The following is a 230,686-nucleotide window of genomic DNA, read 5'->3' as shown; positions in this document are numbered from 1 at the left end:
GCACCGGGCGACGGGCATACCGTGTACTTGCCTATCCCCGACCAAGTGGACTTGAGCTACGCCCTGCTGATGCGGGATTTAACCGTGAGCGAAACCCTGGAACGATAGGTCTGCCCCCCGTTGGGGCTGGCGCAGCCTGCGGTCTTTTAATCTTGATGGGCGAAGAATCAAAAGATCGCAGGCTGCGCCAGCTCCAACGAAAGCATGCCGTGTGTAGCAGTGCGCAATGCGCAGGTTTGGACGTTAACTGCAGACACTCCCGCTTGTGGCCTCGGGGCAAGGCGCGTTCTGTCGAGCACCGCAGTCAATCGCGAAACACTTCATCCAGCAGGTTGTGCATGGCGGTGAAGGCTCGTTTGGCTATTTTGGCGTCGTACATCATCTTGCCCGGCACATCGGCGTGAAGGTCAGTGAACGAATGCACTGCGCCGCCGTAGCTGATCAACTGCCAATCAACTTCCGCTCCATTCATCTCAGCTTCAAATACGGGTAACTGCTCATTCGGCACCAACGGGTCAGACGCGCCGTGCAGCACCAGCACAGCCCCCTTGATGCTGTTGGCGTCAATCGGATTGGGCGTATCGAGTGTGCCGTGGAAGGAGATGGCCGCTTTTAACGGTGCACCGCCGCGCGCCAGCTCCAGTGAGCAACACCCGCCAAAGCAGAACCCAAAGGTCGCCAGTTTGCTGGTTTCGAGCTTGGCAAACGACGTATTGCGCAACGTGTCATAAGCCGCCCACATACGCTTGCGCAACAAGGCGCGGTCGTTTTTCAGCGGCATCATTGCAGCCCCTGCCTCGTCCCCGTTGGCGGGGCGAATGCCTTGGCCATACAAATCCGCAATCAGTACAACATAACCCTTCTCGGCCACGGACTTGGCAATCTCTTCGGCATCAACGCTGATCCCCATCCAGTTGGGCGCCATCAGCAACCCCGGCAGCAGATCTACTCGGCTGGAGTCATAAGCAAGACGGCCTTCATAGGGTTGGCCATCAATTTGATAAACCACCGATTGGAGCGTGATTGATTCCATTAAAAACTCCTGAACTCAAAACAAAAAAAACCCGCCGAAGCGGGTTTTTTATAGCGGTGTTACACAGACAACTCAACGAGCAACTTGTTGAGACGACGAACATAAGCCGCCGGGTCTTTCAAGCTGTCGCCGGCCGCCAGCGCCGCCTGGTCGAAGAGGATGTGCGACAAGTCGCCAAAACGCTCTTCACTCTGCTCAGCATCGAGTTTTTCGATCAGCGGGTGAGCCGGGTTGAACTCGAAGATTGGCTTGGAGTCCGGCACTTTCTGGCCGCTGGCTTCAAGAATCTGGCGCATTTGCAGACCAAGGTCTTGCTCGCCAATGGCCAAAATCGCAGGAGAGTCAGTCAGGCGATGGGACACACGCACCTCACTGACGCTTTCACCCAATGCAGCCTTAATGCGCTCAACCAGCCCTTCTTTGGCTTTGGCGACTTCTTCAGCGGCTTTCTTGTCCTCTTCGGAGTCCAAGTTGCCCAAGTCCAGATCGCCACGTGCCACATCAACAAAGGTCTTACCGTCGAATTCGCTCAGGTAGCTCATCAGCCACTCGTCGATACGGTCGGTCAGCAGCAGCACTTCGATGCCTTTCTTGCGGAAGACTTCCAAATGCGGGCTGTTTTTAACCTGAGCGTAAGTTTCGCCTGTCAGGTAGTAGATCTTGTCCTGACCTTCTTTGGCGCGCTCAAGGTACTGAGCCAGCGACACAGTTTGCTCGCCGCCTTCTTCATGGGTCGAAGCAAAACGCAGCAGACCGGCGATTTTTTCTTTGTTGGCGAAATCTTCAGCCGGGCCTTCTTTCATGACCTGACCGAAGTTTTTCCAGAAGCCCTGATATTTCTCAGGCTCGTTCTTCGCCAGTTTTTCGAGCATGTCGAGTACGCGCTTGGTCAGCGCCGACTTCATGGAGTCGATGATCGGGTCTTTTTGCAGAATTTCACGCGAAACGTTCAACGACAAATCGTTGGAATCGACTACACCTTTGATAAAGCGCAGGTACAGCGGCAGGAACGACTCAGCCTGGTCCATGACAAACACGCGCTGCACATACAGCTTCAGGCCTTTAGGCGCTTCACGCTGATACAGATCGAACGGTGCACGCGCTGGCACGTACAACAACGAGCTGTATTCCAGCTTGCCTTCAACCTTGTTGTGGCTCCAAGCCAGCGGGTTCTCAAAATCGTGAGCAATGTGCTTGTAAAACTCTTGGTATTCCTCATCTTTGACTTCAGTACGAGGGCGAGTCCACAGAGCACTGGCGCGGTTAACGGTTTCCCATTCCAGCACTGGCGCCTCTTCGCCTTCAGCCGCGGCCTGCTCTTTAGGCAGCTCGATTGGCAAGGCGATGTGGTCGGAATACTTTTTGATGATGTTGCGCAGGCGCCAGCCGTCAGCGAACTCTTCTTCGCCAGACTTCAGGTGCAGAACAATTTTGGTACCGCGCTCAGGCTTGTCGACGTTGGCAACTTCAAACTCACCCTCGCCTTTGGAGGACCAGTGCACGCCTTCGCTTGCAGGCGTACCGGCCCGGCGGCTGAACACGTCTACTTTGTCAGCGACGATAAAGGCTGAGTAGAAACCCACGCCGAATTGACCGATCAGGTGCGAGTCTTTCTTTTGGTCGCCCGAGAGGTTTTTCATAAAGTCGGCAGTGCCGGATTTAGCGATCGTACCCAAGTGGGTGATCACGTCGTCACGGTTCATACCGATACCGTTGTCTTCGAGGGTGACGGTTTTAGCGTCCTTGTCGAAGCTCACACGGATTTTGAGTTCGTCGCCACCTTCCAGCAGTTCTGGCTTGGACAGCGCTTCAAAACGTAATTTGTCGACAGCGTCAGAGGCGTTCGAGATCAATTCGCGAAGGAAGATTTCCTTGTTGGAATACAGCGAATGGATCATGAGGTGCAGCAGTTGCTTGACCTCGGTCTGGAAGCCCAGGGTTTCCTTTTGAGTTTCCACGCTCATTGTTATCAAACTCCAATTAGATGGCATGAGCCACGCCCTTCAGGGTTGGCGGCGGGATGTCATGAAAGTTGGGGCTTGTGTTCAAATTTCAAGGCCGCGCGTTAAAACAACACAACCAGGCCGATTTCAAACGTTTTAAACAACCTCTAAACACGCTCTAAATAAGGCCTTTGAGGTATTGCTTTGGCCTTTGACTAATCTGCTTGGCTTGTCGCTGGGTGACTGCGTAGAATCCGCGCGCGGCCAGCAGTTATATATCTGCTCGCCCAAGGAACTTAAGCTATCGGCCTGTGCTCAAACGGCCGGTAGATCTACTCAATAAGGAGAAACACCCCATGCGTAAGACTTTTGCTGTTGCCTTGATGTTGGCTGCCTCCCTCGGTCTCGCTGCTTGCGATAAAAAATCCGAAGAAAAAGCACAAGACGCTGCTCAACACACTGAGCAAGCTCAAGAAAAAATGAATGAAGCACAAGACAAAGTAAACGAAGCTGCAAAAGAAAACGCTGAAGCTGCTAAAGACCAGGCTGAGTCGAACAAAGCCGCTGCTGAAGAAGCAGCACCTGCTGCTCCAGTTGCTCCGGTCGCTCCAGAAGCAGCGCCTGCTACCAAGTAATTCAATTACTCGGCTGCAAAAGAAAGCCCGCCAAGTGCGGGCTTTACTTTGTCTGGCGCTTAACACTCAGACTAAAAACGTCCTGAATGTAGGGCTAAGCATCAATAACAGCGTGCATATCAGCCCCACCACCCACGCTAACGTGCGCTGCCAGGCCCTGTCAGCCCAGTAACACAGCAAGAACACAATGCGAGCACATACAAACACAATCGCCAGCGTGTCGATCACAAAGCCTTGTGTCTGCGTGGTATGCGCCATGAGCACGCCAGCAGCGAAAAGCATGAAGGCCTCGAAGCTATTTTGATGCCCCGCCAAAGCCCTTGCCCCCAAGCCGGTCAACCGAGCTTGTTGTTCTCGCGGCGAGTTATTGTCATAGCCCCCCTGCTCTTTCATCGCCTTGGCCACAGGCATTCGCGCTATAAAAATGAGCAATGCGCTAATAAATACACACCAAAAAGGAATACTCATGGGGCTGCGTCCTTGGTTAGCTCGGGCATGATTGCCTCTGTCGGGGTGTAGACCATGACACTCAACACGTCTGAATGAAACTCACGGCGGTATAAAACCACTACAACGCCGGCACTCATCAACATGAATAGCCACGGGCTGACAAACCACGCCAGCATGCTCATGCCAAAGTAATACGAGCGCAGCCCAAAGTTGAACTGGTTGGCTGCCATTGAAATAACTTTGGCGGCGCGCAATGCAAAGGCCTTGCGCTCTTGTTCGTTCACATCACGCTCGCCAATCATGGGCGCAGAGCCAATCAAAATTGCAGCAAAGTTGTACTGGCGCATACACCAGCTGAACGTGAAGAAGGCGTAAACAAACACCAGTGCCAAGCACAGTAACTTGATCTCTGACATCCCTTGTGACGCCTGCTGCACCATTGGAATGTCCGCCAGCAATGACACCGCGCGATCGGAGGCACCCAAGACGGTCAAAATGCCGGCAAGAATGATCAGCGTACTAGAGGCAAAGAACGAGGCATTGCGCTCTAAATTGCCGATCACACTGGCGTCGGCAATCCGGTTGTCACGCAGCAACATGCGGCGCATCCAGTCTTTGCGATACAGGTGCAGCACACTGGCCAGACAGGCCGTGTCGCGCGCCTTCCACATGGCGTAGCGGGTGTAACCGCCCCAGCACACGACAAACCATAACGCTGCCAGCAGATGGATCAGATTGGATTGAATAAACAACATGGGGGAGTTCTCGAAGCGCGCCTGATAATTTGGGGCAATACGTTGTTTCGACGCTTTGTCGAGTAAAAAGGCACGCCCATAAAAAATGCCCTGTATCTAATTGATACAGGGCATTTTTAGTTATTCATTGCCAGTTTTTGGCTGGCCGAACACTTACGCCAATGCTTGCTGGCGCTTACCGACCAAACGATCGTAAATCACAGCGGCTAACAAGATAACCACTGACGGCACGAGCCACGCCAGACCTTGTTCACTGAAGGGCATATTGGACAGACGCGCAGGAATCCAGCTCGCCATGCCAGCCCCTTTGAGGGCATCAACAGCACCAAAGATGAACGACACCAGCATCACCGGGCCTACAATCCGCGCCTGGTTATTCCACAAGTTTTTGCAGAAACTCAACGCTACCAGCACGATGCACGGCGGATAAATAGCTGTCAGCAGCGGAATGGAGAATGCAATCAGCTTGGTTAAACCAAGGTTCGACACCACCAGCGAGAACACAGCAAGGATAACCACCAGCGTCTTGTAAGACAGCGGCAGTACTGTGCTGAAGTATTCAGCGCAAGCACACGTCAGACCAACAGCTGTGACCAAGCAAGCCAAGGCAATCAAGACTGCAAGGAAACCGCTGCCCAGCGAACCAAAGGTGTGTTGAACATAGGCGTGCAAGACCGCTGCGCCGTTAGTTGCACCCGCCGCAACTTCATGGCTGCCAGCACCAAGGCGGAACAGACTGATGTAAACCAATGCCAAACCAACGCCGGCAATCAGGCCCGCGATGATGGCATAACGGGTAATCAGTTTTGGCGATTCCACGCCACGGGAGCGAATCGCGTTAACGATGACAATGCCGAACACCAACGCACCCAAGGTGTCCATGGTCAGGTAACCGTTGATAAACCCTTGTGAGAACGGTGCAGCAACGTATTCAGGCGTCGCTACGCCAATATCACCGGCAGGCAAGACGCACGCAGCGATACCAAGAATCGCCAGAGCAATGATTTTCAACGGTGCCAGGAAACGCCCAACTGTATCGAGCAAACGACCAGGGTAAAGCGAAACGAAGAACACGATCAGGAAGTACACCGAGCTGTACAAAAACAGCGCCAGTGGACTTTCACCTGTGAGCGGCGCCAGACCTACTTCAAACGAAACGGTTGCGGTACGTGGGGTTGCGAACAGCGGGCCAACGGCCAAATACGCGATAGCGGCCAGCAAACCGCCTGCTACTTTACCAATCGGGCTGCTAAGTGCATCCATGCCGCCGCCCACTTTGGCCAGCGCAACAACGGTGATAACCGGTAGGCCTACAGCAGTAACCAAGAAACCCAATGCGGCCATCCAGACGTTCGGTCCAGCCTGCAAGCCAACGATTGGCGGGAAAATGATGTTGCCAGCCCCAACAAACAGGGCAAAGGTCATAAACCCAAGTGCCAGGATGTCCTGGCCTTTCAATACTTTCATTACGGAAATACCACACTACTGAATCGGAATTTAGAGGGGAATTTCCCGTGCGGATGTGGGAAATGCTGCCGGACTGTATAAGTCCAACCCGTCTAGCGCGCGGCTTCCTTGTGGGATGCGAACGCAGAATTGGCCGCCAGATTACCGAGTTTTTTCCTGTAACGCACTGTTGCGGGGCGTTCTGTCCGATGAACGCACGCAGTTGTCGCTTTGTTGACATCGAAAATCAGTCTGGTGTGGTTTTCCTACAGTTAAATTCTCAAACCCTTACATCAATTTCCCGTAGGAGCTGCCGCAGCTGCGATCTGAGCAAAAGATCGCAGCCTGCGGATTTTGGATAACGCCAAACGCACAAAGGCCACCCGAAGGTGGCCTTTGTCTGGTGTAGCAGTCAGCTAAGCGCGTGGCTTATTTGATTGCCCAGCCAGTCAGCTCGGACAGAGCCTTGCCGATATCTGCCAGCGAACGCACGGTTTTAACGCCTGCGTCTTCCAGAGCAGCAAACTTCTCGTCTGCAGTGCCCTTGCCGCCAGAGATGATTGCGCCAGCATGGCCCATGCGCTTGCCAGCAGGGGCAGTCACACCAGCGATGTAGGAAACAACCGGCTTGGTCACGTGTGCCTTGATGTAGGCAGCCGCTTCTTCTTCAGCCGAACCGCCGATCTCACCGATCATAACGATCGCTTCGGTCTTCGGGTCTTCCTGGAACAACTTCAGGATGTCGATGAAGTTGGAGCCCGGAATCGGGTCACCACCGATACCAACACAAGTCGACTGGCCGAAACCGGCGTCAGTCGTTTGCTTAACAGCTTCGTAAGTCAGGGTGCCGGAACGCGACACGATGCCTACTTTGCCTGGCAAGTGAATGTGACCTGGCATGATGCCGATCTTGCATTCGCCTGGAGTGATAACGCCTGGGCAGTTAGGGCCGATCAGGGTAACACCCAGTTCGTCGCACTTAACTTTAGCGTCCAGCATGTCCAGGGTAGGAATGCCTTCAGTGATGCAAACGATCAGCTTGATGCCGCCGAACGCTGCTTCAAGGATGGAGTCCTTGCAGAAAGGAGCCGGTACGTAGATAACGCTGGCGGTTGCGCCAGTGGCTGCTACGGCTTCTTTCACAGTGTTGAAAACAGGCAGGTCCAGGTGAGTGGTGCCGCCTTTACCCGGCGTTACGCCACCGACCATCTTGGTGCCGTATTCGATGGCTTGCTGGGTGTGGAAGCTACCCTGCGAACCGGTAATACCTTGGCAGATAACTTTGGTGTCTTTATTGATCAGGACGCTCATTACTTGCCCTCCGCAGCTTTAACAACTTGTTGAGCAGCGTCGGTCAAGCTGGTAGCAGCGATGATGTTCAAGCCGCTTTCTGCCAGTACTTTAGCGCCCAGTTCAGCGTTGTTGCCTTCAAGGCGCACAACCACCGGGATTTTCACGCCGACTTCTTTCACTGCACCGATGATGCCTTCGGCAATCATGTCGCAACGAACGATGCCGCCGAAGATGTTGACCAGCACTGCTGCGACATTGCTGTCGGACAGGATGATCTTGAACGCTTCAGTCACGCGTTCTTTGGTTGCGCCGCCACCAACGTCAAGGAAGTTGGCTGGCTTGCCGCCATGCAGGTTAACGATGTCCATTGTGCCCATCGCCAGACCAGCGCCGTTAACCATGCAGCCGATGTTGCCTTCCAGTGCTACGTAGTTCAGTTCGAACTTGGCAGCGTGCGCTTCGCGCGGATCGTCTTGCGACGGATCGTGGAAAGTTTTCAGCTTAGGCTGACGGTACATAGCGTTTGCGTCGATGTTGATTTTTGCATCGAGGCAGTGCAGATCGCCGTCAGTCTTGATAACCAGCGGGTTAACTTCCAGCAGGGCCAGATCGTGGTCCTGGAACAGTTTGGCCAGACCTACGAAGATCTTGGCGAACTGGGAAACCTGCTTGCCTTCCAGACCCAGCTGGAAAGCCAACTCGCGACCCTGGAATGGCTGAGCGCCAACCAGTGGATCGATCGTTGCTTTCAGAATTTTTTCTGGAGTGTCGTGTGCGATCTTCTCGATGTCCACGCCACCTTCGGTGGAAGCCATGAACACGATACGACGGCTCGAACGGTCAACGACAGCGCCCAGGTACAGCTCTTTAGCGATATCAGTGCACGATTCAACCAGGATCTTGGTGACCGGCTGACCATTGGCATCAGTCTGGTAAGTCACCAGACGCTTGCCCAACCATTGTTGTGCGAATGCTTTAGCGTCTTCTTTGCTACGAACCAGCTTTACGCCGCCCGCTTTACCGCGACCACCTGCGTGAACCTGGGCTTTTACAACCCATTCGGTCCCGCCGATTTTGTCGCAAGCTTCTGCGGCCGCTTCCGGGGTATCGACTGCATAACCCTTGGATACTGGCAGGCCGTATTCAGCGAACAGCTGCTTACCCTGATACTCGTGAAGATTCATGCTTTTTACCGTCTTCGTTAGGTACTGCGCATTCGGCGCTGCACTTTTATTAGTGCCGCACCACCTGTGACTGCTGCATGTATTGCCTCAACAAACCCGACACCCGCGTGAGCGGAGCCGGGCCCGGTTGAAACAAGACAAGACTGCGTCCGGCGGAAGTTCCGCGGTGAGGCTTGCTAGCAAGGCTCACGACGGGCAAACCGCCGTGGTTTCTTATTGTCTGGTCTTAACGTTTTTTGCGGTTGGCAATGTGGATGGCGCCGCCATTCACTGCCAGCGCTGCTTCATGCAACGCTTCGGACAGGGTTGGATGGGAGAAAACCATCATGCCCAGATCCTCGGCACTGGTGCCGAATTCCATACCAATAGCGCCCTGCTGTACCAGCTCTGCTGCGCTCGGGCCAATCACGTGGACGCCCAGTACGCGGTCAGTTTTGGCATCAGCAATGACTTTTACAAAGCCACCGGTGTCGTTTGCTGCCATGGCACGGCCACTGGCTGCGAACGGGAAGGTGCCGACGTTAACTTCAACGCCTTCAGCTTTCAAGGTCTGTTCGGTTTTACCGACCCACGCGATCTCCGGGTGAGTGTAAATAACCGATGGGATCAGGTCGTAGTTCATCTCGGTCTTGTGACCTTTGATGCGTTCAACAACCATGATGCCTTCTTCGGATGCCTTGTGAGCCAGCATCATGCCGCGCACCACGTCACCAATGGCGAATACGCCCGGTACGCTGGTGGCGCAATGATCGTCAACAAACACGAAACCGCGCTCGTCGATGGTCACGCCGCTGTCAGCTGCCAGCAGTTCGGTGGTCACCGGACGGCGACCCACGGCTACGATCAGCTTGTCGAAAGTGATGGTTTGTTCGCCGTTGGCGTCGGTGTAGGTCACAACGACTTCTTCGCCGTTAACCTTGGAACCGGTTACGCGAGCGCCCAGCTTGATGTCCAGACCTTGTTTGGTCAGGGTTTTGTAGGCTTCTTTGGACACAGCAGCGTCAGCTGCCATCAGGAACGTGTCCAGAGCTTCCAGAACAGTTACCTGAGCGCCCAGACGCGACCACACCGAACCCAGCTCCAGACCGATAACGCCAGCGCCGATAACGCCCAGACGCTTAGGTACAGTTTGGAATTCCAGAGCGCCAGTGGAGTCAACAATCACGTTGTTGTCTACAGGTGCAGGCGGGATGTCAATCGGACGCGAGCCCGAAGCCAGAATCACGTTCTCGGCTTCGATGATTTCAACGCTGCCGTCTGGCTTGGTCAGTTCTACACGCTTGCCGGCCAGCAGTTTGCCGTGGCCTTGCAGGGAAGTAACGCCGTTAGCCTTGAACAAGGTCGCAACGCCGGAAGTCAGACCTTTAACGATATTGGCTTTACGGCCAACCATCGCAGCAACGTCCATCTTCACTTCACCGGTGGTGATGCCGTGGATAGCAAACGCATCCTTGGCTTCGTGATACTTCCAGGAGCTGTCCAGCAACGCCTTGGATGGAATGCAACCAACGTTCAGGCAAGTACCGCCCAGTGCCAGTTTGCCTTCCTTGTCGGTGTATTTTTCGATGCAAGCAGTCGAAAGGCCCAGTTGCGCGGCCTTGATGGCTGCAACGTAGCCGCCAGGGCCCGCACCAATCACTACAACGTCAAATTTCTGAGACATGTAAAAGAATCCTCTTTAGCGACAAGCTTCAAGCTGAGTGCTGCAAGCCACAGCTACGCCATAAACGACGTGAAGCATGTGGCTTGCAACTGACAGCTGCTTCTATCAGATATCCAGCAGCAGACGCGCTGGATCTTCCAGCAGGTTTTTGATTGCTACCAGGAAACTTACAGCTTCTTTGCCGTCGATCAAGCGGTGATCGTAAGACAGAGCCAAATACATCATCGGACGGATTACGACTTGACCGTTGACTGCCATTGGACGCTGAAGGATGTTGTGCATGCCCAGGATCGCGGCTTGCGGCGGGTTAACGATCGGGGTCGACATCATCGAACCGAAAGTACCACCGTTGGTGATGGTGAAAGTACCACCGGTCATTTCGTCGATGGACAGTTTGCCGTCACGGGCTTTTTTGCCGTAAGCAGCGATACCGCCTTCGATTTCAGCCAGGCTCATCAGCTCTGCGTTACGCAGAACAGGAACAACCAGACCGCGGTCGCTGGACACGGCAACACCGATGTCTGCATAGCCGTGGTAAACGATGTCCGAACCGTCGATCGAAGCGTTAACAGCCGGGAAGCGCTTCAGCGCTTCAGTGGCTGCTTTAACGAAGAACGACATGAAGCCCAGACGTACGCCGTTGTGGGACTTCTCGAACAGGTCTTTGTACTTGGAACGCAGTGCCATGATTTCAGACATGTCCACTTCGTTGAAAGTGGTCAGCATCGCCATGTTCGACTGAGCTTCAACCAGACGTTTGGCCACAGTGGCGCGAACGCGGGTCATCGGAACGCGCTTCTCAACGCGGTCGCCAGCAGCGAATACCGGGGCAGCGGCAGCAGGTGCAGCGGCTTTGGCCGGAGCAGCAGCTGGAGCAGCTTTTTTGGCAGCAACAGCAGCTACCACGTCTTCTTTGGTCACACGACCGCCTTTGCCAGTACCGGCAACGGAAGCGATGTTGATGCCGTTTTCTTCAGCGATCTTGCGTGCAGCAGGTGCTGCAACAGGATCGTCTTCGCCATCAGCAGCGGCCGGAGCAGCTCCTTGTGCCGCAGGTGCGGCAGCGGCTGGAGCGGCTGCAGCGCCGCCTTCAACGATGGAGCCCAGGACTTCGTCGGACAGAACGGTGTCGCCTTCGTTCTTGACGATTGCACCCAGCACGCCGTCAGCGGTAGCCAGTACTTCCAGCACAACCTTGTCGGTTTCGATATCAACGATCAGGTCGTCACGCTTTACAGCGTCGCCTGGTTGCTTGTGCCAAGTGGCAACGGTGCCATCGGCAACCGATTCCGGAAAAGTAGGGGCTTTAATCTCGATAGCCATGTTCGTGGTTCCTTTAATTCGGTTCAGTGCGCGAAGGCGTTAAACAGTAAACGCGTCTTGCAACAGTTTTGCCTGTTGCTCAGCGTGCATCGATGCATAACCACAAGCAGGTGCAGCAGAAGCGTCACGGCCCGCGTACTCAAGTACGAGAGATTTATCGTGACCACCAATGATGCGGCGCATGTGATGTTGGCTGCAGTACCAAGCACCCTGGTTCATCGGCTCTTCCTGACACCAAACAATGTGTTTGAGGTTTTTGTACGGAGCCAGGACGTCAATCAAGTCGTCCTCAGGGAACGGGTACAGCTGCTCAAGACGCACGATGGCGATGTCATCACGACCTTCGGCACGGCGTTTTTCCAGCAGGTCGTAGTAGACCTTGCCGCTTGCCAGCACGATGCGATCGACTTTCGCCGGATCTTGCGCATCGATTTCTGGAATAACGGTTTGGAACGAACCTTCGGCCAGATCTTCCAGGGTCGAGATTGCCAATTTGTGACGCAGCAACGACTTGGGTGTCAGGACGATCAGCGGCTTACGCAGCGGACGGATAACCTGACGGCGCAGCAGATGGTAGATCTGTGCAGGGGTCGTCGGTACGCACACCTGAATGTTGTGCTCTGCACACAATTGCAGGTAACGCTCAAGACGTGCCGAGGAGTGCTCTGGGCCCTGACCTTCGTAACCGTGTGGCAGCAACATGGTCAGACCGCACAGACGGCCCCACTTGTGCTCGCCGCTGGTGATGAACTGGTCAATGACAACCTGAGCACCGTTGGCGAAGTCGCCAAACTGGGCTTCCCAGATCACCAACGCATTTGGCGTGGTGGTCGAGTAACCGTATTCAAACGCCAATACCGCTTCTTCCGACAACAGCGAGTCGTACAGGTCAAAACGTGGCTGACCCTCGTACAGGTGCTTGAGCGGAATGTAGGTGCTGGCGTCTTTCTGGTTGTGCAACACAGCGTGACGGTGCGAGAACGTACCGCGGCCGATGTCTTGACCTGTCATGCGGATCGGGTGACCTTCGAACGCCAGGGTCGCGTAGGCCATTGTTTCGGCATAACCCCAGTTGATCGGCAGGCCGCCGGCTTGCATTTTCTGACGGTCTTCGTAGATCTTGGACACCTGACGCTGAACCACGAAGCCTTCTGGAATTTCCAGCAGTTTAGCCGACAGCTCTTGCAGGGTTTTTAGATCGAAGCGCGTGTCATGACGTGCAGTCCAGGCGTGGCCCAGGTATGGACGCCAGTCTACGAACAGTTCTTTGTTTGGCTCTTTGACCAGACTTTTCACAACATGCAGACCGTTGTCCAGCGCGTTGCGGTATTCGTCGATCTTGGCCTGAACGCGTTCAGCGTCAACAACCTGCTCTTGTGTCAGACGCTCGGCATACAGCTCACGGGTGGTGCGCTGTTTGGCGATTTGCTGATACATCAGCGGCTGAGTACCGTTTGGCTCGTCGGCCTCGTTGTGACCGCGACGGCGGTAGCAGAACAAGTCGATCACGACGTCACGCTTGAACTGCATGCGGTAGTCGATGGCCAGCTGGGTCACGAACAATACGGCTTCCGGATCATCACCATTTACATGGAGGATCGGCGCCTGAATCATTTTCGCAACGTCAGTGCAGTACTCGGTGGAGCGCGAGTCTTCAGGGTTGCTGATGGTGAAGCCAACCTGGTTGTTGATGACCAGATGAACTGTACCGCCCGTCTTGAAGCCGCGAGTTTGCGACATCTGGAAGGTTTCCATGACCACGCCCTGACCTGCAAAAGCAGCGTCACCGTGGATGGAAATTGGCAGTACCTTTTCGCCAGTTGTGTCGTTACGACGGTCCTGACGGGCACGCACCGAGCCCTCAACCACTGGAGAAACGATTTCCAGGTGAGAAGGGTTAAACGCCATTGCCAGGTGAACTTCACCACCTGAGGTCATGACGTTGGAGGAGAAGCCCTGGTGGTATTTAACGTCACCGGAACCCAACTCGATTTTTTTCTTGCCTTCGAACTCGTCGAACAATTCGCGCGGGTTTTTACCGAAGGTGTTCACCAATACGTTCAGACGACCACGGTGGGCCATGCCGATGACGATTTCTTTGGTGCCGTAGTTGCCCGAACGCTGGATCAACTCGTCCAGCAAAGGAATCAGGCTCTCGCCGCCTTCCAGACCGAAACGTTTGGTCCCCGGGTATTTGGTGCCCAGGTATTTTTCCAGACCTTCAGCTGCTGTGACGCGCTCAAGCAGATGGCCTTTGACTTCGGCCGAATACGTTGGGCGACCACGTACGCTTTCGAGGCGCTGTTCAAACCAGTGGCGCTGCTCGGAATCGACGATGTGCGTAAACTCTGCGCCGATGGTGCGGCAATATGTCTGCTGCAACGCTTCGAGAATTTCGCGTAGGCTCGCTTCCTCTTTGCCGATGTACAGGTCGCCGGCACGGAAGGTCGTATCAAGATCGGCATTGGTCAAGCCGTAATGATTGATCGACAGGTCTGCAGGTGCAGGACGCTGCCACAGCCCCAGCGGATCAAGCTGGGCTGCCTGGTGGCCGCGCATCCGATAGGCCTGGATCAATCGCAGCACTTCAACCTGCTTCTTCTCGTGCTCACTGCTCACGCTCCCGGCGGAAACCGGTTGGGCGCGGCGCTGGTTCTTTGCCAGCAGCACGAAATGGTCGCGGATTGTGGAGTGCGAAACATCGTTGGCAGAGTTGCCGTCAGTAGGCAACGTCTGAAATTTGGTGCGCCATTCTTCTGGCACAGCGTTAGGGTCGTGCAGGTAGAGCTCGTAGAGCTCTTCCACATAGGCAGCGTTACCACCTGAAAGATAGCCGCTGTTCCACATGCGCTGCATCACGCTTTCTTGCATGCTTGGTCACCCTCGGTTAGGGGACACCATCGACGAGAACACCAGAGCATGCTTGAGAAAGTCCGAATACAGCGACTAAAACAAGCCACTTAGGATCACGCTGATAGTCCGGGTACCAGCCCGGATGCCCCTGCTGGTCTCATTTCTTCAAAATAAGAGCCGCAGCTTTGTGAGCTGTTGCTCAGGTTAAAACTACGGCGCCGGTTGAAGCCTGCGCCGTAGCATCTACGGTTACAGCGATCGTGCGGTAAAGCTTTGTATCAAATGCCGCTTTGCAGCAGCATGCTACGCACGTGACCAATGGCCTTAGTCGGGTTCAGGCCCTTTGGACACACGTTGACGCAGTTCATGATCCCGCGGCAGCGGAATACGCTGAACGGGTCATCCAGTGAAGCCAGACGCTCGCTGGTCTTGGTGTCACGGCTGTCAGCCAGGAAACGATAGGCTTGCAGCAGTGCAGCAGGGCCCAGGAACTTGTCCGGGTTCCACCAGAAGGACGGGCACGAAGTCGAGCAGCAGGCGCACAGAATGCACTCGTACAGACCGTCGAGCTTTTCACGCTCTTCTGGGGTTTGCAGACGCTCAATGGCCGGAGCCGGAGTGTCGTTCTGCAGGAACGGCTTAACCTTCTCGTATTGCTTGTAGAAGATGCTCATATCGACCACCAGGTCACGGATAACCGGCAAACCTGGCAGTGGACGAACAATCAGCTTGTTACCTTTTACGACAGCAGACAGCGGCGTTACACACGCCAGGCCGTTTTTGCCGTTGATGTTCATGCCGTCGGAGCCACAAACGCCCTCACGGCAAGAGCGACGATAGGAGAAACCTTCGTCCTGCTCTTTGATCAGGGCCAGTACGTCCAGCACCATCAAGTCTTTACCGTGGGTATTGACTTGAAACTCCTGCATGAACGGAGCGGCGTCCTGATCAGGGTTGTAACGATAAACACTGACTTTCAACATATCGGCCACCCTTAGTAAGTACGAACCATTGGCTGGAAGGTCGGAACGGTTTTCGGCGAGAAGTTCACCGCACGCTTGGCTACGCGTTTTTCACCCGGGAAGTAAAGGGTGTGGCACAGCCAGTTCACGTCGTCACGATCTTCGAAGTCTTCACGGGCGTGAGCACCGCGCGATTCCTTACGGGTTTCAGCAGCGATAGCAGTGGCTTCAGCCACTTCGAGCAAGTTTTGCAGCTCAAGAGCTTCGATACGGGCCGTGTTGAACGCTTGGCTCTTATCGTTGATTTTCACGTTGGCGATGCGCTTGCGCAGATCAGCCAGCTGAGCAATACCCTTCTGCATGTATTCGCCAGTACGGAATACACCGAAGTAGTTCTGCATGCAGCTTTGCAGCTCTTTACGCAGAGTAGCCACGTCTTCGCCATCAGTGCGCGAGTTCAGGCCATCCAGACGTGCCAGAGCAGCGTCGATGTCAGACTGACGTGGACGGGCGTAATCAACGCCTTCCTTGAGGGTTTGCTCCAGGAACAGGCCCGCCGCACGACCAAATACCACCAGGTCGAGCAACGAGTTACCGCCCAGACGGTTTGCACCGTGAACCGATACGCACGCCACTTCACCTACTGCGAACAGGCCAGGAATGACCTGATCAACGCCATCAGCGTCTTGCGTGATCGCTTGGCCATGAATGTTGGTGGCAACGCCGCCCATCATGTAGTGGCAAGTCGGAACCACTGGCACCGGAGCAACAACCGGGTCTACGTGAGCGAACGTTTTGGACAGTTCGCAGATACCTGGCAGACGGCTGTGCAGAACTTCTTCACCCAGGTGATCGAGCTTGAGCATTACGTGGTCGCCATCTGGACCGCAACCGTTGCCCGCGATGATTTCTTTAACCATCGAGCGAGCTACAACGTCACGACCTGCAAGGTCTTTGGCGTTCGGAGCATAACGCTCCATGAAACGCTCACCGTGCTTGTTGATCAGGTATCCACCTTCACCACGGCAACCTTCGGTAACCAGTACACCCGCGCCAGCAATACCGGTTGGGTGGAACTGCCACATTTCGATGTCTTGAACCGGAACGCCTGCACGCAGCGCCATGCCAATACCGTCGCCGGTGTTGATCAGAGCGTTGGTAGTCGAGGAGTAGATACGGCCTGCACCGCCAGTCGCCAATACAGTGGCATTGGCACGAACATAGGACGTTTCGCCAGTTTCGATGCAGATAACGATCATGCCGACAAAATCGCCAGCTTCGTTTTTCACCAAATCAACACCGTAGTATTCGTTCAGGAATACAGTGCCGGCCTTCAGGTTGGCCTGATACAAGGTGTGCAGCAGCGCGTGACCGGTACGGTCAGCTGCAGCGCAGGTACGGGCAGCTTGGCCACCTTTACCGAAGTCCTTGGACTGACCACCGAACGGACGCTGATAAATACGACCCTGTTCGGTACGGGAGAACGGCAGACCCATGTGCTCAAGCTCGAACACGGCCTCAGGGCCTACGGAACACATGTATTCGATAGCGTCTTGGTCACCGATGTAGTCGGAACCTTTGACGGTATCGTACATGTGCCAGCGCCAGTCATCGTTCGGGTCTGCAGAAGCGATAGCGCAGGTGATGCCACCCTGTGCCGACACTGTGTGCGAACGCGTCGGGAAAACCTTGGTGATTACAGCAGTCTTGTGACCGCCTTGCGCCAGCTGCAATGCAGCGCGCATGCCAGCACCGCCGCCGCCAATGATGATGGCGTCGAACGAAAGTGTATTAACTGTGTTAGTAGCCATGAATCAGATACCCCAAAGAATCTGCACACCCCAGACAAAGTAAGCGAACATCGCAACGCCGCAGACTGCCTGGAAGAGGAAACGTACTGCTGTCGCACTTTTGCCCAGCGCCATTGGCGTCAGGTAGTCGGTCGCGATGGTCCACATGCCGACCCAGGCGTGAGCGCCCAGAGCAACGAGGGCCAGCAGGCTGAAGATACGCATCCAGTTGCTTGCGAACAGTTCATGCCATTGGGCGTAGCCAATGCCAGGGTTCGCAACGAGGTATCCGATCAGGAAGATGAAATAAGCCGCTAGAACGACCGCAGACACACGTTGTGCCATCCAGTCATAGAGGCCCGAACGCGACAGGTTCGTAACGCTGGTTACCATATCCAAACTCCCGCCAGAACGATCATCACCACGGAAATGACGATTACGATTTTCGAGCCCAGTTTGCCGCCTTCTAGCGTCTCACCGATGCCCATGTCCATGATCAAGTGGCGAATACCTGCCACAAGGTGGTACAGCAAGGCAGATAGCAGGCCCCATGCAACGAATTTGGCCAGCGGACTGGTCAAGCATGCCTTCACCTCGGCAAAACCTTCTTCCGAACCCAGGGATTTGCTCAATGCATAAAGCATGATGCCCAGGCCGAGAAAGAGAATGATGCCCGATACACGGTGCAGAAATGACGTAACGCCGGTGATGGGGAGTTTGATGGTCCTTAGGTCTAGGTTTACAGGTCGTTGGCTATTCACGGCTTTTTCACACTGAAGAGCCCCTAACAATCAGGGCAAAGTTGTTGGGATGTGCACTGGTCAGGTACCCACCATCCAGGGAGTGACGACCCCCATCTAAACGGGCCCAAAAGCCCCTGGCGGTCGGCTGCCGAGTATAGACAGTTAGGTTACTAATGACAACGCAATCACCTCCCCCCTAATAGCTCATTGCAATGAAGCTGTAAAAGGCGTAAACGGCCTATATCTTCCAGAAAAAACGCTCCTCAAAGCCTTGTACAGCAAGACTTTAGGCAAATTGACATTCAAATTTATATATCTATAGTGGTGCGGGCCCTGCGTGGGGGGTCTGTCTGATGATTTCAAGCATAAATAGGAGGCCACATGGCTGACAAAAAAGCGCAGTTGATCATCGAGGGCGCAGCCCCCGTCGAGCTGCCCATTTTAACTGGCACCGTGGGTCCCGATGTAATCGATGTGCGAGGCCTTACGGCCACGGGCCGGTTCACATTTGACCCTGGCTTCATGTCGACCGCGTCTTGCGAGTCGAAGATCACCTATATTGATGGTGACAACGGTATCCTGCTGCACCGCGGCTACCCGATTGAACAATTAGCTGAACACTCTGACTACCTTGAGACAGCTTATCTGCTGCTCAACGGCGAACTGCCGACTGCAGAGCAGAAGGCTCAATTTGTCAGCACCGTGAAGAACCACACCATGGTTCACGAGCAGTTGAAGACCTTCTTCAACGGCTTCCGTCGTGACGCCCACCCAATGGCGGTCATGTGCGGTGTAGTCGGCGCCCTCTCGGCCTTCTACCACGACTCTCTGGACATTAATAACCCGCAGCATCGCGAAATTTCCGCGATCCGTCTGGTTGCCAAAATGCCTACCCTGGCCGCAATGGTTTACAAGTACTCCATGGGTCAACCCATGATGTACCCGCGTAACGACCTGAGCTACGCCGAAAACTTCCTGCACATGATGTTCAACACACCGTGCGAGATCAAACCGATCAGCCCGGTACTGGCCAAAGCAATGGATAAGATCTTTATCCTGCACGCTGACCACGAACAGAACGCATCGACCTCCACAGTACGTCTGGCAGGCTCTTCGGGCGCAAACCCGTTTGCCTGTATCGCTGCGGGCATTGCTGCACTGTGGGGCCCTGCTCACGGCGGCGCCAACGAAGCTGTGCTGACCATGCTCGACGAAATTGGCGATGTGTCTAACATCGACACCTTCATCGCCAAGGCCAAGGACAAAAACGATCCGTTCAAGCTGATGGGCTTCGGTCACCGGGTTTACAAAAACCGCGACCCTCGCGCAACAGTCATGAAAAAGACCTGCGACGAAGTGCTCAAAGAGCTGGGTATTCAGAACGATCCGCAACTCGAGCTGGCCATGCGCCTGGAAGAGATTGCCCTGACCGACCCGTACTTCATCGAACGCTCGCTGTACCCGAACGTCGACTTCTACTCGGGGATCATCCTCAAGGCGATCGGCATTCCAACCAGCATGTTCACTGTGATCTTCGCCCTGTCGCGTACTGTAGGCTGGATCTCACACTGGAAAGAAATGCTCTCCAGCCCGTACAAGATTGGCCGCCCGCGCCAGCTGTACACAGGCTACGAGCAGCGTGACCTGACCAAGCTGGAAGACCGCAAGTAAGACCATCCCACGATAGCGTCTTAGCTGCACCGAATACGGCCTCTGCCTCTTAACAAAGAGCAGAGGCCGTATTTGTTTACCCACACAAAAGATCAAAAGCTCGCAGCCTGCGGCAACTCCAAACACCCGCCCTACGGAACCGCCGAGAAACAAGCAGCCATCAACCACTGTTAAGAGCGCTTCGTAATCGGACGCCACCTTCGTCAGCTGCAACACAAAGCACCCTGCAGGCTGCCATCGGTTGAGACAGGCGCAATCTCCAATACTCGCCCTACACACACAAAAAAAATCCCCCTGCCTTTCGACAGAGGGATTTCATTACGCAGACTGCTTAACGTGTTGCCGGATTAGTGATCTACCGCCCCACTTGCACCCAAGCCCGTTTGCGAACGCACAAACTGCGGGAAGAACAATGCACGCTCTTTCTCAGCTGCCTTGGACTTATCAGTGATAGAGAAGAACCAGATACCCACAAATGCAATGATCATGGAGAACAGCGCAGGGTATTCGTAAGGGAAGATAGCGGTCTCATGGTGCAAGATCTGCACCCAGATAGTTGGGCCAAGAATCATCAAGCCCACCGCACTCACCAGACCCAGCCAGCCACCAATCATCGCGCCGCGAGTGGTCAGGTTTTTCCAGTACATGGAAAGCAGCAATACCGGGAAGTTACAGCTCGCAGCAATGGAGAACGCCAAGCCCACCATGAAGGCGATGTTTTGGCTTTCAAACAGAATGCCCAAACCAATAGCCAACACGCCCAGCGCCACTGTCGTGATCTTCGAGACGCGAATCTCATCCTTGTCGTTAGCCTTGCCCTTCTTGATAACACTGGCATACAAGTCGTGAGAAACCGCCGACGCACCTGCCAGAGTAAGACCCGCAACCACCGCCAGGATGGTGGCGAAAGCAACTGCCGAGATAAAACCAAGGAAAATGCTGCCACCTACCGCATCAGCCAAGTGCACAGCAGCCATGTTGTTACCACCCAGCAAAGCGCCAGCAGCGTCTTTGAAATCAGGGTTAGTGCTTACCAGCAGAATGGCGCCAAAACCAATAATGAAGGTCAGGATGTAGAAGTAACCGATAAAACCAGTGGCATACAGCACGCTCTTACGGGCTTCTTTGGCGTCACTCACCGTGAAGAAGCGCATCAGAATGTGTGGCAGGCCCGCTGTACCGAACATCAGCGCCAGACCGAGGGAGAATGCCGAAATCGGATCCTTCACCAAACCGCCCGGGCTCATGATCGCTTCACCTTTAGGGTGAACCTTTACAGCTTCAGCAAACAGCGAGTTGAAGTCGAAGTTAACGTGCTTCATCACCATCACGGCCATGAAGGTTGCACCCGACAACAGCAACACCGCTTTAATGATCTGAACCCACGTGGTCGCCAGCATGCCGCCGAACAACACGTACAGGCACATCAAGATGCCGACCAAAATCACTGCAACGTGGTAGTCAAGGCCGAACAGCAGCTGAATCAGCTTACCGGCACCTACCATTTGCGCGATCAGGTAAAACGCCACCACGACCAGCGAACCGCAGGCCGACAGCGAGCGGATTTGGGTTTGACCCAAGCGGTATGAGGCAACGTCAGCGAAGGTGTACTTGCCTAGGTTGCGCAGGCGCTCTGCGATCAAGAACAAAATAATTGGCCAGCCCACAAGGAAGCCGATCGAGTAAATCAAGCCGTCGTAGCCAGAGGTGTATACCAGCGCGGAAATACCCAGAAAGGAAGCGGCGGACATATAGTCACCCGCAATCGCCAGACCATTCTGAAAACCTGTGATCTTGCCACCTGCCGCGTAGTAGTCCGCAGCCGACTTGTTGCGCTTGGAAGCCCAGTACGTGATGCACAGGGTTGCCCCCACAAACACGACGAACATGATGATCGCCGAGACGTTGAGCGGTTGTTTTTGGACTTCTCCGGTCAAGGCTTCACCCGCCCAGACCCCCGAAGACAAGGCAGCCATGCCCAGTGTTGCCAATAGACGCCGGATCATTGCGCAGCCTCCTTGAGAATTGCATTGTTCAGGTCGTCAAATTCGCCATTAGCCCGGTGAATATAAATAGCCGTTAGAACAAAGGCCGAAACAATCAACCCAACTCCAATCGGTATTCCCCATGTAATTGACGAACCAGGGCTCAACTTAGCCCCCATGATGTGTGACCCGTATGCAATCAACAGGATAAAACCGGCATACAATCCAAGCATGATCGCCGAGAGAATCCAGGCGAATCGTTCCCTTTTTCTAACCAGCTCCTTGAAACGCGGGCTGTTTTGAATCGAGAGGTAAATGCTGTCGTTCATTATTTTTGTCCTCGCAGCACAGATGAGATGGAACGTTTTCACTATTAGGGGGCTTCGAAATCGGCACCAGACGACTTTAGTAGTAGAACCCCGAATAAGCTGCAGCCCCCGGTTTCTCTAGTCTGTACTGACGATGACATCATCATGCCACCCCAAAAAATGCAAAAACCGCCTGACAAAAACGTCAGACGGCTCTGTGTGCTGCGAGCTAGACACTGCGCTGCTTTTTATTGAGTCCACTCAGCGACACGTTCCGGGTGCTTAGCCACCCATTCTTGAGCTGCAATTTCAGGCTTTTCCCCCTCCTGAATCGCCAGCATGACCTCTCCAATTTCGTCTTTTGAATTCCAGGAAAATTTCTTCAAAAAAGCTGCCACTTCAGGTGCTTTCTTGCCCAGCTCCTTGCTGCCGACGCTGTTGACCGTTTCCGCAGCGCCATACACACCTTTGGGATCATCAAGGAAACGCAGCTTCCATTTGGCAAACATCCAATGCGGCACCCAACCGGTCACCACAATGGGTTCATTTTTCGCCACCGCGCGCCCAAGCTCCGATGTCATGGCCGCGCCCGAACTGGCTTGCAGCTTGTAGCCAAGGTCATAGTCCTTGATAGCCTGATCGCTTTGAAGCATCACGCCCGACCCGGCATCAATACCCACAATTTTTTGCTTAAAGCCCGGATCGTCTTTTAAGTCCGCGATAGAAATAGCCTTCACATATTCAGGCACGATCAGACCAATTTTTGCGTCTTTGAAGTTAGGGCCGTAATCGACGACCTTTTCTTTGTTCTTGGCCCAATACTCACCATGCGTGACTGGCAGCCAAGCGGACAACATCGCATCCAGCTTACCGGTGGCCACCCCCTGCCACATGATCCCGGTCGCTACCGGCATCAACTTCACGTCATAGCCCAGTTTTTGTTTAATCACCTCGGCGGCTACATGGGTGGTCGCTACGCTGTCAGACCAGCCATCTACATAGCCGATATTCAACGTCGGCTTGGTTTGTGCGCCCGCCAGTCCCGCATTCATCGCCAGCACCAAGGTTGCGCCAGCAATCAACATTCGTCGCATGCTCATTCATTGATTCCCCAGTGTCGGGCTCGACGAATGTCGAACCACATCAAGGCAAAAAGGCAACGCATCTACCCTCCCTGAACTCACACCTCGATCATCAACCCCACCCCAGCCAAGGACTGCTCTGACGACGACCTTAAAACAGCCAGTAACGACATAGCTGCACGAGAGTGTCCGCACGCGCAAAGCACTTCAAAGACACAATCCGTTGCATGTAAACATCACGCCAGCCGCGCCCTGCCCCACCAATAGCAGGTAAGATGCGCGGCTTTGCTCCCAATACGGCCTGATCATGTCCGCGACTGCTCGATTCCCCGTCCTGCCTTATCTATTTGCCTGCTTACTGGGCATATTTGCTGTTGCCGGCTTTTGGTATGGCATTGGCCAACCGGTGATATTGCCCGACGCCGCCACGCCAACGCACAAACTGCAATGTGCGTCTTACACCCCCTTTGATAAGGACCAATCGCCTTTCGACCAGCCTTTTGTGCCGCGAATTGAGCGCATGGATGCCGATCTGGCCTTGCTGGCCACCCGCTTCAAGTGCATTCGCACCTATTCGCAGACAGGGCTTGAAGCCCTGCCCGAGCTGGCGCGCAAACATGGTTTAAAAATCATGAGTGGCGCTTGGGTCAACGGCAACACTGTCGATACGCAAAAAGAGATCAACGCCTTAATCGCCTCGGCCAATGCCAATCCGGATGTCGTGAGTGCCTTGATCATCGGCAACGAAGTGTTGCTGCGCAAAGAGATCACCGCACCACAGTTGGTCAAGCTGATCGAGCAAGTCAAAGTCCAGGTCAAACAACCCGTCACCTATGCCGACGTGTGGGAGTTTTGGTTGCAACACCCACAAGTGGCGCCTGCTGTTGATTTCCTGACAATTCACCTGCTGCCTTATTGGGAAGATGATCCTGCCGGCATCGATAAAGCGCTCAACCATGTCGCGCAAATTCGTCAGGTGTTTGGCAGCAAGTTTGCGCCTAAAGACATTTTGATCGGCGAAACCGGCTGGCCCAGCGAAGGCCGTCAGCGCGAAACGGCGTTACCAAGCCGAGTCAATGAAGCCAAGTTCATTCGCGGCTTTGTGACACAAGCCGAGCAAAACGGGTGGAACTACAACTTGATCGAAGCTTTCGACCAACCCTGGAAGCGCAGCAGCGAGGGCGCTGTAGGGGGTTATTGGGGGCTGTTTGACGCCGACCGTCAGGACAAGGGCATTCTGGCAGGGCCAGTCTCTAACTTGCCTGACTGGCCTGTTTGGCTAGGTTTGGGGTTGGCATTATTCATCGCCACTCTACTGATGGCTGGGCGCGTTCGCAGCACACGCGCCGCCCTGTTATTACCCGCTCTTGGTGCCATTGGCGCCTGCTCAATTGGCGCATGGGCTGAACTGGCTTCGGTCACCAGTCGCTTCGCCGGGGAATGGCTGTGGGCAGCAGCTCTAGTCGGCCTGAACCTTATCGTCTTGGCCCATGCAGCGCTGACGCTTGGTCAAAAGAACGGCTGGCGCGAACGGGCATTCAATGCACTTGATCGTCGTGCAGGCTGGTGGTTGGCAGCCGCAGGGTTTGCCGGCGCGGTGATGATGTTAGGGCTTGTGTTTGAACCACGCTATCGCAGCTTCCCCACCGCTGCATTGCTACTGCCAGCATTGGTTTACCTGCTGCGCCCAGTACGCGGGCCGCGCCGGGAGTTCGGTTTACTGGCATTCATCATAGGGGCTGGCATTCCATTGCAGCTGTACCGCGAAGGCCTGAACAATGAACAAGCCTGGGGTTGGGCGCTGGTCAGCGTGCTGTTGGTGATAGCGCTGTGGCGCAGCTTGCGGGTGACAGCTCGCACCTGAACACCGCAGCAAGGAGCTGGCGCAGGCAGCGAGCTTTTAAAGTCACTGCCGAGGCACCTCCTCAGCACCACACCTGCCATTCAAATGGGCTACGCCTTGCGTGAACGAACCAAGCGCAGCCCGGCAATCACTACTGCAAATACGGCCAAACTGGCGTTATACAGCGCCAGTGCTGGCAAACCGAACACTAAAGCCAATACCGCCAACGCGCTGCCAACGCGGCCACGCACACAAAACGCAATCACCGACAGCACCAATGCCGTCCAGCCCATCACCCTAAAGTGAATCAGCCAACCCAGATTCGCTCGCAGCTGACACTCCCAACGTGTCGCCTGCGCAACGCACGTCCCCACCCATTGCGGGTCTTCCATCAAGCCATAACGCAGGCCATAACTGGCAGCCAGCCACAAAGGCAGGGCAATAAACAGCACGATCAATGACAAACCTGGGCGCATAACAAACTCCGATAGGCAAAAGCGGCGCCCAGCTTAATCGCACGCTTTGGGTATGCAAGCCTTGCAATCACATATCTGTTCACTAAAGTCATTCAACGTGTATCGTCTGGTAGCTATTTGCCTGCTCAAGACTGACCGGGAATTTATTTAGTGCCAGTGCATGGCACTTCGACACTTGCCCCGTGGTCATAGCCTGCGAATCTTCTCCGCAACTCTCTCCTAGGGATAGTCGTCATGCTTCGTTCTCTGCCACTCGCTGCCTTACTGGGCGGCCTTATTTTGAGTGCGTCCGCACAGGCGGTCGATATCGACCCCGCAACCTATGGCTACCCCATTACCAATCCGTTTGAGGCCACGATTGCTACCACGCCTCCGGAAATGCGTCCGTTTCTACCCAGCGAAGATGACATTCGTCAGTCCGACTACTCACTCAAGCTGCGGCCCGAACGCGAGTTCACCTTGCCGGCCAACTTTTGGGCGGTCAAAAAGCTCACCTACCGCATAGCCAAGCAAGACCATCCGGCGCCGTTGATGTTTTTGATCGCAGGCACTGGCGCCCCTTACGACAGCAGCCTCAACGAATACCTGAAAAAGCTCTTTTATCAAGCCGGCTACCACGTAGTGCAGCTGTCATCGCCCACCAGCTATGACTTCATGAGCGCTGCCTCGCGCTTTGCCACGCCGGGCATCAGCCAATATGACGCCGAAGATTTGTATCGTGTGATGCAAGCGATTCGCGCCCAGCAAGCGGACGTGCCCGTCACCGAGTATTACTTGAGCGGTTACAGCCTGGGCGCACTCAATGCTGCCTTTGTTAGCCATTTGGATGAAACCCGTAAAAGCTTCAATTTCAAAAAAGTGTTGATGCTCAACCCGCCCGTTAACCTCTACACCTCGATCAGCAACCTCGACAAGCTGGTGCAAACCGAAGTTAAAGGCATCAACAACAGCACCACTTTTTACGAATTAGTACTGGGCAAACTGACCAGCTACTTCAAGCAAAAAGGCTACGTCGACCTCAACGCGGCACTGGTCTATGACCTGCAAAACTCTAAAGAGCGCCTGACCAACGAACAAATGGCCATGCTGATCGGTACCATGTTCCGCTTCTCGTCAGCCGACATTGTCTTCACCTCAGACCTGATCAACCACCGCGGGCTCATAACCCCCCCCAATTACCCGATCACCGAAGGCACTAGCCTGACGCCGTTCCTAAAACGTGCATTGCTGTGTGACTTCGATTGTTACCTCACCGAGCAAGTGATCCCGATGTGGCGAGCCCGCACCGATGGCGGCGGCCTGTTGCAACTCATTGATCAAGTCAGCCTGTACGCCTTGCAGGACTACTTAAAAAACAGCCCAAAAATTGCCGTCATGCACAATGCCGACGACATCATCCTTGGCCCTGGCGATCTGGGCTTCTTGCGTAAAACCTTTGGCAATCGCTTGACCGTTTACCCGTACGGTGGCCACTGCGGCAACCTCAATTACCGTGTCAATGCTGACGCTATGCTGGAGTTCTTCCGTGGCTAAACATCTTTTGCTTCTCGCCGCACTACTCAGCGCAAGCTACGCCCAAGCGGATAACAGCAAGGCCAACATTGAGCCAACCCAAGACATCGACGGCTTTACCCAGCCCTTGAAACTCTTGAAATTCAATCCGGGTCTGGATCAGCGTGAGTTTGAACGCGCCACCATGAACGCGCTCAACGTGTACGACCCGCTGGAATCCATCAACCGACGCATTTACCACTTTAACTATCGCTTTGACCAATGGGTGTTCCTGCCTGTGGTCGACGGTTATCGTTATGTCACGCCAAGCTTTTTGCGCACGGGTGTCAGCAATTTCTTCAATAACCTGGGCGATGTGCCCAACCTGTTTAACAGCCTGTTGCAGCTCAAGGGCGAACGCTCGCTGCAAACCACCGGGCGACTGCTGTTAAACACCACGCTGGGGATTGGCGGGCTGTGGGATCCGGCCACCTCGATGGGCTTGCCACGCCAAAGTGAAGACTTCGGGCAAACGCTGGGCTTTTATGGTGTGCCGGGCGGGGCTTATCTGATGCTGCCGATTCTGGGCCCTTCAAACCTGCGCGATACCGGCGGCTTGATTGTGGACTACAGCGCTGTGCAGCAAATCAACTACCTCAACGTGCCCCACGAAAGCACGCGCCACCCCGAAATATGGGTGCTGCAAGCGATCGACAAACGCTACACCACGAGCTTTCGCTACGGTCAGTTCGACTCGCCTTTTGAGTACGACAAGCTGCGTTACATCTATACCGAAGCGCGTAAATTGCAGATTGCAGAGTAAGCGTTGAACCTAATGTCAGCTTAAAAAACGGTAGAGCGCGTCACGCTGGGCCAACGCATCGCGGCGGCCCAGCTCAATCAACTCACGGCAGTAGCTGGCCTCAAACAGTAAATAACTAAGCACCCCCGCTCCACTGGTTTTAGTCGCACCCGGCCCGCGCAAAAACATGCGCAGGGCCGCGGGCAATGCGTGCCGATGACGGGCGGCAATTTCATCTATGGGCTGGCTCGGGGCAATCACCAACACGTCCACCGGCGCCAAACCCAGGTTGTCCGATTGGCGGGGCAATAAACGGCTGAAGTGGTTCAAACGCTCCAGCAGCTCGATGTCACTCTCAAGGCTGTCAATAAACGTACTGTTGAGCATGTGCCCGCCAATCTGGGCCAGGGTGGGCTGTTGCGCGTTGTAACTGCGCTGCTGGCCGCCTTGCTGATCTGGCCCGCGCGGGTTGCCACTGACCCCAACCACCAACACTCGGTTCGCCCCCAAGTGCAATGCCGGGCTGATGGGCGCTGATTGCCGCACTGCGCCATCGCCAAAGTACTCTTCGCCCAGTTTGACCGGAGCAAACAATAGCGGAATGGCTGAACTGGCCAGCAAGTGCTCAACCGTCAATGATGTCGGCAAGCCGATACGCCTATGCCGTAACCAGCCGTCTATGGCCCCTTTTCCTTGATAAAAGGTCACCGCCTGACCTGACGAATACCCAAACGCGGTGACCGCCACGGCTCGCAGTTGCTGCTCGGCAATCGCCTGATCAATCCCTGCAAAGTGAATTTTATCGGCCAGCAAATCGCCCAACGGTGAGCTATTGAGCAGCGCCACCGGCACATGTGAGCCCAACCCTAGCAGGCTGTGTCCCAAAAAACGGCTGGCTTGATGAATCACGCCCGGCCAATCGCTGCGCACCACCAAGTGGCTTTCAAAGCCCTGCCAGAACGCCGTTAAGTGTTCGACTGCGCGAGTAAAGTCCATCGCACCGCTGGCCAGACTGACCGCGTTGATCGCCCCCGCCGAGGTGCCGACAATCACAGGAAATGGATTAGGCGCCCCCGCTGGCAGCAACTCAGCAATCGCTGCCAGTACACCCACTTGATACGCCGCCCGGGCACCACCGCCCGACAAGATCAAGCCCGTGACCGGCTCAACACGGCTCATGCTTGCGCGCCTTTGCTGCGCGTGGGCTCAGCGGCGTTTGTCGTACAGCTTAGGCTCACCCGGTGGCCGAGTCTTGAACCGACGATGAGCCCACAGGTATTGCTCTGGGCATTCACGGATCGCGCGCTCCACCCATTGATTGATACGCAGGCAATCAACCTCATCGCTCTCTCCGGGAAAGTCGTCCAAAGGTGGATGAATCACTAACTTGTAGCCACTGCCATCAGCCAATCGCTGTTGAGTAAAGGGCACAACCTGCGCTTTGCCCAGCTTGGCGAATTTGCTAGTGGCGGTGACGGTGGCAGCTTCAATACCGAATAGCGGCACAAAGATACTTTGCTTGGCGCCGTAGTCCTGATCAGGCGCGTACCAAATCGCCCGGCCGGAGCGCAGCAACTTGAGCATGCCGCGCACGTCATCGCGCTCCACAGCCAGCGAATCAACGTTATGGCGTTCGCGACCACGGCGCTGAATAAAATCAAATAGCGGGTTTTTATGCTCGCGGTACATGCCATCAATGGTGTGTTGCTGCCCCAACAAGGCTGCGCCGATCTCCAGCGTAGTGAAGTGAAACGCCATCAAAATCACCCCTTTGCCTTCACGCTGCGCTTGCTTGAGGTGCTCCAGCCCTTCGACATGGGCCAGCTTGGCCAGGCGTGGTTTGGACCACCACCAGCTCATGGCCATTTCAAAAAAGGCAATACCGGTTGAGGCGAAGTTGTCTTTAAGCAGTTGCTTGCGCTCGGCGTCAGACTTTTCTGGAAAGCACAGCTCCAAATTACGCGCAGCAATACGGCGTCGATCACTGGCCACTCGATACATCAGCGCGCCCAGCACCCGACCGATACACAGTTGCAGCTTATAAGGCAGTTGAACCACCAGCCACAGCACGCCCAAGCCTAACCAGAGCAGCCAAAAGCGCGGATGAAAAAAAGCGGCACGAAAACGCGGGCGATCCATTAATGATTCCGAACAGACACAAGGGCCGGGCATTCTACATCGTTAGACCCCGCTTGCGGCTCGCGAGCGTTCTCGTTATAAGTCTCAGCACTTTAAGTGACAAGCCGCGTTAAGCAGACCATGAGCCAAACCGAATCGCTAGACCAAGCCCCCGTGTTCCAGCTAAAGGGCAGTATGCTCGCCATCACGGTGCTGGAGCTGGCGAAAAACAACCTTGAAGCCCTTGATCGCCAACTGGCCGCCAAAGTCGCTCAAGCCCCGAATTTTTTCAGCAACACCCCGCTGGTGCTGGCCCTAGACAAACTGCCCCCCGGCGAAGGCGCTATTGATTTGCCGGGTTTGATGCGGGTCTGTCGTCAGCACGGCCTGCGCACGTTGGCGATACGCGCTAGCCGTATCGAAGACATTGCCGCCGCCATTGCCATCGACCTGCCGGTACTGCCGCCCTCAGGGGCGCGTGAGCGGCCCATCGAACCGGTTGAAGTCGAGGTCAAGAAAAAGCCCGAAAAACCGCCCGAGCCCACTCTCAAGCCGACCAAAATCATCACGTCTCCAGTGCGTGGCGGGCAAACGGTCTACGCCGAAGGTTGCGACCTTGTCGTGATCGCTTCGGTCAGCCCCGGTGCGGAACTTATGGCCGATGGCAACATCCATGTGTACGGCCCTATGCGGGGCCGAGCACTCGCCGGGCATAAGGGCAATACCAAAGCGCGTATATTTTGTCAGCAGTTAAGCGCGGAGCTGGTGTCTATTGCCGGTAAGTACAAAGTATCTGAAGACTTGCGGCGCGATCCGCTGTGGGGTGCTGGCGTTCAAATCAGTCTGTCAAGCGACATGTTGAACATCACTCGGCTTTAACGGATACTCTCGCCATTTTCCAAGCATCTCGAAGTTGTAGTGCAAACAGCTAAAACGTGTAGGACGTCGTAAATCAAACAACCTGTGTTTTAAACAACGTTGTTTATCAGAGATAACCTGCCAAAGTTGTTCACCTGCAGTCGTTTTTAGAGATGTTATTCAGGGGCTAAAAAGTCCTTTTTCCTTAGGGGTGAAACACCTTGGCCAAGATTCTAGTGGTTACATCCGGCAAGGGTGGTGTGGGTAAGACCACCACCAGCGCCGCTATCGGTACCGGCCTCGCTCTGCGCGGCCACAAAACAGTGATCGTCGACTTCGACGTTGGCTTGCGTAACCTGGACTTGATCATGGGTTGTGAGCGTCGCGTGGTGTATGACTTCGTTAACGTCGTCAACGGCGAAGCCAACCTGCAACAAGCCCTGATCAAGGATAAGCGCCTGGAAAACCTGTTCGTGCTGGCCGCCAGCCAAACACGCGACAAGGATGCGCTGACCAAAGAAGGCGTCGAAAAAGTTCTGATGCAACTCAAGCAAGACTTCGATTTCGTGGTCTGCGATTCCCCGGCAGGTATCGAAACCGGCGCTCACTTGGCTATGTATTTCGCTGACGAAGCGATTGTTGTAACCAACCCTGAAGTGTCTTCGGTACGTGACTCCGACCGCATGCTGGGCTTGTTGGCCAGCAAGTCGCGTCGCGCCGAACTGGGTGAAGACCCGATCAAAGAGCACCTGTTGCTGACCCGTTACAACCCTGAGCGTGTCAGCAAGGGCGAAATGCTCGGTGTTGAAGACGTTAAAGAGATTCTGGCCGTTGCCCTGCTGGGTGTTATTCCTGAGTCTCAAGCGGTACTCAAGGCATCCAACCAGGGCGTGCCGGTCATCCTTGATGACCAAAGCGACGCAGGCCAGGCTTACAGCGATGCTGTTGACCGCCTGCTGGGCAAAACTGTGGAGCATCGGTTCCTCGATGCACAGAAGAAGGGATTCTTCGAGCGCCTGTTTGGAGGCAACTAAGCAATGAATATTTTTGACTTCTTTCGTGCCAATAAAAAGACGACTACCGCGTCGGTCGCGAAAGAGCGTCTACAGATCATCGTGGCGCACGAACGCGGCCAGCGCAGCACCCCGGACTACTTGCCTGCTCTGCAAAAAGAGCTGGTAGAGGTGATCCGCAAGTACGTCAACATTGAGTCAGATCAAGTACAGATTGCCCTGGAAAACGAGGGTAGCTGCTCGATTCTGGAACTCAACATCACACTGCCTGATCGTTAATCGATCCGGCTGACACCACGGCGACTTGGGCGCCTTCTGTACGCAGAAGGTTCCCACGTCGCCGTTGGCGTTTGTTAAGAGGCTGTTTTAATGCCGTTGTCCAACATTCACATCATCCATGAGGACGCTGGCGTTCTGGTGGTCAACAAGCCCACCTTGCTGCTCTCAGTGCCGGGGCGAGCCGAAGACAACAAAGACTGCTTGATCACCCGCCTGCAAGAGAACGGTTATCCAGAGGCGCTCATCGTGCATCGCCTGGACTGGGAAACGTCCGGGATCATTCTGTTGGCGCGTGACGCAGATACCCACCGCGAACTGTCACGCCAGTTTCACGACCGCGAAACCGAAAAAGCCTACACCGCATTGGCCTGGGGTCAGCCAGAACTGGACAGCGGCAGCATTGATTTGCCACTGCGCTATGACCCGCCGACAAAGCCTCGGCACGTGGTCGACCATGAGTTCGGTAAAAACGCGCTGACATTCTGGAAAGTGCTTGAGCGCTGTGGCGATTATTGCCGCGTTGAGCTAACACCCATTACCGGCCGCTCACACCAACTGCGCGTCCATATGCTGTCCATCGGGCACCCGCTGCTGGGCGATGGCCTGTACGCGCACCCGCAAGCATTGGCCGCCTACCCACGCCTTTGCCTGCACGCAAGCATGCTCAGCTTCACCCACCCACAAACCGGCGAACGCCTGACGTTCGAGTGCCCGGCCCCCTTCTAATACCTGCACCTAAACATCCCGCTTCAGCCTGCAACCCTTGTGTTCAAGGGCTGTAGCGGTGTGCGCGTGCTTGCCCCTCTGCCCATCCTAAAATTCTGTAGGAAAAAACCCTCTACGGAGTGTGAAAATAATGTCAAAATTCTGTAACAGATGGCATAACGACATTATTTAAGTGCTGTATGGATCTCGTCCCCCCGCCAGGAAGGCAGAAAACAGGTTAGAGGCTACATGCGTAAACACTCTACCTGCTTGTAACGCGAAGGATCACGCGTAGGCAATTTCCTATATGGCCTGACCGCAAGTAAGGGATACGCGTGATCAAAGCTCCACAACTGGCCAGCGCTTTTGCATTTACGCTCAACTGCCAGAAAACCACACTGCACCTCAAAGATGATCCGCCCCCTGCCACTCGCCAAGCACTGGTTGAGTTAATCCAACAGCGAAGCAACAAGAAATTGTCTCGGGTCAGCGCCCCACTCAAGGCGTGCAATGAGTTGATGTTCGCCAAAGTCCAGCCTCTGGACAGTTTCAAAGCCAAGGTACGCGTGACGTTATCGCGCGCGCAGCGCAACGGTCGTTTCGACTGGCCATTGGAAGAACTGATCAACACCCATGAAGCCCATGCCCGCGGCGCCAACGTGTCGCGGCTGCTAGGTTTTGGCTACACAAAATCCACTCTGGGCCTGACCAAAGAGTTTTTTATCATTACGCGCTTGCTCAATCAGTACGTTGACGGCCTGCAATGGATGGAGCAAAACCCGCAGCGTATTGAGCACTTCATCGAGTCGTCGTTTGAGCTGCTCAGCACGCTCAATCAAAAGGCTATTACTCATATGGACTTCTGGGCGGCGAACGTCATGGTCAGCCTTCAGGAAGGTGGTCAGCCCAAAGCGATTGACCTGGAAAACTGCTTTCGCGCCACCTCGAAGCACCCAGCCGAAACACTGGGCTTTCAGATGGGGTTTTTCTATCGCCGCGACGTGTATCGCTTCATCACCGAATCACGCTATGACGAACTGGTCGAACGCCATATCCGCGGCATCGAGCACATCGACAGAGCCAAGTTCCTAACCGTTTATAAGGCCAGTAAGCACGAGAAAATTGGCCGTAAAGAGCGTCGCGAGATTTTCTTGTCAGGCAACCTGATCACGGGATGAGCCGGTCGCAGACACTTATCGGCACGATACGGTAAACTCGCGGCCTTGCTGTCTGGAGTAACTTATGCGCGAAGAGTTGAACCAAGGCCTGATCGACTTTCTCAAGGCCTCCCCTACCCCGTTTCATGCCACTGCCAGCCTCGTTCAACGCCTGGAGGCGGCGGGGTATCAACGTCTCGACGAACGCGAGACGTGGTACACCGAAGCCAACGGGCGTTATTACGTCACCCGCAATGACTCCTCCATTGTCGCGTTCAAACTGGGCCGTCACCCGGCCTTGCAAGGTGGCATCCGCATGGTCGGCGCTCACACAGACAGCCCGTGCCTGCGGGTCAAACCTCAGCCAGAGCTACAACGCCAAGGTTTTTGGCAGTTGGGCGTGGAGGTGTACGGCGGCGCGCTACTGGCCCCTTGGTTTGACCGCGATTTGTCACTCGCAGGCCGCGTCACCTTCCGCCGAGATGGCAAAGTTGAAAGCCAGCTAATTGATTTCAAGGCCCCGATCGCCACCATTCCCAACTTGGCCATCCACCTTAATCGCACGGCCAACGAAGGCTGGGCGATAAACCCGCAAACTGAGTTGCCGCCTATTCTGGCCCAAGTTGCAGGTGATGAACGCGCTGACTTCCGCGCCCTGCTGACCGACCAACTGGCTCGCGAGCACGACCTCAATGCTGACGTAGTGCTCGATTACGAGCTGAGTTTCTACGACACCCAAAGTGCTGCGGTGATTGGTCTCAATGGCGACTTCATTGCTGGCGCACGCTTGGACAACTTGCTGTCGTGCTACGCCGGGCTACACGCATTGCTGAATGCCGACACCGAAGAAACCTGCCTGCTGGTGGCCAACGACCATGAAGAAGTCGGCTCGTGCTCAGCGTGCGGTGCCGATGGGCCCATGCTGGAGCAGATCCTGCAGCGCTTGCTGCCTGAAGGTGACGAGTTTGTGCGCACCATTCAGAAGTCGCTGCTGGTATCGGCAGACAACGCCCACGGCGTTCACCCCAACTACGCAGACAAACACGACGCAAACCACGGACCAAAGCTCAATGCCGGGCCTGTAATCAAGGTCAACAGCAACCAGCGTTACGCCACTAACAGCGAAACGGCCGGGTTCTTCCGTCACTTGTGCATGGCCGAAGAAGTCCCCGTACAAAGTTTTGTAGTGCGCAGCGACATGGGCTGTGGCTCGACCATCGGCCCGATCACAGCGAGCCATTTGGGAGTGCGCACGGTCGATATCGGCTTGCCGACATTCGCCATGCACTCCATTCGTGAACTGGCCGGCAGCCATGATCTGGCGCACCTAGTGAAAGTATTGAGCGCGTTTTACGCCAGCGACGAATTACCGTAAACCGCACCGTACTCAACCTGTAGTCGCTGGCGCAGGCTGCGATGGGCCACAAACAGACCTGATAGTTAAAGGCTGTTGGGCCCTTATCCCAGCATGCGCCAGTGACCACATGACCGGCTTGGTTCATTTTTGATACACATCACCCCACACCTGCGCAAAGCAGCCTAGACTGGGGGCATTAATAATTTCAGGTCTATAACCATGATTGAGATGTCTGCGTTTCACTCCATGATGATTCCCATTGTCTGCGGCATGTTGCTACTGACCATCGGCTTCACCCTTCGCGAGCGAACCAGCGGCATTGGTGTGTTGATGATCTGGTGCGGCATGTTGCTGATCTTCGGCACCATCGTGTTCAAGATCTTGGCCAAGGTCAGCCAATAACCCCATTCTCTTTTCTGTAAGTTGACCAGCGATTATTCATTTGATGTGTGACAAGAAATGAATGATCGCTGGGCCTAGCGTACACTCGGTCAATTCGTCATCTTTGAGGTTGACCGCCTAGTGTTCCTTCGCCTTTTTGCCCTGCCTTACTGCCTGCTTGTCTGTTTATTGACGTTGCTGCCCTTAACCTCGGCGCAAGCCGTTGGTTTACCCGGTTTACTGGGGGGCGGGGATAAAACCCAGGCACAACCGACCGAACCGCTGGGCCAGTCGTTGGATCAGGTGATCAAAAATCTTGAAAACGACCAACAACGCAGCAAGCTGTTGGCCGACCTGAAAAAGCTGCGCGACGCGACCAAAAAGGCCCAACCCGAAGCTGAAATAGGCGTGTTAGGGCTTATTGGCAGCACGCTTTCAGATCTCGAAAAACAATTCTCGGGCACCGACAGCCCAACCTATCGCTGGGCGCGCGAGATCGAACAGGCACATGACGAACTCAAAGCACTGATGCTACCCGCCAGCCAATGGTTGCCGATCATCTTTGCCTTTGCCCTGATCATCATGGTCTGGAGCCTGTTGGCTGCGCTGCTGATTTGGGTCAGTCATCGGGTGCGTTTACGTTTTGGGCTCAGCGAAGAACTGCCGCAACACCCCAAAGCCGTCGACATGCTGCGCTTTGCCTTACGCAAGCTAGGCCCGTGGCTGGTGGCCTTGGTAATCACCGTCTACATGAGCTATGCCTTGCCGTCCTCACTGGGCAAAGACTTGGCAATGGTGCTGGCGTATGCGCTAGTAATTGGCACCTGCTTCTCAGCCATTTGCGTGATTGCCTTCTCGCTGCTGGACGGCCCACACCGCCATCGGGCGCTGCATATTTTGCGTCATCAAGCCTTTCGCCCACTGTGGTGGATCGGCAGTTTTGCTGCCTTTGGTGAAGCACTCAGCGACCCCCGCCTTGTGGCCACATTGGGCGTGCATCTGGCCCACACCGCGGCGACCTTTGCCAATGTAATGGCCGCTTTGTCCACCGGGCTGTTCATCATTCGTTTCCGCCGCCCCATTGCTCACCTCATCCGCAACCAGCCCCTGTCGCGACGTTTAACACGCCGCGCCTTGAGCGACAGCATCGACTTGCTTGGCACTTACTGGTGGGTGGCGGCGTTGATTCTCGTGGCCATTTCGCTGGTGGCCACATTCGTCTCCGCGGGCGACACCAGCACAGCCCTGCGTCAATCGCTGATTTGTACCGTGCTGGTCGTGTTGTGCATGGTCATCAACGGTCTGGTAAGGCGCCACGCGCAAAAACCTCAACGGGGGCACAAGCGTCATGCGCTGTACTCCGAGCGACTCAAAAGTTTCGTCTACACCTTGGCGCATCTGGTGGTGTGGCTGGTGTTTATCGAACTGGGCCTGCGCGTCTGGGGCTTGTCGCTGATCCGCTTCACCGAAGGCGACGGGCATGAGATCAGCGTCAAACTGTTCAGCCTCGGCGGCACGCTGCTGTTTGCCTGGCTGATCTGGATTTTGTCTGACACCGCCGTGCATCACGCACTGACCCGCTCGCGCAAAGGCCTGGCCAACGCCCGTGCGCAAACCATGATGCCGCTGATTCGCAACGTACTGTTCGTGGCCATTTTTATCATCGCGTTGATCGTCGCGCTGGCCAACATGGGCATGAACGTCACGCCCCTGCTGGCGGGTGCCGGTGTGATCGGTCTGGCCATTGGTTTTGGTGCGCAATCGCTGGTGGCGGACCTGATCACCGGCCTGTTCATCATCATTGAAGACTCGCTGGCCATCGACGACTACGTGGATGTGGGCGGGCATTTGGGCACGGTTGAAGGCTTGACCATCCGTACCGTGCGCTTGCGCGATATCGACGGCATTGTGCATACCATCCCGTTCAGCGAAATCAAAAGCATCAAAAACTACTCGCGCGAGTTCGGCTACGCGATCTTCCGCGTGGCGATTCCTTACAACATGGAAATCGACGACGCGATCAAATTGATGCGTGAAGTCGGGCAAAAGATGCGCACTGACCCACTGCAACGGCGCAATATTTGGTCACCACTGGAGCTTCAGGGGGTCGAGAGTTTCGAGTCGGGCAGCGCCATTTTGCGCGCCCGTTTCAAAACGGCGCCAATCAAGCAGTGGGAAGTGTCGCGGGCCTTTAACCTGTCCCTCAAACGCCACCTGGACGAAGCAGGACTGGACTTGGCAACCCCGCGTTTGAGCGTGCAAGTGGTGACAGCAGGCAGCGGCGTTTTGCAGAAAGACTGAGGTTTCAACTACTCGTTGGCGCTGCCGCCGGCTGCGATCATTAGCAATCAAATGATCGCAGCCGGCCCCCGCTACCACAGCGTTATCAGCGCCCCAGCACATCCACCCCGACATGAATCGCGTCATGGCGCCAATATTCCAGGTCACAGTCGATCAAGCGCCCATGCTGGTCGTAGTTGATGCGTTCAATCCTCAAGCCCGGGCTGGCGGCGGACACTTTGAGTGGGGTTGCCGCTTCAGGGGGCAAGGCCGTGGGGACGATCTCGAAACGCACCCTGCCGTAATGCAAATCGTAATGCCGGGCATATAGCTCGGTGATCGAGTGCGTGAGGTCGAACTGCAAAATCTGTGGGAAGTATTGCGGGTTTAAGTAGTGCTCCACATACAGCACCAGTCGCCCATCAATGCGCCGAGCGCGGCATATCTGGATCACGCTGGAAAACGCCGGGAGTTGCAGCCGTGCGCACACGGCGGCCGAGGCTGGTTGCAAACGTGCCGAAATCACCTCAGTGCTGGGCACGCGTCCTTGGGCGCTGACCATTGCGTGAAAGTGGCTGCGCTGCATCAGGTTGTAAGCCAGTCGGGGCGGGGAAATAAACCAACCTCGGCGCTCCTCGCGATAGACCAAGCCCTGCGTCTCAAGTTGTAACAACGCTTCACGCACGGTGATACGAGTGGTGGCAAACAATTCGCTGAGCTTGCGCTCGGCAGGCAACTGACTGCCGCACGCCAACAAACCATGTTCAATCTGTTCTTGCAGTGCCAGCCCAATGGCTGTCACCGCTTTGGGCGCACCTTCACGCATCAACGTTACCTATCTGGACTAGTCCAGCACCAAATGTGGGCAGGCTCGGCCTGCAAAATCGTTAGTTGTGCAGGCCGTCAGCCTAGGCAGTGCACATGACGATTCGATGACACTCATTGCTTCAGTACTCACTGAAGCTAGGCCAACCGGGGCTTTGGTGATGGTCTACGCTTACCCGAGCTGCCTGAGAGGTCAGTGCAAATAACTTGCCTAATTCATGCCGACATTAAAGTGTCATGCGCCGGGCTTAAATTGGCTCGGGTATTGCTGACCTAGACCAAACCACCGCAAAAGACCAATAAAACCCAGCGTTGAAAACGCCCAAGGAGCTTCGGATGAAACAGTTTTTCCTGGCATCACTGTTAGGCTCGAGCATCGCTCTGTGTACCTCGGCAATGGCTGCCGACACTGACTTGCAAACCCTTGAAGCTGCCGCCCGCGCCGAGGGTGCAGTCAACAGCGTCGGCATGCCCGATGACTGGGCAAACTGGAAAGGCACTTGGGCGGATCTGAATAAGCTTTATGGCCTCAAACACATCGACACCGACATGAGTTCGGCACAAGAAGTGGCCAAGTTTGCCGCTGAAAAAGACAACGCCAGCGCAGACATTGGTGATGTGGGCGCAGCCTTTGGCCCCATCGCTGTCGCCAAAGGCGTGACCCAGCCATACAAGCCCACCACTTGGGAGCAAATCCCTGATTGGGCCAAGGACAAAGACGGTAACTGGGCGCTGGCTTATACCGGCACTATCGCGTTTATCATCAATAAAAAACTGCTGCATGGCTCAGAAGTCCCCACCAAATGGGCTGATCTGAAGCAGGGCAAATACAAGGTCTCCATTGGTGACGTCAGCACTGCTGCACAAGCAACCAATGGTGTACTGGCGGCGGCCATTGCCAACGGTGGTGACGAAAAAAAAATTCAGCCCGCACTGCTGATGTTTGCCGATATCGCCAAGCAAGGACGCCTGTCGCTGGCCAACCCAACCATCGCCACGATGGAAAAAGGCGAGGTTGAGGTCGGTGTGGTCTGGGACTTCAACGGCCTGAGCTACAAAGCCAAAATGGCCAACCCTGACGACTATGTCGTGCTGATTCCGTCCGATGGCTCGGTCATTTCGGGCTACACCACGATCATCAATAAGTACGCCAAACACCCGAACGCGGCCAAGTTAACGCGCGAATTTATCTTCAGTGATGCCGGCCAAACCAACCTTGCGCGTGGCAATGCACGCCCAATTCGCGCTGAACACCTCAAGCTGCCGGAGGAGGTGCAGGCCAAGTTGCTGCCTAATGAGCAGTACAAGAATGTGACGCCGATTAAAGACGCTGTCGCATGGGACAAGACCTCCAAGGCACTGCCTCAACTGTGGCAGGAAGAAGTCATTATCAATATGCAGTAAGACCCGCACAAAACCTGTAGCCACTGTCGCAGCCTGCGGCAGTGGCTACCGCTGTCGGCATGTTTCTTACGTTTGCGGAGTCGTCGTACATGAAACACAACGTCATTCTGGTCGTGCTAGACGGGCTTAACTACGCCGTGGCGCGCCATGCCTTGGGTCATTTGCAGGCGTATGTGGGCGCTGGGCGTGCTGCGCTTTACAGGCTTGAGTGCGAATTGCCCGCGCTGTCGCGCCCGCTGTATGAATGTATTCTCACGGGCGTCCCCCCAATTGAAAGCGGCATCGTGCATAACAACGTCTCGCGCTTGTCCACCCAGCGCAGCGTGTTTCATTACGCCCGTGAAGCCGGTTTAACCACGGGGGCTGCGGCTTATCACTGGGTCAGCGAGTTGTACAACCGCTCCCCTTTTATCGCTGCCCGCGACCGCCATACTCAAGCACCCGACTTACCGATCCAGCATGGGCATTTTTACTGGAGCGACCACTACCCCGATTCACACCTGTTTGCAGACGCCGAAAGCCTGCGCGCCCAACACGCGCCCAACTTTCTGCTGGTTCACCCCATGAACATCGACGACGCTGGGCACAAGCACGGCCTCGACAGCCCGCAATACCGAAACAGCGCGCGCTCGGCTGACATCATTCTGGCGGACTACCTACAAGGCTGGCTCGATGCCGGTTATCAAGTGCTGGTGACCGCCGATCACGGCATGAACAACGACCGCTCGCACAACGGCTTATTAACCGAAGAGCGTGAAGTGCCGCTGTTTGTGCTGGGGGATGCGTTTAGCCTGAACCCGGACGTAACACCCAAACAGACGCAATTGTGCGGCACGATCTGCCAATTGCTGGGCGTGGCTCACGACAAGCCTGTGTGCCAAGACTTGTTGAGGCCTTCAACATGACCCGTGGTCAATGGCTGGCACTGTTGTGTCTGCTGCCCTTCGCTGTGTTTTTTATCGTGTTTCAAATCGCCCCGCTGGTGTGGGTACTGATTCACAGCGTGCAATCGCAAGAGACCGGCTGGGGCCTGGATAACTTCACCAAGATCTTCAACTCGAAATTCTATTTGCAGGCCATCCAACACAGCCTGGAAATCAGTTTTTGGTCCAGTACGTTCGGGATTGTGATTGCCATACTCGGCAGCTATTCGCTGCGCAAGGTGGACTCACGCCTGCGTAATTTCGTGAACGCTTTCGCCAACATGACCAGTAACTTCTCGGGGGTGCCGCTGGCGTTTGCGTTCATCATTTTGCTGGGCTTCAACGGCAGCATCACGATCATGCTCAAACAGGCCGGGATCATCGAGGATTTCAACCTCTACTCCAAAACCGGCCTGATCATTTTGTACACCTACTTTCAAATCCCGCTGGGTGTGTTGCTGCTCTACCCCGCGTTCGATGCCCTGCGTGAAGACTGGCGTGAGTCAGCCTCATTACTGGGCGCCAACAGCTGGCAGTTCTGGCGCCATATCGGGCTACCCGTACTGACCCCAGCCCTGCTGGGCACGTTTGTGATTTTGCTGGCAAACGCTTTGGGCGCTTATGCCACGGTGTACGCCTTGACCACCGGCAACTTCAACGTATTGCCGATTCGGATCGCCGCAATGGTCTCGGGTGATATCAGCCTTGACCCCAACATGGCCAGCGCTCTGGCCGTGATCTTGGTGGGATTAATGACGCTGGTAACGCTGGTGCATCAGTGGTTGTTAAAGAGGAGCTACCATGTCGCGCGCTGAAGCCTCAACCGCCAGTATTTACCACCGCAGCGTGGTGTATGTGCTGTTCATCATCTTGCTGCTGCCACTGCTCGGCACCCTGGTCTACTCCATTGCCAGCAGTTGGTCAGCCACCGTCTTGCCCAGCGGCTTTACCTTGAAGTGGTACGCCCAACTGTGGGCCGATCCACGCTTTTTGACGGCCTTCGGTCAATCACTGCTGGTGTGTGTCGCCGCGCTGGCGCTGTCGGTGGTGCTCATTTTGCCGTTGCTGTTTGTGGTGCATTACCACTTCCCCAAGCTCGACGCGCTGATGAACATCTTGATTCTGCTGCCCTTTGCCGTCCCCCCCGTGGTGTCGTCGGTCGGCTTGCTGCAACTCTATGGTTCCGGGCCGTTGGCGATGGTCGGGACGCCCTGGATTTTAATCGGCTGCTATTTCACCGTTGCGCTGCCGTTCATGTACCGCGCCATCACCAACAACCTACAAGCCATTAACCTGCGCGACCTAATGGACGCCGCACAGTTGCTCGGCGCCAGCACTTGGCAGGCGGCCTTTTTGGTCGTCCTGCCTAACCTGCGAAAAGGCCTGCTAGTGGCGTTGCTGCTGTCTTTTTCGTTCCTGTTTGGTGAGTTCGTTTTCGCCAACATTCTGGTGGGCACCCGCTACGAAACATTGCAGGTGTTCCTCAATAACATGCGTAACAGCAGCGGCCATTTCACCAGTGCCCTGGTGATCTCGTACTTTCTTTTTGTACTGGTGCTGACCTGGGTTGCCACCTTCCTGAACAAGGACAACAGCCAATGAGCTTCGTCAGCGTCGAGCACTTGCAAAAAACCTACTCCGGCACCCCGGTGTTCAGCGATATCAATTTCACTATCAGCAAAGGTGAGTTCGTGACCTTGCTGGGCCCCTCAGGCTGCGGCAAGTCAACGCTGTTGCGCTGCATTGCCGGGCTAACCCCGGTTGATGACGGCAAAATCCTGCTAGATGGCCAAGACATCGTGCCGCTCAGCCCGCAAAAACGTGGGATCGGCATGGTGTTTCAGAGCTACGCACTGTTCCCCAACATGACCGTTGAGCAAAACGTGGCATTCGGCCTGCGCATGCAAAAGGTCAAGGCTGACGACAGCCACAAACGTGTGGCTGAAGTACTGCAACTGGTGGAGCTTAACGACTTTGCCAAACGCTACCCGCATCAACTGTCGGGCGGTCAATGCCAGCGCGTCGCACTGGCGCGCTCGCTGGTCACACGCCCACGCCTGTTGCTGCTGGATGAGCCGCTGTCGGCGCTGGATGCACGCATTCGCAAACACTTGCGCGAGCAGATCCGCCAGATCCAGCGCGAGCTGGGGCTGACCACCATATTCGTTACACACGATCAAGAAGAAGCGCTGACCATGAGCGACCGAATCTTCCTGATGAATCAAGGCCGAATCGTGCAAAGTGGCGACGCACAAAGCCTTTACGCTGCGCCGGTGGATGTGTTTGCTGCCAGTTTTATTGGCAATTACAACCTGTTGGATGCCGAATCAGCCAGCCGCTTGTTGCAACGCCCAGTGACCAGCCGCATTGCCATTCGCCCTGAAACACTGAGCCTGAGTGTGCAAGGCGAACCCGACACCCTGATCCGCAATCACAGCCTGCTGGGTAACGTGATCCGTTATCGAGTCGAAGTGCGTGGCGTTGAACTTGTGGTGGACGTGCTTAACCGCTCACCCGCCGATCTGTACGCCGATGGCCAACGGGTTGCGCTGAGCATCGATAGCAGCACCCTTTGTGAGGTAGCCTGATGCCTTTGAAAAACGTGACGAGAGAGGTGCGCTGATGGCCCTGGCTATTTTTGATCTGGACGAAACCCTGATTCACGGCGACTGTGCCACGTTGTGGAGCGCGCAAATGGGCCGTTTGGGCTGGGTCGACCCTGAATCATTCATGCGTCGCAACAACGAACTGATGGAGGCCTACAGCCAAGGCAAGCTGGCAATGGAAGAGTTCATGGCTTTTAGCCTTGAGCCGTTGATTGGTCGCACGCCCGAGGAAGTTGCCTATTTGATCGGCCCGTGGGTAGAGGACTTTATCGAACCCATCATCTTCAGTGACGCCACCAAAACCGTTGCCGCGCATCGCAAAGCGGGCGACAGAATCCTGGTGATTTCGGCTTCAGGCGTGCACTTGGTCAAACCGATTGCAGAGCGTTTGGGCATCGATGAAGTGCTGGGCATAGAGTTGGAAGTCAAAAACGGGGTGTACACCGGCCATACCGTAGGCACCTTGACCTACCGTGAAGGCAAAATTACGCGCTTGCTTGAATGGCTGGACGCCGAAGAAGAGAACCTCGAAGGCGCGAGCTTTTACTCTGATTCACGCAACGACTTGCCGTTGCTGCTTAAAGTCGACCACCCGCATGTGGTTAATCCGGACCCTGTGTTGCAAGAGCATGCTGAACAGGCCGGCTGGCCGATTCATCACTGGAAGTAAAAAACCCTGTAAGCCCTGCAGCCGAATGTAAACGCTTGACGTTAAAGGTCAAAACATCGCAGCCTGCGGCAGTTCCCACAGGGTTGTGGTCATTCCATTGTTGGCTCTTTGCGGGAGTTGGCGAAGGCTACGATCTATTGATTTAGACGATCGCAGCCTTCGCGCAGGGCGCCGTTTCTAGGGCGCCGACTTATAACAAGCTTGGGTCGATCACCAACACCAACTTACCCGACACTTGGTTACCGGCCAGTTCTTCAAACGCTTCATGGGCCTGTTCAATCGGGAAGGTCTTGGCCAACTGCGGGCTTAGGCGGCCTTCGGCAAACAGTGGCCACACCTGCTGGCCCAAATCGCTGAGCAAATCGGCTTTGAACTGATCGTCACGGCTGCGCAGAGTAGAGCCCAGCAACTGAATACGCTTGCCCAATACCAACGCCAAATCCAGCTCGGCCTTACGCCCGCCCATCAAGCCAATCAACACCCAGCGCCCATCTTGAGCCAACAACTTGAGGTTAGACTCAGCGTAATTCGCGCCCACTGGGTCAAGCACTACGTCGAACGGCCCCAATGCTTTTAGGCTGTCCAACCCATCTGTGCGCACTACGCCGCCCTGAGCCCCCAAATCCTGACAGTAAGCCAAACGCTCAGCCGACCCCACGCTGACCCAGCATGGGCTGCCAAAGGCTTTGCACAACTGAATGGCGGCAGACCCCACGCCGCTGGCGCCCGCGTGCAGCAGCACTTTTTCACCGGGTTTGAGGCCTGCTAACTGGAACAGGTTCAGCCACGCCGTGCTGTACACCTCCGGCAAAGCGGCAGCTTCGACCAGCGACAAACCTTCTGGGACCGGCAAGGCGTGACGGGCATCGACCACCACTTCCTCCGCCATGCCGCCGCCCGCGAGCAACGCACACACGCGATCACCCACTTGCCACGCAGAACCCGCACCCACTTCACTGACCACACCCGAGCACTCCAGGCCCAATACCTGACTGGCGCCAGCCGGCGCCGGATAGAGCCCGGCGCGCTGTAACAAATCGGCCCGATTAAGGCCTGCTGCCGCTACGCGTATGCGGATTTGGCCTACATCGCATGCTGGACTTGGCTCATCAACCCACTCCACATGCCCTTCAACGCCTTGCAATGCTTTCACAGTGCCTCCATAGTGAGTCCGGACTGAGCCCGGCGCTGTAGCACCGGGCTTTTTGCATTATGCGACCGGTCCTTCATGGAACCGGCGACTTCAAAGACGGCCTAATATGCGTTATCAATTGCCCCCGCGTCGAATCAGCATGAAGCATTTATTCCCTAGCACCGCACTTGCCCTATTCATTGGCTTAGGCGTTTTGCCGCTTTCGGCCAATACGTTCGCCGCTAACAGTTGGGATAACCTTCAGCCCGATCGTGATGAGGTAATCGCCAGTCTTAACGTCGTTGAGCTGCTCAAACGCCATCATTACAGCAAGCCGCCGCTCGATGACGCACGTTCCGTGATCATCTACGACAGCTATCTGAAGCTTCTCGACCCTTCACGCAGTTACTTTCTGGCCAGCGATATTGCCGAGTTCGACAAATGGAAAACCCAATTTGACGACCTCCTCAAAAGCGGCGACCTCAACCCTGGTTTCACGATCTACAAGCGCTATCTGGATCGCGTTAAATCGCGCCTGGACTTTGCTCTTGCCGAGCTGAACAAAGGCGTTGATTCGTTCGACTTCTCGGCCAAAGAAACCCTGCAGATCGACCGCAAGGATGCTCCTTGGCTCAAGACCGAAGCTGAGCTCAATGACCTGTGGCGCAAGCGCATCAAGGATGAAGTCCTGCGCTTGAAGATCGCAGGCAAAGAGCCTGCCAAGATCCAGGAGCTGCTGACCAAGCGCTACAAGAACCAACTGTCGCGTCTTGATCAAACCCGCAGCGAAGATATCTTCCAGACTTACATCAATACCTTCGCCATGTCTTACGACCCGCACACCAACTATCTGTCACCAGATAACGCGGAAAACTTCGACATCAACATGAGCCTGTCCCTCGAAGGTATCGGCGCGGTGTTGCAGAGCGACAACGATCAGGTGAAGGTCGTGCGTCTGGTGCCAGCTGGCCCGGCCGATAAGACCAAACAAGTAGCCCCGGCTGACAAAATTGTTGGCGTCGCCCAAGGCGACAAAGAAATGGTCGACGTGATTGGCTGGCGTCTGGACGAAGTGGTCAAACTGATTCGCGGCCCTAAAGGCTCAGTGGTGCGTCTGGAAGTGATTCCAGCCAGCAATGCGCCTAACGATCAGACCAGCAAAATTGTGTCCATCACCCGCGAGGCGGTGAAGCTTGAAGAGCAGGCGGCGAAAAAGTCGATCCTCAATCTCAAGCAGGACGGTAAGAACTACAAGCTCGGCGTAATTGAAATCCCGGCGTTTTATCTGGACTTCAAAGCGTTCCGCGCAGGCGACCCGAACTACAAGAGCACCACCCGCGACGTTAAAAAGCTGCTGACTGAGTTGCAGAAAGAAAAAGTCGATGGCGTGATTATCGACTTGCGCAACAACGGCGGCGGCTCACTTCAAGAAGCCACCGAGCTGACCAGCCTGTTTATCGACAAAGGTCCGACAGTATTGGTGCGCAACGCCGACGGCAAAGTTGACGTGCTTGAAGACGAAAACCCGGGGGCTTTCTATAAAGGCCCAATGGCGCTGCTGGTCAACCGCCTGTCTGCTTCGGCATCGGAGATTTTCGCCGGCGCTATGCAGGACTATCACCGTGCTCTGATCATCGGTGGCCAAACCTTCGGCAAAGGCACTGTGCAAACCATTCAGCCGCTCAATCATGGCGAACTGAAACTGACGCTGGCCAAGTTCTACCGGGTGTCCGGCCAGAGCACTCAGCATCAGGGCGTACTGCCGGATGTCGCTTTCCCGTCGATTATCGACACTAAGGAAATCGGCGAAAGCGCTCTGCCAGAAGCCATGCCGTGGGACACCATTCGTCCAGCGATCAAGCCTGCGGCTGACCCGTTCAAGCTTTTCATTGCTCAGCTCAAGGCTGAACACGATGCGCGGACGGCCAAAGATGCTGAATTCATCTTTATCCGTGACAAGCTGGCCCTGGCTGAAAAGCTGATGAGCGAGAAAACCGTCAGCCTCAATGAAGCAGAGCGTCGAGCTCAACATGCGGACATTGAAGCCAAGCAATTGGCGATGGAAAACGCTCGACGCCAAGCCAAAGGTGAAGCGCCACTTAAAGAAATGAAGAAAGAAGACGAAGACGCATTGCCGGTAGAGCCTGAAAAGACCAAACCGGAAGATGACGCCTACCTGAGCGAAACCGGGCGCATCCTGCTGGACTACCTGAAGCTCAATACCCAGGTCGCCAAGCAGTAAAAACCTGCGACAAGTGTGGCTTGTTCTTACGTGAGCAGGCTCATGCCGCGACTACAAAGTGCGCATGTAAAAAAGGGCGGGCCGCATCATGCGACCCGCCCTTTTCATTGGCCAAACCTAAAATTCAGGCCTGATAGAACTGAGCCAATTGAGGGTCTGCCAACAACCCCGGCCCGCCCTGTTGGTACAACGCTGCCAGTTTGAGCGGCGCCAAAGGGTGGCCCGCCTTAGCCGCCATCGTCCACCAACGAACCGCTTCGCTCGCATCGGGCGCTTTAGTGGCTGAACCATCAAGACTGAACACACCGACTTGATAGGCCGCTTTGGCATCGCCTGACAAGGCCGCCAGACGCAACAAGCGCACGCCCTCTTCCCGAGCCCCCAAGCCTTGGCCGCGAAAAGCCAGAATGTGCCCATAAAAACTCTGAGCACGGGTGTCGCCCAGATTGGCCATGCGCGCAAACTGCCCTTCCATCCAGTGCCAAATACGTGGCTGTCGAACACACCAGGACCAATGGAACAACTTGCGCGCCAGCCAGTAGCTCAAACGCGCTCTAAGCCGCCATAGCATTTAAGCCTCCTCACGCGCAGCGTAAGCAAATTCAAACACCCTCACGACCTCTGACGCATGCCAAGAGGCGGCTGCTACGCCATCCGAAGGGCCAGAGAAACGCCCTAGACGCTCAACACATTCAAAAAAGCCTGTGCGGGGCAATCGACTGGCGCCTTGGCTGATAACCAGCGAGCTACGCAAGGGCTGATCAGCCTTGGCGTCCATCGCTGCCAAATGCTCCAGTGCTGCGGTTAGGGTCAACATTGCCGGGCTTGGAAGCTGCAAGCGCTCCAACAACGCGCGATACGTCACAAGATGGCGTTGGCGTCGCGCTTGCTCTAACTCGGCCAACAAACCGTCCCAATGCTGACGACTGATGCGCATGCTCATGATGCTTCCCTCCAGCCTGCTACCCCTAACTCCCACGCCAAGCTGCGACGAATCGCAAGATCAGGCAGTCGCTCTCCTGTTTCGATCATGCCCAGATAGGAAGGGCTGATCCCTACAGTGCGCGCCAAGGCTTCAAGTGCCAGCCCCTTGGCCTCGCGCAGTACGCGCAACTGATCGAAGGCAGGCAGTGCCTGTGCTGGCTCGGGTGGTGGTGCAACGAGGGTAGGTGCTGGCTGTTCGCCAAGACCTGCAGCCTTAAGCAAGGCCTGATAGCTTTCCCATGAGAGAACCGCGTACTCCGGTTCACCATTACGCTCAATAATTTGAAGATCCATTACTAAACCCCGTCAGACTTTTAATTAAATCGAGTCGGAACTTTCCTTAGAAGCTTAATCCTAACAGCCCCTAAGGTCTCTCGGGTTTTTGATATGGAATGAGATATCCGCAATATTCCGGGCTTCAGAGCACGATGAGCGGCAAATGTTATCCACACAAATTGTGGATAACCTTGTGAACAGAGTTAGTTTTCACCTCTGAAAGCCACGTTTTATAAGGCCTGCGTTCAGATCGGGCATTTTTTACACACATAAAAAAACCCATAAATTCATTGACTTGGCAGTCAACAACCACTAGCCAAGGGAATTTATGGGTTACTGCGCACGCGACACGCTCAGGGCCAGCCTTTGCGCGACAAGGCGGCTAAAACAACAACGCCCCGATCAGACGGGGCGTTGTAAAAACAAAAAGCTAATTACTTGGCAGCATCTTGCTCAGGTTTTGCAGGGTCTTTGATGCCCAGCAGCTCCAGATCGAACACCAACACCGAGTTGGCCGGGATGGCCGGGCTCGGGCTTTGAGCGCCGTAAGCAAGCTCGCTTGGGATGTACAGCTTGTACTTCTCACCCACGTGCATCAGTTGCAGGCCTTCAACCCAACCCGGAATCACGCCACTGACAGGCAGATCAATCGGGCTGCCACGCTCTACAGAGCTGTCGAATACCTTGCCATCAATCAGCTTGCCTTCGTAGTGAACGGTCACTACGTCAGTTGCTTTAGGCTGGGCGCCATCGGCTTTTTTGATCACTTCGTATTGCAGGCCAGAAGCAGTGGTAACAACACCTGCTTTTTTGCCATTTTCTTCGAGGAATTTTTTGCCAGCAGAAGAGGCTTCTTCGCTCATTTTGGTCAGACGCTCTTCAGCGCGCTTTTGCAGGGCTGCAAAGGCTTCGATCAGTTCGTCGTCTTTAAGTTTTTGCTCTTTTTTGCCAACGGCATCTTCGATGCCCAAGGCTACGGCTTTGGAATCCAAGTCATCCATGCCTTCTTGGGCAAGGCTCTTGCCCATGTTCAGGCCAATGCCGTAAGAGGCTTTTTGCGCCGGGGTTTTCAGCTCTACGCTGGTCTGCGAATCACAACCCGCCAGTACCAGGCTTACTAGAGCCACAGCTGCCGCCAACCGATGCTGTTTCATGCTATTTCCTTGTTCATGCGCCAAATGGGCAATCGAATAAAGCCGCGAGCTTATCAGGCGGCCGCGACCAATGGCTACCGGCATGAGAGAGGCAAATCGTAGATAAGTTCACGCCTTATTCCATTAATTCAGCACATCTACTGACGACCGTAATTTTTGCTCACACAACATTTAGCCCGTCAAACCTCTCATTTGCAGCACAGAAGGAGTTTATGGCCACTTGATGCCAGATAGAAGCTAAGGCATAAGACTGTAAAAATTCTTACAAGGAATTGTCCTGTGCGTTTGTTTTACCGTGTGTTGCTGTTGCTTTTGGTCGCCTTGCTGGTGGGGGTAGGCGTGGTGATTTACTTCGTGGCCAACCCTCGCCTGCCCGCGTATCAGCCTGCACAGCAGGTGCATTACCTGGATCAATGGAGCGAGGCCGAGCGCCAGATTTATTACTACACGCCCCAAGGCACCCAAGTAAAAGGTCTGCGTTACGAGTGGTTCAGTGCACTCGAATTGCCCTTCTCAACCCAATTATTCGCGGCGCCTGAATACTTGGCGCGTTTTGGCTTTTTAGTCGATCCCCGCCAAAAGGCCAGTGCGGCTAACCCTGCCAACTTGCCAGTGGGTTTCACCCGCCACCAAAACCCTGGCAATAACGCAGAGTATTTAGATATCACCTGTGCGGCCTGCCACACCGGCGAGTTGCGCTTCAAAGGTCAAGCGCTGCGCATTGACGGCGCCCCGGCACAGCATGTGCTGCCCTCAAGCGTGCCCACTTTGCGGGGAGGCAGTTTTGGTCAGGCATTGGTGGCCAGCTTGGCTGCCACGTATTACAACCCGTGGAAGTTCGAACGCTTTGCTCGCACTGTTTTAGGCGATCAATACGACGCTCAGCACAAACAACTTCGTACCGACTTCAAGGCATCGCTGGATAATTTTCTGGCCGTGGCCTGGAATGACACCCACCGAGGGCTCTATCCCACACTGGAAGGCCCTGGGCGCACTGACGCCTTTGGGCGCATTGCCAACGCCAGCTTCGGCGACGCCATCTCGCCCGATAACTACCGAGTGGCCAACGCGCCGGTGGATTACCCCCACTTGTGGGACATGTGGACATTTGACTGGGTGCAATGGAACGGCTCAGCCAAACAACCTATGGCGCGCAATATTGGCGAAGCCTTGGGCGTGGGTGCCACGCTGAACTTTTTTGACAGCAATGGCCAGCCGTTGCAAGGCGACGCCCGTTATCCATCAAGCGTGCGCGTGCGGGACTTGCACCTGATCGAACAAACCCTGCAAAAACTTAAACCACCGGTTTGGCCCGAAACACTGCTGGGCGCGATTGATCGCCCCCTGGCGGCCAAAGGTCGGGCGCTGTTCACTGAAAACTGCGCGGCTTGTCACGTCCCACCCGCAAAGGATGAAAACGGTCGGGAGGTGCAACAACTGAAAATGATCCCGGTCGAGGTGATTGGCACCGACCCCAATACCGCCAATAACATCGCTGATAATCGTTATGACCTCCGCGCCCTGCAATGGGACCCGGCCGAGTTGGCCACGCTTGATGTGACGCTGCACCCAGAGAGCAAAGAGCCCTTAGACATGAGCAAATTGTCTGTGGCCAAAGGGTTGGCGTATGTCACTGCTTTTGTAGAAGAGAATGCCTACCGTGAAGCCAACATCGCCCCAGAAGAACAAGCGCACCTCAATGGTTATGGTTTGCCGATAGCCGTGCAGGAGCTGCGCGCTTACAAGGCCCGTCCACTGGATGGCATCTGGGCGACAGCGCCCTTCTTGCACAACGGCTCAGTGCCTACGGTGTATCAATTGCTATCGCCACACGCCGAACGCGATCAAACCTTCTACCGCGGCAGCTTTGAATACGACCCACGTCACTTGGGCTATCGCACAGAGGCGTTCGACGGCGGGTTTGTGCTCGACACCCGCATCAGCGGCAACCACAACAGCGGGCATGAGTTTCGTGCGGGGCCACGCGGCAATGGAGTTATCGGTCGCCTGCTACAGCCCGAAGAACGCTGGGCATTGCTGGAATATTTGAAAGTGCTTGGCAGCCCGCTCGAACAGCAACTGCCCCACGAATGATTCGTTAAAAGGATGTCTGTATGTTGACCGCTCTCTGGCTTCGCCTCGGCACATGGCTGGGCAAGTTGCTTTTAATCCTGATTGCGCTGGGCCTGCTGGGCTGGGCTCTGGCAACAGGCTGGTATGCCTGGCAACAGCGTGGCCCGGTGTCTGCCCAAGAGCAGATTCCGGCCGATGAAGCCGCAATGACCCAAGACACGATTCAGACCGCGATCAAGATCGTGGACCAACATCGGGAAAACACGCGCTACCTGCGCGATGCCCACGCCAAGGCTCATGGCTGCGTCAAAGCCCAAGTTCAGGTGCTTGATGAGCTTGATCCGATTCTGCGCCAAGGCGTATTTGCTGAGCCGGGTAAAACCTGGCAGGCCGTGATGCGCCTGTCCAATGGCAACGCTTACCCGCAATTCGACAGCATGCGTGATGCCCGCGGCATGGCGATCAAACTACAGAACGTACCAGGCACTCAGCTACTGCCAAGCCAAAAAGGCCGGACTGAACAAGATTTTGTGATGTTTAACCACCCCAACTTCTTCGTCAGCGACGTAGCCGAGTACCGTCAAAATATCGCTGCGCAGGCCGATGGCAAAAAAGTGTTGGCGTTCTTCCCGTCATGGGACCCGCGCAGCTGGCAACTCCGCCACTTGTTAATCGCACTGGCAACCTTGTCACCCGCCCCGGCGAGCCCAACACAAACCACCTATTTTTCGGTCTCGCCCTACAAGTTTGGTAACGACAACGCAAAATTTCGGGTCGCACCAGACCCGGACAGCTGCCCGGCTTACACGCTGCCCGAGCAAAATCAGGACCTGCCCAACTTCTTGCGCAGCGCACTGAACCAGCAACTGTCCACCGACCGTGTGCCAGCATGTTTCGTATTGCAAATTCAACGGCAGAACGCTAATCGGTTTATGCCGATTGAAGACACCAGTATTGAATGGCAAGAGTCAGATGCACCGTTTGAAACGGTGGCGCGGGTAACGGTGCCCGCACAAGACTTCGACACCCCGGCACAAAATCTGGCTTGTGACGACCAGTCGTTCAGCCCCTGGCACGGGATAGAAGCCCACCGCCCGGTTGGCGGGATCAATCGTTTGCGTAAAGCGGTGTATGACGCCGTCAGTGAATACCGACACGCACGTAACGCGCAGCAATAGCGATTTCGGTGTTTGAGGGCTGTCGACGAGTCGTAGGAGACGCCGCAGGCTGCGATCTGTTCAGTGCCAAAGATCGCACCCTGCGGCAGGTCTTACGCAGGGTGCGGCTTAATCAATGAACGGGTAACTCAACGCCTTCGAACAAGTCTTCAAGCTCTTGCTTGTTGTGGCACTGAATAGCCTTGGCCATCACTTCGCGGGTGAGGTGCGGGGCAAACTTTTCGATAAAGTCGCACATAAAACCCCGCAGGAAGGTGCCACGGCGAAAGCCAATTTTGGTGATGCTGGACTCAAACAACTCGCTGGCATCCAGCACGACCAAGTCGTTATCAAGTTTGGTATCTACCGCCATTTTGGCCACGATGCCAACGCCTAGCCCCAAGCGCACATAGGTTTTGATCACGTCAGCGTCTGCTGCGGTAAACACGACTTTTGGCGTCAAACCGCGATGACTGAACGCCTCGTCGAGCTTGGAGCGACCCGTAAAACCAAACACGTAAGTCACAATCGGGTATTCGGCCAGCGCTTCTAAAGTCAACTTTGGCAACTTGGTCAGTGGGTGACCTTGAGGAACGACCACGCAGCGGTTCCAGCGATAGCACGGCATCATCACCAGATCGCCGAACAGCTCCAGCGCTTCGGTGGCAATTGCAAAATCAACAGTGCCATCAGCGGCCATTTCGGCAATTTGCATCGGCGAGCCCTGGTGCATGTGCAAGGCCACGTCCGGGTACTGTTTGATGAAATTGCTGATCACCGGCGGTAAGGCATAACGCGCCTGAGTGTGAGTGGTCGCAATCGACAAGGTGCCTTTTTTCTCGTTGGAGAATTCTTGCGCAATCTGTTTAATACTTTCGACCTTGCGCAAGATCTCGCCAGCCGTGGTGATGATGCGCTCACCGGCGGGCGTCACTCGGGTCAGATGCTTGCCGCTGCGGGCAAAAACCTCAACACCCAACTCGTCTTCAAGCAGGCGGATTTGTTTACTGATACCCGGCTGTGAGGTGTAAAGGCTCTGCGCGGTAGCCGAAACGTTGAGGTCGTGGTGCGCCACTTCCCAGATGTAGCGCAATTGTTGAAGCTTCATATGCATCCCTCAAAGCAAATAGACGCCAAGGCTATCGGCGGCGGTATATAACTATATGGAAGGTCAGAAGAATAAATCTAGAACTTTTTTATCGTTTTTAACTGACTCAAGCCTCAAACATCAGAACTGCGACGACGTTGAATCAATGGCACCAGATAGACCGGCATCTGCGCTAATCGAATAACCCGCGCCGCAGTGCGCCCCAAATGGTTATCACCGCTCACAGACTGGCCGTGACTGCCCATAATCAACAAATCAACAGACAGTTTATGCGACTGCTCCAAAATGACCTGCGAAGGCTCGCCTTGAATCACCTTGACCGAGCGAATCAAGTCCAGCTCTAAGTCACCCTCACCCAACTCTTCACGCAGGTTTTCCAACACGCGCTGCTCAATCGTCGACAGCATGGTGGTCAGCCCTTGGCGATGCAATTCGCTAAGCGCTTGCTCGTCGAGATAGCTTTGCAACACCGATTCGGCAAACAACCCCATTGGCTCGACCGCATGCACCACATACAAATCCGCAGCGAAGGTGCGCGCCAACCCCAAGGCATGCTGCATCACGACCGGCGCGTAAATACCCAGGTCAGTGGCATACAGAATCGAGCGAATCATACGACCTCCTCGACTGCCTAAATGGCCGAGATGGATTGAGCTTAGCAGCGCCATGACAAGTGCGACGCCTTAGAGGTCGTGTTCGAACCGTTGTTTAATCAATCGTTTCGTTGCTGATGCCGTGGGGCACATGGCCGGTAGCCACGACCTGACGCGCCCGCTCGCAATGACCCGGCTGATCATCAAAGAAAACATCCGCAGCAAACGCCTCCAAAAAATCAGATTTGTCGAGCCCGCCCAAAAACAGAGATTCATCCAAACGAATGTCCCAATCACGCAAGGTGCGGATCACACGTTCATGCGCAGGCGCCGAGCGCGCTGTCACCAGCGCAGTACGAATGGGGCAAGTGTCTTCAGGAAACTCTCGCTGCAACAGGTTGAGCGCCTCCAGAAACCCCTTGAACGGCCCGCCTCGCAACGGGTTGCGAGCAGCTTCGCGCTCACTGACTTGAAAGGCTTCAAGCCCACCCGCTTGATACACACGCTCTGACTCGTCTGAAAACAGCACCGCGTCGCCATCAAAGGCAATCCGCAGCTCACTGCTGGCCGCTCGCCGAGCACCGCCGGCAAGAATGGTCGCTGCCGCAAAACCGGCGTCCAATGCGCTGCGCACATCTTCGGCATGGGTCGACAAAAACAGATCGCAGCCAAAGGCGTTGAGATAAGGGTGAGGGTTTCGCCCGCCAGAGAAGGCAGCGCGTGAAATGCTCAGGCCGTAATGCTGAATCGAATTAAACACCCGCAGGCCGGTGTCTGCGCTGTTACGCGAGACCAACACCACCTCGACTCGCTCACGCCCAAGGCTGGCGTTAAAACTGAGCAGCTTTTTGACCAGCGGAAAAGCATCGCCCGGCTCAAGCACTTCATCTTCATGGTCGATCTGATACTTGCGGTAAGCCTCTACTCCCTGTGCCAGGTACACCTGATGACTCTCGCTCAAGTCAAACAACGCACGAGAAGATATAGCCAACACCAACTTGCCTTTTAAGCCTTTACTCATGACATCTCCGCAAGTCTTGGACAAATTTGAAGCCCCGTTCAGGGCAGCTCTTCAGGCTCACCCATGAGCGCCAGCCTAATGTTGTGCGCCAGCTCTCCTTCGCTCAGTCGCGACTTCAACTGGCCATAAAAGGCCCCTTCATGCACCACAAACAGTGTCGGCAAATGAAAAATCTCATACCGCTCGACCAAGCCACCGTTGTTGCCTGCATCAATCCAGCACAGCTGTTCAATGGGCAACGTCATGTCAGGTAATACCTTGCGGGCCATGCGACACGCCGAACAGCCAGCACTGGTAAACACCACCAGCGAGGTGCCGGGCAGCGTTAATAGCCGTTGATCGGCATCAAAATCAGTCAGTTCCATTTCAGTCACTATACTTAGGAAAACAATATCAAAGTGCTGGCACTTGGAGTGTGCGTTCATGGGTCGTTTCTTACCTCACCCAGATGATATTCCTGTCGAAATAACACCCCGTAAACAGCCCTCTCTTTCACGCCACAAGCTGCACTCTATCAGCCTGGGCGGCGTGGCATGCAACAGCGATCGCGGTTGGCGCCGCGGTGCGGCAGTTGACATCTCGATGCCCACACTCGGGCTGGATGCACGCTACCCCGGTTATGTGGCCTGGTGCGAAAGGCATCTAGACGGGTATCGCATCGGCGTTGCTTTTACTGATGCGCAAACCTTGTTCGGCGCGCGCATGGGTGAGCAAGTGTGTCAGATCGAACACTACTGTCGCTTACAGCAACAACAAAACCTGCCCGTTGAAAACATTGAGGCACTCGCCCTGCAATGGATCAGTATTCATGCGGTGGAGTTCTCTCAGGCGACGCTCGACCGTGCCCTCGCATCGCCCGCTCTGGATTAAAGCGCTTGTGCCCATTGTCGAATAACCGAATAACGCGTTAAGGTTCCGCTCCCCGTTGCGCTCAATCATGCTGTGCTCCGCCGCACGGGGATCGCTGGCGGCCGGCACCCGTGACCTGACGAGTAACACGATGGCTGATTTACCGATCGACGACCTAAACGTTGCCTCCAACGAAACCCTGATCACCCCTGAACAGCTTAAGCGCGAGATGCCTCTGCGCGAAAAAGCGCTACAGACCGTGACCAAAGGGCGCGAGGTAATTCGCAACATCCTGGATGGCAAAGACCATCGACTGTTCGTTGTCATCGGGCCTTGCTCGATCCACGATATCAAGGCTGCCCACGAATACGCCGAGCGCCTCAAAGCCTTGGCCGCAGAAGTCAGCGACACCCTTTATCTGGTGATGCGCGTCTATTTCGAAAAACCGCGCACCACCGTCGGCTGGAAAGGCCTGATCAACGACCCGTATCTGGATGACTCATTCAAAATCCAGGACGGTCTGCACATCGGCCGCAAGCTGCTGCTGGACTTGGCCGAAATGGGCCTGCCGACGGCAACCGAAGCGCTGGACCCCATTTCCCCGCAGTACCTGCAAGACCTCATCAGTTGGTCAGCCATTGGTGCGCGCACCACTGAATCCCAGACTCACCGCGAGATGGCATCTGGCCTGTCTTCGGCTGTGGGCTTTAAAAATGGTACCGACGGCGGCCTGACCGTGGCGATCAACGCCCTGCAATCGGTTTCCAGCGCGCATCGCTTTTTGGGGATCAACCAAGAAGGCGGCGTCTCCATCGTCACCACCAAAGGCAACGCCTACGGCCACGTCGTGCTGCGCGGCGGCAATGGCAAGCCCAATTATGATTCGGTCAGCGTAGCGCTCTGTGAGCAAGCACTGAACAAGGCAAAAATCCGCCCGAACATCATGGTTGATTGCAGCCACGCCAACTCCAACAAAGACCCAGCCCTACAACCGCTGGTCATGGAAAACGTAGCCAATCAGATCGTCGAGGGCAACGCCTCGATCATCGGTTTGATGGTAGAAAGCCATCTGAACTGGGGCTGCCAGGCCATTCCTAAAAACCTTGAAGACTTGCAGTACGGCGTGTCGATCACCGATGCCTGCATCGACTGGGCGAGCACTGAAAGTACGTTGCGCAGCATGCGTGCCAAGCTCAAGGACGTATTGCCAAAACGCGATCGCGGCTAAACCCTGCGCGCACAAAAACGCCGGGCAAATGCCCGGCGTTTTTTATCCACTGCCCATCGATTTACAGCGGGATAGATGCACCGCGCTCACCGCGCTCGTACACCACGTTGGCACGCCCCACAATCAGCGGGTCAAGTGCCCCAATGCCCTTCAAGTCTTTACCCGCATAAGGCAACTTATGCAGCACATAACGCATGGCACTGAGCCGCGCGCGTTTTTTACAGTTGGATTTGATGACTGTCCAGGGCGCATCCATTGTGTCGGTGTGCGAAAACATACCCTCCTTGGCTTTGGTGTAATCGTCCCACTTGTCCAACGACGCCAGATCGATCGGGCTGAGTTTCCACTGCTTGAGTGGGTGTTTCTCACGCTCCTTGAAGCGCCGGCGTTGCTCATCGCGACTCACCGAAAACCAGAATTTGACCAAATGAACGTTGTTACGTACCAGCATGCGTTCGAACTCTGGCGCCTGACGAATGAATTCAAGGTACTCATCGTCAGAACAAAATCCCATCACGCGCTCAACCCCGGCGCGGTTGTACCAACTGCGGTCAAACATCACGATCTCGCCCGCCGTCGGCAAATGCTGCACATAACGCTGGAAATACCATTGACCACGCTCTGACTCACTGGGTTTTTCCAGTGCCACAATCCGGGCGCCGCGCGGGTTCAAATGCTCCATAAAGCGCTTGATCGAGCCGCCCTTGCCTGCCGCATCCCGGCCCTCAAACAAAATCACAACCTTTTGGCCGGTCTCTTTGACCCACGCTTGTAATTTGAGTAATTCAACTTGCAAACGGTACTTTTCACGCTCGTAACTGCGGCGCGACAGCAAGTTTTTATAGGGGTAGCCACCTTTACGCCAATTCGGAGCCAATTGATCGTCAGGGTGCAAGGGGCGTTGATGGAACAGCAGCTCGTTTTCCTGGCTGAGCAGCGCATTGCGCAACACAACAGCATCATCAGGTGATAAACCGCTCATCATCGTGCCCAAGGTTTTAATCAACGCTTGAGTATCACCCTCGGGGATGTGTTGCAGGATGTCCTGCATGGCTGCATCCGTGGCGGCTTGCCGGGCCTGTATCTTTTCTTCAACAACAAAACGCTCTAATTGAGCGGCTTTTTGCGTAGGAGCAACATCACCCGCGTTTGTACGCCGTGGGCGCGCAGAACGCCCGGCAGTTTTGGCAGCGGGCTTAACAACAGCGGTCATGACATTTCCTTAAAGAGCATCGAATATGTCAAACAAATACAACATCGCTTGCCCAGCGCCTTAGACACAGATCAAAAGAGCGACGTAATAGAACAACCGCTAGAAAATAAAACGCCCCGCAAGAGCCAAAGCCTTGCAGGGCGTGAAACAACGGCTGAGCAACCGATAGTTCTGTTTAACCTTGAGTGCCTGGGCTCACAGGAACACAACAGGAATCAACAGAATCGGGGTTGAAGCACGCTGTCGTACCGCGCTTGTTAAGTGCTCGGTGTAGAGGTTAATGCGGTGCCCGGTTTATGCAGGCTCATCCCGACAGTGAGCAAGCACGCGCCTGCTGCGCCGTTTGATTGTTTAGGCAGGCTGCGTTAAGAGAGACCCGGCACTTTAAGATGGCGTTTCAGGTCTTGGCTTGAGCGCGCTTATGGCGCTCCATATAACGCTCGACGTAAGAGCACGATGGAATCACTTCATAGCCCATCTTCTCAGCGTAATCGAGCGCCTGCTCAGTCAACGCAGCTGCAATTCCGCGCCCGCGCAGGGCGTTGGGTACAAACGTGCGATAGATATCCAGAGTCTGCTTGCCCAGATCCATGTAGGTCAGGTAAGCGCGATGACCCTCTACAGTGGTCTCAAACTGGTGACCGGCCTGGTCATGGTGGATGGACAACGCCTCGCTCATCATTACTCCTTAGCGGGTCTTGAACCGTGACCCCTACCTTACTGATGTTTTTCCGCAGAGGGAACCACTACGCCATCACCCGCTTGCTGGCAGGCAAACAGACACCGACAGGCCTGTTTAAATAGTAGTCAATCTGTAAGTAAATGCTCGCTGCCCATCAGCAGGTCAGACCGGTATACCGGCTTCATCTGCTCGACAAACTGACCGTGCGGTGAACATTTTCGGAATGTGTGAGGCTATGACGTGCACGCCTTTTTAAAGTCACGTCACGGGAGTGATCGCTTTTCGACTGGCCAGCCTTGAGCAGGTAACCAAACTGACTGTTTTTGAAGCACAATCTGTAAAAGTTAGCTCATTCTTAATGTTTACCAATTATTTTTTTTGGTTCTTGCGCTAGGTCAGTTTACTTACTACAAGTAATGGGTAGTATGTACGCCGGCTGTTTCCTCACTTTGAAGGAGCAGCTTTAATTAGAAAGTCCTTGAAGGGGAACACGATGAACAACGTTCTGAAATTCTCTGCTCTGGCATTGGCCGCAGTTCTGGCTACCGGTTGCAGCAGCGTATCTAAAGAAACTGAAGCTCGCCTGACTGCTACTGAAGACGCAGCAGCTCGCTCCCAGGCTCGTGCTGACGAAGCCTACCGTAAAGCTGATGAAGCTCTGGCTGCTGCTCAAAAAGCACAACAGACTGCTGACGAAGCTAACGAGCGCGCTCTGCGCATGCTTGAAAAAGCAAGCCGCAAGTAATAGTCCTTCGGGGCTGTTATTAAAGCCGACCCATTTAATGGGTCGGCTTTTTTATTGCCTGCTCTCCACCCAGCGGGTAATAAAAAACCGCCAGGGCAAACACCGTGGCGGTTTTATGTGGGGTGATGCGCTTACTGCACGTAGTCCAGCGACTGCCCTTCAGGCATAGCGGTATTGGCGAAACCGATTTCTGCCGGGATGCCTGTTTCTGCGCCCACGACAGAGAAGGCTTTGTCCTTGTCGATCTGGATACGGCTTTCCAGGTCTTTATGCTTGAGCAAGAAGTTGATGAAGCCCGCGTACTTGTCCTGCAGGTCTTCAGGGGTCAGGTGCGACTTGTCGCTTTTAGCAACCAGCGAGCCGTCTTTGACATTCAACGGCTCATGAACTTCAAGCAAGACCTTGCCATTGCTGACGCCAATTTTGTAAGGCTCGTTGATGATCCTGACCGGCGTGCCCACAGGCACCATTTGGGACATTTGAAGCACGTTTTTGTTAAGCATGCGGAAACAGCCGTGGCTGGTGCCTGTACCAATGCCAAACTTGGCGTTCGAGCCGTGAATCAGGTAACCCGGCATCCCGAGGGTGAACTTGAAAGGCCCCAAGGGGTTGTCCGGGCCAGCCGGCACAACGTTGGGCAGCGGATCACCATTGCGAGCGTGCTCAGCCTTGATGGAGGCCGGTGGTGTCCAGGTCGGGTTTGGCGTCTTGGCAGTGATTTTGGTCACGCCGACGGGCGAGCCCCAACCCTCACGGCCAATGCCCAGCGGAAAGGTGTGAACCACGTTCTGATTTTTAGGGAAGTAGTACAACCGGTACTCGGCCAGGTTGATCACAATCCCTTCACGCTTGCCCGGCGGCAGGATGAACTGAGTCGGCAACACGATATCGGTGTCTACCAGCGTGCCATCAGCGTTCTTCTTGACCGGCAACCAGGCATCTATTCCGGGGTTGGCGGCGATCATTTCCGAGTAGCCCAACTCGTATTCATTGCCTAGATCAGCAAAGGAATCTTCGTACTTGCCCTTGATCACCTGCACCTGACCCACAACGTCCTCGCCAGGTGGCGGTAACGGGAACTCAAGCGCAGCAACGGGACCCGCAACACAGAGGGCGGCAACTGACAGGTAGCGGGTGACGGCAGGTAAGCGCGACAACATCCGGAACATCCTTCGCATAATCAACGGGGGACAAAAAAAGGAGTGTACACGTCACCTTGAGACATCAGGAGCCGATGTGTCACACCTAAGGCGTCAGACTTGTTAAATCATAGTTCAAAGCGCAACTCCGGCCAGATCGGCTCGGTGCCACGGCGCTGCGACTCAATAATCGCCCTGCATAGCGGGCAGAGCCGATGGTCTTGAAAAACCTTGCGCGTGACGTCCGACCAGCGCGGCTGTGCAGGCAGCAACGAGCCACATAACGTGCGGTCAATCGTGCCTCCCAGCTCCAATTGACGCGTCACCAAATGCACCCGTACCTCCTGGCAGGCGAACAAATCGAGCTGCTCATCGGGCTCGATCAGTTGATAGGCATATAAAGACCAGGCAGGACGCGACATCAGGGGCTCCAAATCGGGGGGGCGCCACCTTAGCCGAAAGACTGCAACTAGAAAAGCATCAAAGCAGTGCTTTTAACGCCGGCCACACATTATCGAGCAAAAGGCCTTGGGCATCGGCTGCCGGATGTATTCCATCGGCCTGCATCAGCTGGGGATGACCGCCCACACCCTGAAGAAAAAACGGCACCCGCGCGACCTGCTTTTCAGCGGCTAATTCGTCATACACCTTGGTAAACGCTTGGGTGTAGCGCGCACCATAATTGGGCGGCAACTGCATCCCCAACAACAGCACCTTGGCGCCCGCTTTTTGCGACGCCTCAATCATGCCTGCAAGATTTTGTTTCAATTGAGCGGGCTGCTGGCCACGCAAGCCGTCATTGCCGCCCAATTCAATAATCACAACCTCTGGCTTATGGGCTGCAAGCAGCGCAGGCAAACGCGCAAGCCCACCAGCGCTGGTGTCGCCACTGATCGAGGCGTTGACCACCTTGTCGTCGTAGCCTTGCTGTTTAAGCCGCTGCTCCAGCAACGCGACCCACCCCACACGGGTATCCAGGCCGAAAGCCGCGCTGATACTATCGCCAACGATCAAAATTGTTCCCGCCGCTGCATTCTGTGCCATACACATCAAGGCCAGAGCAGCACTTAAAAACCACACACGCATTGGATTCTCCATGGGCGAAAGTATTCTCACCGCGCAGAACCTTAGCAAAGTGGTTCCCAGCGCGGAAGGCGAGTTAACCATCCTCCACCCCTTGAACCTGACACTGAGCAAAGGCGACAGCCTGGCGATTGTCGGCGCATCGGGTTCTGGCAAATCCACCCTGCTGGGCTTGCTCGCAGGCCTGGACCTGCCCAGCAAGGGTGAAGTAATACTCGCGGGGCGTGCCCTGAGCACGCTGGATGAAGACCAACGCGCCCGCGTGCGGGCCGAACACGTCGGTTTTGTTTTTCAGTCGTTTCAACTGCTCGATAGCCTCAACGCGCTCGAAAACGTCATGCTGGTGCTAGAACTTGAAGGCCGCAAAGATGCTCGCGAGCACGCCCGCCATTTATTGGAACGCGTCGGCCTTGGCCAACGTCTGAGCCATTCACCCCGCCAGCTCTCGGGCGGGGAACAACAGCGCGTCGCCATTGCCCGGGCCTTTGCGGCCAACCCCGATGTGCTGTTTGCCGATGAACCCACGGGCAACCTCGACAGCCACACCGGCGAGCGCATCACCGAACTGCTCTTTGAGTTAAACAAAGAGCGCGGCACTACCTTGGTGCTCGTGACCCACGACGAACGTCTGGCCCATCGCTGCCGACGCCTGATCCGCCTTGACGCTGGCCATCTGGTCGGCCCTCTGGAGCCTTGATGGCACGCCTGCCGCTACTGCGCCTGTTCAGCCTCGCCGTCCGTCAACTGCTGCGCGATGCCCGCGCCGGTGAGTTGCGGGTATTGTTTTTCGCACTGCTGGTGGCCGTGGCGGCCAGCACCGCCATCGGTTACTTCGGTGCTCGCCTCAATGGCGCAATGCTGCTGCGTGCTACCGAGTTTCTCGGCGCAGACTTGGTGCTTGATGGCAGCTCTGCGGCCCGAGATGAACAGGTCAGAGTGGGCAAAGAGCTAGGCTTGCAACACGCGCGTGTCGTGGAGTTTTCCAGCGTGATTGCCACTGATAACGGCATTCAGCTGTCCAGCATCAAGGCCGCTGATGACAACTACCCCCTGCGCGGCGAGCTGAAAAGCGCGGCACAACCCTATGCAGACGAACAACCGGGGGGCGGGCCAAAACCCGGTCAAGCGTGGGTCGAGTCTCGACTGTTGACTGCATTGGATCTAAACGTCGGCGACGAGATTGATGTGGGCTCAAAAACCGTCACCATCGCCCGTGTACTGACCTACGAACCCGACCGCGCGGGCAATTTTTACAGCCTTACTCCTCGCGTACTTATCAATTTGGCTGACCTTGAAGCCACCGGCATCCTGCAGCCCGGCAGCCGGGTCACTTACCGCGAACTGTGGCGCGGCGAGCCTCCCGCCCTCGAAACCTACCGCCAAGTCATCAAGCCCGGCCTGGACGCCAATCAGCGCCTGCTGGATGCCCGTGATGGCAACCAGCAAATTGGAGGCGCCTTAGGCAAGGCTGAACGCTATCTGAACATGGCCAGTTTGGTGGCCGTGTTACTCGCCGGAGTGGCCGTTGCGCTGTCGGCGACCCGCTTCGCCCATCGACGCTTTGATGCCAGCGCTCTGCTGCGCTGCCTCGGCTTGTCCCGACGTGAAACCTTATGGCTGTTTAGCCTGCAACTTGCGCTTCTTGGCCTGTTGGCCAGCCTGACGGGCGCGCTACTCGGCTGGTTGGCGCAACTGGGGTTGTTTGCACTGCTGCATGACCTGCTGCCCAATGATGTGCCCGCTGGCGGCCTAATGCCTGCGTTTGCCGGCATCGGCACCGGGTTGGTGGCGCTGGCAGGTTTCGCCCTGCCGCCTTTGGCCGCGCTGGGCCGGGTGCCGCCGCTTAGGGTGCTGCGCCGTGACATGCTGCCGATGCCTGCTAGCACGTGGACCGTTTACGGCGCGGCACTGTTGGCACTGGGCTTAATCATGTGGCGCATGAGTCTGGACTTGGTGCTGACCTTCGCCTTGCTCGGCGGCGGTGTGATTGCAGCGCTGGTGCTGGGCGCTGTCTTGCTGTTGGGCTTACAAGGCCTGCGTCGTGGGCTCGCACGGGCATCTTTGCCGTGGCGTCTGGGCTTGGGCCAGTTATTGCGTCACCCACTGGCCGCCGCAGGTCAAGCGTTGGCCTTTGGGTTGATTCTGTTATCTATGGCGCTCATCGCCTTGCTGCGGGGCGAGTTGCTGGACACTTGGCAAAATCAGCTCCCCAAAGACGCGCCTAACTACTTTGCGCTCAACATACTGCCCGCCGACAAGGACGCTTTTGGCTCACGGCTGATGGAACTCCAGGCTCAAGCGGCGCCGATCTACCCGGTGGTTCCGGGACGTTTGATCAGCATCAATGGCGAGCCTGTGCAGGCTATCGTCAGCAAAGACTCCAGCGGCGACAAGGCGATTCAGCGCGACTTGAGCCTGACGTGGGCCGCCCACCTGCCCGCTGGCAATCAACTGACCGCAGGCCATTGGTGGACAGAGCAACCCTCTGGCGATGTGCCCGGTGTTTCGGTTGAAGCCAAAGTGGCCGACAGCCTGAAACTCAAATTGGGTGACCGTTTGATGTTCAGCGTTGGCGGGTTCAATCGTGAAGCCCAGGTTACCAGCCTACGCAGCATCAACTGGGACAACTTCCAGCCCAACTTTTTCATGATCTTCCAGCCCGGCACCTTGCAGGATCTACCGGCCACGTACCTGACCAGCTTCTATCTGGCACCAGGGCACGACAAGCAGATCATCGAACTGTCGCGCAGCTTCCCGGCCGTCACCCTCTTGCCGATTGAAGCCCTGCTGGCGCAGCTGCGCAGCATCTTGGCGCAGGTCACCATTGCAGTTGAATACGTGTTGTTGTTCGTTTTGGCGGCAGGCATGGCCGTGCTGTTTTCTGGCTTGCAGTCGACACTGGATGAGCGCATTCGCCAAGGTGCACTGCTGCGAGCGCTGGGGGCCGAACGGCAACTGCTGATCAAGGCACGGCGTATCGAGTTCGGCTTACTGGGTGCAACCAGCGGCCTGCTCGCTGCATTAGGTGCAGAGCTTGTGAGCCTGGTGCTTTACCGGTTTGCCTTCGACTTACCTTGGCACCCGCACCCGTGGCTATTGCTGCTACCGGTTGTGGGGGCGCTGATGGTCGGCGGTGCCGGCGTATTTGGCACCCGCCGAGCACTCAACGCCAGCCCACTGACCGTGCTACGCGAAGGCTGACGACTTTCACCCTCCTCGCCCTGCTGCACACGGCATGCAGCAGGGCTTATTTTTCGTAAGTAATCGAGTTCACCCACCAGCACACCTCACCACTAGGTGTTGGCACAAGCGCTTCATCACCCGGCTCTTTTTTCAGCAATGCGCGAGCCATCGGCGAGTCAATCGAGATGTAATCCATGCGGCCATAGATTTCGTCGTAGCCAACGATTCGAAAGCGCTTGATTTCTCCCTCCTCGTTTTCGACTTCAACCCAGGCACCGAAAAAGACCCGTCCCTCCTGCTCAGGTGAATAGGCCACCACTCGCATGTCTTCAAGGCGTTTGCGCAGGTACCTGACGCGCCGATCAATCTCCCTCAGCAGCTTCTTGTTGTATTGATAGTCTGCGTTCTCACTGCGATCACCCAGTGATGCCGCCCAAGTGACCTTCTGAGTGGTGTCCGGCCTTTTTACCCGCCACAGATAATCAAGCTCCTGCTTCAAGGCTTCGTAGCCTTCCTTGGTGATGATTTTGGTACTCAAAGAGAACTCCCCAGGGGGTCGAAAAAACGGCCACGCCGCACAGGTTCAATAGCGGCACATAGTATGCGCTGTTGAGCGCGTTCTCCACTGGACGAATACCCCGGGCCAGAGGCATTCTTGCAGGCGCTTAACGCCGCCAAAAACAATAAAAGGATAGCCACTGTGCAATCGATCCTGGACCCCAAATGGCATCACTTCATCAAGGTCGCAAAACTGGGAAGCCTGACCCAGGCCGCTGTCGCACTCGACGTGCCGCAATCGATGATCAGCCGCCATATTTCGCAACTGGAGCGCGAATGTGGTGTACGCCTGTTCAACCGCACAGGCCGCGGCGTCAATCTGACCGAGTTCGGCCTACAGATCCTGCCGCGCATCGAGTCACTGGCTGATGAGTCCGAAGAGGTTTCTGACGTTATTCGCACCTCCGGTGGTATGCCCATCGGCGAAGTGCGCATTGGCTTGTTGCCCTCGACCATCGAACCCATCGCTGGCGCGATGTACAGGCTGGTGCATGAACGCTACCCACGCATCAAACTGCAGATCAGTGAAGGCAGCAGCGCTCACCTGGAAGAGTTGATCAATGAAGGCCGTGTGGATATGGCGCTGCTGTTGCGCGAGGGCGATGTGTCGAACTCAGAAGAGTCAGTGCTGGCCCAACCCAAATTGATGCTGATAGGTCGCGCCCAAGACCCGGCAGTGTCACAGGCCACTGTCGAGCTGAGCGACTTGCAAGGCCTGCCGTTGGTGCTACCTTCGCGGCCGCACCCGTTGCGGGCGCGGCTTGAACGGTTGTCCAAATCCCACGGCATTCAGTTCGATTGCGCGGTTGAAGCCGACTCCATTCGGCTGCAATGGGAGATCGTTGCTGCGGGCGGGGGTTATGCGATTACATCGGGGCTGTTCGAACACGTTGATGACCCGCGCTTTGCAGTGGCTCGCATCACCAAACCCGAACTGTTGCGCAGCGTGGTGCTGGCAAGCTCGCTGCGTCGCCCCAATACGCTGGCGACGCGCACAGTGCAAAAACTGCTGGAGCAAGAAGCCCCGCTCCTGCTCAAAAACCGTTCCTGAAGCGCTTAGCTCACGGCTGGCGGTGTAGCACCGCCCGGTTGAGCAAGCCCTGATCAGCCACCACCGTTTGCCCTGTCATGATGCGATTGCCCCGCGAGGCCAAAAAGGCATACAGCGGCCCATGATCCTGCGGGGTTGGCAGTTCCGTCAGCAGGCTCAGCGAACGGAACATCGCCAAAAAGGCGTCCTGCGGGATGTCTGACTGTTTTTGCCCCTCCAGCCCCAACGCCTGCGGCCCACTGAGCTGGCTGTTAGCAATCCCGGCCGGGGCCACGCCATTGACCCGTACATGGGGCGCAAACTCGAATGCCAACTGATTGACCAGACTGCGTATCGCGCCCTTGCTCGCGGTGTATACCGCGCCACCGCCATCTGCCGCATAGGCGGCTGTCGAGGTGGTCAACACGATGGCCCCGGCACTGGCCTGCAACAGGTCATGAAAAACCCGCGCCGACAACAAATAGCCCTTCACGTTGACCCGCATCACTTCATCGAACAGCGCATCGAGACGCTCTTCGGGCATCTGCATCAACGGCACGTTGCCGTCGAAAATGCCTTGAGCGCCGATCAACGCATCCAACCGCCCAAAGCGGGCGACAACAGCTTCGCGGCAGGCACGCAGGTCTTCAAGGCGCGTGACGTCACCCTGCACCACCAACACATCCGGGCCGAACGTCTCTCGCAGGGCGGCCACTTTTTGAGCCGAAATCTCGAAGATCGCCAATTGCGCGCCTTCGCTGAGGCAATGACGCGCCAAGCCCAGCCCCAGCCCAGACCCACCGCCGGTAACCAGCACCACATGCTCATTCAATAAATTCATCAACGTTCCCTGATGCCGTTAGATAGGTTGGGCCAGCGCTGCAAAGGAGGCGTGCATGATGCGCATGTGCTCACCTTTATCGCCGCCATTGATTTCAATTTCACCCAAGCGCATCGAATTCTCCACCACCAACCGGCAACGCTCCCAGCGACGTTCTTGAAAACGTTCAAGTGCCGTGGCCAGGTCGGGCGCCGTTTCGAGGGTTTGCGCCAGCACCAGAGCATCCTCAATCCCGATGCAGGCGCCCGAGGCCAGATGCGGCGTGGTGGCGTGCACGGCATCACCGATCAGCACACAACGCCCCTGATACCAAGGTTGTTTCACCAGCAGCCCTTCCAGAGGGCGGAATATCACCAGCGAATCGTCGTTTAAAAACTCCCGTGCCTGAACCACTTCTGGCGCAGTAAACGCTTGGAGCAACACCTTGAGTCGGGATAAAAACTGCTCCGGTGGAACATGGTCATTGACCGGGCGATCTTCGTTGACGAACAAATACATCTCGTCGGCGGATACCGGATTCAACCCCACTTTGAGGTGGTCACCCACCCACAACATGGTGTGGGTAATGGATGCCGGGCGTGGTAGCACGGCGCGCCAAACACCCTGCCCGGTGTAGCGCGGGGCAGGTGCTTGCGGCAATAAACGCGTGCGTAAGGGCGAATACAAACCGTCCGCGCCGATCAGCAGGTCATAGCGCCGACGCGTGCCATCGGTGAAGTCCACGGTCACACCGTTGTCATCCCGTTCCAGCGCACTCAGGGTGCAACCCAGTCGCACATCTGTGCCACTGGCGCGGGTGGCATCGGCAAGGATTTTAGCCAGCACCGGTCGCATCACCGCACCACTGCCCGGCACTTGTTCGCCAGCGATACGCGGGGTTGCAACTTGGGTCAGTAACTGGCCCTCAGCAGAAAAAATGTCCAGCCCGTCGCAGGCATACCCTTCGTCGAGAAAGCGCTCAAGAATGCCCAAGCTGGCGAACGCTCGAAGTGTCGGGCCGCCAATACTGATGCCCGCGCCGTAGTTGCGCCACAGCGGATCGATTTCAACAAGGTCCACCTCAATCCCGCGCTTGCGCAGTTCAATGGCCGCCGACATGCCGGAAAAACCACCGCCGATCACCAGCGCGGATTGAATGATTGCAGCCATATGACTCTCCTGCGACAGGGGATACACCCGTCCCGGGTCGCTTATTTTTATTGTTAAGGTCGCCGCAACGCAGAGCTTACGGCCTCGGGTCTGGCTGATCCTACATTTGTCTCTCGCGCCCAACCGCCACAAAAACCGCAACCCAGCTTTCTATCTGCAGTCATCCATTGCTCGAATAACAGCCATCCAGCCCGTCGCCTACCTTCGCCGTCGCAACGTTCATACCCTACGGCCAGCGAAGGAGCCTGCTCAATGAAACCACTGCCCACGTTCAACCACCTGTTCAGCGGGCCTGCAAATGCCCCCTGCGTGACGTTTATCCCCGGTATCGGCAACGACGCCGAGTTCTGGGCCGAACAGGCCGCCAGCCTGTCGACTCATTTTCGTGTACTGCGCTTTGACCCTTGGGGCCACGGCCAAAGCCCTGCGCCGCCGGCCGATTGCAATTTCGCGGCCATTGTCGAGGGCGTGGTCCAGCTCTGGGACACCCTGGGCATCACGCACAGCGCGCTGGTCGGCCTCGGTTTTGGCGGCTCACTGGCGCTGGCATTGGGCCTGAACCACCCCGAACGGATCAGCCGTATCGTCGCGTTTTGCTGCCGACCGCGTCAGCCGGATGACCGTCGCGCGTTTTGGCGCGGACGCTGTGAAGCGGCCCAAACCCAAGGTATTGATGCTCTGACTGAAGTCACGGTCGACCGCTGGCTGAGTGCTGAATTTCGCGCCGCTCACCCGCAGGTCGACCACCTGCTGCGCAGCATGATGAAAAAAACCACCTTGGAGGGCTATCTGGCGTATGTGCGGGCCTTTATCGAAATGGACTTCACCCATCGCCTCGCTGCACTAAACGTACCCACGCTGTTGGTGGCCGCTGAACACGACCACGGCGGCGGGCCTGTGCCCGACATGCAAGCCATGACGGCCCTCAACCCAAGGCTGTCACTGCACGTAATCCCCGGCGTTGGTCATATCTGCAACCACGAAGCACCTGCCGAGGTAAAACGCCTGTTGCGCGACTTTTTGCAGGGCTCTTAAGCAACTGATTCCGCATTGCCCCCCCTTTTACCTACGACAGAGACAACAACATGACAAAACGTGTCGTTATCGTCGGCGCCGGGCATGGCGGGGTCAGCCTCTGTGCTGCCCTGCGCGCCCTGAACTTCACCGGCCCCATCACGCTGATCAGCGACGAGCCTGATCTGCCCTACCACCGTCCGCCCCTGTCCAAAGCCTTCCTGACCCAAGACAGCGCAGACGCCGAAAGCCGACTGCTGCTGGAGCCGCAGCGCTTTTACGATGACCAGCGCATCGACCTGAGGCTCAACACCCGCGTCACTGCACTGGACACTCAAGCGCGCAGCCTGCGATTGAATGACAGCAGCCCCCTTGATTACGACATGTTGGTGCTGGCCACAGGTGCCCGCGCCCGCACGCTGGCGTTGCCGGGCAGCGAACTGGACGGCGTTGTGGTGCTGCGCACCCTTGAACACGCCCGCAGCCTGCGACAGCGTCTGGCCAGCAGCCAGTCAGTCGCCATTGTTGGCGGGGGTTTTATCGGCCTCGAAATCGCCAGCACCGCCCGCAAACTGGGCAAACACGTCACCGTGCTGGAAACCGCATCGCGCATCATGGAGCGCTCGGTTTCGCCCCATGTGTCGGCCCATGTCACCGACAAACACCGCCAGCAAGGCACCCGGCTCGAACTCAACAGCACAGTCAGTGCCTTCTTGGGCGATAACGGCCACGTGCGGTCGGTACGCACCCACAACGGTGAATGGCCAGCAGATCTGGTGATCGTCGGCGCCGGGTCATTACCCAACAGTGAATTGGCCGAGGCAGCAGGTATCAGCTGCGCCAACGGCATTCTGGTGGATGCTCAGATGCGGACATCGGCACCCGATGTGTTTGCCATCGGCGATTGTGTGGCGTTTGAGAACACCTATGCCGCCAACGCCCGGCTGCGGCTGGAGTCAATCCAGAACGCCAACGATCAGGCACGACTGGTCGCCCGCCTGATTGTCGGCGAACAGGTCACTTATCAGGCACTGCCGTGGTTCTGGAGCGATCAGGGTGAGGTCAAATTACAAATGGTCGGTTTGTCCGTCGGGCGTACTCACTGCGTCACCCGGGGCGATCCCGAACAAGGCCGCTTCTCGGTGTTCCACTACCGCGACGCTACCTTGATTGCCGTCGATTCCGTGAACCAGCCACTGGAACACATACTGAGCCGCAAGCTGCTGGCAGCGGGTATTTCCCCAGACCCGGCAATAATCGCCGACCCCAACATAGCCCTCAAAAGCCTGCTGGACTAACGCCGCCTTTGTGGAGCGAGCACGCTCGCTCCTGCAGTAGGGATGGGGTTAACGCTTGAGTAGATCCAGCGCCACGTCAACGATCATGTCTTCCTGACCGCCAACCATCCGCCGTTTGCCCAACTCGACCAGGATATCCAGCGTCTTGAGCCCGTACTTGGCAGCGGCCACTTCGGCGTGGCGCAGAAAGCTCGAATACACCCCGGCATAACCCAGCGCCAAGGTTTCGCGGTCTACGCGCACCGGCCGGTCTTGCAGCGGGCGCACGATGTCATCGGCGGCGTCCATCAACGTGTACAGGTCGGTGCCGTGGTTCCAGCCCAAGCGTTCGGCGGCGGCGATAAACACTTCCAGCGGCGCGTTACCAGCGCCAGCGCCCATGCCCGCCAGGCTGGCGTCGATGCGGTCGCATCCCTCTTCAACGGCCGTGATGGAGTTGGCCACGCCCAAACTCAGGTTGTGGTGCGCGTGCATGCCAGTTTCGGTTTCTGGTTTGAGCACGGCTTTAAACGCACGAAAACGGTCGCGAATATCCTGCATGTTCATGGCACCGCCCGAGTCGGCCATGTACACGCAGGTGGCGCCGTAGCTCTCCATCAACTTGGCCTGCGCCGCCAACTGCTCGGCGGGGATCATGTGGCTCATCATCAAAAAGCCCACGGTGTCCATGCCCAGCTCGCGGGCGTATTCGATGTGTTGCTTGGACACATCGGCTTCGGTGCAATGGGTGGCGACGCGCACCACGCGGGCGCCAGCGTTATACGCGGCCTTGAGGTCATGCACGGTGCCGATGCCGGGCAGCAGCAAGGTGGTGATTTTGGCGTGGCTGATCACGTCCGCCGCCGCTTCGATCCATTCCAGATCGGTGTGTGCCGCAAAGCCGTAGTTAAAACTTGAACCTTGCAGGCCGTCACCGTGGGCCACTTCAATGGCGTCAACTTTGGCCTTGTCCAGCGCGCGGGCGATGTCTTGCACGTTTTGGATCGAATACTGATGGCGAATCGCGTGGCTGCCGTCGCGCAGGGTTACGTCGCTGATGTAGATTTTTTTACCGTTCATGGGAGTCTCCTCAGGCGTTGAGCATCGACAACGCCATGCGCTCGGCGGTGGCCAAGGCTGCGCACGTCATGATGTCGAGGTTGCCGGCGTAAGCCGGCAGGTAATGGGCGCTGCCTTCGACTTCCAGAAACACCGAGGTCTTCAAACCCGAGAACGTGCCCAACCCCGGAATGTTCAGCGGCGCGTCTGCTGGAATGACATCGAACTGCACTTTTTGCTTCAAACGATAGCCCGGCACGTAGGCGTTGACCGCAGCGACCATCTCTTCGATAGACGCTTCGACCTGCGCCTGATCCGCCGCTTCAGACAGCACAAACACGGTGTCGCGCATCATCAGCGGCGGCTCGGCCGGGTTCATCACGATGATCGCCTTGCCCTTGCTCGCCCCGCCGATCACTTCGATGGCCTTGGAGGTGGTTTCGGTGAATTCGTCGATGTTGGCACGGGTGCCGGGGCCAGCCGATTTGCTGGCGATGGACGCGACGATTTCGGCGTAATGCACCTTGGCGATACGCGACACAGCCGCGACCATCGGGATGGTCGCCTGCCCGCCACAGGTGACCATGTTGACGTTGAGCTGTTCCAGATTCTGCTCAAGGTTGACCACGGGCACGCAGTACGGGCCGATGGCCGCGGGGGTCAAATCGATCAGGCGCAGGCCGGGTTTGATTGAGCGTAAAAAAGCGTCGTTCTTCACATGAGCGCTGGCCGAAGTGGCATCGAACACAAAGTCGATGTCCTTGAATTGCACCATGCGGGTCAAGCCCTCCACGCCTTCGTGGGTAGTGGCCACGCCTAGGCGCTGGGCTCGGGCGAGCCCGTCAGAAGCGGGGTCGATGCCGACCATGACGGCCATTTCCAGATGCTTGGCGTTACGCAGTATCTTGATCATCAGATCAGTGCCAATGTTGCCGGAACCGATGATGGCGACTTTCAATTTATTGTTCATTGCAAAGCTCCAGCACGGCTTAGGGTTTGTTGAGGGTTTTGCGCAACACCAGAAACACCCCGATGAAGCCGCTCAGCAGCCCACTGGCAAAACCGCTAATGCCATTACCCAGTGCGTTGTCGAGGATATTTTGTGGCAGCGGCAATAAAAACTGATTAATGCTGAAGGCCAGCGTGGCCGCGATGCAGCCGCCAATCAGCCCGGCGAGAATCGATTCTTTGAGGACAAAGCTCATGACATGACTCCTTCTTGTTGTAGAGCGCGCAGGTGTCTGTTTCAGGTGAAACGCACCGAGCAACTGCCAACCCCGCCGATGGACACCCGCAGGTTATCGCCCGCCTTGACCGGGATCATGGGCCCGAGCGAGCCCGACAAGATCACCTCCCCAGCCTTAAGTGGCACGCCCAGGCGCCCAAGGGTGTTGGCCAGCCAGGCCACTGCCACGGCAGGCGAGCCCATCGTTGCCGCCCCGGCTCCGGTGGCCACAATTTCGCCGTTTTTTTCCAGCACCATGCCGCACAGGCCCAAGTCCACGTCATGCAGTGGCACCAATCGGTCGCTGAGCACAAATACGCCGCACGACGCGTTGTCTGCCACGGTGTCCTGGATCTTGATTTTCCAGTCCTGAATCCGTGAATCGACAATTTCAAAACACGCGATTACGCCCTCGGTCGCGCGCAGTACATCGGCCACGGTGACACCCGGCCCCACCAAGTCATGTTTGAGGACAAACGCCAGCTCACCTTCTGCCTTGGGCAGGATCATTGAGGACGCCGCAATCGCCGCCCCCGAGTTCAGAGTCATGGCATCGGTCAAGATGCCGAAGTCAGGTTGATTCACGCCCAGCAGGTTCATCACCGCTTGACTGGTCACCCCGATTTTTTTGCCCACCACTCGCTCGCCGTTCGCCAGACGTAAAGCAAGCAGTGCTTGTTGGATGGCATAGGCATCTTCAAGGCTCAAGTCCGGGTAACGGTCGGTCAGTGGCGCTATGGGCAGCGCATTGCGTTGCGCGTGATAAAGCGCGTGGCTGATGTCGTGCAGTAAGCCGTTATCAAGGGTCATGGTGGGTAGGCCTCAAATAGGTTGGCTAAGGGTCAGCAGGGCGTGCTCAACCACGCGGGTCTGCTCTTGCACAGACGCCCTCGCCTGCTCCAGACGGCCCAGCTCCAGTGAGCTTTCAGTCACCAAACGGCAACGCGCCTCGCGCCGCTGCATAAAACGCGTAAACACCTGCTCCACGCTGCCGCCCTTGGCCAGTTCGTCGGCCAGCACCAACGCATCTTCGATGCCCATGCCCGCGCCAGACGCCAGTTGCGGGGTCGTCGGGTGCGCCGAGTCGCCAATCAGCAACACACGGCCACGATGCCAAGGGGCTGGCAGGTTAAAAATCTCCAGCGGCCGGAAGTTGATGGCGGCGTTGTCTTTTTCGCTGAGTGAGTCACGGATCTCGGCCAACGGGCCGCCGTAACCTTCCAGTCGCGCAGCCAGTTCTCGATGAAAGCTCGCCGGGTCGATAAAGACTTGCGGGGTGCGTTCCAGCAGGAACATGTACATATGCGTCGCCGACACAGGCGAGAAACCCACCTTGTGCGGCCCACCCAAAAAGTAGGTGCGCCGCTTGATGTTGGCCGGGCGCTCAAGAAACAGCCGCCAGCAACTTTGCCCGGTGTACTCGGGGCGAGGCGCGCCGGGAATGATCAACCCTCGCACTTTGGAAAACACCCCATCAGCGCCCAGCACGATGTCATAACGATCATGGCTACCGTCGCTGAAGGTCACGTCCACCCCGGCGTCATCCTGCGTCAGGGTTTCAACAGTCAGGCCCAGTCGGATCGGCGCACCTGCGGCGCGAACATGGCGGGCGAGAATCCCATGCAAGGTCGGACGCATGATGCCGCCGCTGCCCAGCGTCGGGTTGCCTGCGGGCATGGGCGTGTCCAGTTGGCGCAGCGGCTCACCTTCGGTGTTACACACCTGAATCCCTTCACCGGCATAGGCCTCTTCGACCATGTCCGAATACACCCCCAACTGATGCAGCGCACGCAGGGTTGGCCCGGTGATGGTCAAGCCAGCACCCAGTGCGCCCCATTGAGGGTTGATGTCGATCATGTCGACCTCGACACCAAGGCGGCGCAGGGTGATGGCTGCCGACATACCAGCCGTTCCGGCTCCCACGATCAGCACTTTTTGTACGGTGTTGGGCATAGCGCGATTCCTTATTTTTGTTGTTGTTCGAAGGCAGAGCCGGGCAATCAGTCGGCCTTGAGGAAGTTGCTCACCAACTGGCCAAAGGCGGCTGCGTGCTCAATTTGGGTCCAGTGACCGCAACGCCCGAAAATATGCAGTTGGCTGTCGTCGATCCACTGTTGCAGGGTCAACGAGGTGGACAGCGGGATTACTTTGTCGTCGCGGCCATGAACCAGCAGGGTCTTGTGAGCAATGCCGCGAATCAGCGCCTCATCGTGGGCCATCGCCTCAACCCAGCGTTGGCGGGGCGCCGGGAACATCGCCGCGTAGGCTTCCTGAACCCCGGCGCGTTTGCTGGCCTCGTAGCGCATGCGCACCAAGTCATCGCCCACCAGCGCCTGGTTGTAGGCAAAGACGCGCATGATGGCGCGCATGTTTTCTTCGGCGGGCGTGTAACCCCACACCGCATCCAGCCCCGGCGTCAGCTCAAATGGCACCCCGACGCTGCCCATCAAAATCAGTTTGTTGACGCGCTGCGGGTGGTGGATCGCCAGCGCCAGTGCCATCGAGCCACCGAACGAGTTGCCAATCACGTTCACCTTCTGCACGCCTACGGCGTCCAAAAAATCAACGATTTGCTTGAGCCACACGTCACGCGAATAGACGATGCCCTGCGGCGCCTCGGTAAAACCAAAGCCCGCCAGATCGGGGGCCAGCAAACGAAAGTCCTGCTTGAGCCCTTGAATGCTCAAGCGCCAGTTGGCCCAGGCACTGACACCCGGCCCGGAACCGTGCAGCAACAGCACCGGTTCACCGCTGCCGACGTCGTGGTAGTTAGTCGAAATAGCACCTGTCTGGATGTGCTGACCCATTTCTGGGTTATGCAAAATGTTCATCGTTGTCTCTCCGTGTTCACACGTCGGCGCGGCGCCACACAAGGCGGGCGCTGCGAGCTTGTGGGGTGCCGTCTTCGAGGCGGGCGCTCAAGGTCAGCGTGCCGTCGGCATTGACCTCAAAGCGGCGTTTTTGCGCACCCCCGACCCAATTTGGAAACAGGCTGATATCCACCTTGTGAGTGATCACATCGCCCTCCACTTCATAACGCCCGCCGTAGGCCAACAGGCTGTTGTAGGCGTGCGCTTTTTCGGCGTCGTCGGCGTTCCACTGGCCGCCTGTTTCGAAGTTGGGCCGTTCGACGCGGGCAATCATGCAGGCCATATGGCCGCCCTCGGTGTAGTGGATAAAGCCTTGCAAGTGCTCACCCATCGGCCGCTCACGGCGACCGTCATCAAAGGCTTGTTCCCAGGACAGGATTTCCCAGCGTCCAACCGGATTAAGAGCCGTCGACACGGCGTTGTTCTCCACACAGGGTTGCGCTTGCAAGAAGCGGGTAACGACCTCGTTGTGCTCGGCCGCACTTTCAAATTGGGCCCAATGCCCAGTGTCAGCGGCGCAATGGAACGTGCCGTTGCGCACTTGCCGCGCAAGGTGCTCGCCAAGGGCTGGCGGTGTGCGGTTGCGGTCGCCCCAATACACCAGCGTCGGCTGGCTGATTTGCCGGGCCAGCGCGTCAGTGACCCGATGCTGGGCGATGGTGGTGCCCGCCAGGTACTCGGCGATAAACATTTGCTGTACGGCGGCCAGTGCCGGTTGGCGGTATAAGGCCTGACGCACCAGAACTGCTTCATCGGTAAGCCGTTGCGGGTCAGCCAGAATGCGAGCCATGCGCGTGCGCACGTTTTCAAAGCTGGGGTCACGCAGCACTTCCAGCGAACTGGGCAGGTTGCTCGCCCAGTCCGGCTCCACATACCCTTGCACCGCATCAGCGTCCGGGGTGAAACCCATCGTGGTGGTCAGCACCAATGCGTTGACACGCGCGGGGTGTTGCAAGGCCAGTTGCATGGCCACCCACCCGCCTAACGACTGCCCTTCAATGAAGGCGCTGGCCAGGCCCAACTGGTCCATGACATCGACCACTTGATCCACCAACGCGGGAATGATGTGAGGGTCAAAGCCCTCGGTTTGCGACTTGCCATGCCACAGAAAATCCAGCGCGATGACATGAAAGTGCTGGGCCAGCTGGGCAATATTGAGCGCGTAGTTTTCCGCGTGGCCGCCCGTGCCATGCAGCAAAATCAGGGCCGGGCCGCTGCCCGCTTCAATCACGCGGGTGCGGTATTTGCCCTCGATCTGGCGCACTTGGGTGTGCAGCAGTTCGATCCAGTAAGGCGTTTGCAGGGTGTTCGATGCGCTCATCAAAGAAGCTCCTCGAAACGTAGGTGAAGAGGTGCCCTTCGCGCTCGCCGCTGCAAAGCCGAATACAGGCACCCAATGAGGAAGCTGACGGGTTAGAGCTTTTGGTCCTTGCTGGCAGAAATCGGCCCCTTGAGGGTGCCGTCGGACTTCTCCAGACCAAAGGTCCACTCCGAAAAAATGTGCGAGATGGCCGCAAAATCTTGGGCCTCCCACTCCGACGTCACGATGTCTTCATCTGCGGCGTATTCCCATGAGCCGCCAAACGGGCTCTGGAAATACCAAAAACATGCCGAGGAAATAGTGTGGCGCCCTGGCCCGGCGAAGGTTTTCCAGCCCAGAGATTCGAGGTGCTGCCCGCCCCCAATCACTTCGTGGATATCGCGCACCTTGAACGCCAGATGATTGAAGCGAGTGCCGGGCACCCGCGCATTCATGAAAAACACATGGTGGTGATTGCCGGCCGGCGAGCAACGCATAAACAACCCGCGATTGGCGTAGCGGTCGGACACGATGAAACCCAAACGCTCAATGTAAAACCGTGCCGCCACGCTGGCATCATCCACGCCGATGGCGATGTGGCTGATCTCGCGCGGGGTGGCCACTTTGTAGACGGGCGCCCGGCGATCAACCCGCTGCGCCTGGCCCGGTGCGTTGTAACGCGTGGCTTCGAAGGTGGAGGGTTTGCGGCGGGCAATCCGAAAGGCCAGGTTGATCCCCAAATCATCAACGCTGTGCAACACGCCCTCGGCGTCCAGCTCAGCGCGTCGATCACGGCCCAATTCGTCCGCCAGTGCGGCGAGCGTTGCTTGGTCTTCAACGCCCCAGACAATCTCGCACAAGCCACTGCCACCTCCGATGGGCGTGCGCTCAATGCGCGACGGATCGGCGGCCACGACTTCGACCTGAGAGCCGTCGGCTGCGCGAAACAGCTTCACTTGCGGGTCGGCTGACGGCACGTAACTAAGCCCCCAATCAGCAGCAAAACGGCAAGCATCGGCCAGGTCTTCGACCGCGAACCTGACACACTCGACACCGGTAAAACGAAATGGACTGCCCTTCGTCATGATTGCCTTCTCTATTGTTCTTTTGGGTGTTTCGGACTCTGTGAATGCCATCTTAGGTAGCGCCATTCACACGAGCCAGAGGCATTCGGACAAGGCAGATATTCAGGAAATGCAAGGCTTGTAGCGGGGAGCAGGAGGACGTTAAAACCCACAGACGCAAACGTGCTCGCGATACCCGCAATAGCGTTTTCAGTCACAACGCATTGAGGTCATCGCGAGCAAAACGCTATGAACGTAGCTTAAGAAACCTGCTTGCGCGGGCCGTCGAACGGTGCCCAGTTATGTTCAAGCATGTCCATCAAATACGCCTGTGCGTTGTCGGCATGCAGCGGTTTTTCACGGGGCACCCAGCTGTCGTCGTGCTTGTCCATGTCGGCGTCGTACTCAAAGCGGCAACCCAACGGGCCGTCGAAATACCAGAACCAGTTGGAACCAAAGTTGTGACGGCCCGGCCCCCAAAAACTGGGGTGGCCCAGATCACGAAAACGATTACCCGCCTGCATCACTTCGCTCGGCCCGCCGAGGTGAAAGGCCATGTGCTCGATGCCTTTTAGCTGTGGCGGGGTCTGGATCAGGAACAGGGTGTGATGCTCCTGAGTGCCTTTGGAACGCATGAACGGCCCACCGCCCAAGCGGTCGTTGACGCGAAACTGCAAGCGCTCAACGTAAAACGCCTCGGCCTTGGCCACATCGGGCACAAACAGGGCGAAGTGACCCAAGCTACGCACCTGCGGCACGGCAGTCAGGTCGTCCACCCCGACGCTGTTGACCGAACGTTGCAACGGCGCGCCGGGGGCGTTGATTTTCTCTGCCGCCAAGGTGAATTCACGGCGACGGGTTAACTGAAACACCAGCGGGATGTCGAGGTCGTCCAGTGCCTCGATGGAGCCATCGGCCAGACGCTTGACCTCACGGTCCTTGCTCAGCTCAGCGGCAATTTGCTCAAGGCTCTGCTGATCCGCAACGCCATACACAATTTTGCGCGCCTTGTTGGTCGGGCTCAGGGCTGCTGGCAATCGAGGGTCGTCGCTCTGGCAGATGATCACGCCTGTGCCGTCGAGGGTTTCAAACAGCAGGCCGTCACGCACCTCCCCTACGGGCTTCAAGCCAAAGTCAGTCATGTAGCGGGTGGCTACTTCAATATCGTCCACAGCGAAAACCACTGCATCGGGACCTATGATGTTCATGAATCGTTACTCCGTTGTTCGCGCAGTGCGCGGCATGGGGCGAGTGCACACCCACCCCGACCCGATCAGGAAGTGATGCTGACGTTTTCGCCACGACGCAAGGCCGCCATGCGTTCGTTCAACTCGCCGTCCACGTAATACAACTCGGTGTAAAAACCGATCGTCTCGCGGGTGTCCCAGTAGCTCCAGCGGCAGTTGCCGAACGGGCCTTCAAAGAACCCGGCCATCGCTTTTTCCAGCCCCAGTTCCTGATAATGGCGCTCGGCCTGCGCGTACTCCTCGGCGTTGGACTGGCGAAAACCGATGTGATGCGGGCCGTAACCCCGGCTGTCGATCCAGTCTTTGTACAGGCTGTTGCCACCATCGTGACGGGCTAACTCGATCAAGGTGTCACCGGCAAAACCGTAGGCGCAACTGAATTGAAAATCCCCCGGCTGACCACGGTATTGCTTTTGCGTTTGCTCTTTGGCCAGATCGTGGGCCACGTTCCACACTTCAACGCCGTTGGTTTTGCTCCACAGCGCCATAGCCGCTTCAAGGTCAGGGACAACGAAGCAGATCTGGTCGAATTTGCGCCCAATCAGATTTTTCGCGATATCACTCATGCTTTGCTCCGCTGTTTAGTCTTGAACCACACGTAAACTGATGGCCGCAGCCGGGCAGTCACGCACCAGTTGCTCGAACTCGTCTTTGCGCGAAATATCCACAAAACGCTGTTTGAGGTGAGCAATGTTGGTCACCGTATCCAGATCAAACACATCGTCCGCTCCCAGGCACAGGCCATAGCCCTGGCACTTGAGACCATCCAGAATCACTTCCACTTTTTCGCTCGTCATCACACGGCTCTCTTGTTTTTTGTGGTTAGAGAAACACGCCAAGGTTGGGCGTTTGCAGCACGGCGTGGGTAATCAACGCCCTGCGTTTGAGCAGTTTGAAGCCGTCATCGGTGACGCGCAGCAGGTCGTGACGACGTACCGGAATCACATCCCCCAGTTCGTCGTGGCCCCGTTGGCGATAGAGAATCATGGCACTGACCACCGAGATCACATCCACCTGTTCGGTGGCCTCAACGATGACACTGCCCACCACCCGCAACGTGCGCGAGGGCGGCACTTCGGCCCATGCGTGATCGCTTTCAAGGCGGGCGATGCGGGTTTGTATGTGCGCCTTGCAATCTTTGATCCGAAACGCACCCTGCGGAAACTCGTCCGCGTAGTGACGCATGGCAATGCGGATGGGCACGTCGTAGTCGATCTCGTCATCCAGCAAGGCAAACCAGTCGCGGAAGCGGCGCTCATCCAGAATCAGAGCTTCGCGGGCTAAAAAGTCTTCTGCCTGGGCGCGCATTTCGTGCAGATTTTTCATCACTCGCATCCCCCTTGATCGTCGCACTGCTCGCCAGCTTTCGTCGCGCCCTTGCCTTCGGTCATCTCTTTGACCCAGCGACGCCAGAAGCGCTCCTGGCTGTACTCGCCATAGATTGAGGGATGAAATTCGCCCGGGCCTTTCCAGTCGGGGTCTGGGCCGCCGCGCTTTTGTTGGTAATGCAAGCGCATGCCCTTGGATCGGCCCCAAGGGCTGGAGGCCACTTTGGCGATGCCTTCCCACACGGCGGTGTCGTCCTGCTCAAAGATGCCGCCGGAGCCGAAGCCAAACTGACCAGCCATGTAAGCGCGGGCATGAAATTCTTCAGGCAAAAAGGCGTATTCCAACTCGTAGTTCCACAGTTCCATCACCCCCGGCGCCACGGGCTGCCACATGCGGATACTGGTGAACGGGATCGGCATCGCACCCGGCACGTCCGGTTGCGGAAAACGCAAAAAACTGAAGTTGGGGAAAATGGTGCCAATGGTCGGCGGCACGTTTTTCAACATGTCGAGTTGCACGTCATCCATTTGGCTGAGGTCAAACTGATCGCGGTACTCGGGCGGGTAACCCCACAAGTCAAACATCGGAGCAATCAGCTCAGGCAAGGCGTGGCCGATAAAGCTGTTGCCGTTACCGAAGTCATAACCGCTGGCCAGGCTGCTGACCTGATTGACGCCGGGAATGAACTCAGACATCGACGCCGACAAATGCGCGGTGCTCACGTGGTAGGCATCACCGCTGAAGTTTTCAGCGCCGCTTTTCCAGTCCGCCTTGACCACAAACCGCTCAGGTTCTTTGAGTACCTTCATGCCATCGGGGTGTAGCCCAAACAGCGCGTCAAACATCCAGGCCGCCCCGCCCAGGTATTCGCGCAACGGCGGCACGTCTTCGCTCAGCGAAGCGAACACAAACCCGTGAATCGCTTCAACTTTGGCCGCCCGCAACAGGCCCCATTCCTTTTTGTCCAACGGGCCGCCGTAGGCGTCTTTAAGGTGCGGTGCGCCCGCCCAGTCGCCGTTATTGCGATACACCCAGCCGTGGTAGGGGCATTTAAAGTGTTTGGTATTGCCTTTGTCCTGATGGCACAGCTCTGAGCCCCGATGGCGGCAGTGATTGAGCAGCACGTTGATCTGATCATCGTCATCGCGGGTAACGATGACCTTGTCGATGCCGATGCGCCGCAGCACATAGTCGCCCTTGTTGGGGACTTCCGAAGTGTGGGCAACGAAGATCCAGTTGCGGGTAAAAATGCGCTCCATTTCGGCACGGAACACCGCGTCATCGCGAAACACTTCGACCGGCAGCAGGCCTTCATCCATGCCCTTGGAAACGCGTTCGCACAGGTCGTCCAAATACTGCTCAGGATTGCCTGGGTAAATCAGATCGTAATTGATCATCGGGGTTGCTCTCCTCACGGCTTATTCTTGTTGGTTTGAGGCTCTACACAGGGGCGGCTAACGGCCGGCCTGCTCTAAGTAAGACGCTTGCACATTGCGAGACGATGACGGGGGTTGAGGGGCCGCTCCAGGTTTGGGTTTGAGCAAAAAGACGGACAATGAAGGCACCAGTACCAGCGCGCCAGCCATGTTCCACAAGAACATGAAGGCCAACAGTGCGCCCATGTCTGCCTGAAATTTGATCGGGCTGGCCAGCCAGGTCGAAACACCAATAGACAGCGTGATGCCCGTCAACATGACCACCTTGCCGGTGAAGATCAGCGAGCGGTAATAGGCCATCGACAACGGTTGCCCGGCCTTCAACTGCACCAGCATGACCGACAAAATATACAGCGCGTAATCGACGCCGATTCCCACCCCCAGCGCAATCACCGGCAGCGTGGCCACTTTGACGCCCATGCCCAGCATGACCATCAGCGCTTCAGCCAGCACTGACGTCAACATCAGCGGCAACACGGCCACAATCACAGCCCGCCATGAACGGAAGGTAATCAGCGCCAGCAAAGCGACCATCGCGTACACCAGCAGGTTCATCGTGCGCCATGCGTGGGTAACCACCATGTTGGTGGCCGCCTCGATCCCTGCTGTCCCGGCGGCCAGCAAAAACTTAAGGTCATCGGTGTTGTTGGTCGCAGCGAACTGCTCAACGTGATTGACCACCCGCGTCAGCGTGGCGGCTTTGTGGTCGGTGAGGTAAACGTAAAGGGTGAGCAGTGAACAGCTGTCGTCATACAAACCGCGAGGCGCGCTGGCCGTGATGGTGTTGAGCATGTCCTGATTGGGCACAAAGTCGTACCACTTGGGGTTGCCCTCGTTCAGAGCGGCGCTCATGCGGCGGCTCAACAGGGCCAGGGTGTCGGTGCTTTCTACCCCTTCTATTTGGCGCAACTGCCATTCCAGCGCATCGACTTTGTTAAGGGTGGCCTGGGCGGAACACAAACCGGGGGCGGTTTTAACCATCACGGCCAGCACATCACTGGAGGCACCATAACGGCTGTTCATGAAGGCAATGTCGCGGTTGTAGCGGCTGTCCTGACGCAACTCCGGCGCACCGGGGTCCAGATCGCCGATCTGCAAATGGCTGGCAATCAGCAAGCCACCTGCGGCCAGCAGCACGCTCACGCTGATCGCCCCGATGGCCCAGCGCCGCTGGGTAAAACGGTCAAGCAAGCGCCACATCAAGTGCCGCGCCTGCCCGCTTTGTTCGGCGCGCTCAGCGCGCAAACTACGCTGTGCGGCAGCAGGCGAAACACCGACATAACTGAGGATCACGGGCAGCAGGATCAAGTTGGTGAAAATCAAAATCCCCACACCAATGGACGCGGCCAGCGCCAATTCGCGAATCACTTGAATGTCGATTACCCACAACACACCAAAGCCGACAGCATCGATCACCAGCGCGGCCAGACCTGCGCCGAACAGCCGACGAAACGTCAGGCGTGCCGCCGTCAAGTGGCTGGCTCCGCGCCCCACATCCTGCAAAATGCCGTTCATTTTTTGCGAGCCGTGGCTCATGCCGATGGCGAACACCAAAAAGGGCACCAAAATTGAGTACGGGTCCAGCGCAAAACCCAGCGTCGGTAATACTCCCAATTGCCAGACCACGGCAATCAGCGAGGCCACCACCACGGCCGCCGTAGAGCGCCAGCAGCGAGTAAACCAATAGAGCACGGCACTGCTCAGCGCCAAGGTGATGACGAAGAACAGCAACATGCTGCGCACCCCGTCGATCAAGTCGCCCACCAGCTTGGCGAAGCCAGTGATATGCAGCTCGTAACCGCGCGCTTCATAGGTGTGGCGCAACTGCTCAAGTGAGTCGGCCAGCTCGGCATAATTGAGCGGCTGCCCATCAGCGCCTTTGGACAGCAACGGCAAGAAAATCACCGTAGAGCGCATGTCATTGGCCACCAGCCGACCGACTTCGCCCGAGCGCGCAATGTTGGCGCTCAACTGCTGCAAGCTGGCGGCAGAACCGTTATAGCCGTCAGGGATTACGGGCCCGCCTTCCAAACCTTCTTCGGTCACGCCGGCCCAACGGGTAGACGGCGTCCACAGAGATTTCATCTGCATGCGGTTGACGCCGGGCATCAAGAACAGCGCATCGCTCAATTCACGCAGGGCTTCCATGTACTGGGCGTCATAAATCGAGCCGCCGGGGTTGGCCAGTGAGATTCGCACGGCATTCCCCAGACCGACCAATTCCTTTTCATGGGCAGTGAAGTTCTGAATGTAGGGATGCCCTTGCGGGATCATTTTTTCGAAGCTGGCCGAGAGGTGCAGATGGCGCAACTGACTGGCAAAAAACAGCGTCAGCAGCGTACACACGATGAGCACCAGCCAGCGGTGGTTGAAGATCAAGCGTTCAACCGTTGAGCCTGAGCGGGGATCAAAATCGGCGCTGGGTGCGCGTTCAGGCAGCGGGATATTCATGTTCATTTCAGCCCTCCCGCGCGTGGTTCAAGGCTCAGCGAGGTCAGCCCGGTGTTACTGAGCACCACGACACGGTCGGAGTCGAGCGAGACAATCGCGTTGAGCGGTGGCATGGCCTGAACATTGAGCGCTTGCAAACCGCTCGGCGGCAAACCAAACACCTGCCCGCCCTGATTGACCAAATAGACCGTGCCATTGGCGCCCAAGGTGGAGCCGGTAAAAGAGGACGCATCCTGAGCGCTGAGGCTGTGCCAAGAAGCCCCATCATCGTGACTGCGCAGCAAACTGCCCTTGAGGCCTGCGACGATGATGTCGTTGTCACCCGATAACTCAGCCGTGAACAGGCTGCCTTTGTAGGGTGTGATCAGACGTTCAAACGTCGCGCCGTCGTTGGCCGAATGCAGCACCAGACCGCGCTCCCCGGCCACCAGCAACTCATGGCCGCGCTGGCGAATGGCATACAGGTGCAAGCCGTCCGGGTTGTCCAGTCGGTCTAGCCATGCACTCCAGTTTTGCCCCATGTCGGTCGATGCGAACATCATCCCGTAGGCACCCACTATCAACACCCGACCTTGTGCGTCGATTGCCACATCCAGAAAGGGCTTATCTGGCCCCTCATCCACAAGCCGCTGGGCATTTTCGATCTGGGCATCGTTGTGGCTGGCCTTGGCGCTTTGCAGTGCCAGCTCGGCAGCCCGGCGCCCATCCAAACGCAGCGCCCAGGTCTCACCGTTGTCCTGGCTGGTCAACACCACGCCACCATGACCCACGGCAACCCCCTGCTGACCGGCGAACTTCACGGCGGTCAACGACACACTCACAGGGACTTTGGCTTGATGCCACTGGGTGCCGCCATCGTCGGACAGCAGCACCAGCCCACGCTCACCCACCGCCACCAAACGATCGGTGGCCGTGACGCCAGCACCGAGCAACACAGACTGACCCAACTGATTAGAGATCAAGGCAGAGCGCCGGGCAGCGTCGCCGACTTCAGGTACGGGCACCGAGGCCAGCGCACACCAACAGACTCCACAAAGCATCGCGCCAAGCACACCACAGCGCACCTTATTGGGTTTGCGACTCATGGGCATTGCCCTCTTGTTGTTGTTTTTTTAATGACAGCCGCACTGACCGGCTGTTGTGAATCGAGTGTATGGACGGCGCCGGATGCCAGCTACGTGGCCGTGTCTAATTCAGTTATCTACTAAATGCAGGGCATTGCCGGATTACCCATGCTCGGGCGAAGGGCTGACGTGTTTCATCAACATAACCGCCAACGCCGAGCCCCCTAAAATGAGGCCGACCAGAAAGAACAAGGTCGTGGGGGTGTAGCCGTGATCCAGCATCACCCCCGCCACAATCGGTGACGACATGCTGCCCACGCGGCCAATGCCAATGGCCAGCCCTACCCCCGTGGCGCGGTGGGTGGCGTGATAAATCAAGGGCGCCAAAGCATGCAAGCCTGCTGTGGCTCCCACACCAAAAATACCGAGCGCCAACCCAAGCCCCAGCGCAAGGTTCAAATTGCCCAGCGACAACCCAAAAGCCACCACCAACGCTGCCGTGGCCAACAGAAAGAAAATCTGCAAATACTTGATCCGAAACCTGGCCCCCAGAACCCCGAACAGAAGAGTGCCGAACATCGCGCCAAAATTAATCACTACGCCAGCACTGATCCCCTGCTCATTGGTCAGCCCCGAGTCTGCCAACACCTTGGGAGTCCAAGTCAGCAGGTAATAAAACCCGAACATCAGGCAAAACAACGCCACCCACAACAACACCGTGGCAACCCCTGTTTGGCCTTTGAACACATCCCTGGCTCGCACTTTGGTCGGCGCCGCCAAAGGCTCGCTCGCGACCCACGCAGCAGGTGCCAATTGCATGGCCTGCTCGATACGCTGCAGGTTGCGCAAGTAGCCACGGGGCGTTCGATTGACCAAAAAATACAAAGATTCCGGCAGTGCAACCACGGCGATGGCCAACGAACACAGGGTCATCAAGCCACCAATCAAGAACACCACTTCCCAGCCAAAGCGCTTTTGCAACGCCATCGCCAACAGCCCGCCAAACGTCGCCCCGACTGCATAGCCGGTGGACAGCAAACAAATCGCCAGGCTTTTCCACTTTAAGGAGGCGTATTCGCACGTCAGCACATTGCAATTGGTGAGTACACCGCCGATACAAATGCCTGTCAGAAAGCGCAAGCAGCCCAACTCAACAGCACTGGTGGCCCAAGCACTTAACAGCATGCAAAGGCTGGCGACTGCCAGCGAAACGAGAATGACGGTACGCCGCCCAACGATGTCGCCAAACGGCGCGACAAAAAACGAACCCACAGCCGCGCCCCCCAACCCACAGCTGATTAACACACCGATCTGTGAACCGCTGAGCGCCCAGCTCTGCGAGATGGCATGCGCGGTAAAGGCCATGACCAAAATGTCAAAACCATCAATGACATACAGCAGCACGCACACCGCGATGATGCGCCATTGATAGCGGGTCATCGTGGCAGTATCCAGATGGTTTTTTAACGCGCTCACGCTTTTCAGCGGCGCATTCAGCCCGGCACTGATGGCAGTCATAGAAGGTCCCTTTTTTATCGTTATGGTGCGGGTCATCACTCAAGACGAGCCTGTAACGCAAAGCCGACACAGGGTGTCGGCTTTGCGTACAGCGCTTTGCCCTGCCCTCTCAAGAGGCAAGAGGATCAGAGGCTTTTGCTCACCGTCAGCGCACGCTGCTTCCCGAGAGGCCATCCGGGGAGAACACCTTGTCGTTGTCGATTTCTTTGAGCACGTACTGTTTAGGCTTGCTGTTGTTGAGCTGGGCGACAAAGCCCGTGCCCGTCTGCAAGTCGTTGTAGCCAAAAGCAGAAATGGCCGTGCCCGGCAACTCTGGCACCACGATCACTTGCGACCACAACGTGCGCCAGAGCTGGCCATTGGCGTCCCAGCGGTCGGCAAGCACACAGATCCAGGTGTCTTCATCGCAGTAGTAACGGCTCTTGGCCGCTTGGTGCCGCTGGCCGCTACGCACGTTGGCTTCGACGACCCACACGCGGTGCTTCTCCCAACGCACGTGATCGGGGTTCAGGAAGTTGCCCTTGAGGATGTCTTCGTCCTTGCTCGGTTGAAGTATGCGGTTGGCGTTGTAGGGGATGAGCATTTCCTTCTTGCCGAGCAGCTTCCAGTCGAAGCGGTCCATGCGCCCGGTCCAGGTGTACATTTCGTCAAACGTCATGACCCCGGCGGCGGCCGGTGTCGGGGTATCACAGCAACCATTGGGCAACTTGCGCACGCGGCGCTGGCCCTTGAGGTACACCCAGGTTTGCAACTGGTCAGGGTCTAAATATTCATGGGCCAGCAGGGCTTCGCCTGCCCGGAGCGGCGGCCCCACATTGCGAATGGCCACCTGCCAGAACGGTTTGCCCTCGCTCTCGAATTTTTCAAGGTTGCTGTTTTTGTCGTAGTACGGCAGTTGTTCGTTGATGTCTGCGTCGGTCACTAACACAGCGCGCCCGTCGGCCAAAATCTGATACCAATTGTTGAAGTGCTGGAAGCGCGCCCCGCGCCAGCGCAGCACGTGGTTCCACATCACTTGTTCTGCGGTGTTCGGGATCGGGTAAGGAATGCCCCCGTAGACGCCTTTGGGCACGCCTTTTTCCAGCGCACCCCGAGTTGCGTTAACGAAGGTGTTGTCATACACCCATTGCGGCGCCGCGGCCGTGCGCCGGGTCGGGTAAACATCCAAACGATAATCCGGGTATTTTTTGAGCATCGCCTGCACCCCGTCCGTGAGGCTGTCGGCGTACTGCGCCATGTTCTGGGCGGTCACTGTGAACTGCGGTTTGTCATTTTTGAACGGGTCGGCACGCCGCCCTCCTGGTACATCACCCGGGGTTGCAGTGGTCAGGCCGCCAGTCCAGGCCGGAATGGAGCCATCGGCATTCCCGGCCTTTTCAGCGCCTAACGGGGTCAGGTCGGTTTTTAAACGCTGGGCCTGATCAGCCGTCACACCGGCCTGCACAGACAACGTAATGGCACAGGCCAGCAGCGCCAAGCCCTGGCTCAAAGCAAGAATCTTTCTCATGACTGTTTCCTCATTCTTGTTTTTAAACGGACAGATCAAAAACTGCGGCGCACAGTGAAGGCGACAAAGTCGCGATCGGCGCGGGACTGCTTGTAGCTGTAGGCGTTGTTTTCATCCAAAAACGTCCCCGCCGACCCGAAAAAGCGCGTGTACGCCAAGTTGAGATTCCATTGGTTCATGTACAAACCGGTGATCCCCAAGGTCATGTCGCCGCCGTTTTCGGCGGGCACCGCTGCCGGGCCAAGCGGGTTGCGCGAGCCATTGGGCGTAAACCCGACGCCCATCGGCAGGCTGATGTCCCAACCGACCATTGCCTGGCGATACATAGGCTGGAACACGGCGCGCACGGCCCAGGCATCGCGGGTGATGTTGGGGTCTAGCGCGCCAGCACCCGCGGCGCTGGCATCGCAGTTGTCCGTGCATTTGAGCAAGCGGGTCCACGCCACTTCCGCCGCCAGATTGGCTTCGTTCCACAAGGGGGTGCGCGGCACCGACCAGATGGTCGACAGGTTGACGTGGGCAGTGTCGCCTACGGCATAAGCCGGATGGCTGCTGTTGTTCGGCACGGGGCCACCCAGCGCTGAGGTATCAACCGCGTGGGTGGTTGCCAGCGACTGACCTTTACGAATCGAAGCTTCCATCGCCAAGTTGAAGTCGCCAAAACTGCGGCTGACGCTCAAGCCATAAAGCCGGGTGTCTTCGTGGTAAGCCAAGTAATAGCCCGTGGGCAATACCGGGCCGTTGGGGCCGAACGGCTGCCCCAAGTCAGTGACCTGCTGGAAGTCCTTGTCATGAAATTGCAGGGCGTAAAAACCCAGATCGTACTCGCCTACTTGCCAGCGCAATTGCAAGCCGAATTGGCCGGAGTCCTTGGCGTCGCGGTCAGACTCTTTAAAGGCCGACAGCCCGGTAGTTGGGTCGAGCACCAAGCGCTCGGCGCCGGAGCCCACGATGTCGGACACCGAAAAGTAGCTCCCCGAGGCCGGAATGCGGTTGTGCACATAGCGAAATTGGTAATAGGCGCCGACCGACAACGAGTCGCTCAGTTGCCATTGCATCGACACCTGCGGCACGGGCAGTACGAACTCCTTGGCTTGCGCCGTGGGGTCATCCAGCAAGCGCGTGGTGTCAAACGGGCTTTGTGCACCGGCCACGGCGTTATTGGCAAAAAACAGGCTTTCGCCCCACACCAGCGAGTGCTGGCCCAAGCGCCCGGTCAATTCGGTTTCGCCCAGTTGCAAGCGGCCGAAGACGAAGGCATCGCGCAACTCGATATCACGGCCTTGCTGGTCACGGGTGGAGTGAGTGAAAGTTTCGGGGCCTGTCGACACCTGATTGGGGTAGGCGCCGCCTGCAAAACCCGGGTTATCGTTGTGGCGGTTATAGACACTGTCGTACCAGCCATCAGCACTGACCCGGGCGCCAAAACCGTTGGGGTAGACGATATCCAGCTCGCTGAAAATTTCAGCGCGGTTGGACGCTAGACCTCGACTGAAATTCTGATCGCCGTCATCCAGATTGGGGTTGGACAACAACTTGCCCTCACGCTTGTCGACCCTGAACATGGCCGAGTAGCGCAGCGAGTTGTTCCAGTCGACCTTAACCCCGTCTTCTGACTCCCAGCTGTACGACGCCCAGCTCTGGGAGGGTGAGACGGCTCCGGCCAACAGGACGCTGCCCAGCACGAACGGAAAACGCACACATTTTTTCTGACGAACTTTCATGGCTCTTCCTGCTTTTATGATTGTTGTGGGGGCCACTGCGGTAAAACGACCCGCGCATCGTCATGCCGCGGGTCATGGGCTGCCGGGTGTCTACATAGGCGCTACGCCGTCCCAGCACAGGTATTTGATTTCAAGGAACTCGTCGATGCCGTAGTGCGAACCTTCACGGCCCAGCCCGCTTTGTTTGATGCCTCCAAAGGGCGCCACCTCGCTGGAAATAAGCCCGGTGTTGATGCCCACCATGCCGACCTCTAGCGCTTCGGCCGTGCGCCAGATGCGAGCGGCGTCGCGGCTGAACAGGTAGGCCGCCAGGCCGAAATCGGTGTTATTGGCGATGGCGATGGCTTCAGGCTCCGTGGCAAACCGCAGCAGCGGCATGACCGGGCCGAACGTCTCATCGCGGGCGATGGTCATGTCCAGCGTCACATCCGCCACCACGGTCGGCTCGAAGAACGCCCCGCCCAACGCATGGCGCTTGCCGCCCGCGAGCACGCGGGCGCCGCCTTGAACGGCGTTGTGCAAATGCTCTTCGACCTTGTTCACCGCCGCCGCATCGATCATCGGGCCGATCTGCACGCCCTGCTCCAGGCCATTGCCGACGTTGAGTTCAGCGGCGCGACGGGCCAGCCGTTCGGCCAACTGGTCATAGATGCTGTCCTGAATCAGTACGCGGTTGGCGGCGATGCAGGACTGCCCGGTGTTGCGGAACTTAGCGTTGAGAATCCCCTCTACGGCGAGGTCCAGATCGGCGTCTTCGAACACGATCAACGGTGCATTGCCGCCCAATTCCATCGAGCACTTTTTAACCGTTTCGGCGGACTGTGCGAGCAGTACGCGCCCCACTTCGGTGCTGCCGGTGAAGGTAATTTTGCGCACCTGCTTGTGGCCGGTCAGCACGTTGCCCACGGCCCGGGTCGCATTGCCGGTCAAAACGCTGAACACCCCAGCCGGAACACCTGCGCGATGTGCCAATTCCGCCAGAGCCAAGGCGGTCAGAGGGGTCTGGCTGGCCGGTTTGACCACCATCGAACACCCGGCCGCCAATGCCGGCCCGGCCTTGCGGGTGATCATTGCCGCCGGGAAGTTCCACGGTGTAATGGCCGCACACACACCAATAGGCTGCTTGAGCGCCACAATGCGTTGAGTGTCTTTGGGCGCCGGGATCACATCGCCCCGCACCCGCTTGGCTTCTTCGGAGAACCACTGCAAAAAGGAAGCGGCGTAGTCAATTTCGCCCCGCGCCTCGGTCAAAGGTTTGCCTTCTTCCAGAGTAATCAACGTGGCCAGATCCTCCTTGTGCTCGACCACCAGTTGATACCAGCGATAAAGGATTTCGGCACGTTGCTTGGCCGGTACTGCGCTCCAGCGCGTGAAGGCCTGGTGAGCAGACTCGATGGCAAATTCGGCCTCGGCCTCCTTGCACACCGGCAACTCAACCAGCGCCTCGCCGTTGGCCGGGTTGCACACGGTGTAAGTGCCGTGTGCGGTTTGCGTGACCCATTGGCCGTTGATAAAGGCAGCCTGTCGCCACAAGCCGGGGTCTTTCAACATTTCAATGCTCATCGCCTGCACCTCAGCAAGGGAATCGGCCAATCAGGAACTGACTGTCATCGTCCGAGGTGCATTCAAGCTGCGACGCGACCAACCCCTGACGCAGCACCTTCATCAAGCGATCCGGGATACGCCCACCCGGAGCACGCAGCGGGCCGCCGTTGAAGCCGGCCAGCCAATCCATGTACTTCCAGTGCGCACGGTTGATGTAGTTGGAGCCCGGCATGTAAGCGCCAGTGGCTGCGCCAACCGCGCCGCGCGCAGGCTGCGCCTGCCAGTGGAGCTTCATGGCCTCTTCCCACTTGCCCTCGCGGGCCAGGTTGAAGGTCTTGGGAAAGTGATCGCCCATCCACTGGGTGTAACTGGTGCCGGAGAACTGCAGGTCCATAAACTTCATCAGCGGGATCACGTCACTTTCGATCGGGCAACTGATGATCACTTCGTCACCAAAGCGGTGATAGGTTTCGATCAGGCCCGCCACATGCGGGAAGCCTTGTTCGGCCTTGATCGAGACAATGTTCGGGCAATCATCAAGCAGACGGCGAATCAACTCCGGTGACATGCCTTGTGGGTGTACACGCTCAAAGCCCCACAACGGGATTGCAAACAGCATCACTGCCAAGTCTGTGGCGTCGCACACCGCACGGGTGTAGTCGTAAATTTCCTGCTCGCTGGTGGGCCAGAAATTCGACGGATACGACAGCAGCACAATGTCGGCCCCTGCTTTTTCGGCCAGTTTCAAGGCCTCAATGTTCTCGGCCAGGGTGCCGAAACCGGCGTGAAAGAACAGCCCCAACTTATCGCCGACCTCTTCGCGTGCCCAGCGGGTGAACTGCGCGTTTTCTTCCGGGGTGATGGCAACTTCGGTGCACAACAAGGTGTAGGTGAAGCCCAGTTCCACGAGCTTGCGCACGTCATGACGGATGCCTTGTTCATTCAGGCGTTTAAGGTCAGCGCTGTAGCTGGGAATAGTTACACCCGAGCAGCCCACCAACATTTCATTGGCCCAGGCGCGGGCGTCTTTACGGTTATAGGTAGCCATTATTGTTGTTCTCCTTAGGGGGGATGCTTCAGCGGTCAATCGTGACGACGCCCGCGGGGATGAGTTGAAAGCGTTGGGTGGCCAAGGCTTCGCGCAGCAGCATTTCGGCCGTCACGACGTCTTGCAGCGCACTGCCAACCGACTTGTAGAGCACGATGTCGCCAGCCGAACGGCGAGCCGCGACCTTGCCCGACATCACATCGGCCAAGCTCACGGTCTTGCCCGCGACATCCACGCCGTCACGGGTTGCGATCAAACAATCGCCGGTTTCGTGCAGCACTTCTTCGGGCATGTCGGCGATGATCAAATCGGCACGGGCGATAGCCGCCGAGTCAACTTCGCGCTGCTCGGGCAGTGTCGAGCCGACCGACAGCACCACCATGCCCGGCTGCAACCATTCACCCAGCAGCACCGGAGACTCGTCGCGACTGCGGGCAGCGCAAATCACCACATCTACCCCGTCAATGGCCGCTTGCGGGGTGTCGACTGGCTCCAACAGCAAGCCATCAGACTCAAGAAAGGCTGCCGCGAACTTGGTTCGGCTTGCCGGGGTTGGGCTGAATACGCGCGCCAAAGACACTTCCCGTACCGACAACAAGGCGCTCAACATGCCCTTGGCCACCGAACCCGAACCGATCACCCCCACACGCAATGCGCCTTGGGGATTAACGGCATTGGCCGCTACCACAGCCGTGGCGGCGGTGCGCAGGTCTGTGATGCGATTGCCGTCCACCAGCGCAGCCAGTTCCATGGTGCGCTGGTCAAACAGTGAGATGAGGTAACTGGCACGTCGGATTTTGGGTGAAGCCGCGATCAGCTTGCAGCCCATGTACTCGCCTGACGGAGAAACGGCGCACAAGCTGCGCAGCCAAAAACCTTCGCCACGGGCCATGATCCGCGGCGGCACCATGGCCTCTTTGATCGGCTGCGCATAAGCATCTGCCAGCGCGGAGATAACCTTGGGCCACGTTGCCAGTCGGGCGATGTCCGCATCCCTGATAAAGGGTGTTGTTACATTAAGTTGTTCAGTGTTGAGCGAATCTGCAACGTCCATGAAAACCTCCGGATCTTGTTAAACCGGAGTTTATGAACAGCCTGTGAACCAAGCTACGCGAGGCAAACTAATACAGCTATCTAAAAAACAAGACGCAGGCAACACATCCTACTTCCAAGGCTGATATCTACGGCGTGAAAGCTTACACATTGCTCGTACAGAAAATAGATAACTGCCTTGTAGAAAATGCAACTCACTTCCAATGTGTAGCAACATATGTAATCAGCGTGCAAAGAACAATTAACCGATTACGCTAAATTACATACATCAACGGTCATTCAAGGAGTGAAGACCATGAACAGCACACAGTACAGCTATTGGATGGGCGACACGCCAGAGCTAGAAAGTTTACTTATTGGCAACCTATGCCTCCCCGGAAGCCATGACGCGGGCAGCGACAAAGAAGCACCTAACTTTCAACTCCCTCAAGAGATCACACAAGACATATCCCCGCATGCACAGATAATGCATGGCATAAGGGCACTGGACTTAAGAGTTGCTTTTTACGACGGCTATGAACCGGGCGATCCAGCGCGGTTTCAGCTATTTCATAAAACGTCTTCTGGGCGCAACATAGGCAAGGATATTATTTCTGCACTCCAGGAGTTTTATCAGTCGCCTCGGGCGCAACGCGAAATCATCGTACTCGACTTCCATGAATTCAGAGACTTCACGCTTGCAGCTCATCAGGAACTGCAATCACTTATTGCCAAACGGCTAGATGATCGTCTTATACCGATGAACTTAAGCAATTCAACACTGGGGGATATATGGACAAAACACCCGGGAAAAAACATAGTAGTTGCTTACAATCACGGAGAAAGAATTACTCAATTCTGGTACGGCGTAGATCAATATTGGATGGGCGAAAACACACCGAGCACCGCCGAACTTAAAGAGTACATGGACAGTATTACCGACAAATACAAGTCACCTCATGATCTAACGGCTATTCAGTGCGCTAAATATGTTTGGCCCTTTTTTGTGCCGGATGACTTTACCGACAAAATTGATAGCTGGTTCGAGTCCATTGATCAAGACAGTTACATTCAAAGCTTTTACATCATTAATACTGACTGGGCAACCCGCAGCCAACTGGTAAAAAACTGTAAGCACGCCAACATAATTCGGGCTAAAAACAGCTAATTCCACTAAAAATATTGTGCGCCGACTGCCCGCTTAGGCGGTTGGCGCACAACAATTAACGCAACGTAATCAGCCCTTGGCGTGCAACACGCGTCAGGTTACGAATTACCTGTTCAGCGTTTGCTGCACTCGGTGACTGAATCACTGCCAGGTCAAAACTGTCATCGGCAAAGCGCGCCAGCACATCCCCGTCTTCAACAAACTGAATCAAAAACGCTGACGCCCGGCCTTTGCGACGTGGCCAGCCGTCCAGATAACGCAACAAGGTCGGTTGATGTTTACCGCCCAGAAGGATTTTTGGGTTGCGAAAAGTCAGATTGGCCGTGATCGGCGCAAGACGTACAAGGGGACGTGGGTGACTCATCAATCGGTTCTCCGCCTCAAGATTCTGCGTGGCAGGTGAGAGGCAACACCGAACCAGCGCTTTAGCGGTATTTCGAGGCCTGCTTCAAGCCTCTTAGGCGTCTTTCGATCACCTGGCGCCCCGCAAGTAGCTGTTTAAATCGGCGCAAGAAAACATCCTAGATAAACCCGGTTACAACTGTCAAGAATCTCCTGCAATGAAAAAGGCCCGCTCTAGGCGGGCCTTGTAGCGTATTGAGCAGCTTACTTGGCAATCTCTCGATCGAACGATGCTTTGCCTGCGCCTTCGATCAACACTGCCACGGTGCCACCCAACAAGGCCAACGCAAACTCATAGCCGTTGTTAGCCATAAACAAGCCGTTGTTGATGTGCACCGAGAAGATCGCCACCAACAAGGTAAATGACAAACCCAATGCCGCAGGGCGAGCCAACAGGCCAATAATCAGGGCCACCCCCCCGAAAAACTCAGTACCGCCGGCCAACAACGCCATCAGTGTTCCAGGTGCCAGGCCAATGCTTTCCATCCATTGGGCTGTGCCTGCCAAGCCACCTCCGCCAAACCAGCCAAAGAGTTTTTGCGAGCCGTGGGCCGCAAAGATAATGCCGACGAAAATACGCAATACCGTCAGCCCATAACCTGCGCGGGTACTCAAAACGGTCTGGATCAATTTGCTCATGGTGTAGTCCTTTATCTCAAGTCGGGAATGGGTGCCATATTAATCAGTTTTTATCATGTTAAAAGTCGAATAAACGCAACAAAACAATCAATTTATTAGATTATTTGCGAGAAGCCAGTTTTGGTTCTTCGGGCTCCAGAGAGTCACGCTCACGGTCAAAGGCCAAAAAATATTTATTCACACTATTAACATAGCTGACCGCATTCATTCCCACCTGCTCCATGGCAATACGCTCCACCTGAAAAAACCATTGATTGGGGTTCAAGCCCCGTCGCTTGGCCTCGGCCCGCATGGCCTGCACCCGTTCGGGTCCCATGTTGTAGGCAGCCAGTACGAATGCCATGCGCTCGCGCTCGTTAAGTTTGGGGCTGGCGAAAAACTTGCGGCGAATCATGGCAAGGTACTTGGCCCCGGCCTGCACATTGCTATCAACGTTTTGAATGTTATTGACCCCCACACGCTGTGCCGCAGAAGGCGTAATTTGCAACAGCCCTGTCGCCCCGCCCGTTCCTTTTGCATTGGGGTTGAGCGTGGACTCCTTAAAAGCCAGCGCGGCCAGATTCAGCCAGTCCATACCTTGTTGGCGGGCGTGTTTTTGCAACACGGGGCGCAGCCGTTCGAGCTTTTGGCGGTCTGCTCGGGCCAGTGGGTAATGCACGCGATACAAGCGTCGGTAAACCCGTTCAAACGCCACATCTTGATCTGAAGGCGCCTTATAACTGGTCAAAAATCTATCAATACTGGCGTGTAACATGGCGGCATCACGACGCACAAACCAACGCATGGCCTTGGGTTCACTGACCAATACCTTGCGATCAAAGCGCAGTTTGGGCATCAGTGTGGCCCAGCGTTCAGCGATGGGTTTTTCAACGATGGTCAAATGAAAAATCCCGGCTTGAACCATTTCCAGAACATCTTCCACCGCCAGACTCGGATCGACCCACTCGATATTGACCGGGGGCAACTTACGCAGAGCCAATTTTTGATTGATCAAGTTAACCGACTCACCCGCCGCACTGCCTGTGGTCAGCGCCACTGTGCGGCCTGATAGCTGTTCGAAACGGGTGAATCGGCGCTCACCTTTCACCCCGACCAGCAGCAATGGCACATGATCAACGATGGGATCGCTGGGGGTTACCGCATGGGTGGGTTTTACATCAAGCAACTCGCCGGGGGCCATCAAGTCACCCTCACCGCGCAGCAAGGCACCCAGTAATTGATCTTTGGCCTTGGGGATGATTTTGAGGGTTATTTGCTGGCCGTCGCGCGCATGGCCATTGAGGTAACGTTCGAAGGCACGCAAACGATGATATTCAACCCCGATGGCCTGACCTTGCACTTCGCCGGAGCTGTTACGGCTTTGATTGACCAATACTCGCAACACTTGGCTGCTGCGAATTTGCGCCAGATCGCGAACCTGACTCGGCTGCCCAGCCTGTAACGGCCCAGCCAATCGTGCCGTCGCCGCAACGGGCAATAGCATCAGGCACAACGCAATCCAGCGCGTAAATTTCGTCATCCGGTCTCCGCAAAGAATACAGTCCAGCTCGGTGTCGGATTACCCGACAACCGGTCACCCCCTGTAGGGTTTCAAGCGCTGGAAACGGTGCGCAATGCACTCAATGCGGCCTATAACAAATGGAGCAAAGCGTGCATGCGGCATTCAAAGACAACCATAACTGTCTGTAGTTCTTGGTTTTTCTTATAAATCTACAGCTCTGATATGCTTCGCGGCCTGTGGCCTGAGGTAGCACCATGCAACTCATCGATATCGGCGTCAACCTGACCAACCCAAGCTTTGACGGTAAACACCAAGCCGTTTTGGAGCGTGCTTACGCGGCAGGCGTTAGCCAATTGGTGCTTACCGGCACCAGTATTGAAGGCAGTGAACTGGCCTTACAACTGTGCCGCGAGCTGGACGACAGCGCTCAGCGTTTGTTCACAACAGCGGGCATTCACCCGCACTCGGCCAGCGAGTGGAATGGTGACAGTGAACAGCGCTTGCTGGCCTTGCTTAAGGCACCCAATGTGCGCGCTGTAGGCGAATGCGGGTTGGACTTCAACCGCAACTTCTCGCCTCGCCCACAGCAAGAAAAAGTGCTGGAGCAACACTTGGCAATGGCCGTCGAATTGCAAATGCCGGTCTTTTTGCATGAGCGTGATGCCAATCAGCGCTTGCTTGAAATCCTGCGCGATTACCGTGATCGCCTCCCTGCGGCAGTGGTGCATTGTTTTACTGGCGAAAAGCGGGCGCTGTTTAGCTATCTGGATCTGGATTTGCACATCGGGATCACGGGCTGGATTTGCGACGAGCGACGCGGCACACATTTGCACCCACTGGTTCGTGACATCCCGCGCGGGCGCTTGATGCTTGAAAGCGATGCGCCGTATTTGCTGCCCCGCACGCTGCGACCAAAGCCCAAAAGTGGCCGTAACGAACCTGCCTACTTGCCTGAGGTGCTGCGCGAAGTGGCCGTGCACCGCGGCGAAACCGAGCAAGACCTTGCAGCTCACACGACCGCCTGCGCCCGTGCTTTTTTTAGCCTGCCCGAACTGGCTGACGAGTCGACCCCTCTGCAATCTTGACCCACATCAACAAGGTCTTCTCTGACTGAGGGCACAATGATGGCACCTTGCCTATATTGTTTCCGCCAAATCAGAGAAGACCTTCCATGGGTGCCTGGCTTAGCAACATCTCGCTCAAATACAAATTCTGGGCCGTTAACGCGGTGGCGTTTGTCACTACGTTGCTGCTGGTGCTGTACGCCGTGCAGCTCGAACAACAATCGCGTAGCGACGCTGCGCAAGCTAACGCTCAAGCTCAGGCTCACTTACTCAAGGCCTGGCCTGCCGGGCAAGCCTTGCCTGAAGCCGAGTTTTTGCTACCGATTCATCCCGGCCAACCTCCCACCCTCAACGATCAACCCTTGCCACAACTGAGCAACGCAAACGGCTGGGTTTCGATCAATCGCATGCCGTTTTTCGGAACCAACCCGCTGCTGGGCGCTGATGTAATCACCCGCGATAACGGTCAAAAAGTTGCCGTCCTCGCGTACGCGCCAAGCTTGGCCCAAGTGTTCGTTGAGCGCTTGGCCAATTACGCCGTGGCGGTTTTAGTGCTGATGCTGGCCATGCTCTGTGCCTCGCAGTTGCTGATCCGCTTTTTGCTCAGCCAGCTCAACACCCTTAAAGACGTGATGCTGGATGTTGAAAAAACCGGTGACTTGTCAGCCCGCGTCCCGCTGGCATGCACCGATGAAGTCGGGCAAATGGCCGGTGCGTTTAACGCCATGCAGGCGGGCTACCAACGCATCGTCAACACGGTGGCTGAAACCGCCGCACAGCTAGACATCGGCGCCATACGATTGGCCAGCAGCATGGACGAAGTGCGCAATGGCATGTTGGGCCAGCAGAGCGAAACTGATCAGGCCGCGACCGCGATCAATGAAATGTCGGCCACCGTGTACCACATCTCCCAACACGCAAGCGCCACCCGCGACTTGTCACAAACCGCCGACACACTGGCGGGCAGCGGCCAGCAAGTAGTCATTCGGGTGCAGGAGTCCATCACCAGCTTGTCCAATGGTGTGCAGCAAACGGCCGAGATGATCCAGCAACTGGCGCAGGACAGCCAAAAGATTAACGGCGTGGTCAATGTGATTCACAGTATTGCCGAGCAAACCAATCTGCTGGCCCTGAACGCGGCCATTGAAGCTGCACGCGCAGGCGAAATGGGACGAGGCTTTGCCGTGGTTGCCGATGAAGTGCGCAACCTGGCCAAGCGCGTGCAAACCTCCACCGACGAAATCACCTTGATGGTCTCAGCCTTGCAGGCGGGCACCCGCGACGCTGTGGACTTCATGCAGGAAAGCTCGTTCAAGGCCGATGACTGCGTGCAACAAGCTCAAGAAGCCGGTGAAGCCCTGGCCGAAATCACCAGCGCAGTGGCGCAAATGCGCGAAAGCAACACGCAAATTGCCGTTGCCGCCGAACAGCAAAGCCAAGTCGCAGAAGAAATGAACCGGGCCGTGGTGAGCATTCGCGATGTCACGGAAAACACCGTGCAACAAACCGTCGACTCCGCCACGACCAGCAATCAACTGGCAACCCTGGCCGGGGAGCTGAATCGGGCCATTGGCCAGTTAAAACTATAAGGCCCATAGCCAGACTCGATTCGCCGCCAGCCCATCACACGCCTATCCTTCGTTCATCCGGCCCAGCCATCAATGGGCCATTGAACAAGGAGTGCAATCATGGGCAAACGTCATCCCAACCTACCTGCCTGGCAATGGCGCTCGAACCCAAAGGTTCATCAAAACGCCACGCATCAGGTTATCAATCTGATCGCCGTACCAATGATGGTGCTGGCTTTTTTGCTGCTGGCCTCGGGCATCTTTAGCAACTCTGCGCCAAACGCTGTGATTGGTCTTGTCACCCTGTTTGCTGCGCTGGGCTTGCAACACCAAGGCAATAAGCTCGAAGACAACACCTCCAATCAGCAACGCAGCCAAACGTTCTGATTAACCAAAGACGGTAACGGTCTGGCGGCTAATCGCGATCAGTTCGCCACTTGGGGCCCAGAGATTGGCCGCCACATGGCCGTAGCCATCGCGGGCATGCTCAATCACTGCTAGGTATTTGCACCAGTCCAAAGTGCTGGCCAGTGGCAGCGGCTGCACAAACTCAACTGTCCAAGTCAGCGTGCTGCCTGCGGTGGGCTTGTTCAGCAACGGCAACAGCGCAGGGGGCCAGGCATCGACCAATGCCAGTAAATGGGTTTCGGTCAGAGGCTCGTCATGCACATCGCCTGCTAAACGCACCCAGCCGCCCATTTCACGCGTGCCACGCCCGGTAAAGGGCAAGGCCCCCACGGCCCACTCCATCGACAGGTGGCGCATGAACTCAGGCGTGATGCCCTTGATGTAGGGCAACAGCGTGCAGTCTTGCGGTGCCTTCATCTCGGGCGCTGGCAAACTCTCGATACTGGCCGCTGATGCGCGAGAGGCGCCAAAGCTGCCTTGCACCAAGGTCACCACTTGGCCATTTTGCACGGCACGACCCAGCACTTGGCTGACTGCCTTGCCTTCGCGCAATACTTCAACTTCAAAACTGATCGACACATCCGGCTCAGCTGGCCCCACAAAGGTTACCGCCAATGACCGCAGAACGCGCTCTGGCGCCACTTGGGCACGCATGGCTTCGTACTGCAAAGCCACCACCAAACCGCCGAAACTGGCACGTCCCTGCCCCCAATCTGCCGGGATCGTCACGTCCAGCGGGTTCTTGCGTACGGCCTCGACCAATTCAGAAAACTGCATGAGCACCTCAAAAGCAGATAAATACGGCGCGATACTACTCACCCGTCTGACATGACACAGCGCTTATATCCGCCAAATCATCTGCCGAAAGGGCCTACGAGTGAAAACAGGCCGCGCTTAACTTGATCAATGCCCGGTCGGCGCGCTTTTCTCCACGCACCAAGGTTGCGCGCCATTGTTCGACGCAGGGCTGCAAGTCGGGGTGTTGTTCAGCTTGCTGCAACCACTGCCAAGCGTCGTGCCATTCGCCCAACGCCTTTTGCGCTTCTTTCAAGCGAGTGGTCACTCTCACGGGTAAGCGATCCAGCTCGGGATAAGCTTCAGCGCCATAACGCACCCGTTTAATCAATAGCCTCACGCGATGCCGGTCGTGCCCGGGGTCATTCAGCGCTTTTTCCAACGTTTGCCACTGCTTACCCAGCACCGATTCGATGCGCTGGCGCAAACCACGCAAAAAACCCTCTCGTTGCGAAGCACGGAGAAAACGCGGGAATACCTCCACAATCATCAGCAGTTGAGCCAACTGCGCACTCTCGGCCACCTTTGCATAGCTGCCCGATAACTGCTCCACCCGACGCGCTGCCAGCGTTGGATGACCCTGCTTTTGCAAATGTGCCACCAACACTTCCAGATCACGCAGTGGCGTGGTTAAAACACCAACTTGCGAAGCGGACATTTCCAGTTGCACCACACCGGGTAAGCCCCGTAATGGCCGCAAAACGCTGCGCAATCTGCGAACCGTGGTGCGCAAATCGTGCAATGCCTCAGGATCAGTGTTGGCCTCCAAGCGTGCCTGACAGGCCAATAATTTGACCTCCAGACGCACAAGGTTCGCCACAATCCGGTCAACCAACTCAGACATCCTTTACTCCTCCGTCACGCCAAGGGATTAACGCCCGGCGCGAGACTCACGAATATAAAAACGCGCTTTCTCGGCTTTTTTAGTACAGCCTTCAAACGCTTCAAATTGTTGTTGAGTTTTAGCCCCCGTCAGTAAAGACAAGGCTTTGGAATAACTAATAGTGCCGGCAAACCCTTCTGCCTTGGCCAAATCAAGCTCATGCCACGCGGCATCCAACTGCGACCCGCAACTGTCGCGATAAGCAGTTTTACCTGCGCAACCGGCTAACGCCAAGGCCATCAACGGCACACAAATCCAAGCTTTCATGGTGTATTCCTTAAAAATGAAGGTTCAGTGCAGGCTAAGACGAGCAATAAACGTAAAAGTGCCCCAACGGTTGCCAGCATGCCCAAGCCTAGCTTGTCGAATGCCAAATGCTGTCACTACGCTCAACAAAAAGGCATTGTGAGCACCTGAATGACGAAGGATCGAGTCATGAACAAACGTATTGCACTGGTATTAGGCTCTGGTGGCGCCCGAGGTTATGCCCACATCGGCGTAATTGAAGAACTGGAACGCCGGGGTTACAACATCGCCTGCATTGCCGGTTGCTCAATGGGCGCTGTAGTGGGCGGGATCTATGCGGCAGGCAAACTTGATGAGTATCGCGACTGGATTCAGAGCCTGGACTACCTCGATGTATTGCGTCTGGTGGACGTCAGTTTCCGTCTGGGCGCCATTCGCGGCGAAAAAGTCTTCGGCCAGATCCGTAACATCGTGGGCGAAATAAATATTGAAGACCTGCGTATTCCTTATACGGCCGTTGCCACCGACCTCACCCACCAGCAAGAAATCTGGTTTCAGGAGGGTTGCCTGCACCAAGCCATGCGCGCCTCAGCAGCTATCCCCAGCCTCTTTACACCTGTGATGCAAGGGAATCGCATGCTGGTGGATGGCGGCTTGCTCAACCCGCTGCCCATTGTTCCTGTGGTGTCCAGCCACTGCGACCTGATCATTGCGGTCAACCTCAATTCAACCAGCCAAAACAATTATCAACTGCCTGTTATCCAGCGGCCTGCGGCGTTCAAAAGCCGCTTTGAGCATGTGATGAACTCGCTGGGCTCACATATACCCTTTCGCAACAAACACGCTGAGCAGTTGCTTAATCTTGAGCAAGAAATGCTCAAACCCTTGATTGAGCCTCTTGAAGAGCTGCCTAACCCCTGGATCGAATCAGCCCGCCCTAAAGCCCAACAACCCGCAGCAGCGCCAACAAGTGAAGGCGCGCCCAAGTCTGCCACGGGCTCATTTATCATCGATAACGTTGGCCCGGCCTCGCTGCTGGATTTGATCAACCAAAGCTTTGAGGTGATGCAAACCTCCTTGGCGCAATACAAAATTGCTGGCTACCCGCCAGACATCCTGATTAACGTGCCAAAGCGCGTGTGCCGTTTTTTCGAGTTTTACAAAGCCCCCGAATTGATCGCTTTGGGCCGCGAAATTGCCAGCGATACGCTGGACCGCTATGAAGCCGAACAACGGCCTCACTCCTAAAAGATACCCGCCAAGCGCGATGCGCTTGGCGGGCAACATCAGCCCCTAACCTTATTGCACTTCACCCGAGACATCGGTGAACGCCTGTTGAGCGCGTTCGGTCAGCTCAACAATCAGCGCTTGGATACTGGCCTCCCGCGCATCAATGATGCTTTGCAGTTCATCAAGATAGGCATCGGACTGCTTGTCCGGAAAAAGGCCTGCCAATTGCTCGATTTGCTTTCTGGCATGAGTCGCGATTGCCTCAAATTGAAGGGCGTGTTTTTTCTTCAAAAAATCAATCCAAAATGACTCTTTTAATATGGACTCTTGCACCGCACCGGATTCGTTCAATGCTCGCAGGCCTACCCTCAAGGTATTGATATCGGCATCCATATTAGAATCGTAGCTTCTCACCAGACTCTCAAATAGCATCGATTCCGGCTGCATCGGCAACTTAAACTCCTCCCTTAAGCTGACCCGGTAATATAAAGTCACTTCAATTTTGTCCACCGTTGGATTTTCCTGGAATAGCTCATCAGCTTTTACGGCCGATGCATCATCAATTAACCTCAAGTAACACATACCTTCTGCCAGCGCCAACAGTCGACCCTCGGCCACGCCCCCCTGTAACAAAGGAACTGAATACGAAGTCAAGACTAAAAGTTCAAGCTTGTTGAACGTAATAATAGCGCCATCACCGCAAGTGCCTGCACCGTATGTACCACTGTAGACAGTATTGCGTAACTCTGTATTTTCTCGAAGCGACTCCAACAACGCCTTAACACGCTGAGTCAGCTGAATCCTTCGTTCATCACTCGCGGTGTAATCTGATGACTTAGTCAAATCACTTAATAGTCTTAATAAATCTGTTGAGGAAGGGGTGCTGTTTCGATCCGCCGTTATTTTGGCCCATAACTCATGCCAGGGTCTCATGTGCGAAAATTCGATACCGGCCATCCATTGAGCCACGGGGGTTTGTGCAGACTGAACATGTTCGATACCCGGAATACCGCCCCCAAAGTTAATCCCTGACTCCAGCCGATACCGTTCTACCCTTTGCATCACCCGATCAGACAGTGGATTTTCATGCAGGTAGGTAGCACCATTAATAGTTGCCATCTGTGGATGCATAAACACAGCTTCAGGAATATCGACAATCGAATTTTCACGTAAATCCAAGTAATTCAATTGAGACTGGCGCTCAGCCCCTATAGGCCACTGATTAATCCCCGTCCCTCTTAAACTCAGGTGCCGTAAGTTTGGCATTGCCGTGATATCCGGTGTTGCTTCAAGTGGACAATGGTCAAGCACTAAGTTCTCTAGATACGTCAGGCCTGATATCAGCTCAATCGTTTGTGTGGTCAACGGCATCCCCGCATGTAGGATTTGAAGATGTGCCAAACGACTCATTTCACTGACCGTGGCCGGTAAATAACTAAAATAGCTACCGCCAATAATAAGCGTCTTGAGTTTTCTGAAATTATTTAAAAAAACCTCATAAGCAGGTGCGTGGTCAATCGGCACACTGCCAGCCTGACGATCGTGCTGAATATACAAATATGAAACATGGCTAAAATCTGCTGCCATCAGTGTGGGGAGAGTCACTTCAAAGCCATGTGTAATCGTCATTGCGTACCCGGTAAAAATACCATTTGCGTCATACCTTTCAGGTGTCTCACGGCGCCAGGCCTTAAGTATTTCTTCGCGTATAAAAAAACGTGTATGGCGTGCAAACACATTGGGTTCATACTGCGAGCCGACCCATCTGTTTAGCTCATTACTGAGGGTTTCGTACTCAAGCCGCCGCCGATCAAGCTCAATAACCAGCTGTGGCCCTTCCACGTTGAGTGAGCGGGCAAACGCATTGGCCTGTGACACGTTAAAACTGGGGTATAGACTCCTGATTTTTTGAAGTTGCTCACTGGGAAATAACCTGCCTGTGACTTCAGACCACAGGCCACGTATTGATAAGGGATAAGCGATGGTTGATATATCAATATTCATGGGAGGTGCTAACCATTCAGGTAGCACTTTTTTGCCTAATACTCCTTTTGAATAGTCCCTCTGTTGTGCTGCTTTCTGACCCAAGTGACGCTGCAACACAGGCAAGCCTTCTTCTTTGGCTACGGACAGAGCGCTTCGCTCTGGCTCACTCAAAAACCGACGCACCGCAAACAATAATGGGCTGCCTTTATCGTGTGTGCCCTCTAGACGCTCACCGTGCTCATTAGCGGCAATATAACCTTCATCGTTTTTGAGCAACACTTTTCGCCGGGGTTTGGTTTTATCACCTATTTGCTCAAGCAATGTTCCAGGTGCTGCTGCATCATAGACCTCTATTCGACTGTCTGTTGGCCAGCCCGGTAATGTCACCAAGGTTTCCAATTGCAAACGATGTGTATCGCGGTTAGCCAGTTCCTGTTTAAACATTCCCTCAAGCGCTCGATTGAACTCAACCTCTTTAAGCGTCCAGCTGGCTTGTTCGGAAAAGCGCAAGGGCAAACGCCCGTCATCCAACAGCTTTAATTCAACATTCGTCGCCTGCTGAAGCATTTTTTCAATAACACTTTTAGGCAGTGCTGGGTAAGCGTCTGCAATTACCCGAGCACGGGAATCAACCACTGTCGTGCGTTGGGTGTAAAGCGACTCAAACATCGGATCAATCAGTTCGGTCGCACGGTCTGCAATTTTTTCGGCCAGCCTCACAATACGTTGCTCAATACTCAACTGCCCATTGCCTAAAAGCACACCCATGACTGTTTCATCTGCTCGCTCCACTAACAGCGTTAGCAGTTGAGGGCTCCTAAACTCTTCGAGTGTCATTTTTATAATCGGTGCTTGCGGTTTACGTGGCCCTGCATACTCCTTCCTGAGCCCTCCCTGTTCATCAAAAAATTGAAGCGTATGACTTTCCACAAATTCAGGCATGCGCAATAGCACAAACAATTGAATATCAGGATCAAGGTATTCCGCGCTTGCATAGTTGCGCATTTTTTCAATAAACATTTTAAGTTCATCAAGCAAATTGAAGCGCTGACAGGTATCCAACAACAAAGGGGGTGGCGCAACATTATTTCTATGCACCTGACGCATACCACCCTCGCTAACACCTGTGATTGCCAAAATGTCTTTAATAGAGCGATCTGACCAATGGTGCATGGCATGTCCCAAACGCCGAAAGAGTTTCTCTGCGGGCCACTCCAAAGGTTCTTCCATCGAAAGCCGCCACGTACCCGTTTCATTATGTTCAAGTGTAGGGGCATCCACGGGGTTGCCTTCTGGAAGAGCCAATTTAAATTTTTGCTTATGAGAGTCAAACTCAATCTGAAAGACACGATCATTCAGAGGCAAATATTGTTCACCCTCAAGACGATAAATGCCTAAGTGATCGGCTTTTAGCCCTGGGCTCAATATCACATCACGTTCATACGCCACTAACTTAGCCTGATCTAAATGCAGCTCGCCATTCGCTGATCGTTGCGCCGCTATTCGATCACCCAAGGTAGTGCGCAAGCCATTGGTATCTACAGCGCTGCCCATGCCCAAAACAACGCGTTCTGCTGGAGTCAGTGCTGCGGCAATCGCCAGATAGAAACTGTCGGTGCTTTCTACCACTGGCGTCTGGTTGGCCAGATCTGAGTCGGCGTTTCTATAAACACCCTTGCCTAAGTAGTGAAGTTCAATGGTTGTATCGTGTGGCCCAGTGCGAGCATAAGGTGTAGAAACAGCACCCGTTTGCATATCGGTAAATACCAAACGGCGCTTCAGCTTAGTATTTAATAACTCCACCGCAAATGTCCTGGCCCACAGATCGTTATCAGGATGGTAAGGCCTTGGGTAATAAACCGAGTCAATGGCCAAGTTCGCACGTTCAAACTTCTGATACGCAAGCAATTGATTGTAAAGCTGACCAGGTAACTGGAGTTGTTCACGCAGGCGTTTGAGTTGGTGGGGCGCCAGTTCGGTTTTCTGTAAAAATTCTCGCGCGCCCGCCTCAGATAGTCCAGCCACTCCCCCTCTGAGCGTTGTAATCTCTGGGCTAAGCGGGTCTATTTGAACAGGCCACCTGTCAGGCAAAAACTGTTGCCCTTCAGCCTTGGCAGCCCAAGGGTGATTTTTTGTGAGGCCTTCAAAATCATACAACGCCTCAAATAAAGCCGACCGATGCCAACGGGCATAGTTCGCCATAAGTTCACGGATAACTGCAACCCGGCCCTTTTCGTTGCGCTCTTTATTCGTCTCTCGACCTAATAAAGAGCTGTCGGGCAATTGATCAAGAATAGCCCGAAACAACTGATCTCCAGACACGCCTTCCACACGACTGTCGTAACGACCAACATAGAGATCTGACTCAAGGCGCTTAACCGAAATAATCCTGGCGGGCTCAACCAAGCCATGAGTTTTGTTATACGACTCGATCAGCGCCCCTGCCATATCAAACACGTGCAATTGGGCATCCTGGGGCCAACTGTCTAACTGCGTAAGCAACCCAAGCATCACTTGATGACCCGTATGAGGTAACTGGTTCGCTTGAATGAAGGTGTTGCACAGATGGTCAATGACCTTATCGGCATGTAAGCGACGCACAGCATCCAGTAAGCGAGCAGGCGCAGGCTGGCCAGCCCAAACGTCGTCAAGTATGGAGCGCTCAATGCCCGTACTTTTAAGCATCTTGTCTAATGGCGTGTGGGCAAAAGGTATTGAGTTGGCGGGCAGCATTCGCTGCAATAGATCAATATCTGACAGATTGTGTATATCGTCGATGGCGAGCCGCCAAAGCTGTGTTGCTGTGTCGAGCACCACCACAGGCCTGAATGCGGCTGGGTCAGGGTGCACCAGACAAAACTGCTTGCGATGAGCGTCGTACAGCACTTGGGCGGCAATCAGTTTGCCTGCGGCACTTAGCTTTACGTACGAATACTCTCCAATCTGGTAAATGCTCTGCCCATTCACCGATCGCCCTTCAAGCAAACTCACATCGACTTGCTGATACAACTCAGTGGTTGGAACCCATAACTCATGTTCCCCGTCCTCGCGCTTGACCTTTTTCGGCTCACCCATTGCCGACCATAGGGCCTTCATCCGTTTGCCGTGGGCACTCTGGGCTACCACTGAAAGCTTGATGCTGAGAATCAGGTCAAGGGAATCGGCCAACCCGCTGGCCAAGGTCTCATGCTCACCTTTAGTCGCCGATAAAGCCCCACTGATCAAGCTGTACCCTAGCGAGCCGCCCATTGCTAACAACATGATCTTGTTCAGCCCGGTCACCCCACCCGGTAGAGGCAAGGTCAACAACTCAAGCACTTCACCCGCGATCTGGCTGACACGTTCGCGCAGTGCATTGAGGTCGCTCTCTGATCGGCTATTGGCCAATAAGCTCAGGTCTTCCCGGTATCGAGCCACTTGCCGTGAGGCAACAGCATTGGCCAGGCCAAACTTGGGCTGCGCCAGCGGGCGGCCCACCACCCGAAAGCGCTCAAAACTCTCGTCGGTAAATCTCAACGTGTCTGGGGAATAGTTAAGGGCTTTCGCTAACCTGAGGCGGTCTTCATCAACCATCTTGGGCGGCGTGCGCAACTTTTGGAGTTGCGCCAGTTGCTGAGCCGACAGTTGGGATGTGAACCAATTCAGATTGTTATGTGTGTGGCTGGTTTTCAGTGATTGTTTAAATACCTGCAACGCCTGTGCGACGGACTCATGGTAAAGAAATGCCCCGCCATGACGTTGCGGGAAGTAACTCAATACGGCTGATTCAGCCTGGGCCTGAATAAAAACCAGAGGATAATACGCGCCGTCTGTTACTTCATTTGCCGTTAAGGTCAGCTGTGCCTGCCCCTGCTCAATCAAGCGTTTAAAGCGAGCATAGACTGCAGGGCTCACGCCACTGGTGTCAGCCGTTCTCAAGGCCTCAAGTAACTCAAACTGGATACAAGCCTGACTGGCCTCGTGTATCAGGGCATATAAAGGGGCACCTTCAGTCAATGACGCATTAATTTCATCTTTTAGTTGTTGCCCCAGATCCAGCCTTCGCGCAATGGCTATGAATGCCTTGACCGACAGACTCGATGCCTGAGTACCGCTAATAAAACTGGCCGTTTCATAACTATCACCGCTGCTTTGTACAACGCCTGTGCTGAAACCAAAGTTAAGACAAGCCGCCTGCCATAAGCTCATGGATTGAATGTGGAGTTTGAATTTTGATTCATCCAACGCCCTGCGCTGACGCTTTAAACCCAACGTTTCTTTGACGGCACTCCAAAACGATGGCGGCTCAATAACCTCCCCATAACGGGTGTTTAACTGCATCGTTTCGGGGTTGAGTGACTCACCTGTCGCGTCTTTGAGTGCAGCCACTAAACGAGCGAGTCCCTTCTCTTTGAAGTGGCTTTTGATCCGGTTATTTTCTGCGTCAACCTTTGCCAGAGCGGCGTGGGCAGCGCGTTGAAGCTGCGAATACTCTCGCAATTGCTCAGCGCTCAGGCGGGTAAAATTTTGCTTGGTTCGCTCATGTAAAAAACGCAACGCCTCTTGTTGCTGCCATTCAGAATGCGAGAACAATAAAGGGCCGCTAGCGTTATCTATCACTACGGGAGTTGACATTATTTAAAGCTCTAGAGTTAGGGAAAACGACTCTAGCTATTGCATTCCAGCGTGCGGCGTTAACTATGTAGGGCAATTAGTAACTAAACGTGCCCTGATCCATGCTCAGCAACCGATACCCCACACCGGGTTCGGTTGCGATAAAACGAGGGCAGGTTGGGTCGTCTGCCAACTTTTGTCGCAAGTGACCAACCACAATGCGCAGGTAATGGCTGTTTTCAATGTGCGTCGGCCCCCAAATATCCTTGAGCAATTGCTGTTGCGTGACCACCCTGCCCGGATGCCGCGCCAGTTGCGCCAACACGGCGTATTCCTTGCGGGTCAGCGCCACTTCAACCCCTTCAAACAGCACCCGGCGATAGGCCAGATCGATGGTCAAAGGGCCAATTTCAAGCGCCACTTGCTGTGCTTCACCGCTGGGCGCTTGACGCAATAATGCGCGAATACGCGCCAAGAACTCTTGAATGCCAAACGGTTTGGTCACGTAATCGTTGGCGCCGCTGTCCAGCGCCTGGACTTTTTGCGCCTCACTGGCGCGAACCGAGAGCACTAGCACGGGCACACTGGACCACTCGCGAATGTCGCGCAGTACCTGTTGGCCGTCCATGTCCGGCAACCCCAAATCCAGCACCACCACGTCGGGACGGTTCAGTGCCGCTTGGCTCAAGCCCTCAGCGCCTGTTGCTGCTTCCAGCACGCTGTAGCCTTGGGACGCCAAGCTGATGCGCAAAAATTTGCGAATTTGTGGCTCGTCATCGATGACCAAAACAGTCGTGGGCTGGCTCATAGCAGTGAGTCGCAATTAAACAAAGGCCAAAGAATATCAGTGTTCATGCTCTGCCTCTTCTTGCTCAGGCTGAGGTTGTTCAGGCAGCGGCAAATACAAGGTGATGCACGTGCCCTGCCCATCAATGCCTTCGCCCACGCTGATACGCCCGCCATGAGCGCCGACCATCCCTTGGCAGATTGCCAAGCCAAGCCCTGTTCCTTGACCCCCGCGATCACCACGGGCGGCGGTGTAAAACATGTCAAAAATCTTGGCCCTGTCTTCTTCAGGAATACCTGGCCCTTGGTCACTGACAGCGAACCACAGCTCGCGCTCGTTCGCCCCGGCACTCAACTGCAGCACACCCTGAGGCGGCGAAAAACGCGCAGCGTTTTCCAGCACATTGATAAGGGCTTGCTCGATCAAAGCAGCATGGATGTGCAGCAACGGCAGTTGCGGGGCCACGTCGACCTGCACCTGCAACGGCGCCAACACAGCACGCAACCGGCTCAAGGCACTGCCAGCAATATCTGCGGGCGATACCCAATCGCGGGCAAGCTTTAAGGCCCCGTGGCCCAAGCGCGTCATGTCCAACAGGTTCTGGATATACCGATCCAGACGCTCGGCCTCATCACGCGTGCCTTCCAATAACTCACGCCGATCCTGCACAGCGATTGCTTCCCCCAGCGCCAGCAACGTATCAATACTGCCGCGCATGGTGGTCAGCGGCGTACGCAGGTCGTGAGACACCGAAGCCAGCAAGGCACTACGTAATTGTTCGGTTTCTCCGTGCAGGCGCGCCGCCTCAAGGTCCTGTGCCAATTGAGCACGCGCCAGCGCCTGGGCCAAAGGTTGGCTGATAGCCATAAGCAAGCGTCGATGCTGGCCACTTAGCTGATGACCTTCTTTGGCGCGCACCCCTAGCAAAGCCATCGGGCCTTCATCGACGGTGACTGGCCACCACCACCAGCGCCCCATCGGCAATGTGCCGGTGCCTTTGCCTGCGGGCTGATCGTGGCTCCAGGCCCAGTCCGCTGCGGCACGCTCCGCTTCGTTGAACTGCAAAGGGCCGCCGGTTTCGACCAGCCAGCCACCGTTGCCATCACGGTTGAGCAAACACACATTGAGTTCTTTCCAGCCACTTAAGTGCTGCGCAGCCGCATTGACCACGGCTTTTCGGTCAGTCGCGGCGGTGAGCTTTCGCGACAGATCCAGCAACTGGGTGGTTTCTTGCTGGGTGTCACGCAGCGCTTGCAACTGCCGACGCTGGCGAGCCGCAAGGTTGCCGGTCAAGGCCGCCATCAGCAAGAAAAACACCAGCGTCAACACGTCTTCTTCGCGCTGAATACTGAGCGAAAAATTGGGCGGGATGAACAAAAAGTCATAGGCCAAAAATGACAGCGCCGCGCAGGCCAATGCGGGCCCAAGGCTGCTGCGCACGGCGACCAATAACACCGCCGCCAAAAACACCATTGAGATGTTAGGCAACGCCAACACACTGGCAACGCCCCACGCCAAGGCACTGGCCAGTACCGTGGCCACCAGCGCCAAGCCATAGTCAAACCACGCCCATGTGTGCTTGTTCCGAGCGGGGGTGGGTGCGGGCGACTGCTCATTGTCCAGGACGTTGATTTCAAGGCCGTGGGCATCGCGCAGCAAACGTGCCGCCAACCCGCCACCGAACAAGCGTCGCCGCCATGTCAAACGTGACTGGCCAACCAACAACAGGCTGGCGCGACGCTCACTGGCGTGTTGGATCAAGGTTTTTGCGACCTCGCCTGCACGCAGTAAAACCACCTCGCCTCCCAGCCGCTCGGCCAGTTGTTGAGCGCTTTGCAGGCGCAAACGCGATTGTTCATCACGCGCACTGCCGTTATCGACATGCACCAAACTCCAGGGCAAGTGCCGACGCTCGGCCACCCGGCTGGCATGACGCACCAAGCGCTCAGCATGATCGTCACCCTCAATCCCCACCAACAAACGCCCACGCACCGCGGGAGCCGCCTGCCCCAACTGGCGATAGCCTTTGTCCAACTCGTCGTCGACGTACACCGCCGCGGTTTGCATCGCCAGTTCGCGCAGAGCATTAAGGTTGGTTTGGGTGAAAAACGCATCAATCGCAGCCCGCGCCTGTTCAGGCACATACACCTTGCCGTCGCGCAAACGCTCCAGCAGTTCCCGGGGCGGCAGGTCAATCAGCAACAGCTCGTAGGCTTCTTGCACAATCCAGTCGGGCAGGGTTTCGCGCACCTGCACCCCAGTGATACCGCGCACTTGGTCGTTAAGGCTTTCCAGATGCTGAACGTTGACCGTGGTGTAAACGTCGATTCCAGCTGCCAGCAACTCCTGCACGTCCTGCCAGCGCTTAGCATGACGGCTTCCGGGGGCGTTACTGTGGGCCAGCTCGTCCACCAACACCAACTTGGGTTGGGCGGCGAGCAAGCCATCAAGGTCCATCTCTTCGAGTTGCACCCCACGGTATTGCGAACGTAGCAACGGTTGCTGAGGCAAACCATTGAGCAGCGCCTGGGTCTCGGCCCGGCCATGGGTTTCAACCACCCCCGCCAGCAATTTGACCCCTTGGCGCAACTGAGTATGTGCCGCTTGCAACATGGCGTAGGTCTTGCCCACGCCAGGTGCCGCCCCCAAAAACACTTTGAGCCGGCCACGCCCTGCGCGTGGCAAATCAGCTAACAGCGCATCGGCGCGACCGGAATGACTCATGTGGGTTACCTGCTAGGAATATGCGTGAAATCCCGCAGGCGCTGCAGAAGGCTACGAGCCCTTGATCTTGATTGTACAAAGATCAAAAAAATCGCAACCTTCGCCAGCACCTGCGGGTTATAGCCAAAACGGTTATTTCAACTGTGCCAACGCCTGATTGAGCAACAACACGTTGACCACGGGCGGCCCTACCAACGGCTGCTCAATGTGGCTCGCTAACAACTGCTCTATGGCCTGTACCGAGAGGTTGCGCGCTGCGGCCACGCGAGCTAGTTGATAGCGTATTGCCTCGGGTGGCAAGTGCGGATCCAAACCACTGGCAGATGTGGTGAGCATAGCCAATGGCACCGGGCCTTGATCAGCAACTGCTTGCTGTTCGGCACGGGTTTTAACCCGCGCCGCCAATGCCGGATTGCTCGGTGCCAAGTTGCTTGCCGCACTGGCAACCGTAGCCAATGCACCCGCCGATGGGCGAGGCTGGAACCAGCCATCACCCGTGAAGCCCTGCGCAATCAGCACCGAACCCCGCACTTGTCCTTGGGCATCACGCACCAGGCTGCCATTGGCCTGCTCAGGAAATAACAGCTGCCCAAGCCCGGTCACGGTCAGCGGATAAAGCACCCCAGTGATTGTAATCATCAACAGCATCAGGCTCAGGGCCGGACGTAAAAAAGTAGCCATGATCAGTTCCTCGCAGGGTTAAACCAGATGCAGCGCCGTAAGCAGCATGTCGATCAATTTGATGCCCACAAACGGCACCACCAATCCGCCGACGCCATAGATCAGCAGGTTGCGACGCAGCAAATGCGCAGCGCTGGCGGCCTGCACGCGAACACCGCGCAGCGCCAACGGGATGAGCACCACGATAATCAGCGCGTTGAACACAATGGCCGACAAAATAGCGCTCTGCGGGCTGGCGAGGTGCATCACGTTGAGCCCCCCCAGTTGCGGGTAAATCGAGGCAAACAGCGCAGGCAAAATGGCGAAATACTTGGCCACGTCGTTAGCAATTGAAAAGGTGGTCAGCGCACCGCGGGTCACCAGCAACTCTTTACCAATTTGCACCACATCCAGCAGCTTGGTGGGGTCGCTGTCCAGATCGACCATGTTGGCGGCTTCACGGGCGGCTTGTGTGCCATCGTTCATCGCCATGCCAACGTCCGCCTGCGCCAGCGCTGGAGCGTCGTTCGCCCCGTCGCCACACATGGCCACCAATCGCCCATCGTTTTGCTCATGGCGAATACGCGCCAGCTTCTTCTCGGGCGTGGCTTCGGCCAACACATCATCAACCCCGGCCTCGGCGGCAATGGCGGCGGCCGTCAACGGGTTATCGCCAGTGACCATCACCGTGCGTATGCCCAACTTGCGCAGCTCAGCAAAACGCTCACGTATCCCCGGTTTAACGATGTCTTTGAGATGAATCGCACCGAGCAACTTGCCTTGAGCACATACCAGCAGCGGTGTGCCGCCACTTTGGGCGATTTTGTCGATCTCACGTGACAGCGCTGGCAACACTTCGCTGCGCTTGAGCCCGACAAACGCCAAGACAGAATCCACAGCACCTTTGCGATAGATCTGACCCTGGTAATCGACACCCGACAAGCGTGTTTCAGCGGTGAACGCAACAGCAGTGAAATCCGACGCGGGCGGCTCAGGCAAGGTGTATGCGCCGCGAATGAACTCGACAATGGACTTGCCTTCGGCCGTTTCATCCGCCAACGACGCCAGCAATGCCCCTTGCGCCAGCTCTTTGTCAGTGACGCCGGGCGAGGCATACAGCGCTGCGCAGCGACGATTACCAAAGGTGATGGTGCCGGTCTTGTCCAGCATCAGCACATGCACATCACCCGCGGCCTCAACTGCTCGCCCCGATTTGGCGATGACGTTTAACCGCACCAAGCGGTCCATGCCCGCTATCCCGATGGCTGACAACAAGCCGCCAATGGTGGTCGGGATCAACGTCACCAGCAGCGCCACCAAAAACACCAGCGGCAAACTACCCCCGGCGAAGTAGGCAAATGGCTGCAAGGTCACGACTACTATCAGGAAGATCAAGGTCAGGCCAATCAGCAGAATATCCAGCGCGACTTCGTTCGGGGTTTTCTGGCGTTTGGCGCCTTCGACCAACGCAATCATGCGATCGAGCGTCGACTCTCCGGGGTTGGCACTGATTTGCACCAGCAACCAATCCGAGACCAGTCGCGTATTGCCAGTTACGGCCGAGCGATCACCGCCCGACTCACGAATCACAGGCGCGGATTCCCCCGTGATCGCTGCTTCGTTTACCGCTGCAATGCCTTCGATCACCTCGCCATCACCGGGGATCATCTCCCCGGCTTCCACGCGCACCACGTCGCCCTTGCGCAAACGCGTCGCCGGGATCACCTCAAAGCCGCCCGTGGCGGTACGCCGACGCGCACTCAAGCCAACGCTGCCCGCTTTAAGGCTATCGGCGCGCGCCTTGCCTCGGCCCTCAGCCAAGGCTTCGGCAAAGTTGGCGAACAACACGGTAAACCACAGCCACAGGGCAATTTGCACCGCCACGCCCGTGGAAACCATTGGTTCGGGGATCAAGCACAGGACGGTAGTAAAAATGGCTGTCAGCTCGACCACCAGCATCACTGGCGAACGCTTGAGCTGACGCGGGTCGAGCTTGACGAACGCTTGCAGTAACGCCGGGCGCCACAAATCAGCAAACGCGGTTTTTGGCGACTCAGGCGCTTTGGCCTCTGACGCAGGCTTAACCTTTGAAACAGGAGCAGGCATGTTCATCATCGTCTCCTTACAAGCCCAGAGTCAGGTGTTCAGTGATTGGCCCCAAGGCCAGAGTCGGCAAGAAGGTCAGGCCGCCCACCAACAAAATGGTCATCAGCAGCAGTGCTACAAAGAGCGGGCCGTGAGTCGGAAAACTGTCCTGCCCGATGGGTGCGGTCTTTTTCATGGCCAAACTGCCCGCCAATGCCAGCACCGGCAGGATGTAACCGAAGCGCCCGATCAACATGCCCAAGCCCAGCATCAGGTTGTAAAACGGTGTGTTGGCATTGAGCCCGGCGAACGCCGAGCCGTTGTTGGCACTGGCCGAAGTAAAGGCATACAGCACCTGACTGAACCCGTGGGGGCCGGGGTTGCTCACCGAAGCCACAGCACTGGGCACGCTGGCAGCAATTGCGCCCAACACCAGCACACCCACGGGCATCACCAACAGTGTGACCACCAGCAGTTGTACTTCTTTGGCTTGCAGTTTTTTACCGAGGTATTGCGGGGTGCGGCCGATCATCAAACCGGCCAGAAACACAGCGATCAACACGTTGAGCAACATGCCGTACAGCCCTGCCCCAACACCGCCGAAGATCACTTCACCGACCATCATGTTGACCAGCGCAACCATCCCCGTCAGCGGGTTAAGGCTGTCGTGCATGCCATTGACCGAGCCGTTTGAGGCCGCCGTGGTGGTTTCAGTCCACAGCACCGTGGCCGTGGTGCCAAAACGCGCTTCCTTGCCTTCCAGCGGTGCCGTGTGTTCTACCAACGGGCTGTTAAGCGCTGGATTGGGCTGGGACTCGGCATACAACGCAGTACCGCCGCCAATCAGGAACAGCGCCAACATACAAGCCATAATGGCCCGGCTCTGGCGCAGGTCCTTGACGTAATGACCGAAGGTAAACACCAGCGCAACCGGGATCAGAATGATCGACGCCACTTCAAACAGATTGCTCCAGGCAGTCGGGTTCTCGAACGGGTGCGCGGAGTTCACGCCAAAGAAACCACCGCCGTTCGTCCCCAATTGCTTGATCGCAATTTGACTGGCGGCCGGGCCCAGAGGGATCACTTGATCCACGCCTTGCAGCGTTACGGCATTTACATAATGAGCAAAAGTTTGTGGCACGCCCTGCCAGATCAGAAGCAACGCCAGCATCAGGCACAACGGCAACAGGCCATAAAGGGTGGCGCGGGTCACGTCGACCCAGAAGTTACCCAACGTGTTTGCAGAGCGGCGGCTGATGCCTCGGCACAACGCCACCAGCACGGCCAGGCCGGTGGCGGCGCTGACAAAGTTCTGCACAGTCAAACCGGCCATTTGGCTGAAATAACTGAGGGTCGCTTCGCCGCTGTAGCTCTGCCAGTTGGTGTTGGTAACAAAACTTACAGCCGTGTTGAACGCTTGCGTCCACTCCTGCCCCGGTAACTGCTGCGGGTTGAGCGGCAAATACTGTTGCAACAGCAAAATCGCAAATAACAACACAAAACCCGCCAGATTGAACGCCAACAAGGCCAGGGTGTACTTTTGCCAACTTTGTTCGGTACTCGGGTCAACTCCGGCCACCCGGTAACAGACCTTCTCCACGGGGCCCAAGACTGGCGTCAGCCAAGTACGTTGACCTTCCATCACGTTGTAGTAAAAGCGTCCCAGCCACGGCGCGGGCAACAGCACCAGCGCGAAGAAGGCCACAATCAGCGCATAGTCATAACTGTGCATACCCGCTCCTAGTTCCGATCTGCGCGCAACAGCGCAACCAGCAGATAAACGAACAGCCCCACTGCCAACAGCAGCGACACCCCATCCAGAACGCCCATGCAAATTCTCCCCAAAACGGCGATTGCCGCGTGTGGGGAGAGTGTGGGGATTAAGGGTGTAAAGGATCGAGATTGAGGGGGATGTGAGGGCGTAAAGAAGGCGTAAAGAAGCGCTATAAAAACATCATGCTCTTCACTTAAGCGAACGAGCCGACCTACAGGAGCGGGCTTGCTCGCGAAGGACGCTAACAATAAATCACGTTTGCTGAATGAGCGCGCTCACTTTGATTTCTTCGCGAGCAAGCTCGCTCCAACCGTTGTTCTGACAGCCCTTGTAGGCGATGTTGAGGCTGCACGTCAGCGCAGTAACGGTGTATCCAACACTTCAGAGGGCCCATTGAGGACGCTTTCGGTCAATTGGATAAACAGCGGCGTGGTGACTGTATCCAGGCGCATCAGTGCTTGGCTGACGTCATCCAATGAACGTTTGTTGTGGGTTTTTAAACGGATCTCATGATCAAGCCCCTGCAGTAAGGTAACGGCCCGCGCAATCATCGCCGGGTTGGCTTGCTGGCCGCGCAAACGGGTTACACCTTTACCGGCGGTGTTGAGTTTGCGTTGCAGGGCTTTGTAACGTTCATCACTCATACCGCCCGCACGACGCAGCAGTTCGATGGCGTAGTACTCGCTCACGCCTTCACCGATCCAGTCATCCTCCGGCTCGTCATTGATGGCGCTGAACACTTGCACCAACTCGCGCAGCAAGGGGCTGGCGCCGCTCTCGCTGACCAGCGGCAAGCCGCTGAAGAGGTAAATCGAATCACGCGCCGCCGCGCTGCCTCTCCACATAGGAGGGCCAGCACCGACGATCAACAGTTTGACCGGGTTACGCGGGAACACTGCTTGCAGGTGCGGCCAGACGAAGGTCAACAAGGTCAGTACATCCATGCGGTGCATGCCTTGCCCTTGGGGGGCGGCAACAGTGACATCCGTTTCACCCAAGGTGGTGCGGCGGCTGCCCAGCGTGCCCGCAAGCATCCAGCCTGTTGGCCGGTCGAACAAACGCGAAACGTCGTCAATACGAAAACGGTTTTTGCCGATACGCGGCCAAGCGGTCTCGACGCTCTTCCAGCCCGTTGGCAGCTCAAACTCAAGGCGCGACACCAGCTCGGTGCCATCTTGCTGGTCAAGATTGGCGGGGGGCACCAGGTCTTCACCTCTAAACAATGCCCACTGAGGTGTTATGCGCGTGTCAAAACTGCCGTTTTTACGCGCATGGCTCAAGCGCACCCGATAACTCAAGCTAGCTTTGCCGGACGCAGGGTGCCAAAGTCCACGGCTATGCGCCGGGTCAGGGGTCAATTGCCATTGGCCATCGGCTTTAAAGTCGCTGTAACTGCCCGGTGCGCCAAGGTCAAAATCCAGGCTGCGCACGGCCGAACCCTCAGCCAAGGTCACACGCACTTGTGCCTGATCACTCTGGGGCAACAGTTGCACGTGGTAATCCACATCCACTTTTTTGGCGGCCCATAACAGGCTGCTGGCCATCAATAGCAGCAACCCGACGGGTAATTTGTAACGCAGCGGCATACACACTCCTTGGCACCGCTCCGGCACTTAACCGGCGCGAAAAATCAGGTGATCTTCCCAGTCATCTTCCGGCACGCTGCCCTCAGCCAGCATGCGCCCTGATTGCGAAATACGCTCGTGGTGCACAGCGTCCGGGTCACCGCACACCAAGTGGTGCCACAGCGGTAAATCCTTGCGCTCGCTGACCAAACGGTAGCCACAAGTGGGCGGCAGCCATTTGAACTCCTCAGCTTTGCCCGGCGACAGTTGAATGCAGTCAGGCACGGTATCGCGGCGGTTGGGGTAGTCGGTGCACTGACAGGTTTTCAGGTCGAGCAGTTTGCAGGCGATACGCGTGTAGTAGACGCTGTTGTCCTCCTCATCCTCGAGCTTTTGCAAGCAGCACAGGCCACAGCCGTCGCACAGCGACTCCCATTCCTCTTGATCAAGTTGATCGAGGGTTTTGCGGATCCAGAACGGTTCAACTTTTGCGGCCATGGCTCAAACATCAACATCAGGGAGTGGAAAAGGCCGCCAGTCTAGTGCCCAAGGCGCGGCGGGCCAAGCGCTTGTGACTGACGGTGTTACAAGACTTGTCACGTTGCAGGCATAACAGTAGTTTTACAGGCAGGCCAAACCGTTAAATTCAGCTCAGGAAACCCGAATGCCTACGTCTAACCGCATTGCCGAACACGCCATTGATCAGCAGTTCACCCAGCGCTGGTCGCCACGTGCCTTTACCGACGCAACCCTGGATAAAGGTACGCTGATGAGCTTTTTCGAAGCGGCCCGCTGGGCGCCTTCGGCTTACAACTCGCAGCCTTGGCGTTTTCTGTTCGCCCTGCGCGGCACTCCTGACTTCGAGCGCTATCTCAAGCTGCTGGTTGAGTTCAATCAGGGTTGGGCCAAACATGCCGCCGCGCTGGTGGTGATTGTGTCCAAAACCACCTTTGCCGCACCAGGCACCACCGAAGAAAAACCAACACCCACCCATGCCTTCGACACAGGCTCGGCTTGGGGCCATCTGGCGCTGCAAGCGCACTTGAGCGGCTGGCATACCCACGGCATGAGCGGTCTGGACTTTGATCGCGCTCGCCAAGAGCTGAAAATCCCAGAAGGCTATGCCGTCCAGGCCATGGTCGCTATTGGCAAGTTAGGGGACAAGGCGAGCCTGGTGGATTACCTGCAAGCCAAAGAAGTACCAAGCCAGCGCGAGCCGTTGAGCAAGCTGGTGGCTGAAGGTGATTTCAACTTGTAACTAGCGCTGTATCTGCCGTAGGAGCAAGCTCGTTCCTACGGCTACAGGGTGGGTTTCAATACCCGCGGTCAAAATCCACTTCGCCGCGCATCGCTTCCCCTGCTTGATAAGCCCGCAGGTTGTCGACAAACAGTTGCACCATCATGGTTGGTGAAGTGGGCGCCGAGCTGTGACCCGTGAGCAACAAACCCCAAGCCGTCCAAAACGGGTGTTTGGCGGGCAAAGGTTCTTGGCGACACACATCAATAATGGCGGCCGCCAAGTGGCCCAAGCGCAATGCCTCGACCAAATCAGCATCCACCACGGCCACACCGCGGCCAACATTGATAAACACCCCATCAGGATTAAACTGCGCAAACAGTGGCGCATCGTACAAATCGTGAGTGTCCTGGGTGTTGGGCAGCAAGTTGATCACGTAATCCATTTGCCCGACCAAACGGGGCAAATCGCTTAAAACACCCACTTCCTTGAACGGAGCCTGTTCGCGCACAGAGCTGGCAATGGCATATAGCTCCACCCCAAAGGGCTGAAGAAACTGTGCCACGGTCTGGCCAATATCCCCGGCGCCGACAATCAGAACCTTGCGCCCGACCAAACTTTGGCCCATGCGGTTGTCCCATTTGCGCTCAACCTGGCTGACCAGTCGCGCCATCACTTCACGCTCATGACCGAGCATGTAGGTCAGCACGTACTCGGCCATCACCTGACCAAAAATACCGACGGCACGGCTCAACCGATAAGTGCGCGGCAAGCCTTCAGCCAGCAACGGCGTGATACCCGCCCACGTGGATTGCAGCCACTGAGGCTGATGGCCTTGACGTAGCAAGGTCGCCAACAGATCCGGCTGACCCAGCCACACCGGACAATCAGCTGCCATTTGCGCCAATTGTGCCGAGTCACCGCTGGACTGCACATCCAGATCGGGCGCGGCCTGTTGCAACAAACGGGCGTAAAGCGGGTAGTCGTGCTCGGCAATCAGAACGCGCATGCTGTTAACCTTTTTAACCACTGCCGGTGCTCAGCGCCGGGACGTATCCCGTCTCGAGCAGCTACCGCCAGTCAAAATGAGTCCGTTGAACTAAGGTGTCTGGGGCCAGGCACCTTGGGCGGCGCTTACATCGGGTCGTTGCGGCGCAACAACTCTTCGGGCAAATGCTCGATGTATTCGTCTTCAGCCGGTGGCATTTGCAGGTGGTAACCCTGGGTTTCAAGGTTTTCCAGCACTTTGGTGATGTCTTCACGCGACAGCTTGCGCTCAGGTGTCAGCACCAGATCAAACGCGTGTTGCGGCTTGCCAAATGCAATCAGCAAGGTCTCTGGCACACGTTCCAAGGCATCAGCCTTGAGCACGTAGAGGTACATTTCGTTGCGCTTGGAACTGCGATAAATCGAACAAATACGTTTCAAGACTGTTCTCCAGCGTTGGCCAGGCAATCGAGCAAAGCCTGCCCCATCAACTCACGGCGCCAGCCGCGCAGTGAGTCGGGCAATTGATAAGGCCCATTCGGGAAGCCACTTTTGAGCAGGGCTTCTAGGGTTTTTTTGCGCAGCATTAATTCAGGCGCGATGTTCAGGCGCTCGGCCTGAGCTTGACCGATAGCGCGCAGGCGCTTGATCAATTGCGCAGCTTCAACCGGCAACGGCTCAGGCACAGCAGGCGGCCATTGTTCTGGCGGTAGACTGCCAGCGCGCTTGATCAGATCAAGTAAAAATTCGCCATCCTGACGCACGGTGCGCGGGTGCATATCTTCAATACGCGCCAGCGCAACCAAATTATCAGGTTGGGTTTTGGCCAACGGCCACAACGAAAGCTCACGCACAATCCGATTACGTGGCAGGTCGCGAGCGCGGGCTTCACGCTCACGCCATGCGCAGATTTCACGCAGCACAGCCAGTTGGTCGCGCGAAAGCTTCCACGCCAGTTTGGCTTCGCGATACACCTCGTAAGGGTCTACTTCACGGCGCAGATTGGCCACTAGCTCAGCGCCATCGTCCACGACCCAGCTGTACTTTTCGTCCGACAAACGAGGACGCAACAGCACATACACTTCGGCCAGATGCAGAGCATCTTCTGCGGCATAGCTGATTTGAGTGTCAGACAACGGGCGTTGCAGCCAGTCAGAACGGGTCTCGCCTTTGGGCAGGTCAATGTCGAGCACTTCTTTGACCAAACGTGAGTAGCCCATTGAGAAACCCAGATTGAGATAGGCCGCAGCCAACTGGGTGTCGAACAACGGCGCAGGCAAACTGCCCGTCAGGCGTAGCAGTACTTCCAGGTCTTCGCTGCACGCATGCAGCACTTTGACCACCGCCGGGTTTTCCAGCAGTGCGGCCAATGGCTGCCAGTTGTCGATGGTCAGCGGGTCGATCAGATAAGCCCGCGTGCCGTCGCCAATCTGGATCAAACCGGCAATCGGGTAGAAGGTGTCGACCCGCATAAATTCGGTGTCGAGGGCTACGAACGGCAGATGCTGCCATTCGGCGCAATGCTGGCCGAGGCTATCGTTGTCGCAAATCCAATGAATATCGATGGCCACACGGCTCTCCCTTGAAGAATGGCGCGCAGTATATATCGTCGTCAGTGATTTCCGGTGATTGACTCGCAATCTTAAACTCGAAAAACCTACATCACTCAGGGTGGTAGGCTTCAACTCTTTTAAGAGCGATGTGTTTAAATTTCGCCCGCCTTCATTACCCAGTGGTTTATGCCTACCGAATAAGGGCCATGACCCACACTCAATTCGTCGCACCCAATCAACCGACACTGAAATTTCAATACCACGCGGCGCCCCACCTTAGCGCTCTATTAAAAGGATGACTGGCATGTATTCACCCCCAAGGCGGTCGGTAATTGCCCTTTGCGTCATAGGCCTTTTAACCTTCTCCAGCATCGTCAAAGCAGAGCGTGCCGCACCTAACCTCGAAGCCGTTGTGCAAGAGACCGCCAAGGCGGTTATGCAGCAGTACGCTATTGCTGGTCTGTCCATCGCCATCAGTCACAACGGCCAACAGCAGTTTTATAACTTCGGCGTTGCCTCAAAAGACACGCAACAACGCGTGACCGCCGACACGTTGTTTGAAGTTGGCTCCATCAGCAAGTTACTCACGGCAACGCTGGCGACCTACGCCCAAGCCAAGGGCGACCTCGTACTCACCGACCAAACGCGTCAATACTTGCCTGAACTCAATGGCAGCGATTTCGGTAATGTGGCACTGGTGCATTTGGCGACCCACACTGCGGGTGGCTTTCCATTACAAGTACCCGACGAGGTACAGAACGAACGCCAACTGATGGAATACCTCAAAGCCTGGAAGCCACACTACCCGGCAGGCACACACAGAACCTATGCCAACCCCAGTATCGGCATGCTGGGCATGATTGCCGCCAAAAGTATGAACCTGCCTTTTGTGCAGGCGATGCAAGGCACTCTCTTACCTGCGTTGGGCCTCAAAAGCACCTACCTGCAGGTTCCGCACGAAAAAATGGCGCTTTATGCGCAGGGTTATAACAAACAGGACGCCCCCGTCAGGGTCAATCCTGGGGTGCTCGCCGATGAAGCCTACGGGATTAAAACCAGCAGCCGAGATCTGCTGCGCTTTGCAGAGTTGAACATCGGCGTGGGCAATCCGTCTTCAATCGTAAAACGTGCAATTTTGGACACCCACGCCGCTTACTTTCAAATTGGGCCCATGACTCAAGATTTGATCTGGGAGCAATACCCTTACCCCGTCACCCTGAAAACATTGCTCGCGGGTAACGCAGACGCAATGGTCTACGAAAACAATAAGGCTATCGCGTTGAACCCGCCTATGGCGCCACAGGCCAACGTTTGGCTGAACAAAACGGGATCAACCTCTGGTTTTGGGGGCTATATCGCGGTGGTGCCTGCGCAAAAGCAGGCCGTGGTGATCCTTGCCAACAAGAACTATCCCAACAGCGCGCGCATAGAACTGGCCTACACGATTCTAAAAGCCCTGAACTAAGCGCCTTTGCGAACGATATAAATACTGCCCAGCGAACAGCCGGGCAGCACATCGTACTGCTTGAGCAGGCTGAACCCCGCTTGGGCGAATTGCGCTTCAATCTCATCTTTGTTGACGACAACCCGCTGACTGTCATCACGCGGAGCCGTTGAGCGCCCAACATGCACTGACAAAATCAGGGTGTCGCGACTCACACGATGAAACTCACGCAAGATGGCCAAACGATGGTCACTGTCGTGGACATGATGAAACAGCTGCATACAAAAGATGCTGTCCACTGCGTTTTCAGACAAATCGATGGAAAACACCGAACTTTTAAACATCTGAATGCGCGCTAACACAGGGGCCGGGTGATGGGTTTTCGCGTGATCCAGCATGCCCTGTGACGGGTCAGCCGCCAGAATTACTCGGTTACCGTGCTCGATCAGCAGCGGCCAAAAACGCCCGGCACCGCAAGCCACGTCCAGGATCAAACCTGGCTCGCCTGCAACTTTCAGCGCCTTTCGCACCAACCTTTTTTCGCGCCACATCAGCAGTCGGCGCAACGCCCCTTCTGGCCGCACGTCCCCGCAGACCTGCGCATGCTCGCGGTCGTAGCGTTTGGCGAACTCAAGTTCAATAGTAGAAGGTGGTTGCGATGACATGGCCCGCGAACTCTTGTGTTTAGTGATGTTCGACACAAAGATTAACGGGCCGCCAGTGAAAAAATTGTCAGAAAACCATTAAAAACTCAGGGAGTCCGCCCAACCCCGCAGGCACTTCTGCCCTCACGCCTGCTGTAAGTACCAGCGCCAATCCTGCTCACCCACCTCGCCCATGAACTGGCGATACTCCTCGTTTTTAACAGCCAGATAGACCTTAAGAAACGCCTCACCAAAAGCCTCTTTCGCCCACTGCGAAGCCTCTAGTGAGCGCAATGTGGTCAACCAGTCAGTGGGCAGCATTTCAGTGGCTTGCGCATAGCCGTTGCCTTCAATCGGCGCCCCCGGATCACGCTGCTCACGAATACCACGATGAATCCCTGCCAAAATCGCTGCTGCTGCCAAATATGGGTTAGCGTCTGCACCGCAAATACGGTGTTCGATATGCCGTGAAAAAGCCGGGCCACCCGGCACGCGCAGGCTCACGGTTCGGTTATCAACGCCCCATGTCGCGGCCAATGGCGCATAACTATTGCTTTGAAAGCGGCGATAGGAGTTGGCATTGGGGCAAAACATCAGCAACGAATCAAGCAGTGTGCTGAGCATACCTGCCACTGCCTGCTTGAGCAGCGGCGTGCCATCAGGGGCTTCACTGGCGAACAGGTTATTGCCGGCTTCATCGGCCAGACTCACGTGCATGTGCATCCCAGTGCCTGCCAGATCATCGAACGGTTTGGCCATAAAGCACGCCACCATCCCGTGTTTGTGCGCCACACCTTTGACCAAACGCTTGTAGCGCACGGCTTCGTCCATAGCTTGCAAGGCGTCAGTGCGATGCTCGAGGGTGATTTCAACCTGCCCCGGTGCGTATTCAGAAATGGCCGTGCGTGCTGGAATGCCTTGCAACTTGCAGGCACTGTACAAATCAGCCAAAAACGGCTCGATCTGTTCCAGCTCGCGCAGACCATAGACCTGCGTCGAACGCGGGCGCTGGCCATCCGCATCGCGCGCCGGCTGCGGGCGGCCATTGCTGTCGCGCTGCTGATCCAGCAAATAAAACTCCAGCTCTGCGGCCATAACCGGGTAGTAGCCATCCGCCTTAAGGCCATCAATGACCTTGGCCAGCAGGTGGCGCGGGTCAGCCACTGTCGCGGGCATGCCTTGTTGCGGGTGCATGCTGACTTGCACTGCCGCCATCGGAATCAACCGCCAGGGCATACGCTGCAAGCTGCCACTGATCGGGTACGCACGGCAGTCGATATCGCCCACATCCCACACCAGCCCGGTGTTTTCAACGTCATCACCATTGATGTTCAACCCCAAAATCGTGCTCGGCAGCGGGCGCCCGCTTTTATAGACCTCCAGCAACTCGTCGCGGTGCAGCAACTTGCCACGGGGCACACCGTTGTTATCGAGAATAAACAACTCGAACATCTCAATGTCCGGGTTGAGCTTCAGAAAGTCATGGGCTTCTTGCAGCGGCGCGAACGGGGTCGTAGCACTCATAGGGACACTCGTAAATTCGTATCAGACAGGCACGCACACGCGCCAATTTGGCTGCGCTCTGTTACAGAGCGCAGCCCTCAAGTCTCAACGGCAAATACGACGATCTGGCGGGCGGGCATGGCGGCAATGGTACAAGGCCCAAAAGGCCAATTTGGACGGCAGTGAGCACACAGTCTGCGCAGGCCCCGGGCAAATTCGACCAATCACACGTCGCAGCCCAAGAGGCTGGCATAACCCACGATCAACAGTGCCCGCCGAACCAACACGCATACCCACAGCCGTTATCAAACTAGGAGTCGCAGCCTCACACGCTCAGGTGTGTTTGTTAAATACAGCGTTTTAAACCTTTGGATCTGAAACGGGTAAACATTTAAGGGCAACGGCAAAAACAAGCACACCCCTTACCAAAGCACGCCCTGTATCGCCGTTGCAGCCCCGCGCTCAGGCTTTAACGTGAATGAAAGCGTCGGGTGAGCGCATCTTTTTTCCTCTGTACTTCACGTTCACGCTTGCGCCTGACATGCACCCTCAATCCTGCAATCAGCAAACCGGTAAGTGCCAACCCGCCGCCCCACACCGTATAAGGCATAGCCGTCACCAGCAAAGGCGTATCGCCTCCCCTGCGCAGTGTGGCCACATCGCTCTCAGTGACACTCAATGCCGGGTTACCAAAACGTTGCAGGCTGTAATTAACAATCGCAGCGATTTGCCGATCATCCAGGTCAGCACCCAAGGCAGGCATGTTGACCTCTAAATCAGCGCCCTTTCGACTAATGCCCTCAATGATGGTCATCACCAAATTGTTGGGCTGGCTGCCGGTCAGGGCGCTGTTCTGACTCAAAGACGGGTAAAACGCATCGTCGGTGCCTTGGCCGTCGCGACCATGACAACTGGCACATGCTGCGTTGTATAGACGCGCGCCATCACTCTCGCTGGTGACGGCCAAACTCGCTTGATCGCCCTGCCCGGTTTCTAGCGTGGTCATATCAATGAGCTCCACCTTGCGCGAAGTACTCAGCCCATGGGTTGCCGTGGTGATAGCAGGCACTGTCTTCAAATATGCAGCCATGGCCTGCACGTCATCATTACTTAAGTAACGCAGGCTGTTTTCTACCGCCTCGGCCATGCCACCAGCAGCTTGTGCTTTGTTGGTAACGTGACCATTTTTCAGAAAGGCCGCCAACTCATTCGCGCTCCAACGGCCCAAGCTACTGGTATTGGCTGAGGTGATGTTAGGTGCAACCCAGCCACCCAAGGTTGCGCCGGACAAATAACGGCTGCCGTCTTCAGCCATCAATGCGTTGCGCGGGGTGTGGCAGGCGCCGCAGTGGGCCAGATTATCAACCAGGTATTGCCCACGGCTAAGCTGAGCATCGCCCGCATGCAGGGGCACAAAACCTTTTTTATCCAGAAACAGCTGATTCCAACCCAACATCAGCGCACGCAGATTGAACGGAAATGCCAGCGCTGTGGGTGCAACAGCCTTATCCACTGCTTTAACACCGTGTTGCAGATACACATACAACGCGTGGATATCGGTGTCGCTCATGCCCTGATACGAGGTGTAGGGCATGGCCGGGTACAAATACTGGCCCTTTGCATTGATACCTTTGCGCAAAGCGTCGGCCAACTGTTGCTCGGTGTAGTAGCCGATCCCGAATGTAGTGGACGGCGTGATATTGCTGGCAATGATCTTGCCCATTGGCGATTCAATGGCATACCCGCCCGCCAGCTCTGGCCCCCCTTTTTCGACTGTGCGATGACAGGCGCCACAGTCTGCTGCGCGGGCCACATATTCGCCCTGCTTGATCATCGCGGCGTTGTCTTCAACGGCCCAGGCCGAGAACGACACCAGCCCGGCGCACGCTACAAACAGCGATCGAACTCCAAAGGTCTGAAGGTTCATACCTTAAACCTCCCGCGCAATGATGTCGGCCAAGCGAATGCTCAAGGCAACCCCCGTTAAGGTTGGATTGATCGTACCCGAGGCCGGAATCACCCCAGTGGTGGCCAAAAACAGGTTGGGATGGTCAAAGGTACGGCATTCGTGATTGACCACTGAGTCCTTGGCATCACTGCCCATGATCACTGTGCCCATCAAATGATCGCGATTTTGCCAGCCGGTATTGTTCTCAACCACGGTGCCACCCATGACTTTTACAAAGTCTGCGTAATCGGCATCAACACCTGGCTTGGCGGCCTTAACGTAATCACCCACCTCGTAATTCACCACCAGCATCGGGATGCCCAATGCGTCTGTGCGAGTGGTGCTTGGCCTCACGGTGTTAGTGGCCAGCGGCAAGGTTTCATACACCGTCGACACATCTACCCAGCGCGCCGCATCGTGACGTATACGTTCATCCAACTCTTTGCCAAAAACCCCTTGCTCGATCAGACGACTGGCCACTGCCATGTTCGGGACGTTATTGGCAAAAGCGTGTTTGACCGACGCCCGCTCCTTACGAAACGCTCCATCACGCCGATTGAAAATACCGCCTTGCTGCACAGCGCCGCGACCCGGCCAAACGGGCTCATCAGCCAAAAACTGCAAGCCTTGGCCCGTATGGTCCATCAGGTTGCGCCCTACTTGATCGGACGAATTAGCCACATCAGAAATCAGCAACAACTTCGGCGTTTCAAGGCCATTAGCCGCGACCACAAAGTATTTGGCTGTCAGCCGAATATCGTCGCCATTAGAGGTGCGATAACGCACAGCAACGATCTTGCCGCCCTCGCCTTTTTCCAACTGATAGGCCGTGGCATCCGTCAACAACCTGGCACCTGCCTGTTCTGCATGCCGGGCATGAACATCGCCGCTGTACATGGCGCCAATCGGGCACACAGGCATGCAGTTGTTGTTACCACTGCACGCTGGCCGACCGTCATAAGGAGTGGTCGCGCGCCCATTGGGCTCATGCAAAAACACATACCCTGCGGGAGCAAGACGTGCTCGCAAGCGCTGAAACAGGTAGGTATCCCCCTCTGGAGGCATCGGATAAGGCGTAGATCGCGGCGGGAATGGGTCCCCGTTCAGGCCGCTTTGGTCTTGGCTATCACTGCCACACACACCCAGCGCTACCTCGGCCCTCGCGTAGTAGGGTTCCAGTTCGCTGTATTCCATCGGCCAGTCCCGGCCTACCCCGTAAAGGGTTTTAAGCTTCATGTCGTTCGGCAAATAACGCCAGCAAGCGGCCGCCCAATGCCATGTCGTCCCCCCCACCAACTTCAACATACCGGGACGAAACTCAAACGAACCCGTGTTTTCAATGTACTGCTCGTCGTAGGAATGACGCGCCCACGGTTCATTCGGATAAGGCGAGTTGTAGTTACTTTTGTTGGAGGCGTTACGGAAATTTTCGACAATTTTCCAGCGAGGAATATGCTCACCCGCTTCCAGAATAATTACCGATTTGCCCTGTTTAGCTAGTTCAAAAGCCGCGTTGCTGCCCAAGGCTCCAGACCCAATAACAATGACATCCGCATCAAAAACCTGACTCATGGGAGTCCCTTGTATTAATCGTTGGCGACAGTAGATGGCGGGTTAACCCAATAGTTGGTCTGCCCCCGCGAATACGTCGGGATCACAGTGGCATCCAGGGTTGGTGTGTAGGCCAGCGCCCCCGTAAAGGTCACCAACTCGGTGTCATCTACTGCTCGCAGGCTAACTGGGGTGCCGGTGTAGCCCAAATACCAGGCACGGACGATTTTCTGCACGGTGTCCTTCATCACCGGGTCTTGATAAACCACACTGGCTGCCAACCCACCCACATGACTGACACCGTGCTGCTGAATTTGACTGCACAGCCTGTTCATTTTTTGCGTGAACAGCGGATCGGCCCCAATACAGCGCGCCAACACTCGCAGTGACACGCTTGGGTCGAGCGCATCACGCTCAGTGAGGAACAGCGACAGTTGATGCAATTGCTCTGCATCACCAGAAGAGGCACTACTGACCTGTTGCGCCAGCGTCGAGCCAATCCAGGAGGAAGAAAAAAAACCGAGACCGGTCAGGGCTGCGCCTGAAGACAGTAACTTTCTGCGCGATATCACATGGGTCTCCTTGATTGTTAAAAATAAAGGCCTATTGCCTGCGGCCAATGACCTAGACCTTAAACACATCAGGTTGTTACAAAGAATATGCCGAACATCCTACAGATATTTCTTACGCCTTTTCATGAATATCCTTGGTGAAAAATCTCGCTTCAGTTTATCCACTGCCGTACAAACAAGAACCATTAACATCGCAGCATAAAGTTCAAAAAAAAGAGCCCACCTAAGTGGACTCTCAAGAACGCCGCCAAGGGCTCAGATGCGCTGGCCTTTGACACGCGCATTACGCTATTAAACGCGACCTCAGCACTGTGCAAACTGAGGTAATGCCTATTAACGAATACTGCGGATATTGCCTTTATTACCTTTAACCGTGACCGATACTTTCTTGAAGATCACGTAGCTTTCTTCGCTGACTTCATAGCGAGGCGCAATGATCAAGTCTGCACCCGAACTTTTGACTGCTTTATAAGCAGCGGCCGATTTAACAGCGCTGACAGGGTCAAGAGCGCCGCCCAGGCCACCACCGGTTGAGCCGCCATATTCAACGCCATCCGCAAATTCGCTGTCGCCGCCAAACTTGAAGATGCCGAACAGAATATTCACGGACGATTGGCCGGTAATAGCCTCGCCAACTGCAACATCTGCCTTGAGATCAGCTTTAACAGTGCTGTCGATTGGGGACGAAGGCTGGCTGGCGTTATAGCTAACACAACCGCCAGACACTGCAATAGCCGACGACAATGCTGCGATTTTGAGGAACTTATTCAAAACGATACTTCCTTGCAACGAGTTAATTTAAATAACCTTGATGGGGTTCAAGGCCCGCTTAACGGGAAGCTGACGGTAGCGTTCAAAAACCAATAAGTTAATAAGAAATTTCTTAAAGTTTATGTTTTGGAAGAAAATAATTGGCCTGTTTTCAACTTAAACCTTTCAGCACCTTAGTGAGCGCCACGTAAATATTAGTTTCCCCTTAAAATAACTGAAAACCAGAGGGCACCATAAGCAACAACCTTAGATCGATAATGGCCATGATCGGGTTGGCATTTAAACCACCATTGCGTAACACAAGCATACCGAGCCTGTATTGACCTGTGCGCGCACGGCCAAATACCTTGCCTGCTTGCCGAAGGTAGATCTGAAGAGAAGACAATCCACCAAGCAGCGCTTGCAAGCCTGCAACTGCCAAGGTTACGCCGCCTATACATCAGCAAAAACAAGTAACACGACTGGTAATTGGGCTGTTTCTCTTTGAACGCCCAAGGAATAGAAACGGCAATAGTGCGTTTGATCGGCACATCAATTCGGTGATCACTTCCATCCTTATAAATGAAAAGCCACACAACACCCCAAAAAATACAAACCCCTCTTGAGAGGGGGTTGTATTAACAGGGAATTCACACACTTTTTTCTTAGCGCAAGCAAAGGTGGCAAATTAATCCTTTGACTCAAGCACGTCTTTTATATTGAACGAAGACAAGCTTACTGGAAGATTAGTATTATTTGACACACCGTTACTACTGATTGAATTGAACGCAGGATTCTGACGCGCGGGATTTAACTGTTCATACGCGTAGGCCATAGCTAACAACTGACTGTCGCTGCCCTTATCAGCATAAAAATACAACCCGGTGGGCAGGCCATCGGAGTCCATACCGCTGGGTACAGAGACACTAGGATAACCTGCTATAGGACTTATACTACGAGCCATAGAGTTAGGCACATCAATCATCGCATCCAGTGAATGCTCGCTTAAAACTGCATCAACCCCTTGATTATGGAACGCATAAATGCCATCCCATAGTTGCTCATAGCGGACGGGGTCCACAGGGAAATAATGAGCCATCTTTATGAGTTCCTGGTTGTAATTCCCCTCCCCCGGATTAAGCTCATTATAGGCGACCAATTGCTCAAGACTTTTAACTTGCACACCTTGACGCTTCTGCAAATAATTCGATACCGACAGATTAAACTCCATCGCCATGAATTCAAAGTAATTCCCCAATTGCGCCGTGGGCGCTTGCACCGGCACTAGCGTCGCACCTGCGTTTTGCAGAATATCAAGTGACGCCACAAAGTCAGGATTATTAATCCAATCAACAGAGCCGGGAACAAACCTGTTGGAATAGCCTATGCGTTTACCTTCAAGTGCTAGCGAATTAAGCCCCGCCACATAATCAACAGCCGGAGGTGTTGTTGTGTCACCATCAGAGGCATCTTGCATCGCCGTCATCAATACCGCTGCATCTGATACATTCCGGGCAATCGCCCCAACGGTATCTTGTTTAATCGAGAGCGGGACAATGCCTGCGAGATTAATCAAGCCTTGGGTCGGTTTAAATCCCACTACACCGTTCGTAAAGGCTGGGCACGTAATCGAACCATTCGTTTCAGTCCCCACTGATAACGGCACCAGCCCCGCAGCCACCCCAACTGCCGAGCCTGAACTCGAGCCACATGTGTCAGCCTGTAAGACATGCGGATTTAGACTCTTGCCACCTCGTCCGCTCCATCCATCGGGCACATTGGTACCTCGAAAACCCATCCATTCACTCATGTTGGCCTTGCCTAAAATGATGGCTCCCGCTTCACGCAGTTTGCGCACTACGTCCGCGTCTTGTGCTGCTGGCAAACCCACTAAAGCTGGGGAGCCAGCCGAGGTTTGAAGGGTGTCGCCTGTTTCGATGTTGTCCTTCAACAAGATAGGAATACCATGCAATGGCCCGCGTAATGAGCCATTCAAACGCTCAGCATCACGTTCTGCGGCAATACTCAACGCATCAGGATTGAGCTCAAGCACTGCATTCAAGGCGGGGCCCTGTTTGTCAAATGCTTCGATACGGTCAAGTAAAAACTGGACTAACTCAACGGAAGTAAGGGTTCCACCTGCCATCCGTTCTGATAACCCACTAACACTTTCGTACTCCAGCCCAGAAGACTTATTAATTTGATGTGATTCTGCATGCTTATTTATCAGTAAAGACGGTGAATTCGACTGTGCGCTGACCACACCAGAAGACAACATCGAGAAATTAAAAATAAAGAACACCTGCGCCCATCTGTTTTTTTGATACTTTACGTTTTTCACATTTGCACCTATTTATTATTGATAACAACTCAAACACCTGACTACACTCCCCTGCGCAAATCATCACCCAGTAAGAATACCAAGCGGCTCAGCCTCCGCAATTACAGACACTTAACACCAAGTTCAAAACGAGCATCAACTCTTCAGGACACATAAAAATCAATCATTAGAAAGCCTAAAAGCATCGAACACCAATAACATAACGACACAAAAATACATCACAACCAATCAACCCCGACATGCAGAGTCCTAGCAGCATCACTCGACTATTAAAACCCATCAATAAAAATCAATAAATTCTTAAAAAACACATCTCTCTAAACATTTAAATCACTAATAATCCTGAAGATCACTGCCGCAGCCGTAACAACTACTTTCACTCCACTTTCAAATGTTCAGACACATCCTGAACCAGACCAATACTTAAACCGGGCAAAACACCTACATGTGCAACAAAAATCCACCCACACTGAAATCATCACTAGGCATACGATAAGTCTTAGTTTTCCAGTCTTTACCTTGAACGGCAACCACTCATGATCTTCTTATTAACTAATCCTCTTCCTATTCAATTAAAATGCACGAGCAAACTCATTGAATCAATCTCTTACCCTATGACATTAGTAAGGAGTCTTTTCAGAATTAAAATGTTAAAAATACAATAACATTAAATAGCTATTACCAATTAAAAATTTCCACAGTATAAATACCCGATTATTTCAACCTAGAAACCCGCGCATTTCCCACAGGTTTTGTATCACCCAATGCAAGCATCGACCCTGAACTGCCATAGGGCGATTTCCTTCAATACGAGGCCTTCGAACCAACCTACCTTCAGCACTCATTTACCAACACTGAAGGTTCCCAATGAGCATTATTTTATCCATGGCCGCTTTTGCCTTGGCCTGCTCCATCACCCCCGGCCCAGTCAATATCGTCTCTTTAGGAAGCGGAGCCCGCCACGGGCTACGCGCCACGCTGCCTCATGTCACTGGCGCAACATTGGGATTCATCCTGCTGCTTTTGTTGATCGGCTTGGGGCTGCATGAATTACTGAACCAGTGGCCATTATTGACCCAATTGATTCGTGCCGCTGGCGTGATATTTCTGCTGTATCTGGCCTATCAACTGGCTAGCGATGGCGGCCACCTCAGCACTGCGCAGGAACACAAAGCGCCCTCTGCATTGAGCGGCGCGCTGATGCAATGGCTTAACCCCAAGGCTTGGCTAGCCTGCTTGGCTGGCATGGGCGCCTTTGTGGCCGACGGCGATGTGCTAATGGTGTGGGTATTCTGCCTGCTCTATCTAGTGATCTGCTGGCTGTCGCTGGCCAGTTGGGCATGGGCGGGTGCCTCATTACGCAGCTACCTGAAGCGGACCGCTGCAATTCGCTGGTTTAATCGGTGTATGGCTGCATTGCTGGCAGGTTGCGCCGTGTATTTATTGCTGGAGTAATCAGCCCCTGTATTGTCCGGGGGTAGCGGCCAAGCTGCGCTTGAACAGACGCTGTAGATGAGCTTGATCTGCAAATCCAAACTGGGCTGCGACCTCGGCAATACCTTCGCCGCGACGCAGGCCATCACGGGCAAGCTGCAAACGGCAATCAATCAAGTAACCATGAGGCGTCAACCCATAACGCGCCTTGAAAGCGCGAATCAGATAAGACGGCGAAAGCTGCACTGCTGCGGCGATATCCTCAAGACGCAGAACCTTCATGCAATGCTCACGGATAAAATCTGCTGCCTGAACAACCTTGTGCGGGCCGCGAACTGTGTGATTGTTGGCTGGCCGCAGTCGAACCACCAAACTCTGGAAAAAGCCCAATACCGCAGACTGCATGGTGCTTGGAGAAACATCCTCATTCGTCAAAACACTGTACAAGCTGTCCAGCTCCACGAACAAAGCAGGATCTGTGCTGTAGTTTTCGGCGAAAGGAACGAATCCTGCCTTTACGTCGACACCCATCTGGCGTTGAACCGACGTCAGCCAGTCAGTATCGACATAGAACATGCGATAGGCCCATAGCTGATTATCCACGGGGTTGCACGCATGCACTTCACCCGGATTCATCACCACCACGCTTGAGCCAGTCATGTGCCGAGTCGTGTGACCATTGAGATAAATGCACTGCCCCGCCACGATGGCACCAATAGAAAAAGTCGCATGTGAATGGCGCCCATGAGACAAGGCGCGGCCATCCTCAACATTACGAATTTCAATATGAGGGACAGCTGGGTGGCGCCAGTAATGAGACATAGGTACCCAAACTCATCAGAACAGACCTTTCAGCAAATGGCGTCATGCGTCGCACCTGCAGCACTGGGGGTTGAATATAGCTTAAGGTTGCCGTGAGCCCAAATACCGACGAACCTTACCGAACCCCAAGAGTTACGACCCACTCAACAGCATCGTGGTGCTTTGGGGGGCAAGGTGACGCTGATGGCAATATGAGTCAGAGTAGCGGTTGGTTTCGCGCTTAACTGCCTTGGCGCACCGCATCAGTGCTTAAGCCAATTATTAACGTGAACCCGCTATGACCCAGCAGCCGCTTTGATTTTTTGCACACTCAGTGCTTTTTTGTCGGAGTCCTGTGACATGCCTGTTTCTAATATCGATAAATTCAATGACCTTACTGGCAGACTTTTTGGCAAGCTGTATCTCACCTTCCCAATGCCCAGCAACTTGGCCGCAGAGCACTTTGTTGAGTCCGCAGTGGAATGGAATGAAGAACACAAAATCGACTTACCCAGCAATGACGCCGCATTTTTTATCGCCACAGTCGGGTGGCTTATTGGTGCTGGGTATATCAATGGCGCAATCTCAACCAACACCCATGTAACGGACGCAGTGCTCACTGCAAAGGGATTAGATATTCTCAACGCAACCCCTCGCAGCCTGACCCACGCCCACTCCTTGCGTGAGCAATTGGCAGAAATTGCCAGAGACAGCAGCAAGGAAAGCTTTAAAGGCTTGCTCGCGGAAGAGCTCATCACAGGGGCAAAACTCATCGCCCCAGCCGTGGGGCTTCTGTAGTCCAATCGTTATGAAAGCCAAGGGATCAAAATGCCCTAAAGATGCCAAAGCTTGAAATCCAGAAACGAAAAAGCCCCTGAAATGTTCAACCATTTCAGGGGCTTAGTCTTGTTCAATAATGGCGGAGAGATAGGGATTCGAACCCTAGGTACTGTCGCCAGTACAACGGATTTCGAATCCGTCCCATTCGGCCACTCTGGCATCTCTCCAACGGCGCGCATCATAACAGTGCTTTTTGATTCAGGCAAAGCCTTATTTCAAAAAAATCTCGTGCTATCAGTTGCTTGCGCGCCTTTACTGCTTAAAGCGGGACGCCGAGGCGCTTGGCAACTTCTTCGTAGGCTTCGATAACGTCACCCAAACCCTGACGGAAGCGGTCTTTGTCCATTTTCTTGCCAGTGGCTTTGTCCCACAGGCGGCAGCCGTCTGGGCTGAATTCATCGCCCAGGACGATTGAGCCGTCGTGGAACACACCAAATTCAAGCTTGAAGTCCACCAGCATCAGACCTGCGTCGTCGAACAGTTTGTTCAGGACTTCGTTGACCTTGAGCGACAGTTCTTTCATGCGTACCAGTTGTTCAGCGGTGCCCCAACCGAATGCCACTACGTGAGATTCGTTGATAAACGGGTCGCCTTTGGCGTCGTCTTTCAGGAACAGCTCGAAGGTGTACGGGTTGAGCTTCATGCCCTCTTCAACACCCAAACGCTTGACCAAGCTGCCCGCTGCGTAGTTACGCACAACGCATTCGACCGGGATCATGTCGAGCTTTTTTACCAGGCATTCGTTGTCGCCCAGCAGCTTGTCGAATTGAGTCGGCACGCCGGCTTCTTCGAGCTTTTGCATGATGAAGGCGTTGAACTTGTTGTTCACCATACCTTTGCGATCGAGCTGCTCGATACGCTTGCCATCGAACGCCGAGGTGTCGTTACGAAACAGCAGGATCAAGCGGTTGGCGTCGTCCGTTTTGTAAACCGATTTCGCTTTACCGCGATAGAGTTCTTCACGTTTTTCCATGATGGGCTCCGCATGCTAAGTAGGTGGGCTAGGCGATTGTGCGCCAGTCGAGCCCTGAATCTTGATCGGCCAGTTGCAGCCAGTCCGGGTCGCACCCAAGGGTGTCGACAAAACATTGCCGGGCCAGCTGCGGCAGGTTGTTCTTGCTGCTGAGGTGGGCCAGTACCAAATGTTGCAGGTCTTGCCAGCCCAACTCGGCCACCAGGTTTGCGGCCTGATGGTTGTTCAAATGTCCTTCGTCGCCCCCTACCCGTTGCTTTAGAAAGTACGGGTAGTGACCACGCGCCAGCATGTCGCGGCAGTGATTAGCTTCGATCATCAATGCATCCAGATCGCGATAGCTGTGCAGTACACGGGCGCAATACGACCCTAGATCTGTCAGCAGGCCAAACCGCCGCTTCCCGTCACTAAACACGTATTGGGTGGGTTCCTGAGCGTCATGGACCACAAGGGTCACCTCAATGCTCAATGCCCCAACCTGCAACGTCTGCCCCCCTGCCACGAAACCGGCGGGCTCAAGGGGTTTGCGCATCCCGCGCTGAGTACCGCGACTCATGTAAACCGGCAAATTGTAGCGCCGAGAAAGCAAACCCACGCCATGCACGTGATCAGCATGTTCGTGGGTCACTAAAATTGCACTCAGTTGGTGTGGACTGACGCCCAACCGAACCAGTCGGCGCTCGGTTTCTCGCAACGAGAAACCGCAATCAACCAGTACATAGGTGCTGTCGCTGGCTATGAGCGTGCCATTCCCTTGGCTACCACTGCCGAGAACGGCAAAACGCATAGAGTCAGCCCAGATTGTCTTGAATCACGCCCAACACTTTGCGCGCCACTTCTGGCGAGGCAACGGTGTTGATATTTTCTTCGACAGTCACTTGCACGCTGTCACCGACCTTGCTCAGACGAACCTGATAGCGCTCGGCACGGGCCTCAACTTCTTCCTTGGCAGGTTGCCCACCGAAGAGGCTAGAGAAGAAACCAGGTTTCTCGTCTTTTTTCTCGGCTTTTTCGGCCAGGTTGATGTAGTACAGGCCCAAGGTACGGTTGATGTCTTCCACGCGCCACTCACCCTGCTCCAGCGCACGACCCACGCTGGACCATGCACGGTCGAGGTCTTCGTTGAGGGTCAATACCGGGTTGCCACTGCCGTCTTCGCTCAAGCTGACACGTGTCGGGGTGTCAAAATCACGCGCTGCAAGCAATGAAACCGAAGCGCCCTTGTCAGCGTTGCGGCTCATGCTAACCAGCATTTCGTCGACCAGCGCGGCATCCAGACCGGTGTTCACCGAACGTTCACTGAAGGCTACATCAGCCGTGCTACCGGCAGGACGGTTAGCACTGACCACATAGATTTCGCTGGTGTTGCGCTGTACGCCTGGCTCGATGCGCACCCGCAAACGGGTTTCGCTGTCGGTTGCCAAACCAGTACTGCCCAAGTGACGCGAGACCGGTACGGACAGTTCGTCAGCACGCTGCCAGATCGTGGTGAACTCACCCGTTTGAGGGCGTTGCTCGTCGATACGGAAGCCGTTGTCCTGGAAGAACTGCATTGCCACCGGCCAGACTTCTGCCGGTGCGCGCTGCGCAACGACCCAACGATTATCGCCACTTTTTTGCAGGCTGAAATCGCTGGCGCTGGTGGTTGCAACCAAGGGCTGCGGACGCGGCACTTCAAACTCGCCCTTGACGTTATCGTCAGGTACGTTGTTCGGGATCGGCAACAGCGGCACAAGGCGCTTGTCAGTCTGAACACCCGGCGGCAATTGCATCGGCGGCGTTTGACGCGCCTCCAGATAATCGCTGCCACGGTCCCGGAAATAACCCTCTGGACCCCACAGCCAACCGCAGCCGCTGGTGCTCGAAATAATCACGGCTAGTGCGGAAAGTCCGGCCAATCGCTTCATGCGTAGTGCTTCCTCAATTAAACCAATACGCCGGACTGGCGCAGGGCCTGACGCAGCGGTTCGTGGCAGGCTTCGCTGAGCCAGGTGAGCGGCAGACGGATACCGTCCGGCATCAAGCCCATCTCATGCAGCGCCCACTTCACAGGGATAGGGTTGGATTCGATAAACAGGGTTTTGTTAAGCGGCATCAACTTTTCGTGAATCTCACGTGCTTTGACTGCATCACCGGCCATCGCAGCCGCGCACAGATCGCTCATAGCACGTGGAGCAACGTTGGCAGTCACCGAAATATTGCCTTTGCCGCCCAGCAGGATCAGCTCAACGGCGGTAGCGTCATCGCCGGAATACACCAGAAAATCGCTGCTGACACCGGCCAAAATATCTTTGGCGCGTTGCAGATCGCCGGTCGCTTCTTTGATGCCGATGATGTTTGGCACTGTGGACAAGCGCACAACCGTGGCGGGCAGCATGTCGCACGCGGTACGACCCGGGACGTTGTAAAGGATCTGCGGGATGTCCACCGCTTCAGCGATGGTCTTGAAATGCTGATACAAGCCTTCTTGAGTCGGCTTGTTGTAATACGGCGTCACCAGCAGGCACGCATCAGCGCCAGCGGCCTTCGCATTGGAGGTCAGTTCGATCGCTTCACGCGTCGAGTTAGCGCCTGTACCGGCAATCACCGGAATACGCCCTGCAACCTGTTTGACAACGTGACGAATCACTTCGATGTGTTCGTTCACATCCAGAGTTGCTGATTCACCTGTAGTGCCAACGGCAACAATGGCGTTGGTGCCCTCTTGCAGGTGAAAGTCCACCAGTTTGCTCAGAGCGTCCCAATCAAGACGACCTTGTGCATCCATAGGTGTGACCAGTGCCACCATACTGCCCGCAATCATGCAACCGCTCCTGCCGGAAAAAGAGAGCCGTAATGGTACTGGCGCCATGACCCTTGCACAAGCAACAGCGCGCCCGATGAGCATTCCCCTTCGCGTTGCTTTTCGCTACCCTTCAACCTTTGATTGGTACTGATGTGTATACGCGCCTGTTTCACAGGTAGTTATTACGAGCCAAAAGCCCCGCCCAAACGCCGCCGCATTCGATTTGCAATGCCTGCAAACCGTCTGTGGCGATGCTTTCGTGGATGTTTGGCCCGTGATAAACACCTTGTAGTTGCGGCACATCCCATGAACGTACCGACCACTCATCGTTTTAGGAAGGCTGAATGTCCACCCCCACAGTTCGCGAACAATTCCTTGTCATCAGTGCCCTTGGCGCCAACCCAATGGAGCTGACGAACGTGCTGTGCCGCGCCAGCCATGAAAATCGCTGCGCCGTTGTAACCTCCCGCCTGACTCGTCACGGCGAGTGCAGCGCGCTGATCCTGGAAATCACGGGCAGCTGGGATGCTCTGGCCAGACTTGAAGCGGGCCTGCCTGCCCTGGCCAAAAAGTACGCATTTACCGTCAATGTAGTGCGTAGCGCCGCCCTCGAAAATCGACCACAAGCCCTGCCGTACGTGGCGTACATCAGCTCGGCTTATCGCCCGGACATCATCAACGAGCTGTGCCAGTTCTTTATCGACCACAACGTTGAACTCGAAAACCTGACCTGCGACACCTATCAGGCACCGCAAACGGGCGGCACCATGCTCAACGCCACGTTTACCGTGACCCTGCCTGCGGGCGTGCAAATCAGCTGGTTGCGTGATCAGTTCTTGGACTTCGCCGATGCGTTGAACCTTGATGCACTGATCGAACCTTGGCGCCCACAGAACCCGATGTAAGGAGCTCGACCTATGGCCGTAGCCATTGACCAACCCGTTAGTGACTTTCAGATCCCGGCAACTGGCGAGAAAACCGTCAGCCTGTCCGAACTTAAAGGCAAGCAGGTGGTGATTTACTTCTACCCCAAAGACAGCACGCCGGGCTGTACCACTGAAGGCCAAGGCTTTCGCGACCACTACGCCGAGTTTCAGGCAGCCAACACTGAGGTGTTTGGCGTGTCTCGCGACAGCCTCAAGTCCCATGAGAACTTCAAGGCCAAGCAAGCTTTTCCGTTTGATCTGTTGAGCGACAAGGACGAAGCCCTGTGCCAACTGTTTGACGTGATCAAGCTGAAAAAACTGTACGGCAAGGAATACATGGGCGTAGACCGCAGCACGTTCTTGATCGACAAGGAAGGTGTGTTACGCCACCAATGGCGCGGCGTGAAAGTGCCAGGCCATGTTGAGGCAGTGCTGGAACAGGCCAAGGCGCTTAACAACGCCTGAGTCGAACTGTAGGAGCGAGCTTGTGGCGCCATCGCTAGCAAGCTTGCCCCTACAGAGTTATCGAGTGTTACTGACGCACTAACCTCACATTTTGAAATTCAGCCGCGTCAGTGCTGCGGTATGGGTTGATGTCCAGCCCACCACGACGCACATAGCGCGCATACACGGTCAATTTCTCGGGCTTGAGCAAGCGCTGCAAGTCGAGAAAAATCCGCTCAACACATTGTTCATGAAAGTCTGAGTGCTGACGAAAGCTCACCAGATACGCCAGCAAACTGGCGTGATCCAACGCTGCGCCACGGTACTCAACCACCACTGTGCCCCAATCGGGCTGACTGGTGACCGGGCAGTTAGATTTGAGCAAATGGCTGTAGACGGTCTCTTGGACCACCTTCGACGCATCGCACTCAAGCAGCTCGGGGCGCGGCTGCGCGTAGTCACTGACCGTGATGTCCAGGTCATCAATGCACACACCCGGCAAAACACCGACGCCATCTGCCTGAACCTCGTCAAGGCTGCGTACACGCACGCTCACAGGCTTGCCAGACGCCGCTGACAAATCGGCCTGCAAAGTGGCGACAAGGCTTGGCTTATCGGCAAACACAGTCTGGTTCAATGAGTTCAGATACAACTTGAATGATTTGGACTCAACGATGTTCGGTGAGTCTGCAGCAAAGCAGAACTCACCAATGGCGACCACTGGCTTGCCCGATGGCAACAACCACGACAGCTCGAAGCAGGTCCAAAAATCGACGCCCACATAAGGCAGCGTTTCGGCGCTCAACCCAAGCTCTGCCCATTTGGCCGCGCGTGGGATCGGGAACAGCAAGGACGGGGTGTAGGTGCTGATGTATTCACTGGACTTGCCCAGCGGCGAGTGTTCGGCTGCGGGATGCATGAGAAAAACCTGGCTAGAAAAACCCTGCGATTCTATCGGGTTTACGCCAAGCTTTCAGCGCTCACAGACGATCAGACTGATTCAAGGTGCAACTTTCAGCGTGCCAACCATGCCCGCTTGATAGTGGCCAGGCACATTGCAGGCGAACTCCAAGTTATCGGCTTTGGCAAACATCCACGTCAGCTCAGCTGTTTTACCCGGCTCAACCAGCACGCTATTGGGGTCATCGTGCTTCATGCCGTGCATCGCCATTGAGCCGTGGCCCATCGCTGCATGATCCATATCAGGGCGATTCATGCCTGTCGGCGTCATCATCCCGCTCTGCTGCATCTTGAGCATTTCTTTCTGGTGTTCAGCATGCATCGCTGCATCTCCCAGATTGAACTCGTGCAGCAGTTGGCCTTTATTGACCAGCACAAAGCGCACCGTCTCACCAGCCTTCACCTCTACAGACTTGGGCGTAAAGGCCATATCGGTCATGTCCACCTCCACAGTGCGCGTGGCGCTGGCGGCAGGTGCAGGCTGACCGAATGAGTAGTGATCCGCAGGCGATGCGATAGCTGGCATGTTCAGCACCAGCAAACAACCCGCAAGGGCCAAACGATTACGTGCAGTCATACGAACTCCAGAAGGCTAACATTCAAACGTTCACTAACTTTAGAACCTCGGCGCTGGCATACAACTGACTGCAAGATTACAACTTTGTCAGTTTTGCCCTGCACCTAAAGGGCCAATGTATAAGGCTGAGGTTATTTTTTGATGAGTCGCCCATGAAACTGCTGATAGTCGAAGATCAGGTTAAAACCGGGCAATACCTGCGCCAGGGTTTAAGCGAAGCCGGATTCACTACCGAACTGGCCGCCGACGGCATCACCGGTCAGCATCTGGCGCTGACTGGCGATTACTCACTGTTGATTCTCGACGTCATGTTGCCGGGACGCGATGGCTGGCAAATTTTGCAAGCGGTACGCAGCGCCGGGCTGGATATTCCCGTGTTGTTTTTAACCGCTCGGGATGCTGTCGAAGACCGTGTTCATGGCCTGGAACTAGGGGCGGATGATTATCTAGTCAAGCCGTTTGCGTTTTCCGAACTGCTGGCCCGTGTGCGCAGCTTGTTGAGGCGCGGCAGCAACGCGACACAAGAAACCCATCTGCAATTAGCCGACTTGCGCCTGGATCTGATACGCCGCCGCGTTGAACGTAACGGTCAGCGTATCGACCTCACCGCCAAAGAGTTTGCCCTTTTGGAGTTACTCCTGCGCCGCCAGGGCGAGGTGCTACCCAAATCCTTGATTGCCTCGCAGGTGTGGGACATGAACTTCGACAGCGACACTAACGTTATCGAGGTCGCTATTCGCCGCTTGCGGCTCAAAGTCGACGACAGCCATGAACACAAACTGATCCACACCGTACGTGGCATGGGTTATGTGCTTGAAGAGCGGCCCGAGTAATGCGCCGCTTGTCACTGAGCAGTCGCCTGGCACTGTTATTTGCAGGCTGCACGGCGGTGGTCTCACTATTTGCGGGGGTGCTATTCGGGCGCGCCAGCGAAGTCCACTTTGTTGAACTTGACCAACAACTGATGGAGAGCCGCCTCGCTGTGCTGCGCAATACCTTGCAAGGCGCCGAAACGCTTGAACGCTTCACCCAGCGCCTACCCGACCTGTTACAAGACTTGAGCCACCAGCCTGACCTTGCGGTACGGGTGCGCGGCCCAGACGGCCACCTGTGGTTTGACAGCTCCACTCGGCTACCCGCAGAACTGCCGACAACCCCCGGTTTGGGCAGCCTACAAATAAACGGCACCGATTACCGTGTACTCACCCCAAGGCCTGACTCACCCAATGCGCCGCGTCTGACGCTGTTATTGGACATCACCCACCATCAGCACTTCTTGCAACGCATGCAGCGTCTGATTTGGATGACTGTCGGGCTCTCAGCGCTGGCTACGGCCATTCTGGGCGCATGGGCAGCCCGTAGCGGCTTGCGTCCTTTGCGGCGCATGAGCGCGATTGCAGCCAGCGTTTCAGCCAACTCGCTTAACGCCCGTCTGCCCCAAGCACAAATGCCGGCCGAACTGGCTGATTTGGCCGCCGCCTTTAATGCAATGCTGGAACGTCTGGATGATTCATTTCAGCGCCTGTCAGCGTTCTCGGCTGACATTGCCCACGAACTGCGCACCCCGCTGTCCAACCTGCTGACCCATACCCAAGTCACTCTCACCCGCCCACGTGACCTCGAAGCCTATCGCGAAGCGCTGCACAGCAACCTCGAGGAGCTGCAATGGATGGCACAACTGGTCAACGACATGCTGTATCTGGCCAAAGCCGATCATGGCTTGCTTACACCCCGTCGCGAGCCCTTGAACTTGGCCCATGAGGTAGACGCGCTGCTGGAGTTTTATGCGCTTCTGGCCGAGGACTCCCGCATCGAATTAACCCGCGAAGGCAGCGCGCTGGTTGCCGCAGACCGTAGCATGCTGCGACGCGCGCTCTCTAACTTGCTGGATAACGCACTGCGCTACACACCGGCGGAGGGCACGATCAAGGTTCATATTGAGCCGAACGAACCTCAGCTGCGGATCACCATTGAAAACACGGGCCCAGGCATTCCCCCAGCGCTGATGCCACGCTTGTTTGATCGTTTTTATCGGGCAGACCCGGCGCGGCGCGAAGGCAGCAATGAACATGCCGGGTTAGGACTGGCCATCACCCAATCGATCATTCGCGCCCATGGCGGGCAGATCAGGTGCGAGTCTCAGGAAGGAATCACGCGATTTGTAATCGAACTGCCTACAACCTTGTGAGCCGAAAACTACTGTAGGAGCGAGCACGCTCGCTCCTACGCCGACCAGGATCAATCAGGAATAGCGCAACGCATGAGCAGGCTGAATTTTGGCTGCGCGATAGGCCGGGTACAACGTAGCCAAAAAGCTCAACACAAAACCCGCCGCGCAAATCAATGCCACGTCGCCGCCTTGCAGCTCTGACGGCAGATTGCTGACGAAATACACGTCCGAACTGAAGATATGCTGCCCGGAAACCCGCTCCATCCAGCCCACCAGCTCACTGACATTCAGCGCCGCAATCACACCCAACACGCCGCCAATCAAAGTACCGACGATCCCGATCACAGTACCCTGCACCATGAAGATCGCCATGATCTGGCGAGGCGTGGCGCCAATGGTGCGCAAGATGGCAATGTCAGCGCCCTTGTCGTTCACCACCATAATCAGCGTGGCAATGATGTTGAACGCAGCCACTGCGACAATCATCAGCAGCAACAGGCCAATCATGGTTTTTTCCATTTTCATGGCGCTGAACAAGCTGCCTTGCGTATGAGTCCAGTCATCCGCCTTGTAGGCTGCGCCCAATCCCGTGACCACTTGTTGCGACACCTGCGGCGCGGCGTACAAATCTTTGACTGCCAGGCGCACGCTTTGCACCTGATGAGGCTCCCAGCGCTGCATAGTGGCCGCGTCAGCCATATGGATCAGCCCCATCGAGCCATCCAGTTCAGCCCCAACCTTGAAAATCCCGACCACATTCAAACGCTGCAAACGCGGAGTAATCCCGCCCGGCGCAGTGCTGGCCTCGGGCACGATCAAGGTAATCTTATCCCCCACGCCCAAGCGAAAACGTCGAGCGGTAATATCACCCAACACCACGCCAAACTCGCCGGGTTGCAGGTCTTCCATTTTGCCCTGCACGATGTGCTGGGTAACGATTGAGACATTCCCTTCAAGAGCCGGGTCAACGCCGCTGATCTGGATCGGCTGCATCATGCCTTTGTAAGACAGCATGCCTTCAAGCTCGGTAAACGGCACAGCCGCCGTCACTTGCGGGTTTTTCATGGCCGCATCAGCCACCGGACGCCAGTCATCAATCGGCTTAACACCCACGATGGTTGCGTGCGGCACCATGCCGAGGATGCGGTTACTCATCTCGCGCTGAAAACCGTTCATCACCGACAACACGACGATCATGGACAACACGCCCAACGCAAGGCCGATCATCGAGGTCATGGAGATAAACGAAACAAAACGATTGCGGCGCTTGGCGCGGGTATAGCGCGTGCCGATAAAAATCGATAACGGTCTGAACATTCGCGGGCACCGTATAAAAATAAAAGACCCGACGCCCGCCAAGGCATCGGGTTTTGGCCGATCAAATCGTGGTCAAACGACCTTCTTGAAGGTGCAACACGCGATCCATCTGGCGAGCAAGGTTCATGTCGTGGGTCACCACCAAAAACGCTGTGCGCATTGAGGTGCTGAGTTCCAACATCAAATCTTGAATACCTTGCGCAGTGTGGGAGTCAAGGTTGCCAGTCGGTTCATCGAGCATCACCAGCGCCGGCTTGTTGACCAGAGCACGCGCGATAGCAACACGCTGACGCTCACCACCGGACAACTCTGCTGGCTTGTGCTCAAGGCGATGCCCCAGACCCACACGCGTCAACAAAGCCGTTGCGCGCTCACGGGCTTGCGGGATCGAGGTCTTGCCGATCAACAACGGCATGCAAACGTTTTCGAGCGCAGTGAACTCTGCCAGCAAATGGTGGAACTGATACACAAAACCCAACGAGCGGTTGCGTAACTGACCCCGGGCCTTTTCACTCAGCGCCGAGAGCTCTTCACCCGCCAACCAAACACTGCCAGTGGACGGCGTATCAAGGCCGCCCAGCAAGTTGAGCAAGGTACTTTTACCCGAGCCCGAGGTGCCGACAATGGCAACGCGTTCACCGGGGTGCAACTCAAGCTGCAAGCCGGACAACACCACCACTGATTCCGGGCCTTCCTCGTAGGCTTTGCCCAGATCACGGCAACTCAACACTGCTTGTTCTTTCATGCCCAACTCACTCATAACGAAGCGCCTGCGCAGGCTGGGTGCGCGCAGCACGCCAGGCCGGGTACAAGGTCGCGAGGAAACTCAGAACCAATGCCGCACCGCACACCATCAACACATCCTGTGCCTGCAACTGCGACGGCAAGTAGTCGATGAAATACACGTCGGCGTTGAGAAACTTGTGGCCGATCAGGCCTTCAAGGCCCGAAATGGCAGCACTGACATTAAGCGCGGCCAGCATGCCCAGCACGGCACCTATCGCCGTACCGACCACACCAATCACCGTGCCCTGCACCATAAAGATCGCCATGATCGTGCCGGGCGTAGCTCCCAGAGTGCGCAGGATCGCGATATCGCCCTTCTTGTCATTCACCACCATCACCAGCGTGGAAATAATGTTGAAGGCGGCCACTGCCACGATCAGCAACAGCAACAGGCCGATCATGGCTTTCTCCATGCGAATGGCCTGATACAGATTGCCGTGGGTGCGAGTCCAATCACGGGCGTAGTAGCGGTCTTCGCCTAACTGCTGAGCGATTTCCCATGCCGTGCGTGGCGCCTGAAACAGGTCATCAAACTTAAGGCGCAAACCCTGCACCTGGTCAGGCTTCCAGCGCTGCAAACGCGCCAGGTCCTGCAAGTTGGTAATGCCCAAGTAGCCGTCGATTTCACCAGCACCCACATGGAAGATGCCTTGCACAGTAAAACGCTTCATGCGCGGGAACATCCCCGCTGGCGTTACCGTGACTTCGGGCGCCACAAACGTCAGCTTGTCACCCATGGCAACGCCGAGCTTTTTGGCGGCTTTGTCGCCGATGATGATGCCGAAGCTGCCGGGCGTCAGTGAGTCGAGCTGACCTTGCAGCATGAACTGATCAATGATCGACACCTTACGCTCTTGAGCCGGGTCGATAGCATTGAGCAGGACTTTCTGCACATTGCCGTCATGGGTCAGCAGCCCCTGCATCTGGGTGTACGGCGCAACCGCCTCCACCTTCGGGTTCTGCTTGACCTTGGCGGCCAGGCTTTGCCAGTCGCTGATCGGTTGATCACCCGCAATGGTCGCGTGGGGCACCATGCCCAGCACGCGGGTACGCATCTCATGATCGAAGCCGTTCATTACCGAGAGCACAACGATCATTACGACCACGCCGAGGGCGAGTCCGATCATTGAAGTCAGAGAAATGAACGACACAAAATGATTGCGACGTTTTGCACGGGTATAACGCGTGCCAATAAATACGAAGAGAGGTCTGAACATGTCGGGGCTTGTTCGAGGGAAAAGAAGACGTCCTTGTGGCGGGGCCTGATAAGCAGCTTTACACTCAGACCACAGCCGCCACCATGGGTTCGCCATGTCGACATTAGATGAAGCAGATCGCCGCGAATACTACCGTATCGAGGATGTGATCGCACTGGAAATAACCCCACTGTCTGCCCCCGAGGCCGCGAGTGACGAAGTGTTGCAAGATGCTTCGCCTTTATTCAATTTACTCAGTGAGTTACACCTCAGTGAATTCGAGGCCCAGCACTTGCTGCGCCAGATCAGTGAGCGCGACCGCTCCATCTCCAGCTACCTCAAAGTACTGAATAAGCGCATCGACCTGCTCAGCCAGGTGGTTGCGCAAACAGTGCTGGGCAAAATCGGCGAATTGCAGCCGGTCAAGCTGTCAGAAGGCGGCATCGAGTTCCACCACCCCAAAGCCTACCCGGCAGGCTGCCATCTTTCGGTCAAGCTGGTGCTAATGCCTCAAGCGCTGGGTTTATTGCTGCGAGCCAAGGTCACGCACTGCGAGGCACGCAACGGTGGCTATGAGATCGGCACTGAGTTCGAAGCCATCACCGATGCCCAGCGCCAACTCCTGGCCCGCTACATTTTGCAAAAACAAGCGCTGGCACGCCGACTGGCCCGCGAAAAAAGTGAAGCGGGCGAAGAAGAGTAAGCACGACTCAACGCTTTGAACTGCGTACTAAGGAGCAAATGTGACCCTGATTTATGGCCATCGCGGCGCCAAAGGCGAAGCACCGGAAAACACCCTTGCCAGCTTCGAGCAATGCCTCAAGCATGGCGTTCGCCGTTGCGAACTCGACCTGCACTTGTCCAAAGATGGCGAGCTGATGGTGATCCATGACCCAACCCTCAAGCGCACCACTGACCGACGCGGCAAAGTCATCGAGCATACTGCTGCTGACTTGACCACTTACGACGCACGCAAAGGCGGCCCGGGCTGGGTGCATCCGTGCCCGATCCCACGCCTTGAAACATTGTTTGAGGCGTGCAACTTCGACCATTGGCAGTTAGAAGTGAAAAGCGCCTCTCGCACCCGCGCCGCCACCACAGTGCTGGCGATTCGCGAAATGGCCCAGCGTCACGGCCTGATGGACAAGGTCACCGTAACCTCCAGCTCTCGCGAAGTGCTAAAGGCCGCAATCGAACTGACACCGGATTTGTCCCGCGGGCTGGTGGCCGAATACGCTTGGCTCGACCCGCTGAAGGTCGCCCAAAACTATGGCTGCGAGATGTTGGCATTGAACTGGACACTGTGTACCCCAGAGCGCCTGGAAAAAGCCCAGCGTCAGGGTTTGCATGTGTCGGTATGGACAGTCAACGAACCTGCACTGATGCGCAGGCTCGCTGATTTCGGCGTAGACAGCCTGATTACAGACTTTCCCGGTTTGGCCACTGCCACCCTTGGGAATGGCTGAAATCGGTCTCCCCGGCCGGCTCAGGCCACCGGCCGGAGCCGCTTAAAAAAGCCGGTTAAGGCCGTCGTAAGCAGCTACCCGATAGGCTTCGGCCATGGTCGGGTAGTTGAACGTGGTGTTAACGAAGTACTTCAGGGTATTGAGTTCGCCCGGCTGGTTCATGATCGCCTGACCGATGTGCACGATCTCTGACGCCTGATAGCCGAAGCAGTGAACACCCAGCACTTGCAGGGTTTCACGGTGGAACAAAATCTTCAGCATGCCCTGAGGCTCACCAGCAATTTGTGCCCGCGCCATGCCCTTGAAAAACGCCTTGCCCACTTCGTACGGCACTTTCGCCTGAGTCAGTTCTTGCTCGTTTTTACCGATCGAGCTGATCTCAGGAATGGTGTAAATGCCCGTTGGCACGTCATTCACGAAACGCCAGCTGCCATTATCAACAATGCTGCCTGCTGCCGAACGACCCTGGTCGTGTGCGGCACTGGCCAGACTTGGCCAGCCGATCACATCGCCCGCCGCATAAACGTCTGGCACAGAGGTGCGATAGTTTTCGTCAACACTGATCTGGCCACGACCATTGGCTTTGATGCCGATGTTCTCCAGACCCAGTTGATCTGTATTGCCAGTACGGCCATTGCACCAGAGCAAGGCATCGGCCTTGATCTTCTTGCCGGACTTAAGGTGCAAAATCACGCCATTTTCAACGCCTTCAACGCGCTCATACTCTTCGTTGTGACGCACAGTGATGTTGTTGTTGCTGAAGTGATAGCTGAGCGCTTGCGAGATCTCGGAGTCAAGGAAGCTCAACAACTGCTCGCGGTTGTCAACCAGCTCAACCAACACACCCAGACCACTGAAGATCGACGCGTATTCACAACCAATCACGCCTGCGCCGTAAACAATCAGCTTGCGCGGGGTGTGGCCGAGACTAAGGATGGTGTCGCTATCGTAGATACGCGAGTGGGTGAAGTCGATGTCAGCCGGGCGATACGGGCGCGAACCCGTTGCAATGATGACCTGCTTGGCCATCAGGGTCTCAACTACACCGTTAGCGCACACCACTTCAATGGTTTGCTCATCGGTAAAGCTGCCGATGCCAAAAAACAGGTCTACGCGGTTGCGTGCGTAGTAGCCGGTGCGCGAAGTCACCTGCTTGGAAATAACTTTTTCGGCGCTTTTCAGTACGTCCGGGAACGAGAACCAGCGCGGCTCACCAATGGCCCGAAACATCGGATTGGTATTGAACTGCATGATCTGCCGAACCGAGTGACGCAAGGCCTTGGACGGGATTGTGCCCAAGTGCGTGCAGTTGCCGCCAACCTGGCGCCGGCTATCAACCATTGCCACCTTGCGCCCTGCTTTTGCGGCGTTCATTGCCGCACCTTCTCCTGCCGGGCCAGAACCCAGTACCACTACGTCGTAGTTGTAGACAGCCATGCGTACTCCTCAGAACGGGCCGGGGCTCCCTTTTGGATGCCTGCGGCTAAATCATGACGCGGCCAGCGCCATGAAGGATCAAAACGTGGGGCACAGTCTATAGAAGCCTGAACGCCGCGAACATTAACCCTTGGTCTCGTCGTAGGCTAATTTTGTCTGCACTACATCAACTATCACCCGAAAGCTCCGGCGAAAAGCACGATTTGTGTAGCCGTTGATGGGTAGAACGAGGCTACGTCCAGTGGCGCAGCCTTCGGTAGCTGCTAAGGGTTTAGAGCGCTCCGCACACAAAAACGCCCCGAACCAGTCGGGGCGTTTTCAGTTGCGGCGGTTACTTAGCGCGGGAACGCTGGCGGGTTAACGCCGGCCATGTCTTCCATCACGCGAACAACCTGGCAGCTGTAACCAAACTCGTTGTCGTACCACACGTACAGCACAACGCGGTTGTCGTTACAGATAGTGGCTTCAGCATCGACCACACCTGCGTGACGCGAACCTACGAAGTCAGTGGAAACCACTTCCTGCGAGCTCACGAAGTCGATTTGTTTGTGCAAATCGGAGTGCAGCGCCATGTGACGCAGGTACTCGTTCATTTCTTCACGAGTGGCCGCCTTCTCAAGGTTCAGATTGAGAATGGCCATCGACACGTTCGGCGTAGGAACACGGATCGCGTTACCGGTCAGCTTGCCAGCCAGCTCAGGCAAAGCCTTGGCAGCAGCAGTAGCCGCACCGGTCTCAGTGATCACCATGTTCAGCGCAGCCGAACGGCCACGGCGATCGCCCTTGTGGAAGTTGTCGATCAGGTTCTGGTCGTTGGTGTACGAGTGAACCGTTTCAACGTGACCGTTGACGATGCCGAACTTGTCATTAACAGCCTTGAGCACCGGCACGATGGCGTTGGTGGTGCAAGAGGCCGCCGAAATGATCTTGTCGTCAGCGGTGATTTCGCCGTGGTTGATGCCGTGAACGATGTTTTTGAGCTTGCCTTTACCCGGCGCAGTCAATACAACGCGGTCGATACCCGGGCATGCCAAGTGCTGGCCCAGACCATCGGCATCACGCCACACACCGGTGTTGTCCACCAGCAGAGCGTTTTCAATGCCGTACTGGGTGTAATCCACCTCAGTCGGGTTCTTGGCGTAGATCACCTGAATCAGGTTGCCGTTGGCGGTGATGGTGTTGTTGACTTCATCGATCACGATGGTGCCATCGAACGGACCATGTACCGAGTCACGACGCAGCAAGCTTGCACGCTTGACTAGGTCGTTGTCGGCGCCTTTACGCACCACGATGGCACGCAGACGCAGGCCGTCGCCACCACCGGTTTTTTCGATCAGGATGCGCGCCAGCAGGCGGCCAATACGACCGAAGCCGTACAACACAACATCGGTGCCTTTACGTGCAGAAGCGTTTTGCTGACCCACAACATCGGCCAACTCTTCGCGCACGAACTGCTCGGCAGTCCGGCCATTGCCCTGAGCCTTGAACTTGACGGCCAGCTTGCCCAAGTCTACTGAAGCAGCGCCGAGCTTGAGCTCGCTCATTGCTTTAAGCAGCGGGAAAGTTTCGTGTACGGACAATTCGCTGTCATCAGATTGACGATGACGCGCAAAGCGGTGAGCTTTGAGAATCGCAATGACTGAACGGTTGATCAGGCTGCGGCCATAGATCGAACTCACCACATTGTTATTGCGGTAGAGCTGACCAATCAGCGGAATCATCGCTTCTGCGAGTGCTTCACGGTCGATCCATTCACCAAGACACTGGTCGGGCTTCTGAGTCACGGGAACCTTCCACATGTAGGGGCTGAAAAAAGGGGCTACATTATGCCGCTGCGCCCAGTCATGGGCAATGCGCGCCTGTCACATGGCAAAACTGAAACGATTAAGCTCCAACAAATAAAGGCGAAAAAAACTCTCACCCCCTGTTTACAAGCACGTTAAACGCCCTACAAAGCCTTGCGGCGCTGTCTTTACGGTCACTTTGCAGGCTTTTAACAGGCCCGGCACAGACGACAACTGACAGCCGGTGCCTTGGGCCGCTACAATCTGCCTCTTTGCCGCAACGCTTGGAGCTCAACCTTCCGTGCCCGTCCTGCGTCTACCCAAACTTCCTGCTACGGCAGGCAAACAGCACTGGGGCAACCTGCCCGGTGCTGCCCTGAGCCTCGCAATTGCCGAGGCTGCCAGCGCCGCCAAGCGCTTCACCCTGCTGCTCACCGCCGACAGCCAAAGCGCCGAACGCCTTGAGCAGGAACTGAGGTTCTTCGCGCCCGAGTTGCCGGTGCTGCACTTCCCTGACTGGGAAACCCTGCCCTACGACTTGTTTTCGCCGCACCAAGACATCATTTCCCAGCGCATTGCCAGCCTGTACCGATTGCCTGAGCTGGATCATGGCGTTTTGGTAGTGCCGATCACTACCGCCCTACATCGCCTGGCCCCCACCAAGTTTCTGCTCGGCAGCAGCTTGGTATTGGACATCGGCCAAAAGCTGGATGTAGAGCAAATGCGCACACGCCTTGAGGCCAGTGGTTACCGCTGCGTCGACACTGTGTACGAGCATGGTGAGTTCGCGGTACGGGGCGCGTTGATCGACCTGTTCCCGATGGGCAGTAAACTGCCCTATCGGATTGACCTGTTCGACGACGAAATTGAAACACTGCGCACCTTCGACCCAGAAAACCAGCGCTCCATCGACAAAGTTGACTCGATCCGCTTGCTGCCGGCACGTGAATTCCCCCTGCAAAAAGACGCCGTTACGCGCTTTAAAGCGCGCTTTCGCGAACGCTTTGATGTGGATTTTCGTCGCTGCCCAATCTTTCAAGACTTGAGCAGCGGGATTACTCCTGCCGGTATCGAGTACTACCTGCCGCTGTTCTTTGATGAAACCTCGACCTTGTTCGATTACCTGCCGGGGGACACGCAAGTGTTCTCGCTGCCGGGTATCGAGCAAGCTGCCGAAAACTTCTGGTCGGACGTGCGTAACCGCTACGAAGAGCGCCGCATTGATCCATCGCGCCCTTTATTACCGCCGGCTGAACTGTTCCTGCCGGTAGAAGACTGCTTCGCACGCCTCAAAAACTGGCCGCGCGTAGTTGCCAGTCAAGATGACGTGGACACTGGCAGCAGCCGTGAGCGCTTCCCGGCTCAGCCCCTGCCCAACCTTGCGATCGAAGCCAAAGCCAATCAACCATTGGCTGCACTGTCTGGCTTTTTGGAGCAATTTGAAGGCCGCGTTCTGTTCACTGCCGAATCGGCTGGGCGGCGCGAAGTGCTGCTCGAACTGCTCGAACGCCTTAAATTGCGCCCAAAAACAGTCGACAGCTGGCCCGATTTTGTTTCCAGCAAGCACCGTTTGGCCATCACCATTGCGCCACTGGACGAAGGCTTGCTGCTGGACGACCCAGCACTGGCGCTGATCGCCGAAAGCCCGCTGTTCGGCCAACGCGTGATGCAGCGTCGGCGACGCGAAAAGCGCGCCGATGCCAACAATGATGCCGTCATCAAAAACCTCACTGAGCTGCGGGAAGGCGCGCCGGTGGTGCATATCGATCACGGGGTGGGCCGTTATCAGGGGCTGGCGACGCTCGAAATCGACAATCAGGCAGCCGAGTTTCTGACACTCGAATACGCCGAGGGCGCCAAGTTGTACGTGCCCGTGGCCAACCTGCACCTGATTGCCCGCTATACCGGCAGCGACGATGAACTGGCGCCGCTGCACCGCCTGGGCTCAGAGACGTGGCAAAAAGCCAAGCGTAAGGCGGCCGAACAAGTGCGCGATGTCGCCGCCGAGCTGCTCGACATTTATGCTCGGCGTGCTGCCCGCGAAGGCCATGCCTTTGATGACCCGAAAGCCGATTACGCAACATTCAGCGCAGGCTTCCCGTTTGAAGAAACACCCGACCAGCAAACCGCTATCGAAGCTGTGCGCGCCGACATGCTCGCGCCAAAACCGATGGATCGTCTGGTGTGCGGTGACGTGGGCTTCGGTAAAACCGAAGTGGCCATGCGCGCCGCTTTTATTGCCGTTCACGGCGGGCGTCAGGTGGCGATTTTAGTCCCCACCACCCTGCTCGCCCAGCAGCACTACAACAGCTTCCGCGACCGTTTCGCCGACTGGCCCGTACGGGTTGAGGTCATGAGCCGCTTTAAGTCCGCCAAAGAAATTAACGCTGCAGTGGCGGATTTAGCCGAAGGCAAAATCGACATCGTGATCGGCACCCACAAACTGCTGCAAGACGATGTAAAGATCAAAAACCTCGGCTTGGTGATCATCGATGAAGAGCACCGTTTCGGCGTTCGCCAGAAAGAACAACTCAAGGCCCTGCGCAGTGAGGTCGATATTCTGACCCTGACCGCGACACCCATCCCACGCACGCTGAACATGGCGGTGTCGGGCATGCGTGACCTGTCGATCATTGCTACGCCACCTGCACGGCGTTTGTCTGTTCGCACTTTTGTGATGGAGCACAACAACAGCACGGTCAAAGAGGCCTTATTGCGCGAGTTGCTGCGTGGCGGTCAGGTCTATTACCTGCACAACGATGTCAAAACCATCGAAAAATGTGCCGCTGACCTCGCCGAGCTGGTGCCTGAGGCGCGTATCGGTATCGGCCACGGCCAGATGCGCGAGCGTGAACTCGAACAGGTGATGAGCGACTTCTATCACAAGCGTTTCAACGTACTGATTGCCTCGACCATCATCGAGACCGGTATCGACGTACCCAGTGCGAACACCATCATCATCGAGCGCGCTGACAAATTTGGCCTGGCGCAATTGCACCAATTGCGCGGGCGCGTAGGGCGCAGCCACCACCAGGCTTACGCTTACCTGTTGACACCACCGCGCCAGCAAATTACGGGCGACGCACAAAAGCGCCTCGAAGCCATCGCCAATACTCAAGACTTGGGCGCAGGCTTTGTGCTGGCCACCAACGATCTTGAAATCCGGGGCGCCGGCGAATTGCTCGGTGACGGGCAAAGCGGCCAGATCCAGGCCGTCGGTTTTACCCTGTACATGGAAATGCTTGAGCGTGCGGTGAAGTCGATCCGCAAGGGCGAACAACCCAACCTTGACCAACCTCTGGGCGGCGGCCCGGAAATCAACCTGCGTTTGCCCGCTTTGATTCCCGAATCGTATCTGCCCGATGTTCATGCGCGACTGATTCTGTACAAGCGCATCGCGTCAGCCACCGACGAAGAAGGCCTCAAGGATTTGCAGGTCGAAATGATCGACCGCTTCGGCTTGCTGCCCGAGCCCACCAAAAACCTGGTGCGCCTGACTCAACTCAAATTGCAGGCCGAACAGTTAGGCATCAAAAAAGTCGATGCCGGGCCCCAAGGCGGGCGCATTGAATTTGAAGCCACCACCCCGGTTGACCCACTGGTATTGATCAAACTGATCCAGGGCCAACCGAATCGCTACAAATTCGAAGGCGCGACGCTGTTCAAGTTCATGGTGCCAATGGAACGTCCTGAAGAACGCTTCAACATTCTGGAGGCTTTGTTTGAACGCCTCGCTCCGAAGCCTTCCTGATGGGATTTGCGCAATGAAGTACCCATGCCCTTAAACCAGACACCTCGGCTGACCAAGCCGCTGGCACCGACTTGGGTCAGCCGATTCAAAGAGCAAAGCCTTGAGCGTGGCCGACGTTACGCTCGAGAAAACCGCGTCAGAATCGCTCAAATCGGTGACAGCCAGATCACTGCCAGCTGTCAGGGCTCTAGCGATAACACCTACCGCCAGACCATCGCGTTGCGCGAGTCCGCCAAGGGCTCGTTGCTGTTGGTCAGCGCAAACTGCACGTGCCCTGTGCGCACCAATTGCAAGCACACGGCCGCCGTATTACTGAAGATTGAAGACACTTTGAACTACCCCGCTGCCGCCCAGGACGCCGAGCTTCTGGAAAAACTCCAGGCCGTGCTCGATTCACGCCGCCCCAGCAACCTGCCCGAGCACCTGCTTGACGATGTACTGCCCGTGCCGCGCTTGTGGCTGGCCAGTGCCGAGTTCAGCGCATTTGAGCCACGTAACGGCAAAATGCAGCGCTACATCCAACACAGGGCAGCGCTGTCGTTCAACTACTTGGAACATTACGTATCAGGGCAAAAAAACGCTGACGTCTTGATCCGCCAAGACGAGCAAACCCTGCGAATTAAGCGCCACCCTGACGTTGAAAACGCCTACCGCGAGCAACTTCGGGCGCTGGGTTTCAAAATTGCCACGCGCCAGAGCAAAGCGCTGCCAGAGAGCGCTGGCGAACTGTTTGAAATGGTCAATGACAGCGCCTGGCTGAACTTCACCCTCAACCAAATGAACAGCTTGCGCGAGCAAGGTTGGGAACTGCAGGTCGACGAAAACTTTGGTTTCGATCTGAGCCCTATTGAGGAATGGTACGCCCATGTTGACGAAGCCCCCGAGCGCGACTGGTTCGACCTAGAGCTGGGAATCATCGTCAATGGCCAGCGCCTGAGTTTGCTGCCGATCTTGCTCAACCTGATGCGCTCGCACACCGAAATCCTCAGCCCGGAAAAACTCGCTAAACGCCGCGACGATGAGCTGATTCTGGTCAACATTCCGGCCATTCCCAACAGCACCAAAGCCCCGCTACAGGTTGCCCTGCCCTATGGGCGCCTGAAACCCGTATTGGCAACGTTGGGCGAGTTCTATCTGGGCGAAACAGGCGCTACAACGCTGCGAATCAAAAGCGCCGATGCCCCGCGCCTGAACGCCTTGGATGCGCTGCCTCTGCGCTGGGAAGGTGGGGAGCAGATTAGAGGCTTTGCCCAACGCCTGCGGGATATCAAGGACTTCAGCGTTGAAGCGCCCGAGGGCTTGAACGCTACTTTGCGCCCCTATCAGCTCGAAGGCTTGAGCTGGATGCAGTCACTGCGCCAGCTTGAAGTGGGCGGTATTCTTGCGGACGACATGGGCCTGGGTAAAACCCTGCAAACTCTGGCGCATATTCTGTGCGAGAAAAACGCAGGGCGGCTGGATCGCCCGGCGATGGTGGTCATGCCCACCAGCCTGATTCCTAACTGGATGGACGAAGCGGCGCATTTCACCCCACAGCTCAAAGTATTGGCGCTGTACGGGGCAAGCCGCAAAAAACACTTTGAGACACTCAACGATTACGACGTCATCCTCACCACTTATGCCCTGCTGCCCAAAGACCTTGAACACTTGGCAAAGCTGCCACTGCACATCCTGATCCTCGATGAAGCGCAGTACATCAAAAATCCCGGCAGCAAAGCGTCGCAGGCTGCACGCGAACTGATTGCGCGCCAACGCTTGTGCTTGAGCGGAACACCACTGGAAAACCACTTGGGCGAATTGTGGGCGCTGTTCCACTTTTTGTTGCCGGGCTGGCTTGGCGACGTCAAAACCTTTAACCGCGATTACCGCGTACCCATCGAGCGCCAAGGCAACGATGAGCGCCTGCAACATTTGAATGCGCGGATTAAACCGTTTTTGTTGCGCCGTACCAAAGAGCAAGTCGCCACCGAGCTGCCGCCCAAGACCGAGATCATCCATTGGGTCGACCTCAACGAGGCGCAGCGCGATGTGTACGAAACCATGCGCTTGGCGATGGACAAAAAAGTACGCGATGAAATTACTCGCAAAGGTGTAGGCCGCAGCCAGATCATCATCCTTGAAGCGCTGCTCAAACTACGCCAAGTGTGCTGCGACCTGCGACTGGTCAGCGACACACCACCGAAAAAAGGCAGCACCTCGGGCAAACTCGACAGCTTGATGGTCATGCTCGAAGGCTTGTTCGCTGAGGGGCGTCGCATCCTGCTGTTTTCCCAGTTCACCTCAATGCTGGGCTTGATCGAAGCAGAACTGAAGAAGCGTAAAATCAGCTACGCCCTGCTGACGGGCCAAACCCGCGACCGGCGCACGCCAGTCAAGGACTTCCAAAGCGGCAAGTTGCAGATTTTTTTGATTAGCCTCAAGGCGGGCGGGGTTGGCTTAAACCTGACGCAAGCGGACACGGTGATTCACTACGACCCTTGGTGGAACCCGGCAGCGGAGAACCAGGCCACTGACCGCGCGTACCGAATCGGACAAGAAAAACCGGTATTTGTGTACAAAATGATCGCCCGCGGCACCGTAGAGGAAAAAATCCAGCACCTGCAGCAAGAAAAGTCAGATTTGGCAGCAGGCGTACTGGATGGGCGAATTGCCGGAGACTGGAAACTACAGGACGACGACATCGACGCATTGTTTGCACCGCTGCCGCCTAAAACCGAGAAACGTTAAAACCTGAAACTCGAACACTTATAGTCGCTGCCGCAGACTGCGATGGATCGCAAGCGGCCCGCGGCATCGACTACAACGCGACTAACCCTTTAGCACGCGAGCGAGAGTCGCTTTAACCTTGCCCATGCCGTCGTGCAACGCCTGCTCGATTTCAGCCATGGTAATGATCGCGGTGGACTTGCCCGCTGCCGGGTTAACCACCAGCGCCAAACACGCGTAGTCCAACTCCAACTCACGGGCCAGTGCCGCTTCAGGCATACCGGTCATGCCCACAATGTCGCAACCATCGCGTTCAAGACGGGCGATTTCCGCTACCGTCTCCAGTCGCGGGCCTTGAGTGGCGGCATACACGCCATGACTGCTGTAGGCACATCCTTCAGCGGCCAACGCCGCAATCAGTTGCTCTCGCAGCGACTCGGTATAGGGGTAACTGAAGTCGATGTGGGTCACGTGCTCCAGATCACCTGCAAAATAGGTGTGCTCGCGGCCACTGGTGTAGTCGATCAGTTGATGCGGCACGCAGAAGTGACCGGTGCCCATTGCCATGTGAATCCCGCCAACGGCATTGACCGCCAGAATCGCTTGCGCCCCGGCCTGCTTCAAGGCCCACAGGTTAGCGCGATAGTTGACCTGGTGCGGCGGCACACGATGGGGATGGCCATGACGCGCCAAAAACAGCACTTCACGCCCACCGAACTCACCAATCTGAATATCCGCCGAGGTTGGGCCATAAGGTGTGTCCAGTGCCAAGGAGCGGCTGATGGTCAACCCTTCAAGTTGAGTCAGCCCTGTGCCGCCGATAATTGCGTAAACCGTCATTAAATCGCCCCCTTAATCAATCAATTGAGCATCTTTGAGCGCGCCAAGTGCAACCAGCCAACGCGGGTTCTGACGGTAATCTGTGCTGGCAACTGCCTGAGCACGCATACGTGCAATCCGCGCAGACGGTGTCACTTTCATGCGCTGAGCAGCGCTCAGTGCCAGCTCGGCAGCCGCACGGTCATTGCACACCAGCCCCATGTCACAACCCGCCGACAAGGCCGCCTCAATGCGACTGGCTGCATCGCCCACCACATGAGCGCCCGCCATCGACAAGTCATCGCTGAAAATCACGCCATCAAATTGCAACTCGCCGCGCAGGATGTCTTGCAACCAGCGACGAGAGAATCCCGCAGGCTGACTGTCTACTTGGGGGTAAATTACGTGAGCCGGCATTACGGCGGCGAGCTGCTTGCTCAAGCGCGCAAAGGGCACAAGGTCATGAGCACGAATCTGCTCAAGACTGCGCTCATCGGTCGGAATGGCGACATGCGAATCAGCCTCTGCCCACCCGTGCCCCGGAAAATGCTTACCCGTGGCCGCCATGCCCGCGTCGTTCATGCCGCGAATAAATGCCCCCGCCAAAGTGGCTGCACGCTCAGGATCACCTTCAAATGAACGGCTGCCCACAACAGCACTGCGCTGGTAATCCAGATCCAGCACCGGCGCAAAGCTCAAGTCCAGCCCCACGGCCAAGACCTCTGTGGCCATGATCCAGCCGCACTGCTCAGCCAGATACTCTGCATTGGGGTTATCAGCAATGGCGCGCATGGCAGGCAAGCGCACAAAACCCTGACGCAAACGCTGCACTCGGCCGCCTTCCTGATCAACAGCCAGCAGCAAGTCCGGGCGAATAGCGCGAATCGAAGCGCTCAGCTCTCGCACCTGACGCGGGTGCTCGATGTTGCGCGCAAAAATAATCAGACCGCCCACTTCAGGCTGGCGCAGCAACTGCCGGTCTTCAGCCGTCAGCCACGTACCGGCGACGTCCACCATCAAGGAGCCTTGCAAGGCACAACTCATGGAAAATCCTTTAAAAAGAGAGCGCTTACTCTGCGCTTAACAGGCGCGGACACAGACAAGTGCGCCGCCAAAAGAGGCAACGGCAACGAATTGTAAGGGGGAAGTAAGTCAGGGATAGGCATGGCGGCTAGCTTAGCGGAACTCAGCTGCCACGCCCACCTGCACAGGTCAAACCTTGCTGGCGACCGGCGGTGTTTTAGTGCGCGGACGTAACTGAGCGCTGACCATCGCCGGGTCGACAACACCGCTTTCGGCACGCATGCCAGCCGCGAGGAATGGCACCATCAAACGCATCACCTGCTCAATTGAGGTGTTGACCCCGAAGTCGGTTTCAGCAATGGCACGCAAGGCCTTGATACCCGACATGCTGAACGCCGCAGCACCGAGCATGAAATGCACGCGCCAGAATAATTCGATAGGCGGAATTTGCGGGGCGGCTTCATTGACCAGCAACATGTAGCGGCGAAATACCTTGCCATACATGTCTTCAAGGTAGCGACGCAAGTGGCCTTGGCTCTGGCTGAACGCCAGCCCCAGTAAACGCATGAAGATGGACAAGTCATTGCCACTGCGAGGTTGAATCACCAGCGCCTGCTCCACCAGCATCTCCAGCAACTCTTCAAGGCTGGGTCGATTCTCTGGCTTGGCTTGGCGACGCTCCAACTCACGATCCAGATTGGCGCAAAAAGGGCCCAGAAAACGCGAAAAAACCGCCTGAATCAGTGCCTTCTTTGAGCCGAAATGGTAATTAACCGCTGCGAGGTTAACCCCCGCCTTACTGGTAATCAGCCGTAATGAGGTTTCGGCAAAACCTTTTTCCGCGAACAATTGCTCGGCAGCATCGAGAATGCGTTCAACGGTTTCCGACTGGGCCATGGCTACTCCGCCTGACAAACATTTAAACAGTTGTTTGAAACATACGTTTCAGAATGTAAAAAGTCAAGGCGGGCATTTGCTTGGCGACCGCACGACCCGGCATTTAACCACAGCCTCGGCCAGCAACGCGCCACCTGATAAAGTGCGCAACACTCTGCTTATTGGTGACCGTCCAGCGGACTGCTGGAAATGGAGGATTGCCAATAAGCCTTCACTGTATATAATCCCAGTCACTGTATAAAAAGACAGAGCGATCAACATGCTAAAACTGACGCCACGCCAAGCTGAGATCCTGGCTTTTATCAAGCGATGCCTGGACGACCACGGCTATCCGCCTACCCGTGCCGAGATTGCACAGGAGCTGGGCTTCAAGTCCCCAAATGCGGCCGAAGAGCACCTCAAGGCACTGGCCCGCAAGGGTGCAATCGAAATGACCCCCGGCGCTTCGCGAGGTATTCGCATCCCCGGCTTTGAAACCAAAGCCGACGAATACTCCCTGCCCATCATTGGCCGAGTCGCTGCGGGCGCCCCGATTCTGGCGCAGGAACATGTCGAAGAATCGTGCAACATCAACCCTACCTTCTTCCACCCACGAGCCGACTACCTGCTGCGCGTACAAGGTATGAGCATGAAGGATGTCGGCATCCTCGACGGCGACCTTCTTGCAGTCCACACCTGCCGTGAAGCCCGTAACGGCCAGATTGTTGTCGCTCGCATTGATGACGAAGTGACAGTAAAACGCTTCAAGCGCGAAGGCAGCAAAGTCTGGCTTATCGCTGAAAACCCAGATTTCGCGCCCATTGAAGTCAATCTCAAAGAGCAGGAACTGGTTATCGAAGGCCTGAGCGTAGGCGTTATTCGCCGCTAAAGGAGGCGCCATGCAGTTCCCGCATACACCACTACCTGCACAACTGCCCTTGTTCGAGGTGTTCATGGCCCAACCCATGCCACCTGCAATCAAAGATGTGCTTGATTCACCCTGGAGTGCAGAACCCGAAGTCTTCAGTGAGCTGACGTTACGTGGTGCTGCCGAGAACTGCTTGAACCTGCTTGCCCCCATGCTGCGCGAACTGAGCGAACAACAAGATGCCCGCTGGCTGACGCTTATCGCACCTCCAGCCAGCCTGACGCAAAGCTGGTTACGTGACGCAGGCCTGAACCGCGAGCGCATCCTGTTGTTGCAACCCAACGGCAACAAAAGCGCATTACAACTGACCTGCGAGGCACTGCGGTTGGGGCGCAGTCACACCGTCGTGAGTTGGATCAACCCGCTCAACGCCGCAGCCCGGCAACAGCTCATTGGCGCAGCACGCATGGGCCACGGGCAAAGCCTGAATATTCGCTTGGGTTAAACAGACACCACTGCCACAGGGCCTATGCATAGCGCAAAAGCCAACCTGTGGCACGTATCGACCACAAACCGCTCAGGTCAATGAAGAACCCGCGGCCCGTCGTCTTTTTCCAGTTCGCCTTCTGCCAGCCGACCTGCCATTTGCACGCCGACACTGAGCATGGCTTTAGCCACTTCTACATGTTGCCCTTGAAGAAAGGCCTTGGCGTCTTCGGAAAAGTTCAGCGTCACCAAAGACCCCTCGTCCTCAGCCCGGCGCAACTCGATACGGCCGTCAGGCAATTCGACAATTTCTAGAAAGGACGTTGGCATAAAAGTTTGTTCTCCACGAAAGCGCGGGATTATATCAGTCATCCTTTGGGAATTTGCCAGGTTGTGCGGCGCTTTCGTGACGGACTGATGAATGACTGTACAGTTTCAGCCTAGACCATCAGCACTCATTGAGCCCATCGCGGAAGCGAATCGCCAGCCCCTTAAGGTTCTGGCGCCACTCTTCCAGCGTTTCGCGCGCCAACGCTTGCGGCTCCTCTTGCTCCAAAGTGACGGTTTCAATCAGAGGCTGAAACACATCTGCTTTCACCTTTTTAGGCGCTTGCAGCGGCTGATACAACCCAGCGTGGGTAGCCACTAACTGAGCCAGCCAGCTCTGCGGTGATCGCGCCAACTCGACAAGCTCAGCCAATTCAGGAATAGCTTTTGCATCCAGCACGTCTTGAGTCAGCAACAACTCAACCCGATTTGCGCTGGCCTGAGGCAGGCGATAGAACCCCGCAATCTCATGACACAAGCCCAGCAACGCGCCATACAAGTGGAACACCGCAGACTCACGCTCAGCTTGAACCAACGCCTGAGCATTCATCGCTCGACCCGCCACAGCTTTATTCATAGCTTCAAGCGCCAAACCGGCAAAATAGATTTTCTGATTGGTACGTGTATAGAGTTCGTGAGCCATGCAGGCGCTCCACAACGAATTGAATTAGGGCTGACGCAGTCTCAGGGAAGAATGACCGCATGCGCAAGCGCCAGAAACGGCGAATGCCCACTGTAGCTGCTACAGCGAGCTGCATTCAGCTGAGAAGCAATCACAAAGCTTGAGATCTCGCCTCGTCTGGCTTTATGAAGGATTCGCTGCTGCTCGCAGCCTTCGTGGCTCGCCAGCAACAAAGCAGACCACGCAAACAAAAAACCGCGCAAGGCGTACAGCCCTTGCGCGGTTTTTGTTAAGCCTTCAGATCAAGCGTCTTTGTCTTTTCGCTTGTCTTCAACCTTCCAGCTTTTGCCGTCATAAAAAGCCCGCCAGCCTGTTGGCTTGCCATCCACTTCAGTCTGCACGTACTGCTCTTTGGTTTTGCGACTGTAGCGAATCACAGCCGGACGACCGTCCGGGTCTTTCTTTGGCGCTTCACACAAGAAGTGGTACTTGGGATCAATCTCATCCTTGTGCGGGATTATCTCGATCACCAACGGTGCACGGGTCTCACGGTTTTTCGGGAACTGGCTGGCAGCCAAGAACAGGCCTGACGCGCCGTCACGCAAGATGTAGGTGTCGTTGACCTTCTCGCATCTAAGCTCCGGCATTTTCACCGGATCCATTTTCGGAGGCGCCGCTTCACCGCTTTTCAGCAATTTGCGGGTGTTTTTGCACTCCGCATTGGTGCACCCAAAGAACTTGCCAAAACGCCCGGTCTTGAGCTGCATCTCGCTGCCGCACTTGTCGCACTCAAGGCTAGGACCTTCGTAGCCTTTGATGCGATAGCTGCCCTCTTCGATTTCGTAGCCAGCGCAATCCGGGTTATTACCGCAGATATGCAGCTTGTGCTTCTCATCGAGCAGGTAAGCGTCCATAGCCGTGCTGCAAATCGGACAACGATGCTTGCCCAGCAGTACCAGCGATTCAGACTCACCTTCGTCGTCGGCGGCAATTTCATCGCCCGGGACCAAATTGACCGTCGCCTTGCAGCGCTCTTTAGGCGGCAGGCTATAACCCGAACATCCCAAAAACACCCCAGTGGACGCCGTGCGAATCTGCATTGGACGACCGCATTCCTTACAGGGAATATCGGTCATGACCGGCTGGTTGGCGCGCATTCCGCCATCCGGTGCTGCGGCAACCTCTAGCTTCTTTTTAAAGTCGCCATAGAACTCGTCCAGCACGCTTTTCCAATCACGTTCGCCATGGGCTACGTCATCGAGGTTCTCTTCCATGGCGGCCGTAAAGCCGTAGTCCATCAGGTCAGAGAAGCTTTCGGACAAACGCTCAGTAACGATGTCACCCATTTTTTCGGAGTAGAAGCGACGGTTATGCAGTGCCACATAACCACGGTCCTGGATGGTCCCGATAATCGCGGCATAGGTCGAAGGACGACCAATTCCGCGTTTTTCCATTTCTTTTACCAGGCTCGCTTCCGAGTAACGCGCAGGCGGCTTGGTGAAATGCTGAGTCGGATCCAGATCAATCAACTTCAGCACGTCACCCTGCGCCATATCTGGCAGTACATCGTCGTCGCCCGGCTTGGCAATTTGCGGCATCACACGGGTGTAACCGTCGAATTTGAGAATGCGGCCTTTGGCGCGCAGCTCAAAGTCACCAGCAGCCACGCTGACGGTGGTCGACAGGTATTTGGCCGGCAGCATCTGACACGCCACGAATTGACGCCAGATCAGCTCGTAGAGCCGCTCAGCGTCGCGCTCCATGCCCGTTAGCTTGCTTGGATGCGTATTTACGTCCGAAGGGCGAATCGCTTCGTGAGCCTCTTGAGCGCCTTCCTTGCTGCTGTACACGTTAGGGGCTGGCGGCAGATAGGTTGCGCCGAACTCACCCTCGATGTAAGTGCGCGCCATTTCCACGGCATCGGCCGAAAGGTTGGTCGAGTCAGTACGCATGTACGTGATGTAGCCCGCCTCATACAAGCGCTGGGCCATCATCATGGTTTTCTTCACACCAAAACCCAGACGGTTACTTGCGGCCTGTTGCAAGGTGGACGTAATAAAGGGCGCAGAAGGTTTGCTGCTGGTCGGTTTATCTTCGCGTTTGACGATGGTGTAGCTGGAAGCTTTTAGCTTTTCCAGCGCCGCCATAGCCTGCGCTTCGTTCAGCGGTTTGAACGCTTCACCTTTTTCGCGGGCAACGTCAAAGCGCACTTTCGCGCCCTTGGCCGTGCCAAGGTCAGCGTGAACTTCCCAATATTCTTCAGGGTTAAATGCACGAATTTCGCGCTCACGCTCAACCACCAGCTTCACGGCAACCGACTGTACACGGCCCGCCGACAGGCCTCGGGCAATTTTTGCCCACAGCAATGGCGAAACCATGTAGCCCACAACGCGGTCAAGGAAGCGGCGCGCTTGCTGGGCGTTAACTCGATTGATATCCAGCTCGCCTGGCTTGGAGAAGGCTTCTTGAATCGCCTTTTTAGTGATTTCGTTGAACACCACGCGCTTGTAGCGGCTGTCATCACCCCCGATGGCTTCGCGCAGGTGCCAAGCGATGGCTTCCCCTTCGCGATCCAAGTCGGTTGCGAGATAGATGGTGTCAGCATCTTTGGCAAGCCGGCGCAGCTCTTCGATGACCTTTTCCTTGCCCGGGAGGATCTCGTACTTGGCCTTCCAGCCATGTTCTGGATCAACACCCATGCGCGAGATCAGCTGCTTTTGAGCCTTCTCTTTTGCCGACAGGGCTGGCGCTTCGCCTGCCGCTGCCTTACCACGCTTGGCAGCAGGTTCTTTACTGGCGCTAGCCGAACCGCTGGTGGGCAGGTCTCGGATATGGCCGATACTCGACTTCACCACGTACTCGTTGCCCAAGTACTTGTTGATGGTCTTGGCCTTAGCCGGGGATTCCACAATGACCAGCGATTTGCCCATGGATCAGAAAATTCCTGAATTCTAGAAGTGAAAGGCGGTTGGCGCCTGACGCGGCACCGCTATATATAGTGGCTACAAGGTGAGGTCAAGCACAGGGTTCTGTACGACGTTACCTTATGACCGCGAAAAAATGCTGGGCTCTGCCTCAATCAGGGCGAAACGCGGGACAGGTTTGCCCTCTATTTCGACCGTCTCAAGGAACATGCTCAACGGGCGTACCCAAAAGCCGTATTCGCCATACAGGGCTTGGTAAAACACGACCTGCTCTTCGGTTTCAGAATGGCGAGCCACATTGAATACCCGATATTGCGGACCTTTGTAATGCTGATAGAGCCCAGGTTGTAGCGACATGTTGCGGCCCTCTCAAAAAATAAAATAAAAAGCCTAAAAACAAAAACCGGGGCACATGGCCCCGGCTTCTATCAACGCAACGCTTTAAACGCGTTCGAAGACAGTGGCAATGCCCTGGCCAAGACCAATGCACATGGTGGACAACCCGAAAGTGCCGCCATTTTGCTTCATCACATTGAGCAAGGTGCCGGAAATGCGCGCCCCTGAACATCCAAATGGATGGCCCAGTGCGATGGCACCGCCGTGCAGGTTAACCTTCTCATTCATCTTGTCGAGCACTTTCAAATCTTTAAGCACTGGCAGCGCCTGTGCAGCGAAAGCTTCGTTGAGCTCAATGAAGTCGATATCAGCCATTGTCAGGCCCGCACGCTTCAATGCTTTTTGCGTTGCCGGTACTGGACCATAGCCCATGATTGCCGGGTCCACACCTGCAACAGCCATCGAACGAATCACTGCCAGTGGCTCAAGACCGAGGTCTTTTGCGCGCTGAGCCGACATCACGATCATGCACGAAGCGCCGTCAGTGATCTGCGACGAAGTACCCGCCGTCACGGTGCCGCCCTTCGGGTTGAACGCTGGCTTCAACGCCGCCAGGCTTTCAAGGGTGGTTTCCGGACGAATGGTTTCGTCGTAGTCGAAAATTTTCAGGAAGCCATTTTCGTCATAACCCTGCATCGGGATGATTTCGTCTTTGAACTTGCCTTCAATCGTCGCCTTGTGAGCGAGCTGGTGAGAACGAACGCCAAAGGCATCCTGCTGCTCACGGGTGATGCCGTGCATCTTGCCCAGCATCTCTGCCGTCAAACCCATCATGCCCGAGGCTTTTGCCGCGTACAGCGACATGTGCGGGTTAGGATCAACGCCGTGCATCATGCTCACGTGGCCCATGTGCTCGACGCCGCCAACCACGAATACGTCACCATTGCCGGTCATGATCGCTTGTGCAGCAGTGTGCAGAGCGCTCATGGACGAACCGCACAGGCGGCTCACGGTTTGTGCAGCCGAGGTGTGAGGAATCTGGGTCATCAGCGACGCCATGCGCGCAATGTTCCAGCCTTGCTCCAAGGTCTGGTTTACACAGCCCCAGATCACATCTTCCACTTCGCTCGGGTCGACCTTGCTGTTGCGCTCCAGCACTTTGCTGATCAGGTGCGCGGACATATCTTCAGCACGGGTGTTGCGGTGCATACCGCCCTTGGAGCGGCCCATCGGGGTGCGACCGAAGTCTACAATCACCACGTCTCTAGGATTCAAGCTCATAATTTCACTCTCACTCTAATGGGGCGCTTAACCGAAGAAGCTTTGGCCGTTTTTGGCCATCTCACGCAGCTTCGCAGTCGGGTGGTACAGCGCACCCAGTTCAGCGTACTGATCAGCCAGGGCCACGAACTGGGCAACACCGATCGAGTCGATGTAGCGCAGTGCACCGCCACGGAACAGCGGGAAGCCAATGCCGTAAACCAGACCCATGTCGGCCTCGGCTGCGGTCTCAACGATGCCGTCTTCCAGGCAACGGACTGTCTCCAGACACAGCGGGATCATCATCCAGTTAATGATGTCTTCGTCGGTCACATCGCGCTGCTCGTAAACGATTGGCTTGAGCACCTCAAGCACGCTCGAATCAACGACTTTCTTCTGTTTACCGCGCTTGTCCGCCTCATAGGCGTAGAAGCCCTTGCCGTTTTTCTGACCCAGACGCTTGGCCTCGTACAGCGCATCAATCGCCGAACGACGATCGTCTTTCATGCGATCCGGGAAACCCTCAGCCATAACGTCACGACCGTGGTGTCCGGTGTCGATACCGACCACGTCCATCAGGTAGGCCGGGCCCATTGGCCAGCCGAATTTTTCCATGACTTTATCGATGCGCACGAAGTCCACACCGGCACTGACCAACTTGGCGAAACCGCCGAAGTACGGGAACAGGACGCGGTTGACCAAAAAGCCCGGGCAATCGTTAACCACGATCGGGTTTTTGCCCATTTTCTTGGCGTAAGCAACAGTTGTTGCCACAGCCAGATCGCTGGACTTCTCGCCACGGATGACCTCAACCAACGGCATCATGTGCACCGGGTTGAAGAAGTGCATGCCGACAAAGTTTTCCGGACGCTTGAGAGCTTTGGCCAGCAAGCTGATGGAAATGGTCGAGGTATTGGAAGCCAGGATTGCATCTTCGCGGACGTGGTTTTCCACTTCAGCCAACACAGCTTGTTTGACCTTCGGGTTCTCAACAACCGCTTCGACCACCAGGTCGACATTGCCGAAATCACCGTAGGACAAAGTAGGACGAATGCCGTTAAGCACTTCAGCCATTTTCGCCGGAGTCATGCGACCTTTATCAACGCGACCCACCAGCAGCTTGGCGGCTTCAGCCAGGCCCTGCTCGATACCGTGTTCGTTGATGTCCTTCATCAGAATCGGCGTACCTTTGGAGGCCGACTGATAGGCAATACCGCCACCCATGATGCCAGCGCCGAGCACGGCAGCTTGCTTCACGTCTTTGGCGATCTTGTCGTAGATTTTGGCTTTTTTCTTCAGTTCCTGATCGTTCAGGAACAAGCCAATCAAACACTGCGAAGCCGAGGTTTTGGCCAGTTTGGCGAAACCTGCTGCTTCTACTTCCAGCGCCTTGTCACGACCGAAGTTCGCGGCTTTCTGGATCGTTTTGATTGCTTCAACCGGCGCCGGGTAGTTCGGGCCTGCTTGACCAGCCACAAAACCTTTGGCGGTTTCGAACGCCATCATTTGTTCAATGGCGTTCAGCTTGAGTTTTTCAAGCTTAGGCTGACGTTTGGCCTTGTAATCCAGCTCGCCACTGATGGCGCGCTTGATCAAGTCCAGAGCAGCGCTGGCAAGTTTGTCTGCAGCTACCACGGCATCTACAGCACTGACTTTCAGTGCGTCTTCAGCGCGGTTTTCTTTACCGGAGGCAATCCACTCAACGGCATTGTCGACACCAATCAGCCGCGGCAAACGAACGGTGCCGCCAAAGCCCGGGTAGATGCCGAGCTTGACTTCTGGGAGGCCGATTTTGGCGCTGTCTGCCATAACGCGGAAGTCCGCCGCCAGGCACATTTCTAGACCGCCGCCCAGTGCGATGCCATTGATGGCCGCCACTGTCGGAACATTGAGGTCTTCGAAATCACTGAAGATTTTGTTGGCTTCGAGGTTGCCAGCGATCAGCTCGGCATCCGGCAACTTGAAGTTTTCGACGAATTCGGTGATGTCGGCGCCAACGATAAAGACATCTTTACCGCTGGAAACAATGACACCCTTGACCGAAGCATCTGCCTTGATCGCATCTACCGCCTGACGCAATTCGTTCAGGGTTAGACGGTTGAACTTGTTGACGGACTCACCCTTGAGGTCGAACTTCAGTTCGACGATGCCACTTTCAAGAGCCGTAACCGTGATGGCTTTACCTTCGTAAATCATCAACTGATCTCCAGGATATGGAAGCTGAACAGTACACGTCGGACGCTAGCGTCTGGCTGGCAATGACGACTCCGTCAATGCTAACGCCAATCCACCAGGCACACCCGCCAACGCGATATTCGGGGTTATGCGAACGCTGCCTACACGGCAAACGATCAATTCATACGCCCGTTTGATTTGGGTGTCGACACCTTCACGGAAAAGCTATCGATTGTCAATTGCCCAACTCAACGATGACAAAACGACTCAGCAGTCAGTTCAAAAACATACGCTGCGCAGCCATCGTTTTGTACCAGGTCAGCAACCACAAGCGTTACGCCAACGCCTTGAGCACTTGATCAATCGCCAGCAACACCTCGGGCTCGCCTTTCTCCCCCCAATACAGGGCAATCATTTGCGCGCCTGCTTCAACCTTGTACACGTTGGCGGGCAATTTTTTGAATTGATCCAGCAAGCGTTCATCGACACACTCTTCACGCCATTGATTGACCCATATTCCCGGCGCGGATTGCCAATAGCACCACACATCAGGCTTAGTGCTTCGGCGCGGACGGTGAAATTGCGCGCAAGAACCCGGCGGCTCAGGCTCAAGCCAGTGCGGCCACTCCTGAGGCGTCAGTTGCATGGCCAGCCCCATGCGTCGCGCCTCCATGCGCAGGGCCATACGACCACTCTGGCGCCGCGAAGGTCGCAGCCATGCCAAAGGGCTCAGAACCAGCGCAAGGATTGACACCACTATCCATACCGTCATATCTGTACTCTCATAACTTGATGAACGAGCTGACCCTGACTCAAACAAGCCATTGCAAACGGGCCATACTCATAACTAATTGCCATTTACAGGAGCGCTTAATATGAGCACGCCGATGCCCTACAAACATATTTTGGTAGCCGTCGATCTGACCGAAGAATGTGACCCCGTGATCTATCGCGCCAGCGCTAGCGCCGAGGCCAATAACGCCCAGCTGTCACTGATACACATCGTCGAGCCCATGGCGATGGCGTTTGGCGGCGATGTTCCGATGGACCTCTCGCAACTGCAACAGCAACAGTTTGATCAAGCCAAGGAGCGCCTTGAACGCCTGATCGACATTTACCCGCAGCTCTCCACAGAAAACTGCCACCTGAAATATGGTCAGCCGCGACAGGAAATCCACAGCTTCGCAAAAGAACACTCCTGCGACCTGATCGTCGTAGGCAGCCACGGCCGCCACGGCCTGGCCCTGTTGCTGGGCTCTACAGCCAATGACGTGCTGCATGGTGCACCGTGCGACGTACTGGCTGTCAGCCTGAAAAAGGCTGAATAATTTTATCTGCATGTAACAGCAAAAAAGCCCGGCCCCTTGATTAAAAAGGCCGGGCTTTTCAGTTCAGCAAACGCTCAATCAGGCATCCAGCTCAGCCCAACGCTCAACCAATTGCTCAAGCTCAGCTTGTAGCTTTTCAAGCTTGGCAATCACCTCAGCAGTTTGGGCCGCTGGACGCTGGTAGAAACCTGCATCCGCCATTTCAGCTTCAACTGCGGCGATCGCTTGCTCTTTAGCATCAATCTCGGCCGGCAATGCCTCAAGCTCACGCTGCAACTTGTAGCTCAGCTTCTTTTTCGCAGCGGGTGCTGGCTCAGCAGCGGCCGAAGCCGGCGCAGCAGCCACCACTGCTGAGTTCAAATCAGCTTTGCCGGACTTGCTCTCGGTCACGCCCAACAGACGCGGCGAACCACCCTGACGCAGCCAGTCCTGATAGCCACCGACATACTCACGCACCTTGCCTTCACCTTCGAAGACCAGTGTGCTGGTGACCACGTTGTCCAAGAATGCCCGGTCGTGACTGACCATCAGCACAGTGCCCTGGAAGGTCAGCAAAACCTCTTCAAGCAGTTCGAGTGTTTCAACGTCCAGGTCGTTGGTTGGCTCATCGAGCACCAGCAGGTTGGCTGGTTTGCTAAACAATTTAGCCAGCAACAAACGCGCACGCTCACCACCCGACAGCGCCTTGACCGGCGTGCGAGCACGCTGCGGACTGAACAGGAAGTCACCCAAATAGCTGAGCACGTGACGGCTCTGACCATCGATGTCGATAAAATCGCGACCTTCGGCGACGTTGTCGATCACGGTTTTTTCCAGATCCAACTGATGGCGCAATTGGTCGAAGTAAGCCACGTCGATGCGCGTACCTTCTTCGATCTTGCCGCTGGTTGGCTGCAAACCACTGAGCATCAGCTTCAGCAAGGTGGTTTTACCAGTACCGTTGGCGCCCAGCAGGCCGATACGATCGCCACGCTGCAGCACCATCGAAAAATCTTTGATCAGGAACGGGCCACCCGGGTGAGCAAAGCTGACGTTTTCCAGCACCATCACTTGCTTGCCAGACTTGTCTGCAGTGTCCAACAGAATGTTGGCCTTACCGGTGCGCTCACGACGCTCGCTGCGCTCTACACGTAGGGCTTTCAAGGCACGCACACGGCCTTCGTTGCGGGTACGACGGGCTTTGATGCCCTGACGGATCCACACTTCTTCCTGAGCCAGACGCTTGTCAAACAAGGCGTTGGCAGTTTCTTCGGCCGCCAGCGTGGCTTCTTTGTGCACCAAAAAGCTGGCGTAATCGCCGTTCCAGTCGATCAAGCCGCCACGGTCCAACTCAAGAATCCGGGTGGCCAGGTTTTGCAAGAAGGAACGGTCGTGGGTAATAAACAAAACCGCGCCCTGAAAGTCCTTCAAGGCCTCTTCCAGCCACGCGATAGCGCCGATGTCCAAGTGGTTGGTCGGTTCGTCGAGCAGCAGCAAGTCAGGTTCGGAAACCAGTGCTTGCGCCAGCAAAACGCGACGACGCCAGCCACCCGACAGCTCGGCAAGGGTTTTGTCCGCCGGCAACTGTAAGCGGCTCAGGGTGCTGTCGACCAATTGCTGCAAGCGCCAGCCATCACGGGCTTCAAGGTCTTGCTGGACGTGCATCAACTTGTCCAGGTCGGCATCGGTCACGATGTTTTGGCTCAGGTGATGGTATTGAGCCAACAACTCGCCCACGCCATCCAAACCTTCGGCCACCACGTCGAACACCGTCCGCCCGTCGGCTACCGGCAACTCTTGCGGCAATTCGCCAATCTTGAGGCCGGGTGCGCGCCAGACAGAGCCGTCGTCGGGCTTTTGATCACCTTTTACCAGCTTCATCATGCTGGACTTGCCGGTGCCGTTGCGGCCGATGATGCACACCCGCTCTCCACGGGCGATCTGCCAGGACACCTTGTCCAACAACGGCGTAGAGCCGAAAGCAAGGGACACATCGCTGAATTTGAGCAGGGTCATGAGCTTCTCCAAAAACTGGGCGCGCATTCTACCTGATTTGCGCCCTGAGGCGGCTGGCTATTTCTTGAGCGGGGCGTTCCAGCCTTCATTTAGTACCAACTTGCGCCAGTTGGCTGGCAAGGCTTTCACGCGCAGCTGGCAAAAGGCTAAGCTACGGCACAATCAGTGCGAGCCCTTTGCGCACTTGTCGCATTTTTATCTGTACGGAAGCCTCATGCGCAGTCGTCTTTTCAATTTTTTATCCTGCCTGCTTCTCACCAGCTGCGCCGTGCAAGCCGCCCAAGCTGCAGACCTGACTCAACAACGCCAGCTGTATGACGAGGCAAAACGCGCCTTGGCCAAAGGCGACTCCGGCCCGTATTTCAATAATGCCGCGGCCCTGAGCACCTACCCGCTGACCCCTTATCTGGCCTATGACGAGCTGACGGCTCGCTTAAAATCAGCCAGCAACGTCGAAATCGAAAAGTTTTTGGCCCAACATGGCGATCTACCGCAAGCCAACTGGATGAAGTTGCGTTGGTTACGTTGGCTGGCGGAGCGCGGTGACTGGGCGACCTTCGTCAAGTACTACGACCCCAAACTCAATTTCACCGAACTGGACTGCCTCAATGGTCAGTACCAGTTGAAGCACAACCTCAAAGCCGAAGGTTACGCCAACGCAGAAAAGCTCTGGCTGGTTGGCAAGGCGCAACCTGCTGCGTGTGACGCGCTGTTCAGCCAATGGGCAGCCGAAGGGCAGTTGACCGAGCAAAAACGCTGGCAACGCGTGAAGCTGGCGGCCGAAGCACGCAATTATGGTTTGGCCACATCACTGGCTAACGGCCTCACTACGCTGGGCCCACAAGCAAAACTGATGATTGATGTGGCTCAAAAGCCTGAATTACTGAGCCAACCTTCGCGCTTTACCCCGGCCAGCGAAGCAATGTCTGACGCCGTGGGCCTCGGTCTTCGCCGTCTGGCGCGCCAAGACCCGGAAAAAGCCGCGTCGCTGCTTGATACCTACGCCACCAACATGCACTTTTCACGCGACGAAAAAGTCGCCATCGCCAGAGAAATCGGCCTGACGTTCGCCCGCCGCTATGACAGCCGCGGCCTGAACATCATGACCCAATACGACCCAGAGCTTCGGGACAACACGGTCACTGAGTGGCGGCTGCGGCTGCTTCTGCGCTTGGCGCGCTGGGAAGATGCTTACCAGCTAACCAAAAAACTCCCACAAGACTTGGCCTCCACCAACCGCTGGCGTTACTGGCAAGCCCGAAGCCTTGAGCTGGCCGAGCCTAAAAACCCACAAGCTCAGGCCCTGTTCAAAAAGGTAGCCGGCGAACGTGATTTTTATGGCTTCCTGGCAGCTGATCGGGCGCAAACGTCTTATCAACTCAACCACAAGCCGCTGGTGCTCAGCCCTCAACTAATTAACAAGGTGCGCAATACTCCCGGTGTGCAGCGAGCATTGGAGTTTCACGATCGCGGGCAAATCGTTGATGGCCGTCGTGAGTGGTACTACGTCAGTCGCCACTTCAGTCGTGACGAAATGGTTGCTCAAGCCAAACTGGCCTACGACCTGAAATGGTATTTCCCAGCTATTCGCACCATCAGTCAGGCGCAATATTGGGACGATTTGGACATTCGCTTCCCAATGGCTCACCGCGACACGCTGGTACGTGAAGCGAAGGTACGCGGCCTGCACTCAAGCTGGGTATTCGCGATTACTCGCCAGGAAAGCGCCTTTATGGATGACGCCCGTTCCGGCGTAGGCGCCAGCGGTTTGATGCAGTTAATGCCAGCCACTGCCAAAGAGACTGCACGAAAATTCAGCATCCCACTGGCATCGCCCCAGCAAGTGCTCAACCCGGACAAAAATATCCAACTGGGTGCCGCCTACCTGAGCCAAGTGCATGGTCAGTTCAACGGTAACCGTGTGCTAGCTTCAGCCGCCTATAACGCGGGCCCGGGGCGTGTTCGTCAATGGCTCAAAGGGGCGAACCACTTAGGCTTTGACGTGTGGATCGAAAGCATCCCTTTCGACGAAACCCGTCAATACGTACAGAATGTTTTGTCTTACTCAGTGATTTACGGCCAGAAACTCAACGTGCCGCAGCCACTGGTGGACTGGCATGAGCGCTATTTCGATGATCAGTAAGTAGTGGCGCTTTTCGTAGGCGCTGCGGCAGGCTGCGATGTGTTGATTTGTTAAACATCGCAGCCTACTGCGGCCCCTACGGGTTATTCCAGTACGGTCACTGGCATGCCGACTTCCAGTAGGCCATTGCTGTCATTGACCAGATTTTGACCAAACATCACGCCGGTTTCTTGCTTGCGATAACTCATCAGCGTGGCCAGAGGTTCGCGGTGAGCATCGCGCTCGCCAGTTTGCGGGTCAACGGTGGTCAAGATGCAGCGCGCACAGGACTTGACCACCCGAAACTCAACATCCCCGATGCGAATTCGCTTCCAGCTGTCTTCGGCAAACGCCTCGCTGCCTTCGATTACCAGGTTAGGGCGAAAGCGCAGCATCTCCAACGGGCGACCCACTTTGTGTGAAACATCATCCAACGACGCCTGACCTATCAGCAATAACGGATAGCCATCGGCGAAGGCGACTTTATCGTTGTCATTGCCATAACCCGCTTGTGTGGTGCGGGCACGCTCAAGAGGGATGTGAACAAGGCGTACCGGTTTTTCGATAAAACGGCTTAGCCACTCAGCTGCCGCATCACCTGCATCCGGCACGCGCAACGTGTCGCGCCAAATGGTGACTCCACGCAGGTCGGTGTCTGCATCCGGTACTGCGACATCCAGCGGCTCAAAGCCTTGAGCATTCAAGGTCAAACCCCCGGCAGTATTCCAGAGCGCTGAAAGCTGGCTCATTTTGGGATCAACACGCTGGGTCAAAAAACGTCCGGTCGCCTCCTCCACCAACATCCAGCGACGATCTCCAGCCAGACCGAGCGCATCCAGCCGGGCCTGAGGCAGACACTCACCCTTGCCAGACTTCAACGGGAAACGATAAAGCGCACTGAGATGAAGCATGGATCAGCTCCCCGTGGGGTAAAAACGCCACAGTATACGAGCCAATCCTTGATTCAAATATGTGCTTATTCCTAAAGCTCAGGCAGGCACTTCGTCCAGCATCAGACGCTGACGGACTACATCAACCAATTTGTCCGGCTGGAACTTGGAAAGAAAGTTGTCACAACCCACCTTCTTGACCATCGACTCGTTGAAACTGCCTGACAACGAGGTATGCAGCACCACATACAGGCTACGCAGGCGAGGATCGTTGCGAATTTCAGTGGTCAGCCGGTAGCCGTCCATCTCTGGCATTTCGGCGTCAGTGAAAATCATCAGCAACTTGTCAGTCATTACCTGACCTGAATCCGCCCAGCCTTTGAGCATGTTCAGCGCCTTTAAGCCATCACTGGCAACGTGCATCTTGACCCCCAATTGCGAGAGTGTTTCGCGCAGTTGCGACAAGGCAACTTTGGAGTCATCGACCAGCAGCACTTCGCGGCCACGGGCGTGTTCAAGCACTGGATCGGCGAGTTTTTCTTGTGAGACCTTGGCGCTGTACGGAACGATTTCGGCCAGCACTTTTTCAACGTCGATGATCTCGACCAGTTGATCTTCAACCTTGCTGATGGCTGTCAAGTAATGTTGGCGCCCCGCGCTGGTTGGCGGCGGCAGGATCGCCTCCCAGTTCATATTGACGATGCGATCAACCCCACCCACCAAAAATGCCTGCACCGAACGGTTGTACTCGGTCACGATAATCGTACTGTCCGGCCCGGGCACCAACGGTCGCATGCCAATGGCCTGGGACAAATCAATCACCGGAAGCGTTTGCCCACGTAAGTTCACCACGCCGCACACGTAGGGATGGCGATGCGGCATCAGGGTCAACTTGGGCAGTTGCAGGACTTCTTGCACCTTGAACACGTTGATCGCGAACAATTGCCGCCCCGCCAGGCGAAACATGAGAATTTCCAGTCGGTTTTCACCGACCAACTGAGTGCGCTGATCTACCGTGTCGAGAATGCCGGCCATCAAAAACTCCTGGGCGTGGGAACTGAATGTCTAGCGTTATCGGCAGATTTGCAGGGAGCTTGACCCTGATGACGCACGACACGCTCGACAGTGATATCACTTTAATATCATACTCGAATCAGTCCGCCCCTCAGGCATCTCTTGAAAAACCTCCAATTGATCTCCCCCTATCCATCCCTAAGGGATTCCCCTAGGGGCAATCAGGCCTGACCTGATATTCGCCATAAACAATTGCCATTATTGTGAACTCATTCGCATTAAACGAATGATGTTTAACACTCGCTGGCACTTGGCTAACTCATAAAAAACTAATTGCACACGCACTCTTTAAAAAGTGGTGGCTCTTGGCCTGCCTGAGTCAGGAACACAGGGCTGTGTAAAACACACATTTTTTGGGTGCATTTTAAATTTTGGCAACACGCTAAATAACATTACAACTTCAACGTTTAAATGACCCAAAGTGGATGCACCCTCAACACCTCAATTATTGCTTTAACACTATTGATGTGGGGGGGCGCCCATTCGATCGGCGATCCGGAAAGAGTGAGACTACGCATGTTCAATGGCAAAGAACGGCCGTTAGCCTTGGCAGACTTTTTAGTCGAAGCGCAAGTGCTACTAACCACGGCTGAGGAATGCTTAAGCCATTTGGGATTGATTCGTGATGATGAGGATGCAATCAATTGCATGCTTTTCACATTACTCAAGCTGGAGCAACGTGCGCACGCCTTGAAAGTAACCCCAATAGCTGAGTTCTGCGGAACATTAAGCCAACTGCTCAACCAGGCCAAAGCTTATGGAGGCCTGAATCATAAAACCGTCGAGACCTTCCAAGACTGTTTCATTCTACTGGCATGGCAACTGGAACTGGTTGATCTGAACACAGGGTCTTTAGCGCTGGATGACACCGAGCAAAAGCGATTGGTTGCGACGCTGGCCGAACACATTGAATCTGAGCCTACAAAAGTGCCCGTTGAAAACGAAAAATAACAAAAGAGTCATTGTTAACTCACCCGTCGTGCACCCACATGGCGAAATAGCGACAGGCGATATATGTCAATCACCTTTAAAAACAATACTAAATAGTCACTGCGTGACTAATTCAAGCTGAATTATTCGACATTCCGCTTACTGACAAAATACTGCCCTTTATGCGCCGCCAGCCCATGAGTCTTTAGTCGTAACGACTGAGCGCCCAGCAAAGGCGACCAACGGTAAATGAAGTGATACCATGCGCGCGATTAGTTGACGCCAAAATTTCGGCTGCTTGAAGTTTGATAATGGCGAATCAGCCTAAAAGCGTCTGTACTGAACGTTTTCAAGCGAAGGTGAGGCCAGGCGAAAACAGGTAAATCTGTTTGCAGCGCAGCATCATCCTGCGCAAATACATTTTTTACAGATACTGACATTTCAACCCCGCTCATCCTTTACCTCTCAGTGCCCTGACAGGTCCCGCAGCGAACACCATTGGCTACACACGCTATGCACGCCAGTCTCAAATCATTCAAGCCTTGGTTACCCACAAAAAAAACCGCACGCCGGCTGACCGCTGCGCTTTGCTTTTGCTCTGCCCTATCGAGCATTTTTATCTACCTAAGCTCCTCCACATTGCCCAGTAGCCTTATGTGGCTGGATCTGATGGCACTGGCAAGCGTCTGGTGGCTGCACCGCGACTCACGCAACGCTATCAAACTGCAACCCAAGGAGTTGGCCGCACGCCTGATTCAGGTTCAAGAAAACGAGCGTAAACACCTCAGCCGTGAGCTGCACGATGACATTGGTCAGCTACTGACCGCCGCCACGCTGCAAACGCGCTGGCTACAACGGCGTGTGCCCGAAGACTTGCAAAGCCATTGCCTGGGCTTGTGCAACCTGCTCGAAGAAACACTAGCCAAGGTGCGCGACGTATCCACGGCGTTTAATCCCCGCCAGATAAGTAGCCTGGGCATTGAAGCCAGCCTGCGTGCACACCTGATCAAGACGCTCGAAAATAGCGTCCTACAATGGACGTTTGACTGCCCGCACCGCTTCAATGATCTGGCCGAAGACGTAGCGTTCGCAGTGTTTCGCGTGACCCAAGAGGCCGTGACCAATGTGCTTCGCCATGCACGCGCAACCAACTTGATAGTGCAGCTACGCCGCACACCCGAAGGCCTGCGGCTCAAGCTCTCGGATGACGGCATCGGCTTCACGCCGGCACGCAGTCCCGGCCAAGCCGGGCAGCGCGGCATGGCGGGCATGCTTGAGCGCATCGAGCACTTGGGCGGGAGCCTGAGCGTGACCAGCCAGCCCGGCAGTGGCACACAGATCGAAGCACTCATCCCTTGGTCAGATCGCACCCGCGAGCGCGCGAAGATGGCAATAAACACATGACGTGCACCCTACTGTTAGTCGATGACCACCTGTTGATTCGCGCCGGAGTCAAAGCATTGGTCAATGATCTTGTCGGCTATGCCGTCGTGGGCGAGGTGGATGATGGCGCTCAATTGCTTGAAGCCGCTGAGCGATTACACCCCGACATCATTCTGCTCGACCTGTCGATGCGCCATACCGGGGGGCTTGAGGCCTTACGCCAGCTCAAGGCCGTATTGCCCCTGAGTAAAGTGTTAATTGTGTCGATGCATACCGACCCGCAAGTAATCATGCAAACACTCGAAAGCGGCGCTCATGGCTATTTGCTCAAAGACACCAGCGCAGTCGAATTGGAGCAGGCACTGGAAGCCCTGCGCAGTGACGTGCGTTATTTGAGCCCGGCGATCGCACACACGGTGATTGATCAAGCCCTCAATCGAGGCCCGGGCAACCCACCGCAGCAGTCCAAAAACCATAACCTCACCGAACGCCAGCTAGAAATTCTGCGCTTGATCGTGCGTGGCAAATCCACCCGCGAAATCGCTTGCGGCTTGAGTTTGAGTATCAAAACTGTCGAAACCCACCGCTCGCAAGTGATGAAGCGCTTACAGATATTCGACGTGGCGGGTCTGGTGCTGTTTGCCGTTCGCGAACAAATCATCAGTCTGGACGACTAGGCTTTGGCGTAGCCTAACGGCTCAATACTGGCGACCCCTCAGGCAAATGCACGTTCAACGCGCCCTTGCGCACCGAAAAGCGCAAGCTGTCGCTTTGCATCGGTTCGCCGTCAAGGTTGATTGAAAGCCCTTCTGCCGATTTGATTTCAACCCAAGGCAGGCGCGCGCGAACAAATAAGTTATCCAGCCCCCAGCCTCCTTCCATCAGGCCTTTCAACGTGCCAACCACTTCCTGCGGTGCTGGCAAGATGCTCACGTCGAGTAAACCATCATCGGCCAACGCCTCAGGGCACAACTGATGCCCTCCACCGGCCTGTCGGCCATTACCAATGCCTAGCGCCAGCAGCTCGCCTTTCCAGTGAAAGTCTGGCCCTTGTAACTCGGCATAAGCCGCATGAAGCTCACTGAACCGTGACAAGCCGGTAAATAAATAGGCCGCGCCACCCAGCACTTTTTTTAGATCTTCCGAGGTATTGGCGGTTACCTGACTACCAAAGCCTCCGGTGGCCATGTTCAAGAAAATCTCGCCGCCTGCTTCGCCCAAGTCGATTGCCCGGGCAGGTACATTCAGCAAAGCCAAAGCTTGGTCAGGCTCCAATGAAATACCCGCTGCGCGGGCAAAGTCATTGGCAGTGCCCAGAGGTAACAGCACCAAACTGGCCTGAGTATCAGCCTGCGCCATGGCTTCGCACACATCTCGCAAAGTACCGTCTCCACCACCCGCGATTAAATGGGTGTACCCAGCCTCTAACGCCTCACCCACTAAACGTTGCGCATCCCCCGCTTCCCACGTTAGGCGCACCGCTAATTCCCAGCCTTTCTTACGTTGCTCGGCAACCGCCGCTCGCACATCTTCGTTAAGGGCCTGCTTGCCATGCAAAATCAAAAACGCCTTGGTTGCGCCCATGTTTTATCCCTCTCAATACGTGTCTAATTTTTTTGGACAACACGCACAGTCAAAAAGCCCGCACCAAATGGATTTATTTGAATCCCTTGCTGGGATCAGCTTCTTTTATCGAGGTCAAAAGTAACCCGACTGCCCACCTGGAAAATCAAGAATTTCGCTTGATCTCACAAAAACCGTCAGACTTCACCACTCAACATCAAAACACCCCCGAAATACCGGCACACGTGTCGAATTAGACATGAAGGTCATCAAACAGCTGGAGAGGGCCTGACCCTACAGCCTGCCCCGCGCGGCTGAGGCGCTAACCCTAACTAAAGAGGCATTCTGAGTGAGCACACTCATACCCTGCATCATCGCTGGCGGCGCCGGCACACGGCTTTGGCCCGTATCACGCGAGGCCATGCCCAAGCCCTTTATGTGCTTGCCCGATGGCCAGAGCCTGCTGCAAAAAACCTTTCTGCGCGCGGCGGGCTTGCGTAACGTCGAGCAGTTACTGACTGTGACCAATCGCGAGGTGTTCTTCCGCACGCTCGACGACTATCGGTTGATGAACAAAACAAGCCTTGAGCTCGACTTCATTCTCGAACCTTTTGGCCGCAACACAGCCCCGGCAATAGCCGCGGCGGCTCTGTATGTGGCCCAACACTATGGCGAAAACGCTCAACTGTTAGTCCTGCCCGCCGATCATCTGATCAAAGACATCGACGCCTTTAATAAAGCCGTCGACAGCGCCCGCCAATTGGCCGATGAGGGCTGGCTGGTAACGTTTGGCCTATTGCCGACCCGCGCTGAAACCGGTTTTGGCTATATCGAAACAGGCACTGCACTGAACAGCGAAAGCTACCGAGTCGCACGTTTTGTCGAGAAGCCAGACACCAATACTGCCCAACAATTTCTTGAGGGCGGCTTGCACCTGTGGAACGCCGGGATGTTCTGCATGCGTGTCGATAGTTTGCTGCGCGAACTCAAGGAGCACGCGCCCGATGTGCTGGCAGCAGTTGCCTCATGCCTTGAACAAAGCCAAACATTTAAGGGCAAACAGGAAGTTCAGCTGGAGCTCGACCGCAAAACCTTTGCACTGGTCCCCGATATTTCCATCGACTACGCGCTGATGGAGCGCTCAAAAAATGTCGCCGTCGTTCCGTGTGAGCTGGGCTGGAGCGACATTGGCTCATGGCAGGCAGTACGCGAGCTGACGCTGGCCGACGCCAATGGCAACCAATGCAACGGCGAAAACGTGCTGCATGACGTGTTCAACTGCTACATCGATTCCCCCAAGCGACTGGTGGGCGGAGTGGGCCTCAACAATTTGATCATTATTGATACCCCGGATGCGCTGCTAGTGACAGATGCCAATCGCACCCAGGACGTCAAGTTCATCGCCCAAACCCTCAAACAACAAGGTCATGATGCCTACCGGCTGCATCGTACTGTTACCCGTCCGTGGGGCACCTACACCGTGCTCGAAGAGGGTCCATGTTTCAAAATAAAACGCATCGTCGTCAAACCACAGGGCACGTTATCTCTGCAAATGCACCATCACCGCAGTGAACATTGGATCGTGGTAAGCGGCGTAGCGCAGGTTACTCATGGCGACGATGAATTCTTACTCGCCACCAACGAATCCACGTTTATTAAACCTGGCCACAAGCATCGACTGGTCAACCCCGGCGTTGTTGATCTGGTGATGATCGAAGTACAAAGCGGCGAGTACCTGGGCGAGGACGACATCATGCGCTTTACCGATATTTACGGTCGGGTACCGATCAATACCGGCAAAGACTGACGACACGCTTTTTGGAGTACCACTGGACCGTTTAACTGGAGCCCTAGCCGCTAGCTACAGCGGCTAATCCTCAGCCCAACACTTCACTCAGCGGGATAAAACCTACCCAGTCGCCTTCGTTCAACGTGCGCCCTTCCAGTACTTCTACCAAACCCTCTGCCCACGCAGCGCTGCGCAGTACGCCAGAGCTCTGGTTTTTGTAGATCACCGCTCGGCCCTGCTCCAAGCGGCCACGCAGGTATTCACGGCGATTACCCGGCTTAGGCCAGACAAACCCGGCAGGCACCTGAAACTTCAAAGGCTCGACCGCTTGCACACCCTGACGGCGCAACAGGTAAGGCCGCGCCAGCATGGCGAAGGTCACCAGCGTCGAGGCCGGATTACCCGGCAAGCCAATCACCGGCACACCCCGAAAGTGCCCACACGTCAGCGGCTTGCCCGGCTTGATCGCAAGCTTCCACAGCGCCAGCTCACCCTCTTCACGCAGCGCGATACCGAGAAAGTCCGCTTCACCCACCGAAACGCCACCCGTGGACAAAATCAGATCAACCGAACCCAGCTCCGCCAAACGCTGGCGAGTAGCGGGCAGATCATCAGGCAAGATGCCAGCATCAATGACCTCGCAGCCCAAACGGGTGAGCCAACTGCACAGCAACACGCGGTTGCTGTTGTAGATTTGCCCCGGCCCCAAAGGCTGGCCCGGCTCAATCAATTCATCACCGGTGGACAGCACAGCCACCTTGACCCGCCGAATCACCTGCAACGTGGCACAACCCAACGAGGCAGCCAGACCTTGTTCAATAGGCCCCAGTCGAGTGCCCGCAGGCAATACCACTTCACCGACCGTGGTTTCTTGACCTTGGGGGCGAATGTTCTGATCTACACGTAAGGCCTCAGTGAACAGCACCCGGCCATCGGCCTGAACCTGCGCGTTTTCCTGCATCTCGACGCAATCAGCGCCCGCCGGTACGGGTGCGCCGGTAAAGATCCGCGCACAGGTGCCAGCGGCCAGCGGCTCAGGGGCTTGGCCTGCAAAAATACGCTGGCTGACAGGCAGAGGTTCGCCCGTCCAGTCGGCCACATTAAGGGCATAGCCATCCATTGCACTGTTGGGCCACGGCGGTAAATCCAGGGTCGCAATCAGGTCACTGGCCAACACCCGCCCTTCGCTCGCGGCCAACTCGACCGACTCACGCTCACGGATGGGCGAAGCCTCGGCCAACGCCAGTAGCCGCTCCAACGCCACTTCAACAGGCATCAGCTCGCCCGTGCGGCCCGGCTTACCCACGGGTGTTACAGGCCGGTGCCTGTTTCAGATGAGCAACGAAATTACAGGGGCGATGACGCGAGTCCAGTTGTTCGGCCAAAATCCCATCCCAACCGGTACGCACCGCGTTGGTTGACCCCGGTAAGCAGCACACCAGCGTACCGTTGGCCAAACCGGCCAAGGCGCGAGACTGCACGGTAGAGGTGCCAATATCTGCCAGCGAGATGTGGCGGAACAACTCGCCAAAGCCATCGACCTGTTTGTCCAATAAACAGCTCACCGCTTCTGGCGTGCTGTCACGCCCAGTGAAACCGGTGCCACCGGTAATCAACACCACTTGCACCTCGTCATCGGCAATCCAGGTGGCGACCTGAGCACGGATTTTGTAGAGATCATCCTTGAGCAGCACCCGCGCTGCCAGTTGATGCCCCGCCTCACTCAAGCGGTCAACAAAGACCTGGCCTGAGGTATCGGTTTCAAGGGTACGCGTGTCGCTGACGGTCAGAACGGCGATGTTCAAAGGTACGAAAGGTGCATCAACCTTGGCTTTCATAGACGAGGTCCAGTTGTAGGAGAAACAGCGCAGTGTTATATCACAGCCCTTCTTTTGCTTGGCTGCGCGGAGTCAATTCATGGACCGGTTTCAATGTTCCATTCTGCTGCTGGCAGGTGGCCGTGGTCAGCGCATGGGCGGGCAGGATAAAGGCTTGGTGATGTGGCAAGGCTTGCCCTTGATTGCTCACGTTCAGCGCGCCGCCCGCCCACTGACAGATGACCTGATCATCTCGTGCAACCGCAATCGTGATCAGTACGCCGGTTATGCCGATCATTGGGTCAGCGATGGCAATGATGACTTTGACGGCCCCTTGGCCGGTATTCGCGCCGGGCTTGCGGTTGCTCGACATTCACACCTGTTGGTGCTGCCCTGCGATGTACCCAAAGTGGATGGCGACTTGCTGCGAGACATGCTCAATACGGCTTTCGAGCAACCCGAACTACCGCTGATGGTGCGTCATGGTGCGCATTGGGAGCCGCTGCTGTGCGTCATCCCTGTCGCGCTGGCCGGCGCCTTTGAGTGCGCCTGGGGCTCGGGTGAACGCAGCCCGCGCAAAATCATGCTCCAGCTCAATGCTCAGGCGTGGTCTTGCGCAGAAAATGACCCTCGACTGACAAACTTCAACACGCCGGACTTACTTAATTAACCGAGTGAGCTGTCCTTGTGACACTAGCCAAGGAACTTGCTGGCGTTGTATACGTCTCAGGGACAGTTATCAATAAAGCACTTTCATTTGTTGGAGAAACACAATGACACATCGGACTCTCGCCGCTCTCATGCTCACTGCTGGTCTGGCCGCCCTTGCTGGCTGTGCTTCGCCTACAGTGATCACGCTCAACGACGGTCGTGAAATCCAGGCAGTTGACACACCTAAGTACGATGCTGACTCAGGTTTCTACCAGTTCGAGCAATTGGACGGTAAAGAAACCCGCATCAACAAAGACCAGGTTCGTACCGTTAAAGAACTGTAAGCCTGCGCTTAAGCGCCAAAACAAAACCCGCCTTGTGCGGGTTTTGTTTTATGTAGGCTACCAATCCAAATGAATTTGGCTTTCAAAGTAGCGCTCTTCGCCGCTTATCGGGTCGACAAAACGCAAGCTCTGGGCCAGCAGTTTTAAAGGTTGGCTGTAATCATCAACCGCATCCTTGATGACGTGCGGGTAAAACGGATCGTTGCAAATACCCGCCCCTAACGCAGCCATATGCACCCGCAATTGGTGTTTTTTCCCTGTCACGGGGTACAAGGCATAACGCCACAGCTCAGCATTTTTCTCACACACATCAACCAGCGTTTCAGTGTTACTCACGCCCGGCCCCTCCTGCATGCGAAAAAACGGTTCACCTTCGACTAAACGACTTTTGTGCACCAACGGAAGTTGCAACTGCGGCAAGGCGCGAGCAATTGCCTCGTAGCGTTTTTCAATTTTTCGCGTAGGGAACAACGACTGATACGCCGAACGGCTGTCGGGATTGGCCGAAAACAGCACCAGCCCGGCGGTGTGGCGATCGATACGGTGCAACGGCACCAAATGCGGGTTGCCCAAGGTGCGAATCAAACGCCGCAACAGCGTTTGCTCGACATATTCACCGGCGGGCGTCACAGGCAAAAAGTGCGGTTTATCGGCCACTACCAAATGTTCATCGGCATACAAGATGGTCTCTTGCACCGGAATCGGGGTTTCGTTGGGCACTTCACGAAAGTAATGAATGCGCAGGCCTTCTTTGTAGGCAAGCCCAATGTTGATCGGCGCACCGCTGGCGTCCAGAACCCGACCTCGGGCAATGCGATCCAACCACTGCTCGCGGCTGATCGCACGAAAGTGCTCACATAAACAGTCGAGTACCGTCAGCCATGCGCCGGGCGGCAGATACAAAGTGCTGGCTTGATGCTCGGCGGCGTTAAAAGGCTGGGCAGACATAAATAACTCGGGCGATAAATGCAGCCCGCGATTATCGCCCAGCGAACGAATGTGGCCTAGGGCTAAACATTGTCGGCGAGCATTTAAGCGCGATCAAAACTGTCACGTAGAAACGTTAATAGAGGACGCTTTACTGCAAAAAATTGACCACCTGGTCTGCATCAAACGGCCAGCCCAACTCAGCGCCCGTATCTACACGTCGCAATACGGGTATGCGCAAACCATAGGCTTCAAACAACGCGTCGCTGTCCGCGATATCGATCAATTCAACCATTAGCCCATGCTCGACCAAGGGCATCAAGACCGCTTCAGCAAGCTCGCATAGATGGCAACCCAAGGTGCCGAACAGTTCACATTCGGGAGGCATAATTGATGGCCTGAATAAAATAGGCGTTCATTTTAGGAGCCTTGTTCACGCACGTCGACCCGGTTTCTGGCACCGCCAATCAGCTAACCTGCTGCGGATGACTTCACTGGCGTGTATTCATTGTCACGTGCGCCGCTTCTGACGACTACGCTTGACCCACATCCCATACGCTCAATGTCCGGACAAGGGTTTGAGCACAGCGAACGGCTGCCATTTTGGAACATTGACGCCAAATGATGATGTGTATCAGCGCCAGCAAGGCTCTATTGCTGGATGCTCGCAACTTTTTTTATTCGAACTGACAAGGAAGACTTTCGTGTTTGCCAATCTGTTAATCATCCTCGCTTCGTCACTGGTGGTGATCGCGCTATTTAGGCGCCTTCAGTTACCCCCAGTGCTGGGGTACCTGTGCGTCGGCCTGTTGGTAGGGCCGACTGCCCTGAACTGGGTCAATGACAGCCCGGATCTCCCGGATCTGGCGGAACTTGGCGTGGTGTTTTTGCTGTTCTCGCTCGGGCTGGAGTTTTCACTGCCCAAAATGTTGGCGTTACGCCGTGTGGTGTTTGGCCTCGGCAGCTTGCAGGTGATGTGCACCAGCCTCGTGCTGGGCGGGTTGTTATATGCGTTCGGCATGAGCATCAATGCCGCATTTTTGCTCGGTGCGGGGCTGGCGTTGTCGTCCACCGCCATCGTCAGTAAAGAGTTGACCAGTCTGGGAGAAATCTTCAGTCGTCACGGGCAAAACGCAATTGGCGTATTGCTGTTTCAGGACGTGGTAGCGGTACTGCTGCTGACACTGGTGCCGGTGTTCTCAGGCCACAGCGAGCAAGCCTGGTATTGGGCTTTGCCAATCACGCTGGGCAAAACCGTTATTTTGTTCGTCGGCCTGTTAATCACCAGTCGTTTGCTGTTGCCCCGCCTGTTTCATGAAGTGGCAGCGTCTCGTTCTGCCGAGCTGTTCGTGTTGCTGGCATTGGTGATTGTGCTGGTGACCGCATGGCTGACTCATTTACTGGGTTTGTCACCGGCACTGGGTGCCTTTTTGGCGGGCATGCTGCTGGGTGAAAGCCACTACCGGCATCAGATCGAAGCCGATATCCGTCCCTTCCGCGACATCTTGCTGGGCCTGTTTTTCGTCAGTATCGGCATGTTGATCGACCTGCAGCTTTTTGTTCACGACGGCTTCCTTATTCTGGCGCTGACCTTGGCGCTGTTACTGATCAAGGGCGGCGTGGTCGCGATACTGGTCAAACTGCGGGGCAGCGACGGGGAAACCGCATGGCGTAGTGGCCTGGCACTGGCCCAAGGCGGTGAATTTTGCTTCGCGCTGATGGCGCAAATGCAGCTCAACTCACTGATCCCGCCCCAAATCGCCAGTTATCTGTTGGCAGCTACGTTCTGCTCCATGCTGCTTACGCCGCTGCTGTTACGCGCCGCGCCACAAATCGCTGCAAGCCTGCATCGCAAGTCCAACGAAGAAGCCGAGCTGGAAGAAATCGCCGCACAAAGTGCCGAACTGCAAGGGCACGTAGTGATGTGCGGCTATGGCCGTGTCGGGCAATCCATCGGGCGTTTTCTGCGCAGCGAAGGTCAGGAATTTGTAGCTCTGGACTACGACCCAGATCGTATCCAGGAAGCCACCAAGGCAGAAAGCTGCGTGCATTACGGTGACGCTCGGCGAGGAGATTTATTGCGCGCTGTAGGCCTTGATCGCGCCCGCTTACTGGTGATCGCCGTGGATAACACCGAGGTGGCTATGGCAGTTCTCAAAGAGGCCCGACTGATCACCATCGACGTCCCTATTTTGGTCAGAACCCGCGACGACAGTTTGCTTCCAGAACTCAAGGCTGGCGGTGCAACCGAAGTCGTGCCGGAGCTGTTGGAGTCCAGCTTGATGCTCGCCTCCCATGCCCTAATATTGCTCGGGCTGCCGGAAAAAACCGTTCGCCAGCGGGTGGATGAAGTACGTCATGATCGCTATCACTTGCTCGAAGGCTGTTTTGAGGCACCGGACACACGTGACGTACCGGGTTTTTCCCGCGAAGCGGAGTAATTTAAGCTACTGTCTTGCCCAATTGAGTCGGCCCTGGCGAAATGCACTGAACCTTCAGCCCAGGCCTACACTCGAACCATCAATAAGCCACTCACGGAGATAATCATGGCCCGTAAAACAGCAAAGAATGCTCAAGAAATTCTAATGGCCGATTTCCAGGCGCTGGTCAGCGATACCGAGCGACTGCTGGAACACACCGCGTCGTTGGCGGGGGATCAGGCTGAAGAGCTGCGCACGCAAATCAAAGACAGCTTGTTCAAGGCCCGTGCGACGCTTGAAGAAACCAAAGAGTCCTTGCAAGAGCGCGGACAAGCCGCCGTGGTAGCTACCGAAGATTACGTGCAAGCAAACCCTTGGCAGTCCGTTGGGATTGCTGCTGGCGTAGGCTTTTTAATTGGTCTGTTGGCAACTCGGCGCTGATATGACAAACGAAGAATCCGGCTCCCCTCGTTCCTCACCGCGGCGCTTGGGTGCCGCGTTTCTGGGTCTGCTGCACAGTCATGTCGAATTGCTGGGCATCGAGCTGCAAGAGCAGAAAGCACGCACCGTTAGCCTTCTGCTGTTTGCGGGGCTGGCGCTGGTGTTTGCGTTGCTGCTGTTTATTGGGCTCTCGGCACTGGTGTTGGTGTTGGTCTGGGACAGCTACCGTCTGACCGGCATTATCGGGCTATGCATGTTTTACACCTTGGCCGCCATTTTTTGCGGCCTGCGCCTTAAAGCTGCGGTGTTCGATGACTCCTCTCCTTTCAACGCCACGCTCGAAGAGCTGGCCAAAGACCGCGAGCGCTTGCTGCCATGAACCTGCCTGAAATGCCGAAAAACGCTTCGCGACGTGAAATGCGTAAAGTGTTGATACGTCTGCGCATGGAAATGCACCGCCAAGAGATTCGTCACGAGTCCCAACAGCTGTTGCAACCTCTGCAAAAAATGCGTGGAATGACCACCAACTGGCAAGAAAACCTTGGAATCAAGCACGCACCGCTTTGGGGTGTAGGCATTGTGACCCTGCTCGGTTTTCTGACAGGCAAAGGCGCAAAAAGCAAAGGCGTCGGCGGTATGTCACGCCTGATAGGGCTAACCACCGGTTTGCTGCCATTAATCAAACTGGTTATTCAAAGCTCGTCACGCAAGCCTTAAGCCTTACGCTAACCGCTGCAACACAAAAGCCCTTGGAGCATTGCACCAAGGGCTTTTGCATTTATCCCCACTCACAGCGGGCTTAGCTGATCACTGCGCCCTTTGGGCCGCTGGCTATCAAACTGGCACCGCAAGCGGTTTTCATCCCATCAAGTGCCACAGCAATACCTTCTACGCTGTACGTGCTGCTGCCTTCTGCAATCGGGAATATACCTTTGCATAGAGGGCAACTGACATTGTGGCCGACGCCAGCAATGGGCTTACCGTTAAGATCAGTTTGAGAAAACGCCTCCAGCACCACACCGCCATGCGTGGTGGCGTCGCCCAAACGAATGATGTCTTTCATTGTGTCTGTCCTTAGTCAAAGGGATAGCGCTTGCGCACTGAAAACTATCAGTGGATCAATCTATGGGTTGAGGGTAACCAACGCGCAGATCATAGTCCGTATGCACACTCTCGTGCAGCAGATTACATCCACTTCATGGGTTCATACTCAACGCTACGGTCACTGGGCCGACGATTGTGGGGCTTGAAACCTTGAATGGCTTTCAGCCTTGAGCGTGAAACGAGAAGCTGCGTCATCTCTCACCTACGGAGCATTGAGCCTTGGATTGGCAAACCCTGATTAATCGAGAACGCCTCGAAAACCTCACCCCATCCCCGAAGAACTCAGGCGCATCCCATTCCATAAAGACCATGATTGTATACATTGCTTTTAACTGAACTCAAAGCAAACAAATACATACCGAAGAACACCTTTCAGTTTTCGCTTTAACTTACTAAAAAAAGGTGCCGTCCTCCAACGCAGACTTCAACTCACTTTTGTAATTACTCTTACTAAAACTCTCAACTTTTTTGTAAGTATTCAGTTCTTCAGGCGACTGGTATTGCTTTTCACTTGAGAACGCCTGAAAGGTATCATCATCAACCATTCTTATGTGCATTTGAAGCTCTCTTGAGTCATAGCCATAAAACTCAACAAAGCCGGAAATCTGACTTTGGCGTGCAACCATCAACGCTTCTTTGACGGGTTCATCATAGAGATAAAATGTGGCAGTAACCATGATAGCCCCACCCGACTCAGTATTATTCTTACCAAACTGCTGGTTTACATAAGGCGCAAATACAACGCCGCCATTCATATCCTTCGTTTGACCTAACCACTTACGCTCTTTAATAGCACTGATAGTTTTATTAATAGGCCCAGAGTACTCAACGCTTCGTCTATCCTTATCCAATTCAATATACTGAAAAGCTTCTGCATTAGCGATCATGGGTAAAATCGCCAATAACACGGGTAAGGCCAAACCTATAATCATCTTCACTTATTACTTCCCCTTGCCCTGTCAATCAATAATTTCTTACAAAAAAGCATCGAAATAAACATCTTCTTACTCGTTTAAAAAACTAGAAAACCATCCCGCTATCGCTTGCACTTTTCAATTCGCTTTTGTAATTACTCTTACCAAAGCTCTCAACCTTCTTATAAGTATTCAGCTCTTCAGGGGACTGATACTGCTTATCACTTGCGAAAGACTGAAAGGTATCATCACCCATCATTCTTACATGCATTTGAAGCTCTCTTGAATCATAACCGTAAAACTCAACAAAGCCGGAAATCTGACTTTGGCGTGCAACCATCAACGCTTCTTTAACTGGTTTGTCATAGAGATAAAATGTAGCCATAACCATAATGGCTCCACCTGACTCAGTATTGTTTGTACCGAAGTGCTGGTTTACATAAGGTGTAAATACAACCCCACCATTCATGTCTTTGGTTTGGCCCAGCCATTTCCGGCCTTTAATCGCATTAATTGTTTTATTAATAGGGCCAGAGTACTCAACACTTCGCCGATCCTTATCAAGCTCAACGTGCTCAAAAGTTTCTGCTGACACAACGAATGAAGAAACGAACATCAACGACGCCAATAAAATGCTTATAATCTTATCCATTTTTCCTTATCCATTTTATTAAATCACACAAACCAACCTATCAGCCAAGGCAGAATGCTATCACACAGGTAGCGATAGTAAAATCCACATATTTTCGAAACCCGAACGAAACTAATAGCTGATTAGTTACTGCGGAAAAACCTGCATGAATCACGCATCTTTGAGATTTGAGTTTATGTACCTTTATGGCAAGGACAGAACCCTACGTAAAATCCTATCAATCGATGAGGATCACTGGGGACGTTATTTGTCACGCTTCAAACACTACCTCTCAATACCCATCCCATTAAACTGCCGTGCAAGATGTATCGCATAGTTATCGGTCATGCCACTCACATAGTCGAGCACCTGCATAATGATTCCGTACTCCTTAGACAGACCGCTGGTGTTATCAAGCAGGGCAAGGTCTAATCCAAGGAGGTCAACCACCCTTCTGGTCTTTGAGTCATCAGCATGACCTTTTTTGACATAATCCAAGGCAGCCGAGCAGCTCACATTCAGCAAAGTTGAAATAGTGCTGTATGCACCAATCTCTAGCTCAACCTTACGGGGATGCTGGAAGATTTCATCACGAGCGAGACCTTTGGCGGCCTTTACACATTCACGCACGTTCTTATCACAAAGGTCTAATATACCTAACACCTTGCCTGTCATGATTTCATTATGGTTATTCATGAAAGCAGTCGCTCCCGCATCTACAAAAGCTGAGATAACTTTTCCACGAACCATAGAGAGTCTTCGGCCAACTTTCATGCCTTGAATTTCTTTGACAAGCTGATCCTTCTGATGATCACTAAGGACAAGGCATAAAATCTCAAACACCTTATCCCAGTCAAGGATACCCATCTCCACACCATCTTCTAAATCAATAATGGCATAGCAGAAGTCATCAGAGACCTCCATCAAATTAGCCAGTGGATGGCGACACCGCCAACCATCACCCAGCTTTAACAAGCCAGTCGCATCCGCTACTTCATTGAACAAACCCAACTCAGAGCAGTAGATACCATATTTACTGTGAATAGGCCTTTGCATGTTAAGAGCATCACCTGCGAGCCAAGGATACTTAATGAAAGCCCCAAGTGACGCATAGGTTAGACGCATCCCCCCTTCATAGGGATGATACTCCGACGTAGTTAGAACCCTAAACCCTTGAGCATTGCCTTCAAACCTACGCAAGTCAGTAGCTTCATTGAATGGCAATTGCTCAGCAATCTTTGCTCCAACATCATTGGAGAACCAGTGACGAATAGCTTCTTCCCCCGTATGTCCAAAGGGAGGGTTGCCAATGTCATGAGCAAGACAAGCAGTTTGGACAATATCACCAATATCAGAAGCCGAATGTTGTTCAGGGATAAGCCTTTCATTTAGAAGCTCTTGGCCTACCCTCACGCCCAGCGTCCGGCCGACACAAGCAACTTCTAAGCTATGCGTGAGTCGATTATGAACATGGTCATTAGTGGCGAGAGGATGTACCTGAGTCTTTCTTGCAAGGCGTCGGAAGGCCCCCGAGAAAATGACCTTGTCATGGTCTGAGTGGAAAGGTGAACGGCCTAGCTCAGATTTTGGAGGCCGACCGCCAAGACGGGTGTTGTTCAGCAGTTTGTCCCAACTCATACTAGTCATATCACTACCTTCAACACATGGACAAGCTCATAAATATAACTCAGCTATAAATATTTGCAATAAAGAATCAGGGATAAAGACATACGCACCAAACAGTTCATTAAGTGCTAACCATTCAAGCCCGCCTAGCATCCCGAAATACAAAAACAAACACCGCACCCAGCACACTACGCTACCCAATCCTTAAGGGTGTAATATACATACCTTTGCAAACAGGAGCATATGACTGACAAAGCCCTCCACATTCAAAAAATAGATAAAATTAGTCAGCAAATAGATTTACTGATAAAAACTTCACGCAACAATCTCACAAACTACTACCAGACAGCCCAAAAAAGAAAGGCGAAACTATGCGAATAATCGACTTTATTGCAGGCACGACTGACAGTTACGCCACACAAATGGCAAGCGAAATCACTGGCCGATCGAGCCCGTTGTACACCTTCAGCCCTGAAACAGGGCTGAATTAAATTTCGCACGACCATAGATACTTACCCCTACTTAATTACAAGAAATTCCGCATTCTCATCAACAGTATCAACGACCTGATAAAAAAGAATCTTCCTTACAATCAATCCCGCCAAACTTCCAACCAAACAAAAACTAAACCTATAGTTTAAATAGGCAACTTAATGTAGGAAAATTCACAAACAACACAAGCGCACACAAACTCCAACCTACTTTTAGCCCAAACAAAAGTACTAATTCGCCATTAAATAGCCTCTAGTCCCGCCAACAAATCGTACTCTCACGCCTTAATTAATGTAGGAAAAGTCCCATACTACGTTTGTAGGTCGTTCGCTTCGTGTGCCCGCTCATACAACTGAGCTATGGTGCGCGCTTTCTATGCGCCACCTTATGGGAATTTAATATGAGCAAAGTTTTTATTGTCGACGACCATCCCGTTATCCGCTTGGCTATTCGTATGTTGTTAGAGCATGAAGGGTATGAAATAGTCGGTGAATCCGACAATGGTGTAGATGCAATGCAAATGATCCGTGAGTGTGTACCCGATCTCATCATTCTCGACATCAGCATCCCAAAGCTTGATGGCCTGGAAGTGCTTGCACGCTTCAACGCAATGAACTCAGGCCTCAAAACACTGGTGCTCACGGCCCAGTCCCCAACCCTTTTCGCCATGCGCTGCATGCAATCAGGGGCTTCGGGATACGTGTGCAAACAAGAAGAGCTCAGTGAACTTGTCAGCGCAATCAAAGCTGTTTTTTCTGGCTATAACTATTTTCCGAGCCAGGCATTGACCCCTGAACGAAGCGACGGCACTGATGACGCAGAAATCGAATTATTTAAACTTGTCAACGACAGAGAACTCATGGTCTTACAGCTTTTTGCACAAGGAAAAACAAATAAAGAAATTGCAAAAGGTATGTTCCTCAGCAACAAAACTGTCAGCACTTACAAAAAACGACTGATGCAAAAATTAAAAGCCAATTCATTGGTTGACCTCATCGAACTCGCTAAACGAAACGCCCTGGTGTGAGAAATAGGATGCCCACGCGGTTAATGAAATATCTATCACTACTCATAGGAATTTTCCTGTGTATACCCGCCTATGCCGAGATAAACAGCACTGAAAGTTACCCACTGCTCAGCCGCTCGGGCATCTACCACTTTGAAGTACCACTGGATAAAAGCCAGCGTAACTGGTTACAAGAAAAGCGCGAATTACGAGTCGGCATCTCCGCCCCCGATTACCCTCCATTTGACATGACGACCAGCGGGCAAGATTACGAGGGATTCACTGCTGACTACATCGGCATTCTGGGTAAAGCGCTGAATCTCTCCATCAAGATTCAACGCTTCTCTTCACGAGAGGCCGTTATCAAAGCCCTTGAAGATGGCCGTATTGATGTTCTGGGTACGTCCAACGGTTTTGAAGCGGCCAACCCAAAACTTGCACTTAGCACCCCTTATGCGATCGACCAACCGGTACTGGTGACCCGAGAACGGGAAACTCGCTCTCTTACGCAAGGTCTTGCGGGCTTGCGCTTGAGCATGGTGTACCACTACCTGCCACTGGATGAGGTCAAAAGGCTCTACCCCAAAGCGATCATTCAGTCATACCCCTCCTATCAAAGCGCAATCAATTCGGTCGCCTTTGATCAAGCCGATGTGTTTTTGGGAGACACGCTGTCCACTCATTACATGATCAACAAGGGGTATTTGAAAAACATCAAAATGGCTAATTTCGGCAAGCACGAAGCCTATGGGTTCAGTTTTGCTGTACGCCGTGACAACACGCAGTTGCTCGACATCATCAATGCCGCACTGAGCGCTGTGCCAAACAATGAGCAAGACAGCATTACCCGTCGCTGGAACGCGGGTAGCGACATTTTGCTAAGCGATCAAAAACTTCAGCTCAGCGAGCGCGAAGAACGCTGGCTGGCCAAACATCCGCAGGTCAAGGTGGTGGTGAATGAAACACTGGCTCCTCTGACCTTCTTTGATACCGATGGCAATTTTCGAGGTATTACTTCAGACCTGCTTGAGCTGATCCGATTGCGTACAGGGCTGCGTTTCGAAATACAACGTTCGCGCAGCCTCAGCCAGATGATCGACATGATCAATCGACATGACACTGACATTATTCCTGCCATCAGCCCCTCAATTTCACGAGAAAACGCACTCAATTTCAGCCGTCCTTATCTCGAAAACTCCTTTGTACTGCTCACTGCCAAAGGCAATGAATCTCCCACAAGCCTTGAGCAACTGGCAGGCAAGCGGCTGGCGTTAACCGATGGTAGCCCGCTGACTGAATACCTGAGCAGCCAGTACCCCAACATCACGCTCGTCAAAGCTGACGATATTTATCAGGCCACCGAACTGTTGGCTGAAGGCAAAGCAGACGGTGCGGTTAATACATTGGTCATCGCCAACTATCTGCTGTCCTCTCAGCTCTTCCAGGACCGCTTGCAAATCAGCGCAACGATAGGCACGCAACCGGCAACCTTTTCACTGGCCACTGCACGCAACGCCACCGAACTAAGCTCCATCCTCAACAAAGCGCTGCTCAGCATTTCGCCAGACGAACTGGGCATCATCAACAGTCGCTGGCGCGGCTACGTCCCGGCCTCGGACAGTTACTGGCGCAATTATCATCGCCTGATTTACCAAGTCATTATCGGCACCAGCTTATTGCTGCTGCTGTCGCTGGTTTGGAATGCCTACATGCGTCGGCAAATACAACAACGAAAAATGGCCGAGCGAGCCCTGAGTGATCAGTTTGAGTTTATGCGTGCCATGCTTAATGGCACACCGCATCCAATTTATGTAAGGGATCGCCAAGGCGTCCTGCAAACCTGTAACGACAGCTACCTCAAGGCTTTTTCAGCGCGACGCGAAGATGTCATTGGTAAAACAGTGATGCAAACCAGCAGCATTCTGAGCAATGTGCACGAGGCTCATGATTACGAGGCGGACTACATGCGCGTAATTCGTGAAGGGACGCCTTTAATCACAGATCGCATGCTGCACATCGGGACTCAGGCCCTCACCATTTACCACTGGATCCTCCCGTACCGGGACTCGCTGGGGGAGGTGCAAGGCATTATTGGTGGCTGGATTGATATCAGCGAACGCCATCAACTGATGGATGAGTTGCGCACGGCCAAAGAGTTGGCCGATGACGCTAATCGCGCCAAAAGCACATTTTTGGCAACCATGAGCCATGAAATTCGCACCCCAATGAACGCCGTTATTGGCCTGTTGGAACTCACCCTCAAACGTGCCGATCAAGGCCACCTGGATCGACCCTCCATTGAGGTGGCCTACGATTCAGCCAAAGACCTGCTTGAGCTGATAGGCGACATTTTGGACATTGCCCGTATTGAGTCTGGCCGTCTCAACCTGTCTCCTGAGCGCGTGAACTTGCAGGGCATGGCCAATTCGGTCATTCGTGTTTTTGATGGGCTGGCCCGCCAAAAAAACCTGGCTCTGTCATTAGAGTTCAACGCACAAAGCCCTGCTCCAGACGTGTTGATCGACCCCATACGCTTAAAGCAAATTCTGACCAACTTGATCAGTAATGCGATCAAGTTCACTGAAAACGGCCACGTCACTCTGACGTTAAACCTGCGTCCCACTGACGACCCACAACGGGTCGAGCTCCAGGTCAGTGTTCAAGACACAGGAATTGGCATCAGCGAGAGCGATCAAGCCCGTTTGTTCGAACCCTTTGCACAGGTTGAAAATACCGGTCAACTTGCACTCAGCGGCGCAGGCCTGGGCCTGGTGATCTGTCGCAGCTTGTGCGAAATGATGGGCGGCACCCTGAGCCTGACCAGCCAACCCGAGGTTGGAACACTCGTACAGATCACACTCAATATGCCTTCATTGGCGCCCTGCTTTGTCCACGCTAATCAAGCCCCCGACATTACGCCCTCCGCTTATCCACTCAATGTACTGGTGGTCGATGATCACCCCGCCAATCGCTTATTGATGTGCCAGCAACTGAGCTTTTTAGGGCACTGTTTTACCACTGCCAATAACGGCGCGGCAGGGTTTAAGGCATGGATAGACGGCGAGTTTGATCTGGTAATTGCGGACTGCAATATGCCGGTTATGAACGGCTATGACTTGACCAAAGCTATCCGCCAACATGAACAGACCACACAACAACAGCCCTGTACGGTGCTGGGCTTTACTGCCAATGCTCAACCTGAAGAGCGCCAGCGCTGCAAACAGGCTGGCATGGATGACTGCCTGTTCAAACCCATTAGCCTCACACTCTTGAGTCAGCGTTTAACTGACCTTAGTCCCCGCGCCTCGTCCAATGCGGTATTGAATATTGAAGCCGTTTACGCACTGTCAGGGCGCGATGAGGCCCGTATTAAACGCCTGCTTGAAGAGCTGTTGCGCAGCAGTCAGGAGGATTCGAAGGCGCTGCACGCCATGCAAACCAATGACAACTTGCAGCCCTTTTTCGATCTTGCACACAGGATAAAAGGGGCCGCACGCATAGTCGGCGCACAAGCACTGATCGACAGCTGCGAAGCAGTAGAACACGCCGATGAGTCAACGCTCGAAAACGAGCTGAACCAGTTGAAACACAGCATGGAGTCGTTCGAGAAGGCATTAATGGCACACATTTTAAAACTCTCGGGGAACCCCTAACTTGTCAGCGCTACCATTGGGTCAATAAAAGCGCAGAGAGCAATCGCTATGGCTATGCTGGTTAACAGCCTGTCCTTTGCGGAGCCCACCTCATGCGTAACACTGCGCCCACCAAGAAGCGCCGGTTGCCACTGCATGTACACATTTGCGCTGTGTTCACTTTTTTATTGATCGTGATGAGCACAGTGCTGGGTATTTTTAACTATCAGCAAAACACCCGAATCATTCTCAGCAGCAGCGAGCATCTGTTCGAGCAAATTGAGCGGGATGTGCATCTTGACCTAAAAAACACCTATCAGCCGATAAGGCATGCGCTTAACTTGCTGGCGCTCAACCCCAACGCTCAACGCCCAACACTTGACCAGCGCATGCCTCTGCTTGAGGCATTTGTACAAACACTTAAAGACAACCGCGCGCTTGACGCGCTCTACGCAGGTGATACCCAAGGAAGTTTTTTTCTGGTTCGCCCACTGAGCAGTGACGCTGTAAAAAACCGCCGAAAAGCCCCACAGAAAGCGGCTTATGAAGTGTGGTTAATTGATCGTTCAAACCCATCCGGGGCAGTCCACTCAAATCACCTGTTTCTGGATGACTCACTCACACTGATCGAGCAACGAGAAACCCCTGACGAGACTTACGATCCCCGAAAACGCGACTGGTTTATCGGTACCGACGAAAATTCGGATGAAAACACCACTGCGCCTTATTTATTTTTTTCGACCCGAGAAGTAGGCAGTACGCTGACCCGCCGCAGCTCTGCAACAACCATTATCGGGGCCGACCTGACCCTCTCTCAGTTATCGAACACACTGGCCAAACACCAAGTCACGCCCCACACAGAAATTGTGTTGTTCAATGAGCGGGGCGAAGCCTTGGCATACCCCGATTACAGCCGTTTATTAGCCAAAGAAGAGTCTGCGCAACTGATCAAGGTCGCAGAACTCAGCCCGATACTTAATCAGCTTCTCGAACAAGGGCCCAACGCCAAGCACCCACTGGATGACGGTCAACGCCAGTGGATAGTGTCACTTAGCAAAATGGACGCGGGCGGCCTTAAAGGCTTGCAGCTCGCGTTGCTGGTGCCCGAAGACGAGCTGCTGGCCGAGGCTTACGCGCTTCGCTGGAAAGGCGTGCTGGTGACATTGATCACACTGTTGTTGTGCTTGCCCTTGGGTTGGCTGACCTCAAGGTTACTGACCAAACCCTTAAAAGCGCTGGTGCAAGAGGCGGACGCCATTCGTCGCTTTGACTTCAATTACCCCATCAGCCAGCACTCGCCGGTGCTGGAAATCGATCAATTAGCCGCGTCCATGCAACGCATGAAAGCCACTCTGGGCAGTTTTTTTGAGATCACCGCCAGCCTCTCTGCCCACACCCGCTTTGAACCCCTACTGCAATCAGTGTTGTTCGAAACCCTAAAAATTGGCCAGGCACAGGCGGGGCTCATCTACCTCACCGAAAGTGAAAGCGCTCATCTGGAGCTCAAGGGGCTGATCATCAATGATGAGCCCCGAAATCTGACCGAAACTCCCGGCCTGCTACTAAAGTCTCAAAACTCATCAAGCCCCGAATGGTTGCGTTTGCTCAACGAAGGACATAACAGCGTGGTTCGCACGCTCAGTTATGAACAAGCCCAAGATCTGCAGCCAGTAATGCGCGAACTCGACAGCCAAAGTATTCATGTGATCGGTATTCGCCTGCATAACCGCCATAACGAAACCGTTGGCGTACTGGTATTGGTGATAAACAACGACTACTCCAGCGATGAACAGGAACACCTGCAAACCGACCGAATAGCCTTTATAAAAGCCGTATCAGGCGCGGCAGCCGTCTCTATCGAAAGTCAGCGCCTGCAAGCGCGGCAAAAACAACTGTTGGATGCCTTCATTCAGTTGCTGGCCGGAGCGATTGACGCCAAAAGCCCCTACACCGGCAGTCATTGCCAACGCGTCCCGGCCTTGACCCTGATGCTGGCCCAAGCGGCGGCGGCGAGCCAACTGCCGCCCTTCGAGGCTTACAAACCTTCGGATGAACAATGGGAAGCGCTGCACATCGCAGCCTGGTTGCATGACTGCGGCAAAGTCACCACCCCCGAATATGTGGTCGACAAGGCCACCAAACTCGAAACTCTCTACGACCGAATTCACGAAATCCGCACCCGGTTTGAAGTCCTTAAGCGCGATGTCTGGGTGCAATACTGGCAAGCGCGTGCAATGGGCGAAGACGAGCAGCAGCTCAATGAACAGCGCGAAGCCCGTCTAGCTGAACTCGATGATGATTTTGCCTTTGTCGCCCGCAGCAACGTGGGCGGTGAGGCGATGGCAGATGCCGACCTGGAACGGTTGAAAACCATTGCCCTGCGCACCTGGACCCGAACACTGGACGACAGGTTGGGCGTGTCTTGGGAGGAAAACAAACGCCAAGCTACTAGCCCGGCATGCAACCTGCCAGTGACCGAATCACTATTGGCTGACAAGCCTGAGCATCTGCATACAAGGCCTGAGTCAGAACTGATTGCCCCCGACAATCCGTGGGGGTTCCAGCTGGATGTGCCGCAGTACAAGTTCAACCGCGGCGAACTGTACAACTTGAGTACAACCCGCGGCACCTTGACCCGCGAAGAGCGTTACATCATCAACAATCACATCGTGCAGACCATCATCATGCTCACGCGCCTACCCTTCCCCAGTTACTTGGGCAACATTGCGGAGATCGCCGGGGGGCATCACGAGAAAATGGACGGCACCGGCTATCCCAAACGCCTCAAGCGCGAACAAATGAGCCTTGAGGCCCGAATGATGGCCATAGCGGACATTTTCGAAGCCTTGACTGCCTCAGATCGCCCTTATAAACGCGGCAAGACCTTAAGCGAAGCGCTGAACATCATGGCCTCCATGTGCCACGATGCTCACATTGACCCGCAACTGTTCGAGCTGTTTATCGACCAACAGCTTTATCTGGAATACGCGCAACGCTTTCTTGAGCCTCAGCAAATTGACCCCGTTGATGTTCAAGCACTCAAACTCAAGGCCGGGCTAAGCGGCTAACGCGATTAGCAGTCGCTCAAACGCAAAAAGATCGCGACCAACGCTTCAACGCCTTGCTGATCCTGCTCGCTAAACCGACCCACGCTTGGGCTGTCCAGATCGAGCACGCCGATCAGCCGGCCGTCCTTGATCAACGGTACAACCAGTTCGCTGTTAGAGGCACTGTCGCAAGCAATATGGCCCGCGAACGTATGAACGTCTTCAACCCGCTGGGTTTCACGGCTCTTGGCCGCAGCCCCACATACCCCGCGACCAAACGGGATACGCACACACGCGATCTGCCCTTGAAAAGGCCCCAACACCAGCTCTTCATTGCGATTAAGGTAAAAGCCTGCCCAATTCAGGTCTTCCAATTGATGGAAAAGAAAGGCCGAAAACTGCGATGCGTTGGCAATAAAATCACGCTCGTCCGCCAGCAAGGACTCCAACTGCGCCTGCAACAAGGTGTATCCATCCAGGCCTGCACCTGTGGCGTTTAAATCAATCATGCGGTTGCTCCAATAATTTCAATCCAACCCAATAGCGCGCGAACTGATAAGCACAACGGCCATTGCGATTGCCGCGCCCGGTCGCCCAGCGCACGGCCAAAATATCCAACGCCTCATCGCGAGCCCACTGCAAACCAGCCTTGTCAGCCAAGACACCGATCCAGTGCTCCACCACGTTGAGGAAGTGCTCTTGAGTAAACGGATAAAACGACAACCAAAGCCCAAAGCGATCTGACAAAGCAATTTTGTCTTCCACCGCCTCGCTGGGATGCAGTTCACCATCCACCCGCTTCCAGTTTTCGTTATCGCTCTCTTTCTCGGGCACCAAATGTCGACGGTTCGAGGTGGCGTAGAGCAAGACGTTGTCCGGCGCTTGTTCAAGCGAGCCATCAAGCACGCTTTTCAGGACGCGGTAGTCACCTTCGCCCGCTTCAAACGACAAATCATCGCAAAACAATACAAACCGTTGCTCCAGCCCCTGTAATTGCTCGACCACGCGAGGTAAGTCCGCCAAGTGATCGCGTTCAATCTCGATCAAACGCAAGCCTGAGGCGCCGTATTCAGTGAGCAGAGCCCGCACCAATGAAGACTTGCCTGTGCCGCGCGAGCCCCACAGCAACGCATGGTTGGCCGGTAAACCATCGAGAAACTGTTTAGTATTACGCCCCAGTTGATCGCGCTGAGTGTCGACGCCTATCAGGTCCGTAAGACGCGTCTCAAGGCTAACCTCCAGCGGCATCAAATACCCCGAGCGGCCTTCGCGCTGCCAACGTGCTGCCAAACACTGCCGCCAATCAATCGACTGGCGAAGCGCAGGCAACAAGGGCTCCAAACGCTCAAGGACAGCTTCGGCCCGCTCGAGAAAGGCATTCAGTTTAGAATCCACAACATTTCCTCAGACTGATACACAGATGGCACGTTGACGTGACGGGCATTGAATACCCTCTCACGTTGTGACGCATACGGATTACGAGCAAAACCGCAGCAATACCTGCCAGTTAACCCGCCAATCAACTACTCTTGCCCGCCGAAAGGGAATGGAAACAGGTGCAGCACCCTATGGATATCAAATTCACCCATCGCCTGTCTTTCAAACAAGCGCGACTGACTGTGCTGGTCGGTTTTGTGCTCGGCACGCTATTGAGTCTGTTACAAATCGGCATCGATTATGCCAGTGAAAACGCTGCCATCAATCGCGAAATCCAATCCCTTTTGGATATCAGCCACAACCCGGCATCACGCATCGCCTACAACCTCGACTCTGAACTCGCACAAGAGCTGGTGCTGGGGCTGCTCCGCGCTCCCGCCATTACAGGCGCGCAACTCAGCGACAACGATAAAACCACCCTGGCCTCAGTGCGTGATCAACCTGAGGGGGGGCGTTACAGAACCTTGAGCGATTGTTTGTTCGGCGCATCGCGCACCTTTGATGACCGTCTGTATTTCGGCCATATGCCGGAACAAACCGTGGGCGTTTTACACCTTGAAGTCGACACCTACCCCTTCGGCAGCCGTTTCTTGCACCGCGCAGAAATCACCCTGCTCACAGGGTTTGCCCGCAGCCTGATACTGACCTTCATCCTGCTGGGTCTGTTTTACGTGATGCTCACCAAACCGCTGGTGCGCGTTATTCGTGAACTCAGCAGCAGCAAGCCCGGAGCCCCCACGCAGGCGCGCATACAGTGTCCGCCAGGTCATGAAGACGACGAAATTGGTGTATTGGTCAACGCTGCCAATCAACAATTTGATGCCGTGGCACGCGAAATAGAGCAGCGCCGAAACGCTGAAAACCGACTCACCGAGTATTTATCGCAACTGGAGAGCATTGTTTCAGCGCGCACGCAGGAGCTTGAAGCGATCAATGCGCGGCTCAGCCAATCCAATGAAGAACTAGAAACCGCGCGCAGCACGGCCCTCGAAATGGCTCAGGCCCGGGCGGCGTTTTTGGCCAACATGAGCCACGAAATACGCACGCCGTTAAATGGTTTGCTGGGCATGCTGGCGCTGTGTCTGGACAGCCCACTGAATGCAGAACAACATCAGCAACTGTCGATTGCCCACGACTCGGGCAAGGTGCTGGTCGAACTGCTCAATGACATCCTCGACTTGTCAAAATTTGACGCCGGGCAGTTGGAGCTCGAACACATTGCCTTCGATCTTGGCGCACTGATTGAAGACACCGCCAACCTGCTGTCACAGAACGCGGCCCCCAGCGTGGAGCTGACTTGCCTGATTGACCCGCAATTTCCGGCCCTCGTGCTCGGCGATCCCACCAGAGTTCGGCAAATTGTCAGCAACCTGCTGTCCAACGCATTGAAGTTCACTCGATTCGGCCGTGTCGATGTGCGCCTCAGCGCGCAAGGCGATCAGGTGCGCATAGAAGTCTGCGACACAGGCATCGGTATTGCCCAAGAGGCGCAAGCAAGAATCTTCCGCCCCTTCACCCAGGCCGGAGCGGGCATCACCCGCCAGTTTGGTGGCACCGGGCTCGGGCTAGCACTCACGTACAGCTTGTGCGAGGCCATGCAGGGCCGCTTGACCATCAGTTCAGAAGTCGGTTTTGGCAGTCAGTTTTGTGCCGAACTGCCCTTGCCCTGCCATACCCCAGCAATCACACCCATACCACTTAAAGGGAAAGTAATCGCCGTGAGCGCTGCCAGCAGCGGTCTAGCCGAATTGCTTGCCAACCTCTTGCCGCTTTGGGGGCTGGATTACAAACGTTACACCCTTGACGACTCATTGGCCGGAACAAACCCCGACCTGCTGATTACAGACTGCCCAGAATGCTTGTTTGGTCTGCGGCCCAGCATTAGCGCACCCATTATTTTGGTCACCGCCTACGGCAACTTCATGCCCAGCGATCAAGTCAGCGCGCTAGCGCCGCTGCAACAAAAAGCCCGCCCACTGTCACGGCACGCCTTGTACCAAACCTTGCAACGGTTGTTACACATCGATGACGACAACAGCCAAAACGTCGAAGCCCACAACGCGCCCGTTTTGGGCCGGGCGCGAATCTTGTTGGTCGAAGACAACCCAGTCAACCAACTGGTGGCCAAGGGCATGCTGAACAAACTGGGGTGTGATGTCGTCGTCGCGGCTCACGGCGGCGAAGCCCTGAGCCAATTGGAGGGTAGTCTTTTTGATCTGGTGCTGATGGATTGCAACATGCCGGTCATGGATGGCTACGAAGCCAGCCGACAAATTCGTCACAGGGGTCATTGGCCTGATCTACCAATCGTGGCTTTAACCGCCAATGCCATGCCCGAAGAGCGCGAACGGTGTCGTGCGGCGGGCATGAACGACTATCTGGCCAAACCATTTCGTCGAGAAGAACTGGCGGCGCTGCTCGACACCTGGGTGCCAGCCAAAACCTAGGGGCTTCTCACCGCCGCATACTCGGGCACGATACATTTCGGGGTTTTAAACCAGCAAGGCCTCTATGGCACTCTTGAGCGCCTCAGGCTTGGTGGCAGGTGCATAACGCTTGACGCTTTGCCCGTCCCGGCCAATCAAGAACTTGGTGAAGTTCCACTTGATTCCTTGAGAACCCAACAACCCCGGCGCACGTTTTTTTAACTGAACAAACAGCGGGTGGGCGTTGCTGCCATTGACTTCAACCTTCTTGAACAATGGAAACGTCACGCCGAAGTTCAGCTCGCAAAAATCGGAAATAGCCGCTTCGTCGCCCGGCTCTTGCTGACCGAACTGATTACACGGAAACCCCAAAATCACCAGACCCTGATCTCTGTACTGCTGCCACAGCGCCTCAAGCCCTTTGTACTGTGGCGTAAACCCGCACTTGCTGGCGGTATTGACCACCAGCACTGCCTTGCCCGCGTAGTCAGCCAACGTTTTTTGCTCGCCGTTCAAGGTGGTGCAGGGAATATTGAGCAGGTTGTCAGTCATGACGCAGCCTCGAAAATGCAAGATTAGTTGCGGGGCACCAGATCCAGGCACACCGAGTTAATGCAATAACGCAGCCCTGTAGGCGGTGGGCCATCCGGGAATACATGGCCCAGATGCGCATCACACTTGGCGCACACCACTTCGGTACGAATCATGCCGTGGCTCACATCCCGAATCTCGGTCATGGCACTGTCGCCAATTGGCTCGTAAAAACTGGGCCAACCGCATCCCGAGTCAAATTTTGCCTTTGAATCAAACAGCGGTTCATTGCAGCAAATGCAGTGATAGACCCCGTCGGTTTTAGTGCCGTTGTACTTGCCCGAAAACGGTCTTTCGGTGCCTTTGAGGCGGCACACGTTGTATTGCTCTGGATCGAGCATTGCCTTCCATTCGTCCAGGGTTTTGTTCAACTTTTGCATGGTTGGGCCTCTGTCACTGAAAAACCCCGACCGGTGGCTTTTCCGTGGGTCGGGCGGCACGTATGATTGCGCCTCGTTATGCGCCAGTCTGGCACCCGCTTTATCTGCATTCAAACGGATTATTGAAGCCAGGCGGAGTTCGCCACTGCGTGAAAACGCAGAATTTCCCAGTGCAGGCGTTCAAACCCTTGTCTGGATCGTTCATTTTCGGGATCACATCGCCATGCAGGTCAGCAAATCAAACAAGCTCGCCAACGTCTGTTATGACATTCGCGGCCCAGTGCTCAAGCACGCCAAACGTCTGGAAGAGGAAGGTCATCGCATCCTCAAGCTGAATATCGGCAACCCGGCGCCTTTTGGTTTTGAAGCGCCGGACGAAATCCTTCAGGACGTGATCCGCAATCTGCCGACCGCGCAAGGCTATAGCGACTCCAAAGGCCTGTTCAGTGCTCGTAAAGCAGTGATGCAGTACTACCAGCAAAAACAGGTCGAAGGTGTCGGCATCGAAGACATCTACTTGGGTAACGGCGTTTCCGAGCTGATCGTAATGTCGCTGCAGGCCCTGCTCAACAATGGCGACGAAGTGTTGGTGCCAGCACCGGACTATCCGCTGTGGACCGCAGCAGTTACGTTGGCAGGCGGCCACCCGGTGCACTACCTGTGCGACGAGCAGGCTAACTGGTTCCCGGATCTGGCCGACATCAAGGCCAAAATCACGCCAAACACCAAAGCAATGGTCATCATCAACCCGAACAACCCAACGGGCGCGGTGTACTCCAAAGAGGTGCTGCTGGGCATGCTCGAACTGGCGCGCCAGCATAATCTGGTGGTGTTCTCGGACGAGATCTACGACAAGATCCTCTACGATGATGCCGTGCACGTCTGCACGGCATCTCTGGCCCCTGACCTGCTGTGCCTGACCTTCAACGGCTTGTCAAAATCCTACCGGGTTGCGGGTTTCCGCTCTGGCTGGATCGCTATTTCCGGCCCCAAACACAACGCTCAAAGCTACATTGAAGGCATCGACATGTTGGCCAATATGCGCCTGTGTGCCAACGTGCCGAGCCAACACGCCATCCAGACCGCGCTAGGCGGCTACCAAAGTATCAATGACCTGGTGTTGCCGAACGGGCGTTTGCTCGAACAACGCAACCGCACGTGGGAGCTGCTTAACGACATCCCCGGCGTCAGCTGCGTCAAGCCGATGGGCGCGCTGTATGCCTTCCCGCGTATCGACCCAAAAGTTTGCCCAATCCTCAACGACGAAAAATTTGTTCTGGACTTGCTGCTCTCGGAAAAGCTTCTGGTTGTTCAGGGCACAGCGTTCAATTGGCCTTGGCCTGATCACTTCCGGGTTGTGACCCTGCCCCGCGTCGACGAGTTGGACATGGCCATCGGGCGTATCGGTAACTTCCTGAAATCCTATCGCCAGTAATTTCTCTGGATGCTGTGCGACGTATGAAAAGTCGCACAGCATGTGTCAAATGAAACATTCTTCACTCGCCGCTTTCTGTGCACATGCGGCGCTTCAAAAATACTTAAAAAACGCTAACCCCCTTTATCTGCTGGCTTCTCGTTGAACTTCCTGACAAATAAATCAGTCATTTCTTTTAGGAAAAATCACGCTTACGACTAGAATCAGCCTGTAGGACACAGTTTGAAATAGTCACCCGGTTGAATAGCCTGATCTAGCACCTTATATACCCGCATACGGCAACATCCCCAAGACGAGGAGATTCATACAACCATGATGCGCATCTTGCTGTTTTTGGCCACTAACCTGGCGGTCGTGCTGATTGCCAGCATCACCCTGAGCCTGTTTGGCTTTAACGGGTTCATGGCGGCCAACGGGGTTGATCTGAACCTCAGTCAGCTGTTGGTGTTCTGTGCAGTCTTTGGTTTCGCAGGGTCTTTGTTCTCGCTATTCATATCCAAATGGATGGCGAAAATGAGCACAAGCACCCAAGTGATTACTCAACCTCGTACCCGCCACGAACAATGGTTGATGCAAACCGTTGAGCAACTGTCCCGCGAAGCCGGGATAAAAATGCCTGAAGTGGGCATTTTTCCAGCCTACGAGGCTAACGCTTTTGCCACTGGCTGGAACAAGAACGATGCTTTGGTGGCGGTGAGTCAGGGCTTGCTTGAACGTTTCTCGCCCGACGAAGTAAAAGCCGTACTGGCTCACGAAATCGGTCACGTTGCCAATGGCGACATGGTGACCTTGGCGCTGGTACAAGGCGTGGTGAACACCTTTGTGATGTTCTTTGCCCGCATCATCGGCAACTTTGTCGATAAGGTGGTGTTCAAGAACGATGAGGGCCGCGGTATTGCTTACTACGTGGCAACCATCTTTGCCGAACTGGTTTTGGGCTTCCTGGCCAGCGCGATCGTGATGTGGTTCTCGCGCAAACGTGAGTTCCGGGCTGACGAAGCAGGCGCACAGCTTGCGGGCACTGCGGCCATGATTGGCGCCCTCCAGCGCCTGCGCTCTGAGCAAGGCCTGCCGGTGCACATGCCCGACACCTTGGCAGCCTTTGGCATTAATGGCGGCCTCAAACAAGGCTTGGCACGCATGTTCATGAGCCATCCTCCACTGGAAGAACGCATTGATGCATTGCGCCGTCGCGGTTAATCACACGGCACTCAAAAAGGGCGACTGAGGTCGCCCTTTTTCATACCTGCATCTCTTAGAGCTTTTGCAGGCGGTAAGCTCGCTCCACCAATCGAGTGGCACCGCCTTTGAGGAACTTCCAGCTTTTGCCGAGGATGTCCGGCTGCTCCACAATATCCAAACGCCAGTCAGCTCCCAGCAATTGCTGCACCTGCTCATGAGGCACAGAAAATGGGGGGCCATCCATCTCGGACTGGTTGTAATCGAGTGTGATCAGCAAGCCTTTGCAGCCTTGGGGCACTATGCGCGTCAAATGCTGCGCGTACGCTTCACGCATTTCTGACGGTAATGCAATCATTGCAGCACGGTCATACAACCCCGCACACGTCGCCACATCAGTCGCAGCCAGCGCAAAAAAGTCGCCACACATCAATGTCACTGGCCCGGCCTCATACACCTTGAAGCCTTCGCACTGACTCACTTGAGGCTCAATGTTGTGTTCGCGAAAAAAAGCCTCCACGGCCGCCTGAGACAGCTCAACACCCAGCACCTCATAGCCCTGAGACGCTAGCCAGCTTACATCCAGGCTTTTCCCACACAAAGGCACCAGCACGCGCCCGCCCTGCGCCACCCCAAGCTCAGGCCACCAGCGTTGCAGATAAGGGTTGACCTCTTCGAGGTGAAAACCAATCTGGTTACGTTCCCAACGGTCGTGCCAAAATTCGGGCTGCATGATTCACCTTTAAATTCGATAGGTAAGCACTAAAACTTATATTGGATTTAGATCAATGCCGAGTTGAAGATGGGTCATCTTAACCTTGAGGACCCTGCTCATGCTGCCTAGCCTGTTTATTTCTCACGGCTCCCCCATGCTGGCGCTCGAACCCGGCGCCAGCGGCCCGGCGCTCAGGCGCTTGGCCGAAGAGCTGCCACGTCCAAAAGCGATCATCGTGGTATCCGCGCACTGGGAAAGCCCTGAATTGATGGTCACCAGCCACCCCAATCCGGACACTTGGCACGACTTTGGTGGTTTTCCGCCCTCGCTATTCGCCGTGCAATACCCCGCACCCGGCGACCCCGCCTTGGCAGCTCGCATTGTTGAGCAACTGGCTACCAATGGCTTAGCGGCGCAATTCAACGCCGAACGGCCTTTTGACCACGGCGCTTGGGTGCCCCTGTCGCTGATGTACCCTGCGGCCGACATCCCGGTTGTGCAAGTCTCGATTCCCAGCCACCTCGGCCCTTTACGCCAGACTCAGGTTGGCCGTGCGCTGTCGGCTTTGCGCAGCGAGGGTATCTTGCTTATCGGCTCCGGGAGCATCACCCACAACCTGCGCGAACTGGACTGGCAGGCCAGCCCAGAAAGCGTAGAGCCTTGGGCCAAAGCCTTTCGCGACTGGATGATTGAAAAGCTCGCCACCTATGACGAAACAGCATTGCACGCTTACCGCCAACAAGCCCCCTTTGCCGTGCGTAGCCACCCAAGCGACGAACACCTGCTGCCGTTGTATTTCGCCCGTGGCGCGGGGGGCAAATTCAGCATCGCCCATGCGGGCTGGACGATGGGCGCACTGGGCATGGACATCTATCGGTTTGACTAACGCCTCGCGCATTCTTCTGATGGCATGAATACGCTCACGATCACACGCCGAATTTCAGGCAAAAAAAATCCCCGAACCAGTCGGGGATTTTTTTAGAGATTAATCACTGCAACAGTGATTAATCTTCGCGGTAGCGGCGCAGCTTAAGCTGCTTACCGGCAACGCGGGTATCTTTCAGCTTGGCCAGCAGTTTTTCCAGGCCATCTTCCGGCAGTTCTACCAAGCTGAAGCTATCACGCACCTGAATGCGACCGATTGCTTCACGTGCCAGACCACCCTCGTTGAGGATAGCGCCCAGCAGGTTTTTGGCAGCGATACCATCACGCGCACCCAGCGCGGTACGGCAACGAGCACGGCCTTCAGCCAATGGAACCGGAGCACGACGCTCGCGATCACCACGCTCAGGACGGTCACCGCTACGCTCGGAACGCTCACGCGGTGCGCTGTTCGGCACCAGTGGGCGGTCACGCTCGATAGCAGCCAGCGTCAGTGCCTGACCATTGGTCGCTTTGCGCAACAGAGCAGCGGCCAATGCACGTGGGCTGCAACCGATATCGGCAATCAGGCGATCCAGCAGATCACCGTGAGTCGATTCAGCGTCAGCAACCAGCGGCGTCAGGCTGTTGGTCAACTTCTTGATGCGAGCATCGAGAACAGCTTGAGCATCCGGCAGGCGGACTTCAGCTACCTTTTGACCCGTTACACGCTCAATGACTTGCAGCATGCGGCGCTCGCGAGGCGTTACCAGCAACAGCGCACGACCTTCGCGACCTGCACGGCCAGTACGGCCGATACGGTGAACGTAGGACTCTGGATCGTAAGGCATGTCAACGTTGAATACGTGGGTGATACGTGGAACGTCAAGACCACGAGCAGCAACGTCGGTCGCCACAACGATGTCCAGACGGCCATCCTTGAGGGATTCGATTACACGCTCACGTTGGTTCTGAGCAATGTCACCGTTCAGCGCAGCAGCTTTATAGCCTTTGGCTTCCAGGGCACTTGCCAGATCCAGGGTCGCTTGCTTGGTACGCACGAACATGATCAGGGCGTCGAAATCTTCGACTTCCAGCAGGCTCAATACAGCCGAGGTCTTCTGGTCAGCGTGAACCAACAGGTGAGCCTGTTCGATCGCGGTAACGGTCTGAGTCTTGGTCTGAATCTTTACGTGCTTCGGATCGCGCAGGTGGCGCTCAGCGATGGCACGGATCGATTGCGGCAAGGTCGCCGAGAACAATACGGTCTGGCGGGTTTCCGGCATGGCCTTGAAGATAACTTCCAGGTCGTCCATGAAGCCCAGTTTGAGCATTTCATCAGCTTCGTCGAGAACCAAGTGGTTCACGGTAGCCAGTACTTTTTCGTCGCGACGCAGGTGGTCGCACAGACGGCCCGGAGTGGCGACAACGATCTGTGCGCCATTACGGATTGCTTTCAATTGTGGGCCCATCGGCGCGCCGCCGTAGACAGCCACAACAGTTACGCCCGGCATTTGCTTGGCGTAGGTTTCGAAAGCGGTTGCAACTTGTAGCGCCAACTCACGAGTTGGGGCCAGGATCAGAGCTTGCGGCTCGCGCTTGGACGGATCAATGCGGTGCAGAATTGGCAGTGCGAAAGCGGCGGTTTTACCCGTACCGGTTTGCGCCTGACCAATCATGTCGTGACCGGCTAAGATGATCGGAATCGATTGCTGTTGAATAGCCGAAGGCTCTTCATAGCCAGTAGCGACTACTGCTGCAACGATATTAGGATGGAGTTCAAGAGCGGCGAAGCCGCCGATTTCCTGGGTCATGGGTCTGCCTCTGAGTGCATCCGCAAAGACCCATGCTCCAAAGCTGCGCATGCCGTGTTAAGACTCAAGAGTCGCCCTGGCAGCTTTGTCGGCGGGGATTTGCGAAAACGTTTAAATGAATGGAGCGTTCAGGGTTGTCCGCGAAACGGACGAGCAGCCGAAGCGTGCTTCGGGAAATGCGACACCTAAACGTGGCCCGGCTAAAGGCCGGCGCGCACTATACCGGATTTCTCAGAAAAAAGAAGCGCTTTTTTAAGACAAATACGCCTGTACGCCTCTGCAGGCTGGGCTTTGAGGATATTTATAGCGGCAAAAAAAGGTTTAACGCCCGCCCGCTGTGGCCCGAACGCTAAAACGATTCATCATTTGGCTTCAGGTGGCAGGCCGAATCACCTTGATCAACGAGTCCAGCGAATAGCCCAGCCGGGGCGCAAGGGCTTGGGCACGGGCTGTCAGCTCTTCAATATCAAGGGTTTGATCGAGATCGGCGGGCACCATCAAGATCACGTTGCCCTCCTTCACGGGCAGCTCCCAGTAATGGCGGTGGTACAGCCCTCGCAGCAAGGCGGCACCCAATGGTTTGCCATCGTCCGTGGCCCATTGATTGATGATCAACCACCCGTTGGGGTTGAGCTTTTTTTGGCAATTTTCAAGAAAGCTCCAGGCCAGATGGCCCGAGGCAGGCCCAAGGTCGTTATAGAGGTCAACGAACACAAGGTCCGCCGACTCTGCCGTTTCGAGCAGCTCAAGGGCATCGCCAATGCGGATATACAGCCTCGGGTCGTCGTCCAGCCCCAGATACTCAATCGCCAAACGAGGCACATCGGGGCGCAGCTCAATAGCCTCAACATCATCAAGCGGTAAAAACTTGAGGCATGCCTGAGTCAGGGTTCCGGCCCCCAAACCCAAAAACAAGGCACTTTCAGGCGTTGAGTGGCACAACGCACCGATCAGCATGGCTCGGGTGTAGTCGTACTCCAGCCAGCTGGGATCAGCGGTGAACACACAACTTTGCTCGATCGCATCGCCAAATTCGAGAAAGCGGTAGTCTTCGACCTCCAGCACTCGAATCATGCCGAAGTCATCATGGACTTCAGCGAGCAGACGCTCCACGCGCTCCTCAGACATTTCCTCTCCTTGCTGCGACCCGGCTCTACCCGGCTATCGCACTAAAAACCAACCACTCGCCGCCGAGCAGAAAAGCGCGATTGTCGGCCATTGCAGCGCAGCAGGTCACGTACTAATTGCTGCTACCATGCGCCATCCCCCTCAATATTAGAGTCTGCGATGAGCCAACCCTGGAGCCCGGACAGCTGGCGTGCCTTGCCTATCCAGCAGCAACCTCACTACCCCGATGCAGCCCATTTGCTGCGAGTGGAACAAAGCTTGGCCAGTTATCCACCTCTGGTCTTTGCCGGCGAAGCCCGCGAGCTGCGCCGCCAGTTCGCCGAAGTCACCCAAGGCCGAGCGTTTCTGTTGCAGGGCGGCGACTGTGCCGAAAGCTTTGCTGAGTTTTCGGCGGCCAAAATTCGCGACACCTTCAAGGTGCTGCTGCAAATGGCCATTGTCATGACTTTTGCGGCGGGCTGCCCGGTGGTCAAGGTGGGGCGTATGGCCGGGCAATTCGCCAAGCCGCGCTCAGCCAACGATGAAACGATCAACGGCGTGACCTTGCCTGCCTATCGTGGCGATATCGTCAACGGTATCGGCTTCGACGAAAAAAGCCGCGTGCCAGACCCCGAACGCCTATTGCAGTCGTATCACCAGTCCACCGCCACCCTGAACCTGCTGCGCGCTTTTGCCCAAGGCGGCTTTGCTGACTTGCATCAGGTTCACAAGTGGAACCTGGACTTCATCGCCAACTCCGCGCTGGCTGAAAAATACAGCCAACTGGCCACTCGCATTGACGAAACATTGGCGTTTATGCGCGCCTGCGGTATGGACAGCTCGCCGCAACTGCGTGAAACCAGCTTTTTTACCGCCCACGAGGCGTTGCTGCTGAACTACGAAGAAGCCTTCGTGCGACGCGACAGCCTGACCAACGATTACTACGATTGCTCGGCCCACATGCTGTGGATTGGCGACCGCACGCGCCAGCTTGACGGCGCTCATGTCGAGTTCTTGCGCGGGGTGAACAACCCCATCGGGGTCAAAGTCGGACCAAGCATGAACACTGAAGAGTTGATCCGCCTGATCGACATCCTCAACCCTGACAACGACCCTGGCCGCCTTAACCTGATTGTGCGTATGGGCGCCAATAAAGTGGGTGATCACCTGCCACAATTGATTCGCGCCGTGGAAGGCGAAGGCAAGCAAGTGCTCTGGAGTTGCGATCCAATGCACGCCAACACCATCAAGGCCAGCAGCGGCTACAAGACCCGCGACTTTGCGCAGATTCTGGGCGAGGTGAAACAGTTCTTCCAAGTGCATGAAGCCGAAGGCAGTTACGCCGGCGGGATTCATATCGAGATGACCGGCCAAAACGTCACCGAGTGCATTGGCGGGGCAAGGCCTATTACTGAAGACGGCCTGTCAGATCGCTACCACACCCACTGCGACCCGCGCATGAACGCCGATCAATCTCTTGAGCTGGCGTTTTTGATTGCCGAAACGATGAAACAAGTTAAACGCTGACGTAAACCCGTGAGAGTTACCGAAGGCTGCGATCATTTGAGACCCACAGATCACAGCCTTCAGCGATTCCCACGGAGTCGTGGCCAAGCCTTACTTGTTAAACGGGTCATCCCAAAAAGCGCGGTGACTTTCGATTTCAATGTCTGCCCGGCTCAAGCCTAGATCCTTCAGCGCTGCATCACTGATTTGCCTCAACAGTGCGCGCTCTTGCGACAACTCATGCCAACGCATCAATCGCGCCACCCCTTGTTTTATCCAAGACGTATGACGGGCGGGCTGAGTTACGCCTACAAAACCTTTTTGACCTTTCATCGCTCAAGCCCTCGTTAGGAATGGCTCAAGTCTCAACTTCGGCATACGATCAATCCAACGAATGTTTCTTATGCGATACATCTGAGAGATTGATGAATGGCTGACTTCCCCAGTATCGATACCGACCTGCTGCGCACCTTCGTAGCGATCGCTGACCACGGTGGATTTACCCGCGCCGCTGAAGCCGTCAATCGCACACAGTCAGCGGTCAGCATGCAAATGAAACGACTGGAAGAAGACGTGCTGCAATGCGCCTTATTCCAGCGTGAGGGCCGCAGTGTCAGCCTGACCGCTGAGGGTCAGGTGCTATTGGGTTATGCACGGCGCATCCTCAAGCTGCACAGCGAGGTATTCAACACACTGCGCCAGCCGCAGATGGTGGGCACGATCAAGATCGGCTCGCCGGATGATTACGTGATGCGCTTTTTGCCAGGCATTTTGTCGCGCTTTGCCCAAGATTATCCGCTGATCAATGTTGAGGTTCATTGCGAACCATCCGCGCAACTGCTGCTGCGTAACGATCTGGACTTAACCATCGTCACTCGTAAACCAGGCAGCGAAAGGGGGCAAATCCTGCGCCAGGAGCGCTTTGTGTGGATGGTCGCCCACGGCTTCTCACCCCACGAGCAAACGCCTCTGCCGCTGGCAATGTTTAATACCGAATGCTTTTGCCGGGTTTGGGCCTGCAATGCGCTGGATGCCATGCAGCGCGACTACCGGGTGGCCTACACCAGCGCCAGCCTGGCCGCCATCAACGCAGTGGTCAGTACTGGGCTCGCAGTGACGGCCCAACTTGAAAGCCTGCTAACGCCAGACCTACGGATTATCGGCGAAGCCGAGCACCTGCCTCAGTTGCCCTCGGCCAGTATTGTGCTGCTGCGCAAACCCACTACCACGCCCTCTCCGATCATCGAGTGCTTTGCTCAATACATCGTTGATGGCTTCAAGCCTTGATTGCCAACAGACCCGCGCACGTCAGTAAAAAGCCGCAATACAAGCCACGCAACACACGCTCGGGCAAAGCATGAGCAACTTTGACGCCCCAACTGATGCTCAGCAAACCACCAATGGCCATTGGCACACCCATCAGCCAGTCAACCTCGCCATGCACCGCGTAGGTCAGCAAGGTAACGCTGGTGCTCGGCGCCGCTAACGCCAGCGACATGCCCTGCGCCACGACCTGCGAAGTCCCAAACACACTGGTCAGCACCGGGGCGGCCACCACGGCGCCACCTACCCCGAACAAACCGCCCGTAGTACCCGCCACAGCGCCCAACACCCCAAACCACGGCCAGCCATAGCGTGAGCCTGTTACTGGCTGTGCAGGCGAGCCGTAGAGCTTGATTACGTTGTAAAGGGTGACAACCAATAAAAAGCAGACAAAACCTCGGCGAATACTGCTCGCAGACAAACCAACGGCCAGCATTGCCCCGAGCCACGCAAAACAAAAACTCATCAGCACCAACGGCAAGGCCTGGCGCATATCGATGCGGTTGCGCTGGTTATAGCGATACAAGGCCACAAACACATTAGGCACAGACATCACCAACGCCGTGCCTTGTGCCAACTGCTGATCAAGACCAAGCCACAAACCCAGCACCGGGATCGCGATCAGGCCACCACCGATGCCAAACAAACCGCCCAAAGCCCCTAAAACGATGCCAAGCGCTGTGTACATTGCAAAATCGATCAGCATCATTGCCCCTCATTGTGTGTCGCCATGCTACCCAGTCATCTAGCAGCCGCAAAGCTCAAAACCGCACCTGCGGGGGCATTTTGATGGCAAAAAAAACCCGACGCGGGCGTCGGGCTTTTTTCATCGTGCGGTTAACGCAAGGTTTAAACCTTGGCGCGGCCCTTGTAGGAGCCACCTTCACGGGTGTCGATCTCGATCCAGTCGCCGATTTCAACGAAATCTGCAACGCTCAGCTCGGTACCGTTTTTCAGTTTGGCAGGCTTCATCACCTTGCCCGAAGTGTCGCCGCGAGCGGAACCTTCGGTGTAGTCAACCTGACGCACGATAGTGGTCGGCAGCTCTACGGAAACCAGACGGTCCTCGAAGAACACAGCTTCGCAAACGTCGGTCATGCCTTCTTCGATGAACGGCAGAACAGCTTCGATGTCTTCAGCGTTCAGCTCGTACATGGTGTAGTCAGTGGTGTCCATGAACGTGTAGGTGTCGCCGCTGATGAAGGACAGAGTCGCTTCTTTACGATCCAGAATCACGTCTTCGAGCTTGTCGTCAGCGCTGTAAACGATTTCAGTTTTGTAGCCAGTCAGCAGGTTTTTCAGCTTGGTCTTCATGATTGCGCTGTTACGACCGGACTTGGTGAATTCAGCTTTCTGAACCAACCAAGGGTCGTTTTCGAGCTTGATGACTGTGCCGGGTTTAAGCTCTTTACCAGTTTTCATTGCGAGTATCCGAATTTGGATTGAGATTTACAAAAATCTAGGCCGCGTATCATAGCCAATTTCGGTAAAACAGTACCAGCGCTTGCGCAAGATCGGCTTGCAATGACTGTTCTAGGCACCATCGTTCAGCATAAGCCGTGATCTCGGGCCAGTGCTCAAGCAGTGAATTCCAGCAAACGCCCATTTCTGTGCCCGCATTCCAGGCTTTCCACAGCTCGGTATAAGCCTTGGCAGCAGGCGGCGAAAGGCCTTTGACATACACGTCCAGAAACGCATTGAGTTTGATCCAGTGCGCGTCTTCTTCTTGCTGGTAGATGTGCCACAGCAGCGGACGCCCAGCCCATTGCGCACGCACAAATGAGTCTTCGCCGCGCACCGCATTGAAGTCGCAGCTCCACAACACACGGTCGTAATCTTCTTGGCGGACAAACGGCAAGGCCTGAACCGTCAGCGCACCCCGCTGCTCAACAGCCCCCAGCGCCAGCGCCTCCACCCCCAGCCAGCGCTGCAAGTCACCCATCACTCGCCCTTGCGGCACCAGTAGATGAGTAGGCACGCTGCCCGCGGCCATTGCATCTAGCCAACTGGCCAAACCTTGGTTTTCATAGGCGAACACTGAAATAAGCCGCGCATTGTCTGCCGGAAAAACCCCAAGTTCTTGCAAGAATTTGCGCCGTGCCTGCGGGCTTGCCTGAAAAGCCTGACGGCGCGTCAACAAATCTGCTTCGCGTAATAAGCCGCCTGTACCCGCATCAAAACCTGGAAAAAAGAACATCCGCTTCAGACCGTCAGGCCGCATCGAAGGCAAACCATGACAACCACTGACCCAGTCTTCAGCGCTCAAGTACTCAAGATTGATCCACAAGGCAGGTTTTTCACGCGCCTTCATCGCCTGCAAATAGGCGTCTGGCAGCTTGCATGCAAAAGCTTCGATGACCACGCCTGCAACCTCTACAGGCACCCACGTTTTGGGCCACTGACGCACCTCAACACCCTGCTGCCATTGCTGCTCAGCACTACCATCAGCCTCAGGGCACAGCGGCACAAAGGCTTGCAAGTCATCCACCCACAACCTTACAGACACCTGATGTTCAGCCACCAATTGGCGAGCCAAACGCCAAGTCACACCAATGTCGCCGTAGTTATCGACCACACTGCAAAAAATATCCCAGGAGGCTTTCATTCCGGGCTCCAACATTCAAAGGGCTGATTGTCCGCATAAATCAACGCGCACAGAAGAGTTAAGGCGGATTAATCTTGCGCACATGCGTGCGACAATCGCCGCGCCCCACCCCGTGTATGCCAGGAGGTTGCCATGCCCGCTCGTCCAATCATCCGCCGCCGGTTGTCTGTTGCACTCAACCCGCTGACATTAATGGGCTCTATTGCTCTGGGATTGTGGCTGGGATTTGTCGCCATTGCGCTAACGCTCTGGCTGGTCTATCGCGTTGTCGGCCCTGCCCCGTTCGCGCCTCTGGCCACCATTTTGCAACCACTGGCACCCTCCCAAACCGCAGAGCAACCCACAGCGCCCACCAACGTGATGTTTGAGCAGTACCAGCAAAACCTGTATCAGAACGAGCAACAACAGCGACTGGAACACGCACGCAGCAGCTATCGCAACTTGTCCAACCCAACGTGTCAATTCTGGCTACAGCAAGACCAGAACGCGCCCACCGACAAAAGCCGCGCCAATGTGCTGCGCTTCTGTAACTAACCCGACGCTGATTAGCCAAGACTTATGAACAAGACCGCCGTTTACCACCTCATGCTGGAAAAGCTCAAAATCGACCTTGATGTACTCCAGCGCGCCGCACAAACCGCGTACGAAGCCGCCACCCACGAAGAAAACGTCGCCGAGAACAAGTACGACACCCTGGGTTTGGAGGCGTCTTATCTGGCGACAGGGCAAGCACGCCGAGTGGAAGAGATTCGTCAGGCACTCAAAAGCTGCCAGGCAATGACCCTTGGAGCGTTCAACGCTGCGTTGGGCATTCAGGTCGGCGACTTGATTCACCTGGAGGCCGAAAACGGTGGTGAGCAGTGGCTATTTTTGGCCCCGGATGGCGCCGGGCTAAAACTCAGTCTCGACGCACAAGCCGTAACGGTCATTACGGCGCGCTCACCACTGGGCGCGGCTCTGCTGGGCAAGCAGCAAGATGATGAAGTGATGATCAATGTCGGCGCAGTGGTGCAGGGCTTTACCGTCTGCGAGGTTAAGTAACCGCTATTTGGCAGCAGCCATCAGCCGGTTAACTTCACTGCGCACCATGTTGGCGTATTCCGGTGGCGACATGGCGTCCAGCTCGGAGCGCACCCACTCTGCCCACTTGCCCTTACGCTTGGCGCGCTCTCCAAACAAGCGCGCCGCATCGCCCTTGGCCTTGCCCAAGTTGCTCTGCCAAAGGTCAAACAGGCGGGACTTTTCATCTTCAAGCGCAGCACGCTCAGCGAGGGGCCTATTGGCGAGATTGAAGCTCATGAGATTTTCCTGCGGCGTAATTTGGGTGACATCTTACACCTTAGAAAGAAGTGCCTCAGTCTGGTTTTTAACTACGCTCTTACCCCAGACCCACAGTTCGCACAAAAATAGATGCAACTTTTTAGCATGGGGTTGACTCCATTACTCATCATCCTTTCACCTGCAAGGAGTACCACAATGGCTCGAAAAAACGCCGTACAAGCTGCTGAAGATCAAATCAAGGATCAAGCGTTCAGCGAGCTGCAAGAGCTGATTGCCGAATCTGACAAGCTGCTTAAAGACAGCGCGTCACTGATCGGCGAAGAAGGCGAAACCCTGCGTGCACAGGTCGGCCTCAAGCTTAAGCAAGCGCTGGACTCAGTCAATAACGTGCGTGAGCGCAGCAAGCCTGTGGTCGATGCGACCGAGAATTACATTGGCGGCCACCCTTGGCAGACCGTTGCTATATCCGCAGGCTTCGGCTTAGTGGTTGGCCTGTTGCTGGGTCGTCGCAACTAGTCGCGCTTTAGGTCTCTGCATTCAAATCACTGAATACAGAGCCTGGCTACACGCAAAGCCTCTTGCTGTCGCGGCAAGAGGCTTTGTTGTTTAAAAATTAAAATCGCCGACATATTCAGTGACATACGGCGCAAGCATTCCTGATACTTCGCGGCATTCCTTATGCCAATGAGACAGTCAATGTCCGCCTCCACCGCTGTACACAAGCCTTTAAGTACTGCCCTGATCCTACTGATGGCTACCGCCACCGGCCTGGCCGTTGCCAGCAACTATTACGCCCAACCCTTGCTGCATACCATCGCCCAGCAACTGGGCTTGAGCATGAGCAGCGCGGGCACGGTAGTGATTACCGCGCAACTGAGCTATGGCGCCGGGCTACTGTTGCTGGTGCCCTTGGGCGACATGTTTGAACAACGCCGATTAATCGTCACCATGACTGTGCTCAGCGCTCTGGGGTTGTTGCTAAGTGCTTTTGCGCCTTCATTGACGTGGCTTTTGTTGGGCACGGCCATGACCGGGTTATTTTCGGTGTCGGCTCAAGTGCTGGTTCCAATGGCGGCAAGCCTCACCGACCCACAAAGCCGAGGCCGCGTAGTCGGGACATTAATGAGCGGTTTACTGCTGGGCATTTTGCTGGCCCGCACGGTCGCTGGCGCGTTGTCGTCTGCGGGTGACTGGCGAACCATTTATCTCCTGGCAGCAGCGCTGATGCTTATCAGCGCCATCGCTCTGTATTTCGCCCTGCCCAACCATCACCACAGTGCAGGCCTGAGCTACCCGAAGTTACTGGGGTCTGTGTTCAAACTGTTTATAGAGGAGCCCGTACTGCGTTTGCGCTCGATTCTGGGCCTGCTGACCTTCTCGTTATTTGCCTTGTTCTGGACACCGCTGGCCTTTTTACTGGCCGTGCCACCCTACAGCTATTCAGATGCCGTCATCGGACTGTTTGGCCTGGCTGGCGCCGTCGGCGCGGTGGCAGCGAACTGGGCCGGACGCATGGCTGATCGCGGCAAAGGTCAAATGGCAACCACCGTTGGCTTGCTTGTGCTGCTGGCGTGCTGGCTGCCAATGACATTCGCCGGGCACTCATTAATCGCCTTGTTGATCGCAGTACTGGCCCTGGATTTTGCTGTGCAACTGGTCCACGTCAGCAATCAAAACGCTGTATTTCAAGTCCGCCCGGCTGCTCGCAATCGCCTGAACGCCGGGTATATCACCTGCTATTTCATAGGTGGGGCTTTAGGCTCTTTAGTGGGCGCACAAACGTACCCGGTTTATGGCTGGGACGGCATCGTCATTGTCGGCGCAGTGATTGCGACATTGACCTTGGCGGTGTGGGCCTTTGCCCTGCAACGTGACAGCAAACGGCTACCTGTCGGCTAACCGATTATCTGGCGCTTTTCATCACTTGGCTAACTCGCTAGCATGCGAGAAACGCCCTGACGACGGCCCGCCCCTGCTGGCCGTCCTAACGATCCGAGACGCCGTATGATCCCTAAAGAATCCCGAAACGAACTGGCCCTGGATACCTTCATCAAGGCGCACCCTCACCTGCTCGAAGAAATGAAAGAACTGAGCGCCGAAGACCGCCAACAACAGATTTTGTGGGCCTTTGAAGATGAGGCTCAAAGCCGAGGCCTCGAGGCATGGGAATTGGCACTGGAACTGATCGCCCGCTCCCCCGAAGAACTCAAAGCCATGCGCCTGGAAGTCCATCAGGAAGTCGCCGAAGCCCTGGACATGAGCTGGGAAGAGTACTGCGGGTTCAACGACATCGTTGTTTAAGCGTTGCTTCTCAAAAGCGGTGTGACGATTGAAACCCAGCCGTTACACCACTGATATCGCAAGCACCCCATACTCGTGACTACTGCAACAAGACACCTTCATCACCTTTGTGATGAGCCTATACCAACTTCTTGGCCATCTGTAGGTGCATCTCAAGTTTGGGCAGGTACTTCTCTGCAAATGCCTTCAGCTCTGGCGACTCAGATTGGCTCGCCTGCTGTTTAAACAGAGCAATTGCCTGCTCATGCACCTTCACTTCATTGGCGGCATAAGCCGTATCAAAGGAATCGCCTTCTTGCACTTCAAGCATCATTTGTTTGGCTTTGCTGAGGATTTCTTCTTGAGCAGCAACCGCTAACCCCAACTTTTGCGCGATCTCCTTGAGGTCGCGATTGGCATCGGTGTGATCTTTAATCATCTCGACGGCATGACTTTCGATGTCCGTCGAAGACGTTTTACCAATCGCCAGACGACTGGTTTCAATCTCTGCAATCCCTGCCGCAGACGCCTCATCCACAAAGTCAGCGGAGCTATCGGCCACAGCAGCGCCCGCCATGAGCACTGCCAAAACAAAAGCACACCCGCCAAAAAAACGCTTAGGGGCAATCGGGGTGTTCATAACGTCCTCCTGAAAAAGGCAGGTTTATTCCCTGCACAAAATCAGAAGGCCCGAAATGATAAAGGTTTAGAAAAAGGGGGAAAGACTGACGAGCGGTTGCCTGCATTGGCTACCAAATCAGCGTTTGCGCAATTTGAATGGCCTCTTCTCCGGCTGTGTCGCGACTCATAAAGGCGCCTGCATTAACAACCGCTACCCCTTGCTGTTCTCGTTTCAGAACGCCATTGCTCCGGGAACAAGCTTCGCCACCTGCTTGCAGCCGTAAAGAAATGATTTAGTCCGCAGGCAAAGTAAGGGGCTACGGCGCCTATCGGAGCTGAGGCACGTCAAATCCCCTAAAGAGCACCCCCGCGCTGAAATCCCCAGTTACCAAGTCACATTGACCCGAGCCGATATTGGGCGGCAACCTTCTCGGTTTATATGGACTCATACAGGGACTTCGCATGAAGAAGGACGATAAGGACGAGCCTTTTACAGACTCACTCTGGACTCAAAATCGCCCAAACGGTGGAGCTTCATTCGCAGCGTGGACCAAGCCCTCTGTACCCGAGCCTGTGTACATTCCAAAAGATGAATGGCCATCCCCCAAGGAACGCGCAGACCTGGTCTTCGCCAAGTCCTGCGTCTCTGAAAACTGGTGCAGCACGGATGCAGGAACGGCCATCGAGCCCGCCTCCAACTTTGGCAACATCATGGTCGTTGCCTCCATGCTTTTGCCTTCTGCGTCAGATGCAATTGCAATGGCCATCGGCGCTGATGCCGGACTAGCCCGTATTGCTGGCGGCGGCATCATGCAAAAGCGTATGACGTGGGCAATACGTGGCGCGGGAGGACCGGTTAGCGCTTTTATAATGGCCATGCTCCCCACCAAAATGGGCGACGGTACACTCCATACTGACGAACAACTGCGCAGCATGAGCAAGGCCACTACACGGGTGCGCTTTCAGTTCCGACGTGATGCCGAAGGCGTACTACAGATTTACGGCATTCACACCGGCACGTCAGGTGATGACTCAGTACGCATCGTGCAAGTGAAGTGGAACGCAACCAAGACTGCTATGGAGGCTGAGCTAAATGGGATCACCATCCTTTGGACGCCACCACACAGCTCTTCAGGCATGCCTCCACTGACTTACCCCGACGAAAGCGGCAAGCAACTGGGCACTATCCTCGTACACCCGATCCCGGGGAGCACGGACAGCCAGCTAGAAGGCCTTCCCGGCGACGACATTACAACCGACGACTGTATTCTGGTCTTCCCGGCAGAAACTGGCCTAAAGTCGCTGTATATCGTGTATGCGAAGCCGTTTGGTGGAGACCACAGCTATCACCCAGCACCAAAAGGATTAACGGCTTTCCCCGATGCAGTACGAGATACCCCTAAATCTAGCGTTCAAGGGGGCGGTAAAAAGCGGAGCCGCTGGAAAGACAAAAAAGGCAAGATTTACGAGTGGGATAGCCAGCATGGAGCCGTTGAAATATATGACAAACAAGGTAAACACTTAGGCGAGTTCGATCCCGACACTGGCGAGATGACTAAGACTCCAAAGCCAGGCCGAACAACACCAAAGTAAATGGAGAAACACATGTTCTTAGAAATCACAGGATTTCTTGCAGATGACAGCGAAGATAGCTCAATCAAATTTGAACTAGACGTGCAACCTGAGTTTGAAAAAGCAGTAATGGATATTCTAGGCTGGGAAAATTTAGCTGCCGAATGCGATGGCGAGCTGCCTTTGACCGATGAGCAAGTTCGCAAAATATCCTCAGCCATAAATGAACAACTGCCAATGACATTAGATATGTTTATCGGTGTACGAGCTTAATACCTTTCACTTACTGGACATGCCTAGGAGATGTACCAATGGGGAGGCAAGATCAGGCCGTAGACGTTATGGCGGCACTCGACCCCCCATCAACAGTGGCCTGATTTACTGCTTGGAGCTTTGCAGTTAGGGATTAATTGACCACTACAAGCAGGACTCAGTTAAGAACCATGAAATTTATCGTCGAAGCATTCGATAAAGAGAACGAATTTCTAGATTTTGAAGTTGTTCTGCCAGATGACTGCGAAGCCCAACTAGCCAAAATCATGAACGGGTCATCTCCACAGCGAGGTGATGAGGGCTACAACCTTAGCTGTAGAAGTCCCGACTTGATCTGACACCCCTCTTGAAAAAGAACGGGGCTACCGGGTTTGATGGTTGTGCGAGCAATCACCAACCCAAGAGGAGTAGCCCCGCATGAATCTTGTAAATCAACCGATTGTTAAGCACAAGTTGGGCTTGTTGAACCTGGCCGAGGAACTCGGTAACGTTTCACAGGCCTGCAAAATCATGGGCGTGTCGCGAGACACCTTCTATCGCTACCAGGAAGCCAAGGCGATCGGTGGAGTCGAAGCCCTGCTGCAAAAAGATCGCAGAAAACCAAACCTGAAAAACCGTGTCGATGAGGCTGTTGAACAACGCGTACTGGATTACGCCATTGAACAACCCGCCCACGGCCAAGTCCGTGTCAGCAATGAACTGCGTAAGCGTGGCACATTCGTCAGCCCTTCAGGCGTGCGTTCAATCTGGCTGCGCCATGAACTGGCGAACTTCAAACAGCGTCTTCGTGCGCTGGAAAAGCACGTTGCCACTACGGGTGCTGTCCTGACAGAAGCCCAGGTCGTTGCTCTGGAGAAAAAGCGCGATGACGATATCGCCTGCGGCGAAATCGAAACGGCCCATCCAGGCTGTCTTGGCTCCCAGGACACGTTTTACGTCGGCACCATGAAAGGCGTAGGCCGTATTTATCAGCAGACCTTCGTTGATACTTACAGCAAAGTCGCGCTTACCAAGCTCTAT

212 protein-coding genes, 1 tRNA gene and 2 pseudogenes (1 of these 215 cut by a window edge) are annotated in these 230,686 nt (G+C 55.5%); 81 read left to right on the top strand and 134 right to left on the bottom strand.

Translation table 11 applies throughout. The annotated features are described in order from the left end of the window. Positions 1–108 carry the end of a prephenate-dependent tRNA uridine(34) hydroxylase TrhP gene (gene trhP / locus ACZRJQ_RS08280; RefSeq protein WP_463977881.1) on the top strand. The gene continues 1,242 nt to the left of window position 1, outside the view, so 108 of the gene's 1,350 nt are visible here — the last part of the coding sequence; its start codon lies beyond the left edge, outside the window; it ends in the stop codon at positions 106–108. A 196-nt stretch (positions 109–304) separates the two neighbouring features. On the opposite strand, the gene ACZRJQ_RS08275 is transcribed toward trhP, so the two are convergent. Together ACZRJQ_RS08275 and htpG are read right to left on the bottom strand one after the other, a co-directional pair. Further along, entirely contained in the window at positions 305–1,033 is a 729-nt protein-coding gene (locus ACZRJQ_RS08275) for a dienelactone hydrolase family protein (protein WP_463977880.1), read from the bottom strand. 59 nt (positions 1,034–1,092) lie between these two features. Beyond that, positions 1,093–2,997: a molecular chaperone HtpG gene (gene htpG / locus ACZRJQ_RS08270; protein WP_463977879.1), complete on the bottom strand. Its 1,905-nt coding sequence runs from the start codon at positions 2,995–2,997 to the stop codon at positions 1,093–1,095. 335 nt (positions 2,998–3,332) lie between these two features. Here htpG and ACZRJQ_RS08265 point away from each other — a divergent pair, with 335 nt between their 5' ends. Then, positions 3,333–3,611: a hypothetical protein gene (locus tag ACZRJQ_RS08265; RefSeq protein ID WP_463977878.1), complete on the top strand. Its 279-nt coding sequence runs from the start codon at positions 3,333–3,335 to the stop codon at positions 3,609–3,611. A gap of 66 nt (positions 3,612–3,677) precedes the next feature. Here ACZRJQ_RS08265 and ACZRJQ_RS08260 read toward each other — a convergent pair whose 3' ends face one another. From ACZRJQ_RS08260 to sdhC, 12 genes are all read right to left on the bottom strand, one after another. Continuing rightward, complete coding sequence (locus ACZRJQ_RS08260; protein ID WP_463977877.1) at positions 3,678–4,079, bottom strand: MAPEG family protein; 402 nt, start codon at positions 4,077–4,079, stop codon at positions 3,678–3,680. Next, the gene (locus ACZRJQ_RS08255) at positions 4,076–4,816 is read right to left on the bottom strand and encodes a DUF599 domain-containing protein (RefSeq protein ID WP_463977876.1); all 741 of its coding nucleotides are present in this window, start codon (positions 4,814–4,816) and stop codon (positions 4,076–4,078) included. The genes ACZRJQ_RS08260 and ACZRJQ_RS08255 overlap by 4 nt, the downstream gene beginning before the upstream one ends. 153 nt (positions 4,817–4,969) lie before the next feature. Continuing rightward, positions 4,970–6,283: a branched-chain amino acid transport system II carrier protein gene (brnQ, locus tag ACZRJQ_RS08250; protein WP_463977875.1), complete on the bottom strand. Its 1,314-nt coding sequence runs from the start codon at positions 6,281–6,283 to the stop codon at positions 4,970–4,972. Positions 6,284–6,691: 408 nt separating this feature from the next. Continuing rightward, positions 6,692–7,573 carry a succinate--CoA ligase subunit alpha gene (gene sucD / locus ACZRJQ_RS08245; RefSeq protein WP_019408932.1) on the bottom strand — a complete coding sequence of 294 codons (882 nt, stop codon included), beginning with the start codon at positions 7,571–7,573 and terminating at the stop codon, positions 6,692–6,694. Then, a complete protein-coding gene (sucC, locus tag ACZRJQ_RS08240) occupies positions 7,573–8,739 on the bottom strand; it encodes an ADP-forming succinate--CoA ligase subunit beta (protein WP_131653169.1) in 1,167 nt (388 codons plus the stop codon). The genes sucD and sucC overlap by 1 nt, the downstream gene beginning before the upstream one ends. Before the next feature lie 226 nt (positions 8,740–8,965). Continuing rightward, the gene (gene lpdA, locus ACZRJQ_RS08235; RefSeq protein ID WP_463977874.1) at positions 8,966–10,402 is read right to left on the bottom strand and encodes a dihydrolipoyl dehydrogenase; all 1,437 of its coding nucleotides are present in this window, start codon (positions 10,400–10,402) and stop codon (positions 8,966–8,968) included. Positions 10,403–10,507: 105 nt separating this feature from the next. Beyond that, a complete protein-coding gene (gene odhB / locus ACZRJQ_RS08230) occupies positions 10,508–11,725 on the bottom strand; it encodes a 2-oxoglutarate dehydrogenase complex dihydrolipoyllysine-residue succinyltransferase (RefSeq protein WP_463977873.1) in 1,218 nt (405 codons plus the stop codon). Positions 11,726–11,764: 39 nt separating this feature from the next. Continuing rightward, complete coding sequence (locus tag ACZRJQ_RS08225) at positions 11,765–14,596, bottom strand: 2-oxoglutarate dehydrogenase E1 component (RefSeq protein WP_463977872.1); 2,832 nt, start codon at positions 14,594–14,596, stop codon at positions 11,765–11,767. A 260-nt stretch (positions 14,597–14,856) separates the two neighbouring features. Continuing rightward, positions 14,857–15,561, bottom strand: coding sequence for a succinate dehydrogenase iron-sulfur subunit (locus tag ACZRJQ_RS08220; protein ID WP_463977871.1), 705 nt, complete (start codon positions 15,559–15,561; stop codon positions 14,857–14,859). Between the two features lie 11 nt (positions 15,562–15,572). Beyond that, entirely contained in the window at positions 15,573–17,351 is a 1,779-nt protein-coding gene (gene sdhA / locus ACZRJQ_RS08215) for a succinate dehydrogenase flavoprotein subunit (protein ID WP_463977870.1), read from the bottom strand. A 3-nt stretch (positions 17,352–17,354) separates the two neighbouring features. Further along, the gene (gene sdhD / locus ACZRJQ_RS08210) at positions 17,355–17,723 is read right to left on the bottom strand and encodes a succinate dehydrogenase, hydrophobic membrane anchor protein (RefSeq protein ID WP_003446906.1); all 369 of its coding nucleotides are present in this window, start codon (positions 17,721–17,723) and stop codon (positions 17,355–17,357) included. Then, complete coding sequence (gene sdhC, locus ACZRJQ_RS08205; RefSeq protein ID WP_048365344.1) at positions 17,717–18,091, bottom strand: succinate dehydrogenase, cytochrome b556 subunit; 375 nt, start codon at positions 18,089–18,091, stop codon at positions 17,717–17,719. The genes sdhD and sdhC overlap by 7 nt, the downstream gene beginning before the upstream one ends. Positions 18,092–18,454: 363 nt before the next feature. Between sdhC and gltA the strand changes: the two genes are divergently transcribed. Continuing rightward, positions 18,455–19,744 (top strand): citrate synthase, encoded by a 1,290-nt coding sequence (gene gltA / locus ACZRJQ_RS08200; protein WP_047274256.1) that lies wholly within the window; start codon positions 18,455–18,457, stop codon positions 19,742–19,744. Between the two features lie 347 nt (positions 19,745–20,091). Here gltA and ACZRJQ_RS08195 read toward each other — a convergent pair whose 3' ends face one another. From ACZRJQ_RS08195 to ACZRJQ_RS08185, 3 genes are all read right to left on the bottom strand, one after another. Further along, positions 20,092–21,750 (bottom strand): cation acetate symporter, encoded by a 1,659-nt coding sequence (locus tag ACZRJQ_RS08195; RefSeq protein ID WP_463977869.1) that lies wholly within the window; start codon positions 21,748–21,750, stop codon positions 20,092–20,094. Beyond that, the gene (locus ACZRJQ_RS08190; RefSeq protein WP_463977868.1) at positions 21,747–22,058 is read right to left on the bottom strand and encodes a DUF485 domain-containing protein; all 312 of its coding nucleotides are present in this window, start codon (positions 22,056–22,058) and stop codon (positions 21,747–21,749) included. Before ACZRJQ_RS08190 ends, ACZRJQ_RS08195 begins: the two co-directional genes overlap by 4 nt. Positions 22,059–22,285: 227 nt before the next feature. Next, a complete protein-coding gene (locus tag ACZRJQ_RS08185; RefSeq protein WP_463977867.1) occupies positions 22,286–23,137 on the bottom strand; it encodes a glycine betaine ABC transporter substrate-binding protein in 852 nt (283 codons plus the stop codon). A 289-nt stretch (positions 23,138–23,426) separates the two neighbouring features. Here ACZRJQ_RS08185 and ACZRJQ_RS08180 point away from each other — a divergent pair, with 289 nt between their 5' ends. Next, complete coding sequence (locus ACZRJQ_RS08180) at positions 23,427–24,983, top strand: glycoside hydrolase family 17 protein (protein ID WP_463977866.1); 1,557 nt, start codon at positions 23,427–23,429, stop codon at positions 24,981–24,983. A gap of 89 nt (positions 24,984–25,072) precedes the next feature. Here the strand turns inward: ACZRJQ_RS08180 and ACZRJQ_RS08175 are convergent, their stop codons facing one another. Beyond that, the gene (locus tag ACZRJQ_RS08175) at positions 25,073–25,438 is read right to left on the bottom strand and encodes a hypothetical protein (RefSeq protein WP_463977865.1); all 366 of its coding nucleotides are present in this window, start codon (positions 25,436–25,438) and stop codon (positions 25,073–25,075) included. Between the two features lie 234 nt (positions 25,439–25,672). On the opposite strand from ACZRJQ_RS08175, the gene ACZRJQ_RS08170 reads away from it, so the two are divergent. Both ACZRJQ_RS08170 and ACZRJQ_RS08165 read left to right on the top strand, forming a co-directional pair. Beyond that, positions 25,673–26,971 (top strand): serine/threonine protein kinase, encoded by a 1,299-nt coding sequence (locus tag ACZRJQ_RS08170; RefSeq protein WP_463977864.1) that lies wholly within the window; start codon positions 25,673–25,675, stop codon positions 26,969–26,971. Continuing rightward, positions 26,964–27,752 (top strand): MlaA family lipoprotein, encoded by a 789-nt coding sequence (locus tag ACZRJQ_RS08165; protein WP_463977863.1) that lies wholly within the window; start codon positions 26,964–26,966, stop codon positions 27,750–27,752. Before ACZRJQ_RS08170 ends, ACZRJQ_RS08165 begins: the two co-directional genes overlap by 8 nt. Before the next feature lie 15 nt (positions 27,753–27,767). Here the strand turns inward: ACZRJQ_RS08165 and ACZRJQ_RS08160 are convergent, their stop codons facing one another. Next, positions 27,768–28,910, bottom strand: coding sequence for a patatin-like phospholipase family protein (locus ACZRJQ_RS08160; protein ID WP_463977862.1), 1,143 nt, complete (start codon positions 28,908–28,910; stop codon positions 27,768–27,770). 27 nt (positions 28,911–28,937) lie between these two features. Beyond that, positions 28,938–29,870 carry a lipid A biosynthesis lauroyl acyltransferase gene (locus ACZRJQ_RS08155; protein ID WP_463977861.1) on the bottom strand — a complete coding sequence of 311 codons (933 nt, stop codon included), beginning with the start codon at positions 29,868–29,870 and terminating at the stop codon, positions 28,938–28,940. A 120-nt stretch (positions 29,871–29,990) separates the two neighbouring features. Here ACZRJQ_RS08155 and minC point away from each other — a divergent pair, with 120 nt between their 5' ends. From minC to ACZRJQ_RS08115, 8 genes are all read left to right on the top strand, one after another. Next, positions 29,991–30,728, top strand: coding sequence for a septum site-determining protein MinC (gene minC, locus ACZRJQ_RS08150; protein WP_463977860.1), 738 nt, complete (start codon positions 29,991–29,993; stop codon positions 30,726–30,728). Positions 30,729–30,928: 200 nt separating this feature from the next. Next, positions 30,929–31,741 (top strand): septum site-determining protein MinD, encoded by an 813-nt coding sequence (gene minD / locus ACZRJQ_RS08145; protein ID WP_463977859.1) that lies wholly within the window; start codon positions 30,929–30,931, stop codon positions 31,739–31,741. Positions 31,742–31,744: 3 nt separating this feature from the next. Next, a complete protein-coding gene (minE, locus tag ACZRJQ_RS08140) occupies positions 31,745–31,999 on the top strand; it encodes a cell division topological specificity factor MinE (RefSeq protein ID WP_463977858.1) in 255 nt (84 codons plus the stop codon). Positions 32,000–32,089: 90 nt separating this feature from the next. Further along, positions 32,090–32,725 carry a pseudouridine synthase gene (locus ACZRJQ_RS08135; protein ID WP_463977857.1) on the top strand — a complete coding sequence of 212 codons (636 nt, stop codon included), beginning with the start codon at positions 32,090–32,092 and terminating at the stop codon, positions 32,723–32,725. 314 nt (positions 32,726–33,039) lie between these two features. Continuing rightward, the gene (locus tag ACZRJQ_RS08130; protein ID WP_463977856.1) at positions 33,040–33,882 is read left to right on the top strand and encodes a hypothetical protein; all 843 of its coding nucleotides are present in this window, start codon (positions 33,040–33,042) and stop codon (positions 33,880–33,882) included. 64 nt (positions 33,883–33,946) lie between these two features. Continuing rightward, entirely contained in the window at positions 33,947–35,236 is a 1,290-nt protein-coding gene (locus ACZRJQ_RS08125) for a M18 family aminopeptidase (RefSeq protein WP_463977855.1), read from the top strand. Between the two features lie 201 nt (positions 35,237–35,437). After that, entirely contained in the window at positions 35,438–35,620 is a 183-nt protein-coding gene (locus tag ACZRJQ_RS08120) for a hypothetical protein (RefSeq protein ID WP_463977854.1), read from the top strand. A gap of 120 nt (positions 35,621–35,740) precedes the next feature. Continuing rightward, complete coding sequence (locus ACZRJQ_RS08115) at positions 35,741–37,900, top strand: mechanosensitive ion channel family protein (protein ID WP_463977853.1); 2,160 nt, start codon at positions 35,741–35,743, stop codon at positions 37,898–37,900. Positions 37,901–37,985: 85 nt separating this feature from the next. Here ACZRJQ_RS08115 and phnR read toward each other — a convergent pair whose 3' ends face one another. Beyond that, a complete protein-coding gene (phnR, locus tag ACZRJQ_RS08110; RefSeq protein ID WP_463977852.1) occupies positions 37,986–38,705 on the bottom strand; it encodes a phosphonate utilization transcriptional regulator PhnR in 720 nt (239 codons plus the stop codon). A 335-nt stretch (positions 38,706–39,040) separates the two neighbouring features. Here phnR and ACZRJQ_RS08105 point away from each other — a divergent pair, with 335 nt between their 5' ends. The 6 genes from ACZRJQ_RS08105 to ACZRJQ_RS08080 all read left to right on the top strand — a co-directional run bounded on the left by ACZRJQ_RS08105 (position 39,041) and on the right by ACZRJQ_RS08080 (position 44,307). Beyond that, on the top strand, positions 39,041–40,108 hold the full coding sequence (locus ACZRJQ_RS08105; protein ID WP_463977851.1) for an ABC transporter substrate-binding protein: 1,068 nt from the start codon (positions 39,041–39,043) through the stop codon (positions 40,106–40,108). An 89-nt stretch (positions 40,109–40,197) separates the two neighbouring features. Continuing rightward, complete coding sequence (locus ACZRJQ_RS08100; RefSeq protein ID WP_463977850.1) at positions 40,198–41,013, top strand: alkaline phosphatase family protein; 816 nt, start codon at positions 40,198–40,200, stop codon at positions 41,011–41,013. Then, positions 41,010–41,846, top strand: a complete 837-nt coding sequence (locus ACZRJQ_RS08095; RefSeq protein ID WP_463977849.1) for an ABC transporter permease — start codon at positions 41,010–41,012, stop codon at positions 41,844–41,846. The genes ACZRJQ_RS08100 and ACZRJQ_RS08095 overlap by 4 nt, the downstream gene beginning before the upstream one ends. Then, a complete protein-coding gene (locus ACZRJQ_RS08090; RefSeq protein ID WP_463977848.1) occupies positions 41,833–42,633 on the top strand; it encodes an ABC transporter permease in 801 nt (266 codons plus the stop codon). The genes ACZRJQ_RS08095 and ACZRJQ_RS08090 overlap by 14 nt, the downstream gene beginning before the upstream one ends. Next, positions 42,630–43,619, top strand: coding sequence for an ABC transporter ATP-binding protein (locus tag ACZRJQ_RS08085; protein WP_463977847.1), 990 nt, complete (start codon positions 42,630–42,632; stop codon positions 43,617–43,619). Before ACZRJQ_RS08090 ends, ACZRJQ_RS08085 begins: the two co-directional genes overlap by 4 nt. 34 nt (positions 43,620–43,653) lie before the next feature. Beyond that, positions 43,654–44,307, top strand: coding sequence for an HAD family hydrolase (locus tag ACZRJQ_RS08080; protein WP_463977846.1), 654 nt, complete (start codon positions 43,654–43,656; stop codon positions 44,305–44,307). A gap of 190 nt (positions 44,308–44,497) precedes the next feature. Here ACZRJQ_RS08080 and ACZRJQ_RS08075 read toward each other — a convergent pair whose 3' ends face one another. Then, entirely contained in the window at positions 44,498–45,460 is a 963-nt protein-coding gene (locus ACZRJQ_RS08075; RefSeq protein WP_463977845.1) for a zinc-binding dehydrogenase, read from the bottom strand. A 139-nt stretch (positions 45,461–45,599) separates the two neighbouring features. On the opposite strand from ACZRJQ_RS08075, the gene ACZRJQ_RS08070 reads away from it, so the two are divergent. Next, the gene (locus ACZRJQ_RS08070) at positions 45,600–47,681 is read left to right on the top strand and encodes a carboxy terminal-processing peptidase (protein ID WP_463977844.1); all 2,082 of its coding nucleotides are present in this window, start codon (positions 45,600–45,602) and stop codon (positions 47,679–47,681) included. A 124-nt stretch (positions 47,682–47,805) separates the two neighbouring features. On the opposite strand, the gene ACZRJQ_RS08065 is transcribed toward ACZRJQ_RS08070, so the two are convergent. The 4 genes from ACZRJQ_RS08065 to ACZRJQ_RS08050 form a co-directional block, all read right to left on the bottom strand. Beyond that, positions 47,806–48,252 carry a tetratricopeptide repeat protein gene (locus ACZRJQ_RS08065; RefSeq protein ID WP_463977843.1) on the bottom strand — a complete coding sequence of 149 codons (447 nt, stop codon included), beginning with the start codon at positions 48,250–48,252 and terminating at the stop codon, positions 47,806–47,808. Next, positions 48,253–48,624 carry a hypothetical protein gene (locus ACZRJQ_RS08060; protein WP_463977842.1) on the bottom strand — a complete coding sequence of 124 codons (372 nt, stop codon included), beginning with the start codon at positions 48,622–48,624 and terminating at the stop codon, positions 48,253–48,255. Continuing rightward, positions 48,621–48,959: a helix-turn-helix domain-containing protein gene (locus ACZRJQ_RS08055; RefSeq protein WP_463977841.1), complete on the bottom strand. Its 339-nt coding sequence runs from the start codon at positions 48,957–48,959 to the stop codon at positions 48,621–48,623. Before ACZRJQ_RS08055 ends, ACZRJQ_RS08060 begins: the two co-directional genes overlap by 4 nt. 416 nt (positions 48,960–49,375) lie before the next feature. Continuing rightward, the gene (locus ACZRJQ_RS08050) at positions 49,376–50,095 is read right to left on the bottom strand and encodes an FKBP-type peptidyl-prolyl cis-trans isomerase (RefSeq protein WP_463977840.1); all 720 of its coding nucleotides are present in this window, start codon (positions 50,093–50,095) and stop codon (positions 49,376–49,378) included. Positions 50,096–50,374: 279 nt separating this feature from the next. Here ACZRJQ_RS08050 and ACZRJQ_RS08045 point away from each other — a divergent pair, with 279 nt between their 5' ends. Both ACZRJQ_RS08045 and ACZRJQ_RS08040 read left to right on the top strand, forming a co-directional pair. Further along, on the top strand, positions 50,375–52,189 hold the full coding sequence (locus ACZRJQ_RS08045) for a di-heme-cytochrome C peroxidase (protein WP_463977839.1): 1,815 nt from the start codon (positions 50,375–50,377) through the stop codon (positions 52,187–52,189). A 20-nt stretch (positions 52,190–52,209) separates the two neighbouring features. Then, entirely contained in the window at positions 52,210–53,346 is a 1,137-nt protein-coding gene (locus ACZRJQ_RS08040) for a catalase family protein (protein WP_463977838.1), read from the top strand. Between the two features lie 112 nt (positions 53,347–53,458). Here ACZRJQ_RS08040 and cysB read toward each other — a convergent pair whose 3' ends face one another. The 4 genes from cysB to ACZRJQ_RS08020 form a co-directional block, all read right to left on the bottom strand. Next, entirely contained in the window at positions 53,459–54,433 is a 975-nt protein-coding gene (cysB, locus tag ACZRJQ_RS08035; protein ID WP_463977837.1) for an HTH-type transcriptional regulator CysB, read from the bottom strand. 113 nt (positions 54,434–54,546) lie between these two features. Then, positions 54,547–55,047, bottom strand: a complete 501-nt coding sequence (locus ACZRJQ_RS08030) for a universal stress protein (protein ID WP_463977836.1) — start codon at positions 55,045–55,047, stop codon at positions 54,547–54,549. Positions 55,048–55,141: 94 nt separating this feature from the next. Then, complete coding sequence (locus ACZRJQ_RS08025; RefSeq protein ID WP_463977835.1) at positions 55,142–56,047, bottom strand: 5'-nucleotidase; 906 nt, start codon at positions 56,045–56,047, stop codon at positions 55,142–55,144. A gap of 38 nt (positions 56,048–56,085) precedes the next feature. Continuing rightward, positions 56,086–56,472, bottom strand: a complete 387-nt coding sequence (locus tag ACZRJQ_RS08020) for a thioredoxin family protein (RefSeq protein WP_463977834.1) — start codon at positions 56,470–56,472, stop codon at positions 56,086–56,088. On the opposite strand from ACZRJQ_RS08020, the gene ACZRJQ_RS08015 reads away from it, so the two are divergent. Both ACZRJQ_RS08015 and ACZRJQ_RS08010 read left to right on the top strand, forming a co-directional pair. Continuing rightward, complete coding sequence (locus ACZRJQ_RS08015; RefSeq protein WP_463977833.1) at positions 56,471–56,917, top strand: PilZ domain-containing protein; 447 nt, start codon at positions 56,471–56,473, stop codon at positions 56,915–56,917. The genes ACZRJQ_RS08020 and ACZRJQ_RS08015 overlap by 2 nt on opposite strands. 130 nt (positions 56,918–57,047) lie before the next feature. Beyond that, the gene (locus ACZRJQ_RS08010) at positions 57,048–58,124 is read left to right on the top strand and encodes a 3-deoxy-7-phosphoheptulonate synthase (protein ID WP_463977832.1); all 1,077 of its coding nucleotides are present in this window, start codon (positions 57,048–57,050) and stop codon (positions 58,122–58,124) included. Between the two features lie 61 nt (positions 58,125–58,185). Here ACZRJQ_RS08010 and ppk2 read toward each other — a convergent pair whose 3' ends face one another. Further along, positions 58,186–59,337: a polyphosphate kinase 2 gene (gene ppk2, locus ACZRJQ_RS08005; protein WP_463977831.1), complete on the bottom strand. Its 1,152-nt coding sequence runs from the start codon at positions 59,335–59,337 to the stop codon at positions 58,186–58,188. Positions 59,338–59,734: 397 nt separating this feature from the next. Next, positions 59,735–60,016: a GNAT family N-acetyltransferase gene (locus ACZRJQ_RS08000; protein ID WP_463977830.1), complete on the bottom strand. Its 282-nt coding sequence runs from the start codon at positions 60,014–60,016 to the stop codon at positions 59,735–59,737. A gap of 496 nt (positions 60,017–60,512) precedes the next feature. Here ACZRJQ_RS08000 and oprI point away from each other — a divergent pair, with 496 nt between their 5' ends. Further along, the gene (oprI, locus tag ACZRJQ_RS07995; protein ID WP_003172710.1) at positions 60,513–60,764 is read left to right on the top strand and encodes an outer membrane lipoprotei OprI; all 252 of its coding nucleotides are present in this window, start codon (positions 60,513–60,515) and stop codon (positions 60,762–60,764) included. Between the two features lie 131 nt (positions 60,765–60,895). On the opposite strand, the gene ACZRJQ_RS07990 is transcribed toward oprI, so the two are convergent. The 3 genes from ACZRJQ_RS07990 to ACZRJQ_RS07980 form a co-directional block, all read right to left on the bottom strand. Next, the gene (locus tag ACZRJQ_RS07990; RefSeq protein ID WP_463977829.1) at positions 60,896–61,924 is read right to left on the bottom strand and encodes a L,D-transpeptidase family protein; all 1,029 of its coding nucleotides are present in this window, start codon (positions 61,922–61,924) and stop codon (positions 60,896–60,898) included. A gap of 107 nt (positions 61,925–62,031) precedes the next feature. Continuing rightward, a complete protein-coding gene (locus ACZRJQ_RS07985; RefSeq protein WP_003446817.1) occupies positions 62,032–62,325 on the bottom strand; it encodes a hypothetical protein in 294 nt (97 codons plus the stop codon). A gap of 58 nt (positions 62,326–62,383) precedes the next feature. Next, complete coding sequence (locus tag ACZRJQ_RS07980) at positions 62,384–62,989, bottom strand: arylesterase (protein ID WP_463977828.1); 606 nt, start codon at positions 62,987–62,989, stop codon at positions 62,384–62,386. A 10-nt stretch (positions 62,990–62,999) separates the two neighbouring features. Between ACZRJQ_RS07980 and ACZRJQ_RS07975 the strand changes: the two genes are divergently transcribed. Both ACZRJQ_RS07975 and ACZRJQ_RS07970 read left to right on the top strand, forming a co-directional pair. Then, entirely contained in the window at positions 63,000–63,683 is a 684-nt protein-coding gene (locus ACZRJQ_RS07975; protein ID WP_463977827.1) for an ABC transporter ATP-binding protein, read from the top strand. Further along, positions 63,683–66,187: an ABC transporter permease gene (locus tag ACZRJQ_RS07970; protein ID WP_463977826.1), complete on the top strand. Its 2,505-nt coding sequence runs from the start codon at positions 63,683–63,685 to the stop codon at positions 66,185–66,187. Before ACZRJQ_RS07975 ends, ACZRJQ_RS07970 begins: the two co-directional genes overlap by 1 nt. Before the next feature lie 46 nt (positions 66,188–66,233). On the opposite strand, the gene greB is transcribed toward ACZRJQ_RS07970, so the two are convergent. Beyond that, positions 66,234–66,707, bottom strand: a complete 474-nt coding sequence (gene greB / locus ACZRJQ_RS07965) for a transcription elongation factor GreB (RefSeq protein WP_463977825.1) — start codon at positions 66,705–66,707, stop codon at positions 66,234–66,236. A 162-nt stretch (positions 66,708–66,869) separates the two neighbouring features. Here greB and ACZRJQ_RS07960 point away from each other — a divergent pair, with 162 nt between their 5' ends. Then, positions 66,870–67,778, top strand: coding sequence for a LysR family transcriptional regulator (locus ACZRJQ_RS07960; RefSeq protein ID WP_463977824.1), 909 nt, complete (start codon positions 66,870–66,872; stop codon positions 67,776–67,778). 10 nt (positions 67,779–67,788) lie between these two features. Here ACZRJQ_RS07960 and ACZRJQ_RS07955 read toward each other — a convergent pair whose 3' ends face one another. Together ACZRJQ_RS07955 and ACZRJQ_RS07950 are read right to left on the bottom strand one after the other, a co-directional pair. Beyond that, positions 67,789–68,598, bottom strand: a complete 810-nt coding sequence (locus ACZRJQ_RS07955) for an SDR family oxidoreductase (RefSeq protein WP_463977823.1) — start codon at positions 68,596–68,598, stop codon at positions 67,789–67,791. A gap of 18 nt (positions 68,599–68,616) precedes the next feature. Then, positions 68,617–69,747 carry an FAD-dependent oxidoreductase gene (locus ACZRJQ_RS07950; RefSeq protein WP_463977822.1) on the bottom strand — a complete coding sequence of 377 codons (1,131 nt, stop codon included), beginning with the start codon at positions 69,745–69,747 and terminating at the stop codon, positions 68,617–68,619. A gap of 252 nt (positions 69,748–69,999) precedes the next feature. Between ACZRJQ_RS07950 and ACZRJQ_RS07945 the strand changes: the two genes are divergently transcribed. Together ACZRJQ_RS07945 and ACZRJQ_RS07940 are read left to right on the top strand one after the other, a co-directional pair. Beyond that, entirely contained in the window at positions 70,000–70,782 is a 783-nt protein-coding gene (locus tag ACZRJQ_RS07945; protein ID WP_463977821.1) for an alpha/beta fold hydrolase, read from the top strand. A gap of 50 nt (positions 70,783–70,832) precedes the next feature. Beyond that, positions 70,833–72,059 carry an NAD(P)/FAD-dependent oxidoreductase gene (locus ACZRJQ_RS07940; RefSeq protein WP_463977820.1) on the top strand — a complete coding sequence of 409 codons (1,227 nt, stop codon included), beginning with the start codon at positions 70,833–70,835 and terminating at the stop codon, positions 72,057–72,059. A 48-nt stretch (positions 72,060–72,107) separates the two neighbouring features. Here ACZRJQ_RS07940 and dmpG read toward each other — a convergent pair whose 3' ends face one another. From dmpG to ACZRJQ_RS07835, 21 genes are all read right to left on the bottom strand, one after another. Further along, positions 72,108–73,118, bottom strand: a complete 1,011-nt coding sequence (dmpG, locus tag ACZRJQ_RS07935; protein WP_463977819.1) for a 4-hydroxy-2-oxovalerate aldolase — start codon at positions 73,116–73,118, stop codon at positions 72,108–72,110. A 10-nt stretch (positions 73,119–73,128) separates the two neighbouring features. Then, a complete protein-coding gene (locus ACZRJQ_RS07930) occupies positions 73,129–74,067 on the bottom strand; it encodes an acetaldehyde dehydrogenase (acetylating) (protein ID WP_463977818.1) in 939 nt (312 codons plus the stop codon). Between the two features lie 19 nt (positions 74,068–74,086). Continuing rightward, positions 74,087–74,302: a hypothetical protein gene (locus ACZRJQ_RS07925; protein ID WP_463977817.1), complete on the bottom strand. Its 216-nt coding sequence runs from the start codon at positions 74,300–74,302 to the stop codon at positions 74,087–74,089. Positions 74,303–74,343: 41 nt separating this feature from the next. Next, on the bottom strand, positions 74,344–75,132 hold the full coding sequence (gene dmpE, locus ACZRJQ_RS07920) for a 2-oxopent-4-enoate hydratase (RefSeq protein WP_463977816.1): 789 nt from the start codon (positions 75,130–75,132) through the stop codon (positions 74,344–74,346). Between the two features lie 12 nt (positions 75,133–75,144). Continuing rightward, positions 75,145–76,275, bottom strand: a complete 1,131-nt coding sequence (locus tag ACZRJQ_RS07915; RefSeq protein WP_463977815.1) for an FAD-dependent oxidoreductase — start codon at positions 76,273–76,275, stop codon at positions 75,145–75,147. A gap of 47 nt (positions 76,276–76,322) precedes the next feature. Beyond that, positions 76,323–77,153 (bottom strand): alpha/beta fold hydrolase, encoded by an 831-nt coding sequence (locus tag ACZRJQ_RS07910; RefSeq protein WP_463977814.1) that lies wholly within the window; start codon positions 77,151–77,153, stop codon positions 76,323–76,325. Positions 77,154–77,169: 16 nt separating this feature from the next. Then, positions 77,170–78,513 carry an alpha/beta fold hydrolase gene (locus ACZRJQ_RS07905; RefSeq protein ID WP_463977813.1) on the bottom strand — a complete coding sequence of 448 codons (1,344 nt, stop codon included), beginning with the start codon at positions 78,511–78,513 and terminating at the stop codon, positions 77,170–77,172. Between the two features lie 92 nt (positions 78,514–78,605). Then, positions 78,606–79,577: a VOC family protein gene (locus ACZRJQ_RS07900; RefSeq protein WP_463977812.1), complete on the bottom strand. Its 972-nt coding sequence runs from the start codon at positions 79,575–79,577 to the stop codon at positions 78,606–78,608. A 239-nt stretch (positions 79,578–79,816) separates the two neighbouring features. Next, positions 79,817–80,764, bottom strand: coding sequence for a VOC family protein (locus ACZRJQ_RS07895; RefSeq protein ID WP_463977811.1), 948 nt, complete (start codon positions 80,762–80,764; stop codon positions 79,817–79,819). Positions 80,765–80,829: 65 nt separating this feature from the next. After that, positions 80,830–81,369 (bottom strand): VOC family protein, encoded by a 540-nt coding sequence (locus ACZRJQ_RS07890; protein ID WP_463977810.1) that lies wholly within the window; start codon positions 81,367–81,369, stop codon positions 80,830–80,832. 15 nt (positions 81,370–81,384) lie between these two features. Next, positions 81,385–81,600, bottom strand: a complete 216-nt coding sequence (locus ACZRJQ_RS07885; RefSeq protein ID WP_463977809.1) for a ferredoxin — start codon at positions 81,598–81,600, stop codon at positions 81,385–81,387. A 25-nt stretch (positions 81,601–81,625) separates the two neighbouring features. Next, positions 81,626–82,129 carry an aromatic-ring-hydroxylating dioxygenase subunit beta gene (locus ACZRJQ_RS07880; RefSeq protein ID WP_463977808.1) on the bottom strand — a complete coding sequence of 168 codons (504 nt, stop codon included), beginning with the start codon at positions 82,127–82,129 and terminating at the stop codon, positions 81,626–81,628. Then, on the bottom strand, positions 82,129–83,529 hold the full coding sequence (locus tag ACZRJQ_RS07875; protein WP_463977807.1) for an aromatic ring-hydroxylating oxygenase subunit alpha: 1,401 nt from the start codon (positions 83,527–83,529) through the stop codon (positions 82,129–82,131). Before ACZRJQ_RS07875 ends, ACZRJQ_RS07880 begins: the two co-directional genes overlap by 1 nt. Before the next feature lie 57 nt (positions 83,530–83,586). Further along, entirely contained in the window at positions 83,587–86,019 is a 2,433-nt protein-coding gene (locus tag ACZRJQ_RS07870) for an efflux RND transporter permease subunit (RefSeq protein ID WP_463977993.1), read from the bottom strand. A 2-nt stretch (positions 86,020–86,021) separates the two neighbouring features. Then, positions 86,022–87,104: a WD40/YVTN/BNR-like repeat-containing protein gene (locus ACZRJQ_RS07865; protein WP_463977806.1), complete on the bottom strand. Its 1,083-nt coding sequence runs from the start codon at positions 87,102–87,104 to the stop codon at positions 86,022–86,024. Between the two features lie 141 nt (positions 87,105–87,245). After that, entirely contained in the window at positions 87,246–88,601 is a 1,356-nt protein-coding gene (locus tag ACZRJQ_RS07860; RefSeq protein ID WP_463977805.1) for an MFS transporter, read from the bottom strand. Positions 88,602–88,746: 145 nt separating this feature from the next. Further along, positions 88,747–90,108, bottom strand: coding sequence for a DUF1329 domain-containing protein (locus ACZRJQ_RS07855; protein ID WP_463977804.1), 1,362 nt, complete (start codon positions 90,106–90,108; stop codon positions 88,747–88,749). A gap of 35 nt (positions 90,109–90,143) precedes the next feature. Further along, positions 90,144–91,832, bottom strand: coding sequence for a DUF1302 domain-containing protein (locus ACZRJQ_RS07850; protein WP_463977803.1), 1,689 nt, complete (start codon positions 91,830–91,832; stop codon positions 90,144–90,146). A 90-nt stretch (positions 91,833–91,922) separates the two neighbouring features. Then, positions 91,923–93,395, bottom strand: a complete 1,473-nt coding sequence (locus ACZRJQ_RS07845) for an NAD-dependent succinate-semialdehyde dehydrogenase (RefSeq protein ID WP_463977802.1) — start codon at positions 93,393–93,395, stop codon at positions 91,923–91,925. Positions 93,396–93,405: 10 nt separating this feature from the next. Then, positions 93,406–94,425, bottom strand: a complete 1,020-nt coding sequence (locus ACZRJQ_RS07840) for a dihydrodipicolinate synthase family protein (protein ID WP_463977801.1) — start codon at positions 94,423–94,425, stop codon at positions 93,406–93,408. A 28-nt stretch (positions 94,426–94,453) separates the two neighbouring features. Continuing rightward, the gene (locus ACZRJQ_RS07835; protein WP_463977800.1) at positions 94,454–95,479 is read right to left on the bottom strand and encodes an ornithine cyclodeaminase family protein; all 1,026 of its coding nucleotides are present in this window, start codon (positions 95,477–95,479) and stop codon (positions 94,454–94,456) included. Between the two features lie 294 nt (positions 95,480–95,773). Here ACZRJQ_RS07835 and ACZRJQ_RS07830 point away from each other — a divergent pair, with 294 nt between their 5' ends. Then, entirely contained in the window at positions 95,774–96,625 is an 852-nt protein-coding gene (locus tag ACZRJQ_RS07830; protein ID WP_463977799.1) for a PI-PLC domain-containing protein, read from the top strand. Between the two features lie 55 nt (positions 96,626–96,680). Here the strand turns inward: ACZRJQ_RS07830 and ACZRJQ_RS07825 are convergent, their stop codons facing one another. The 3 genes from ACZRJQ_RS07825 to ACZRJQ_RS07815 all read right to left on the bottom strand — a co-directional run bounded on the left by ACZRJQ_RS07825 (position 96,681) and on the right by ACZRJQ_RS07815 (position 99,185). Next, positions 96,681–96,989: a class I SAM-dependent methyltransferase gene (locus ACZRJQ_RS07825; protein ID WP_463977798.1), complete on the bottom strand. Its 309-nt coding sequence runs from the start codon at positions 96,987–96,989 to the stop codon at positions 96,681–96,683. 242 nt (positions 96,990–97,231) lie between these two features. Continuing rightward, complete coding sequence (locus ACZRJQ_RS07820) at positions 97,232–97,666, bottom strand: DoxX family protein (RefSeq protein ID WP_463977797.1); 435 nt, start codon at positions 97,664–97,666, stop codon at positions 97,232–97,234. A gap of 100 nt (positions 97,667–97,766) precedes the next feature. Continuing rightward, positions 97,767–99,185 (bottom strand): MltF family protein, encoded by a 1,419-nt coding sequence (locus tag ACZRJQ_RS07815; protein WP_463977796.1) that lies wholly within the window; start codon positions 99,183–99,185, stop codon positions 97,767–97,769. A 236-nt stretch (positions 99,186–99,421) separates the two neighbouring features. Between ACZRJQ_RS07815 and ACZRJQ_RS07810 the strand changes: the two genes are divergently transcribed. The 3 genes from ACZRJQ_RS07810 (at position 99,422) to ACZRJQ_RS07800 (ending at position 102,186) form a co-directional block, all read left to right on the top strand. After that, entirely contained in the window at positions 99,422–100,252 is an 831-nt protein-coding gene (locus ACZRJQ_RS07810) for a TatD family hydrolase (protein ID WP_463977795.1), read from the top strand. Positions 100,253–100,338: 86 nt separating this feature from the next. Further along, positions 100,339–101,820, top strand: a complete 1,482-nt coding sequence (locus ACZRJQ_RS07805; RefSeq protein ID WP_463977794.1) for a methyl-accepting chemotaxis protein — start codon at positions 100,339–100,341, stop codon at positions 101,818–101,820. Positions 101,821–101,919: 99 nt separating this feature from the next. Further along, positions 101,920–102,186, top strand: coding sequence for a terminase (locus ACZRJQ_RS07800; RefSeq protein ID WP_463977793.1), 267 nt, complete (start codon positions 101,920–101,922; stop codon positions 102,184–102,186). On the opposite strand, the gene ACZRJQ_RS07795 is transcribed toward ACZRJQ_RS07800, so the two are convergent. The 3 genes from ACZRJQ_RS07795 to ACZRJQ_RS07785 all read right to left on the bottom strand — a co-directional run bounded on the left by ACZRJQ_RS07795 (position 102,187) and on the right by ACZRJQ_RS07785 (position 104,152). Beyond that, a complete protein-coding gene (locus ACZRJQ_RS07795; protein WP_463977792.1) occupies positions 102,187–102,984 on the bottom strand; it encodes an acyl-CoA thioesterase in 798 nt (265 codons plus the stop codon). Between the two features lie 94 nt (positions 102,985–103,078). Next, positions 103,079–103,846 carry a CHAD domain-containing protein gene (locus ACZRJQ_RS07790; protein ID WP_463977791.1) on the bottom strand — a complete coding sequence of 256 codons (768 nt, stop codon included), beginning with the start codon at positions 103,844–103,846 and terminating at the stop codon, positions 103,079–103,081. 27 nt (positions 103,847–103,873) lie between these two features. Then, positions 103,874–104,152 carry a hypothetical protein gene (locus ACZRJQ_RS07785; RefSeq protein ID WP_463977790.1) on the bottom strand — a complete coding sequence of 93 codons (279 nt, stop codon included), beginning with the start codon at positions 104,150–104,152 and terminating at the stop codon, positions 103,874–103,876. A gap of 168 nt (positions 104,153–104,320) precedes the next feature. On the opposite strand from ACZRJQ_RS07785, the gene ACZRJQ_RS07780 reads away from it, so the two are divergent. Next, positions 104,321–105,379, top strand: a complete 1,059-nt coding sequence (locus ACZRJQ_RS07780; protein ID WP_463977789.1) for a patatin-like phospholipase family protein — start codon at positions 104,321–104,323, stop codon at positions 105,377–105,379. 51 nt (positions 105,380–105,430) lie between these two features. On the opposite strand, the gene ACZRJQ_RS07775 is transcribed toward ACZRJQ_RS07780, so the two are convergent. The 9 genes from ACZRJQ_RS07775 to ACZRJQ_RS07735 all read right to left on the bottom strand — a co-directional run bounded on the left by ACZRJQ_RS07775 (position 105,431) and on the right by ACZRJQ_RS07735 (position 122,033). After that, a complete protein-coding gene (locus ACZRJQ_RS07775) occupies positions 105,431–111,961 on the bottom strand; it encodes an NEL-type E3 ubiquitin ligase domain-containing protein (RefSeq protein ID WP_463977788.1) in 6,531 nt (2,176 codons plus the stop codon). A 76-nt stretch (positions 111,962–112,037) separates the two neighbouring features. After that, positions 112,038–112,748, bottom strand: coding sequence for a response regulator (locus ACZRJQ_RS07770; protein ID WP_463977787.1), 711 nt, complete (start codon positions 112,746–112,748; stop codon positions 112,038–112,040). Positions 112,749–112,784: 36 nt separating this feature from the next. Next, on the bottom strand, positions 112,785–115,451 hold the full coding sequence (locus ACZRJQ_RS07765; RefSeq protein ID WP_463977786.1) for a DUF4118 domain-containing protein: 2,667 nt from the start codon (positions 115,449–115,451) through the stop codon (positions 112,785–112,787). A gap of 132 nt (positions 115,452–115,583) precedes the next feature. Then, positions 115,584–116,132, bottom strand: coding sequence for a potassium-transporting ATPase subunit KdpC (gene kdpC, locus ACZRJQ_RS07760; RefSeq protein ID WP_463977785.1), 549 nt, complete (start codon positions 116,130–116,132; stop codon positions 115,584–115,586). 18 nt (positions 116,133–116,150) lie between these two features. After that, a complete protein-coding gene (kdpB, locus tag ACZRJQ_RS07755; RefSeq protein WP_463977784.1) occupies positions 116,151–118,223 on the bottom strand; it encodes a potassium-transporting ATPase subunit KdpB in 2,073 nt (690 codons plus the stop codon). 10 nt (positions 118,224–118,233) lie between these two features. Next, positions 118,234–119,928 (bottom strand): potassium-transporting ATPase subunit KdpA, encoded by a 1,695-nt coding sequence (gene kdpA / locus ACZRJQ_RS07750; protein ID WP_463977783.1) that lies wholly within the window; start codon positions 119,926–119,928, stop codon positions 118,234–118,236. A gap of 8 nt (positions 119,929–119,936) precedes the next feature. Continuing rightward, entirely contained in the window at positions 119,937–120,026 is a 90-nt protein-coding gene (kdpF, locus tag ACZRJQ_RS07745; protein WP_003446770.1) for a K(+)-transporting ATPase subunit F, read from the bottom strand. A gap of 297 nt (positions 120,027–120,323) precedes the next feature. Beyond that, positions 120,324–121,556: a hypothetical protein gene (locus tag ACZRJQ_RS07740; protein WP_463977782.1), complete on the bottom strand. Its 1,233-nt coding sequence runs from the start codon at positions 121,554–121,556 to the stop codon at positions 120,324–120,326. Between the two features lie 27 nt (positions 121,557–121,583). Further along, on the bottom strand, positions 121,584–122,033 hold the full coding sequence (locus ACZRJQ_RS07735) for a YcgN family cysteine cluster protein (RefSeq protein ID WP_463977781.1): 450 nt from the start codon (positions 122,031–122,033) through the stop codon (positions 121,584–121,586). 166 nt (positions 122,034–122,199) lie between these two features. Here ACZRJQ_RS07735 and ACZRJQ_RS07730 point away from each other — a divergent pair, with 166 nt between their 5' ends. Beyond that, positions 122,200–122,793, top strand: a complete 594-nt coding sequence (locus ACZRJQ_RS07730) for a nitroreductase family protein (protein ID WP_463977780.1) — start codon at positions 122,200–122,202, stop codon at positions 122,791–122,793. A gap of 55 nt (positions 122,794–122,848) precedes the next feature. Here the strand turns inward: ACZRJQ_RS07730 and ACZRJQ_RS07725 are convergent, their stop codons facing one another. The 3 genes from ACZRJQ_RS07725 to rnd form a co-directional block, all read right to left on the bottom strand. Continuing rightward, the gene (locus ACZRJQ_RS07725) at positions 122,849–123,781 is read right to left on the bottom strand and encodes a D-2-hydroxyacid dehydrogenase (RefSeq protein WP_463977779.1); all 933 of its coding nucleotides are present in this window, start codon (positions 123,779–123,781) and stop codon (positions 122,849–122,851) included. Positions 123,782–123,906: 125 nt separating this feature from the next. Then, positions 123,907–124,200, bottom strand: a complete 294-nt coding sequence (locus ACZRJQ_RS07720; RefSeq protein WP_463977778.1) for a YcgL domain-containing protein — start codon at positions 124,198–124,200, stop codon at positions 123,907–123,909. Further along, positions 124,197–125,330, bottom strand: coding sequence for a ribonuclease D (gene rnd, locus ACZRJQ_RS07715; protein WP_463977777.1), 1,134 nt, complete (start codon positions 125,328–125,330; stop codon positions 124,197–124,199). Before rnd ends, ACZRJQ_RS07720 begins: the two co-directional genes overlap by 4 nt. 286 nt (positions 125,331–125,616) lie before the next feature. Between rnd and ampC the strand changes: the two genes are divergently transcribed. Next, positions 125,617–126,777: a class C beta-lactamase gene (ampC, locus tag ACZRJQ_RS07710; RefSeq protein ID WP_463977776.1), complete on the top strand. Its 1,161-nt coding sequence runs from the start codon at positions 125,617–125,619 to the stop codon at positions 126,775–126,777. Here the strand turns inward: ampC and ACZRJQ_RS07705 are convergent. The 8 genes from ACZRJQ_RS07705 to ACZRJQ_RS07670 all read right to left on the bottom strand — a co-directional run bounded on the left by ACZRJQ_RS07705 (position 126,774) and on the right by ACZRJQ_RS07670 (position 136,065). After that, positions 126,774–127,421: a class I SAM-dependent methyltransferase gene (locus ACZRJQ_RS07705; RefSeq protein ID WP_463977775.1), complete on the bottom strand. Its 648-nt coding sequence runs from the start codon at positions 127,419–127,421 to the stop codon at positions 126,774–126,776. The two genes, ampC and ACZRJQ_RS07705, sit on opposite strands and share 4 nt — an antisense overlap. 123 nt (positions 127,422–127,544) lie before the next feature. Then, on the bottom strand, positions 127,545–128,924 hold the full coding sequence (locus tag ACZRJQ_RS07700; protein ID WP_463977774.1) for a glutamine synthetase family protein: 1,380 nt from the start codon (positions 128,922–128,924) through the stop codon (positions 127,545–127,547). Between the two features lie 448 nt (positions 128,925–129,372). Beyond that, the gene (locus ACZRJQ_RS07695) at positions 129,373–130,830 is read right to left on the bottom strand and encodes a c-type cytochrome (RefSeq protein ID WP_463977773.1); all 1,458 of its coding nucleotides are present in this window, start codon (positions 130,828–130,830) and stop codon (positions 129,373–129,375) included. A 3-nt stretch (positions 130,831–130,833) separates the two neighbouring features. Then, the gene (locus ACZRJQ_RS07690) at positions 130,834–132,423 is read right to left on the bottom strand and encodes a GMC family oxidoreductase (RefSeq protein ID WP_463977772.1); all 1,590 of its coding nucleotides are present in this window, start codon (positions 132,421–132,423) and stop codon (positions 130,834–130,836) included. 14 nt (positions 132,424–132,437) lie between these two features. Next, on the bottom strand, positions 132,438–132,974 hold the full coding sequence (locus ACZRJQ_RS07685) for a sugar dehydrogenase complex small subunit (protein ID WP_463977771.1): 537 nt from the start codon (positions 132,972–132,974) through the stop codon (positions 132,438–132,440). Positions 132,975–133,307: 333 nt separating this feature from the next. Further along, positions 133,308–133,745, bottom strand: coding sequence for a hypothetical protein (locus ACZRJQ_RS07680; protein WP_463977770.1), 438 nt, complete (start codon positions 133,743–133,745; stop codon positions 133,308–133,310). Between the two features lie 205 nt (positions 133,746–133,950). Continuing rightward, on the bottom strand, positions 133,951–134,166 hold the full coding sequence (locus tag ACZRJQ_RS07675) for a hypothetical protein (RefSeq protein WP_463977769.1): 216 nt from the start codon (positions 134,164–134,166) through the stop codon (positions 133,951–133,953). A gap of 246 nt (positions 134,167–134,412) precedes the next feature. Then, entirely contained in the window at positions 134,413–136,065 is a 1,653-nt protein-coding gene (locus tag ACZRJQ_RS07670; RefSeq protein WP_463977768.1) for an amidase family protein, read from the bottom strand. A gap of 867 nt (positions 136,066–136,932) precedes the next feature. Here ACZRJQ_RS07670 and ACZRJQ_RS07665 point away from each other — a divergent pair. After that, positions 136,933–137,520, top strand: coding sequence for a LysE family translocator (locus tag ACZRJQ_RS07665; protein WP_463977767.1), 588 nt, complete (start codon positions 136,933–136,935; stop codon positions 137,518–137,520). On the opposite strand, the gene ACZRJQ_RS07660 is transcribed toward ACZRJQ_RS07665, so the two are convergent. Continuing rightward, positions 137,521–138,321 carry an AraC family transcriptional regulator gene (locus tag ACZRJQ_RS07660; RefSeq protein WP_463977766.1) on the bottom strand — a complete coding sequence of 267 codons (801 nt, stop codon included), beginning with the start codon at positions 138,319–138,321 and terminating at the stop codon, positions 137,521–137,523. Positions 138,322–138,660: 339 nt separating this feature from the next. Between ACZRJQ_RS07660 and ACZRJQ_RS07655 the strand changes: the two genes are divergently transcribed. Beyond that, positions 138,661–139,098, top strand: coding sequence for a hypothetical protein (locus ACZRJQ_RS07655; RefSeq protein WP_463977765.1), 438 nt, complete (start codon positions 138,661–138,663; stop codon positions 139,096–139,098). 119 nt (positions 139,099–139,217) lie between these two features. Here the strand turns inward: ACZRJQ_RS07655 and ACZRJQ_RS07650 are convergent. The 5 genes from ACZRJQ_RS07650 to dapA all read right to left on the bottom strand — a co-directional run bounded on the left by ACZRJQ_RS07650 (position 139,218) and on the right by dapA (position 142,916). Then, positions 139,218–139,307: transfer RNA gene (locus ACZRJQ_RS07650), tRNA-Ser, on the bottom strand. A 92-nt stretch (positions 139,308–139,399) separates the two neighbouring features. Further along, entirely contained in the window at positions 139,400–140,113 is a 714-nt protein-coding gene (purC, locus tag ACZRJQ_RS07645) for a phosphoribosylaminoimidazolesuccinocarboxamide synthase (RefSeq protein ID WP_463977764.1), read from the bottom strand. Positions 140,114–140,141: 28 nt separating this feature from the next. Beyond that, the gene (locus ACZRJQ_RS07640; RefSeq protein WP_463977763.1) at positions 140,142–140,900 is read right to left on the bottom strand and encodes an MBL fold metallo-hydrolase; all 759 of its coding nucleotides are present in this window, start codon (positions 140,898–140,900) and stop codon (positions 140,142–140,144) included. A gap of 4 nt (positions 140,901–140,904) precedes the next feature. Then, positions 140,905–142,020 (bottom strand): outer membrane protein assembly factor BamC, encoded by a 1,116-nt coding sequence (bamC, locus tag ACZRJQ_RS07635; RefSeq protein ID WP_463977762.1) that lies wholly within the window; start codon positions 142,018–142,020, stop codon positions 140,905–140,907. 17 nt (positions 142,021–142,037) lie between these two features. Beyond that, a complete protein-coding gene (dapA, locus tag ACZRJQ_RS07630; protein WP_463977761.1) occupies positions 142,038–142,916 on the bottom strand; it encodes a 4-hydroxy-tetrahydrodipicolinate synthase in 879 nt (292 codons plus the stop codon). Between the two features lie 326 nt (positions 142,917–143,242). Here dapA and ACZRJQ_RS07625 point away from each other — a divergent pair, with 326 nt between their 5' ends. Further along, a complete protein-coding gene (locus ACZRJQ_RS07625) occupies positions 143,243–143,803 on the top strand; it encodes a glycine cleavage system transcriptional repressor (RefSeq protein WP_463977760.1) in 561 nt (186 codons plus the stop codon). 12 nt (positions 143,804–143,815) lie between these two features. Then, positions 143,816–144,289, top strand: a complete 474-nt coding sequence (locus ACZRJQ_RS07620) for a peroxiredoxin (protein WP_463977759.1) — start codon at positions 143,816–143,818, stop codon at positions 144,287–144,289. Positions 144,290–144,356: 67 nt separating this feature from the next. On the opposite strand, the gene queF is transcribed toward ACZRJQ_RS07620, so the two are convergent. Continuing rightward, the gene (gene queF, locus ACZRJQ_RS07615) at positions 144,357–145,187 is read right to left on the bottom strand and encodes an NADPH-dependent 7-cyano-7-deazaguanine reductase QueF (RefSeq protein WP_463977758.1); all 831 of its coding nucleotides are present in this window, start codon (positions 145,185–145,187) and stop codon (positions 144,357–144,359) included. Positions 145,188–145,268: 81 nt separating this feature from the next. Next, positions 145,269–145,805: a copper-resistant cuproprotein CopI gene (gene copI, locus ACZRJQ_RS07610; protein WP_463977757.1), complete on the bottom strand. Its 537-nt coding sequence runs from the start codon at positions 145,803–145,805 to the stop codon at positions 145,269–145,271. Positions 145,806–145,957: 152 nt separating this feature from the next. Here copI and ACZRJQ_RS07605 point away from each other — a divergent pair, with 152 nt between their 5' ends. After that, positions 145,958–146,638, top strand: a complete 681-nt coding sequence (locus tag ACZRJQ_RS07605) for a heavy metal response regulator transcription factor (RefSeq protein WP_463977756.1) — start codon at positions 145,958–145,960, stop codon at positions 146,636–146,638. Continuing rightward, positions 146,638–147,993 carry a heavy metal sensor histidine kinase gene (locus ACZRJQ_RS07600; RefSeq protein WP_463977755.1) on the top strand — a complete coding sequence of 452 codons (1,356 nt, stop codon included), beginning with the start codon at positions 146,638–146,640 and terminating at the stop codon, positions 147,991–147,993. The genes ACZRJQ_RS07605 and ACZRJQ_RS07600 overlap by 1 nt, the downstream gene beginning before the upstream one ends. Positions 147,994–148,047: 54 nt before the next feature. Here the strand turns inward: ACZRJQ_RS07600 and ACZRJQ_RS07595 are convergent, their stop codons facing one another. The 3 genes from ACZRJQ_RS07595 to ACZRJQ_RS07585 form a co-directional block, all read right to left on the bottom strand. After that, entirely contained in the window at positions 148,048–149,292 is a 1,245-nt protein-coding gene (locus ACZRJQ_RS07595; protein ID WP_463977754.1) for a lipoprotein-releasing ABC transporter permease subunit, read from the bottom strand. A gap of 61 nt (positions 149,293–149,353) precedes the next feature. Continuing rightward, on the bottom strand, positions 149,354–150,037 hold the full coding sequence (lolD, locus tag ACZRJQ_RS07590; RefSeq protein WP_463977992.1) for a lipoprotein-releasing ABC transporter ATP-binding protein LolD: 684 nt from the start codon (positions 150,035–150,037) through the stop codon (positions 149,354–149,356). A 7-nt stretch (positions 150,038–150,044) separates the two neighbouring features. After that, positions 150,045–151,295: a lipoprotein-releasing ABC transporter permease subunit gene (locus ACZRJQ_RS07585; protein WP_463977753.1), complete on the bottom strand. Its 1,251-nt coding sequence runs from the start codon at positions 151,293–151,295 to the stop codon at positions 150,045–150,047. 94 nt (positions 151,296–151,389) lie between these two features. Between ACZRJQ_RS07585 and ACZRJQ_RS07580 the strand changes: the two genes are divergently transcribed. Both ACZRJQ_RS07580 and ACZRJQ_RS07575 read left to right on the top strand, forming a co-directional pair. Beyond that, entirely contained in the window at positions 151,390–151,977 is a 588-nt protein-coding gene (locus tag ACZRJQ_RS07580; RefSeq protein WP_463977752.1) for a PilZ domain-containing protein, read from the top strand. Positions 151,978–152,017: 40 nt separating this feature from the next. Further along, positions 152,018–152,740, top strand: coding sequence for a glycerophosphodiester phosphodiesterase (locus ACZRJQ_RS07575; protein WP_463977751.1), 723 nt, complete (start codon positions 152,018–152,020; stop codon positions 152,738–152,740). Positions 152,741–152,782: 42 nt separating this feature from the next. Here the strand turns inward: ACZRJQ_RS07575 and sthA are convergent, their stop codons facing one another. After that, the gene (gene sthA, locus ACZRJQ_RS07570; protein ID WP_463977750.1) at positions 152,783–154,177 is read right to left on the bottom strand and encodes a Si-specific NAD(P)(+) transhydrogenase; all 1,395 of its coding nucleotides are present in this window, start codon (positions 154,175–154,177) and stop codon (positions 152,783–152,785) included. Between the two features lie 335 nt (positions 154,178–154,512). Beyond that, complete coding sequence (locus ACZRJQ_RS07565) at positions 154,513–155,976, bottom strand: glyceraldehyde-3-phosphate dehydrogenase (protein WP_463977749.1); 1,464 nt, start codon at positions 155,974–155,976, stop codon at positions 154,513–154,515. A gap of 286 nt (positions 155,977–156,262) precedes the next feature. Between ACZRJQ_RS07565 and mfd the strand changes: the two genes are divergently transcribed. Then, on the top strand, positions 156,263–159,712 hold the full coding sequence (gene mfd / locus ACZRJQ_RS07560; RefSeq protein ID WP_463977748.1) for a transcription-repair coupling factor: 3,450 nt from the start codon (positions 156,263–156,265) through the stop codon (positions 159,710–159,712). Positions 159,713–159,736: 24 nt separating this feature from the next. Then, the gene (locus tag ACZRJQ_RS07555; protein ID WP_463977747.1) at positions 159,737–162,439 is read left to right on the top strand and encodes an SNF2-related protein; all 2,703 of its coding nucleotides are present in this window, start codon (positions 159,737–159,739) and stop codon (positions 162,437–162,439) included. 81 nt (positions 162,440–162,520) lie between these two features. Here ACZRJQ_RS07555 and ACZRJQ_RS07550 read toward each other — a convergent pair whose 3' ends face one another. From ACZRJQ_RS07550 to ACZRJQ_RS07540, 3 genes are all read right to left on the bottom strand, one after another. Further along, positions 162,521–163,258, bottom strand: coding sequence for an S-methyl-5'-thioinosine phosphorylase (locus ACZRJQ_RS07550; protein WP_463977746.1), 738 nt, complete (start codon positions 163,256–163,258; stop codon positions 162,521–162,523). A gap of 12 nt (positions 163,259–163,270) precedes the next feature. Then, a complete protein-coding gene (gene nagZ / locus ACZRJQ_RS07545; protein WP_463977991.1) occupies positions 163,271–164,269 on the bottom strand; it encodes a beta-N-acetylhexosaminidase in 999 nt (332 codons plus the stop codon). 180 nt (positions 164,270–164,449) lie between these two features. Then, positions 164,450–165,157, bottom strand: a complete 708-nt coding sequence (locus ACZRJQ_RS07540; RefSeq protein WP_463977745.1) for a TetR/AcrR family transcriptional regulator — start codon at positions 165,155–165,157, stop codon at positions 164,450–164,452. A 259-nt stretch (positions 165,158–165,416) separates the two neighbouring features. On the opposite strand from ACZRJQ_RS07540, the gene lexA reads away from it, so the two are divergent. Both lexA and sulA read left to right on the top strand, forming a co-directional pair. Continuing rightward, positions 165,417–166,025 (top strand): transcriptional repressor LexA, encoded by a 609-nt coding sequence (lexA, locus tag ACZRJQ_RS07535; RefSeq protein ID WP_463977744.1) that lies wholly within the window; start codon positions 165,417–165,419, stop codon positions 166,023–166,025. Between the two features lie 10 nt (positions 166,026–166,035). Next, positions 166,036–166,509, top strand: a complete 474-nt coding sequence (sulA, locus tag ACZRJQ_RS07530; protein WP_463977743.1) for an SOS-induced cell division inhibitor SulA — start codon at positions 166,036–166,038, stop codon at positions 166,507–166,509. 77 nt (positions 166,510–166,586) lie between these two features. On the opposite strand, the gene ACZRJQ_RS07525 is transcribed toward sulA, so the two are convergent. From ACZRJQ_RS07525 to ACZRJQ_RS07495, 7 genes are all read right to left on the bottom strand, one after another. Beyond that, on the bottom strand, positions 166,587–166,820 hold the full coding sequence (locus ACZRJQ_RS07525; protein WP_268796842.1) for a hypothetical protein: 234 nt from the start codon (positions 166,818–166,820) through the stop codon (positions 166,587–166,589). 118 nt (positions 166,821–166,938) lie between these two features. Beyond that, positions 166,939–167,460 (bottom strand): DUF6586 family protein, encoded by a 522-nt coding sequence (locus ACZRJQ_RS07520; protein ID WP_463977742.1) that lies wholly within the window; start codon positions 167,458–167,460, stop codon positions 166,939–166,941. Between the two features lie 281 nt (positions 167,461–167,741). Beyond that, positions 167,742–170,369, bottom strand: a complete 2,628-nt coding sequence (gene topA, locus ACZRJQ_RS07515) for a type I DNA topoisomerase (protein WP_463977741.1) — start codon at positions 170,367–170,369, stop codon at positions 167,742–167,744. Between the two features lie 114 nt (positions 170,370–170,483). Beyond that, positions 170,484–170,720 carry a DUF1653 domain-containing protein gene (locus ACZRJQ_RS07510; protein WP_463977740.1) on the bottom strand — a complete coding sequence of 79 codons (237 nt, stop codon included), beginning with the start codon at positions 170,718–170,720 and terminating at the stop codon, positions 170,484–170,486. An 84-nt stretch (positions 170,721–170,804) separates the two neighbouring features. After that, positions 170,805–171,980, bottom strand: a complete 1,176-nt coding sequence (fadA, locus tag ACZRJQ_RS07505; protein WP_463977739.1) for an acetyl-CoA C-acyltransferase FadA — start codon at positions 171,978–171,980, stop codon at positions 170,805–170,807. A 27-nt stretch (positions 171,981–172,007) separates the two neighbouring features. Continuing rightward, entirely contained in the window at positions 172,008–174,155 is a 2,148-nt protein-coding gene (fadB, locus tag ACZRJQ_RS07500; protein ID WP_463977738.1) for a fatty acid oxidation complex subunit alpha FadB, read from the bottom strand. Between the two features lie 313 nt (positions 174,156–174,468). Beyond that, positions 174,469–174,906 carry a hypothetical protein gene (locus ACZRJQ_RS07495; RefSeq protein WP_463977737.1) on the bottom strand — a complete coding sequence of 146 codons (438 nt, stop codon included), beginning with the start codon at positions 174,904–174,906 and terminating at the stop codon, positions 174,469–174,471. Between the two features lie 115 nt (positions 174,907–175,021). Here ACZRJQ_RS07495 and ACZRJQ_RS07490 point away from each other — a divergent pair, with 115 nt between their 5' ends. After that, a complete protein-coding gene (locus tag ACZRJQ_RS07490) occupies positions 175,022–175,462 on the top strand; it encodes a universal stress protein (RefSeq protein WP_463977990.1) in 441 nt (146 codons plus the stop codon). A gap of 78 nt (positions 175,463–175,540) precedes the next feature. Here the strand turns inward: ACZRJQ_RS07490 and ACZRJQ_RS07485 are convergent, their stop codons facing one another. After that, the gene (locus ACZRJQ_RS07485) at positions 175,541–177,457 is read right to left on the bottom strand and encodes an ATP-binding cassette domain-containing protein (RefSeq protein WP_463977736.1); all 1,917 of its coding nucleotides are present in this window, start codon (positions 177,455–177,457) and stop codon (positions 175,541–175,543) included. Between the two features lie 214 nt (positions 177,458–177,671). Here ACZRJQ_RS07485 and ACZRJQ_RS07480 point away from each other — a divergent pair, with 214 nt between their 5' ends. Further along, on the top strand, positions 177,672–179,600 hold the full coding sequence (locus ACZRJQ_RS07480; RefSeq protein WP_463977735.1) for a transglycosylase SLT domain-containing protein: 1,929 nt from the start codon (positions 177,672–177,674) through the stop codon (positions 179,598–179,600). An 83-nt stretch (positions 179,601–179,683) separates the two neighbouring features. On the opposite strand, the gene ACZRJQ_RS07475 is transcribed toward ACZRJQ_RS07480, so the two are convergent. Continuing rightward, entirely contained in the window at positions 179,684–180,490 is an 807-nt protein-coding gene (locus ACZRJQ_RS07475; RefSeq protein WP_463977734.1) for an MOSC domain-containing protein, read from the bottom strand. Positions 180,491–180,568: 78 nt separating this feature from the next. Continuing rightward, positions 180,569–181,504, bottom strand: a complete 936-nt coding sequence (locus tag ACZRJQ_RS07470; protein WP_463977733.1) for a chemotaxis protein CheV — start codon at positions 181,502–181,504, stop codon at positions 180,569–180,571. 555 nt (positions 181,505–182,059) lie between these two features. Between ACZRJQ_RS07470 and ACZRJQ_RS07465 the strand changes: the two genes are divergently transcribed. After that, positions 182,060–182,494: a hypothetical protein gene (locus ACZRJQ_RS07465; protein WP_463977732.1), complete on the top strand. Its 435-nt coding sequence runs from the start codon at positions 182,060–182,062 to the stop codon at positions 182,492–182,494. A gap of 251 nt (positions 182,495–182,745) precedes the next feature. On the opposite strand, the gene ACZRJQ_RS07460 is transcribed toward ACZRJQ_RS07465, so the two are convergent. Next, entirely contained in the window at positions 182,746–182,928 is a 183-nt protein-coding gene (locus tag ACZRJQ_RS07460) for a hypothetical protein (RefSeq protein ID WP_463977731.1), read from the bottom strand. 58 nt (positions 182,929–182,986) lie between these two features. Here ACZRJQ_RS07460 and ACZRJQ_RS07455 point away from each other — a divergent pair, with 58 nt between their 5' ends. Both ACZRJQ_RS07455 and ACZRJQ_RS07450 read left to right on the top strand, forming a co-directional pair. Beyond that, entirely contained in the window at positions 182,987–183,877 is an 891-nt protein-coding gene (locus ACZRJQ_RS07455; protein WP_463977730.1) for a sensor histidine kinase, read from the top strand. Beyond that, positions 183,874–184,533 carry a response regulator gene (locus ACZRJQ_RS07450; RefSeq protein WP_463977729.1) on the top strand — a complete coding sequence of 220 codons (660 nt, stop codon included), beginning with the start codon at positions 183,874–183,876 and terminating at the stop codon, positions 184,531–184,533. The genes ACZRJQ_RS07455 and ACZRJQ_RS07450 overlap by 4 nt, the downstream gene beginning before the upstream one ends. Before the next feature lie 13 nt (positions 184,534–184,546). Here the strand turns inward: ACZRJQ_RS07450 and yegS are convergent, their stop codons facing one another. After that, positions 184,547–185,440, bottom strand: coding sequence for a lipid kinase YegS (gene yegS, locus ACZRJQ_RS07445; RefSeq protein WP_463977728.1), 894 nt, complete (start codon positions 185,438–185,440; stop codon positions 184,547–184,549). A gap of 328 nt (positions 185,441–185,768) precedes the next feature. On the opposite strand from yegS, the gene ACZRJQ_RS07440 reads away from it, so the two are divergent. After that, a complete protein-coding gene (locus tag ACZRJQ_RS07440) occupies positions 185,769–187,226 on the top strand; it encodes a mannose-1-phosphate guanylyltransferase/mannose-6-phosphate isomerase (RefSeq protein WP_463977727.1) in 1,458 nt (485 codons plus the stop codon). A 70-nt stretch (positions 187,227–187,296) separates the two neighbouring features. Here ACZRJQ_RS07440 and ACZRJQ_RS07435 read toward each other — a convergent pair whose 3' ends face one another. Then, on the bottom strand, positions 187,297–188,484 hold the full coding sequence (locus tag ACZRJQ_RS07435; RefSeq protein ID WP_463977726.1) for a molybdopterin molybdotransferase MoeA: 1,188 nt from the start codon (positions 188,482–188,484) through the stop codon (positions 187,297–187,299). 22 nt (positions 188,485–188,506) lie between these two features. Next, positions 188,507–189,046, bottom strand: a complete 540-nt coding sequence (gene moaB / locus ACZRJQ_RS07430) for a molybdenum cofactor biosynthesis protein B (RefSeq protein WP_463977725.1) — start codon at positions 189,044–189,046, stop codon at positions 188,507–188,509. Between the two features lie 79 nt (positions 189,047–189,125). On the opposite strand from moaB, the gene mobA reads away from it, so the two are divergent. Beyond that, positions 189,126–189,695, top strand: coding sequence for a molybdenum cofactor guanylyltransferase MobA (gene mobA, locus ACZRJQ_RS07425; RefSeq protein WP_463977724.1), 570 nt, complete (start codon positions 189,126–189,128; stop codon positions 189,693–189,695). Positions 189,696–189,798: 103 nt separating this feature from the next. Further along, complete coding sequence (locus tag ACZRJQ_RS07420; RefSeq protein ID WP_463977723.1) at positions 189,799–190,020, top strand: YgdI/YgdR family lipoprotein; 222 nt, start codon at positions 189,799–189,801, stop codon at positions 190,018–190,020. Between the two features lie 57 nt (positions 190,021–190,077). Here the strand turns inward: ACZRJQ_RS07420 and ACZRJQ_RS07415 are convergent, their stop codons facing one another. Next, complete coding sequence (locus ACZRJQ_RS07415; RefSeq protein ID WP_463977722.1) at positions 190,078–190,968, bottom strand: pseudouridine synthase; 891 nt, start codon at positions 190,966–190,968, stop codon at positions 190,078–190,080. 130 nt (positions 190,969–191,098) lie between these two features. Then, the gene (locus ACZRJQ_RS07410) at positions 191,099–191,335 is read right to left on the bottom strand and encodes a glutaredoxin family protein (RefSeq protein WP_463977721.1); all 237 of its coding nucleotides are present in this window, start codon (positions 191,333–191,335) and stop codon (positions 191,099–191,101) included. Positions 191,336–191,651: 316 nt separating this feature from the next. Between ACZRJQ_RS07410 and ACZRJQ_RS07405 the strand changes: the two genes are divergently transcribed. The 4 genes from ACZRJQ_RS07405 (at position 191,652) to ACZRJQ_RS07390 (ending at position 194,525) form a co-directional block, all read left to right on the top strand. Further along, positions 191,652–193,388, top strand: a complete 1,737-nt coding sequence (locus ACZRJQ_RS07405; protein WP_463977720.1) for a cation:proton antiporter — start codon at positions 191,652–191,654, stop codon at positions 193,386–193,388. Between the two features lie 105 nt (positions 193,389–193,493). Then, on the top strand, positions 193,494–193,808 hold the full coding sequence (locus ACZRJQ_RS07400) for an ElaB/YgaM/YqjD family protein (protein WP_463977719.1): 315 nt from the start codon (positions 193,494–193,496) through the stop codon (positions 193,806–193,808). A 1-nt stretch (position 193,809) separates the two neighbouring features. Then, complete coding sequence (locus tag ACZRJQ_RS07395) at positions 193,810–194,187, top strand: phage holin family protein (protein ID WP_463977718.1); 378 nt, start codon at positions 193,810–193,812, stop codon at positions 194,185–194,187. Continuing rightward, positions 194,184–194,525 (top strand): hypothetical protein, encoded by a 342-nt coding sequence (locus ACZRJQ_RS07390; RefSeq protein ID WP_463977717.1) that lies wholly within the window; start codon positions 194,184–194,186, stop codon positions 194,523–194,525. Before ACZRJQ_RS07395 ends, ACZRJQ_RS07390 begins: the two co-directional genes overlap by 4 nt. A gap of 82 nt (positions 194,526–194,607) precedes the next feature. Here ACZRJQ_RS07390 and ACZRJQ_RS07385 read toward each other — a convergent pair whose 3' ends face one another. The 4 genes from ACZRJQ_RS07385 to ACZRJQ_RS07370 form a co-directional block, all read right to left on the bottom strand. Next, positions 194,608–194,871, bottom strand: a complete 264-nt coding sequence (locus ACZRJQ_RS07385; protein ID WP_463977716.1) for a PAAR domain-containing protein — start codon at positions 194,869–194,871, stop codon at positions 194,608–194,610. A gap of 433 nt (positions 194,872–195,304) precedes the next feature. Beyond that, on the bottom strand, positions 195,305–195,850 hold the full coding sequence (locus tag ACZRJQ_RS07380; RefSeq protein WP_463977715.1) for a hypothetical protein: 546 nt from the start codon (positions 195,848–195,850) through the stop codon (positions 195,305–195,307). Positions 195,851–195,932: 82 nt separating this feature from the next. Beyond that, entirely contained in the window at positions 195,933–196,478 is a 546-nt protein-coding gene (locus ACZRJQ_RS07375; protein ID WP_463977714.1) for a hypothetical protein, read from the bottom strand. Positions 196,479–196,742: 264 nt separating this feature from the next. Then, positions 196,743–198,104 (bottom strand): deoxyguanosinetriphosphate triphosphohydrolase, encoded by a 1,362-nt coding sequence (locus ACZRJQ_RS07370; protein ID WP_463977713.1) that lies wholly within the window; start codon positions 198,102–198,104, stop codon positions 196,743–196,745. A gap of 350 nt (positions 198,105–198,454) precedes the next feature. Here ACZRJQ_RS07370 and ACZRJQ_RS07365 point away from each other — a divergent pair. From ACZRJQ_RS07365 to ACZRJQ_RS07350, 4 genes and pseudogenes are all read left to right on the top strand, one after another. Continuing rightward, positions 198,455–198,574, top strand: a pseudogene (locus tag ACZRJQ_RS07365) (hypothetical protein); the annotation flags it as partial. A gap of 401 nt (positions 198,575–198,975) precedes the next feature. Further along, a complete protein-coding gene (locus ACZRJQ_RS07360) occupies positions 198,976–199,602 on the top strand; it encodes a response regulator (protein ID WP_463977712.1) in 627 nt (208 codons plus the stop codon). Positions 199,603–199,610: 8 nt separating this feature from the next. Continuing rightward, a complete protein-coding gene (locus tag ACZRJQ_RS07355) occupies positions 199,611–203,234 on the top strand; it encodes a transporter substrate-binding domain-containing protein (protein WP_463977711.1) in 3,624 nt (1,207 codons plus the stop codon). Between the two features lie 92 nt (positions 203,235–203,326). Beyond that, positions 203,327–206,281 (top strand): HD domain-containing phosphohydrolase, encoded by a 2,955-nt coding sequence (locus ACZRJQ_RS07350; protein WP_463977710.1) that lies wholly within the window; start codon positions 203,327–203,329, stop codon positions 206,279–206,281. Positions 206,282–206,286: 5 nt separating this feature from the next. On the opposite strand, the gene ACZRJQ_RS07345 is transcribed toward ACZRJQ_RS07350, so the two are convergent. Together ACZRJQ_RS07345 and ACZRJQ_RS07340 are read right to left on the bottom strand one after the other, a co-directional pair. After that, the gene (locus ACZRJQ_RS07345) at positions 206,287–206,769 is read right to left on the bottom strand and encodes a GAF domain-containing protein (RefSeq protein ID WP_463977709.1); all 483 of its coding nucleotides are present in this window, start codon (positions 206,767–206,769) and stop codon (positions 206,287–206,289) included. Beyond that, the gene (locus ACZRJQ_RS07340) at positions 206,762–207,655 is read right to left on the bottom strand and encodes an ATP-binding protein (RefSeq protein ID WP_463977708.1); all 894 of its coding nucleotides are present in this window, start codon (positions 207,653–207,655) and stop codon (positions 206,762–206,764) included. The genes ACZRJQ_RS07345 and ACZRJQ_RS07340 overlap by 8 nt, the downstream gene beginning before the upstream one ends. A gap of 173 nt (positions 207,656–207,828) precedes the next feature. Here ACZRJQ_RS07340 and ACZRJQ_RS07335 point away from each other — a divergent pair, with 173 nt between their 5' ends. Beyond that, complete coding sequence (locus ACZRJQ_RS07335; protein WP_463977707.1) at positions 207,829–210,144, top strand: ATP-binding protein; 2,316 nt, start codon at positions 207,829–207,831, stop codon at positions 210,142–210,144. A 45-nt stretch (positions 210,145–210,189) separates the two neighbouring features. On the opposite strand, the gene ACZRJQ_RS07330 is transcribed toward ACZRJQ_RS07335, so the two are convergent. Together ACZRJQ_RS07330 and msrB are read right to left on the bottom strand one after the other, a co-directional pair. Then, the gene (locus tag ACZRJQ_RS07330) at positions 210,190–210,675 is read right to left on the bottom strand and encodes a glutathione peroxidase (protein WP_463977706.1); all 486 of its coding nucleotides are present in this window, start codon (positions 210,673–210,675) and stop codon (positions 210,190–210,192) included. Positions 210,676–210,698: 23 nt separating this feature from the next. After that, complete coding sequence (gene msrB / locus ACZRJQ_RS07325; RefSeq protein ID WP_463977705.1) at positions 210,699–211,094, bottom strand: peptide-methionine (R)-S-oxide reductase MsrB; 396 nt, start codon at positions 211,092–211,094, stop codon at positions 210,699–210,701. A 223-nt stretch (positions 211,095–211,317) separates the two neighbouring features. Here msrB and ACZRJQ_RS07320 point away from each other — a divergent pair, with 223 nt between their 5' ends. Both ACZRJQ_RS07320 and htpX read left to right on the top strand, forming a co-directional pair. Further along, positions 211,318–212,529 (top strand): pyridoxal phosphate-dependent aminotransferase, encoded by a 1,212-nt coding sequence (locus tag ACZRJQ_RS07320; RefSeq protein WP_463977704.1) that lies wholly within the window; start codon positions 211,318–211,320, stop codon positions 212,527–212,529. A 312-nt stretch (positions 212,530–212,841) separates the two neighbouring features. After that, positions 212,842–213,729 carry a protease HtpX gene (htpX, locus tag ACZRJQ_RS07315; protein ID WP_463977703.1) on the top strand — a complete coding sequence of 296 codons (888 nt, stop codon included), beginning with the start codon at positions 212,842–212,844 and terminating at the stop codon, positions 213,727–213,729. Between the two features lie 55 nt (positions 213,730–213,784). Here htpX and ACZRJQ_RS07310 read toward each other — a convergent pair whose 3' ends face one another. Continuing rightward, positions 213,785–214,441 (bottom strand): thiopurine S-methyltransferase, encoded by a 657-nt coding sequence (locus ACZRJQ_RS07310; RefSeq protein WP_463977702.1) that lies wholly within the window; start codon positions 214,439–214,441, stop codon positions 213,785–213,787. A gap of 100 nt (positions 214,442–214,541) precedes the next feature. On the opposite strand from ACZRJQ_RS07310, the gene ACZRJQ_RS07305 reads away from it, so the two are divergent. Beyond that, on the top strand, positions 214,542–215,309 hold the full coding sequence (locus ACZRJQ_RS07305; protein WP_463977701.1) for a DODA-type extradiol aromatic ring-opening family dioxygenase: 768 nt from the start codon (positions 214,542–214,544) through the stop codon (positions 215,307–215,309). Positions 215,310–215,427: 118 nt separating this feature from the next. Here ACZRJQ_RS07305 and ACZRJQ_RS07300 read toward each other — a convergent pair. Both ACZRJQ_RS07300 and ACZRJQ_RS07295 read right to left on the bottom strand, forming a co-directional pair. Then, a pseudogene (locus tag ACZRJQ_RS07300) lies at positions 215,428–217,132 on the bottom strand (DEAD/DEAH box helicase). Positions 217,133–217,470: 338 nt separating this feature from the next. Next, positions 217,471–218,226, bottom strand: coding sequence for a spermidine synthase (locus ACZRJQ_RS07295; RefSeq protein ID WP_463977700.1), 756 nt, complete (start codon positions 218,224–218,226; stop codon positions 217,471–217,473). A 159-nt stretch (positions 218,227–218,385) separates the two neighbouring features. Between ACZRJQ_RS07295 and ACZRJQ_RS07290 the strand changes: the two genes are divergently transcribed. Beyond that, entirely contained in the window at positions 218,386–219,732 is a 1,347-nt protein-coding gene (locus ACZRJQ_RS07290; protein WP_463977699.1) for a class II 3-deoxy-7-phosphoheptulonate synthase, read from the top strand. A gap of 90 nt (positions 219,733–219,822) precedes the next feature. On the opposite strand, the gene ACZRJQ_RS07285 is transcribed toward ACZRJQ_RS07290, so the two are convergent. After that, entirely contained in the window at positions 219,823–220,044 is a 222-nt protein-coding gene (locus ACZRJQ_RS07285) for a DUF1127 domain-containing protein (RefSeq protein ID WP_463977698.1), read from the bottom strand. A gap of 96 nt (positions 220,045–220,140) precedes the next feature. Here ACZRJQ_RS07285 and ACZRJQ_RS07280 point away from each other — a divergent pair, with 96 nt between their 5' ends. Then, on the top strand, positions 220,141–220,998 hold the full coding sequence (locus ACZRJQ_RS07280) for a LysR substrate-binding domain-containing protein (protein WP_463977697.1): 858 nt from the start codon (positions 220,141–220,143) through the stop codon (positions 220,996–220,998). Here the strand turns inward: ACZRJQ_RS07280 and ACZRJQ_RS07275 are convergent. From ACZRJQ_RS07275 to earP, 3 genes are all read right to left on the bottom strand, one after another. Beyond that, positions 220,988–221,740 (bottom strand): sulfite exporter TauE/SafE family protein, encoded by a 753-nt coding sequence (locus ACZRJQ_RS07275; protein ID WP_463977989.1) that lies wholly within the window; start codon positions 221,738–221,740, stop codon positions 220,988–220,990. The genes ACZRJQ_RS07280 and ACZRJQ_RS07275 overlap by 11 nt on opposite strands. A 143-nt stretch (positions 221,741–221,883) precedes the next feature. Then, positions 221,884–222,456 carry an elongation factor P gene (locus ACZRJQ_RS07270; RefSeq protein WP_463977696.1) on the bottom strand — a complete coding sequence of 191 codons (573 nt, stop codon included), beginning with the start codon at positions 222,454–222,456 and terminating at the stop codon, positions 221,884–221,886. A 49-nt stretch (positions 222,457–222,505) separates the two neighbouring features. Then, positions 222,506–223,639: an elongation factor P maturation arginine rhamnosyltransferase EarP gene (gene earP / locus ACZRJQ_RS07265; protein ID WP_463977695.1), complete on the bottom strand. Its 1,134-nt coding sequence runs from the start codon at positions 223,637–223,639 to the stop codon at positions 222,506–222,508. Positions 223,640–223,771: 132 nt separating this feature from the next. Here earP and ACZRJQ_RS07260 point away from each other — a divergent pair, with 132 nt between their 5' ends. Next, positions 223,772–224,173 (top strand): hypothetical protein, encoded by a 402-nt coding sequence (locus ACZRJQ_RS07260; RefSeq protein ID WP_463977694.1) that lies wholly within the window; start codon positions 223,772–223,774, stop codon positions 224,171–224,173. Positions 224,174–224,197: 24 nt separating this feature from the next. Then, positions 224,198–224,680 (top strand): GreA/GreB family elongation factor, encoded by a 483-nt coding sequence (locus ACZRJQ_RS07255; RefSeq protein ID WP_463977693.1) that lies wholly within the window; start codon positions 224,198–224,200, stop codon positions 224,678–224,680. A 3-nt stretch (positions 224,681–224,683) separates the two neighbouring features. Here ACZRJQ_RS07255 and ACZRJQ_RS07250 read toward each other — a convergent pair whose 3' ends face one another. Next, the gene (locus tag ACZRJQ_RS07250; RefSeq protein ID WP_463977692.1) at positions 224,684–224,938 is read right to left on the bottom strand and encodes a hypothetical protein; all 255 of its coding nucleotides are present in this window, start codon (positions 224,936–224,938) and stop codon (positions 224,684–224,686) included. Positions 224,939–225,115: 177 nt separating this feature from the next. Here ACZRJQ_RS07250 and ACZRJQ_RS07245 point away from each other — a divergent pair, with 177 nt between their 5' ends. The 3 genes from ACZRJQ_RS07245 (at position 225,116) to ACZRJQ_RS07235 (ending at position 227,221) form a co-directional block, all read left to right on the top strand. Then, positions 225,116–225,436 carry an ElaB/YgaM/YqjD family protein gene (locus tag ACZRJQ_RS07245; RefSeq protein ID WP_463977691.1) on the top strand — a complete coding sequence of 107 codons (321 nt, stop codon included), beginning with the start codon at positions 225,116–225,118 and terminating at the stop codon, positions 225,434–225,436. Positions 225,437–225,616: 180 nt separating this feature from the next. Further along, positions 225,617–226,819, top strand: a complete 1,203-nt coding sequence (locus ACZRJQ_RS07240) for an MFS transporter (RefSeq protein ID WP_463977690.1) — start codon at positions 225,617–225,619, stop codon at positions 226,817–226,819. 105 nt (positions 226,820–226,924) lie between these two features. After that, positions 226,925–227,221, top strand: coding sequence for a DUF6388 family protein (locus ACZRJQ_RS07235; protein ID WP_463977689.1), 297 nt, complete (start codon positions 226,925–226,927; stop codon positions 227,219–227,221). Between the two features lie 118 nt (positions 227,222–227,339). Here the strand turns inward: ACZRJQ_RS07235 and ACZRJQ_RS07230 are convergent, their stop codons facing one another. Beyond that, positions 227,340–227,840: a DUF4142 domain-containing protein gene (locus ACZRJQ_RS07230; protein ID WP_463977688.1), complete on the bottom strand. Its 501-nt coding sequence runs from the start codon at positions 227,838–227,840 to the stop codon at positions 227,340–227,342. A 443-nt stretch (positions 227,841–228,283) separates the two neighbouring features. On the opposite strand from ACZRJQ_RS07230, the gene ACZRJQ_RS07225 reads away from it, so the two are divergent. The 4 genes from ACZRJQ_RS07225 to ACZRJQ_RS07210 all read left to right on the top strand — a co-directional run. Next, a complete protein-coding gene (locus ACZRJQ_RS07225; RefSeq protein ID WP_463977687.1) occupies positions 228,284–229,414 on the top strand; it encodes a colicin E3/pyocin S6 family cytotoxin in 1,131 nt (376 codons plus the stop codon). A 12-nt stretch (positions 229,415–229,426) separates the two neighbouring features. After that, positions 229,427–229,666, top strand: coding sequence for a pyocin S6 family toxin immunity protein (locus tag ACZRJQ_RS07220; RefSeq protein ID WP_463977686.1), 240 nt, complete (start codon positions 229,427–229,429; stop codon positions 229,664–229,666). 170 nt (positions 229,667–229,836) lie between these two features. Continuing rightward, a complete protein-coding gene (locus ACZRJQ_RS07215) occupies positions 229,837–230,004 on the top strand; it encodes a DUF7683 domain-containing protein (protein ID WP_463977685.1) in 168 nt (55 codons plus the stop codon). A 79-nt stretch (positions 230,005–230,083) separates the two neighbouring features. Beyond that, a partial coding sequence (locus tag ACZRJQ_RS07210; RefSeq protein WP_463977684.1) for a helix-turn-helix domain-containing protein occupies positions 230,084–230,686 on the top strand: 603 nt, incomplete at its 3' end.

The sequence above is a fragment of the Pseudomonas sp. E315 genome (assembly GCF_055406205.1).
The sequence above is the reverse complement of the archived record's forward strand: the minus strand, read 5'-3'. Positions and strand labels throughout refer to the sequence as shown.

Bases quoted from the DNA above. Each gene is read 5' to 3' on its own strand.
- ACZRJQ_RS08275 (WP_463977880.1), bottom strand. From the start codon at position 1,033: ATGGAATCAATCACGCTCCAATCGGTGGTTTATCAAATTGATGGCCAA.
- htpG (WP_463977879.1), bottom strand. From the start codon at position 2,997: ATGAGCGTGGAAACTCAAAAGGAAACCCTGGGCTTCCAGACCGAGGTC.
- ACZRJQ_RS08265 (WP_463977878.1), top strand. From the start codon at position 3,333: ATGCGTAAGACTTTTGCTGTTGCCTTGATGTTGGCTGCCTCCCTCGGT.
- ACZRJQ_RS08260 (WP_463977877.1), bottom strand. From the start codon at position 4,079: ATGAGTATTCCTTTTTGGTGTGTATTTATTAGCGCATTGCTCATTTTT.
- ACZRJQ_RS08255 (WP_463977876.1), bottom strand. From the start codon at position 4,816: ATGTTGTTTATTCAATCCAATCTGATCCATCTGCTGGCAGCGTTATGG.
- brnQ (WP_463977875.1), bottom strand. From the start codon at position 6,283: ATGAAAGTATTGAAAGGCCAGGACATCCTGGCACTTGGGTTTATGACC.
- sucD (WP_019408932.1), bottom strand. From the start codon at position 7,573: ATGAGCGTCCTGATCAATAAAGACACCAAAGTTATCTGCCAAGGTATT.
- sucC (WP_131653169.1), bottom strand. From the start codon at position 8,739: ATGAATCTTCACGAGTATCAGGGTAAGCAGCTGTTCGCTGAATACGGC.
- lpdA (WP_463977874.1), bottom strand. From the start codon at position 10,402: ATGTCTCAGAAATTTGACGTTGTAGTGATTGGTGCGGGCCCTGGCGGC.
- odhB (WP_463977873.1), bottom strand. From the start codon at position 11,725: ATGGCTATCGAGATTAAAGCCCCTACTTTTCCGGAATCGGTTGCCGAT.
- ACZRJQ_RS08225 (WP_463977872.1), bottom strand. From the start codon at position 14,596: ATGCAAGAAAGCGTGATGCAGCGCATGTGGAACAGCGGCTATCTTTCA.
- ACZRJQ_RS08220 (WP_463977871.1), bottom strand. From the start codon at position 15,561: ATGTTGAAAGTCAGTGTTTATCGTTACAACCCTGATCAGGACGCCGCT.
- sdhA (WP_463977870.1), bottom strand. From the start codon at position 17,351: ATGGCTACTAACACAGTTAATACACTTTCGTTCGACGCCATCATCATT.
- sdhD (WP_003446906.1), bottom strand. From the start codon at position 17,723: ATGGTAACCAGCGTTACGAACCTGTCGCGTTCGGGCCTCTATGACTGG.
- gltA (WP_047274256.1), top strand. From the start codon at position 18,455: ATGGCTGACAAAAAAGCGCAGTTGATCATCGAGGGCGCAGCCCCCGTC.
- ACZRJQ_RS08195 (WP_463977869.1), bottom strand. From the start codon at position 21,750: ATGATCCGGCGTCTATTGGCAACACTGGGCATGGCTGCCTTGTCTTCG.
- ACZRJQ_RS08190 (WP_463977868.1), bottom strand. From the start codon at position 22,058: ATGAACGACAGCATTTACCTCTCGATTCAAAACAGCCCGCGTTTCAAG.
- ACZRJQ_RS08185 (WP_463977867.1), bottom strand. From the start codon at position 23,137: ATGAGCATGCGACGAATGTTGATTGCTGGCGCAACCTTGGTGCTGGCG.
- ACZRJQ_RS08180 (WP_463977866.1), top strand. From the start codon at position 23,427: ATGTCCGCGACTGCTCGATTCCCCGTCCTGCCTTATCTATTTGCCTGC.
- ACZRJQ_RS08175 (WP_463977865.1), bottom strand. From the start codon at position 25,438: ATGCGCCCAGGTTTGTCATTGATCGTGCTGTTTATTGCCCTGCCTTTG.
- ACZRJQ_RS08170 (WP_463977864.1), top strand. From the start codon at position 25,673: ATGCTTCGTTCTCTGCCACTCGCTGCCTTACTGGGCGGCCTTATTTTG.
- ACZRJQ_RS08160 (WP_463977862.1), bottom strand. From the start codon at position 28,910: ATGAGCCGTGTTGAGCCGGTCACGGGCTTGATCTTGTCGGGCGGTGGT.
- ACZRJQ_RS08155 (WP_463977861.1), bottom strand. From the start codon at position 29,870: ATGGATCGCCCGCGTTTTCGTGCCGCTTTTTTTCATCCGCGCTTTTGG.
- minC (WP_463977860.1), top strand. From the start codon at position 29,991: ATGAGCCAAACCGAATCGCTAGACCAAGCCCCCGTGTTCCAGCTAAAG.
- minE (WP_463977858.1), top strand. From the start codon at position 31,745: ATGAATATTTTTGACTTCTTTCGTGCCAATAAAAAGACGACTACCGCG.
- ACZRJQ_RS08135 (WP_463977857.1), top strand. From the start codon at position 32,090: ATGCCGTTGTCCAACATTCACATCATCCATGAGGACGCTGGCGTTCTG.
- ACZRJQ_RS08125 (WP_463977855.1), top strand. From the start codon at position 33,947: ATGCGCGAAGAGTTGAACCAAGGCCTGATCGACTTTCTCAAGGCCTCC.
- ACZRJQ_RS08120 (WP_463977854.1), top strand. From the start codon at position 35,438: ATGATTGAGATGTCTGCGTTTCACTCCATGATGATTCCCATTGTCTGC.
- phnR (WP_463977852.1), bottom strand. From the start codon at position 38,705: ATGCGTGAAGGTGCGCCCAAAGCGGTGACAGCCATTGGGCTGGCACTG.
- ACZRJQ_RS08105 (WP_463977851.1), top strand. From the start codon at position 39,041: ATGAAACAGTTTTTCCTGGCATCACTGTTAGGCTCGAGCATCGCTCTG.
- ACZRJQ_RS08100 (WP_463977850.1), top strand. From the start codon at position 40,198: ATGAAACACAACGTCATTCTGGTCGTGCTAGACGGGCTTAACTACGCC.
- ACZRJQ_RS08095 (WP_463977849.1), top strand. From the start codon at position 41,010: ATGACCCGTGGTCAATGGCTGGCACTGTTGTGTCTGCTGCCCTTCGCT.
- ACZRJQ_RS08090 (WP_463977848.1), top strand. From the start codon at position 41,833: ATGTCGCGCGCTGAAGCCTCAACCGCCAGTATTTACCACCGCAGCGTG.
- ACZRJQ_RS08085 (WP_463977847.1), top strand. From the start codon at position 42,630: ATGAGCTTCGTCAGCGTCGAGCACTTGCAAAAAACCTACTCCGGCACC.
- ACZRJQ_RS08080 (WP_463977846.1), top strand. From the start codon at position 43,654: ATGGCCCTGGCTATTTTTGATCTGGACGAAACCCTGATTCACGGCGAC.
- ACZRJQ_RS08070 (WP_463977844.1), top strand. From the start codon at position 45,600: ATGAAGCATTTATTCCCTAGCACCGCACTTGCCCTATTCATTGGCTTA.
- ACZRJQ_RS08065 (WP_463977843.1), bottom strand. From the start codon at position 48,252: ATGCTATGGCGGCTTAGAGCGCGTTTGAGCTACTGGCTGGCGCGCAAG.
- ACZRJQ_RS08060 (WP_463977842.1), bottom strand. From the start codon at position 48,624: ATGAGCATGCGCATCAGTCGTCAGCATTGGGACGGTTTGTTGGCCGAG.
- ACZRJQ_RS08055 (WP_463977841.1), bottom strand. From the start codon at position 48,959: ATGGATCTTCAAATTATTGAGCGTAATGGTGAACCGGAGTACGCGGTT.
- ACZRJQ_RS08050 (WP_463977840.1), bottom strand. From the start codon at position 50,095: ATGAAACAGCATCGGTTGGCGGCAGCTGTGGCTCTAGTAAGCCTGGTA.
- ACZRJQ_RS08040 (WP_463977838.1), top strand. From the start codon at position 52,210: ATGTTGACCGCTCTCTGGCTTCGCCTCGGCACATGGCTGGGCAAGTTG.
- cysB (WP_463977837.1), bottom strand. From the start codon at position 54,433: ATGAAGCTTCAACAATTGCGCTACATCTGGGAAGTGGCGCACCACGAC.
- ACZRJQ_RS08030 (WP_463977836.1), bottom strand. From the start codon at position 55,047: ATGATTCGCTCGATTCTGTATGCCACTGACCTGGGTATTTACGCGCCG.
- ACZRJQ_RS08025 (WP_463977835.1), bottom strand. From the start codon at position 56,047: ATGAGTAAAGGCTTAAAAGGCAAGTTGGTGTTGGCTATATCTTCTCGT.
- ACZRJQ_RS08015 (WP_463977833.1), top strand. From the start codon at position 56,471: ATGGGTCGTTTCTTACCTCACCCAGATGATATTCCTGTCGAAATAACA.
- ACZRJQ_RS08020 (WP_463977834.1), bottom strand. From the start codon at position 56,472: ATGAACGCACACTCCAAGTGCCAGCACTTTGATATTGTTTTCCTAAGT.
- ACZRJQ_RS08010 (WP_463977832.1), top strand. From the start codon at position 57,048: ATGGCTGATTTACCGATCGACGACCTAAACGTTGCCTCCAACGAAACC.
- ppk2 (WP_463977831.1), bottom strand. From the start codon at position 59,337: ATGACCGCTGTTGTTAAGCCCGCTGCCAAAACTGCCGGGCGTTCTGCG.
- ACZRJQ_RS08000 (WP_463977830.1), bottom strand. From the start codon at position 60,016: ATGAGCGAGGCGTTGTCCATCCACCATGACCAGGCCGGTCACCAGTTT.
- oprI (WP_003172710.1), top strand. From the start codon at position 60,513: ATGAACAACGTTCTGAAATTCTCTGCTCTGGCATTGGCCGCAGTTCTG.
- ACZRJQ_RS07990 (WP_463977829.1), bottom strand. From the start codon at position 61,924: ATGTTGTCGCGCTTACCTGCCGTCACCCGCTACCTGTCAGTTGCCGCC.
- ACZRJQ_RS07985 (WP_003446817.1), bottom strand. From the start codon at position 62,325: ATGTCGCGTCCTGCCTGGTCTTTATATGCCTATCAACTGATCGAGCCC.
- ACZRJQ_RS07980 (WP_463977828.1), bottom strand. From the start codon at position 62,989: ATGCGTGTGTGGTTTTTAAGTGCTGCTCTGGCCTTGATGTGTATGGCA.
- ACZRJQ_RS07975 (WP_463977827.1), top strand. From the start codon at position 63,000: ATGGGCGAAAGTATTCTCACCGCGCAGAACCTTAGCAAAGTGGTTCCC.
- ACZRJQ_RS07970 (WP_463977826.1), top strand. From the start codon at position 63,683: ATGGCACGCCTGCCGCTACTGCGCCTGTTCAGCCTCGCCGTCCGTCAA.
- ACZRJQ_RS07955 (WP_463977823.1), bottom strand. From the start codon at position 68,598: ATGAATTTATTGAATGAGCATGTGGTGCTGGTTACCGGCGGTGGGTCT.
- ACZRJQ_RS07950 (WP_463977822.1), bottom strand. From the start codon at position 69,747: ATGGCTGCAATCATTCAATCCGCGCTGGTGATCGGCGGTGGTTTTTCC.
- ACZRJQ_RS07945 (WP_463977821.1), top strand. From the start codon at position 70,000: ATGAAACCACTGCCCACGTTCAACCACCTGTTCAGCGGGCCTGCAAAT.
- ACZRJQ_RS07940 (WP_463977820.1), top strand. From the start codon at position 70,833: ATGACAAAACGTGTCGTTATCGTCGGCGCCGGGCATGGCGGGGTCAGC.
- dmpG (WP_463977819.1), bottom strand. From the start codon at position 73,118: ATGAACGGTAAAAAAATCTACATCAGCGACGTAACCCTGCGCGACGGC.
- ACZRJQ_RS07930 (WP_463977818.1), bottom strand. From the start codon at position 74,067: ATGAACAATAAATTGAAAGTCGCCATCATCGGTTCCGGCAACATTGGC.
- ACZRJQ_RS07925 (WP_463977817.1), bottom strand. From the start codon at position 74,302: ATGAGCTTTGTCCTCAAAGAATCGATTCTCGCCGGGCTGATTGGCGGC.
- dmpE (WP_463977816.1), bottom strand. From the start codon at position 75,132: ATGACCCTTGATAACGGCTTACTGCACGACATCAGCCACGCGCTTTAT.
- ACZRJQ_RS07915 (WP_463977815.1), bottom strand. From the start codon at position 76,275: ATGCCCAACACCGTACAAAAAGTGCTGATCGTGGGAGCCGGAACGGCT.
- ACZRJQ_RS07910 (WP_463977814.1), bottom strand. From the start codon at position 77,153: ATGAACATTTTGCATAACCCAGAAATGGGTCAGCACATCCAGACAGGT.
- ACZRJQ_RS07905 (WP_463977813.1), bottom strand. From the start codon at position 78,513: ATGAGCGCATCGAACACCCTGCAAACGCCTTACTGGATCGAACTGCTG.
- ACZRJQ_RS07900 (WP_463977812.1), bottom strand. From the start codon at position 79,577: ATGACGAAGGGCAGTCCATTTCGTTTTACCGGTGTCGAGTGTGTCAGG.
- ACZRJQ_RS07895 (WP_463977811.1), bottom strand. From the start codon at position 80,764: ATGAACATCATAGGTCCCGATGCAGTGGTTTTCGCTGTGGACGATATT.
- ACZRJQ_RS07890 (WP_463977810.1), bottom strand. From the start codon at position 81,369: ATGAGTGATATCGCGAAAAATCTGATTGGGCGCAAATTCGACCAGATC.
- ACZRJQ_RS07885 (WP_463977809.1), bottom strand. From the start codon at position 81,600: ATGACGAGCGAAAAAGTGGAAGTGATTCTGGATGGTCTCAAGTGCCAG.
- ACZRJQ_RS07880 (WP_463977808.1), bottom strand. From the start codon at position 82,129: ATGAAAAATCTGCACGAAATGCGCGCCCAGGCAGAAGACTTTTTAGCC.
- ACZRJQ_RS07875 (WP_463977807.1), bottom strand. From the start codon at position 83,529: ATGATCAATTACGATCTGATTTACCCAGGCAATCCTGAGCAGTATTTG.
- ACZRJQ_RS07870 (WP_463977993.1), bottom strand. From the start codon at position 86,019: ATGAATATCCCGCTGCCTGAACGCGCACCCAGCGCCGATTTTGATCCC.
- ACZRJQ_RS07865 (WP_463977806.1), bottom strand. From the start codon at position 87,104: ATGAGTCGCAAACCCAATAAGGTGCGCTGTGGTGTGCTTGGCGCGATG.
- ACZRJQ_RS07860 (WP_463977805.1), bottom strand. From the start codon at position 88,601: ATGACTGCCATCAGTGCCGGGCTGAATGCGCCGCTGAAAAGCGTGAGC.
- ACZRJQ_RS07855 (WP_463977804.1), bottom strand. From the start codon at position 90,108: ATGAGAAAGATTCTTGCTTTGAGCCAGGGCTTGGCGCTGCTGGCCTGT.
- ACZRJQ_RS07850 (WP_463977803.1), bottom strand. From the start codon at position 91,832: ATGAAAGTTCGTCAGAAAAAATGTGTGCGTTTTCCGTTCGTGCTGGGC.
- ACZRJQ_RS07845 (WP_463977802.1), bottom strand. From the start codon at position 93,395: ATGAGCATTGAAATGTTGAAAGACCCCGGCTTGTGGCGACAGGCTGCC.
- ACZRJQ_RS07840 (WP_463977801.1), bottom strand. From the start codon at position 94,425: ATGGCTACCTATAACCGTAAAGACGCCCGCGCCTGGGCCAATGAAATG.
- ACZRJQ_RS07835 (WP_463977800.1), bottom strand. From the start codon at position 95,479: ATGGACGTTGCAGATTCGCTCAACACTGAACAACTTAATGTAACAACA.
- ACZRJQ_RS07830 (WP_463977799.1), top strand. From the start codon at position 95,774: ATGAACAGCACACAGTACAGCTATTGGATGGGCGACACGCCAGAGCTA.
- ACZRJQ_RS07825 (WP_463977798.1), bottom strand. From the start codon at position 96,989: ATGAGTCACCCACGTCCCCTTGTACGTCTTGCGCCGATCACGGCCAAT.
- ACZRJQ_RS07820 (WP_463977797.1), bottom strand. From the start codon at position 97,666: ATGAGCAAATTGATCCAGACCGTTTTGAGTACCCGCGCAGGTTATGGG.
- ACZRJQ_RS07815 (WP_463977796.1), bottom strand. From the start codon at position 99,185: ATGACGAAATTTACGCGCTGGATTGCGTTGTGCCTGATGCTATTGCCC.
- ACZRJQ_RS07810 (WP_463977795.1), top strand. From the start codon at position 99,422: ATGCAACTCATCGATATCGGCGTCAACCTGACCAACCCAAGCTTTGAC.
- ACZRJQ_RS07805 (WP_463977794.1), top strand. From the start codon at position 100,339: ATGGGTGCCTGGCTTAGCAACATCTCGCTCAAATACAAATTCTGGGCC.
- ACZRJQ_RS07800 (WP_463977793.1), top strand. From the start codon at position 101,920: ATGGGCAAACGTCATCCCAACCTACCTGCCTGGCAATGGCGCTCGAAC.
- ACZRJQ_RS07795 (WP_463977792.1), bottom strand. From the start codon at position 102,984: ATGCAGTTTTCTGAATTGGTCGAGGCCGTACGCAAGAACCCGCTGGAC.
- ACZRJQ_RS07790 (WP_463977791.1), bottom strand. From the start codon at position 103,846: ATGTCTGAGTTGGTTGACCGGATTGTGGCGAACCTTGTGCGTCTGGAG.
- ACZRJQ_RS07785 (WP_463977790.1), bottom strand. From the start codon at position 104,152: ATGAAAGCTTGGATTTGTGTGCCGTTGATGGCCTTGGCGTTAGCCGGT.
- ACZRJQ_RS07780 (WP_463977789.1), top strand. From the start codon at position 104,321: ATGAACAAACGTATTGCACTGGTATTAGGCTCTGGTGGCGCCCGAGGT.
- ACZRJQ_RS07775 (WP_463977788.1), bottom strand. From the start codon at position 111,961: ATGTCAACTCCCGTAGTGATAGATAACGCTAGCGGCCCTTTATTGTTC.
- ACZRJQ_RS07770 (WP_463977787.1), bottom strand. From the start codon at position 112,748: ATGAGCCAGCCCACGACTGTTTTGGTCATCGATGACGAGCCACAAATT.
- ACZRJQ_RS07765 (WP_463977786.1), bottom strand. From the start codon at position 115,451: ATGAGTCATTCCGGTCGCGCCGATGCGCTGTTAGCTGATTTGCCACGC.
- kdpC (WP_463977785.1), bottom strand. From the start codon at position 116,132: ATGGCTACTTTTTTACGTCCGGCCCTGAGCCTGATGCTGTTGATGATT.
- kdpB (WP_463977784.1), bottom strand. From the start codon at position 118,223: ATGAACATGCCTGCTCCTGTTTCAAAGGTTAAGCCTGCGTCAGAGGCC.
- kdpA (WP_463977783.1), bottom strand. From the start codon at position 119,928: ATGCACAGTTATGACTATGCGCTGATTGTGGCCTTCTTCGCGCTGGTG.
- kdpF (WP_003446770.1), bottom strand. From the start codon at position 120,026: ATGGGCGTTCTGGATGGGGTGTCGCTGCTGTTGGCAGTGGGGCTGTTC.
- ACZRJQ_RS07740 (WP_463977782.1), bottom strand. From the start codon at position 121,556: ATGCCGCTGCGTTACAAATTACCCGTCGGGTTGCTGCTATTGATGGCC.
- ACZRJQ_RS07735 (WP_463977781.1), bottom strand. From the start codon at position 122,033: ATGGCCGCAAAAGTTGAACCGTTCTGGATCCGCAAAACCCTCGATCAA.
- ACZRJQ_RS07730 (WP_463977780.1), top strand. From the start codon at position 122,200: ATGCCTACGTCTAACCGCATTGCCGAACACGCCATTGATCAGCAGTTC.
- ACZRJQ_RS07725 (WP_463977779.1), bottom strand. From the start codon at position 123,781: ATGCGCGTTCTGATTGCCGAGCACGACTACCCGCTTTACGCCCGTTTG.
- ampC (WP_463977776.1), top strand. From the start codon at position 125,617: ATGTATTCACCCCCAAGGCGGTCGGTAATTGCCCTTTGCGTCATAGGC.
- ACZRJQ_RS07705 (WP_463977775.1), bottom strand. From the start codon at position 127,421: ATGTCATCGCAACCACCTTCTACTATTGAACTTGAGTTCGCCAAACGC.
- ACZRJQ_RS07700 (WP_463977774.1), bottom strand. From the start codon at position 128,924: ATGAGTGCTACGACCCCGTTCGCGCCGCTGCAAGAAGCCCATGACTTT.
- ACZRJQ_RS07695 (WP_463977773.1), bottom strand. From the start codon at position 130,830: ATGAACCTTCAGACCTTTGGAGTTCGATCGCTGTTTGTAGCGTGCGCC.
- ACZRJQ_RS07690 (WP_463977772.1), bottom strand. From the start codon at position 132,423: ATGAGTCAGGTTTTTGATGCGGATGTCATTGTTATTGGGTCTGGAGCC.
- ACZRJQ_RS07665 (WP_463977767.1), top strand. From the start codon at position 136,933: ATGAGCATTATTTTATCCATGGCCGCTTTTGCCTTGGCCTGCTCCATC.
- ACZRJQ_RS07660 (WP_463977766.1), bottom strand. From the start codon at position 138,321: ATGTCTCATTACTGGCGCCACCCAGCTGTCCCTCATATTGAAATTCGT.
- ACZRJQ_RS07655 (WP_463977765.1), top strand. From the start codon at position 138,661: ATGCCTGTTTCTAATATCGATAAATTCAATGACCTTACTGGCAGACTT.
- purC (WP_463977764.1), bottom strand. From the start codon at position 140,113: ATGGAAAAACGTGAAGAACTCTATCGCGGTAAAGCGAAATCGGTTTAC.
- ACZRJQ_RS07640 (WP_463977763.1), bottom strand. From the start codon at position 140,900: ATGCGTTTTGCCGTTCTCGGCAGTGGTAGCCAAGGGAATGGCACGCTC.
- bamC (WP_463977762.1), bottom strand. From the start codon at position 142,020: ATGAAGCGATTGGCCGGACTTTCCGCACTAGCCGTGATTATTTCGAGC.
- dapA (WP_463977761.1), bottom strand. From the start codon at position 142,916: ATGATTGCGGGCAGTATGGTGGCACTGGTCACACCTATGGATGCACAA.
- ACZRJQ_RS07625 (WP_463977760.1), top strand. From the start codon at position 143,243: ATGTCCACCCCCACAGTTCGCGAACAATTCCTTGTCATCAGTGCCCTT.
- ACZRJQ_RS07620 (WP_463977759.1), top strand. From the start codon at position 143,816: ATGGCCGTAGCCATTGACCAACCCGTTAGTGACTTTCAGATCCCGGCA.
- queF (WP_463977758.1), bottom strand. From the start codon at position 145,187: ATGCATCCCGCAGCCGAACACTCGCCGCTGGGCAAGTCCAGTGAATAC.
- copI (WP_463977757.1), bottom strand. From the start codon at position 145,805: ATGACTGCACGTAATCGTTTGGCCCTTGCGGGTTGTTTGCTGGTGCTG.
- ACZRJQ_RS07605 (WP_463977756.1), top strand. From the start codon at position 145,958: ATGAAACTGCTGATAGTCGAAGATCAGGTTAAAACCGGGCAATACCTG.
- ACZRJQ_RS07600 (WP_463977755.1), top strand. From the start codon at position 146,638: ATGCGCCGCTTGTCACTGAGCAGTCGCCTGGCACTGTTATTTGCAGGC.
- ACZRJQ_RS07595 (WP_463977754.1), bottom strand. From the start codon at position 149,292: ATGTTCAGACCGTTATCGATTTTTATCGGCACGCGCTATACCCGCGCC.
- lolD (WP_463977992.1), bottom strand. From the start codon at position 150,037: ATGAAAGAACAAGCAGTGTTGAGTTGCCGTGATCTGGGCAAAGCCTAC.
- ACZRJQ_RS07585 (WP_463977753.1), bottom strand. From the start codon at position 151,295: ATGTTCAGACCTCTCTTCGTATTTATTGGCACGCGTTATACCCGTGCA.
- ACZRJQ_RS07580 (WP_463977752.1), top strand. From the start codon at position 151,390: ATGTCGACATTAGATGAAGCAGATCGCCGCGAATACTACCGTATCGAG.
- sthA (WP_463977750.1), bottom strand. From the start codon at position 154,177: ATGGCTGTCTACAACTACGACGTAGTGGTACTGGGTTCTGGCCCGGCA.
- ACZRJQ_RS07565 (WP_463977749.1), bottom strand. From the start codon at position 155,976: ATGTGGAAGGTTCCCGTGACTCAGAAGCCCGACCAGTGTCTTGGTGAA.
- ACZRJQ_RS07555 (WP_463977747.1), top strand. From the start codon at position 159,737: ATGCCCTTAAACCAGACACCTCGGCTGACCAAGCCGCTGGCACCGACT.
- ACZRJQ_RS07550 (WP_463977746.1), bottom strand. From the start codon at position 163,258: ATGACGGTTTACGCAATTATCGGCGGCACAGGGCTGACTCAACTTGAA.
- ACZRJQ_RS07540 (WP_463977745.1), bottom strand. From the start codon at position 165,157: ATGGCCCAGTCGGAAACCGTTGAACGCATTCTCGATGCTGCCGAGCAA.
- lexA (WP_463977744.1), top strand. From the start codon at position 165,417: ATGCTAAAACTGACGCCACGCCAAGCTGAGATCCTGGCTTTTATCAAG.
- sulA (WP_463977743.1), top strand. From the start codon at position 166,036: ATGCAGTTCCCGCATACACCACTACCTGCACAACTGCCCTTGTTCGAG.
- ACZRJQ_RS07525 (WP_268796842.1), bottom strand. From the start codon at position 166,820: ATGCCAACGTCCTTTCTAGAAATTGTCGAATTGCCTGACGGCCGTATC.
- ACZRJQ_RS07520 (WP_463977742.1), bottom strand. From the start codon at position 167,460: ATGGCTCACGAACTCTATACACGTACCAATCAGAAAATCTATTTTGCC.
- topA (WP_463977741.1), bottom strand. From the start codon at position 170,369: ATGGGCAAATCGCTGGTCATTGTGGAATCCCCGGCTAAGGCCAAGACC.
- ACZRJQ_RS07510 (WP_463977740.1), bottom strand. From the start codon at position 170,720: ATGTCGCTACAACCTGGGCTCTATCAGCATTACAAAGGTCCGCAATAT.
- fadA (WP_463977739.1), bottom strand. From the start codon at position 171,980: ATGAGCTTGAATCCTAGAGACGTGGTGATTGTAGACTTCGGTCGCACC.
- fadB (WP_463977738.1), bottom strand. From the start codon at position 174,155: ATGATTTACGAAGGTAAAGCCATCACGGTTACGGCTCTTGAAAGTGGC.
- ACZRJQ_RS07495 (WP_463977737.1), bottom strand. From the start codon at position 174,906: ATGACGGTATGGATAGTGGTGTCAATCCTTGCGCTGGTTCTGAGCCCT.
- ACZRJQ_RS07490 (WP_463977990.1), top strand. From the start codon at position 175,022: ATGCCCTACAAACATATTTTGGTAGCCGTCGATCTGACCGAAGAATGT.
- ACZRJQ_RS07485 (WP_463977736.1), bottom strand. From the start codon at position 177,457: ATGACCCTGCTCAAATTCAGCGATGTGTCCCTTGCTTTCGGCTCTACG.
- ACZRJQ_RS07480 (WP_463977735.1), top strand. From the start codon at position 177,672: ATGCGCAGTCGTCTTTTCAATTTTTTATCCTGCCTGCTTCTCACCAGC.
- ACZRJQ_RS07475 (WP_463977734.1), bottom strand. From the start codon at position 180,490: ATGCTTCATCTCAGTGCGCTTTATCGTTTCCCGTTGAAGTCTGGCAAG.
- ACZRJQ_RS07470 (WP_463977733.1), bottom strand. From the start codon at position 181,504: ATGGCCGGCATTCTCGACACGGTAGATCAGCGCACTCAGTTGGTCGGT.
- ACZRJQ_RS07465 (WP_463977732.1), top strand. From the start codon at position 182,060: ATGTTCAATGGCAAAGAACGGCCGTTAGCCTTGGCAGACTTTTTAGTC.
- ACZRJQ_RS07460 (WP_463977731.1), bottom strand. From the start codon at position 182,928: ATGAGCGGGGTTGAAATGTCAGTATCTGTAAAAAATGTATTTGCGCAG.
- ACZRJQ_RS07455 (WP_463977730.1), top strand. From the start codon at position 182,987: ATGCACGCCAGTCTCAAATCATTCAAGCCTTGGTTACCCACAAAAAAA.
- ACZRJQ_RS07450 (WP_463977729.1), top strand. From the start codon at position 183,874: ATGACGTGCACCCTACTGTTAGTCGATGACCACCTGTTGATTCGCGCC.
- yegS (WP_463977728.1), bottom strand. From the start codon at position 185,440: ATGGGCGCAACCAAGGCGTTTTTGATTTTGCATGGCAAGCAGGCCCTT.
- ACZRJQ_RS07435 (WP_463977726.1), bottom strand. From the start codon at position 188,484: ATGCCTGTTGAAGTGGCGTTGGAGCGGCTACTGGCGTTGGCCGAGGCT.
- moaB (WP_463977725.1), bottom strand. From the start codon at position 189,046: ATGAAAGCCAAGGTTGATGCACCTTTCGTACCTTTGAACATCGCCGTT.
- mobA (WP_463977724.1), top strand. From the start codon at position 189,126: ATGGACCGGTTTCAATGTTCCATTCTGCTGCTGGCAGGTGGCCGTGGT.
- ACZRJQ_RS07420 (WP_463977723.1), top strand. From the start codon at position 189,799: ATGACACATCGGACTCTCGCCGCTCTCATGCTCACTGCTGGTCTGGCC.
- ACZRJQ_RS07415 (WP_463977722.1), bottom strand. From the start codon at position 190,968: ATGTCTGCCCAGCCTTTTAACGCCGCCGAGCATCAAGCCAGCACTTTG.
- ACZRJQ_RS07410 (WP_463977721.1), bottom strand. From the start codon at position 191,335: ATGCCTCCCGAATGTGAACTGTTCGGCACCTTGGGTTGCCATCTATGC.
- ACZRJQ_RS07400 (WP_463977719.1), top strand. From the start codon at position 193,494: ATGGCCCGTAAAACAGCAAAGAATGCTCAAGAAATTCTAATGGCCGAT.
- ACZRJQ_RS07395 (WP_463977718.1), top strand. From the start codon at position 193,810: ATGACAAACGAAGAATCCGGCTCCCCTCGTTCCTCACCGCGGCGCTTG.
- ACZRJQ_RS07390 (WP_463977717.1), top strand. From the start codon at position 194,184: ATGAACCTGCCTGAAATGCCGAAAAACGCTTCGCGACGTGAAATGCGT.
- ACZRJQ_RS07385 (WP_463977716.1), bottom strand. From the start codon at position 194,871: ATGAAAGACATCATTCGTTTGGGCGACGCCACCACGCATGGCGGTGTG.
- ACZRJQ_RS07375 (WP_463977714.1), bottom strand. From the start codon at position 196,478: ATGGATAAGATTATAAGCATTTTATTGGCGTCGTTGATGTTCGTTTCT.
- ACZRJQ_RS07370 (WP_463977713.1), bottom strand. From the start codon at position 198,104: ATGACTAGTATGAGTTGGGACAAACTGCTGAACAACACCCGTCTTGGC.
- ACZRJQ_RS07360 (WP_463977712.1), top strand. From the start codon at position 198,976: ATGAGCAAAGTTTTTATTGTCGACGACCATCCCGTTATCCGCTTGGCT.
- ACZRJQ_RS07355 (WP_463977711.1), top strand. From the start codon at position 199,611: ATGCCCACGCGGTTAATGAAATATCTATCACTACTCATAGGAATTTTC.
- ACZRJQ_RS07350 (WP_463977710.1), top strand. From the start codon at position 203,327: ATGCGTAACACTGCGCCCACCAAGAAGCGCCGGTTGCCACTGCATGTA.
- ACZRJQ_RS07345 (WP_463977709.1), bottom strand. From the start codon at position 206,769: ATGATTGATTTAAACGCCACAGGTGCAGGCCTGGATGGATACACCTTG.
- ACZRJQ_RS07335 (WP_463977707.1), top strand. From the start codon at position 207,829: ATGGATATCAAATTCACCCATCGCCTGTCTTTCAAACAAGCGCGACTG.
- ACZRJQ_RS07330 (WP_463977706.1), bottom strand. From the start codon at position 210,675: ATGACTGACAACCTGCTCAATATTCCCTGCACCACCTTGAACGGCGAG.
- msrB (WP_463977705.1), bottom strand. From the start codon at position 211,094: ATGCAAAAGTTGAACAAAACCCTGGACGAATGGAAGGCAATGCTCGAT.
- ACZRJQ_RS07320 (WP_463977704.1), top strand. From the start codon at position 211,318: ATGCAGGTCAGCAAATCAAACAAGCTCGCCAACGTCTGTTATGACATT.
- htpX (WP_463977703.1), top strand. From the start codon at position 212,842: ATGATGCGCATCTTGCTGTTTTTGGCCACTAACCTGGCGGTCGTGCTG.
- ACZRJQ_RS07310 (WP_463977702.1), bottom strand. From the start codon at position 214,441: ATGCAGCCCGAATTTTGGCACGACCGTTGGGAACGTAACCAGATTGGT.
- ACZRJQ_RS07305 (WP_463977701.1), top strand. From the start codon at position 214,542: ATGCTGCCTAGCCTGTTTATTTCTCACGGCTCCCCCATGCTGGCGCTC.
- ACZRJQ_RS07295 (WP_463977700.1), bottom strand. From the start codon at position 218,226: ATGTCTGAGGAGCGCGTGGAGCGTCTGCTCGCTGAAGTCCATGATGAC.
- ACZRJQ_RS07290 (WP_463977699.1), top strand. From the start codon at position 218,386: ATGAGCCAACCCTGGAGCCCGGACAGCTGGCGTGCCTTGCCTATCCAG.
- ACZRJQ_RS07285 (WP_463977698.1), bottom strand. From the start codon at position 220,044: ATGAAAGGTCAAAAAGGTTTTGTAGGCGTAACTCAGCCCGCCCGTCAT.
- ACZRJQ_RS07280 (WP_463977697.1), top strand. From the start codon at position 220,141: ATGGCTGACTTCCCCAGTATCGATACCGACCTGCTGCGCACCTTCGTA.
- ACZRJQ_RS07275 (WP_463977989.1), bottom strand. From the start codon at position 221,740: ATGCTGATCGATTTTGCAATGTACACAGCGCTTGGCATCGTTTTAGGG.
- ACZRJQ_RS07270 (WP_463977696.1), bottom strand. From the start codon at position 222,456: ATGAAAACTGGTAAAGAGCTTAAACCCGGCACAGTCATCAAGCTCGAA.
- earP (WP_463977695.1), bottom strand. From the start codon at position 223,639: ATGAAAGCCTCCTGGGATATTTTTTGCAGTGTGGTCGATAACTACGGC.
- ACZRJQ_RS07260 (WP_463977694.1), top strand. From the start codon at position 223,772: ATGCCCGCTCGTCCAATCATCCGCCGCCGGTTGTCTGTTGCACTCAAC.
- ACZRJQ_RS07255 (WP_463977693.1), top strand. From the start codon at position 224,198: ATGAACAAGACCGCCGTTTACCACCTCATGCTGGAAAAGCTCAAAATC.
- ACZRJQ_RS07250 (WP_463977692.1), bottom strand. From the start codon at position 224,938: ATGAGCTTCAATCTCGCCAATAGGCCCCTCGCTGAGCGTGCTGCGCTT.
- ACZRJQ_RS07245 (WP_463977691.1), top strand. From the start codon at position 225,116: ATGGCTCGAAAAAACGCCGTACAAGCTGCTGAAGATCAAATCAAGGAT.
- ACZRJQ_RS07240 (WP_463977690.1), top strand. From the start codon at position 225,617: ATGTCCGCCTCCACCGCTGTACACAAGCCTTTAAGTACTGCCCTGATC.
- ACZRJQ_RS07235 (WP_463977689.1), top strand. From the start codon at position 226,925: ATGATCCCTAAAGAATCCCGAAACGAACTGGCCCTGGATACCTTCATC.
- ACZRJQ_RS07230 (WP_463977688.1), bottom strand. From the start codon at position 227,840: ATGAACACCCCGATTGCCCCTAAGCGTTTTTTTGGCGGGTGTGCTTTT.
- ACZRJQ_RS07225 (WP_463977687.1), top strand. From the start codon at position 228,284: ATGAAGAAGGACGATAAGGACGAGCCTTTTACAGACTCACTCTGGACT.
- ACZRJQ_RS07220 (WP_463977686.1), top strand. From the start codon at position 229,427: ATGTTCTTAGAAATCACAGGATTTCTTGCAGATGACAGCGAAGATAGC.
- ACZRJQ_RS07215 (WP_463977685.1), top strand. From the start codon at position 229,837: ATGAAATTTATCGTCGAAGCATTCGATAAAGAGAACGAATTTCTAGAT.